Origin of the sequence: Lolliginicoccus suaedae, from assembly GCF_008312885.1 — a bacterium.
GTDB classification, from domain to species: Bacteria; Actinomycetota; Actinomycetes; order Mycobacteriales; family Mycobacteriaceae; genus Lolliginicoccus; species Lolliginicoccus suaedae.
On the sequence record NZ_VSSO01000002.1, the window covers coordinates 55078 to 235641 of the forward strand.

The following is a 180564-nucleotide window of genomic DNA, read 5'->3' on the forward strand; positions in this document are numbered from 1 at the left end:
TTCCCTGGCCCCTGTGCGCATGCGAGTAACGCAGGTAACAACAGCCAGCAGCTTTGACTGTGACGCAGCTGATATTCCCCAGCGGAATGCAAAAGTAGCATTATCCGTTATTAGGCTCACCATCCCGAAAAACGGAGAAACCCATGCCTGAATCAGTCGCTCGCATCGCTACCGATCGCGCGGATCGCTATGTCAAGCAACTGGCGAGCCACTTCGGGCACAAGGTGCCAGTGGTCCAGGAGGGACGCCAGATCGAGATCCTGTTCGATCTGGGAGTAGCGATGTGCACCGCCAGCTCGCGCGGGATCACCGTGACCGTGCAGGCCCACCGGGAGAGCGACGTCGCGGAGGTCCAGGGGATCATCACCCGGCACCTCGAGGCATTCGGCCAGCGCGACGAGCTGCGCGTGAGCTGGACGCCCACCATCGACGCCTGAGCCAGCTAGGCCGACGAGGCTACCTACCGCGATGGCTCCGGACCGTCCTCGTCGAGGATCGGCTCGAGACCCTTGACCTGGGCGGCCCGGCCCGCGAGCGCGTAGCCTGCGCCGCCATAGAGGTGGAACACATCGTCGGCGCCATGCTCGTACATCTTCTCGATCTCGTCGCGATGCTGCACCACTGCCGCTATCTCGCCGTTGTATCCCAGTCCCTTGAGGTAATCGAGGGCCTGGGCGTTGGAGTCGTAGAGCGGTAGCGCGAGGATGATGATCGCCACGGAGTCCTCCAGCGCGAGCTTCTCCCAGAAGTCCTCGTCGGTGGCGTCGCCCTCGACGACGTTGTAGCTCTTCTGGTGGAGGTCATGGATGCGGTCCGCATCGGTGTCGATCCCCAGCACATCGAGGCCGAACTCCTCCTCGAGCCGTTCGTAGGCGGCTCGTCCCACGCGGCCCATGCCCAGCACCACGGCCTGCGCCTCACCGATCTCGATCGGGCGCTCCATCGGATTGAGGCGCGCGTCGTCCACCTCGGGCCAGAAGCGCTCCACGCTCGCGTAGGTCTCGGCCGAGAAGCGATTGACCACGGCGGATATCCCGAAGCTCAGTGCCACCGCGAGCGAGAGCACCACAAGCCAGGTATCGGTGATCCACCCGTTGCTCGCGGCGAGCACTGCCACGATCAACCCGAACTCGGAGTAATTCATCAGGCCGAGAGCGCCGAGGAACGACGTGCGGTGGCGCAGCCGGAACGCGCGGAAGAGAACGATGAACAGCAGCGACTTCGCGAAGATCAGCACCAGCAGCATCGAGGCCAGGCCGAAGTGCTCCCAGGTGGGGAGCCCGGCGAGGCCGATGGAGACGAAGAACCCCACGAGGAAGAGTTCCTTCATCATGAACAGCGCGCGCGACATGCTCACCGCCGCCGGGTGGGGCGCCAGCATCATCCCGATGATCAGCGCGCCGAGGTCGCCCTTGAGCCCGACGAAGTCGAACAGCGCATACCCCGCGCCGAGAGCGAGCACCACGCCGTAGAGGATCTGCATCTCGCCATGCCCGACGACCTCGAGCATCGACCGGAGCAGGGGGGCCAGCGGGATCAGCGCGAGCAGCGCGAACGCCAGGGGACTCGGCAGCTCGCCCGTGGACGCGGTGAGGAAGACGACCGCGAAGATGTCCTGCATGATCAGGATGCCGATGGCGAGGCGCCCATAGAGCGCCTTGGCCTCGCCCCGGTCATCGAGGATCTTCACCGCGAAGACCGTGCTGGAGAAGGACAGCGCGAACCCGAGGACGAGCAGCATCGGCAACCCTGCTCCCGCGAGCGCGGTGAAGCCGATGATCTTCAGCACCGCGAGGAAGCCCACCATCATCGTGGTCGACAGCACGAGGTGCGCGCTAGCGGTGGCCCACACCTCCTTGAGCAGGAGCGTCCGCACATTGAGCTTGAGACCGATCGTGAACAGCAGCAGCGTCACACCGAGATCCGCGATGGTCGACAACGCGGGCAGCTCCCCGTAGCCGAGGGCGTTGAGAAGGAACCCGGCCGCGAGGAAGCCCACGAGCGGTGGCACCCGGAGACCGAGCGCGAGCATCCCACCGAGGAAGGGGATGACGATGTAGGCGATGTCCAAGTCATGCTCCTCGCGGTGCCGTGATTGCCTGCATCCTACAGCGTGGCTGCGCGCCGCCCGTTTCGTGGTTTTTCCTTGTGAAGCAGCCCCTTATTCGGTTTTCACGTGATTATCGCCATACCAGCCACACCAGAATAAACTCAACGATCTCTCACGATTTTCCTACACTTGTTCCAGGACCTTCGCGTGGCCTGTCCCGATGACGAGGCAAGCACAATGGAGCGGAGCTGCATCCGACACTCGCGGAAAGATCACCGACGCTCTTTCACACATGCCCCGGCCACATCGTGGTGGCCGGGGCATGCGCGTTCGGAGATCAGGCCCGCGCCGCAGGGCGCGGCGGCGGGCACAATGGACGATATGGCTGATCCCACCCTTGATGACGACCAGCGGGCCCGCGAGGCCGTCGCCGCGGTCACCCTGGTTCCCGATGTGGACTTCTGGGCCCAGCGGTTCGCGCTGCTCTCCGACTCCAACCGGCTACGGATCCTGCTCGCCATGCACCGGGCCCCGGGCATCACCGTCACCAGCCTGGCCGAGGCACTCGATATGTCCAGCTCAGCCGTATCGCACGCGCTGCGGCTGCTCCGCGGCCACAACTGGGTACGGGTGCAGCGCGACGGCCGCAACATGCGCTACTACCTCGACGATCCCGTGGTGCACTCGATGCTGCACGGCATAGGCGGCACCCACGCCCACGGGTAGGGACCCCTGCTAGGCGTGCGCGCGGACCTGGCCGTGCTCGGCGAACAGGTCGCGCACCGACCGCAGCAAGTAGATGCTGCCGCTGGTCACGAGGACGAATCCGGTGGCCGGCACCCCGGCGAACGTCACCAGGGTGGCGAGCTCGGGCAACAGGCCCTCGCCGGCGAGCGTGCCGGGCTCGATGAGGAAGATCGAGCCAAGGAACCCCGCCACGCCAGCGATTATCAGGCCGAGCGGGAACGCCCAGCGCGCCCGGTGCCCCTCATCGAGGACCAGGCCGAGCGCGGAGATGCCGGCGCTGAGAGCGAGCAGCCCGACCGCGAGGACAGTCATGGGTCCATCGACCCGCGACCATACGTCGATCATCATCTGCACACTGGTCATGCCTGCACCCCTGGTTCCCTGCTCGGTGCGCGGCCCGCGCACCAGAAGCCATATCCATCACTCTCTGTTGCGGTGATCGGGCACAGGGATGATCTTGTTACGGAATACGGGCACGAATGGGACGAGGATCACGTGCTCGAGCGGCGTGACGCCGCCGACGCGGCAAATGCAGGGGTTTGCCCACGGCATCACCGACCATAGAGGACACCGGCACTCATCGATCGGACGACAACCAGGGACGGCAGAGATGGCATCGTTTGACGACATCGCCCACGCGAACGCCACCGCGCCCACCGAGCCGTTGTTCGTGCCACCGCGCAGGACCAAGAGCGGCGACGAGAAGACCGAGCCACGTCCGTTGATCATGCGCCTGATCCAGACGGAGGTGGAGAAGGCGCTCCTCGGCGAGGCCCGCCGCTACACCCGCTCCCAGGTAGCCGAGCGTGCCGGGGTGAGCCCCGAGTACGCGCAGGAGCTGTGGCGCGCGCTCGGCTTCGCCACGGCCCCGAGCGCCGACTCCGTGCTCTACACCGAGTCCGACATCAATGCGATCCGCACCCTCGCGCAGCTCGAGACGGCGGGCATCCTCACCCCGGAGCTGGCCGTGGGCATGACCCGCGCCCTGGGGCAGTCGTTCTCCCGCATCGCCGAATGGCAGGTGCCGCTGCTCAACGAGCGGGTCCTCGAGCTCGTCGAGCAGCGCATGGCGGCCGACCCGCCGCTCTCCCCCACCGAGCTGCTCGACGACGCTGCCGATCTCGTTCGCGAATGGGTACCCGTCGTGCATGCCATGCAGACCTATGTGTGGCGCCGCCACCTCGCTGCCCGTGCCGGCCGCTACCTCGCCGGGCCCGACGAGGACACCTCCAGCCAGGCGCTCGTCGTGGGGTTCGCGGACATGGTCGGCTACACCGATCTCACGCGGCTGAACAGCATCACCAGCCTCGCGAGCCTGCTCAACACCTTCGAGCACACCGTCACCTCGATCATCGCCGCGCACGGCGGGTCGGTGATCAAGAACGTGGGCGACGAGATCATGTTCTCCGTCGAGCAGCCCGCCGCGGCCGCCCGCATCGCGATCGCGCTGCAGGATGCCATCGGCAGCCACGAGTCCCTGCCCCTGCTGCACATCGGCCTCGCCTATGGCGTGGCGCTGACCCGCTTCGGCGACCTGTACGGGCAAGTGGTCAATACCGCGGCCAGGCTGACCAGCGCCGCGCCCGGCGGGGACATACTCGTCGACGGCGAGCTCGCCGACATCCTGCGCCACCACCCGGCATTCCGTGTCAAGGCCGTGAAGTCGGCCCGGCACCGGGGCTTCATGAAGTACAAGCCGCACGAGCTGCTCCGGTCCGCGCCCCAGCGGTGAGCGGCCGCCGCGCCGGGAACCAAGCCCGTCACCACCGGTGTAGGTTCGGATAGCGAGTGATCGAGCCGATCGAGAGGTGGACCACGATGGGACTGACCGATGGGTTGTGGGGGCGGGGCCTCGCCGTGGGCGGCGCCGGGCTCGCTGTCGCGGGAGCAGCGGGCTCCGTGGCGTGGGCCATGCAGCGCAAGCTCATCTACTACACCGACGACGCTGCGGTGCCCGCCGCGCACTCCGTCCTCCCCACTGCCGAGGAGGTTCGCCTCCGCACCGATGACGGGCTCGCCCTCGACGCGTGGCATGTATCGCCCGCGCCCGGTACCGAGCCGCGCGGCATCACCGTGCTCATCGCCCACGGCAACGCCGGCAACCGGGCCGACCGGGCGCCGCTCGCCGAGGCGCTCGCCCGCCACGGCATCGCCAGCCTGCTGCTCGACTACCGCGGCTACGGCGGCAACCCGGGCTCCCCGTCCGAGGCGGGCCTCGCGCTCGATGCCCGGGCCGCCTACTGGTACCTGCGCCGGGAACGCTCGGTCCCGGCGGAGCGATTGATCTACTTCGGCGAGAGCCTCGGCTGCGGCGTCATGGCCTCGCTCGCGCTGCGCTACCCGCCAGCGGGCCTGGTCCTGCGCTCGCCCTTCACCGACCTCGCCGCGGTCAGCCGCATCCACTATCCATACCTCCCGCACGGCCTGCTGCGCGACCGGTTCCGGGTGCTCGATGCCGTCAAGCGCATCACCGCGCCCACGGTCGTCGCCTACGGCACCGCCGACGAGATCATCCCCGCATCGATGAGCGCCGAGGTCGCCGACGCCGCACGCAACCTTCATTCGCGGGTCGTGCTTCCGGGGGCCGGCCACAACGATGCCGAGATGCTCGTGGGCACGCCCCTCATCGACGTCATCGCGGGGCTCCTCCCGGCATGACCATCTCGCCCATGTTCCCGCTCGGTTCCGTCCTGCTACCCGGCGGTGCCATGCCGCTGCACGTCTTCGAGCCGCGCTACCAGGCGATGGTGCGCCACTGCCTCAAGGAGGCCAGCGCACCAACGTTCGGGCAGGTGCTCATCGCGCGCGGCACCGAGGTCGGCGGCGGCGAGCAGCGCCACGATGTCGGAACCCTCGCCGAGATCATCGCCCACGTGGAGGTCGGTGCCGGCCAGCACGCGCTCGACTGCCGCGGCCGCGAGCGCATCCGCGTCACCAGGTGGCTCGACGACGCCCCGTACCCGCGCGCGGAGATCGAGCCCTGGCCCGACGAGAACGATGGCCCCGTCGAGCCCGGTTTCCACACGTTCGCCGCCCGCATCGCCGAGCTCTACAGCCTCCTCGCGGAGCTTGCCCGTCGGCAGGACGTGCCCGGCAGCGAGGTGGCCATGCCTGAGCTGCCCGTGCTCGGCGGCACCTCCGACACTCCCGCCCGGCACCTCTACGAGCTCGCTGATCACATTCCGCTCGGCGACGTGGACCGGTACCGGCTGCTCACCGCCCCCGGTGTGCATGAACGATCGCTCGCGCTATCCGAAGCGCTCGATGGCCTCCTCGAGATGGCCGAGTTCGCCTTGCTCGAGTAGAGCGCGAGCAGGGGCGCGGGGGCCAGGAAGGCACTAGCCTCGGTAAGCGTGGATTGGAACGAGCGGTATCGCACCGAGTCGCGGCCGTGGGGCGGGGAGCCCGCGGCCCTGCTGCCCGGCCTCGTCAAGGATCTCGCGCCGGGCTCGGCGATCGATCTGGGCTGCGGGGAGGGCCGCAACGCGCGCTGGCTGGCCAGCACGGGCTGGCAGGTGACGGGCGTCGATTCGTCCGAGCAAGCGATCACCAACGCCCAGGGCTCCGATCCGGACGGTCGCATCGCCTGGGTGGTCGGCGACGCCACGACGTGGCAGCCGGAAAAGCCTGTGGACCTGGTGCTGATGTCGTACCTGCACCTGCCCGGGGAGGCGCTCGCCGACGTGATCCGCGGCGCTGGCCACTGGCTATCGCCCGGGGGCACGCTGCTCTACCTGGGTCATGCCCGCGAGAACCTCGATCGCGGGGTGGGCGGGCCGCCGGACCCCGCGGTGCTGCCCACTATCCCGCTGCTCGCCGCTGCCGCCGCGGGACTTCGCGTGGAGCAGTTGCATCACGAGTTCCGCGCCACGCCCAAGGGCCGCGCCATCGACGTGGTGCTGCGCGCCCACCCCTGGTGATCCCTGCACGCTTCTTTGATGGAAAGGCTCCACATGTCGCATCGCGTTGTCATTGCCGGTGGCCACGGGCAGATCGCCCGGCACCTGATCGAACTGCTCGTCGCGCGCGGGGATTCCGCGGTGGCACTGATCCGCAACCCGAGCCATGCCCATGACATCCATGCGCTCGGTGGCGAGGCGATCCTGCTGGACCTCGAGCACTCCACGGTCACGGAGGCCGCGCTCTCCCTCGAGGGCGCGGATGCCGCCGTGTTCGCCGCCGGGGCGGGACCGGGCAGCAGCGCCGAGCGCAAGGACACCGTGGACCGCGGAGCCGCGGTACTGCTCGCTGCCGCGGCCGAGCGGGCTGGGGCGCGCCGGTTCATCCAGATCTCCACCTTCGGAGCGGGCGAGCCGATCCCCGTCGATGCCGGCGAGGTGTGGGCGGCATACCTGCGCGCCAAGACCGCCGCGGAGGAGGACCTGCGCGGGCGCGACAACCTCGACTGGACGATCCTTCGGCCTGGCCGGCTGACGAACGATCCCCCGACAGGCCTCGTCGCGCTGTCCGCGCCACCGCTGCCCAAGGACGAGGTGCCGCGGGCTGACGTCGCCGCGGTGGTGGCGGCTCTCATCGATGCGCCCGCCACCGTGGGCGCGACGTTACTGTTGACGCGAGGGGCCACCACGATTCCCGAGGCCGTGGCAGACTCGGTCTAGCTCGACCGAGAATCGGTGAACGCGTGGGAGGTTGGACGTTGTGACGGTGGATTTCCGGATCTTCACAGAGCCCCAGCAGGGCGCGAGCTATGACACGCTGCTCGCGGTCGCCCGCACGGCCGAGCGGCTCGGCTTCGAAGGCTTCTTCCGGTCCGATCACTTCCTGCGGATGGGAAGCGCGGACGGCCTGCCCGGCCCCACCGATGCCTGGACGACCCTCGCCGGGCTTGCCCGCGAGACCTCCCGCATCCGCCTGGGCACCCTGATGACCTCGGCCACGTTCCGGCATCCGGCGATCCTCGCGGTGCAGGCGGCACAGGTCGATCACATGTCGGGCGGGCGGGTCGAGCTCGGCATCGGATCGGGATGGTTCGAGGCGGAGCATCGCGCGTTCGGCATCCCGTTCCCGCCGAAGCTGTTCGACCGGTTCGAGGAGCAGCTCGCCATCATCACTGGCCTCTGGGACACCCCGGATGGCGTGTCGTTCACCTTCCGCGGCGAGCACTACGCGCTGGAGGACAATCCCGCGCTGCCCAAGCCATTCCAGTCTGAGCTGCCGATCATCATCGGTGGCAATGGGCCCACCCGCACGCCCGAGTTCGCCGCGCGGTTCGCCAACGAGTACAACGCGGCGTTCCCCGAGCTCGAGGCGGTCCGGGGACGCTTCGCCACGATCCGCGATACGTGCGAGCGGCTCGAGCGCAACCCCGGCGACCTGGTGTACTCGGCGGCACTGGTGGCGTGCGTGGGCAGCACGGAGCAGGAGTTCCAGCGCCGGGCGGCGATCATCGGCCGCGATCCGCAGGAGCTGCGCGAGCACGGGATCTGTGGCACGCCCAGCGAGGCGGCGGACCGGATCGGCGCGTTCGTCCGCGAAGGCGTGGAGCGGTTCTACCTGCAGATCCTCGATGTGAACGATCTGGATCACATCGAGCTGATCGCGCGCGAGGTCATCGCGGCGCTGTGAGCGGGCTCGAGCTATTCACCTCGCTGGCGCTGCTGATGACGGGAGCAGCGATACTGGCCCTCGCGGTGAACGCGCTATGGCCCCGCACGTCGGGGCGCTCGGTGATCGTCAGCTGGCCGGCGGCGTGGCTCGCCATCGAGCTGCCGGTCCATGTCCTGCTCGGCGGGACCATCGCCGTCATCGTGCTGGTGGCGGTGGGTGGCATCCATCCGCTGGGAATGGCCGGGCTGGTCCTGTTCGGGGCGGGCGCCGCGTTCCTCGCGCGGTTCGCGTTCCTCGCCCGCACCGCCGCGATCACGGCCGAGCCCCCGCTGCCCGAGGTCGCCCGAGGGCATGGCTCTGGGGATGGCCGGGCATATCCTGGCTCGCACGTGCTGCTGCCGTGGCTGCCGTGGCGCCGGCGCGACATCAAGCGCATCAACAACGTCGTGTACTCGCGGCACGGCAACCTCGCGCTCAAGCTCGACATCACCCTGCCCCGCGATGGCGAGGCCCCGCCGGGCGGCAGGCCCGCAATCATCCAGGTGCATGGGGGCGGCTGGACCGTCGGCACCCGCAAGGACCAAGCCATCCCCCTGCTCACGCACCTCGCGGCGAACGGCTGGGTGGGATTCAACATCGACTACCGGCTCAGCCCCCGGTCGCGGTGGCCCGACCACATCGTCGACGTCAAGCAGGCCATCGCCTGGGTGCGCGAGCATGCCAGCGAATATGGCATCGATCCGGGTTTCATCACCATCACCGGAGGCTCCGCGGGCGGGCACCTCTGCGCGCTGGCGGCCCTGACACCGGGTGATCCGCGATTCCAGCCGGGCTTCGAGGATGCCGACACCTCCGTCGCGGCGTGCGTGCCCTTCTACGGGGTGTATGACCTGCTCGATGAGGATCGGCATCATTTCCGGCCCATCGGCTCGCTGCTGCAGCGCAACGTGTTCCGGGCGCGGCGCAAGCAACAACCAGATTTGTTCCGCGCGGCATCTCCGCTGCACCGGATCACTGCCGACGCTCCGCCGTTCCTCGTCATCCACGGTGATCGGGACTCGCTGGTGACGGTCGAGGAGGGCCGCGGGTTCGCCCGGATGCTGCGCGAGAAGTCCCGCGAGCCCGCGTACTACGTGGAGGTGCGCGGCGGGCAGCACTCGTTCGATGTTCTTCCGTCGTGGCGGACGGTGCGGGCGCTCGCCGTGGTGGAGCAGTTCCTGCGGGGCTCGTGGGAGGAGCATCGCCGGCGACAAGATCGCTAACGCGTACTGCATTCCGGTTGCGCGCCGCCCTGCGGCGTGCTGTGATCATCTCGATCCGGAGGTGCTATCCCTATGCCGTACTTGTTCCTGCTGTCGTTCGTGATCCTCGTCGTGTGCTTGATCGACATCATCAACACCGACGAGAGTCGCATCCGCAACCTGCCCAAGGCCGCCTGGATCCTGCTGGTGATCATCCTCCCGCTCGCAGGCATGGTGGCCTGGATCGTCGCGGGCCGGCCCTACGCCGATGACGCGCCCCGCTACCGCAGCACCGGTTTCCCGGAGTACGAGCGGCCCGGTCGCCACATCGCCCAGGACCAGCAATCCGATGAGGAGTTCCTCCGCGAATGCCGGGCGCGCGCCGAGGAGCAGCGTCGTCGCTACCGCGAGGAGCAGCGCAGGGACGAGGCCCAGGACTAGGGCGCTTCTTGTCGGGGCACGGGTGCACAATCGCTGCCATGCCCTATGCCGATGAACTCCTTGGACGCGATACCGTGGTCGATCTGGCCGCCATCCTCGGTTCCCCCGGGAGCATGCCCTGCCTGCGCGGAGCAGCCGATCGCTTGGATGGACTGGGTTTCCGGCAGCGAGTGAACGCCATTCGTGACGCTGTGCTCGAGGATGTCCCGGGCGATCTCGCTCAGCTGGCAGGCCTGGTGCGGGTGGCGCTGCGCGATCCCCGGTTCACCGGCTGGATGACGTTTCCGATCACCGAGGCGGTCGCGATCCGGGGCGGTGACCGCATCGAGGACTCGTTGGCCCTGCTGGCCGAGCTGACTTCGCGCTCTACGGCAGAGACCGCCCTGCGCTGGTTCCTCGACGAGCATCTCGAGCGCGCCGTGGCAGTGGTGATGGAGTGGACCACCAACCCCGATGAGCACGTCCGAAGGCTGGCGAGCGAGGGGATGCGGCCGCGGCTGCCGTGGGCCCCGCAGGCGCGCAGGCTGATTGACGATCCCCGGCCGATCGTGCCTGTCCTCGAGGCGTTGTACCGGGACGAGTCCGAGTATGTGCGGCGATCAGTGGCGAATTGCCTCAACGACATCAGCCGGGATCATCCCGAGCTCGCTGTCGAGGTGGCGCAAGGGTGGCTAGCGCGACCCGATGGGAACACGGCATCGGTGGTGCGGCATGCACTGCGGACCTTGATCAAGCGATCCCACGCCGGGGCTCTGGCTTGCATCGGCGTTGATGCGAGCGCGGCGATCAGCGTCACCGGGCCAGCCGTGCGAACTCCGGTGGTCGCGATGGGCGAGGAACTGGCGTTCGATTGCCGCGTCACGCTGGGCGGTGCCGCTCGCGCCCGCGTAGCGGTCGACTATGTCCTGCACTTCGCGAGCGCACGGGGCGCTGAGCGGGAGAAGGTATTCAAGCTCGGGGTTCGTGACCTCGAGCCTGGCGAATGCTGGGACATCGCCCGGCGCCACCGGTTCGCGCCGATCAGCACGCGCCGGTGCTACAACGGCGAGCACGGGGTCTCGGTGCAGGTGAACGGGGTCCGCACGGTCCGGGCAGGGTTCCTGCTCGATGGCGCGGAGCACTAGGCGGGCGCAGCGCCGAGCAGCTTGGCTCGCGCGGCCTAGCGGCCGAACATGCGTGTCAGGAACGAGCCGCCCTGAACACCAGGGGCGGGCTCGTGGCCCTCGCAACGCTCGTTCTTGGGGATTCCTCGCATGACCTGATCGACATGCATGCCGCAGCCGGACCAGGTGGTTTTGCCGCACTGGCGGCAGTTGACGGGATAGCACATGGTGACTCCTCGGGGGCTAGTGCGAACTATCAGTAATATACCCCATGGGGTATTGAGATGTCTAGATTCGAGCTCGACCACAGGGCTGCGCGCACCCCGCGGCGCACCAGGTGCAAGCCTGAAGGCTATGGAATACGCGGGACTCCCGATCCGGCCGACCTTCGCACCGATCCACCACCTCGGCACCGGCCACCTCGCAGCAGTGGATGTGCAACTGCGCGGCGAGGGCGACGGCCCCCTCTCCGCGTCCGCCGCGCTGAGGGCAGTCGCGCGCGCCATGAGCGACACCTCCACTCTCGACCAGATGCGCTCCCGCGCGCTCGATGGCCATCCCGCCAGCGCCGTGCCCGCCCTCGTCACCGTCGACGTTAGCTCGCTCGAGCAGCTCCAGCCCGCCCCCGAGCCACGCGGCGACCTCCGCGAGATCGTCGTCATCACCGACCACGCCCTCGCCTCCGACCCCGCGCGCGCCCTGCGCCTGATCGCCGCAGCCCGCGCGTCCGGCAAAGCCATCGCCGTCGACGAGGTCGGCGCCCGCGACAAGCCACTGGCACTGCTGCCCCTCATCGAGCCGGAGATCATCATCCTCTCCGCAGCGCTCGTCGCCACCCGGCCCGACTCGTGGACAGCCCACGTCGCCCAGGCCATCGCCGCCCAAGCCGAGCACAGCACGACCATCGTCATCGCCGATGGGATCGACACCGCTATCCACCGCGAGCGCGCCCGCGGCCTCGGCGCCAGCCACGGCATGGGCCAGGTCTATCCCGCGGCAGCCTCCCCCGCGCAGCTCGACGCGACCAGCGTCACCCCCCTGCTCATCAGGACCGCGCCAGACCGTGAAGGACGGCTCCCCTTCGCCATCGCCGCCGAGCACCACCGCACCCACTGGAGCCGCAAGACGCTGCTCGTCGAGCTGAGCACCATACTGGAGAACCAGGCAGCCACCGCCGGCCGCGACACCATCCTGCTCGGCACCTTCCAGCACGTCCGCAACTTCACCACCCGCACCCGGCGGCGCTGGGAAGCCCTGGCCGGGCGCGTCGCCTTCGCAGGCGTCTACGGCGTCGGAATGGGAACCCTTGTCGAGGACGGGGTCCACCAGGCGCCACTCGAACCCGGCGAGCCACTAGTGGAGGAATGGAACGTCGTGGTGCTCGCCCCGCACTTCTGCAGCGTGCTCACAGCCCGAGACCTGCACCTCGGCGAGCACGACGAGGACCGCGAGTTCGAGTACGTGCTCACCCAGGACCGCGCCACCGCCGTGCGCTGCGCCCGCGCCATCCTCGACCGGTTCGACGGCGCTGGGAGCTGACATAGCCGCTCGGCGGTGGCTGGGCTTTGCGGCGGCTGAAGCCGGTTTCGCGGTGGGCCGAGGAGCCTGGTGACGCAAAAGCACCGGAAACGGCTAAACGCGATAGAAGCGGAGCCGTTTTTCCGATCGCTTCTATCGCGTTTGCAGCAGGGCTTCGCGGTTAACGCTACGAGGCCGACGACACGAGCCGCAAGGCCGGCCGGGCTGGGCGTGCCGCGAGAAGCGAGCATGCGGCCCGCAGGGAGGAGCAGGATAGCGGCGCGTTCTCGCGCGCGGCGAGCGCCTCGCGCAGGTTCGCCGGCGCGATGATCGCGACCGATGCGCCGGTCAGGGAGGACAGGGACGCTAGGTCAGCGAGGGCGCTCAAGCCGGTCCGGGAAACGAAGTGGACCCTGCGCACATCGATGATCACCTGCTCGGGAGAATCGAGGTTGCCAAGCACGGTGAACAGCCGCGGCAGGGCAAGGGCATCAAGCTCTCCCGCGATGCGCACGACATCGATCTCGTCGGACAGGCTCTCGATACTGATGGCGACGTTCGGGCTGGCGATCATGGCACGATGCTCCGTCCAAGGCGGGGGCCGATCATGATGCCACCGCAGTCAGGAGACCTCTTCGCTGCTACTGCGTGGGGCGGGTGGGGTCGGGCGAATCGGAATCCTGAACTGCGGTGACGTTCTCTACGATGCGCTCCGGGTGTCACAGCGCCACCGCAGCGATAGTCACGCTTCGATAACTTACAGATAACGGTGCGATAACGCAGCGGTCGAAGTGGTTCGCCCGGTCGCGCCACCGACACGCATCACCGGCGCCAAACGCGATAGAAACCACCCGACACGCCGGTGCAACACGCCGAACCGCGTGGTTTTTCTATCGCGTTTGGCGCAAGGGCTCCCGCCGATGCTCGCCAGCCGGTAAGCGCCCCCCCCCCCGACCAGCGCTCTACCCTCGCGCCATATCGACGAAGCGGGAGTAGTGAAGCTGGTGGGCGACAGTGATGGTGGCCGTGGGGCCCGCACGGTGCTTGCCGATGATGATGTCGGCCTCGCCGCCGCGAGGGTCGTCGGGCTCGAACGCATCAGGGCGGTGCAGCAGGATCACCATGTCGGCATCCTGCTCGAGGGAACCCGATTCGCGCAGGTCGGAGACTTGGGGCTTCTTGTCGGCACGTTGCTCGGGACCACGGTTCAGCTGGCTGATCGCGATGACGGGGACCTCGATCTCCTTGGCGAGGAGCTTGAGGCTGCGGGAGAACTCGGAGACTTCCTGCTGCCGTGATTCGACCTTGCGCCCGGAGCTCATGAGCTGCAGGTAGTCGAGCACGATCAGTTTGAGGTCGTGCTTCTGCTTGAGCCGGCGGGCCTTGGCACGGATCTCCATCATGGTGAGGTTGGGCGAGTCGTCGATGAACAGCGGCGCTTCGCTGATCTCGCTCATGCGGCGGGCAAGCCGGGTCCAGTCGTCGTCGGTCATGCGACCGGACCTCATGTCGGCGAGCTTGATCTTCGATTCGGCCGAGAGCAGTCGCATGACGATCTCGGTCTTGCTCATCTCGAGCGAGAACACTGCGCTGGCCATGCCGTGCTTGATGGAGCACGAGCGCAGGAAGTCCATTCCGAGCGTGGATTTTCCCACGCCAGGCCGGGCGGCGATGATGATCATCTGCCCCGGGTGGAGGCCGTTGGTGAGCTCGTCGAGCTCGACGAACCCGGTGGGGACACCGAGGGACATGCCGCCGCGGGAGGCGATGGAGTCGATCTCGTCCATGGTGGGCTGCAGGAGCTCCTCGAGCGCGACATAGTCCTCGGTGGTGCGGCGCTCGGTGACCTCGAAGATCTCCGCCTGGGCGCGGTCGACGATGCCTGCTACGTCTTGCCCCTCGCTACCGTTGTAGCCGTACTGGACGATGCGGGTGCCCGCTTCGACGAGGCGGCGGAGGATGGCCTTCTCGGCGACGATCTCGGCGTAGTACCCAGCGTTGGCGGCTGTGGGCACGGTCGAGATGAGGGTGTGCATGTAGGGCGCGCCACCGATGCGCCGGAGATCGCCACGGCGCTCGAGCTCCGCAGCGACCGTGACCGGGTCGGCGGGCTCGCCGCGCGCGTAGAGATCAAGGATGCAGTCATAGACATCCTGGTGGGCCGGGCGGTAGAAGTCGCCAGGGCGCAGGCGCTCGATGACGTCAGCGATGGCGTCCTTGCTCAGCAGCATGCCGCCCAGGACGGCTTGCTCGGCGCCGAGGTCCTGGGGTGGCTGGCGGAAGTGGTCGTCGCCGGGACCGTGATCGCCGGTGGAGCCGTGGTCGCTAGTGCGTGGTGCCCGATCGTCCGCGGCCACTTGGTGCCTCCTGTGGGTGGTGCTAGCTCAGCGCGGCGTGGGTGCCGCGTTCTTGTTGTACCGCTTTGGTCCGACGGTTGCGAGGGTGTGCCGCGTGTCGGTTTCGCGGACCCGGACGAGTCTCAAGTGTCACGTGAGAGTTACCTGTGCACAGTTCTGTGCATAACCCTGTGGATAGTTGGGCATATCTTGTGAACAACCTGTGGACAGTTTCGAGAGCAGCGAGCCACCTCTCTCAATAGAGCCAGCTCAGACACGATTTTTCGGCTGTGCACACTGTGGACAATGCTGTGTACGGCGTGTCGCCAGATTGTGATTCCCGGCGTGTCGCAACGTGTGGTGCGTTAGCTGTCCATGCGCTATTTGCCGGCCCGCCACCTTCGCGTGGCCCTGGATCGATCTTCCGGCCTGCCTCCCCAGAGTTATCCACAGGCACATTGTGGATAACTACACGTCTAGCCCCAGGGGTCAGGGACCCCTGGGGCTAGACGCTACGTGCTGTGTCAGGCAGGCACGATACTGACGTTCACACGGGCTGACACCTTGGGGTGCAGACCGACAGCGATGACGTACTTGCCAACCGACTTGATGTGCGCTGAAGGCATCTCGACATTGCGTCGATCCACCGTTGGGCCACCGGCCGACTTGATCGCCGCAACGATATCCGATGCTGCGATCGAGCCGAAGAGCTTGCCACCCGCTCCGGTGCGAACCGGAATCGTGATGGCGCCGATCTTCTCCAGCGTCGCCTTGGCTTCCTCGGCGATGTCAAGGTCGCGGGCAGCGCGCGACTCGCGAGCCTTGCGCAGCTCCTCAACCTGCTTCTCGGCGCCACGGGTGGCGCGGATTGCGAGTCCTCGCGGAAGCAGGTAGTTACGGCCGTAGCCGTCCTTGACCTCGACAGAGTCGCCAGGAGCGCCAAGGTGCTCAACTTCAGCGGTGAGGATGAGCTTCATTCTAGTGTCCTCCCGTTCCTTAGCGTGCCGTCGAGGTGTACGGCAGCAGGGCCATTTCTCGTGAAACTTTGACAGCGGCAGCCACGTCCATCTGGTGATGGACGCAGGTGCCAGTGACCCGGCGAGCCCGGATTCGTCCGCGATCGCTGACGAATGTCCGGAGCAGTGCCGTGTCCTTGTAGTCGATGCGGGCTCCCGCCGAGGCGCAGAACACGCATGACTGTTGTGGTGTCAAACGCAAGCTTGCGTGGGACATGGTCTTTCTCCGATTGATTCCTGTGGCGGTCGGGAACGCGCACCCCCGCGTTCCTGCTGCACCAGGCATCTCATCTGCTGGTATCTCAACTCCTGGAAGGGTGTTCCCTCCCAGGCCGAATGTGTCCGTGGTGTGCCCCGGACCGATCAGAACGGCGGCTCGTCGCCCTGACCTGCAAAGCCACTGGCCGGTGGTGCGCTTCCCCACGGATCATTCGCCGGTGCGGCCGCGGCCGCACCGAATCCGCCGCTGCGTCCACCCTGTGGCGCCTGTCCACCGTCGGAACGGCTGACCCGGTTGACCTTCGCGGTGGCGTACTTCAAGGAAGGACCCACCTCGTCGACCTCGAGCTCGATGACAGTGCGCTTCTCGCCCTCGCGGGTCTCGAAGCTGCGCTGCCGCAACCGGCCGTTGACGATGACGCGCATCCCCTTGTTGAGGGACTCAGCGACGTGCTCCGCCGCCTGGCGCCAGATGTTGCACCGGAGGAACAGTGCCTCGCTGTCCTCCCACTGGTTCGTCTGAGCGTTGAACCTGCGAGGGGTCGACGCGACAGTGAATGTCGCTACTGCTGCACCTGCGGGAGTAAACCGTAGCTCGGGATCCGCAGTGAGATTGCCGATGACCGTGATTACAGTTTCGCCTGCCATGTTTCCTCCTGAGGGTGGACGAGCCAGCCTGGTTGTTCGTGAATGTCCTTCGGTGATCCAATGTCACACAGATGCAGGGCCAGGATCAGCGACATGCCCTGGGGCTTGCCGATGTCGTGACCTATCCGGGCGTCATGGGATTCACTGCGGGAGCCGCACGTGCATGCTTACCCGCGACCTCTGACAATTCACGCGCTTGAGGCTTGCTCAGTGGCCGAGCCGGAGAACCTTGGTGCGCATCACGGACTCATTGAGACCGAGCTGGCGGTCAAGCTCCGCGACGACGCTGGGCTCAGCAGTCACGTTGACGACGGCATAGATGCCCTCGCCGAGCTTGTTGATCTCGTAGGCGAGCCGACGCTTGCCCCAGATGTCGATGTTATCGACCGTGCCGCCACCCTGGCGGATCACATTGAGGAAAGTATCGAGCGAAGGGGCAACGGTGCGCTCGTCCAGGCGTGGATCGAGGATCACCATCATTTCGTATTGACGCACGGGACCTCATCACCTCCTATGGGCTTCAACGGCCGCGGACGTTCCGCGGCAGGAGGGTTGTTACGTCAGTAACCTCAGCAAACTACCAGTTCGCAGCGGTAGAAGCTAATCGCTGGCGCGGCCCCCGCAGCGGCCCCCGGAGCAGCCCTGGGACGGTCGTGCCCGCAGCGGTCCAGCTTTTCGGCAACAATGTCCCCGATGCCTGTTCACGCGCGCCGCTACCTCGCTCCCGCCCTGGTCCTCCTTGCCGCGGCCATCGCGCTGCTCCTCGCCTACGCGAACAAGGCACGCTGCACGGGGCCGGTCTTCGATGCCGCCGGCCGGAGCGAGAGCTTCGCCGCTCTCAAGAACAAGGCCGTGTGCTATTCCGACATCCAGTTGCTCTGGCTGGGCCGGGGCATCGACACCAAGGTGTTCCCCTACATCCACGGCGGCATCACCCCCGACGGGATGCTCGGTGGTGGCAGTGTCGAGTATCCGGTGCTCTCGGGCCTGCTGATGTGGCTCGGCGCGCTGCCCGCGAGCAACGATGCGGGCTTCCTGCTGTGGTCCAGCATCATCCTGGCACCGTTCGGCCTGGCCACCGCATGGCTGCTCGCCCGGCTCGCGGGCTGGCGCGCGCTGCTGTTCGCGGCGGCCCCGGCCCTGGTGATGTATGGCTTCCACAACTGGGACCTTGCTGTCGTCCTCACTGCGGTGGCCGCGGTGTTCGTCGTGCTCCGCTACCGGGCCTGGGGCACCCGCAAGCGCGCGCTGGTAGCCGCGGTCATACTCGCCATCGGGTTCTGCGTGAAGATCTATCCCGGCTTCTTCCTCGCTCCCCTGGCGCTATGGGCGCTGACCGGCGGGGATGATCCGCGGCGGCGGTGGGACGCTCCGGGTGCCGTCGCGGTCGCCGGCGTGGCAGCACTCGTGGTGGCGGCCATCAATGCCCCGTTCGCCGTGCTGGGCTTCGACGGATGGCGGGCATCGTTCGAGTTCCAGTCCTTGCGCGAGGCCGACATCACCACCAACTCGATCTGGTACTGGGGCCTGCGGCCCTTGATCGGCGACGATGAGATGTACGACCTGATCGTGGGCACCGCCTCCCCTGCCCTGGTGCTGGCTAGCTTCGCTGCGGCGCTGGCAGCGGGGTGGTGGATCCTGCGCCGGACCGGTGAATATCCGTGGGTCGCGGTGTCGGCGACAATGCTGTGCGGTTTCCTGCTGCTGCACAAGGTCCACTCGCCGCAGTTCATGCTGTGGTTGCTGCCGTTCCTGGTGCTGCTGCGCGTTCCCTGGACGTTGATCGGCGCGTACATGCTCGCCGATCTCGCGATCGGTATCGGCGTCTTCCGCTATTTCCATGACCTGGGCGCGGGCATCGATCCCGCGGGCGGCTCGTTGCTGCTGCTGCAGATCGGGGTATGGGGCCGCGCGGCCGGCCTCGTGCTGCTCGCGGCTGCATTTCTCGTGGCCCGGCCAGCGTGGTCGCGTTCCTGTACGGTGACGAGCGCCTCGCGGTACGATGACCAGTTACTGCCGCGGGCCGGGCATCGCGCCGGCACCTGAGGACCACGAGTGCTACTGAGGGGGTACGTGCTGTGATGCCTGCCGGGACCGAACCAGCAACACCATCAGTGCGCAGGATTGGCCTGATCGAGGACCATGAATCGGTGGCGATCGGGCTGGCGACGATCCTCGCCGACGTGCCTGACCTCGCGCTCGTGGTGACGGTCAGCACGGTGCAGGATATTCTGCCGCGGATCGACGAGGTGGATCTGGTGGTGCTGGACCTGCGGCTCGGCGATGGCTCGTCCCCGATGAGCAACGTGACCACGCTGCACGAGCATGGCAAGCCAGTGCTCGCGTTCACTGGCGCGGAGAATCCTTACCTGGTGCGTTCCGCGGCGCGGGCCGGTGTCCTCGGCGTGGTGCGCAAGTCCGAGCCGGCGCATGCGGTCATCGAGGCGATGCGCATGGCCGCAGCGGGACAGCAGGTGGTCACCACGGATTGGGCCGCAGCGATCGATGGTGATCCGCAGTTGCCGAACGTAGGCCTGAGCCCCCGCCAGCAGGAAGTGCTCGCGCTGTACGCCTCTGGGGAGAAGGCTGCCCGCGTGGCACGCCTGACCGGGCTGGCCGAGCAGACGGTGCATGACTACCTGGGGCGCATCCGGCAGAAGTACTCGGAGGCAGGCCGGCCCGCTCCCACGAAGACAGACCTGTTCAAGCGGGCCGTGGAGGATGGCTGGCTGCCCATTCCCGAGCATCGGGAGCCCTGAAGCACGGATTCCCCGACACAGCTTGACCGGGATTCGCTAGCTGGCCAGGGGTTATTCGCCGGTGAACGCGCTGCGATTGCAGGGGCAAGGGATGAGCCCGTCCTCGAGCGCGCACCGGAGCAGCCCGATCTTGCCCTCCGCCCCGCGGCCCGCGGCGACGTATTTCGCGCGAGCCCGATCGAGGTGGGTGGACACTGTCGTGGGCGCGACGCCAAGCTCCTCAGCGACCTGCCGGACCGTCATGCCGAGCGAGTAGTGGATGACGGCGGCCCGCTCCCGGGCTGACAAGGCGGGATCGCGACGCGCCAAAGGGGGGCTGGATATCCCGATGAGCTCGATGACGCTATTGACGAAAGTGGTGCGATCGACGTCGCTCGCCAGCCAGCGCGCCGCGGGGAACCGGGCGATCGTTGCTGGGTCGGGCTGGCCGAGAACGAGGTGCCGGGGCGCGGCTGCTGCCACCGTGGTGGCGAAACCTGATTTCCAGCCTGACTCTGGGGGCCGGACGACGATCAGGTCGTAGCGACTGGCTGGTTCCGCGCTGATTCGCGTGGTGGCGTGGAATCCCTGCGCGGCGAGCAGCGCAGAGATCGCGTCGTCGACGAAGTCTCCGCGTCCTGCGATCGCAATCCGCCCGCGGGAGCTACTGAGCTTCTCCGTGAACAACCAACACACCTTTCGGTCACAACTTTTCTTGGCAACAGTGAGTAGCAAAATAGTATCTGGACGCTATGGGAATGGATTTATAGATTAATCAGCCACCGCGTCGCAGAATAAATCAACGTACATATATTAGACAGCCCGGTTGCTGGTGGCGCAATACCCTAGATGCTTTGTCATTTAAATGACCTACACGGCAGCACCAGTGCTCCGCCGCCGACCGCCGCGATCAAGCCGGTGCTCCACGAGTGCCGCGCAGCCCGATCAGTTTGCCTCCAGGTCACCGCACCGGTGTAGAGAGAGATGATTCAACTCGCGTCACAACGGGTACTGATAATGTGACGTGGAGCACATCTCAAGGTGGAGGATGTCGTGCAGCAGGAGAAAAAGCCGCCGAAGCAGCGACGGAGCCTCCTCGCATGCGCGAGCACAGCGCTCCTCGCCGCGATCCTCGCTGCGGCGCCCAGTCCCGCGTTCGCCGGGCCGAGCGATCCGACCCACCATGCAAGCCCTCAGCCTCGCGCGACCGTCCACTGCGACGCAGATCTCACTGTGAGCCCCAGCACGGTGGGCGAGCCGGTCCTGCTCGTGCCGCCCACCGAAACAGGAATGCCGAACGACTATCCGCTCATCGCGGAACTGATGAATTCCGGGCACACCACGTGCCTGCTCAAGATTCCGCGCCAGGACGCCACCGACCCTTCCCGCGCGAGCCGGCACGTATTCGAGACCCTGCGCGCCATGATCGAGATCCACCGCGACAAGATCAGCGTCGTCACTATCGGATCAGGAACACTGCCCAGCATTCTCGCGATCGGGAAATGGCCCGCCGCCGCACATGTCATCAAGGATCTCGTGGCGATCTCGCCGGACCTCGATCCGCGGAACCGACCGACGTTGAGCAAGGCCCGATCAACCGGCCTCGAGACCACATTCATCGTCAGTGGCACCGACGCGATGGGCCTGGCGCACACCGTCGAGGATCTGCTGCCCCAGCCTGAATCCCCCCTGCGCATCGTCCGCACCCAGGACGTGTGCGGGCCCTACTTCCCCGAGGTCCTGGCCATGCAGGCCACCTGGAACACCTTCGTCAGCACCGGCAGGATCACCTTCCAGACCCTTGCCATCGACCCGGTGGCCCAGCGCCTCGTGGTCGATGCTCTCGCCAGCGATGGACCAGCCGAGCCACGGCGCGTGCCCCGCTCGGCATGCCCCTAGGCCCTGAGTCCTCGCGCGCCCGCCACCGGCTCGCCAGCATCGCCGTTCCGGGTCGCCTGCCATGGCTGGAACCCGCGCGGGCGCAACCAGCGCGGCAGCCAGCGAGGCGGCGCATCGGGCGCGTGATCGAGCGGTCCCCCCGCGGGATCATCCCGGCCGTGCTGGCGAGCGCGGTCCTCCCCCGGGCGATAGATGTCACGGACCACGACGGCGCACACCACGAGTATCGCGATATCACGCAGCACGACCGTGGCGGTGAACCATTGCTCGGGCAGCCCATTGCTCCCTGTGCCGAGGTAGTAGTACATGCGCGGCACCCACACGAGCGCATCGATGACCATCCAGGCGAGCAGCAGCCGGTAGCGAGGCACCGCGAGAACGGCCAGCGGGACCAGCCACAGCGAGAACTGCGGGCTCCATACCTTGTTGGTGATCAGGAACCCGACCACGAGAAGGAGCATCAACTGCGTCACGCGGGGCCGCCGTGGCGCGGTCAGCGCGATGATCGCCACCGCGATGCACACCAGCAGGAAAGCGCCCAGCGAGACCGCATTGAGGATCCTGGGGCTCTCGCCCGCGGCAAGCACGCCGTCGAAACCCGGCCAGCCGGTGAACGATCGGACCACGTTGTAGATGGAATCGGGGTCCATGCCGCGCTCGTTGTTGAGCCGGAAGAACTCCAGCCATCCCTGCGGATAGAGCACGCGCACGGGAAGGTTCACCGCGAGCCATGCCGCGATGGCAGCAACGAGCATCCGGGCCCAGCTGCCGAGCCGCCCGGTTCGCAGGCACAGCACGAGCAGCGCGCCCACGAGGAACACGGGATAGAGCTTCGCAGCGGCACCGAGACCGATGAGCAGGCCTGATGTGGCGGACCGTCCCCGGCTCCAGGCCAGCAGGGCGAGCAGGGTCAGGGCCGTGGCGATGGCATCGAAGTTGGTGAAGACATGCACGAGGGCGATCGGTGAGAGCGCGACGAGAGCGGCATCCCACGGCCGGCGCCCGGCGAGCGCCATGGTGCAGCGCACGGTGAGCAGCCAGGCCACGGCGAGGCCGAGAGCGACGACATTGAAGTAGAGGACCACGGGGAGCGCTCCGGGCAACCATCCCTCGCGCGCGCCCTCGGCCCACACACTGGCCACCACCGCGGCGGCGTACTGGTACATGCCGGTGACGACGGGGTACTCCATGTACCGGGTGACTACGGTGCCGTCGGCGTTCTCCTGCTCCCAGGAGGTCTTGTACGGAAGCGCGAGCTCGTTGAGCCGGTGTGCCCCGTAGAGAGGCACCGTGTCGGAGTAGCACAGCGCCACGTACTGGCGGCTGTCGCGCCAGTCGAGCACCTGGGTTCCATCGGGGCCACCCGGATACTGCTGGATGCAGGCCGCCTTTCCGGTCCATGCCAGGGCGAGGACCAGTACGGCGAGCGCGAGCACCACACGCAGCGGTGTCCAGAACCGCGCGCTGCCGATCTGTGCATGCTGGCCCACGGGCCCGCCGATCGCAGTACTCAGCTGGGCTACCGCGGGGTGGGCGAGCGTGGGCAGGTCACGCTGTTCGGGGCCCAGGCCTGGTGCTGCGGCCGGGCGGGCGCCTGCTGCATCAGGCACCCGGGCTCCTGGAGTCCACTATCCCGTGCCGGCCTCGGTGGCCTGGGCTGCTTGCTCGTCCTCGTCCGTGGTGTCCTCCGAGGGCTCGCTCGCGGCGGTGGTGAGCGGCTGGCTCGATACCGTCTCATCACTGGCGGGATCGTCCGCCGGGGCCGAGGTAGTACCGGTTACCTGGCTGCTCGCGGGGTTGCGGCCAGAGATCGGCCCGCCCCCGACGCCGGGGGTCTCCTGCTCCTGATTGGTTCCTGCCTCGCCACCCTCGGTGGTGCCACCACCGCCCTGGCCTGGCTCGGAGGTGGTTCCGCCACCGGTGCCGCCGGTTCCGCCCTCACCGGTCCCCTGGCCGCCGTTGCCGCCGCCGGGCACGGGGATCTCGATGGTCAGGCCGGGAGCGATCGGGATGGAGACCTCCGTGGTCTCGGTCTCCTCCTCTTCCTCTTCTTCCTCCTCGGTCGTGGTGGGCGGCACGTAGACGGGCACGCCCGCGACACCACCGATCGGATCGGGCTCCGGGAAGTCCTCCCAGGGGGTGTTCATGAGGGCGCCGTCCATCGTGCGCTTCCAGATGGTGGAGGGGAAGCCGGAGCCATAGACCTGGCCGCCCCAGGATGTCAGCAGCGGCTCGCCATCGTTGGTGCCGACCCATACCGCGGTGGACAGGGATGGGGTGTAGCCGACCATCCAGGCATCACGGTTGTAGCCGGTATCCCCGAGTTGGGTGGTGCCGGTCTTCGATGCGGAGGGCTGGCCACCGATGAGCGCGTTGCCGTTGGAGTAGGCGGCGATCGGCTCCATCGCCGAGGTCGCGTTGTCGGCCACAGCTTCGCGCAGGCGCCGCTCGCCGTCGGGCTCGCCGCGCTCGAAGAGCAGCCGGCCCTCGGCGTCGACGACTCGCTCGACGAAGTAGGGCTCGTGGTAGATGCCCGAGGCGGCGATCGTCGCGTACGCGGAGGCCATGTCGATGGGGCGCACCTGGTACTGGCCGAGCACGATGCCGTTGTTGGGCGGGTCGCCCTGCTCGGTGAGCACCTCGAAGTCGAGCTCGGGGATCTCGCGCGGGATGCCGGCCTCGTGGGCTGCTTCCTTCACGTCCTGCGGGCCATTGTCGAGCGAGAGCATCAGGCGGTAGAAGGACGTGTTCAACGACTGCTTGAGCGCCTCGGCGATGGAGCAGCGGCCGCAGCTCGCGTTGGCAACGTTGCTGATGGTGATGCCATTGAGCGTCAGCGGGCTGCTGTCGTAGGGCTGGGTCACCGGGATGCCCTGGTCGAGAGCAGCGAGCAGGGCGAACACCTTGAACGTCGAGCCGGTCTGCAGCGGAGCATGGCCGTAGTCGAACCCGGCTCCGTCCTCACCGCCGTAGTAGGCGCGCACGGCACCGGAGCGTGGGTCGATCGAGACGACGGCCGTGCGCAGGTTCTCGGGCTGCCCGGAGAGCGTGTTGTCCACGGCATTGACCGCGGCGTCCTGGGCGAGGGAATCGATGGTGGTGGTGATCCGGAGGCCTTGCGTGTTGAGGGTCGTGTCATTGATGCCGAGCGAGCGCAGCTCGTTGATGACCCGGGTGCGGATCAGCCCGTTGGGGCCCGGCGTCATGGTTTCCTCGCCGACGTCCTCGAGGGCCCGGAACTCGGGGTACTGCGCGGCCGCTCGCTCGCTGGCACTAAGGGCACCGGTCTCCACCATGCCATCGAGCACGTAGCCCCACCGTGTCTCGGCCTCCTCGCGATTGAGGGCCGGATCGAGGCGCGAGGGCTGCTGGACGACCGCGGCGAGCACCGCGCTCTCCTCGGGGGTCAGCTCGGAGACGTCCTTGCCGAAGTAGTAGTCGGCGGCCAGCTCGATGCCGTAGGCGCCGCGGCCGAAGTAGATCGTGTTGAGGTAGGCGAGCAGGATGTCGTTCTTCGCCCACTCGCGGGACATCTTCGTCGCGATCACGAGCTCGCGCAGCTTGCGCGTCAGGGTCCGCTCGGAGCCGACGAGCGCGTTCTTGACGTACTGCTGGGTGATCGTGGAGCCACCGCCGGCGTTCTCGCTGCCCAGCAGGTTATCGCGGACCGCTCGGGCAAGCCCGGTGACCGAGAACCCGGGGTTGGTGTAGAAGTCCCGGTCCTCGGCGGCGATGACGGCGTCGAGCATGTGCTGGGGGATCTCGTCGATCGTGACCTCGGTGCGATTGCCCTCGGCGGGAACGATGCGCGCGAGCTCCGTCTCGCCGTCCTCCATGTAGATGGTGGCGACCTGGTTGGTCGGGATATCACCGGGCCGGGGCACGCTCGCTGCCATGTAGAACACCATGAACGTGGCGATGGGAACGATGATGATCAGGACGAGCGCGACCGCGAGGAGCCGCAGGGCCAGGCCGAGCCGGGACTTCTTGCGACGGGCTGCGCTGCCCCTCGGTGAGGGCTTCTTCGTCGAGCTCACTTCTGGACTCCCGTTCTTGCGGTGGCGCTCATGGTGCGGCTATTCGCTCGCGGTGCGGGCCGATGGTCGCTGTTGCTTGCGGCGGGATCGGCGCGGTGGTGCCTCGCCCAGCACGTGGGATTGCACGAGGTGGTTCCATCCACATGTCCGGCACACCTCCACGATATGGACCGTGAACTCTTCCTGCACCAGCGCGAGCCTCGCGATCTCCTCGTCGCTGCGCGCCGAGCCCGAGACCGTGCCGAGCCGATCACCGAATACCCACGATACGAGGGTGAGTTGTTCCTTACGGCAGATCGGGCAGACAACCTCGCTGGGGCGCCCGTGGAACTTCGCCGCCCGCAGGAGGTAGGGGCTCGCATCGCAGGCCTCGGCGACTCCGGTCCTCCCCGCGTAGACGTCGGCGAGGACGGAGCGACGCTGGAGCGCGTAGTCCACGGTCTGCCGCTGCGATCGCACGGGTCCAGAGTACGTCGGTGCCTCGCGGGCGCCTCGGCCTGGTGGCCCTTTGCACGCGCGGGCGCCAGTGTGACTGGCCGCACCCGAGGGCTGGAACGGGAAGCCGCTGGTGACGGGACCATGGAGTGGCGGTTGACACATCGTGGCGCGGAGGTTATGCCGTGGCTAACAAATACGTGCATCGAATATATCGCTGCGATACAGTTGGTTATCGCATCGCTGCATAAGCAGCGGTAGCCAGCACACCGGGACCAGTGAGGGGGAGCCGTGCTCGAGCTTGCAGTGCTAGGCCTCCTCAAGGAGTCCCCCATGCACGGGTACGAGCTGCGCAAGCGCCTGACCGAGCTGCTCGGTCCGTTCCGCGCGTTCTCGTACGGCTCGCTGTACCCCACGCTCCGCAGGATGCAAGCGGATGGCCTGATCGCTGAGGATCCCCTCAACGTGGGCCAGGGGCTACGCCGGCGCGCCCGGAAGGTCTATGAGGTCACCGAGGCAGGGCACGCCCGCTTCGACGAGCTCGTGGCCAACACCGGCCCGCAGAACTACAGCGACGACGGCTTCGGGGTCCACCTGGCGTTCTTCAACCGCACACCGGCCGACGCGCGGATCCGCATCCTCGAGGGCCGCCGGCGGCAGGTCGAGGAGCGCCGCGAGAGCCTCCGCGAGACCATCGCCCGCATGAGCGGGCATGACCGGTACACCCGGCAGCTGCACCAGCTCTCGCTCGAATCGAGCGAGCGCGAGGTCCGCTGGCTCAACGAGCTCATCTCCACCGAGACCGCCCCCCAGTCCCACAAATCGACAACGCCAACGAGCGAGCTTCACCAGACAGAAGGAGAACCCGACCATGGGTGAGAAAAAGGTACGCGTCGCCATAGCGGGTGTAGGCAACTGCGCCTCCTCGCTTGTGCAGGGCGTCGAATACTACAAGGACGCTGACGCCAGCTCGACCGTCCCCGGACTGATGCACGTGCAGTTCGGCGAGTACCACATCAGTGATGTGGAGTTCGTCGCCGCGTTCGATGTCGATGCCAAGAAGGTCGGGTTCGACCTTTCCGAGGCCATCAACGCCAGCGAGAACAACACCATCAAGATCGCCGACGTGCCGCCGACCGGCGTCAGTGTCCAGCGCGGGCCGACCCTCGACGGCATCGGCAAGTACTATGCCGAGACCATCGAGCTCTCCGACGCCGAGTCGGTCGACGTGGTACAGGCGCTCAAGGACACGAAGGCCGACGTCCTCGTCTCCTACCTTCCCGTGGGCTCCGAGGAGGCGGACAAGTTCTACGCGCAGTGCGCCATCGACGCGGGCGTGGCGTTCGTCAACGCGCTGCCCGTCTTCATCGCCTCCGACCCCGTCTGGGCGAAGAAGTTCGAGGACGCTGGCATCCCGATCGTCGGTGACGACATCAAGTCGCAGGTCGGCGCGACCATAACGCACCGCGTGATGGCCAAGCTGTTCGAGGACCGTGGCGTCGCGCTCGACCGCACCTACCAGCTCAATGTCGGCGGCAACATGGACTTCAAGAACATGCTCGAGCGCGAGCGCCTCGAGTCCAAGAAGGTCTCCAAGACCCAGGCCGTCACCTCGAACCTGAGCGGCTCGCTGTCGGGCAAGATCCATGACCGCAACGTCCACATCGGCCCCTCCGACTACGTCGAGTGGCTCGATGACCGCAAGTGGGCGTACGTGCGCCTCGAGGGCCGCGCCTTCGGCGACGTGCCCATCAACCTCGAGTACAAGCTCGAGGTGTGGGACTCCCCCAACTCGGCCGGCATCATCATCGACGCCGTGCGTGCCGCCAAGATCGCCCTGGATCGCGGCGTGGGCGGGCCAGTCTTCTCGGCCTCCTCGTACCTGATGAAGAGCCCCCCGAAGCAGCTCGCCGACGATGTCGCGCGCGCCCAGCTCGAGGACTTCATCAGCAACTGATGCCACGCCAGCGCGAGCTGGCCCAGCATGACCAGCGCCCCGGGAACCTCCACGGTCCCGGGGTGCTGCCATTCCCGGCTGCCTGCCCGCGCGTGGTCCGAATGTTTGAAGCACGCGCAACCGGGGCATCCCTTCTGTGACCCGTCCTCGAGCGCAGGAGAAGCAGCATCATGGACAAGCACGTGCCCCGCGACCCCGAGGACATCACCGGCGGGGAGCAGATCGCCACCACGCCGCAGGACGCTCGGGAGAACGTGGAGGCCGATCGGCTCGCTTCCAGCGATAGCCCCATGCCTGGCGAGGAGCAACCGCCGCCAGCGGGCAGCCCCGCTGCCGCCGGTCAGTCCGCATCGCGTCCGGCCGAGAGCGGCGAGCCCGCGGAGGACGAGGATGAGGACGAGAAGAAGGTCATGGGCCAGCCCAGCGTGATGCCTGGCACCCACGGCGCCGTAGCGGGAACAGCGTTCTCGCATCTCGTCGAGGATGACGAGACGGCCAATCGCAATCCGGCGGTCGCTGCGCAACTGGATAACAAGCGCGAGGAAGACCGGAAGGACGGCAAGTAGGCTCGCGCCCGCCTGCTCCCCCGCCTTTACTCCCCCGCCTGCTGCACCTCGGCCGATACACGTTCGGCGGCCTCGTCGGCGACCTGTCGCGAGAGCACGCCGGACTCCGCCATGTGATGGAGCTCCTCGACGATGGCGATGCGGCTGAGCGCCTTGGCCTGCCGCCGGCGCAGCACCCGCTCATCCAGCGCGCTGGAGGTGCCCATGTCCTCGAGGGTCTCGCTGGCACGCTCCTCCCAGTGGATGAAGAGATCCTTCGCGGCATCGACATTCGCGACCTCGACATTGGGGAGCGTCTTGAACAGCTCGAGCTCCTCGGCTGCCTTGTGGGCGGCTAGCCGTCGCGCGGAGATCTCGATGTAGCTGACCTCGTGCAGGTCCTCCCCGAGCGGCGGCGGCAGCTTGCCGAGGGACCACCTGTGCAAGAGCGCGTACCAGGGCAGGCGGGCACGGCGCGCATCGTCGACGCGCAGGGTTCCGCTCTCGACCTCCTCGATCTCATCATCGATCTCCTGCATGAGGGTTCGGGTGGCGATGGGCGGCAGGAGGCCGGCGTCGCTGAGGTTCTGATAGGTCTCGCGCTCGATGTGCAGGCCGCGCAGCATGAGCACATTGACCTGCTCCTCGCCGCTGAGATCGGTGCGGTTGAGCTGATCGCGGGCATCGGCCTCGGCGACGTCGAGGTGGGCGGCAACGAGGTCATCGTGGAAGTTGAGGTCGTCGAGCTTGTCGCGGGCGGCGCGGACGCCGACCATGCGGCCGAGCGATTCGAGGTACTCGTCGGTGCGGCTGGGCTTGTCGAGGCCGAGCGCATGCACGACGAACGAGATCGTGGTGGCGTTGACCAGCAGCGTGGCCAGCACGACGCCGCCGGTCATGGCGATGAACTCGTCGCGCCATTCGAGCTCGTCGGGCAGCGAGAGCGCGAGAGCGAGGGCGACGCCACCGCGCAGCCCGCCCCAGACGACGACGGCGGAGTTGCGGTTGCCGACCTTCGGGATACGAGCGAGCCGCTCGAGCATGATGACGACCGGGATGACTCCGAGCGGCCGGGAGATGAGCACCGCGGCGAGGCCGATGAGGATGGCGACGAGGTTCTCGCGGAGGATGTCGAAGTCGAGCGCGATGCCGATGAAGAGGAACAGCAGCGCGTTGGCCATGTAGCCGAGCGATTCCCACAGCTCGCGGAGCAGGTCACGGGCGGCATGCTGGGCACGGCTCTCGAGGAGGCCACCAACCGTGATGCCCGCGGCAACGGCGGCCATGACGCCGGACGCCTCGAGGATTGCCTCGGCGAAGACGAAGGAGCCGTAGGCGACCGCGATGGACATGGCGGCCGCGGCGAGCCTGTCGAGGAAGGGCAGGAGCATCACCGCGAGGGTGCCGACGATGGCACCAGTCAGGATTCCGCCCACCACGACGATGACGAAGTCGGTGATCCCGGCGCCGACGGAGAGCGTGCCAGTGACCGCTGCGACGGCGAGGATGTTGTAGAGCACGATGGCGACACCGTCATTGAGCAGGCTTTCCCCCTCGACGAGGGTGAGCAGCCGCTTGGGCACGCCGAGCTCGCGGAAGATCGCGACCACCGCGACGGGGTCCGTGGCGGAGATGAGGACACCGAAGAGCAGCGCGGCGAGGATGGGGGTGCCGAGCAGCGCGGTGAGGCTGAGCCCGACGACTGTCGCGGAGATGACGAGCGCGGCGGAAGCGAGCGCGCTGATGGCGAGCAGGTTGCGCATGAACTCGCGGGTGGAGAGGCCGAGGGCTGCCTCGAAGATCAGGATCGGCAGGAACAGGTTGATGAGCAGTTCCTTGAACCCGTCCCCGGTGAGGAAGTCCGAGACGACGAGGTTGGCGCCCATCTCGGTGGCGAGGAGCCCCGCGACGGCGAGGACGATGGTGAGCTGGATATGCGCCCGCCGGGTGACGAGGCTGATCAGGACGGCCGCGCCGAGGAGGAGTGACACCTCGAGAAGCGCGGTGGGGAGTTTCTCGACCAGCTCGTTGGGCATGGCTCACCTCGGGTTACGCCGTTGTTGATCTAACGGTGCTCCTCAAGATCATCCGGTGTCAATACCGGATATTCAGGGCGCGACGATATGGGGTCCGCCACACCCTATTTTCATAGTTAAACTATGGATCTAGGCTGAGGGGAAGAGCCCCCTTCACGCTTCCAGGAGCAGCCCATGACGACGACCACCGCGCACGAGCACCCATCGCTCGCCCGCATCTTCCGCGACCAGCCCCTCCCCGTCTGGATCACCGCCTTCGCCGCCGTCGTGCTGGCTTACCGCGAATCAGCTGCCCCCGAGGCCGATCCCCACGAGGTGCCCGCGCTCGCCGCTGCCGCCGGAGCCGACTAGGGCAAAACAGTCACAGGGGTGCGCGAGCGCGTGACCGCTGCCACACTGGTAGCCATGCAGCGACCGATACGCATTGGTGTGCAGATCCAGCCGCAGCACGCGCCCGACTACGCGCTCCTCCGCGATGCCGTGATGCGCGTGGAGGATGCCGGCGCCGACGTGGTGTTCAACTGGGACCACTTCTTCCCCCTCTACGGCGATCCCGACGGCCCGCACTTCGAATGCTGGACCATGCTCGCCGCCTGGGCCGAGCAGACCGAGTCGATCGAGTTCGGCGCGCTGGTCACGTGCAACAGCTACCGCAACCCCGAGCTGCTCGCCGACATGGCCCGCACCGTCGATCACATCTCGGGCGGACGGCTCATCCTCGGCATCGGCTCCGGCTGGTTCGAGCGCGACTACACCGAGTACGGATACGAGTTCGGCACCAAGGGCTCTCGCCTCAACGACCTCGCGGAGAGCCTGCCCCGCATCGAGAAGCGCCTCGGCCAGCTCAACCCCGCCCCCACCCGCGATATCCCCGTGCTCATCGGCGGCGGCGGCGTGCGCAAGACCCTTAGGCTCGTCGCGAAGCACGCAGGGATCTGGCACTCCTTCGGCGATGCCGAGACGTTCGCCTACAAGTCCGGAGTGCTCGCCGAGCACTGCGCTGCCGTGGGACGGGACCCTGCCGAGATCGAGCGCTCCATCCAGCTGCCCGAGGACCTCGACGACGCTCGCGAGTACATCGACGCCGGCGCCTCGCTGTTCACCATCCCGGTCAACGGCCCCGACTATGACCTCACGCCCGTGATCAAGGCCATCGCCTGGCGGGACAGCCTCAACGGGTAGTCGGCAGGGCGAGCGCGAGTGTGGCCCCGCACGGGAGCCCGCTCGGGGAACCCGCGAGTGTGCGAGAAACGACAGGATTGAGCACGAAAGCTGTCGTTTTTCGCACATCCGCGGCCGCGCAGGCAGCACACCCGCGGCCGCGCAGGCAGCACATGCGCCGCCAGCCCCCGAGAAAGCTACCCGCGCGAGCTGCCCTCCAGCAGGATCCTGCTGATCTCGCGCGGATCATCGATCATGGGAACGTGCCCCGCCCAGGGCAGCACGATGAGCCGCGCCTCGGGGAAGACCTTCCGCACGCCAGCCATCTCGTAGATCGGCAGCATGAGGTCTCCCCCGCCCCACTCCACGGTGATCGGGATCGCGTGATCCACCGGCGGGGTGATGCTCCAGTCCGCGCCCTGGATGGCGTCGATCATGGTGTTGGTCTTCAGTGATTCCAGGTCCCGCGCCGCTTCCAGCGGGTTGATGCGCCAGGGCCTGCCGAAGAAGACCCCGAGCGCGGCGCTGCGGACAAGGGGGTTGCGCAGCGCCGGGGGACCGACTGGGCCGAGCGCGCGGGCGACGGCGCGCAGTCCGAGGAAAGTCCGCGTCGCGCGCTGCTGGTCGAGGTCGTTGACGAAGAACCCGCCGGGCGAGAGCGCGGTGGCGGAGGCCACGACTCCGCGCGCGGCCAGCTCCAGCGAGAGCCATCCACCGAGGGAGTTGCCCGCCACATGCACCTTCTCCCCCGCCGGGGCGATGGAGGGCAGGAAGTCCTCCACCGCATCCGCGAGGGTCTGCAGGATGCGATCCGAGGCGGGGAGCTGTGGCGAATCGCCATGGCTCGGCAGGTCCACGGTGACCACGCGGCGCTCACGGGCGAGGCGGTCCACCACGGGGTTCCAAGCGCGCCGGTTGTGAACGATTCCGTGCAGCAGCACCAGGGTGGGGCCGGAACCTGTGACGCGATATGCGAGATCCATTTCTCGATTATCCCTGTGTCGTGGTGGTAGTTGGTGCCGGGTCCGCGAGGCGCCGCCATTTCCGGTAGGTGATGAGGAAAAGGGCGGCACAGACGAGGAGGACCAGGGACGGCCCGAGGCCGGTCTCGCCCTGGATGATCCCCGCGATAGCGCCGAGCAGCGCGATGGCAGTGAAGAACCCGGTGAAGCCGAGCATGATCTCGAGGCGCTGGCGCAGGGCAATGGGGTGCATCAGCTCTTGACCCCGCCGGCGGTGAGGCCGGAGACGATGCGCCGCTGGAAGATCAGCACCATGATGACGAGCGGGATGGTCACGAGGGTGCCGGCAGCCATGATCGCGGCGTAGGGCTGCACGAAGGGATCGTCGCCACCGAAGCGGGCGATGGCCACGGTGACCGGCTCGGTCGTGCGGTTGGAGAGCAGGCTGGCGAGGAGGAACTCGTTCCAGGTGATGATGAACGCGAGGATCGCCGAGGTGAACAGGGCGGGCGCTGCGAGCGGCAGGATGACGATGCGGAACGCCTGCGCGCGGGTGGCCCCGTCGACGCGCGCTGCTTCCTCGAGCTCCCATGGCAGGTCACCGAAGAACGAGGTGAGGGTGTACACGGTGAGCGGCAGCACGAAGGAGATGTTGGGGATCACCAGCGCCTGGTAGGTGCCGATCCAGCGAAGATCGGTGAACAGCTGGAACAGCGGGGTCACTAGCGCGACGACGGGAAACATGGAGGCGCCGAGGATGACCCCGGTGACGATGTACTTGCCGCGGAACTCGAGGCGGGCGAGCGCGTAGGCGGTGAAGATGCCCAGGCTCAGCGCGATCAGCGTGGTGGCAGTGCCGATGATGAGGCTGTTGATGATCGCGCCGAGGAAGTCGTTGCCGGCCCGGGTGGAGAGCGCGTTGCGGAAGTTGTCGAGGGTGAGGTTCGTCGGCCACGGGGTGGTGCTGAAGGTGAACCGGAGATCACGGAACGCGGTGACCATCATCCAGTAGAACGGCGCGAGCCCCCACACGAGGATGACAGCGACGCCAGCGTAGGTGCGCAGGGACTGCGAGCGGCGCCGACGCGCGGCCGTCGTCCGGGAGGACACGACCGCTTGGCCAGATCTCGCCATCATGTCCCCTTCCCCTGGGTTTCCTGGGCACGGACCGCATTGGCGCCAAGCCATTTCACCATGATGAACGCGACCGCGAAGATCATGAGGAACACGAGCGTGGAGAGCGCCGAGGCACTATTGAAGCTGCCTTGCCGGATGTCGGCCACCACCAGGATGGATACGGTGGTGGTGGGCGAGGCGCCGCCAGCGCCGTGGAGGATGGCGGGCAGGTCATACATGCGCAGGACGTCGAGGGTGCGAAAGAGCACCGCGACCATCAGTGCGGGCCGGACCAGCGGCAGGGTGATCTGGGTGAAGCGTTGCCAGGTGTTGGCGCCATCGACCTTGGCTGCCTCGTAGACATCCTTGGGGATCATTTGCAGGCCGGCGAGGATGAGCAACGCGACGAACGGGGTGGTCTTCCACACGTCGGAGATGATGACGGCGAATCGGGCGGGCCAGTCCTCGGTGAGCCAGCCGATGCGTCGGCCCAGGATCTGGTTGGCGATGCCCTGGTCCGCGAAGATGAAGAACCAGAGCTTGGCGGTGACGGCGGTGGGGATGGCCCACGGGATGAGGACGCTGGCCCGCAGGAGCGAGCGGCCCGCGAAGGTCCGCGCCATGATGATGGCCATCCAGAACCCCAGCACCACTTCGATCGTCACAGTGACGATGGCGAAGAAGAAGGTGATGCCCACCGATTCCCAGAAGTTGGAGCACAAGGTTCCGGGTGGGCAGGCGATCGTCTCGCCGAGGGAATTAGTGGTCTGCTGCAGTATCCACTTCGTGTAGTGCGCGAATCCCGCGAAGCCGCCATCGACGAAGCGGCCGGTCGCCTGATCGAATCCCTGGTCCGCCTGGAAGGACAGGTAGAGGGCCCGGATCACGGGATAGGCGATGACCACGGCAAGGATCGCCATGGTGGGGGCGATCAGGTAGACCGGTCGCCAGTCCCGCTTCCTCCGTGCCGGCGATACCGGCGCAGGCTTGCTGCGCCGCGAATCGGCCAGCACGGGGCCGGGAACATCGTTCCCGGCCCCTGCTGATCGAGCCAATCCCTTGTCTCCTTGGGCGTCAGGTGTCAGCGGCCCGCGGCGTCGATCGCGGCCTGCATGTTGGCGATGGCCTCGTCGACGGTCACGTCACCGTTGATGGCTGCATAGGCGTTGTCGCGCACGGCCTTCGAGATCGCCTCGTAGAACGGCGTCACCGGGCGCGGCTTGGCGTTCTCGAGGGATTCCTTCAGGACCGGGAGGTAGGGGTACTCCTCGGCGAGCGCGGAATCATCGTAGATCGAGGCAAGGACGGGCGGGAACGCGGCCTCCATGAACTGGCGCTGGCTCTCCTCGTTCTGGATGTAGGCGATGAAGTCCCGCGCGGTGGCCTTGTTCTCGGAGAACACGTTGATGGCGTTGTTGTAGCCACCGAGAGTGGACGTGCCGATGCCATCCTCGCCGGGCAGCGGCGCGATGCCGAAGCTGTCGGCGACGTTGGATTCCTCGGCGGCCGCGTTGGCATACATGTAGGGCCAGTTGCGGGCGTACATGGCGTCGCCGTCGACGAAGGTGAGGTTGGTCTCTTCCTCGGTGAAGCCGGTGGCACGCTTGGGGATCACGCCGTTGTTGAATGCATCCACGAGGGTCTGGAGCGCGGCACGCACCTCAGGAGTGTCCACTGCGGGGGTCTGGCCATCGTCGCCGACGATGTCGCCACCGAAGGCGTTGATCGCCTCGGAGACGTTGACGGTGAGCCCCTCGTAGTTGCTGAACTGGCCCACGTAGCAGTCGATGCCGGCGTCGAACGCCGCGCCGCAGGAATCGGACAGCTCGGCCCAGGTCGTGGGTGCCTCGTCGACGAGGTCGGTGCGGTAGTACAGCAGCGCGCCGTTGGTGTTCTGCGGGCCGGCGTAGAGCGTGTCGCGGTAGGTGGCGCTCTCCACGGTCGCGGGCAGTAGTCCGGAGGTGTCGAGCTCGAGCTCGCCCTGAAGCGGCTGCGCCCATCCGTTGGCAGCGAACTCGGCGGTCCACACCACGTCGAGAGCCATCACGTCATACTGGCCGTCCTGCGCCTGGAGGCTCTGGACGAGTGCGTTGCGCTGATCGTCCGCGGAGCCGGGCAGCTCGGCGAAGGTCACTTCCTCCTCCGGGTTCTCGGCGTTCCAGCGCTCGATGACCTCGAGGACGACGGCGGCATCGTTCTTGCCCATCGCGAAGGTGATCGGGCCGCGCCCGTCGAGGTTCTGCTCCGCGGCCTGGTCCGCGCTCAAGGGATTGGAGCAACCGGTCAGCATCAATGCTCCGGCCGCTGCGGCGGCGAGTAGCGCGCGCGGGATGTAGGACATCTACCACTCCAGTTCTGCGACGCCCGATCAGCGGGGCGTGTTCCGTCACGTTCGTGTTGCTGGCGCCCAGCGTCCCTGGGGGACCAGCACCGTCGGGAACAGTGTGCCTGCTCGGGGCGCGCAAACCTGGCATTTCGATCTCGAATCAGCGTCGATGCGGGTCGCGATTCCGATACGCATCCCATTCGCGGGACTCGTCCGAATCAGCGTCGCGCGCGGTTTACCTGCTGTTCCAGGGCGTTCAGCTTCCCTCCCGCGATGCTTGGCCAGCGTTACCCGGGCGTTCACCGTCCCCGTGCCTGCCGCTCACCTCGTGTCCCTAGCGTCCCAGTGGAGTAGCCCTCAGGAACGTCACGCCAGCCCTGCCCCAAGGAGACCCACTGTGAAGCTCCAGCCCTTGTCCCTCTTCGTCAAGCATGACGGCCAGTCCGCCCGCTCCCACGCGACCTGTGTCTACCGGTGCGGCGATGCGTGCTCCAAGGAGGTCCCCAACACCTCCGGCAACGAGTACTTCGGCGATGTCGTGCGCGCGGCAGTGACCCGCCGCCGGGTGCTGCATGGTGGCGCGGTCGCCGCCCTCGGCATCGGTGCCAGCACCGTCCTCGCCGCGTGCGGCACCAGTGATTCCGCGACCGGCGCCCAGGCCAGCGCCTCCCCCACCAGCGGTGATGGCGGCGAGCTCCCACCCCCGCCGCGCGGCCTCGACTTCGAGCCCGTGCCCCCGAACACCGAGGACGCGGTGCGCGTGCCCAGCGGCTACTCCAGCGATGTGGTGATCCGCTGGGGCGATCCTGTTCTCGACGGCGCTCCCGCATGGGACTTCACCGCTCAGAACGCCGCCGCGCAGGAGCAGCAGTTCGGCTACAACAACGACTTCGCCGGCCTTCTCCCCATCGAGGGCTCCCCCAATGACCACCTGCTCGTCGTCAGCCATGAGTACACCAACGAGCCGGCCATGTTCCCCGGCTACGACGAGGAGAACCCCACCGAGGAGCAGGTCCGCACCGCGTGGGCGGCGCACGGCATCTCGGTGGTCAAGGTCCGGGGCAATGCCGGCGACGGCCGCCTCGTCCCGGCTGCCTCGGAGTACAACCGGCGCCTCACCGCCACCGCCGAGTTCCGGCTCGTCGGCCCCGCTGCCGGCAGCGACCTCGTACGCACCAGTTCCGATCCCGTCGGCACGACCGTCCGCGGCACGCTGAACAACTGCGCGGGCGGCGTCACCCCGTGGGGCACGATCCTCTCCGGCGAGGAGAACTTCAACCAGTACTTCGCCAACGCCGACCAGGTCACCGAGGAGCCCGCAGCCACCCGTCTCGCGCGCTACGGCATGCCCGAGGGCGCGTCGCGCCGAGCCTGGGAGCGCTTCGACCCACGCTTCGATGTCACCGCCGAGCCGAACGAGCCCAACCGCTTCGGCTACATCGTGGAGATCAACCCGTGGGATCCCGCCTCCACCCCGGTCAAGCACACCGCCATGGGCCGGTTCAAGCACGAGGGCGCCACCATCCACGTCACCGACGACGGCTCCGTGGTGGCCTACATGGGCGATGACGAGCGCTTCGACTACATCTACAAGTTCGTCTCCGCGAAGAAGATCCAGCAGGGCAACGGCGCCGCCGCGATGCGCCACAACATGACCATCCTCGACGAGGGCACTCTCTACGTCGCGCGCTTCGACGGCAACTCCCCCACCAGCGAGTTCGACGGCTCCGGCGCGCTGCCCAAGGACGGGGCGTTCGATGGCACCGGCACCTGGATCCCGCTGCTCCGCGCCACCGCTGACGGTGCCGAGTCGCTCATCGATGGCTTCACCGCCGAGGAGGTAGCGGTATTCACCCGCCTCGCCGCGGACGAGGCCGGCGCGACGAAGATGGACCGCCCCGAGGACATCGAGGCCAACCCACGCACTGGCAAGGTGTACTGCGCCCTGACCAACAACAAGAACCGCGGCGTGGACGACTACGCCCCGGCGGACGAGGCGAACCCGCGCAACGAGAACAAGAACGGCCAGGTCATCGAGATCTCCGACGACCACACTGGCACGAGCCTCACCTGGACGCTGCTGCTGGTGTGTGGCGACCCGGCCACCGCCGATACCTACTACGGCGGGTTCGACAAGGAGCAGGTCTCCCCCATCTCCTGCCCCGACAACGTCGCGTTCGACCCGGATGGCAACCTGTGGATCTCCACCGACGGCAATGCCCTCGGCGCGAACGACGGACTGTTCTCCGTGGTTCTCGACGGCCCGCGCCGCGGCGAGACCCGCCAGTTCCTGTCCGTGCCCATCGGAGCGGAGACCTGCGGGCCCATCATCACCGAGAACCGCCACATCGTGTGCGTGCAGCATCCGGGCGAGCTCGATGACGCGACCATCGAGAACCCCGCCTCGCACTGGCCCGAGGGCGGCGACGCGCAGCCGCGCCCCTCGGTCGTGGTGGCCTGGAAGGGCTAGCTGCTGTAGCTAGCGTGACCCGCTCGCGAGTGTGCGATCTACGACAGCTTTTCGCGCTGGACCTGTCGTTTTTCGCACACTCGCTGGGCTGCGGGGCTACCCATGCCCAGCCCGGCCTACTGCGGTCCCCGGGTCTCCGTGGTGATCTGCTGGTGGATCGGAAGCCATCCGCTCTCGCCGATGCACGTGGCGAACGAGGGCATGCCCACGGGCATCCACGGCCCCTCGACCCGCACGGTGGTGAATCCGTGGCTGCTGCCACCGATCTGCGGGAACACCTCGAGCACGCAGTCCATGGCGACCCGGTGCTCGCCGAACCCCTCGAAGCACAGCGACAGGCCCGCGACCCCCATGGGAAGCTGGTTGCAGTTCACTGGCTGGGCCGATGCCGTTGCCGCGCCGCCTGCTAGCGCCGCCGCAGTGAGCGCCGCGCCGCATGCACCGGTGGCGAGGGCACGCTGGATCCCCTTCATCAGTAATCACACCTTCCGGGTGTCATCGAAATGCTGTCATCCCCGGGGCTTCCGGGGACGCGTTGATCGTGGCACACCAGATGGTCCCTGCCACGTGTGGTTGGCCGGACTGTGACCTGCCGCCCGGCTAGCTGCCAAGCAGGAGCGGGGCGAGCTGATCGAACGCGTCGCCAGGGCCTGGGTTGTGGGGGTGGGTGCGTCCACCGAGCTGCCGCTGCACGGCCCACACCGCGTTGAGAGCTGTCGTCACGGCTCCCTCGGCCCACCCGGCGGTGAAGGAGATGTCATCCCCGGCCAGGTAGATGCCGCGATGCGGCGGTGCAGAGGCATCCTGCATGAAGTGCGTGAACAGCCGTTGCTGGTACCGGTAGTGGCCTGGCAGGTTGTTCTTGAACGCACCCATGAAGTTGGGGTCGCTCTCCCAGGAGACGGTGATCGGCTCACCGCGTATGTGGGACGCGATATCCACTCCGGGATAGATGGTGCTCAACGAGTGCAGCATCAGGCGAACGCGTTCCGGCGGATCCAGCGCCAGCCACTTCAGCGCGTCATCGTTCCAGGTGTAGCTCAGGCAGATCGTGGCAGGCCCGTCCGGCTGGTCCTCGAGGAGATACGTGGCACGAGTGAGGCGATCGGTGAGGGTCATGCTCATCGCGTGCTGTCCTGTGCCGGGATCAGCATCGTGCCAGAAGGGGCGATCGACCATCACGAAGGTCTTGGAGGATTGCATGTAGTGGCTGCGCTCCATCGCGGACCACAGGTCGTGGTGGAACAGGCCCTCGTCGCAGTCGATGCGGGCTGATAGCAGCCACGTCTGGCACGTGACGATGACAGCCTCGTAGGAGGCTGTGTTGCCCAGCATGTCGGTAATGGCGATCTTGCCGTGCGCGTCGCGGTGGATGCGTCGCGCACCCATCCGTGGACCTCCGGGATGCAGTGTTGCCACCGATGTTCCCGATGGCCAGGGCGTGGAATCGTCGAGCGGCAGCTGCCAGATGGCTCGGGGGAGCGCATCGGCGCCGGCGAGGATGCGATGGTGGTCCTCGTCGGCACCGGTGAGGACGATGCGCAGCACCTCGAGGATGGAGTTGGGGAAATCAGTGTCCCATCCGCCGGTGCCGAACCCCACTTGCCCGAACATCTCCCGGTAGCGGAACGGCTGGTCGGCAAAGCCTGGTGAGCGGGAAAGGAATCCGTAGAATGATTCGTCGTCGAGCCGCGCCACCATCGGGTTCCACAGCTCCTTGATAGCGCGGTGGTCCCGGCGATGTATTGCTGCGCGCAGCGCGTCCCCGTTGGCGGCGCGCAGGCATTGCTCCCAGCACCGCGATACCTCGTGGAAGACCGGTGGCAGGTCCTCGGCGGTGCGGGCGTAGTGGCGCGCTCCCCCGAGCTCGATCACGGTGCTTGGCGTCGCGGGCACCAGTGGGTTCGGAAAAGGCGCCGTGCGCAGTCCGGCCTTGTCGATGTAGTGGAACAGCGCGCGGCTGGACCGGGGGAAGCGCATGGCGCCGAGATCCGCGGGCGGCGCCGAGGAATCAGGAAACCGGGCCGAGCGCATCCGGCCACCGAGCTTCGCTGACTCGTAGACCACGGGGCGAGCGCCGAGCTTGAGCAGTTCGTGGGCACAGACAACTCCTGCGAGCCCGCCCCCGATGATCGCTACGGGCGTGCCGTGCGCGTCGCTGGGGAGGTTGCCGAGTCCGGCGGGGTGGGCGAGGTAGGTGTCATAGGAGAAGGGGAAGTCTGGCACCAGCATGGACATGCTCATGGGAGGTCCTGCAGGTAGGTGTTGACGGCACGGCCCGCGTGGGCGGCGGTGATGTCGATGTCGTGCACCGTGATCCCCGGCTTCGCTCCGGCGAGCATCAGGGTGCCCAGCGGTCCGGTGACCGTGCTCTGCCCGATGAATTCCGGCCGGGCATAGTTTGCATAGGCGATATGCAGCTGGTTCTCGATCGATCGGGCTGGGACGATCACCTCGGGCACCTGTTCGGCCACCTGACCGGTCATGCCATCGGTCAGGGCAGTGGGCACGCACAGCAGGTCAGCACCCGCAAGGCTGGCCGCGCGAGCTATCTCCGGGAACTCGATCTCATAGCAGAGCGCGAGTCCGATTCGAGCACCGGCGAGCTCCACCACCCCAGTAGGATCTCGGCCCGCCTCGAAGCTAGCCTTCTCTGCCGCGCCAAAAAGGATGCGCTTGCGGTGATGGAGCCGGGCCTCGCCCCCGGCTAGCAACGTCACGGTGATGAATCGACGCCCAGCCGCTAGCTCGGGGGTCGAGACCACCAGGGCGATCCCGGACTCACTGCTGATGCGTGCCGCGGCCTCCCGCAGCCGATCGCCCTCGGCCGCGACGAGCGCGGCCCGCGCAGGATCGTAGCGAGTGAGCATCAGCTCGGGAGTCACCAGGATATCCGCTCCGAGGCTGGCGGCCTGGTCGGCGAGGTGGCCCAGCATCGCGATGTTCTGCTCCAGGTCATCGCTCAACGCCGACGCTGCTACCTGCGCGATCCCGACTCGCATGCTGCACCTCCCTACCTATTGTCGGTGATGCGCCTCGCGATCGCGCGCGAACCCGCCGTCACGCAGCGTTCCAGAGGACCCCGGCCCACCCAATGCGACCAGGCCAGCGCCACCACGATCGGCACGAGAAGGAACAGCACGAACTGGATCATGTCCAGCGTGAGCACGCCCAGCATCATCATGAGACCAAGAGCGACGATGTGACCGGCATAGATGGTCAGCGGCATCCGCCCCACTGCGGCGAGGGGCGCGACCGCGCGCGGTATCCAGCGCGCCAGCAGCAACGATGCCCCGATCACCAGGAGCGCCACTCCCCCGCTGCCGATGATCTCGAAGCTCGTGCCCGAGTGCGGATAGTCCACGAGCAGCCAGCGCCAATCCGTCGGATAGACGGTTCCCATGAAGCCCGTTCGCGCCACGCTGTCGAGCAGCTCAGCACCCTTGCCCGGGGCAAATGTGTCCATCGAAGCGATGAGAGCATCCCGCGCTCCTGCCATCATCGCGAGCGCGGACGTGCCATATCCGAGCACCGCGAGAACGAGCCCGACACCCACGAGCCGCCACCCTGCCTCTCGCCGATCCACTCCCCACCTGCCCACCGCGAGGCCCAGCAGCAGGAAGGGAACCCACGTCAACACCGGGTAGGTTCCATCGATGAACGTCATGCGCAGCCCCGCGCCCAACGATGCGGGGTCGAGCAGGTCGAGCGCGGTCAGTGTTCCGCCGATCGTGTCGGTCTGGGGCAGCACATGGGCACGCAGGACGAACGATGCGATTGGTGCAAGCACCGCCCATGCAGCCGCGACCGCGGCCAGTCTCTGCCAGCTCCACGACAGAACGGGCAGGGCCAGCACGAACAGCACCGCATAGCTCACCAGGATGACCTGGACATGGCTGGGCACTACCGCAAGGAGCAGCCCCAGGAACAGCAGGATCGCGGCGCGCGCAGCGATCGCTGCTCGGTCCCGGCGCAGCCGCCAACTGCCGTGGACCCGCTGGCCACCCGAGAGCAGCGCCAGCGATACCCCGGCGAGGACCGCGAACAGGATCGATGAGCGACCAGCGAAAACGGCGTTCGTTTCCTGGCTGACCGCGAGCATGCCCGTGTGCACCACGATCATGCCCAGTACTGCGAGGCCGCGCGCTAGATCGATCCCCGCTAGTCGAGGAGCGGCAGAGGTAGGGATTCCGGCGGGGCTGGGTGCCAGGGAGCGTGACATGGGCTCAACGATAGGCATCGACGCGACCGGACTCATCGGCCCGGAGCAGGAGTTCCGCGTCATCCCTTGGGCGGACGGCGATGCGCCGCCTGTACGCGCCGCCGGCACCCGATAGCCTGTAGGCATGCCGACCGCACTGATCACTGGAGCCAGCCGGGGCCTCGGTGCCGCCATCGCCCAGGAGCTCGAGTCCACGCACCGGATCCTGCTCGGGGGCCGCGATGAGGCAGCACTGCAGCCACTAGCGGATCACCTGCCCGATGCGGATCCGTGGACCGTGGACCTCACCGACCGTGCCGCGGTCACCGAGGCAGCGAGCACCGTGGGGCCGCTCGATGTTCTGGTGCACAACGCGGGCGTGGCCGAGATCGGCAGCATCAGCGATACTTCACTGTCGGTCTGGGAGCGCACGCTCGAGGTGAACCTCCTCGCGATCGTGCACCTCACGCGGGAGCTGCTGCCTGCGTTGCGGCTCGCTGGAGGCCACGTTGTGCTGATCAACTCAGGTGCCGGCCTGCGAGCCAATGCGGGATGGTCCGCCTACGCCGCCTCGAAGTTCGCGCTGCGCGCGTTCGCTGACGCCCTCCGGCTCGAGGAGCCCGCGCTGCGGGTCACGTCGGTCTTCCCGGGTCGCATCGATACTGACATGCAGCGGTCCATCGTCGCGACCGAGGGGCGCGAGTACGACCCCGACGAGTTCCTCCGCCCCGCGACGGTGGCGCAGGCGGTGGCCAACGCGATCAGGACACCGCGGGATGGTCATCCCAGCGAGATCGTGCTGCGTCCCAGCGGCAGCTAGGACGCCCGCGGCGGCGAGGAATTCAGGGCGTGGTCTCCCGCTCAGAAGAGCGGGGTAAGCCCGATTCCGGTATGCACGTCAACGGGCCCGCTGGTGCCGGGCACGCACACGACAGTGACTCCCCCGGCTCCCTCGATCACCGGTGGCAGGAGGATCTTCGGGATGATCGTCCACGGCCCCACCGGTAGCCCCTGGGGCGCGGTGCGGCAGAACTGGCCAGGTGCGTTGACCTCGACAGCGGTGGCGATGCCGAGGTCCCAGGCGGTGACCGCGGGACTCGCTGTGGCGGCGCTGGCACCCAACAGAGCTAGCGGGGCGGCGAGGGCCATGGTGACGGCCGCGCGCGCGAGCATCGTTCTCATCGGGCTACCTTTCGGATGCGGGATGCCCTGGTGGCAGCGCAGACCGTCCGCCACCAGGAGTGACATGGATCACTCTAGCTGACGAGAATGGGGCCGCCGGGCCGCCCTGCCCCATTCCCCGCAACGAGCCTCCTAGAGCACCACGTTGACCATCTTGCCGGGGATGACGATGACCTTCCTCGGCTGCTTCTCCTGCAGGGCCGCGGCAATGCGTGGCGCCGCGAGCGCCGCCGCCTCCACCGTGGCGCGATCCGCATCAGCAGCGACAGTGATGCGATCCCGCACCTTGCCATTGACCTGGATCGGATACTCGACGGAATCGTCGATCAGCCACTTCTCCTCGGCGACCGGGAAAGGGCCATGGGCGAGCGAATCGCCATGACCAAGCCGGTGCCACAGCTCCTCGGCGACGTGGGGCGCGAGGGGCGCGAGCATGAGGACCAGCGGCTCGACGGCAGCGCGCGGTGGGGAATCCGGGGTGTGCTTCGTCAGATGGTTCGTCAGCTCGATGAGCTTGGCCCCGGCGGTGTTCATCCGCAGCGAGCCGTAGTCGTCGGAGACCCCCGCGATGGTGCGGTGCAGGATGCGCTGCGTCTCGTCGTCGGGCTCGGCATCGGTGGTCTTGATGCCACCGGTGCTCTCGTCGATGACCAACCGCCACACCCGCTGGAGGAACCGGTGCGCGCCCACGACGTCCTTGGTCGCCCACGGGCGCGACGCGTCGAGCGGACCCATCGACATCTCATACATGCGCAAGGTGTCGGCGCCGAAGTCCTCGGCGATCTCATCAGGCGTGACGGAGTTGCGGAGGCTCTTGCCCATCTTGCCGTACTCCTGGTGCACGGCCATGGTCTCGCCCGCCGGGCTGGTCCAGGCGAACTGCCCTTCTGACTCGGTGACCTCCTCGGCTGGCACGTAGACGCCGCGGTCATCGGTGTAGGCGAAGGCCTGGATGTAGCCCTGGTTGAACAGGCGCCGGTAGGGCTCGCTGGAAGTGACATGGCCGAGGTCATGGAGCACCTTGTGCCAGAAGCGCGCGTAGAGCAGGTGCAGCACCGCGTGCTCGACACCGCCGACGTAGAGATCCACACCGCCGGGATCGCGCGGGCCATGCTGCTCCGGCCGCGGACCGACCCAGTACTCCTCGTTCTCCTTGGCGCAGAACTCGACCTCGTTGGTCGGATCGATGTAGCGCATCTGGTACCACGAGCTCCCGGCCCACTGCGGCATGACGTTGGTGTCCCGCCGGTAGCGCTTGGGCCCGTCGCCGAGGTCGAGCTCCACGCTCACCCAGTCGACGGCCTTGGCCAGCGGCGGCGAGGGCTCGGAGCTCGCATCGTTGGGGTCGAAGGTGACGGGCGCGTAGTCGGTCAGGTCGGGCAGCTCGACGGGCAGCATCGATTCGGGCAGCGCGTGGGTGACGCCATCCTCGTCATAGACGATGGGGAAGGGCTCTCCCCAGTAGCGCTGCCGGGCAAAGAGCCAGTCGCGCAGCTTGTACTGCACGGTGCCGCTCCCGAGGCCCTTCTCCTCGAGCCAGGCGATGGTGGCGGCCTTCGCGTCCGCGACGGCGAGCCCATTGATGTCGAGGCCGGAGTCATTCGCCGAGTTGATGGCCTCGCCGTCCCCGGTGAAAGCCTCCCCCTCCGGCGCTTGCCCCTCGCCGCGCGGAGCGACCACAGGGATGATGTCGAGCCCGAGCACGGTCGCGAACTCGTGGTCGCGATCATCATGGGCGGGCACGGCCATGATGGCGCCCGTTCCGTATCCGGTGAGCACGTAGTCGGCGATGAACACTGGGATGCGCTCGCCATTGACCGGGTTGATCGCGTGCGCGCCGAGGAAGACGCCGGTCTTCTCCTTGCTCTCCTGCCGCTCGAGATCGGACTTCGACGCGATGGACGCCCGGTACGCCTCGACGGCATCGCGGGGGCTCTCCCCTCCCCCGGTCCAGCGCGGATCCGTACCGGCGGGCCAGGCGTCGGCGACCAGGGTGTCCACGAGGGCATGCTCGGGGGCCAGCACCATGTAGGTCGCGCCGAAGAGCGTGTCGGGCCGGGTGGTGAATACCTCGATGGTCGCGTCGCCCTCGGTGGCGAACCGGACGCTGGCGCCGCGGGAGCGCCCGATCCAGTTCCGCTGCATCGTCTTGACCTTCTCGGGCCAGTCGAGATCGTCGAGGTCGTCGAGCAGGCGGTCCGCGTAGGAGGTGATCCGCATCATCCACTGGCTCAGGTGCTTGCGGAAGACAGGGAAGTTCCCGCGCTCGCTGCGGCCGTCGGCGGTGACCTCCTCGTTGGCGAGGACGGTGCCCAGGCCGGGGCACCAGTTGACCATCGCGTTCGAGTGGTAGACGAGGCGGTACTGCTCGAGCACCTGCTCGCGGGCACCCTGGGTCATCTCTGACCAGGCCTGATCGCCGGGCACCTGCCGGGCACCTGACTCGAACTCGGCGATCAGCTCGTCGATCCGGCGAGCGCGCCCCAGCTCGGGATCGAACCAGGCGTTGTAGATCTGCAGGAAGATCCACTGCGTCCACTTGTAGAACTCTGGATCGGTGGTCGCGACGCGCCGCCGCTCATCGTGGCCGAGGCCGAGGCGGCGGATCTGCGCGAGATAGCGCTCGATGTTCGCTTCGGTCGTGGTGCGCGGGTGGGTGCCCGTCTGCACGGCGTACTGCTCGGCGGGCAGGCCGAAGCTGTCGAAGCCCATGGTGTGCAGGACGTTGTGGCCCTGCATGCGGTGGAACCGCGCGTAGACATCGGTGGCGATGAACCCGAGGGGGTGCCCGACGTGCAGGCCCGCGCCGGAGGGGTATGGGAACATATCGAGGACGAAGAGCTTGTCCGACGGCACATCGCCCGCGAGCGGCCCGGTCGGGTTGGGCGCATCGAAGGTGCCCTGGGTGCTCCATTCGTTCTGCCAGCGACGTTCTAGCTCGCCCGCGAGCTCCGCCGTGTAGCGGTGCTGGGGCGTCTTGTCTCCTGTGGCTGTGGACGACTGAGTCACGGTGGGCTTCTACCTCAATGTTCGGCGTGAGTGCGAAATGGGCCGGCGCAGGGCCTCCCGGGGCGCGCCGACAGGTGTCCAGGATAGTTGCAACCGGGACCGATTAATCGATGGCGCCCCACAAACGTATGCTAGTTACCGTGCTCGTAGTTGCCCTAATCCTGGTCATGTTCGCGACGTTGCTCATGCTGGCTGGAATCGCTGGCGTGGCTGGGCGTCTCCCCCGCAACCGGTTCCTTGGCGTCCGGTCCCCCGAGACGCTCCTCGACGACGACTCGTTCGCGCTCGCCAATCGTGTGGCGGGCCCCACGATGATCGCCGCGTCGGTGATCGTGCTTTCGGGAGCAGCTGCCGCAGCGCTTCTTGGCTGGTGGCTCGGAGCTGTCGTGGCTGCTGTCACCGTGGTGAGCGCGATCCTCGTCGCGGGCATGGGGGCATCGATGGGAATCCAGGCGGCGGCCTCGCGACCGGCCGCGGATGCCTGTTCCTCGTGCAGCGGATGCTCCCTCGCCCAGGCCTGCCAGCCGGACACCGAGCACTGAGCACGACGTCTCCTCGACTGACCGGGAGGCTGCCCGGTCCCATGGCCGGTCAGGTGGTCGCAGGGTGCGAATGAATGATCACTGCTGGTAGTTGGGTGATCGCGAGCATGACCGGGCTAGTGCTCGCCGTATTGTCGGCCACCACACCCTGGTTGCACTTTCGTCAAGTGACGATATGAATCGTTGGCCCCCGAATCCCAAGCTTGAGGCACCAGAGCATGAAGCGACTCGCACGATACGGGATCGATGGCTTCATCCTGGCCATCCTCATCGCAGCCCTCGCCGGAACCGTCGTCCCCGCCACCGGGGCCAGCGCCGAGATCGTCACCTGGCTCACCCGGATCGGTATCGCCCTGCTGTTCTTCCTCTACGGGACACGCATCACGCCACAGGACGCGCTGCGCGGGCTCGCGCACTGGCGCCTGCACATCACGATCCTCGCCATCACGTTCACGCTGTTCCCTCTGCTGGGAATCCTGATCGGGCAGGTGCCCGACAGCCTGCTCGCTCCCGAGCTCTACGCGGGCATCCTGTTCCTCACGCTCCTCCCCTCCACAGTGCAGGCGTCCATCGCATTCACATCCATCGCGCGTGGCAACGTCGCTGCAGCCATCGTCAGCGCCTCAGCCTCGAACCTTCTCGGAGTACTGATCACCCCCCTGCTCGCGATCATGCTCATGACTTCCTCCGGTCATGCCCAGATCGATTCGAGCGCCATCCTCGGCGTCTGCCTCCAGCTCCTGCTCCCGTTCATCATCGGACAGCTTGCCCGTCCCTGGCTTGCTGTTTTCCTGTCCGGTCATGCCCGAGCTACTCGTCTGGCAGACCGTGGCTCGATCATTCTCGTCGTGTACGCCGCGTTCAGCGAGAGTGCCCGCGAGCATGTCTGGGCGCGAGTCGATGCCGGCGACATCATGATGATCATTGGGATCAGCATCGTGCTGCTCGCCCTCGTCCTCGCCCTCAGCTCCGGCATCGGCAGGATGCTCCGGTTCGATCGCGCGGACCGGATAGTCATCCTGTTCGCCGGGTCCAAGAAGTCCCTCGCGAGCGGCCTGCCCATGGCCGCGGTCATGTTCGACGGCCAGGCGCTGGGCATGATCGTGCTGCCCGTGATGATCTTCCACCAGATCCAGCTGATCACCTGCGCGATAATCGCGAACCGGCTCGGTCATGGCTACGAGCAGCATGAACACGGTTCGAGCAGGTGACGGTCACCTAGCCCGGCATGCCCTTGGTCAGGCGCTGCCCGGTGGGCCGAGCACCTGCCCGGATCGGGCATATCATGGAGAGATGGTGGCGCCGCAGGAAGTCCATCACGTTCTCGGGCGGAACATCCTCACCGATGGGCTGGACCTCGTCCTGGACCTCGAGCGCTCGCACGGCACCTGGCTCGTCGATGCCCGCGACGGAACCGAGTACCTCGACATGTTCGGCTTCTTCGCCTCGAGCACCCTCGGCATGAACCACCCGGCACTGCTCGACGACATAGATTTCCGCGCGAGGCTGCTCGCGGCAGCGATCAACAAGCCCACGAACTCCGATATCTACACGACCGCCTACGCGGAGTTCGTCGACACGTTCGCCCGGGTGCTCGGCGACCCCAGGCTGCCGCACCTGTTCTTCATCGATGGGGGAGCGAACGCCGTGGAGAACGCGCTCAAGGCAGCATTCGACTGGAAATCACGCCACAACGAGCAGCGTCATCGCCAGCCCGGGCGGGCCTTGTCGATCATGCACCTCACCGACGCGTTCCACGGACGGACCGGATACACGTTGTCGCTCACCAACACCGACCCGATAAAGACTGCCAGGTTCCCGGGTTTCGACTGGCCACGTGTTCGGTCGCCCTATCCGGGCACTGACCGCGACGGGCATGCCCGGAATACCTCTGAGCTGGTCGAACACTCGTTAGAGCAGGCCCGGGCAGTGTTCCGCGAGCAGCCCCATGCCGTGGCGGCGTTCATCGCCGAGCCCATCCAGGGGGAGGGGGGCGACCACCACCTGCCCGCTCGCTTCCTCCAGCAGATGCAGCAGCTCTGCCACGCCCATGACGCCCTGCTCATCCTCGATGAGGTCCAGACGGGAGCCGGAGCCACGGGGACCGCATGGGCCTACCAGCAGCTCGGGCTCGAGCCGGACATCGTCGCGTTCGGCAAGAAGACACAAGTCTGCGGAATCATGGCAGGCGGACGGATCGAGGAGGTGAGCGACAACGTCTTCACCGTGCCCTCCCGCATCAACTCCACCTTCGGGGGCAACCTCGTCGACATGGTCCGCTACCAGAAGATCCTCGAGGTCGTCGAGTCCGAGGACCTGATCCGCGCGGCACGCGCCAAGGGGGAGTGGCTTCTCGGCAACCTCGAGGAGCTCGCCCGACAGTGCCCAGACGTCACCGATCCGCGCGGGCGGGGGCTGATCTGCGCGGTCACCCTACCGGGCACCCGAATCAGGGAGGCGACGATCGCTGCGCTCCGCGAGAAGCACCATGTGCTGATGATCGGCTGCGGGGAACGGTCAGTGCGGCTCCGTCCACCGCTGACCGCCAGCATCGAGGAACTGCACCGGGCGGTCGCGGCACTCGGCACGGCGGTCGAGGATCAGTTGCGCTCCACGTCGACCGGATGAGTCGCGAGCATCGAGTACCGGTCGGACTGGCGCCGCAGCACCTGCCCCCACAGATCGATGCGGGCAGGGGCGAGCACGTCCGCGGGCAGGCTCGGGAACACCATCCAGTCGGCACGGGCCAGCTCGCTTTCCAGCTGCCCGCCGGACCAGCCCGCGTAGCCCACGAACACCCGGATACCGGCGAGCAGGGGAGCGAGGTACTCGGGTTCCGCATCGAGGTCCACCATCACCGTTCGGCCATCGACCTGCTTGAGCCCCTCGATGCCATCCGCGGACATGCCCGGACGGACAGTGCCCAGGCACACGGCGGACTCCCGGCTGACCGGGCCACCGATGAACAGCGCCTGCGGCTTGGCCGCGAGCGGGGCCCACTGCGGGAACACGTCATGCACCGCAGTCTCGCTCGGCCGGTTGAGCACCACTCCGAGACTGCCCGAGTCATCGTGATCGATCAGGTAGACCACGGTTCGGCGAAACGTTGGCTCGTAGAGCTCGGTCGAAGCGATCAGCAGCGCGCCCGGAAGCGGGGCATGACCAGACCGAGCGCGCTCTTCCTCAGGCTCATCCCAGGTCGACACACTCACTATCATGGCATCACACCCCGCGAGGAACACACCGATCGACTGGCTTCCCCGCGACCATCCACGCGCGAACCATCGTAAGGAACCAGGTTGACCGGGCGCATCCGCGCATTCGTCGAGGCCGTGCGGCACCGACCTCCACTGCTGCGGCTCGCTGTGGTCAGGTGGCTCAACCAGTTCGGTGATGGCTTCTTCCAGGCAGCCCTCGGGGGAGCGATCCTTTTCAACCCCGAGCGCAACACCGATCCGCGGGCCATCGCTGCGGGATTCGTGCTGCTGCTCCTGCCGTACTCGTTGATCGGGCCGTTCGTGGGCGTGCTGCTCGACCGCTGGGACCGGCGCTGGGTCCTCGTATGGGCGATGATCGCGCGGATGGTCCTCACGGGCGCCGCCGGCTATGTCCTCCTGGCCTCTGTCCCTGGCCCCGCCCTCATCCTCATCGCGCTCGCTGCGATCGGCACGAGCCGCTTCATGTTCGCGGGCATGTCCGCCGCCCTGCCCAACACCATCCCGAGCACCATGCTGGTGCCCGTCAACTCGATCCTGGTGACCGTGGGAGCGGCCGTGGCTGCCCTCGGCGCCACCGCCTCCATCTCCATGGCCGCGCTGGCGGGAGCGGGGGACACCGGCTCGGGCACGACTGTGTTGTTCGCCGTGGCGCCGCTGGCTCTCGGGGTCTTCCTCGCATGGGGCTTCCCGGCACGGTTGCTCGGCCCGCATGGCAGCCGCGCGGGGGAGCGGGTCGGCATCATGCGGGAAGCCAGGGCGGTAGCGTCCGGCCTCGGGACGAGCGCCCGCGCGGCCTGGAGCTCGCGAGGGGTGACCGCGGCGCTCCTCGCGCTCGCGGCGCATCGCGCTGTCTTTGGCATCAACACGTTGATCATGGTCCTGGCTCTGAGGACGCCCGATCCTGGCTCAGTGCTCCCCGGTGGGCTCGCCGGTTTCGGCCTCGCTGTCGCGGTCACGGCCGGGGGCATGCTCGTGGGCGCGGTGCTCGCTCCGCTGATCGTGCCCTGGCTAGGCAGGACCCGGACGATCGTGGCAGCAGTGCTGCTCGCTGCGGCCACCCAGGTCATGATCGTGAGCATGCTCGGTCATGATGCGCTGGTCATCGCGGCGTTCCTGCTTGGAATCGCGGGGCAGATGATCAAGCTGTCGGGTGATGCCGCGATGCAGATCGAGATCGCTGATCGGGAGCGGGGGAGCGTGTTCGCTCTCCAGGACATGCTGTTCAATGTGTTGTTCGTCGGGGCGATGGCCGCCGCCTCGATCAGCATCGCCCCCGATGGGCGTTCCTTGCCGATCGTGATCGCCGGCGCAGCAGCGTATGTGCTCGCGATCGCCTTGATAGCGCTCAACGAGGCCCGCGCGACCCCGCCTCGCACCGCCACCGAGCGGGCGCGGGAACAGCTTTACCGGTGGGCACGGCGGCTACCCTTCCGCTGACCGCTGCTGCCACCATTCGAGCAGAGCGGCCTCGGCCTCGTCCCGATCCAGCGGGCCGCGGTCGAGGCGTAGTTCCTTGAGGAAGCTCCAGGCCTTGCCCACCTCCGGGCCCGGGCGGATCCCTAGCAATTCCATGATCGCGTTGCCATCGAGATCCGGGCGTACCCGCGCGAGGTCCTCTTCCTCCTGGAGCTCGATGATGCGGCGCTCGAGATCGTCGTACGCCCGCTGCAACGCGTTGGCCCGGCGCTTGTTGCGGGTGGTGCAGTCGGCGCGCACGAGCTTGTTGAGGCGATCGAGCAGGGGCCCGGCATCGGTGACATAGCGGCGCACAGCCGAGTCCGTCCACTGGCCCTTGCCGTAGCCGTGGAAGCGCAGGTGCAGGTAGACCAGCTTGGAGACGTCCTCGATCATGCTCTTGGAATACTTCAGCGCCCGCATGCGGCGACGGGTCATCTTGGCGCCCACTACCTCGTGGTGGTGGAAGCTGACGCCGCCGGCCGGTTCATTGCGCTTGGTCGCGGGCTTGCCGATGTCATGGAGCAGCGCCGCCCAGCGCAGCACGAGGTCCGGGCCATCATCCTCGCGGTCGATGGCCTGGCTCAGGACGGTCAACGAGTGCCGGTAGACATCCTTGTGCTGGTGATGCTCGTCGATCTCGAGCTGCATCGCCGGGACCTCGGGGAGCACCCGATCAGCGAGGCCCGTGGAGACGAGGATCTCGATGCCGGCGATGGGATCGGCACCGAGCATCAGCTTGTCGAGCTCGGTGCGGATCCTCTCGACCGTTACCCGGTCGATCTGGCCGGCCATGGCCCGCATCGCATCGACCACCCGTGGCGCGACATCGAAGCGCAGCTGGGCGGCGAAGCGTGCCGCGCGAAGCATGCGCAGGGGATCATCGTTGAACGACGTCTCCGGTGCTGCGGGAGTGTCGATGCACCGCCCGACGACGTCCGCGAGCCCGTCGAGCGGATCGATGAACGCGCCCACCCCCTCCTGCGAGATGCGGACTGCCATCGCGTTGAGCCGGAAGTCCCGCCGGACGAGGTCAGCGTCGAGGCTGTCACCGAAGCGGACCTCGGGGTTGCGGGACTGCCCGTCGTAGGTGTCCGACCGGAAGGTGGTGATCTCGATCTGGGTGCCATGCTTGACGGCACTGATCGTTCCGAACTCGATGCCGGTGTCCCACTGGCGCTCGGCGAAGCCACGCAGGATCGCCTGCACTGCCGCGGGGCGCGCATCCGTGGTGAAGTCCAGGTCATTGCCCAGGCGCCCGAGCACGGCATCGCGCACCGAGCCACCGACGAGGAAGAGCTCGTGGCCGTGCGCATGGAAGCGCGCGCCGAGATCACGCAGCATCGCATCATGCGGTCGCAGGGCTATCACCGCGGCCGCGAGCGCGCGCGCGTGCTGGTCTTTCCGGGACAGTGGCACCACGGCATGACACCCTACCGGTCCGCGGGCAGCCCGCCGCATCCACGCCACCGGCCTTGATCTGCTCAATAGTGCATGGCTGCGTCATGCCGGTGCACTCGGCGCTTACCGGTACCATGACTAAGTGTCTCCTGACGAACGTGTACCACAGCGGCGCCGGCGCCCGCGCCCGCAAGGTGGTCAGCCACGCCAGGGGGGTGCGGCCCGGCCCCAGGCGGCTGATGGCCCGCCAGCACCAGTCCAGCGGACCCCGCGGGATGCCGCCCGGCTGCCCCATCACGTGGCCAAGCCTCTGCCGTCGCAGGATCGCCAGGAGAGCCTCGAGGCTCCCAGGTCCGGCCAGGGCCCCGGGAGCAGCAAGGAGCAGGGCCGGTCGGCGCGGGGCTCCTCGAGAGGCGGGCGACGAAACCGGTACCCGGCCAAGGGCGCGCCCCAGGGGAACGAGAAGCCAGCCCGCAAGCGCCGTTTGCGGACCGTGCGCGAGACATCGGCCGGGGGGCTCGTCATCACCGGATGGGAGGGTGGCCGCGAGATGCTCCGGGCTGCTCTCATCGGACGGCTCGATCGGCGGGGCAGGTTGCTGTGGTCGCTGCCGAAGGGACACATCGAGCTGGGGGAGACCGCCGAGGAGACCGCCATGCGCGAGGTTGCCGAGGAGACCGGCATCCAGGGCCGTGTCCTCGCATCGCTCGGCAGCATCGACTATTGGTTCGTCACTGAGGGGCGCAGGGTGCATAAGACGGTGCATCACTACCTGCTTCGATTCCTTGGCGGCGAGCTATCCGACGCTGACATGGAAGTGACCGAGGTGGCGTGGGTTCCCTTGTCCGAGCTGGATTCCCGGCTCGCGTACGCCGATGAGCGCAAGCTCGCTCGGATGGCCAGCGAGCTGATCGCCAGCATGAAGGACCTCGTCGATGCCGGTATCGAGGCGGTCACCGAGGACAAGCCCGCCGCGCCACAGCCTGGCAGCGCCCCTGGCAGCACGAGGGATTCCACGACGTCATGATGTCCTGGCGCGCTAGCGCACCTGTCCGGCTTCTGCTTGCCCTGCTCGCGAGCCTCCTGGTCATGGTTATCGCTCCACCTGCGATCATGAGCGCGCAGCCAACACCCGATCAGGGACCGGGCATGACCGGGCCGCTCGCGGTCCAGCTCGACTCGATCACCCCGGCCACCGTCACCCGAACGACGGGCCCTGATCTCACGGTGACCGGCACCATCACCAATACCTCGGGCTCGGAAGCAGCCGCCCTCGCGGTCCGGCTCCAGCGCGCGGCACGGGTGTCCAGCCAATCGGAACTGCTCTCCACCGGGGCGCTCACCGAGCCGCAGTACCCGATCTTCACGCCGAGCGTCCCGGTAGCGGACATGCTCGGGCCGGGGGAGAGCCAGTCATTCACCGCTTCGTTCCCGCTGCTGCCCGCGGAGGGCGATTCCCTCTATGTGCGCGAGCCCGGGGTCTTCCCGATCCTCGTCAACGTCACTGCCCAGCATGAGGGCATCGGCATCCGGGATCACTCGGCACGGTTCCTGCTGCCGGTCCTTGAGCTGCCGCCCGCGCAGGACGCAGCGGATGCTCCCCGCGAGAACGAGGACGATGAGCGCGGCGACTCGGAGGCGCCCTCCGCGGAGCGTGATCCGGTACCGCTGACCATGCTGTGGCCTCTCATCGAGGAACCGAGCATCGCGGCCGGCAGCACCGCCGGGGAGGACGGTCCCACTCTCGCTGGCAACACCCTCGCTGAGTCTCTAGCGCCCGGCGGTCGCCTGGATGTCTTGCTCGCCGTGGTGGAGCGCGCGATCGCTCCCGGCGCGCCCGGCAGTGCCCTTGTCTCGTCGTCCCTCTGCCTGTTGCTCGATCCGGATCTCATCTCCACCATCGACGCGATGCGCTCGGGCTACCAGGTGGCCGTTGCCGGTGGCGGGACGGCGCCCGGAAACGGGGCGGGGATCGCGGGACGATGGCTCGATCGGCTGCGCGCCGTTGCCCAGGAGGTGTGCATCGTTGCCGCGCCCGCGGCGCAGGCCGATCTCGAGGCTCTCGCGCGGTTGCAGCACCAAGGGCTCTCGGAGCGCGCGCTCGCGCGGGGCAGCGAGGTCCTCGCCTCGGTTCTCGGGGCGCAGCCCGTCCAAGGCATCACGATTCCCGATGAAGCGGTCATCAGCACGCAGGCCGCGGACATGCTCGCGGGCACCCCTACCAATACGGTGGTCATCAGCGATGATGCCGCGCTCGTGGATGCCCGGCCAGCGCGAGGGGAGCGGTTCGCGGCACTTGCCACCGAGGGCGATGCCTCGCTGCCGGCCATCCTGCTCGACGGAGGGCAGGCCCAGGTCCTCGCGGCGACGGGGGCACGGCCCTCGGTGCCAGTCTTCGCGGAACCGACGGATATCGGAGCCGTGAACAAGGACCGGCTCGCCCGGCTCCAGGACTCGATCGGGGCGATAGCCTGGCCGAGCCTCGTCGACCGCGGTGACGGCACCACGGCCGCCCCCTCCGCCACCCTGCTGCTACCGCCCCGCGAGTGGAGCATCAGCCCCGCCGAGGGCGATGCGCTGATGGCCTCCATCGCGACGCTGATGCTCACCAACAGTGCGGTGCCGGCCCCGTTCGGCGCGATCGCCGATGAAGCACGCCGTCCCGGGGCGATCCATCCGCCCGGGACGGTGCAGTACCCGCAGCGCCATGAGGAGGTCCGGGTTCCGGATAGCGTGCTCGAGGACGTGCTGCGTGCCTCCCGCTCCCTGGAGGAGATCGCCAGCGTGCTCGTGCCGGACACCAACAATCCGCTGACCCCGGATGCCTTCCTCGCGCCGTTGCGCGACGAGCTCGTGCGCGCACTGACCACCGCGGGCCGGGATGACCCCGGCACGGCGACCCGCATGGCGGCACGCCGGGCCGAGTCTGTCAGCCAGGCCATCGCGAGGATGCACGAGCAGATCACGATCCTCAACCCTGGCGGCGTCCAGACGCTCGCCTCGGCGCAGAGCCCGTTGCTGCTCGTTGCGCGCAATGACCTGCCGGTCGCGGTCCGTGTCCGCATCGTGGCGACGGCCCCTCCCGGCGTGGCCTTCGAGGAGCTTGGCATCCAGCAACTGCCACCGCGCGGCTCGCGGCAACTGTCCATTCCCACCAGAGTGACCAACAATCGCCAGTTCGCCGTCGATGTCCAGCTCAGTACGCCCGAAGGTCATCTGCTCGGCGAGGCGATCCGCATTTCGGTCCGCTCCACGGCCTACGGGCGGATAATGACGATCCTCACCGGTACCGCAGGTGCCCTGCTCCTCATCCTCGCGGGCCGCCGGCTATGGCACCGGTTCCGCGGACAACCCGATCCAGCTGACGAAGGCCACGAGCACCCATGACGGATGGAACGCACCCACCTGACGGATCCGAGACCCCGCAGGACCAGCCCAGCACGCCCCGGGCACCGTGGGAGCGCTTTCCCCCCTCGCTTCATCGCACCCGCGGCACTGGCTCGAGGGGCCCTGGATCTTCCGGCTCGGGCAGGCGGTCGACCCCGGCCGGGCGCAGCCTCCCGCCCCTGCCCGTGGACATGACCGGCCGTTCCCGAGTGCTGCCCGCTACACCTGACCAGACCGTGAAACAGCAGGCCAGCCCCGTGACCGAGAAGGTGACCAGCACAGCGGGCGGTCAGCCATCGGCGTCCGGCAAGGCACAGTCCCGGCATGATCAGGCCGACACCGCCATGATGCGCAATACCGGATCGATGGCCGTGCCAACGATGATCAGCCGCGCCACTGGCTTCCTGCGCACGGTGCTCATCGCGGCGGTGCTCGGCACTTTCGTCGGTGACGCTTTCACCATTGCCAACGTGTTGCCGAACCTTGTCGAGCAACTCGTGCTCGGCGCGGTGCTCGCCGCTGTGGTCGTGCCGATGCTCGTGCGGGCGGAGCACGAGGACAGCGATGGGGGAGAGCGGTTCACCCGGCAGTTGCTCACCCTCGCGACGACCATCCTGTTCGGGGCCACGGTCATCGCCATGGCCACAGCGCCGTTCCTCGTCTCGCTGATGGTCAGTCGCGGCACCGACGTGGTGGACCGCGGCCTGACCGAGGCGCTCGCCTACCTATTGCTGCCGCAGATCCTGTTCTACGGCCTCACGGCGGTGTTCGCCGCGATCCTCAACACGCGCGGGATCTTCGCGCCCGGGGCGTGGGCACCGGTGGCCAACAACATCATCGCCATCGCGACGCTGGGCGGCTTCTACCTGATCTGGCGGGACCCGAGCAACATGTCCACCGCCGCCGTGCTGTTCCTCGGCATCGGCACCACCCTCGGCGTGGTCGCCCAGGCGATGGTCCTGCTTCCGAGCATCCGCAGGGCGAAGGTGCCCATTCGCCCGCTGTGGGGGCTCGATCCGCGGTTCAAGAAGTTCGGCAGCATGGCCGCGGCCATCGTCGTGTACGTGGCGATCAGCCAGATCGGCTTCGTGGTCACCTACAACGTCGCGTCCGGGTCGAGCGAGGGCGCGGCACTGATCTACAACATCGTGTGGCTGCTGCTCCAGGTGCCCTACGGGGTGCTCGGGGTAGCCGTGCTCACCGCGATCATGCCGCGCATGAGCCGCAACGCGGCCCAGCAGGACGGTCAGGCGGTCATCTCCGACCTGACGATGGCGACCCGCATGACGATGGTCGCGATGATCCCGGTGATCACCGTGATGACAGTGGCGAGCACGCCCATCTCGGTGGTGCTGTTCCAGTACGGGAACTTCGGCACCGACGATGCCGCGATGCTGGCCGACACGTTGTCCCTCGCAGCGTTCTCCCTCGTGCCGTACGCCCTCGTGCTGCTGCACCTGCGCGTCTTCTACGCCAGCAGCGATGGCTGGACGCCCACCTGGATCGTCATCGGCATCACCACGGTCAAGGTCGGGCTTTCGCTGCTCGCTCCGCGACTGGCGAACGATCCCAGCCAGGTCGTGGCCTTCCTGCATTTCGCGAACGGGGCCGGTTTCGTCGCCGGTGCCATCGTGGGCGCGGCGCTGCTACGCCGACGGCTCGGCCCGCTCCGCCTGCGCTACACCTTCAGCTCGATGTTCATGGTGTTCGCCGCCTCGGCTGCCGGTGCCGCGGCCTACTTCGGGTACCTGCTCATCCGCAGGTTCCTCGTGCCCCTCGAGTTCCTGGGGCGCTTCAACTCCTGGATCGATCTGATCGCAGCGACGGTGCTGATCCTGGGTGTCAGCTACGCGATCCTCTACAAGCTCGGAGTGCCCGAGGTCGCCGTGGTGTTCGGAGCGCTCGGCAGGGTATCGGGCAAGCTCCGGAGGGGACGGGGAGCCGCTGTGGCCGCCCCGGGCAGCGCAACCATCGACGAATCGCCGGACGCTCCGCAGCAGCGCGCCGGTATTGCCGCCAACCTGTCGTACTCTGGCCCTGAGCACTCTGTATCGCATGGGCACCGCGACGCAACCGGCGACGTGTCACCTGGTGTGACTGAAGGAAAGAGAATGAACGACGCCTCGGAAACCTTGACCGATCATGGCACCGGCAGTCACGACGATGCAGGCTCCGGCCCCTCCCACGGCAGGCGGCCACGCCTCACCCCCGGCACGATCGTCGCCGGGGGCCGCTACCGGCTCCTCGAGGAGCATGGCCGCGCGCGCGGACTGTTCTTCTGGCAGGCGCAAGACCTCAAGCTCGAGCGGGATGTCGCGCTGACCTTCGTGATGGCACCCGCGGACGAGGATGCGGATTCCAGCGAGCCGGAGAGCCACGACGCCCTGCTGTCGCGCACGCTGCGCCTCGCGCGCATCGATTCGCCCGGCGTCGCCCGGGTTCTCGATGTGGTCAAGGGGCGTGCCGGCGGCATCGTCATCTCCGAGTGGACGCCGGGGCAGCCGCTGCGGGAGATCGCCGCCAGCAAGCCAGCCGCGGTGGGTGCCGCTCGCGCGGTGCGTGCCCTCGCGGCAGCCGCGGAGTCAGCGCACCGGGCAGGCACGGCGCTATCCATCGATCATCCCGACCGCATTCGTATCAACACCGCTGGCGACGCGGTGCTCGCGTTCCCCGGCACGGCGGCCGACGCCGATCAAGCCCGTGATGTCCATGGCCTCGGTGCTGCCCTGTACGCGCTCGTCACAGGCTTCTGGCCGCTCGCCGAGCCCGGGGATGCGCTGCTCGATCGAGGCCGTGCGTCCGGAGCCGCGTTCGCGCAGCCTGGCTCGAGCATCGGCGGGCTTCCCGCGCCCGAGCTCGATGGCGAGGGACGCCCGACGGATCCACGCAGCCTGCGCCAGGGGGTTCCCTACGAGATCTCCGCGGTCGCGCTGCGGGCGCTGCACCCGAGCAGCGGGATCCGCACCGCCGCGACGGTGCACCAGATCCTCGACCAGGCGACCATGGCCGATCAATCGACCGACATGATCCCGGTAATCCGCGCCACGCAGGCCAACGTGCGTCCCCGCGCGGTCCGGATCAAGCCCCAGTCGATCCTGATGACCCCGGAGGAGCGGCGCAAGCGTTCCCGCCGCGTCGTGCTCGTGCTGTCGCTGCTAGCGATCGTGACCGTGGTGATCCTGTCGATCGCTGCGACGCAGCTGACCAAGGCACTGATGGATGGGACGAGCACGCCGGTCCAGCGCCAGCCACTCGGATTCACTGCCGAGCCGCGCGTGCCGGGGCTCGATCAGACGGACGGTCGGCGCTCGGTTTCGTTCGCTGTCACTCCGAACGATGTGTCGGTGTACTCGCCGCAGCAGGAGCCGGACAACCCTGGCACCGCTGATCTCGCCATCGACGGGGATCCTTCGACCTCGTGGTCGACGTCCCAGTACTTCCAGCAGTTCCCGGCCTTCAAGAACGGTGTCGGACTGGTCCTCGCCTTCAACGACGAGTATGGGTTCTCCCAGGTGGATCTGGAGACGACCCGTCCCGGGTCGCGGATCGAGATCCGGGTCGCCGACGAGCCCGAGCCTGACCTCGAGGACACCGTGGTCGTTGGCTCCACCGAGCTCGAGGATGAATCGGTATCGATCACGCTCGATCCGGGCGCTCGCGGGCAGTACCTGCTGGTGTGGATCGATCGGCTCAGCGATGCCGAGGGCCGGATGCAGGCAGACATCAGCGAGATCGAAGTTACTGCGCAGCAATAGTTCACGCGATACAGCTCGGGCCCTTCCTCGCGGGAGGGCCCGAGCCCGTTGCGGGGGAGCGGCCTTCTCGACTCGTGCACGGCACCGGTTCGCGATATTCTGGTGCTGTGCGACACATCAGGGGGGTCGCCACAACCGGGATGTCGGATAGGGAATTGATCGCCGCGCACGTGTCGGGGGACACTCAGGCTTTCGCTGAACTCATCCATCGTCATCAGCGGTACTTGTGGCGAGTGGCGAAGAGAACCAGTCATTGCGACGAGGACGCGGCCGACGCGTTGCAGGAGGCCATGCTCTCGGCATTCCGCATGGCCGAGGGGTACCGCGCGGATGCTGCTGTGCGTAGCTGGCTGCACCGGATCGTGGTCAATTCCTGCCTCGACCGCATGCGCCGGAACCGGGTGCGCCCCGCGATCCCGCTGGATCCTTCGATCATGGAGCATGTGGGGTTGATAGGGGACAGGCCGTCCGGTGATGATATTGCCGAAGCCATCGACCACGCGTTGATGCTGCTTCCAGCAGAGCAGCGCGCGGCAGTGGTGACCGTTGATGTGGAGGGGTACCCGGTCGCGGAGGCGGCGGAAGTGCTCGGGATCCCGATTGGCACGGTGAAGAGCCGCTGCGCCCGTGGAAGGTTGAAGCTTGCAGAAATTCTTTCGGAGTTTCATCCGGAACGGAACCGATCAGCGTTCCCGCGCGTCAATACCTAGTGTGGTGAACAAGAACCAGGCACGCCCGGCTCCGTCTCCGGGAGGAGATCCTGCTCCGCCCCGGATGCAACGGGAACCGGCCCTTCCCGAGCCACCGTACGATCGGCAGCTCATCAGCGAGCTTCACGCGGGCATGCTCCCGGGGCCTGCAGCCGCGCATGTCCGGGGCCGGCTGCACCTTGATCCCGAGGCCGACGCGTTCCTCGCCGAGCTCGACGAGGTGCAGCGCATGCTCGGTCGCCTGTCGCCGGACCATGCCAGGAACCGGGGGAGGGGCGATGATCTGCCGGCCCAGCTGTCCTCGCGAATCGACGAGATGCTGGCCGAAGCGGTGCGGGAGCGCGAGGCGGCACCGAGCCGCCACCGGCGATCGCTGGGCCGCGGTTCGTACCGCTACCTGGGCGCCGCGGTCGCATGCGCTGCTGCTGCCACGGGACTACTGGTGCTCTCGCCCCGCATCGTGGATCTCATCAGCACCTCCGGTGACGCAGTGTCTCCACCCGGCGCCGCGACCACGGGGCCGTGGGGGTTCGAGGAGCGCGAGCCACGACCTGGGCAACCGGGGGCAGGCGTGCTCGCGGGGGAGCAGCTTCGGGAGTGCCTCGATGCAGCGGGGCTGCCCGGCAGCGTCGAGGCGATCGGTGTGGAGCCCGTCTCGTCCGGGGATGGTTCTCCCGCCCGGTTCCGGATCCTGGTTCCCGCGCCATCAGGAGCGGGGATCCTCGTCCTGACCGTCGGAAATGGCTGTGCTCCCGACGGCCAAGGCATCCTTGGTCGGCAGGGGATCGGGGTGCCTGGGGAGTAAATGCGAGGGCAGGCACGAAATGTCCCCCGATCAGGGGTCACAGCTTCGGATTTTTCGGACTTGTCCGGTACTTTGTGAGGTGTGGCACATCACGCTGAGGGAGTTTCCAGTCCGATCGCATCGGATCCGCCCGAGCAACCGCTAGCGCAGCGTCCCGCCGCTGCTCGGCGCCGCCGGGGACGCCCCGCAATGGTGACCAGCGAGCAGATCACCGCTGCTGCCCTCGAGCTCGGCGTCGCCACGATCACCATGACCTCCGTGGCGCAGCGCCTCGGCGTGAACCATGCCACGCTCTACCGGTATGTCAGCGGTCGCGACGATCTCGTGCGCAATGCCATCGACCGAGCAGTGACCCTCACCGAGTTCCCGCAACCGAACGACGACTGGCAAGCCTTCCTCCGCGACACCGCGCACGCCATCTTCGACATGTGCGACACGTATCCAGGCATTGCCACCGAGCTCGCGGGCGGCACCTACTCGCCGATGATCCTCCAGCGCGGAGCCACCCTGATGGCATGCCTCACCCGCATGGCCTTCAGCCCGACCGATGCTGTTCTCGCCCTGGACCTCGTGACAGGGCTGGTCATCGATCACTGCCGCCGGGCCGAGCAGATGGATGGGCGCGTCCCGTCGGCCTCGATGCCCTCGCGCGCCGAGCTCTCCAGTTCGTGGCCACGGGTGGAGCCCGGGAACGAGGAATCCATGCAGAACACCATCGAGGCGGGGCAGCAGGCGATCGAGCAGAGCCCGCGCGATTGGTTCGACCGCAAGCTGCGGATAGCCCTTGCTGGCATTGCTGCCGAGCTCGCGCCGCGCTGACACGGGCAATCGCTCCCGGTCATGCCTGCATCCGGGAACAACCCCGATTAACCTTGTGTTGTCACAGAGCAGAAGGGGTTCACCACGGGCACGCCGCGGTGAACGCGATCAGGGAAGGCCCGCATGACTACAGCCGAAGCCAGCGCACAGACCACCGATAGCGACGTGCGCGACGTCATCATCGTCGGATCCGGACCGGCCGGATACACCGCCGCCGTCTACACCGCGCGGGCACAGCTAGCGCCCCTGCAGTTCGAGGGATCGCAGTTCGGTGGCGCCCTGATGACGACCACTGAGGTCGAGAACTTCCCCGGGTTCCAGGACGGCATCATGGGGCCCAGCCTGATGGACGAGATGCGCGAGCAGGCCAAGCGATTCGGCACCGATATCCGCTCCGAGGACGTCTCCGCGATCAACCTCGACGGCGAGATCAAGACCGTCACCGCCGGGGGAGTGGACTACAAGGCCCGCGCTGTCATCCTTGCCATGGGCGCGGCCGCTCGCTATCTCGGCGTCCCCGGCGAGGAACGGCTCCTCGGCCGTGGTGTCAGCTCCTGCGCGACCTGCGACGGGTTCTTCTTCCGCGATCAGGACATCGCTGTCATCGGCGGCGGCGATTCCGCGATGGAGGAGGCCACCTTCCTCACCCGCTTCGCGCGGAGCGTGACCGTCGTGCACCGCCGCGAGGAGTTCCGTGCCTCCCGGATCATGCTCGAGCGCGCCCGCGACAACGAGAAGATTACCTTCGTCACCAATGCACGCGTCGACGAGATGCTCGGCGAGAACAGCGTGAGCGGGCTCCGCATCACCGATACCGTGACAGGCGAGCAGCGCGACCTCCCGGTCACCGGTGTCTTCGTCGCGATCGGGCATGACCCGCGCAGCGAGCTCGTCCGTGGCCAGGTCACTCTCGATGACGCCGGCTATGTCGCTGTCTCGTCGCCCTCGACCGCGACCTCCCTCCCCGGCGTGTTCGCCGCTGGAGATCTCGTGGACCACACCTATCGGCAAGCGATCACCGCCGCGGGCACCGGGTGCGCCGCCGCGATCGATGCGGAGCGCTGGCTTGCCGAGCATGCTCCATCCACCACCGCCACCGCTGTCGCTGCATCGTAGGAACAGGAAAGGTCATTCATGTCCACCATCACCGTCACCGACTCATCGTTCGCTGATGACGTCCTCAAGAGCGACAAGCCCGTGCTCGTGGACTTCTGGGCGACCTGGTGCGGCCCCTGCCGAATGGTCGCCCCCGTGCTCGAGGAGATCTCCCGCGAGAAGGAGGAGCAGCTCACCGTCGCCAAGGTCGATATCGACGCGAACCAGGCGATCGCGCGCGACCTCCAGATCCTCTCGATCCCCACCATGATCCTCTTCAAGAATGGGGAGGCGGTTTCCACGATCGTGGGCGCGAAGTCAAAGGCTGCCCTGCTCAAGGAGATCGAAAACCACCTGTAGTTTCTCTGCCGGGAGCCCGGACCAAGTAGGATGATTCGTGGGGGCGCCGCTGCGCCTCCACGAATCGCTGCTGACCGTGTGCTGGGTTGCCGCCGCGAGGACTCCCGTGCATTGCCACTGGCCGTGGTGCCGGGCTTCGCGCACCGGCCCAGCGCGCTCCCGAGAAAGAGGCCCGCGGTATGCACAATCTTCGGCTTGGAGATTCAGGTCCGGCTGTGGCCGAGGCTCGATTGCGCCTCGTCAACCTCGGCTTCCTGCACGATGACGGCGATCTGGAAGAGGCGCGGTCCATCTTCGATTCCGTCCTCGATACCGCTGTCCGCGCGTTCCAGCAGCAACGCGGCCTTCTTGTCGATGGCATCGTCGGGAAAGCGACCTCGAGAGCCCTCCAGGAGGCCGGCTACCGCCTCGGCGCCCGCATCCTGGCCTACCATGTCTCCGCGCCCCAGTTCGGCGATGACGTCGCCGCGCTGCAGACCCGCCTGCAGGATCTCGGCTTCTACACGGACATGATCGACGGGTACTTCGGTCCCGGGACGCACAGTGCCCTGAGCTCGTACCAGCGAGAGTTCGGGCTCATCGTCGATGGCATCTGTGGTCCCGAGACGCTGCGCTCCCTCGAGATGCTCGGCGCTCGGGTGACCGGGGGATCGCCGCACGCGATCCTCGCGGAGGAGGTCGTGCGGCAGTCCGGGCCGAAGCTCCGCAACAAGCGCATCATCATCGACCCGGGCCTCGGCGGAGAGTCGACCGGCATCACGGTCGAGGGACCTCGTGGTCCATTGACCGAGGCGGAGATCCTGTGGGATCTGGCCAACCGGATCGAGGGCCGCATGGGCGCGACCGGCATGGAGACCTTCCTCAGCCGACCGCGCGGCAAGTGCCCGTCGGTGATGGAGCGGGCGGAGATGGCGAACAGCCTCAACGCTGACCTGATCATCTCGCTCCAGTGCGCGCGCAGCGACTCCGCAACAGCAAAGGGTGTCGCGACCTTCCACTACGGTGTGCCCAATGGCTCCGAGTCGACGATCGGCGCAGTGCTCGCGGGCTTCCTGCAGCGCGAGATCGTGGCACGGACAGGAATGCTGGATTGCCGATCGCATGGTCGCAGCTGGGACATCCTCAGGCTGACCCGCATGCCGGCCGTGCAGATCGATGTCGGATATGTCACGAGCCCCGATGACCTCGCCATGCTGGCCGACCCCCGGATGCGCGATGTCATCGCCGAGGCCGTGGTGGTGGCGGTGAAGCGGCTGTATCTGCTGGGCAAGGATGATCAGCCCACCGGAACGTTTACCTTTGCCGAGCTCCTCGCGCATGAGCTTGCCGTGGAGGGGCGCAGCGAGTAGCACGATCCCTGGCTCCTGCCACGAGAAGGGCGGCTTGTTCCCTCGGGAACAAGCCGCCCTTCTTTCTATGCAGCTTTGCTCCTAGCCTCCTGCACCAACCGGGGAGGGGGAGGGGAGCGTAATGGTCGATGTCTCGATGAGGCGCATCAACGCTGCCTCGACATCTGCTTTCCATCCATGGTCGGAGTCGAGCTCATAGCGGAAACGCGGATACTCCGGATGGGGGGCGACCTCGATGAATCGCGAATCCCGCAGGAGCGAGGCCGGGATCATGCACGTGCTCGGCGTGCAATCACCCGGGCGCTGGTGCACCATGTGTTGGTCCCGCCAACTGGTGGCAGCGTCGTGCTCGTGCCCGAACGCCTCGATAGCACGCACGCCACGGCGAACGAGATCACTGATGACTGCCTGCAGCAGGGTGTCATGGTAGCCCTGCGAGAGCGCGAACTCGTTGACCTGCAGCGTGGTGAGCAGGACTGCATCCGCGCTGACCGGGGAGGTGGGGAATGATGCCGCCCGGGGCACGCTGCTCGGTGGCGCATAGAGCGCGCACCCTGACACCTTCTCCTCGGATGAGCCGCTCGTCGTGTCGTAGAGCAACTGCCCGCAGGATCCCCAGCTGAGCGTGACCGATGAGATCCACGCTTCCTTCTCGAACTCAGGGTCGCACTGGGCGTGGGCCGTGGTGGTATCGCCTGGCTCCATCTCCCAGAACAGGCACCTGCGGGCGTGATCGGGCAGGTCTGCCAGAGATCCCAGGGTGAGGGGATGGACCCGTGTCATCACGTTGCTGGCCGTCCTCCATGCCGGGACTTGCGCTTGACCGCAAGCGGTGAATAGGGAGTGCTTCCACGTTCGTCAGGAACAGGATACCGGTTGCCCGATGGCTCAGGAGGATGCCTGCATCAATCCCACGATGCGCTCGAGATCCTCGACCGATCCGAACTCGACAACGAGCTTGCCCTTTCGCTTGCCGAGGCTGACGGTGACCCTCGTATCGAAGTTGTCGCTCAGCTTGTTGGCAAGATCAGTGATCTCCGGCGGTGGGGGAGTGGTGGCTCGCCGGGCCTTGGTGTCCGGCGCGGCGGCCCCGTCCTTGTTGAGCATCGTCACGGCTTCCTCGGTGGCCCGGACGGACAGCCCTTCGGCGACGATGCGCGCGGCGAGCTGCTCCTGCGCGCTCGCGCCCACAGTGATCGCGAGGAGTGCCCGCGCGTGCCCAGCGGAGAGGACGCCAGCAGCCACGCGGCGCTGGACCGCGATGGGAAGCTTGAGCAATCTGATCATGTTGGTCACCATCGGCCGTGATCGGCCGATCCGGGCAGCAAGCTCATCATGGGTCACACCGAACTCCTCGAGCAGCTGCTGGTAGGCGGCAGCCTCCTCGAGGGGATTGAGCTGGACGCGGTGGATGTTCTCAAGCAGCGCATCGCGCAGCATTGCCTCGTCGGCCGTCTGGCGGACGATCGCGGGGATCGCTGGCATGCCGAGCCCCAGCGCGGCGCGCCAGCGGCGCTCACCCATGACGAGCTGGAACCTGTCGTCGACCTCGCGGACCACGATTGGCTGCATCATGCCGAACTCGCGGATGGAGTGAACGAGCTCGTCGAGGGATTCATCGTCGAATACCTGGCGCGGCTGGCGCGGGTTGGGATCGATGAGGCTCGGATCGATCTCGCGGTAGACGGCAGCAGCATCGTCCGTCACGGGCTGGCGCGCATCGCTCCGGGCCGGCACTGCTGCTGGCTGCTCGCCGCTGCGCACTGGTTGGTGATCGACCGAGGGGTCACGGCCGATCACAACATCCGCGGCAGCCGACCCGAGCTGGGGAGCGTTGGTGGGCCCGGTGGGAATGAGTGCCGCGAGCCCGCGCCCGAGCCCGCCACGCTTGTTCTGGTTCACTTGCGATGCCTTATCCACGCGAACTCCTCACCGTGTCGTGTACTCGGTTCGCGATCTCGCGCCCCGCATCAAGGTAGCTCATGGCGCCGCGCGATCCCGCATCGTATTCGATGACGCTCATGCCGTACCCCGGGGCCTCGGATACCTTGACGCTGCGCGGGATGACTGTTCGCAGCACGACATCGCCGAAGTGCCCGCGGACTTCGCTCGCCACCTGCTCGGCGAGCTTGGTGCGGGCGTCGTACATCGTCAGCAGGATGGTGGAGATGCTCAACCGTGGATTCAGGTGCGCTCGGACAAGCTCGATGTTGTTGAGCAGCTGGCCGACGCCTTCGAGAGCGTAGTACTCGCACTGGATGGGGATGAGCACCTCGGTTGCCGCGACCATCGCGTTGAGCGTGAGGAGACCGAGGGACGGGGGGCAATCGATGAAGATGTAGTCGAACCCCCTCCGCTGGATCTCGGGCGAAGCAAGCACGTGCTTCAGCTTGTGCTCGCGGCCTTCGAGCGTGACTAGCTCGATCTCGGCACCTGCGAGGTCGATGGTCGCGGGTATGACATGCAGGTTCTCGCTAGCCGTTGATCTCTGGATCGCCTCGCTCGGCTCGATGTCACCGAGGAGCATCTCGTAGCTCGACGGCGTTCCAGATCCATGCTCCGCCCCGAGCGCGGTACTGGCATTCCCTTGCGGGTCGAGATCGATGACAAGCACGTTCAACCCGTGGATGGCGAGCGCAACGGCAAGATTGACTGTCGTGGTCGTCTTGCCCACTCCGCCCTTCTGGTTGGCGACGGTGAAGACGCGAGGCTGCGGCGGCTTCGGGAGGGGAGCCGATGTCCGATGGTGGAAGCTCGTCGCGCGCTGCGCGGCGGCAGCGATGGGGGAATCCGCGAGTATCCCACCGATCAGCTCCGCCATCTCAGCATCGGCGTCCGACGCTGGCGTGGTGCCATGCGATGTTTCACGTGAAACACTGGTTCTCAGGTCGTCCGACATGATCAGTTCCTGTTCTGCTCGGTTCGACGCCTTTGCCGATTCTCCTTGCGGATGCGCACTACCGTGGTCGGCGTCGCGAGAATGTCCGCGCCGCATTGCTCGACGGTGACCTCGGCGACGCCCAGCTTCCTGAATCCTTTTGAATCCCGGGCGATCTCATCATGGACACTCGCGCCCTTGATGGCAATGACCTCACCGCCCGGACGCACCAGGGGGAGCGACCATCGCAGCAGCTTCAGCAGTGGCGCCACTGCTCGCGACGTAGCAACATCCGCCCCTCCGGCCTGCTTGAGCACATGTGCCTCATCGGCTCGCCCCCGGACTATCTCGATCGCGAGACCCGACTCCTGCTGGAACTCTTGCAGGAACTCGGTCCGCCGCTGCATCGGCTCGACGAGAGTGACCGTGAGATCCGGGCGAGCGATGGCGAGCGGGATGCCTGGCAGTCCACCGCCACTGCCCACATCCACCACGGTCATCGAATGGCCGATCGCGGATTCGATTGCAGCACTGTTGAGGATGTGACGCTCCCAGAGGCGTTCAACCTCGCGCGGTCCGATGACTCCTCGTTCCACGCCGGCATCCGCGAGGAAATCATGGTACTGCTGCGCCAGGGGAAGGCGTGCGGAGAAAAGTGATTCAACGGCGTCGCGGAACTCATCCGGGACTTGTTTCACGTGAAACATCCAGTTCTTCAGGGATTGGGAATGCTTGCCACCTTGCGACACTCGCGAGCCGCTCCAGGACTGGTCACCAGTATGACAAAGGCGCTCGGGGACTGGAGGGCGACACTGCGAGAGGCCCGGCAACTGATCGCAGGCATTGCGCCAGACCAGCAGAGGCCAAGCGCGAAACCCCGGCCACCGTGCCGTCATGTGACGAAACACTGGCCGGGGTTCTACTCCTACGCTGTCAATGCTGCGCGGGAATCACTCGGGCGATCTATGGACGATCCTTCAGTCCGGGAGCACCACGACATGACGGTTGGGCTCCTGCCCCTCGCTCTCGCTATGCACGCCGTCAACCTCAGCGACCGCATCGTGAACGATCTTTCGCTCGAACGGCGTCATCGGCCTCAAGGACTCAGATACACCAGTGTTCTTCACTCGCTGGCCAACCTTGCTGCCGAGCGCTGCCAGTTCGCTGCGCCGGCCGGCACGCCAGCCGGCGATGTCGAGCATGAGCCTGCTGCGCGATCCCGTGGACTGCTGCACAGCAAGTCGGGTCAGCTCCTGGAGCGCGTCAAGGACCTCGCCATGCTTTCCGACGAGCTTGTTGAGATCGTCGCCGCCATCGATGGCAACGATCGCCCGATCACCCTCGACATCGAGATCGATGTCCCCGTCGTAGTCGAGGATGTCGAGCAGTTGCTCCAGATAGTCGCCAGCGTGCTCGCCTTCCTCGACGAGCCGGTCCTCAAGATCATCTGTCGACTGGTCTCCAGTCGGGTTTGCCACGGTCACGTGAATACTCTCCTAGCAATTGGACAGCGAGAAAGTCATCGGGGGAGCGGTCAGCGTCGCCGCTGCTTTCGCTTCTTCGCCTTGGAGTTCCGCGGTTGCGTCGGCCGCGCTCCTGGCTTTGGTGAGGCCGGGCGCGGGGGAGTGGGGGAGCCGATTGCTTCCTCGCTGCTCCCTGGCTGATCCGGGACTGCTCCGGACCGCTTGTCCACAGCGGGCTTGGCCCCGGGACGAGGAGCGTAGCTATCGCGTCGCTCAATAGCCTCGAGGCGCTTGGCCTCTTCCTCCTTGTCGATCTGCGTGTAGACGACCTTCTGCTGGAAGAGGGTCCAAGCGTTGTTGCTCACCCAGTACAGCAGCACCGCGACCGGGAGGAACGGACCACCGACAAGCACGCCGAACGGGAAGATGTAGAGCGCGAGACGGTTCATCACCGCGGTCTGCGGCTGGTCCGCGACCTCTGCGGTCTGGCGCGAGATGGAATGGCGAGCGTTCAGGTGAGTAGCGATGGAAGCAATGATCATCAGCGGAACCGAGATCAAGGCGACCGAGGTGCGGCTGGGAATACCGTTGTCCAGCAGATTCGGGAGGTCGAAGGCGAGATAGAGCTCTTGCGAGTGCGCGATGGCGGCCGAGAGTGGAGCACCGAACAGGCGCGCATCGAGGAAGGACTGGACGTCCTGGACGCTGAACACGTAGTTGGGGGTAGTGGCGTTGGCCAACGGATCCATATTGAGGCGCCCGGGACCGATGCCGCCGGTCCGGTTGAAGGACATCAACACGTGGTATAGACCAATGAATACCGGGACCTGCGCAAAGATGGGCAGGCATCCGAGCAGCGGATTGAACCCGTGCTCGCGCTGCAGCTTCTGCATCTCGAGCGCCATGCGCTGCCGGTCCTTCGAGTACTTCTTGCGCAGCGCCTTGATCTGCGGCTGCAGCTCCTGCATCTTCCGTGTCGTGCGGACCTGCTTGACGAACGGCTTGTAGAGCAGAGCACGGATGGTGAAAACGAGGAAAACCACTGACAGTGCCCAGGTCACGCCGTGATCTGGTCCAAGGAACGGCACCAGCCCGAAGACCTTGTGCCAGAACCACAAGATTCCAGAGACCGGGTAGTAGATGAAGTTGAGCACTGCTCTAGGAACTCCTGTTCACATTGTCACTCGCCGTCGAAGCATTCTCGCACGCTTCGTCATGCCGATGCCGACGTTCCGGCACCGGATCCCAGCCCCCGCGGTGCCATGGACCGCACTTCGCCAGCCTGATCAGCGCGAGACCCACGCCCTTTGCGGCGCCGTGCTCCTGCACGGCCTCCGTCGCGTACTCGCTGCACGTGGGCGTGAAGCGGCACGTGGGCAGCCGGTAGGGCGAGATCCAGGTGCGATAGAAGTTGACCATCGCCAGCACTACTCGTGCCGGCATCGCCCTCAAGGCAGCAGCGGATCCGCTCATCATCGCAGGCCGACTCGGCTTCGTGCGTTCCTGAGGCCCCGGCCAACCTGATCAGCGAGCGCAACCGTAGTGGCAGACCGCGCGCTGGGCAGGGCCCGGATCACGACATCGGCATCAAGGTCGAGATTGGTGGTATCAAAGAGAAAAGCGTGCCGCAACATGCGCGACACGCGATGCCTGCCCACAGCGTTGCCCACGGACTTGCTGACGATCAATCCAACACGAGGACCATGAACCATGGTTGTCTCGCTCTCGCGTGGATGAACGTAGAGAACGAGGTCACGCTGCTTGACTTTGGTGCCGCGACGCACCACGACCGAGAAGTCATGGGAATTGCGAAGGCGATACCGCTGGGGCAGCACTCTTGATCATTCCGCCCTGCGCGTAGCTGCTAGGCGGAGAGCTCGCTGCGACCCTTGCTACGGCGAGCGGAGATGATGCTCCGTCCGGCGCGGGTGCGCATACGGAGCCGGAAGCCGTGAACCCGCGCCCGACGGCGATTGTTAGGCTGGAAAGTCCGCTTGCCCTTCGCCACGGTCAACACTCCTCAGATAATCGACGCACCCCTGCGTGGATGCGAATGCCGTGCATTCATTGGTGACTGCACGAGACTACTCAGGTTGGCGAGCGTGGTCAAACCAGGGGTGATTGGTCGCGCTCGCCCCGACCAAGCCATCGCCAGATCTGGTCGCAGAACGTGACGCAGGCCACCTGAGCTGGGACCTTGCTCAAAACGTTGCAACCCGCCCGGCAAGCTTGCTAGCGTCACTGAGCGCGCCTTCCGCGCCCACAAGTTGATCACGAGACCCACCTGCGCTGCTCCGCAGCCAGGCTTGGCGAGCGAAACCCCCCCGACGGTGTACCGTCGTGGCTTCCACGCAGTTCTCCACACCTGTGGATAATTGTGTGGATAAACCGGTATCGCGTGCACGCACCACTCTGATCAGCTAGTTCCCGCTCTCCGATCATGCAACGTGTTCCGCGGTACCCCAGGTCTGCATGCCTTGTGCGCATCACCTGAGGACCATCTTGCAGGACGAGCAGCGGAAGGACTTGAGCGTGGTGGATGATCCGCGGAACCTCACCGAGATCTGGATGAGCGTGGTCGAGGAACTGATCGAGGGCAGCGGCCCCGGCTCCCGGCCCGCGATGCTCGGGAGGAAGGACCGCGCGCTCCTGCCGCTGGTGAAGCCACTGGACATCTCCAATGGGTTCGCGCTGCTCGCGGCGCCCACTGCATTCGCCAAGAAGGCGATCGAGAGCAACCTGCGGCACATCATCACCGAGACGTTGAGCCGGCACCTGGGCGAGCCGATCGAGCTCGCGGTCCGCATCGATGCGACCAGCGTCGACCCATCTGCCTTCACTGACGCACTGGACGAGGGCAGCACGGCTGCCGATGATGCTCCGCGGCCGCCCGCGCAGGAGCCGGAGTTCGCCCTGGGGGACGTCGACGACGAGCCAGCCATGTCGGGCGAGACATTCCTGCAGCGGGAGGATGCCACCCTCCGCGAGGAGCCAGGCGGCTTCGCCCACGAGGAGTCCGCGTGGGCCGCCGCCTACCCGACAGGTGGGCCGAAGCCGCCCCGCCCGGTCTCGCCACGATCGAGCCTGAACCCGAAATACACGTTCGATACCTTTGTCATCGGCGCATCGAACCGCTTCGCGCACGCGGCCGCGGTGGCGATCGCCGAGGCGCCGGCCCGGGCATACAACCCGCTGTTCGTGTGGGGCGAGTCCGGACTGGGAAAGACCCACTTGCTACATGCCACCGGCCACTACGCGCAGAAGCTGTTCCCCGGGATGCGCGTCAAGTACGTGTCCACGGAGGAGTTCACCAACGATTTCATCAACAGCTTGCGAGACGACCGCCGCGTAGCATTCAAGCGGCGATATCGGGATGTTGACCTGCTCCTCATCGACGATATCCAGTTCATCGAGAACAAGGAAGGAATCCAGGAGGAGTTCTTCCATACGTTCAATACGCTGCACAACGCGAACAAGCAGATCCTCATTTCCTCCGATCGTCCCCCCAAGCAGCTCGCCACCCTCGAGGAGCGGCTCCGCACTCGATTCGAATGGGGCCTGATCACCGATGTGCAGCCGCCCGAGCTCGAGACCCGGATCGCCATCCTCAGCAAGAAGGCCCAGATGGACCGCCTCCGGGTACCGGATGACGTTCTCGCGTTCATCGCCAGCCGGGTCGAGCGCAATATCCGGGAGCTTGAGGGAGCCCTGATCCGCGTCACCGCCTATGCCTCGCTCAACCAGCAGTTGATCGACCTGCGCCTCGCGGAGATCGTCCTGCGGGATCTCGCGCCTGATTCGCGCAGCCTCGAGATCACCGCGGCCACGATCATGACGACGGTCGCCGAGTACTTCGGCATCACGATGGACGAGATGTGCGGCCCTGGCCGCACTCGGGCGGTCGCGCAGGCCCGCCAGATCGCGATGTACCTGTGCCGGGAGATGACGGACCTCTCGCTGCCCAAGATCGGCCAGGCGTTCGGCCGCGACCATACGACGGTGATGCACGCGGACAGGAAGGTCCGCTCGGGCATGAACAGCAACCGCAGCGTCTACGAGCAGGTCCAGGAACTCACGGCCCGGATCAGGCAGCGCTCGAAGATCTAGCGCTTCGAGGGGAGGCCCCGGGAGCCAGCCCTCGAGCGTTATCCACAGGGCACCAGACACTGTGGATAATCTGTGGATAACTCCGCTCGACCCTTGTGCACAACTTGGGGATAAGCTGTGGATAAGCTGTGCACAACTTGGCTGGTTACCCACAGGCCACCAAGTTGTGCACATCTGTCCACAATTGCACCCCCATCTATTAACATCCTTGTCCCCACCCTGAATTGCCGCTTGACCAGCGCAGCCGGCACCTTATCCACACAATTCACAGGACCTATTACTACTACTAATTTTTTCTTAGAAGAAAAAGATAAAAGTAGGGACTGTGCAAAACCCGGCGCCCCGAGGCCTCGCCTGGCTCGCACGGACGCCTTCCAGAACTACCGCTGCGGCACGCGCATCGACTCCGGCACGTTGCGGCCCCGCGATGCACTAGTGTGGTGGAGCACCGCCGAGACCACCCCCACACCCGAGCACCAGCCGGGGCGTCGAGAGGACACGTCCGCACCATGGAACCTGGCAACCTCACCTTCCGCGTCCTGCGCGATGATTTCGCCGATGGGGTCACCTGGGTAGCCCGCAACCTGCCTGGCCGTCCTGCGGTTCCTGTGCTTGGTGGAGTTCTTCTCGAGGCATCCGATGCAGGACTAGTGATCTCAGGCTTCGACTACGAGACCTCGGCACAGATCACCATCGCTGCGGAAGTCGGGAACCCAGGCCGGGTGCTTGTATCGGGAAGGCTTCTCGCGGACATCACCAAGTCCCTGCCGGCCCGTCCCGTTGATGTAGCACTGGATGGCACCAAGATGCGCATCGCATGCGGCAATGCCCGCTTCAGTCTTCCCACCATGCCAGTCGAGGATTACCCACAGTTGCCGGCAATTCCGCAAGTAACAGGTTCCGTTGGCGGGGACGTATTCACCGAAGCCATTTCCCAGGTAGCTGTAGCAGCCGGCAAGGACGATACCTTGCCTATGCTGACCGGAATTCGCATGGAGATCGACGAACAGGTCGTCGTTCTTGCAGCCACTGATCGTTTCCGCCTTGCCGTTCGACGAATTGACTGGGCCCCAGAAGCGACAGAGCCTCATGCAGCCGTTCTTGTGCCGGCCAAGACTTTGTCCGAGGCCGGCAAGACTATTGGTGGCGCGCAGAACTCCGTTGTCAAGATTGCCCTCGGAGCCGGCTCGTCACTCGGAAACGAAGGAATACTTGGCGTTACCAGTTCGAGCCGGCGCACTACCTCACGCCTTCTCGATGCTGAGTTCCCGAAATTCCGCCAGCTCCTGCCGAAGAGCCACACAGCGGTAGCAGCGCTCGAGGTCGCACCACTGATCGAGGCGATCAAGCGTGTAGCGCTGCTTGCGGAGCGAGGCGCTCAGGTCCGCATGGAGTTCTCCGAGGAGGGGCTCCAGATATCGGCCGGCGGCGATGATGCCGGCCAGGCCGAGGAATCCTTGTCCGCTGATTTCAGCGGGGAACCACTCGTCATTGCGTTCAATCCCGGCTATCTGATCGACGGGCTCAACGCCCTCCATACTGACAAAGTCATCTTCGGTTTCACGCTGCCAAGCCGGCCGGCAGTATTGCAGCCCGCGCCGGCTGACGTTGTTCTTCCGGAGCCCGATGGAAACGCATTCCCGGCCATTGATAGCGACTACACCTACCTCTTGATGCCCGTCCGGCTGCCTGGCTAGTCGGCGTGTTCCTCCGTCAGCTCGCCCTGCGGGACTTCAGGTCCTGGCGAGAGCTTGATATCGCTCTCGCGCCAGGATGCACGGTCTTTGTCGGCAGGAACGGCCAAGGCAAGACCAACGTCCTGGAAGCCGTGCGCTATCTCTCCATCCTGGGATCGCATCGTGCTTCCACCGACCAGTCCCTTGTCCGGCAGGGAACCAGCGAGGCACACATCTCTGGAATTGCTGTCAATGCCGGCCGAGAACTTGCGATCGACATAGGAGTGCGTCCCGGAAAGACCAACAAGGCATGGATAAACCGTTCGCCGGCGCGCCGGCCTTCGGAAGCCTTGGGGATTGTTCATACCGTGATGTTCGCGCCCGAGGATCTCGCAATCGTCAAAGGGGACCCCGCAGAACGTCGGCGATATCTCGATGAGCTCATGGTTGCACTAAGGCCGAGATACTCGGTCGTGCGCTCGGAGTACGACAAAGTCGTCCGGCAGCGATCAGCGCTGCTGAAGTCGATCAGCCACACCATGCGGGCGCGAAAAGTCGATGATTCTGCTGCAATCACTCTGGAGACCTGGGATAAGCATCTCGCTCGAGCCGGCGCGGAATATCTGCAGGAGCGTTTTCGAATGGTACAGCGGCTCGATCCATTCTTCACGCTCTCCTATGCCGGCATCGCGCCGGATTCCAGGCCGGCCCGAATGCAGTATCGCTGCTCGCTGGCGAATGTTCCCGAGGATCCGGCGATGATCACCACGGATCTCCTCGAGAAACTCTTCCTCGAGCAATTGCCGGCAATGCGCGTTAAGGAGATCGAGCGAGGAGTATGCCTCGTTGGGCCGCATCGCGACGATCTTGAGCTGATGCTCGGCGATCAGCCGGTCAAGGGATTCGCGAGCCACGGCGAGAGCTGGTCGACCGCGCTGGCCCTCCGGCTCGCGTCGCGCGCGCTCCTCCGCGATGAGGGCTGGGAGCCGATCCTGCTGCTCGACGATGTCTTTGCCGAGCTCGACCGAAAGAGGCGCGAGGCTCTCGTGGCGATCGCGCTCGACAGCGAGCAGGTGCTCATCACCGCCGCTGTGCGCGAGGACGTCCCCGAGGCGCTCAGTGGCCGTCTCGTGGGAGTCCAGGCGAAACTGTCGGACCTAGCCGATAGCCTGGGACAGCGAGTCTCGGAGATCGTTCGACCACCGAGCAACGCAGAGGGAGAGGGGGCGTAGGAGATGCAAGCCAGCGGCACAAGCAGCGAAGGCGATGGTGGCCCCTCGAAGGGCATGGACATGGTCGGCAAGGCCCTGGCCCGCGTTCGCGCACGCTCTGCCGACGGCAGCGGGCCGGCTGTCCCTGTGCGCTCGACCCAGCCCCGCTCGACCCAGCCCCGCTCGACCCAGCCCCGCTCCGCGCGCCCCGTGCGCAGAGGCGGGTGGTCCTCCCCGCGGCCAGACTCCCGGGATCCGCAGGCACTTGGTTCCCTCGCGAACCAGATCGCGAAGAAGCGTGGATGGTCGGGCCAGATCTCCGGCGGTTCGGTGATTGGTCACTGGGCCCGGATCGTGGGTCCGGATATCGCTGAGCACGCGACCCCTGTGAGGCTCGAGGCGGGCGTGCTCAGCGTCGAGGCCGTCTCCACGGCATGGGCGACGCAACTTCGCTACATGCAATCCCAGGTGCTCGCGCGGATCGCCGAATCGGTGGGGCACGGCGTGGTGACATCGCTGCGGATACACGGCCCGGCGGTCACGGGCTGGCGCAAGGGAAACCGGCATGTGCGAGGCCGTGGCCCACGGGACACGTTTGGCTAGACCAATCGCGAGGGCTCGCACCGCACCGCGCCGAGCCACGATGCAGCGGCAACGCCCTGGCGACGACTAAGATGAAGGACTGACTAACCGCTATTCCCCGACCGGCCCGCTCGCGGGACGGTGCTGACTCTGTAGAAGGAGAGCTACCTGACCGTGGCTGCTCAAAAATCAGGAAAGACACGCGGCACAGAGGGAAACTACGATGCTTCCTCGATCACGGTGCTCGAGGGCCTCGAGGCCGTCCGCAAGCGTCCAGGCATGTATATCGGTTCCACCGGTGAGCGCGGCCTGCATCACTTGATCTGGGAGGTCGTCGACAACTCCGTCGATGAGGCGATGGCAGGCTACGCCAGCGAGGTGAGCGTGCGCCTGCTCGCTGACGGCGGCGTCGAGGTGCGTGACGATGGACGTGGCATTCCCGTCCAGATGCATGCGATGGGGCGCCCCACTATCGAGGTCGTGATGACCCAGCTGCACGCGGGCGGCAAGTTCGACTCGGATTCCTACGCGGTATCCGGTGGCCTCCACGGCGTGGGCATCTCCGTGGTGAACGCTCTCTCCACCCGGGTCGAGGTGGAGATCGATCGGGACGGGCATCACTGGACGCAGCAATACAACTATTCCGTGCCTGGCGAGCTGGTGAAGCACGAGAGCACTGACCGTCGGGGCACGGTTGTGACGTTCTGGGCCGATCCGGAGATCTTCGAGACCACTGACTACAACTTCGAGACCGTCTCCCGGCGGCTGCAGGAGATGGCTTTTCTCAACAAGGGCCTCACCATCAGCCTCTCCGACGAGCGGGTCTCCGATGCCGAGGTCGTCGACGAGGTCGTCAGTGACACCGCTGAGCCGGTCCGCCACCACGAGGACGATGCCGCGAAGCCCGTTGCCGAGCACAAGGTCAAGAAGCGCGTCTACCACTATCCCGGTGGCCTCGAGGACTTCGTCAAGCACCTCAACCGCACGAAGCAGCCGATCCACAGCAGCGTTGTCGGGTTCACCGCGCAAGGCTCGGGCCACGAGCTCGAGATCGCCATGCAGTGGAACAACGGCTACTCCGAGTCCGTCCATACCTTCGCGAACACGATCAACACCCACGAGGGTGGTACTCACGAGGAAGGCTTCCGCGCTGCGCTGACCGGCGTCGTCAATAGGTACGCGCGCGACAAGAAGCTCCTCAAGGAGAAAGAGGGCAACCTCTCGGGCGAGGATATTCGTGAGGGCCTGGCTGCCATCGTCAGTGTGAAGGTCGGGGAGCCGCAGTTCGAGGGCCAGACCAAGACGAAGCTGGGCAATACCGAGGTCCGGTCGTTCGTGCAGAAGACCTGCAACGAGCACTTGGCGCATTGGTTCGAGTCGAACCCCGCGGAGTCGAAGATCATCGTCAGCAAGGCTGTCTCCTCGGCGCAGGCACGCATGGCGGCGCGCAAGGCGCGCGAGCTCGTCCGGCGCAAGAGCGCCACCGATCTTGGTGGCCTGCCCGGCAAGCTCGCCGATTGCCGCTCGAAGGATCCCGTGATGTCCGAGATCTACATCGTGGAGGGCGACTCGGCCGGTGGGTCAGCGAAGTCCGGGCGAGACTCCATGTACCAGGCGATCCTGCCGATCCGCGGCAAGATCATCAATGTCGAGAAGGCCCGCATCGACAAGGTCCTCAAGAACAACGAGGTCCAGTCGATCATCACGGCTTTCGGTACCGGCATCCACGATGAGTTCGACCTGGCCAAGCTGCGCTACCACAAGATCGTCCTCATGGCCGATGCCGATGTCGATGGCCAGCACATCGCCACGTTGCTGCTCACCCTGCTCTTCCGCTTCATGCGGCCACTTGTCGAGCATGGTCACGTCTATCTCGCGCAACCACCGCTGTACAAGCTGAAGTGGCAGCGCGCCGAGCCTGATTTCGCCTACTCCGACCGGGAGCGCGACGGACTGCTCGAGGCAGGCATCGCGGCTGGCAAGAAGATCAACAAGGATGACGGCATCCAGCGCTACAAGGGTCTTGGCGAGATGAACCCGAAGGAGCTGTGGGAAACCACGATGGATCGTTCGGTGCGGGTCCTGCGCCAGGTGACCCTCGACGACGCCGCGGCCGCGGACGAGCTGTTCTCGATCCTCATGGGCGAGGATGTCGCCGCCCGGCGCAGCTTCATCACGCGCAACGCGAGGGACGTCCGGTTCCTCGACGTGTAGCGCGATGAGGCCGAAGCGCCTCCCGTGCTAGCGCGGACAGCATCGATAGGGTAGACACCAGAGGCCGGGTGCCAGGCTGAACACAGGCTGCCATCTAGTGCACGGAGACAAAGAAGGATCTGATGACGGACACCACGTTGCCGCCCGAGGGTGGCGCCGGCGATCGCATCGAGCCTGTTGATATTCAGCAGGAAATGCAGCGCAGCTACATCGACTACGCGATGAGCGTGATCGTGGGACGCGCGCTACCCGAGGTCCGGGACGGGCTCAAGCCCGTGCACCGCCGCATCCTGTATGCCATGCACGACAACGGATATCGCCCGGAGCGCAGCTACGTCAAGTCCGCCCGGCCCGTGTCGGACACGATGGGTAATTTTCACCCGCACGGCGACTCGGCGATCTACGACACGCTGGTACGCATGGCGCAGCCCTGGTCGATGCGCTACCCGCTCGTCGACGGCCAGGGCAACTTCGGCAGCCGCGGCAACGATGGCGCCGCCGCGATGCGCTACACCGAGTGCAAGCTCACGCCGCTGGCGATGGAGATGCTCCGGGATATCGAGAAGAACACCGTCGATTTCATCCCGAACTACGACGGCAAGTCGCAGGAGCCCGTGGTCCTGCCCGCCCGGGTTCCCAACCTGCTGATGAACGGCTCGGGCGGCATCGCTGTCGGCATGGCCACCAACATCCCGCCGCATAACCTGCGCGAGGTCGCCGAAGCCATCGTCTGGTGCCTCGACAACCACGAGGCCGACGAGGAAGCCACCCTCGAAGCGGTCATGGAGCGCATCAAGGGTCCGGACTTCCCCACTTCGGGCTTGATCGTCGGCACCCAGGGCATCCACGATGCCTACACGACTGGGCGCGGCTCCATCAAGATGCGCGGTGTCACCGAGATCGAGGAGGACAGCCGCGGGCGCACGACCATCGTCATCACCGAGCTGCCCTACCAGGTCAACACGGACAACTTCATCAACGGCATCGCCGACCAGGTCCGGGACGGCAGGATCGGTGGAGTCGCTGACATCCACGATGAGTCGTCCGACCGTGTCGGCCTGCGCATCGTCGTCACCGTCAAGCGTGACGCGGTGGCCAAGGTGGTCCTCAACAACCTCTACAAGCACACGCAGCTGCAGACCAGCTTCGGTGCGAACATGCTCTCCATCGTCGATGGCGTGCCCCGCACCCTCCGCCTCGACCAGATGGTGCGCTACTACGTCGATCACCAGATCATTGTCATCCGGCGCAGGACCGAGTACCTGCTCCAGAAGGCCGAGGAGCGCGCGCACATCCTCCGTGGCCTGGTCAAGGCGCTCGATGCGCTGGACGAGGTGATCGCGCTCATCCGGCGCTCGCCGACGGTGGACATAGCCCGCGAGGGCCTGATGGATCTCCTCGACGTCGATGAGATCCAGGCCGATGCGATCCTCGCCATGCAGCTCCGGCGCCTCGCCGCGCTCGAGCGGCAGAAGATCGTCGATGAGCTCGCCGAGATCGAGCTCGAGATCGCCGACCTCAAGGACATCCTCGCGCGGCCCGAGCGGCAGCGGCAGATCGTCAAGGACGAGCTCGCCGAGGTAGTCGAGAAGTTCGGCGACGAGCGACGCACCAAGATCATCGCCGGCAGCGGGGACGTGGCCGACGAGGATCTCATCGCTCGCGAGTTCGTGGTGGTCACCATCACCGAGACCGGCTACGCCAAGCGGACCAAGACCGATCTCTACCGCAGCCAGCGTCGCGGTGGCAAGGGCGTCAAGGGCGCGGACCTCAAGCAGGACGACATGGTCCGCCACTTCTTCGTCACCTCCACGCATGACTGGATCCTGTTCTTCACCAACCTCGGGCGCGTGTACCGGGTCAAGGCCTACGAGCTTCCCGAGATGAGCAGGACCGCCCGGGGCCAGCACGTCGCCAATCTCCTCGCGTTCCAGCCGGGGGAGAAGATCGCCCAGGTCATCGCGATCAAGAGCTACCAGGATGCGCCGTACCTCGTGCTCGCCACGAAGAACGGACTGGTCAAGAAGTCCCGCCTCGAGGATTTCGACTCCAACCGCAGCGGTGGCATCGTCGCGGTCAACCTCCGCGAGAGCGACGAGCTCGTCGGCGCTGTCCTGTGCTCGGCCGAGGAAGACCTGATCCTCGTGTCCAAGCTGGGCCAGGCGATCAGGTTCTCCGCCACGAACGACGCCCTGCGCCCCATGGGCCGGGCCACGTCGGGCGTGCAGGGAATGCGGTTCAACGCCGAGGATGAGCTGCTCTCGCTCAACGTCGTGCAGGACAACATGTTCCTGCTCGTGGGCACCTCTGGTGGATACGCGAAGCGGACCCCGCTCGACGAGTACCCCGTGCAAAACCGTGGCGGCAAGGGCGTGCTGACCCTTATGTACGATCCGCGCCGCGGCAATCTGGTGGGCGCGGTGATCGTGGACATGAAGGACGAGCTGTATGCGATAACCTCCGGTGGAGGAGTGATCCGCACCGTGGCGAGCCAGGTCCGCAAGGCAGGTCGCCAGACCAAGGGCGTGCGGCTGATGAACCTCGGAGACGGCGATAGCCTCCTCGCCATCGCCCGGTACGCGGACGAGCCAGAAGAGATCGAGACCAAGACAGAGGAGTCCTAGGTGGCAGCCTCAAGCAACAGCCCCGATGCAGGAAGCGCAGGGGCGGCGAACAAAGCGGCGAGCCCCGATCCGGCGAAGAAGGCGGGAGCCAGCCCGGCGCCCCCGACGCGCCGGTCACCGGTCACGATGACGGCGAAGCAGGCGCAGGCAGGGCTGCGCGCCAGCGTGCAGATCCGCGAGATCGACCCGTGGTCGACGCTGAAGCTCTCGTCGATCATCTCGCTCGTGCTCTTCCTCGTCTGGATGATCGCGGTAGGGATGCTCTACCTCGTCCTCGACTTCATGAACGTGTGGGAACGTTTGAATAGCGCGTTCACCGACATGCTCAACGAGGGCGCGACCGGGGAGATCATCAGCGCCAGCCAGATCTTCGGATGGGCCGCGGCGATCGGGTTCATCAATATGATCCTGCTCACCGCGTTGTTGACCCTTGCATCATTCATCTACAATCTGACCGCCGATCTCGTTGGCGGAGTAGAAGTGACGCTGGCTGATCGCGACTAGAACAGCACCGAGAGCGCCGTCACCTGCTGTTTTGCATCATCGCTCACCGGTAGGGTAATGTCGCTTCTCGGTTCACGGGCCTATAGCTCAGGCGGTTAGAGCGCTTCCCTGATAAGGAAGAGGTCGGAGGTTCAAGTCCTCCTAGGCCCACTCCGGTAAGGTCATCCAGCATGAAGTTGCTGAAGATCCTTGCCGCAGCCGGATTGGGAATCGCCTTTGGCGTCGCAGCCATGCGGTATCTCGAATCCCGTGACGCCGGCTATCCAGCCGAGGTGTGGCACAATCTGGAATGAAGCCACACAGACGCTAGATCTCCGGGGCCATAGCTCAATTGGTAGAGCACCGCCTTTGCAAGGCGGGGGTTAGGGGTTCGATTCCCCTTGGCTCCACCACACGAACAAGGCCCGAACCCCTGCTCAACGAACATGCAGCAGAGGCTCGGGCCTTGTTGGCGTTCTAGTGCTGTGCCCTCACTGGCCATGCGCCACATTTGCGTCGGCTGGCTCGCTGCGCGGCGGCGGCCGCGAGCCCTATGCCGAGGAATGCCGCCACGGACACCGCAGCGATCGCAGCGAGGCCAGGCCGGCTCTCGAAGCCATGCAGCAGCGGGTTCGACCATTCGAAGACATACGCCGGCGGCCACCAGGCGTTGAACGCACGGGCGAGCGGCGGCAGGGCCGACACCGAGATGAATCCGCCGCTGGCGAAGTAGCTGCCGAGCGCGAGCAGGATCAGCACTGGTTGGATGACGCGGTGGGCTCGCAGTCGCACCGCGATGAGCACGCCCGCCCCGGCGGCCGCTGCCATAGCAGGCAGGACGACGAGGGAGGTCTGGAGCACTTCGCCGGGACCTGCTCGTGTGCCGAACGCCAGCGCCACGAGCACGGTGGGGACAGCAGCCACGAAGGCGAGGATCCACCCTGCTGCCGCAGCACCGAGACCCGCGATATAGCTGCCCAGGGGAGTGAGAGCGATCTCCTTCTCCGTGCGATGCTCGCTGTCGACGGCGTAGAGGTTCGCCGAGATCAGCGCGGCGCCGAGCAGGAGGGCGAGGATGATTGCTGATCCACCCATGAATGCCGTGCGTGGCACGTCCTCGGCTCGTTCCCTGTCGATGATCGCGGCGATCTGGTCCGCGTTGGTGGCGCTGTCGTAGAGGTTCGCGGCCGTGGTGACTCGCAGCCGGATGTTCTTCATGGCGTCGGTATTGATGTTGTAGGTCGCTACCTCGACGATCCCGGTGTCATCGAAGCCCGGTGGGATCGTGATCACCAGGTGCAACCTGCCTTCGTGCAATAGCTCGGCTGCCTTGCGCGCATCGGTCTCGATGATGTCGAAGTAGGAGCCGGTCGGGCCCTGGGTATCGTTGATGACCTGGGCGAACTGGTGGGAGCCTGTGCTGCTGTCCTCGTCCACGAGGGCGATCGGCCACGAGTTGCTGGCTCCGAAGATGACGGAGGCGAGCGCGACGACAACGACGGGGACCGCCATCGTCTGCACGAGCAGCTCGGGGCGGCGCAGGGCAATGAGCAGGTTGCGGGTGATCATGGCGGCGAGAGCGTGAATGGCAGTCATCATCATTGTCCTTGGGCGAAGCGGAGAGCACGGGTCAGCCGCCAGGCGGCGAGGGAGACGACAGCTGCGGCGAGGAGAAGGCTTCCGAGCACGCCTACCGCTGCATTTCCGGGCTGGGGGAGCGAGGCGACCTCGAATCGCAGGATGTCGAACAGTGGCGCGAGCGGAATCCATTGGGTCGCCGCCCAGAGTGGTTCGATGACGCCGCCGTGAGCGAACCCGCGGATGTAGGATTCGTACCCGCTGACCAGGAAGTGCGTGACAGCAATGATCACGGCGATCGGGACGAGTGGCAGTGATCTGCGCAGCGCGACCCCGAGGAGCGTGCCGAGGGCTGCTCCGTATATCCATACGATGGCGAGCACGCCCACGGATCTCCAGCCGAGTTGCGCCAACGGGTAGTCCAGCACCCAGCCGATGCTGGCCAGCGTTGCCGCTATCGTGACCAGCGATGTCACCGCGCCGGCGATCCACTTGCCCGCGATGAGCGACAGTCGACCGCTCGGCGAGAGCACCAGGCCCTTCGCGGTGCGTTCCTCCCATTCCCTGGCGATGCCGACTCCGATGTTGACGATTCCGGCATAGAGCACCGCGAAGATGATCAATGCCGAGCCCAGGTAGAGCGTCACGGGGATGTCCTGATCGAGCACCGTTGTCTCGGCAATGCTCAACTGGCTGGGCGGAGCGCCCGGCTGGCCCTGCTGGAACTGCCGGAGCGCTTCCTCGATGCGCAGGTGCTGGTTCTTCGTGCCGTCCGCGTCGATGTTGATCAGCGAGAGCGTCACTGTCGGGCTATTGCCGGCAACCACGTCGCGCGCGAATCCCGCGGGGATCGTCAGCATCGCTCCCACTTCTCGGTCGCGGTACATCTCGCTAGCCCGATCTGGGTCGGTGGTGAGGATCTCGTAGTAGCTACCGTCGCTGTTGCGCATCTCCTCCATCACCTCGATGAATTCCGCTGAGCGCGGTGTGCCGTCCTGATCGGCGATGGCGATCGTGGCGGTCGTCGAGACGTGGATGACGATCGCGTAGAGAACTGTGAACGCGACGGGCACGAGGATGCTGATCACTGCGAGGAGAGGTGCCCGGCGCGTGACGAGGAGGTCTTTCCTGGCAAGAGCGAATGCCGCATGCATGATGGGCGCCTCAGTTCCGTAGTCCGCTGCCGGTGAAGTGCAGGAAGACGTCCTGAAGGCTCACCGGTGGCACTTCGGCCCGCTTGGTCTCCGGGACCTGGGAGGTCAGCTCGGTGAGGCTACCGCGGACGATATTGGCTCCTCGGTCGATGATGGTGATGTGATCACCGAGCCGCTGTGCCTCCTCCATGTAGTTGGTGGTCAGCAGGACGGCGCGTCCCTCGTGCGCCACCTCCTCGATGCGCGTCCAGATGGCCTCGCGGGACTGCACGTCCACGCCAAGGGTCGGCTCGTCGAGCAGGAGGAGCTCGGGCTTCATCATCAGTGCCTTGCCGAGCGCGAGCCTGCGCTGCATGCCGCCGGAGAAGGTTCCGGCACGATCGCTGGCGCGGCTGCCGAGCTGTACGAGCTCGAGCGTCTCCTCGATGCGCGCGCGCTGCTCGCGGGCTGGCATCACGTAGTAGCGCGCGTGGAACACGAGGTTCTCGCGGGCGGTCAGCTCGGGGTAGAGAGAAGTCTCTTGTGGCACGAGCGCGATGCGGCGCAGCAGCTCCCGGCGCTGGCTGGCGGGGTCGAGGCCGAGCACCCGCAAGCTGCCCGTGGTTGGCGCGAGAAGTCCTGTCAGGACGTTCATCAAGGTTGTCTTGCCGGATCCGTTTGGCCCGAGCAGGCATGTCACCTCGCCGGGGCGCGCATCGAGGTCGACGCTATCGAGCGCCCGGAACGGGGGCTGCTTGCGGCCGCGAGCGAACTCGACCGTTATCCCTCGTGCTTCCACTGTTGCTCGTGGTTGGTTCACAGTGACTCCTCTGGTCCGTGCTGGATACCAGAAGCCTGACGGAGGCCCACTGCTAGGCTCAACGGTGATGAATAAATCGCGGGGCCGCCCCCGGACCGGTGCTGATGACGGCCGGGACCGGCTCCTGGCGGCGGCGCGCGAGCTGTTCGCGGCACGAGGCTACAACGGAGCGACCCTGCGCATGATCGCCGGGCAGGCAGGCTGCGATCCCGCGCTGATCGCGTACCACTTCGGTTCGAAGAAGGAACTGTTCGCCCGCTCGATGGCGCTTTCGCTCGGCCCTTCCATGGTGCTGGAGAAGGCGCTCGAAGGTGATCCCATGACAGCGCCGGAGCGCCTCGCTGCGCTGGTCGTCCGCGCGTGGGAGGCTCCTGACGTTCAACGCTCCCTCATGCAGCTCGTGAGTACTGGCTTGCGGCATCCCGAAGTGCTGCAAGCGTTCCGGGAGTACATCGAGCGGGAGATCGTCAGTCGGCTCGTTGAATATTATGGGGGTCCCGCGGCGACCGAGCGCGCAGGTGCCACGATTACGATCATCATCGGAATCATCTTCGGCCGCTACGTGATCGGGGTGGAACCGTTGCGCTCGGCGTCCCCTGACCGGCTCGTTGGCTTGTTGACGCCGAGCCTCCGCGCGATCTCCGCGCCTCGCGGGCGAGCGCGCCCAGCGTAGGCTTTGTGTTCCGGTTCCAGCCATCCCGGCTCCCTGCGGTTTCACGTGAAACCAGCCCCTGCCATGCTGGAGGCATGGAAAAGCGCCGTCAATGGTCCGTGTCTCGATCCACCACCGTCAATGCCGCGCCCGAGCAGGTGTACTCGCTGATCAGCGACCCCACGCGAACAGGGGAGTGGAGCCCCGAGAACACCGGTGCGAGCGTGCGCGAGAGCGGCCCGGTCTCCTTGCGCGAGGGAGACGAGTTCAATGGCACCAACAAGCGGGGACCATTTCGCTGGATCACCCGATGCACCGTCACCCATGCGGTTCCCGGGCAACGCTTCCGCTTCAAGGTCCGCCGATGGGGCGTGGTGCTGCCGTTGCTCAGGACACCGGTGGCAACCTGGGACTTCGAGCTCGAGCCCGCTGAGGGCGGGACGCGCATCACCGAGACCTGGACCGACGATCGCCGGGCCTGGCCCGATTCGCTCTGCCGGATCGTCGACCCCGTGCTCACCGGCCAGCCCTCGTTCGCGGAATTCAACACGCGCAATATCGAGATCTCGCTGAAGCGCATGAAAAAGCAGCTCGAGGATGGTGGCCGCGAAAGCTAGCCATTCATCCCCGAGCTGCTCGTGGAGCGCTCTATCTATCGGCTGTCGCGCCGCGGAGCAGCGCTGACGGTGCTCCGGTGGCCGGACCCACCACGATGACGCTCGCCACCATGGCTGAAGCCGGGGCTCGCGGACCTGCCACGGCCTGCCCCACCGCGGCTCGAGCCACCGCGGCCGGAACCACCCTGTCGCGCGGGGCCATGGCTCGGGCGACCGTGAGCCTGGCGCGGAGCGCGCTCCGGCTCGGCGCGGATCACCATCGGCACGATGGCCGCCTTGTCGCCGACGAGAGCGTTGACCGATGCGTCACCGGGCGTGACCCGGATCGGCTTGGCCGTGATCTCCGCCTTGCGGAGCAGCTTGCGCAGGTCCGAGCGCTGCTCGGGCAGCACGATGGTCACCACATCGCCCTGCTTGCCGGCGCGGGCGGTACGGCCCGAGCGGTGCAGGTAAGCCTTGTGCTCGACGGGCGGATCGACATGGACGACCAGCTCGACATCGTCGACGTGCACGCCGCGCGCCGCGACATCGGTGGCCACGAGGACCCGCACGTTGCCCTTGCCGAACGCGGCGAGGTTGCGATCGCGCTGCGCCTGGGAGAGGTTGCCGTGGAGGTCGACCGCGGGGATGCCGTTCTCGCTGAGCTGGCGAGCGAGGCGCTTCGCGTGATGCTTGGTGCGCATGAACAGGATCCGTCGGCCCGTGCCACTGGCGAGCTCGGAGATGAGGTCGCGCTTGGAGCCGGCGTTATCGACCTCGAAGATGTGGTGCGTCATCGCGGCGACGGGGGAGTGCTCCTCGTCGACGGAGTGCATCATGGGGCTGTTGAGGAACTGCTTGGCGAGGCTGTCGATGCCATTGTCGAGCGTCGCCGAGAAGAACAACCGCTGCCCATTGCGGGGGGTGGCGGAGAGGATCCGGCGCACGCCGGGCAGGAACCCGAGGTCGGCCATGTGATCAGCCTCGTCGAGGACGGTGACCTTGACCTCGTCGAGCGAGATGACGCGTTGCTTCATGAGGTCCTCGAGCCGGCCCGGGCACGCGACGACGATGTGCGCGCCGCGCTTGAGCGCGTTGACCTGCTTGGACTGCGGAACGCCACCGAAGACGGTGGTGACCCGCATGCCGCTGGCGGCCGCGAGCGGAGTGATGACGGCGGCGATCTGCGTGGCGAGCTCGCGAGTGGGGGCGAGCACGAGGCCGCGCGGCATGGAGGGGCGGATCTGGGGCGCATCGGCGATCCGTGCGACCAGGGGGATAGCAAACGCGAGGGTCTTGCCGGACCCCGTGCGACCGCGCCCGAGGATGTCGCGCCCGCCGAGCGAATCGGTGAGCGTGTCGATCTGGATCGGGAATGCTTCGGTCTTGCCCTCGTTGGCGAGTACCTTGCAAATGTTCGCGGGCACGCCAAGATCGGTGAATGTAGTGGTGCTCATGGTGCCTTTCCGGCATCGGGCCCCGGCCTCGCTCCAAGCCACGGCAGCCATCATCCGATGGTGTGCCGTGGGGGCGGGCAGGGTGCTATTGGCGAACACGCCACTGAGCGCATCCGTTCGCCGTATGAAGAATCTTCGACCCGCTGGGATTCCGCGTGCTCGCGGGGCAGGGGGGAGAGAGGAAGCCGTCTACGACGCGAGCTGGGAGGACTGCCAGTCCGTTCCCAGCTTCTAGGACCCGAGTGTAGCCGGCTCGCGGGCTGATCGCGCATGGGCGGATGGAGCAAAGAAGTGCGTTGGGTCACTGCGCGTGCATCGCGAGAAGGCTCAGGACTCGTTCTCGATCACGATTCCACCCTTGGCGGTGCCGTTCTCGGCGATGGGCTCGTACCGCCGATCCTCCCACCATTCGCGCAGCGTACGGCGCCGTGCAGGACGATGACGATGCTGCGATCCAGTGGTGCTGGTCGCCACGCTAGCGGTCTCGCTAGTTCCTGCGGTGCTCGCGGGCTTGGCTGCCTCGAGCATGCGTAGCGCGGTGCGCAGGTCGGAGACGCGGTCAAGCCGTTCCTGGGCGAGGATCTCTGCTGCCGCGCGCAGGGCGGCTTCGCTCTCTGCCCGCGACTTGATCGACACGAGCTCGGTCTCGAGCTCCTTGACGCGGCTCTCGAGCTTCGACAGCTCGGGAAGCTCGGTCTTCTCCACGCTGCGCGCGGTCTCGGCCTTCGCGGCGGCATCCTCCGGGGGTGCGGGGCGGTCTGGCTTGAACCCTGCGGCGAGCAGGTCCTCGAGGGGGATCTGCCACCCGTCCTCGGTCTTGACCGCTCCCGGCAGCTTGCCGCCGTCCAGGGCGCGCTGGATGGTGGCACGTCCTACGTTGCAGCGTCGTGCTGCCTCGGCTGCGGACCACCGTGGCCGAGTGGACGTCGTCGCTTGATCGGTCATGCCCGCTATGATGCCCGGTTGCCTGCCCGCATGGTAACCGGACACGCCCGCAGGCACGGAACTTCACGAAGATGTCACCGGATCATCCCTGCAAGGGGCCTTTTTCCCGGCGGCGGGCAGCCATGATGACCGGTAGCCTGCCCGCGGCTGTATGCTGCAATCTGGCGAGCTAGCGCAAGCCGTGCGGTACTGTGATGTGGGTCACGGAAGTGCTGGCTCGTGAGCGGAATCGTGCACGAGGACCGAGCTGAGCGGCTCCAGCGTGGGCCGTGTGATCATGGTTCGTGCCACGTCCGTCCTAGCAAGGGGGTGAGGTCCGGTTAGCGCGGAACGAATGCCTCAGTTGGCAAGCCCGGTGCAGCGCAGCCATTCGCGGCGCCGCGAGGGCTACGTCGTCATAGACGGAAAACGCGTCGGAATCACCGAGTTCGGGTCAGGCGGTCGGCTTGTCATCCTCGCGCCGTCGCTGATGCTCTCCCGGCGCATGCACGAGCCACTCGCCCTCGAGCTAGCACGTCGCGGCTTCCACGTGGTGTGCGTCAACAATGTGCTCGCCGCGAAGCGGGAGCCCGGTGACCCGGAGGACTACAGCGCGGAGGCGCTCGGACGCAGGATGGTCGGGCTGCTCGATGCGATCGGCGGCGAGGTAGCTGTGTTCGGTGGCACCTCCATCGGAGCGAGCGCCGCGCTCGAGGCTGCCGTCCTCGAGCCGAACCGCACCGTCGGAGTGATCGTGGAAGCCCCCCTGCTCGATCGTGGCGCGCTACGCATCGCGCCGATGCTGACGCTCGCCCACGGGATCCTCTCGCACGGCCAGCCATTCTTCTGGCTGGCCAGGCGCTTCGCCGGCCTCCTTCCTGCTGATTCGCTGGCCACCCGGTTGTGGTGGGACTTCCTCTCCGCCTCCAGGGCCGAGCAGTCCGCGATGATGCAGGGACTCATGCTGGGCCGCATCGCGCCACCCCGCCGCGAGCGGCGCCGCATCTCGGTGCCCGTCCTCGTCCTGAGATCGCGCCGGGACCCGCTGCACGCCACCGCGGACTCGGACCGCCTGGCCACGGACATCCCTGACACCCAGCTGCACGACATCGAATCGCCCACCACGCTGCGCGGCAACGTCCGCATGGTCTCGCCAGCGATCGTGAGCTTCCTCAGCGAGGCCTTCGCCGCGCCGTGGGTGATCGCCCGCACGATCTACACCCCCAATATCGGGGACGCCTACCTGAACTAGCCGCGGCGAGGGCAGCCAATGCTCCGAAACCGCGCAGCCCCGCGGCGCGGTAGCGTGTTGAACGTGTTGTCGAGCAGAACAGGCGAGGAACTCAGCGTCCACGGGCATGCCGATGCGCGGTTCGCGCCCGTGGTGGAGGCATTCACCCAGAACTTCACCCACCATCACGAGATCGGCGCGGCGCTGGCGATCTACCAGCATGGCAAGCCTGTCGTGGACGTGTGGGCGGGCTACCGCGATCTTGGCCGTGGGCTGCCCTGGCAGCGGGATACTCGCGTACCGGTGTTCTCCACCACCAAGGGCATCACTGCTCTGGTTGTCGCCAGCGCCGTGAGCCGCGGGTTCCTCGACTACGACACCGTGGTCACGGAGTGGTGGCCAGAGTTCGGGCAGCACGGCAAGCAAGCGGTGACGGTCCGGCAGCTCCTCGACCATCAAGCGGGCCTCCCGGTCATCAGCACGCCGCTGCGCACCACAGACCTGCATGATCTCGATGCCCTCGCCAGGATCCTCGCTGCGGAGCGGCCGCGGTGGGAGCCGGGGACGAGCCACGGCTACCATCCGGTGTCGCTCGGCTTCTACCTCAACGAGCTGTTCCGCCGGGCAGATCCCGCGCAGCGCACGATCGGCCAGTACCTGGCCGAGGAGATCGCGGGGCCGCAAGGCCTGCAGGTCAGCATCGGAACAACGATCAATGGAGACGGAGCCACCGGCGGGCGCAGCATCGGCGCCGACGAGCTCGCGATGCTCCGGGCCACTACCCGCGGGGTCCTGATCGACAACGCGCGCGAGATCCCGTGGACCATGGTGCTCGACATCGCTCGGCACACGGCGCTCAGGCAGCAACGGCTCTCGGTCGAGGCATTGTCGAACCCGCGAGTCGGGCTTCCCCAGCACGCCAGCCGCGAGACCTTCATCGCCCCGGAGATGCCGTCGTCCAACGCTGTGGCCACCGCGCGCGCCATCGCGGCGCTGTACTCCGACGCAGCGACACCCGGAGCGAGCGAGATCATCTCGGATGAACTGCGCGCCGAACTGGCCGCGCCGTCCCTGCCAGGCGCGATCCCCGATCATGACCTGGTGCTGAACGTGCCCAGCCGGTACCACCTGGGCTTTCGCAAGCCGCACCCGACGTTCCCGTTCGGCCGTCGCACCGGCCCTGCGGACGGTGATGGCCGCGGGTTCGGCACGACTGGCATCGGCGGCTCGTTCGGCTATGCCGATCCCACGGCCGGCATCGGCTTCGGCTATGTGATGAACCAGCTCGGGGTCGCCATGCTCGATGATCCCCGGCCCCGGCGGATCCGTGCGGCGCTCGATCAGGTCCTCGGAGCTAGCTAGCGATGGCTAGGGCCGGTGGCTAGGACCGGGCGGGGCTAGCGGCGGAAGTACTTCTCCGTGTCCTTGACCAGCGAGCCGAACGCGGCCTTGAGAGCTGGCCCGGCCAGCTTGAGCCCCGGTGCCAGTAGCAGTTGCCCCTCGATCGCGAACCGCCACGTGAAGCGTGTTCCGGACGGGATCGCCTCGAGCCGGGTGAGCTCACCGAACCGGCGCAGCCCAGGGGCGGTCGAGGACACCACGGAGAACGCGTTCTCGTAGCGCTTGCCCGGCTCCTCCTCCCAGTGGAAATAGCGCTCCTCCACAGTGACGAGTCCTGGCATGAGGGTGAGGCGGCGGCGCGTGCCGAGGCCGAATGGCCGCTCGGTGATATAGGCGCCGTCCTTGACCAGCGTGCACCAGGACAAGGGTGAATCACCGTTGAGGGTCGCCCACATCTCATCGATATCGACGGGGATATCAGTGGTGAAGGAGAACTGCGTGGGAGCGGTGTCGAAGAACGCCAGATCGACTTCCTCGAGCGGGAACCGCGGCATGATCCGTGGCATGTCAGGACACCGCCCCGGGGAACGCTGCATCGTCGTAGTCGGCGATCCGCGGCGGCCGGGGCGCTGGCTCATCGACCATCTCGCCACGAGCCATGAACATCCGTACACCGCTGGCGATGCCAGCGAGGATGGCCGTACCTGCGATGGCCTGGAACAACACACGGTTGCGCGACTTCTTGGCGGCAGCCATTGACCCTCCTTGGGATCGAGGACAGTGTTCGCGGAGCCCTACCAGGTTCCGTGGCTCCAACCCTAGTGCGCGGGCAGGGCTCGTGGGTACCTCACGGGTCCATCGCCCGCCGTGCGCCCAGGGATGGCACCATGGGAGCGTGAACTCACCACAGCAGACCGCCGTTGCCACGCTCCACACCAACCACGGCGATATCAGGATCTCCCTCTTCGGCAACCATGCCCCCAAGACGGTCGCGAACTTCGTCGGCCTCGCCGATGGTTCCGCCGACTACACCCGCGCGAACGCATCCGGAGGCTCCGAGGGCCCGTTCTACGACGGCTCCATCTTCCATCGCATCATCGACAACTTCATGATCCAGGGCGGCGACCCCACCGGCACGGGCCGGGGCGGCCCCGGCTACCAGTTCGGCGACGAGTTCCACCCCGAGCTCACCTTCGATCGCCCCTACCTGCTCGCCATGGCCAACGCCGGGCCCGGGACCAACGGCTCGCAGTTCTTCATCACGGTGACCCGCACGCCGCACCTGAACATGCGCCACACCATCTTCGGCGAGGTAGCGGACGCTGATAGCCGCGCGGTGGTCGATTCCATCGCCACCACCCGCACCGATCGCTCCGATCGTCCCGTCGATGACGTGGTGATCAGCAGCATCACCATCGACGAGAAGTAGGCCGCGCCCGCATGTCCCATCCTGGCGGGGTGCGCCCCGAGCAGCCTTCGTTGCCGGGGTGCGCCCGCCACCCGGACCGGCCCACCGGCCTGCGCTGCAACCGGTGCGGCCGACCCTACTGCCCAGAGTGCCTGCAAGAGGCCGCGGTCGGCTACCAGTGCAAGTCCTGCGTCGCCGAGGGCGCGCGCACCATTCGGCAGCCGCGGAACGCAGCGGGAGCCCCGCTGCGCACGATGACCGGCCGTCCAGTGGTGACGCTGTCGCTCATCGTGCTCAACACGCTGGCGTACCTGCTGACGGCAGCGCAATCCGGGAGCCTGGTCGCGAACTATCGGGGCTCCGCGCTGTTCGATGCGTGGGCGCTGGTGCCGTTCTTCGTCGCGGTGGGGGAGTACGAGCGCCTCATCGGGTCGGGATTCCTGCACTATGGCCCGCTGCACCTGCTGGTGAACATGTTCGTGCTCTACATCGTGGGCCGCGAGGTGGAGGCCGTGCTCGGCCGTGGCCGGTACCTCGCTGTGTACGCGGTGTCGCTTCTCGGTGGCTCCGTGTCGGTGATGTGGCTCGAGAACGTGCTGGCGGCAACGGTGGGCGCGTCGGGCGCGGTCTATGGATTGTTCGGTGCGATGGCAGTGATCCTGCTGCGCCTGCGCCAGAACGCCACCGGCGTATTCGTGATCATCGGGATCAACGTGGTCATCAGCGTCACCATCCCGGGCATCTCGCTGTGGGGGCATCTCGGTGGGCTCGTGGCGGGAGCGCTGGCCGCGGCGATGCTGCTCTATGTGCCGATGCTGCTCGCTCGGCCTGGCCGGGGGGCAGCGGCGGGCCGGCGCGCGGGCATCCTCGCGCTCGCGGCGCTGGCCGCGACGCTCATGGTGGCGGTGCTCTTCCGGGTCGTGGAGCTGCGCTCGATCATCCTCGGCGCCTGAAGCGGCGCTTCAGCGCGGGAAGCCGTGGCTCCAGAGCTGGTCGGCAACGCGCCAGGGATCCTCGTCGAGCTCCCACCTGCCCCGGAGCACCAGCTGGTCCGGGGGCTGGCGGAGCTCGAGCCCGAGCACCCATGAGCTGCGCGAGCGATGCCGGCGCAGCACGGTGACGGCGACGAGGTCCTCGGCGCGGAGCGTGCGGGCCGTGCCGAGCAGTCCACGGACGTGCAAGCGGTGCTCGCCCTCGTGGTCGGCGAGCACAATTGCGGAACGGGCAAGCCACGTGGCGGTGCCGAGCAGCACGGCCGCGGCCAGGCAGGCCAGGATGACCGCGATCGGGTCGCGGCGGACGAGGATCGCCGCGAGCACGAGCACCACGGTGCCAACGGCGAGAGCGATGACCGTTCCTGGCGCTGCGGACCAGCGGGCGATCACCGATTCGTCGCGATGACCAGGCATGTTATCCACACGACTTATCCACAGGTGGGGAAAATGATACGGATGTGATTCCCACCATCGACCGCTCGCCCTGGCCGGCCCTTCCGTTCATCGCCAGCGCAGCGTCATCAGCAGACCAACGATCCACAGCCCGAAGCCGATCAGGAAGTTCCACGCGCCCAGCCCATCGAGCCACGGGATCTGCGGCCCAGCAAGGTAGTACACCACCAGCCAGACCAGTCCGGCCAGCATGAACCCCAGCATCACGACCACATACCAGGTGCTCGACGGCCCCTTCACCTTCACTGGGGTGCGGCTGACCGAGCCCGATGGACCGCCCGCCGGGGAACCCGTGCTCCCGCTGTGCTTGCGAACGCGTGACTTCGGCATCTCAACCTCGCCTCTCGATTTCCTCGACCGATCCGCGTCCGGACCGGCCCATAGCGCCTCCGCGGCACCTGCCGCGTGCTTCCCCTACACGCTAACCTAGCTCTACCGACCCGAGCATCATCCAAGTGGCAATCATCGACGACCTGAGGGCATCATGCGCGGCACCCGCACCCGAGACCTCCAGCAAAGCGCTCCGTGGCGCTGGAGCGTCCCGGTGGTATGCCTCGTCGCCGGGCTCATGCTCGCCACGACGCATCAGTCCTCGCGCGGGGAGGATTCCCGGGACACGGGGCCCTCGCGATTGTCCAGCCTCGTGCGCGAGGCCGAGAGCAGCAGCGCCGAGACCAGTCAGCGCGCCGAGAGCCTCGCCGCCGAGATAGCCCGCCGGCAATCCACCATCGGCACGACCGATGCCCGCGTGGCCGCGACCCTCGAATCGCTGTCGGCCCTCGCGGCATCGAGCAACAGGGGACCGGTCGAGGGCGAGGGCGTGACCGTCACCCTCACCGACGCCTCCCGCGATCAGCAGGGCAACTATCCGAGCGAGGCCGCCCCGGACGATCTCGTCGTCCACCAGCAAGACCTGCAGAGCGTCATCAATGCACTCTGGGCCGGGGGCGCCATCGCCATCCAGGTGCAGGACCAGCGAATCACCACGCTCAGCGCGCCCCGCTGCATCGGCAATACGCTCCTGCTGCACGGCCGCGCCTACAGCCCGCCCTACGTGATCACCGCGATAGGCGAGCCAGAGGACCTGGTCGAGGAGCTCGACGATGCGCCCGGGGTTCGCCTGTACCGGCAGTACGCCGCGCGCTATGGCCTGGGCTACGAAGTGGTCGAGCACGAGGAGATCGCCGTGGCCGCCGCTGGTGATGCGCCGCGGCTCAAGCACTCGGCACCACTGGAGTGATGGCCAGCGGCTAACCTGGATCCATGCGGATCCTCGTCGTCGACAACTATGACAGCTTCGTCTTCAACCTTGTCCAGTACCTCGGGCAGCTCGGGGCCGAGGCGGATGTCTGGCGCAATGACGACCCCCGGTTCGGCAGCCGCGAGCTCTTGCGCGAGCATGCCCGCGACTACGACGGGATCCTGCTGAGCCCCGGACCGGGAACGCCGCAGCGCGCCGGCGCGACCATGCCATTCGTCGAGGTCGCCGCCGAGGAAGGCACCCCGCTGCTCGGGGTGTGCCTCGGCCACCAGGCCATCGGTGCGGTCTTCGGGGGCATCGTCGAGCGTGCCCCGGAGCTCCTGCATGGCAAGACGTCGCTGGTGCATCATGATGCCCGCGGCGTGCTCGCTGGCCTGCCGGACCCGTTCACGGCCACGCGCTATCACTCGTTGTCCGTGCGACCGAGCAGCCTCCCCGCGGTGCTCGAAGCCACCGGCCACACCGACAGCGGCATCATCATGGCGATGCAGCATCGGGAGCTGCCCATCCATGGCGTGCAGTTCCACCCCGAATCGGTGCTCACCCAGGGCGGTCACCGGATGCTCGCCAACTGGCTGGAGATGTGCGGGCAGCGCCCTGATGAATCGGTCATCAGTCGCCTGGAGGACGAGATGTCAGCGGCGCTGGGTGTCGCGCTCGAGCCTCGCTAGCGGGGGATCCCCAGCTCGCCGACATCGACCGCGACCCGATCCTGCCGCCCGATCTCGGTGCCCGCGGGAAGCTGCTGCGAGACGATGCGGCCCACCTCGGCGGGATTGAGGGTGGCTTGCCGGGACTCGTCGAGGCTGTTGCCCGACCAGCCCAGCGAGCGCAGTGTCTGCAGCGCGTCCGCGGGCCGCAGTCCCACCAGGTTCGGCATCACCATGCGTGTGCCATTGGACGCCCGCAGCGCGATCACGGTTCCTGCGGTGGCCTGCGTCCCGCCTGGCGGTGCCTGGCCGACCACGGTATTCACCGGTTCGGTGGAATCGACCTCCTCGGTGCGCACCTCGAATCCCGATGCGCGCAGGTTCGCCTCCGCCACCGCGATGTCCTGGCCGGTCACGTCAGGTATCCGGATCAGCGCGGGCCCTGTGCCGACCGCTACCTGCACGGTCGTGCCGACGGTCACGCTCACTCCCGACGATGGGTTCTGCTGCACGATCAGATCGCGCTCCTCTTCCGTCGAGGGTGCCTCCTCGACGGAGGAGGATAGCTCGAGCCCGGCCTCCTCGAGCATCTCGTCGGCCTCCTCGACCGTGAGGCCGCCGAGCTCGGGCACCGCGACCCGGCCTGGCCCGCTCGACACATACAGTGCCACGGTGCTGCCTGGATCGACCTGCTCGCCAGACTCCGGGGAGGTGCCGATGACATCGCCCTCCGGCACCGATGCATCGGATCGCGGCTCGATATAGATGTCGAAGCCGAGCTCGCGCAGCTGGCGCTGCGCCTCCGCCGAGGACTGGCTCACCACCGACGGCACGGTCACTAGCTCGGTCACCTCGTCCCCGCCGGATAGCAGCGCGATGATCGCCGTCGAGCCAAGCATGAGCAGCAGCAGGAGCACAGCGATCCACCGCAGCGGGCGCCGCCGCCCGCGCCGCGCCACGGGCTCATCGTCGTGGTACCGCTGCTCGGGCGTCCCGATGATGGTCGTTAGCTCGTCGTCGGTGAGGATGGTCGGCGCGCTCGGCTTCTCGCCACCGAGCGCCGCGACGATGTCGTCGCGCATCTCCGCGGCGGTCTGGTAGCGGTTCGCTGGATTCTTGCTCATCGCCTTGAGGACGATCGAGTCCAGCACCCGTGGCACCGTCGGCTCGATCCGCGACGGCGGGATCGGGTCCTCCTTCACCTGCTGGTAGGCGACGGCGACCGGGCTATCGCCAGTGAAGGGTGGCTGCCCGGTGAGGATCTCGTAGAACACGCAGCCGAGCGAGTACAAATCGGAGCGCACATCAACCTTGTGGCCCTGCGCCTGCTCGGGCGACAAGTATTGCGCGGTACCGATGACCGTCGCCGTCTGGGTGACCGAGTTCGTGGTATCGGCGATGGTGCGGGAGATGCCAAAATCCATCACCTTCACCGCGCCACTACCGGTGACCATGATGTTGGCAGGCTTCACATCGCGGTGGATGATGCCGCTCGCGTGGCTGAACTCGAGCGCGGTGCACACATCCGCGGTGATCGACATCGCCCGCTCGGCGGGAAAGGGGCCCTCGTTGTGGAGGATGTCCCGCAGCGTCTCGCCCTCGACGTACTCCATGACGATGTAGGGCAGCGGGCCAGTGTCGGTCTCGGCGATGCCGGTGTCATACACCGCCACGATGGTGGGATTGTTCAGCGCCGCGGCGTTGTGCGCCTCGCGCCGGAAGCGCAGGTAGAAGGTGGGGTCGCGGGCGAGATCCTGCCGGAGGACCTTGATCGCGACATCGCGCTGGAGCCGGAGGTCGCGCGCGCGATGCACCTCGGACATGCCACCGAAGCCGATCGTCTCGCCGAGCACGTACCGGCCAGACAACTCCTGTGGAGCGATCATGGCGTTGGATCTCCAGTCGGTTCGCTGGGTGCCGTGCCGGTATCGGTGGTGGGCGGTTCCGTGGTCTCGCTCGGTTCGCTGGTCTCCGGCCCGGTGGTCGTTTCCTCCGTGGTCGTCGGGGGCTCGGTCGTCTGCTCGGTGGTCGGCGCTTCGGTGGTCACTGGCGCGGTGGGTTCTGGCTCGACGAGCGTGGGCTGCACCGGGGCCGGCGGGGGCACGCGGCTATCGAGCATGTCGCTGATCATCATGATCGCGGCGGTGATGCCGACCAGGACGAACATCGCGGCAGCGCCCCAGGCGAGGGCCTTCTGGCTGTTGGACATGCCGTCGTCAGCGGGCGCGTAGTATGCCGCCGGGCGCGCGGCCGCCATTGCCGCGCTGCCAGCGGCGCCATGCAGGGCGGCGGGCGCGGCCATGATCCTTGTGGCATCGGGCTGGCGGTGCGCGGCGGGCGCGGCCACGGGCAGGTCCCCGGAGATCGCATGCCGCGGATCATCGGGCGCGCGGCCCGCGCGTGCTGCGGCGACGGCTTTGGCGAATGTTCCGCCATCCGGGTACCGGGCCCGTGGTTCCTTCGCGAGCGCAGCCTCGATCACGATGCGCGCCTCGGGCGGGATGTCGGTGGGCAGCGGCGGGGGAGCCTCGTGGATGTGCTTCATCGCCACGGTGAGGGCACCCTCGCCGGTGAAGGGCCGGGTGCCCGTGAGTGCCTCGTAGCCGACGATGCCGAGCGAGTAGACATCGCTGGCCGCGGTAGCTGGCTGCCCTTGTGCTTGCTCCGGGGAGATGTACTGGGCGGTTCCCATGACATGCCCGGTGCGGGTGATGGGCGCGGCATCGACGGCCTTGGCGATGCCGAAGTCCGTGATCTTGACCTGCCCGTCGGGGGTGATCAGGATGTTTCCGGGCTTGACGTCGCGATGGACCAGTCCGGCATCGTGGGCGACCTGCAGCGCGCGGCCGGTCTGCTCGAGCATGTCCAAGGCGAGCGGCAGGGGAATGCTGCCCATGCGGGAGAGCACCTTGTTCAACGGCTCCCCGTTGACGAACTCCATCACGAGGTATGCCAGGGGCGCGCCGGTGGCGTCGTCGGTGGACTCGCCGTAGTCGAATATGCTCGCGATGCTCGGATGATGCAGCTGCGCGGTGGTGCGCGCCTCGGTGCGGAACCGGGCGAGGAACTCGTCGCTCGACGACAGTTCTGGCTTGAGGATCTTCACCGCGACGCGGCGGTCGAGGCGGGTATCGCGTGCCTCCCACACCTCGCCCATGCCGCCGCTGGCGATGAATCGCTGGAGGCGGAAACGGTCGGCGATGATGCTGCCACTGTGCAAGACCACGTCTATCCCCCCTGCAGCGCGGCCTGGATGACGGCGCGGCCGATGGGTGCCGCTACCGAGCCACCGGTGGCCGAGAGCGATCCATCCCCACCATCCTCCACGATCACTGCCACGGCAACCCGGGGTGCCTGGGCGGGCGCGAACGCGATGTACCAAGTATGGGGGGCAGTGTTCGAGGGGTCCGCGCCGTGCTCGGCAGTGCCGGTCTTCGAGGCGATCTGCACGCCGGAAACGCTGCCGGAACCACTGGTGGACTGCTCGGAAGCGATCATCAGGTCCGTGAGGGTCCGCGCGACGCTGGACGGGATCGCCTGCTCGACGGCCTGCGGCTCGCTGGAGGACAGCACCGACAGGTTGGGCCCCTGCAGCTGATGGATCAGCTGGGGCGCCATGCGCGTGCCACCGTTGGCGATGGTCGCGGCGATGACCGCGTTCTGCAGCGGCGTGAGGGCCACATCGCGCTGGCCGATGCTGCTCTGGCCGAGCGCCGCGTCATCGCCGATCTCGCCGACCGTGGAAGCAGCGACGGGCAGGGGAACGTCGTCGCGCTCGCCATCGATGCCGAAGGCGCGCGCGGTATCGCGGAGCGCCTCGGCCCCGGTCTCGATGCCCATCTCGACGAAAGCCGTGTTGCAGGACAACCGGAAGGCATTGAGCAGCGTCGTTGTCTCCCCGCTGCCGCAGCGGGAACCGCCGTAGTTCTGCAACGTGGTGGTGGTTCCCGGCAGGGTGTACTCGGGCGCGGCGGTGAACGTATCTGCTGGTGTCACGCCGCTAGCGAGCGCTGCCGCGGTGGTGATGACCTTGAACGTCGAGCCTGGGGGATAGGTGCTCTGGGTGGCACGGTTGAGCATCGGCTGGTCCGGATCCTGCGACAGCTCGTCCCAGGCGGCATTGCTCACTGCCGGGTCATGGTCCGCGATGCGGTTGGGGTCGTAGGACGGTGTGCTGGCCATCGCGAGGATCTCACCGGTCGCGGGCTCGATCGCCACGACCGAGCCGGTGTACCCGCGGCGCGCGAGCTCGTTGTAGGCGACCTGCTGGACGTACGGATCGATCGTCGTGACGACGTTTCCGCCGCGGGGGTCGCGTCCAGTGATCATGTCCACGAGGCGCCGGGCGAAGAACCGGTCGTCGGAGCCGTTGAGGACATCGTCCTCGGTGTTCTCCAGTCCACTCGTGCTGTGGTTGAGCGAGTAGAAACCAGTGATCGGCGCGTACGCCGCGGCACTGTTGGGGTAGGCCGGATCGACGGGGTAGGTGCGCTGGTAGCGGAAGCGCGTATCGGTTGGTACCGACGATGCGAGGACCTGCCCGGCCGCGGAGATCTGGCCGCGGTGGCGGGAGAACTCGTCGAGCAGGACGCGGGTGTTCAGCGGATTGGAGCGCAGCTCGCCGGCCCGGATGACCTGCACGTACGCGGAGCTTCCGATGAGGATGACGATCATCGTCATCATGGCGATGGCGACGCGTCGCAGGGGGGTATTCATGGGCGCCTCACCATAGCGGTCGGGGCATCCGAGATCGATGGCGGCGGGGTGCGTCTCGGGCTCGGATCATGGGGGGACCGGGCCTCGTGGGAGATCAGCAGCAGGATCGCCACCAGGATGTAGTTCGCGAGCAGCGACGAGCCGCCATAGGACAGGAACGGCGTGGTCAGGCCGGTCAGCGGGATGAGCTTGGTGACACCACCGACGACGACGAAGACCTGGATCGTCAGGATGAACGACAACCCAGCGGCGAGCAGCTTGCCGAAGCTGTCGCGCACTGCCAGCGCGGTCCGTACGCCGCGGACCATGATGATCAGGTACAGCAGCAGGAGGATGGTCAGCCCGAGCAGCCCAAGCTCCTCCCCGATGGCGGCGATGATGAAATCGGTCTTGGCGAACGGCACATCATTGGGCCTGCCGCTGCCCAGCCCGGTCCCGCCGATGCCGCCCGTCGCGAGGCCGAACAGCGAGTTGGATATCTGGTACCCGGTTCCGTAGTAGTCATCGAACGGGTCGAGCCAGGTGCTGACCCGGATGCGGACATGGCCGAACAGGAAGTAGGCGGCGGTAGCGCCCACCATGAAGATGGATGCACCGATCACCACCCAGCCGACGCGTGCCGTCGCTATGTACATCAGGACCAGGACGGTGGAGTAGAGCAGCAGCGACATGCCTAGATCGGTCTGGAAGACCAGGATGGCGAGCGCGATGCCCGCTGCGGCAAGCACGGGAGCGAGATCGCGCATGCGCGGGAAGTCCATGCCCAGCACATGCTTGCCCGCGGAGGTGAAGAGCTCCCGCTTGGCCACGAGGAGCCCGCAGATGAAGATGATGATGAGGATCTTGGAGAACTCGGCGGGCTGGATGCTGATGAACGGCAGGCGGATCCAGATCTTCGCGCCGTTGACCTCGGAGATGCTCGCTGGCAGGAACGCAGGGAGCGCGAGGAACACGAGCCCAGCGAGGCCCACGGTGTAGGAGTAGCGGGCGAGCCGACGGTGATCGCGCAGCAAGAACAGCACGGTGACGAACACGACGATGCTCACCGTGGTCCACAGGATCTGCTTGGCCGCGTCGGGTGCGGGAATCGCGCGCCCGGCAGTGCGAGCGAGCTCCTCGTCCGCGAGATCGAGCCGGTGGATGAGCACGAGCCCGAGGCCATTGAGCAGGGCCACGATCGGCAGGATCACGGGATCAGCGAACGGCACGAACAGCCGGACGGCGAGATGCGCGATGGAGACTAGCACCAGGTAGGCGAGCCCGTACTGCGCGAACTCCGCCGTCAGGGCCTGCTCCATGGACGCCTGCACCAGGACGAGCGCGACGGCGACGATCGACACCGCGAGGATCAGCAGGCCGAGCTCGACGTTGCGGGCCGCGCGGCCAAGCCGCGAGGACTCTTCCTCCGGTGGGGTACCAGGGGCTGGTGCCGGGTAGCGCACGCTCATGAGGGACCTGTCCGGCATGTCGATCCGGGGATCTGCAGCTGCCGCAGCGCGGGGGTGCTCGCCTCCTCCGGTTCCGCATCGGAATCCTCGGGCGGCAGGGGCTCGCACACGGGCAGGAGCTCGTTGGTGAGCAACTGCTGGAGTTGTTCCTCGGCGTCATCGAGCGATCCGACGGGCAGCCCGAGCCGGACCTGCTCGCGCGCGGAGGGCACGAGGTCCTGGACCGCGAGGACCGTGCAGCCAGCCTCCTCGGAGGCCGTGCCGGCATCGATGGTCGTCACGCTGCCATCGGCTCCCACGCAGCCGATGCTGGCCGTGGATTGCAGGGGGATGCCGAGGAACGTCCCCGTGAGGCCCCGGAGGATCGCGATCTGCCCGTTGGACTCGCCCACGTAGTAGTTCGAGCGGATCACCGTCCGCGCCACGAGCGCGCTGCCGACGAGGAGCACGAGGACCACCGCGATGGCTATCCACGTCCAGCGCCGTCGCGAGCGCCGGGGCGCGGCAGCCGGGGCAGTGCTCGCGGTGGAGACTGGTCGGCTCGGTTGCACCCGCGGTGGCCGCATCGCTGCGGCACGGCCCGCGGATGTGTTCGGCAGGGGAGTGTCCTCGATCTTGCCCGAGACCGCTCCGGCAAGGATGGGACGGCTCTGCCCGAAATCCACGTCCAGGACGTCCGCGACGATGACGGTGACGTTGTCGGGACCGCCGCTGCGCAGGGCGAGCTCGATCAATCGATCGGCTGCCTTGTCATGGTCGCCCTCGCTGAGCGTGTTGGCGATCGTCTCGTCGCTGACCACATCGGACAGGCCATCGGAGCACAGCAGGTACCGGTCGCCCACGCGGACCTCGCGCACGGTGAGGGTGAGCTCCACGTCGTTGCCGGTCAGCGCCCGCATGATCAGCGAGCGCTGGGGATGATTGTGGGCATCCTCGGCGCTGATCTTCCCGGCGTCGACGAGTGATTGCACGTAGGTGTCATCACGGGTGATCTGCGTCAGCGTGCCATCGCGCATCAGGTAGGCGCGCGAGTCCCCGACGTGAACGAGGCCGAGCTTGGAGCCGCCGAACAGGATCGCGGTGAGGGTGGTGCCCATGCCCTCGAGCGCGGGCTCCTCCTCCACCTGCTCGGCAATGATCCGGTTGCCGGCGTAGGTGGCCTCCTCGAGCTTTCCGAGCAGGTCGCCGCCCGGCTCATCATCATCGAGGTGCGCGAGGGTGGAGACGACGAGCTGGGAGGCGATCTCGCCGGCGGCGTGCCCGCCCATTCCATCGGCGAGCGCGAGCAACCGGGCGCCGGCGTAGACCGAGTCCTCGTTGTTGGTGCGGACCAGGCCGCGGTCGCTTCGCGCGGCGTATCTCAGAACGAGTGTCACGGTCTCAACTCGATTACGGTCTTGCCCACGCGGACGGGGGTCCTGAGCGGCACGCGCACGGCAGTGGTGACCTTGTCCCGGTCCAGGAATGTCCCGTTCGTCGACCCGAGATCCTCGAGGTACCAGTCACTGCCGCGCGGTGATATTCGCGCATGCCGGTTGGAGGCATAGTCATCGGTGAGGACCAGGGTGGAATCGTCCGCGCGACCAATGAGGATGGGAGCGGTATCGAGCGCTATGCGGGTGCCCGCGAGGGCGCCCTGCGTCACGACGAGGGTGCGCGCGGTCCTCCCGAGCCCCAGCACGCCGAGGGAGCGGGCACCGGCTCGCTCGCGGCGTTGCGCGCGCAGGCCCGATTCCGCATACACATCGGTGCGCAGCACTCGCAGCACGGCCAGCACGAACAGCACGAGGAGGAGCAGGAAGCCGGCCCGGGTCAGCTGCAGGATGAGACCCTGCATCAGCGCGCACCTCCTCTCATGACGTCGCGGTCCCCGCATGGTGATCCGATGCCGCACACTCTACCGGCGACCGGTAGCGAGGATGGGCGGTATCCGTGGCCGGCAGCTCGCCGTACACGGTACCTGGAGCCTGCTCGTGCGTGGCTCACCCGATTCGCACGATGATCTCGGAATGGCCCACCCGGATCACATCCCCATCAGCGAGCTGCCACACCGTGATGGGGGACCCATTGACCGTCGTGCCGTTGGTCGAGCGCAGGTCCGAGACGAGGGCGAGCTGGCCATCCCAGCGGATCTCGGCGTGCCGGCGGGAGACGCCCGTGTCGGGAACGCGGAACTGTGCTTCCTGGCCTCGACCGATCACCGTGGCGCCGGGGCGCAGGGTGAGGTTCCGCCCGCTGCCATCGCTGAGCTCGAGCACCGCGGTCAGCGTCCGGTGCGACCAGGTCTCCCGGGAGCGCGGCGGCTGGGCGAACGCGGTCTGATCGAAGTAGGTCTCCTCGGCGAAGTCGGCGTCGTCGTACTCCGGGTCGTCGTGGCTGGTGGCTCCCGCGTCGGGCGCCGAGGGATACATGGCGCTCGCGGCCTGGTCGGGGGCGCGCCGATAGGACGAGGGAACGCCCGTGTCCTCGTGCGGGCGGCCACGCCGCGTGCTGAACAGATGGCGGCCGAGGCCGCGCATGACGTCGCTCTGGGGTGACATCGATTCCCCTCCTGGTTCTTGCTCATCGTGGGTAGGTCCTGGTGCTTCCGGCATGGGCCAGACCGAGCCGTGCGCCTCGGGCGAATCGATATCCGGGTCGGTGTGGCCCGCTGCGCGGAACTGCCCGGTGTGCAGCTCCTCGGAGGAGCTGAACCGCACCCGCACGCCCGCGCATGTCTGCCAGCCCTGCTCGGTGATGTATTCGCCGAGGTGACGGGCGAACACCCGCTCGGTGAGCTCCCGGTCCGCGATGAGCCGCTCGTGGTCCGAGGCGCCTATGGTGACGGTGTAGCTGTTCGGGGCGAGCAGGTAGCCGCCCTCGAGCCGGGTCACGCCCTCCTCGGCTGCCCGGCGCAGTGCCGCCTGGATCTCCTGGGGCACGACCGCGCTGCGGAAGAGCCTGGCGAAGGCATCGCCTACGGCCTCCTCGAGCCGACGTTCGAAGCGGTCGAGCATGCCCACGTCGGATCTCCTCTCGAGGCGGTTTCGGTCACGGTGATGCTTCGGGCCCGGGAGGCCCCGGCGGGGCGTGGCGGGCGGCGCGGTGGAGCGCTCGCCGGCATAGCCATGCGCTGCTGCCATCGTAGGGGGAAACCGCAGCAACTCGTGGCGGCGAATGCAGGTCTTGGCCGAGCCGTGACACGGGGGATCCCTATCGTGATCTGCTGTTTATCCTTTGGGGTTGAATCGTGCTACTGTGTTGCGGTCGCTCGGGCGAGTGGCGGAATAGGCAGACGCGCTGGCTTCAGGTGCCAGTGTCCGAAAGGACGTGGGGGTTCAAGTCCCCCCTCGCCCACATCGTTGGCCGCAGCTGATGTTTCATCGCTGCGGCCAACATCTAATTGTGCCTCCTGAGCTTTTCTGCTGCCGAGCGCGAGCGTCGGCGGCGCTGCATGCCTGGGGTGGCTGGTGCGCTGCCCCCGGTTGCGGCATACTGGACAACGGTGGGGTGCCACGCGCCAATGACACGGAACGCCTGTGCCGCATCTCATAGCATTAACGATCAAGATCCGAATATGCACTGGTCAGGCAAGTAATAAAGCTATCCTAACTTGCCCTGACCATAGCCTCCTGCCTTATCGTGGAGGCTTGAGCTGAGCGCAACGGAGCAACCAGTTCGACGGACGAGCGCGCAAGCACAGGCTGCGGATCATCGCCACCTGACGCCTTCGGTCCACAATCGCCGTAGTGTGAGCGTCCGTCCCACTCGGGTACTTGGTCCTACCGGATCGTGCACCGCGAGACATTGACCGTCATCCCAGCCGCGAAAGCGACCTATGAAGAAGATGCCCGGCCGGAACGGCCTATATGACCCCGCTCATGAGCACGACTCGTGTGGTGTGGCGTTCGTCGTCGACATGCATGGTCGGCGCAGCCGCGACATTGTCGACAAGGCGATCACCGCACTGCTCAACCTCGAGCATCGCGGTGCCGCTGGCTCCGAGCCCAACAGCGGCGACGGAGCGGGCATCCTCATCCAGGTTCCCGATAGGTTCTACCGCGAGGTCGTCGGCTTCACGCTGCCCGAGGAAGGTTCCTACGCCACCGGTGTCGGGTTCTTCCCGCAGGGCGCTTGGGCCGCCAAGAAGGCGCGGACCGCGTTCGAGAAGCTCGCCACCAGCGAGGGCCTGAAGGTACTGGGCTGGCGCGAGGTCCCCGTGGACGCCTCCGGCCTCGGCCGCATGGCGCGCGATGCGATGCCTTCCTTCTGGCAGCCCTTCGTCAGCTCTCCCGACGCGACCCTCAGCGGCCTCGACCTCGAGCGCCGCGTATACGTGCTGCGCAAGCGGGCCGAGCATGAGCTCGGTCAGGAGGGCCCCGGCGAGGATGGCCCCGGCCAGGAGACGGTCTACTTCCCGAGCCTCTCCGCGCGCACCATCGTCTACAAGGGCATGCTCACCACCCCGCAGCTCAAGGAGCTCTACCTCGATCTGCAGGACGAGCGCGTCGAGAGCGCGCTCGGCATCGTGCACTCCCGCTTCTCCACGAACACGTTCCCCTCGTGGCCGCTCGCCCATCCCTTCCGGCTCGTCGCCCACAACGGTGAGATCAACACCGTCAACGGCAACGAGAACTGGATGCGTGCCCGCGAGGCCCTCATCAAGACCGACATCTTCGGCGAGGGCGCGCTCGAGAAGATCTTCCCCATCGCCACGCGCGGCGCCTCCGACACCGCCCGCTTCGATGAGGTGCTCGAGCTGCTGCACCTCGGCGGACGCGAGCTGCCGCACGCCGTGCTGATGATGATCCCCGAGGCGTGGGAGCGCCACGAGACCATGGATCCCGCGCGCCGCGCCTTCTACCAGTACCACTCCACCCTCATGGAGCCCTGGGACGGTCCCGCATCGGTGTGCTTCACCGATGGCACGCTCGTTGGCGCGGTCCTCGACCGCAACGGCCTGCGTCCATCCCGGATCTGGGTCACCGACGACGGTCTCGCCGTCATGGCCTCGGAGGTCGGCGTCCTCGACATCGATCCCGCCAAGGTGGTCAAGCGCATGCGCCTGCAGCCGGGCCGCATGTTCCTCGTCGACACCAACGAGGGACGCATCGTCAGCGATGACGAGATCAAGTCCGAGCTCGCCGCGCTGCAGCCTTACCAGGAATGGCTGGACGAGGGCCTGCTTCCGCTCGACAAGCTCCCCAAGCGGGTGCACGTGCACATGCCGCACAAGCGGGTGCTGCTGCGCCAGCGAGTCTTCGGCTACACCCAGGAGGAAGTGAACATCCTCCTCTCGCCGATGGCGCGCACTGGTGCCGAAGCCATCGGCTCCATGGGTACCGACACTCCGATCGCCGTGCTCTCGGCGCGGCCACGGTTGATCTACGACTACTTCCAGCAGTTGTTCGCCCAGGTCACCAACCCGCCGCTCGACGCGATCCGCGAGGAGCTCGTGACCAGCCTCGGCGGGACCATCGGCCCCGAGAGCGACGTGCTCAACCCGACGGCGAAGTCCTGCCGGCATATCCTGCTGCCGCAGCCGATCCTCGACAACGATGATCTCGCCAAGCTCATCCACGCCAACGATGACGGCACGCTGCCCGAGTTCCGCTCCGTGGTGATCTCTGGCCTGTTCAAGGTCTCCGAGGGCGGCGAGGGCCTGCGCAAGGCGCTCGCGGAGATGCGCCGCCAGGCATCCGACGCCATCGAGGGCGGCGCACGGATCATCGTGCTGTCGGATCGCAACTCCAACGAGTACTACGCGCCCATCCCGGCGCTGCTGATGACCTCCGCGATCCACCACCACCTCGTCCGGGAGAAGACCCGCACCAAGATCGGCCTCATCGTCGAGACCGGTGACGCCCGCGAGGTCCACCACATGGCGCTGCTCATCGGCTACGGTGCCGCGGCGATCAACCCGTACATGGCCTTCGAGACCATCGAGGACCTCGTCGAGCGCCGCCAGCTCAATGGCCTCGACTTCGAGACCGCGGTCAAGAACTACATGAAGGCCGCGGGCAAGGGCGTGCTGAAGGTGATGTCCAAGATGGGCATCTCCACGCTGTCGTCCTACACCGGCGCGCAGCTGTTCGACTGCATCGGCATGTCGCAGGAGCTGCTCGACGAGTACTTCACCGGCACCAAGTGCGCCATCGAGGGAATCGGCCTCGACGAGATCGCCGAGAGCGTCAACCGGCGCCACGCCATGGCCTACCTCGACCGGCCCGAGGAGCTCGCGCACCGCGAGCTCGAGATCGGCGGCGAGTACCAGTGGCGTCGCGAGGGCGAGTACCACCTGTTCAACCCGGACACGGTGTTCAAGCTCCAGCACGCCACCCGCACCGGCCAGTACAAGGTCTTCAAGGAGTACACCAACCTCGTTGACGATCAGTCCGAGCGGCTCGCATCGCTCCGTGGCCTGTTCAAGCTGCGCGAGGGCGTCCGCCAGGCAGTACCGATCGATGAGGTCGAGTCCGTCGAGGAGATCGTCAAGCGCTTCTCCACCGGCGCCATGAGCTACGGCTCCATCTCCGCCGAGGCCCACGAGACCCTGGCCATCGCCATGAACCGCCTCGGTGGCCGCTCCAACTCCGGCGAGGGCGGCGAGGACATCAGTCGCTTCACCCCGGACGAGAACGGTGACTGGCGCCGCTCGGCGATCAAGCAGGTAGCGTCGGGCCGCTTCGGCGTCACCTCGCACTACCTGACCAACTGCACGGACATCCAGATCAAGATGGCCCAGGGCGCCAAGCCTGGCGAGGGCGGGCAGCTGCCCGGCCACAAGGTGTACCCCTGGGTCGCCGAGGTGCGTCACTCCACCCCGGGCGTCGGACTGATCTCGCCGCCCCCGCACCACGACATCTACTCGATCGAGGATCTCGCCCAGCTGATCCACGACCTGAAGAACGCCAACCCGGGTGCCCGCATCCACGTCAAGCTCGTCTCGGAGATCGGCGTCGGCACCATTGCGGCCGGCGTCTCCAAGGCGCACGCGGATGTCGTGCTCATCTCCGGCCATGACGGTGGCACCGGCGCCTCGCCGCTGACCTCCCTCAAGCACGCCGGGGCGCCCTGGGAGCTCGGGCTTGCCGAGACCCAGCAGACCCTCATCATGAACGGCCTTCGCGACCGCATCGTCGTCCAGGTCGATGGCCAGATGAAGACCGGCCGCGATGTCATCATCGCCACCCTCCTCGGTGCCGAGGAGTATGGCTTCGCCACCGCGCCGCTCGTCGTGTCCGGCTGCATCATGATGCGCGTCTGCCACCTCGACACCTGCCCGGTGGGCATCGCCACCCAGAACCCGGCCCTGCGCAAGAAGTTCATCGGCAAGGCCGAGTTCGTCGAGAACTTCTTCCGCTACATCGCCGAGGAAGTGCGCGAGTACCTCGCCGCGCTCGGGTTCCGCAGCATCGACGAGGCCGTCGGCCAGGTCCAGATGCTCGACCTCACCCAGGCGATCGACCACTGGAAGGCCAACAAGCTCGACCTCAGCCCGATCCTCGTGCAGGCCGAGTCGTTCTTCGAGGGCCAGGCCCTGCGCCAGACCCAGGTCCAGGACCACGGCCTCGACAAGGCGCTCGACAACACCCTCATCGAGCAGGCCAAGGCGGCGCTCGAGGACGGCACCCCGGTCACGATCGACACCAAGATCACCAACGTCAACCGGACCGTGGGCACGATGCTCGGCCACGAGCTCACCAAGCGGTACGGCGGCGAGGGCCTGCCCGATGACACCATCTCGATCACCCTCACCGGATCCGCCGGCAACAGCTTCGGCGCCTTCCTGCCCAAGGGCATCACGCTGAGGCTCAACGGCGACTCCAACGATTACATCGGCAAGGGCCTCTCGGGCGGCAAGATCATCGTCCGGCCCAGCGCGCAGGCTCCCGGCGGCTTCGTCGCCGAGGAGAACATCATCGGCGGCAACGTCATCCTCTACGGCGCCACCAAGGGCGAGGTATACCTGCGTGGCATCGTCGGCGAGCGCTTCTGCGTCCGCAACTCCGGCGCCACCGCCGTCGTCGAGGGCGTCGGCGATCACGCCTGCGAGTACATGACCGGCGGCCATGCCGTCATCCTCGGCAAGACCGGGCGAAACTTCGGAGCAGGCATGTCCGGCGGCGTCGCCTACGTCTACAACCCGAACAGGGTCTTCGAGGACGACGTCAACCCCGAGATGGTCGACGTCGAGGACCTTGACGCCGACGACATCAAGTGGCTGTCCGACACCATCGAGCGGCACCACGAATACACCGGCTCCACGGTTGCCGAGGGAATCCTGAAGAACTGGTCGCATGAGGTCACCCACTTCGTCAAGGTGATGCCCCGCGACTACAAGAAGGTCCTTCAGGCAATCGAGACCGCCAAGAGGATGGGACATGACGTGAACGAAGCAATCATGGAGGCCGCACGTGGGTGATCCAAGAGGCTTCCTCAAGCACGGCCGGGAACTTCCCGTCCGGCGGCCAGTCGCGCTTCGCCTGCTGGACTGGCACGAGGTATACGAGCCATTCGACAAGAACCTCCTGCAGACACAGGCCGGGCGCTGCATGGACTGCGGCATCCCGTTCTGCCACCAGGGCTGCCCGCTCGGGAACATCATTCCCGAGTGGAACGACCTCGTGCACAAGGACCGGTGGAAGGAAGCGATCGACCGCCTCCACGCCACCAACAACTTCCCGGAGTTCACCGGGCGCCTGTGCCCCGCGCCCTGCGAGGCGGCCTGCGTTCTCGGCATCAACGAGCCAGCAGTCACCATCAAGCAGGTCGAGGTCGAGATCATCGATCACGCCTTCGAGCAGGGCTGGGTCGAGCCGGTGCACCCGCGCCACACCACGGGCAAGTACGTGGCCGTGGTCGGCTCCGGGCCAGCCGGGCTCGCCGCGGCGCAGCAGCTCACGCGTGCCGGGCATGCGGTGACGGTGTACGAGCGCGCTGACCGCATCGGTGGCCTGCTGCGCTACGGCATCCCCGAGTTCAAGATGGAGAAGCGCCACATCGACCGGCGCATCGCGCAGATGGAGGCCGAGGGCACCATCTTCCGCACCGGCGTCAACGTCGGCGTGGACCTGCCCATCGAGCAGCTGCACAGTGACTTCGACGCGGTCGTGCTGGCCGGGGGCGCCACCAAGTGGCGCGACCTGCCCATCCCCGGACGCGAGAACGAAGGCGTCTACCAGGCGATGGAGTACCTCCCCATCTCCAACCGGGTGCAGCTCGGCGACATCGACGAGCCCACCATCTCTGCCAAGGGCAAGAAGGTCGTCATCATCGGTGGCGGCGACACCGGTGCTGACTGCCTCGGCACGTCGCTGCGCCAGGGCGCCGAGATCGTGCACCAGTTCGAGATCATGCCGCGGCCCCCGGAGGAGCGTCCCGACGCCAACCCGTGGCCGACCTACCCGATGATCTACCGGGTCTCCTCCGCGCACGAGGAAGGCGGCGAGCGCGTCTACTCCGTCAACACCGAGGAATTCCTCGGCAAGGACGGCAAGCTCACCGGACTGCGCGCGCACGAGGTCAAGATGGTCGACGGCCGGTTCCAGAAGGTCGAGGGCAGCGACTTCGAGCTCGAGGCTGATCTCGTGTTCCTCGCGATGGGCTTCGTCGGGCCGGAGACGAACGACCTGCTCGACAAGCTTGGTGTCGACTACACCGATCGTGGCAATGTCTCCCGCGACGACAACTGGGGCTCCACCGTGCCCGGCGTGTTCGTTGCCGGCGATATGGGCCGCGGCCAGTCCCTCATCGTCTGGGCCATCGCCGAAGGCCGCGCCTGCGCTGCCGCGGTGGACCAGTTCCTCGAGGGCAGCACCGCGCTCCCCGCACCGGTGAAGACGACCACCATGCCGATGCGCTGACATCTCTAGCACGAGCGAGGGCTCCGGGCACACCATGCCCGGGGCCCTCGCTCGTTCGCGCGGGGCCTGGGCATGGGCTGCCGGGCCTGGGGCCTGGGCTGCTATCAGCCTTGGGACGGCAAACGCACCGGATGTCGTCAAACGCGATAGAAGCAGAGCGGCTTTCATCGCAGTTTCTATCGCGTTTGCGGCCCGGAGACCGGACAGGCGCGGAACCGGCGCGACGCCCCGCACCCGGTCCCAGCCGGCTCCGCGGCCTACGGCTCCATCGAATGATCCGAAGGATCCCGGCCCTCCGGCCCCAGTTCGCGGGGCTCCTCCTCCAGCAGCTCGCGAGCCTCCACCGCCTTCTTCACGATCCGCCGGATCACGCTGATGACATTGAGAGCCGCATCCATGTCCGCCACCCCCACCGATCCGCCAGCGCCCGCAGCGAGCAAGCTCGCGCGCAGCTCGCGATAGCAGGCGTCAGCATGAGCAGCGGATGGTGGCTCGGCCGACGCGGTGAACGGATGCGACGCGCGGATCGCATCAGCGGCAGCGCTGATGTAGGGATCATCCCGGCCCAGCACGGTCGGCCATTGCGCCAGCGGCTCGACGAGCAGTGCGATGGTCTCGTAGCTGCGCTTGGCCCGCAGCACATCAGCAAGCTCGCGCGAGGTGTCCTCCGCGACGTCCTCCCTGTTCACGCGAACAACGAACTCATTCACTGCCGCCGACAGGCCCAGCACATCCTCGCGGACGAGCCGCGCCCGCTCGAGGTCGAGCTCGTTGCCCAGGGCGTGCAGCGCGCCATCGACAGCAGTGGTGCCGAGCCGTCGCGTCTCCTTGCGCATCGCCTGCACGGCCAGCTCCGGGATTCCCGCGACAGTGTCATCGACGTACCGGGTGCGGAAACGCTCGTCGCGTGCCATGAAGCGCGATTCCAGCCAGCGAGCCATGTGGCGCGCGAGGGGCACCATCAGTAGCACGCCGAGCAGGTTGAAGCTCGTGTGGAACAGCGCCAGCGTCACCGCCGGGGAATCATCACCGAGCACGCCCTCCTGGAAAGCGAGCAATGCCGGTAGCAATACCGGCAGCAGGAGCAGGGCCGCGGCACCGGTGATCAGGTTGAACAGGATGTGCGCGCCCGCCGCCCGCTTGGCGTTGCTCGTCGCGGCGAGCGCCGCGAGCACGGCCGTCACCGTCGTGCCCACGTTGACCCCGATCGTGATGACCGCTGCGCCATGGATACTGATCACCCCGGTCTGCGCCGCGGTGAGCGTGACCGCGAGCGCAGCGCTCGACGATTGCATCAGCACCGTCAGCCCGAACCCGATCAGCAGCAGGATCAGCATGGTGACTGGTCCGGTGCCGGAGGGCAGGTCCACCGTGTCGGCGACCCCAGCGAACGCGGACTGCAGCAGGTCGAGCCCGAGGAACAGCACCCCGAACCCCGTGAGCGCGGTGCCTGCTCCGGCCCGCCTGCTCCGGCCACCGGTGAGGTAGAGGATCATGCCGATCGCGATCACGGGCAGCGCGAATGCCTCGATCTTGAGCTTGAACCCGATGATGGCGACCAGCCAGCCGGTCATCGAGGTGCCCAGGTTGGCGCCGAAGATCACCCACAACGCTTGCCCGAACGTGAGGAGGCCAGCGTTGATGAATCCGATCAGGGCGACGGTGACCGCGGTGGAGCTCTGCACCAGAGCTGTCACCAGTACTCCGGAGGCCAGGGCGCGCGGGGGAGTGCGCGTGAACCGGCGCAGGATGTCCTGCAGCAGGCTTCCCGCGGCGAGCTTCAGCCCATCGGTAAGCATCACCATTCCCAGGAGGAACAGGCCGAGCCCGCCGGCGAACGCTGCCGCTGAATCCATGGACGTCTGTCCTCCTGCTTTTCCGCTATTGCTGGGGAACGACTGCCTCGCGGGTGATCTCGCTGATGGTACGCATGCCGCTCAGTCCCATGGTCAGGTCAAGCTCGGCCTGGAGGTTCGCGATCACCTCGGAGACGCCATCACTGCCGGCGAGCGCGAGGCCCCACGCGTATGGCCGACCGATGAGCACGAGGTCCGCGCCGAGCGCGATCGCCTTGAGGATGTCCGCGCCGGTGCGCACTCCACTATCGAGCAGGACGCGCATGTCGCCTGCGGCGGCCTTCACCGCGGGCAGTGCGTCGAGGCTCGCGATCCCGCCGTCGATCTGCCGGCCACCATGATTGCTGACCACGATCCCGTCGACGCCCAGATCAGCAGCACGCCGCGCATCATCGGGATGCAGGATGCCTTTCAGCACGATCGGCAGGCGGGTCAGCTCCCGCGCTGTGGCGATATCGTCCCACGTCAGAGAGGGCCGGGAGTAGATGCGCAGGAAGGTCTCCACGGCTGCGCGGGGCTGCGCGGAGAGCAGGTTCGGCAGGAACCTCCCCGGATAGTGCTGCGTCATGCTGACCAGGGTGCGCACCGTGTCGCGGGTGAGCCGCACATCCGGCTTGCCCACCGGCTCGTGGAGGATGCGGTTGCGCACGATCCGGGCGAACACCGGATCGCTGGTGTACTGGGCGATGCCCTGTCCCTGGCTGAAGGGCAGCGAGCCCCGGTTCAGGTCCCGGGGGCGCCACCCCAGCATCGTGGTGTCGAGCGTGATGACCAGCGCCTCGGCACCGCAATCCTCGGCCCGGCGGATGAAGCTGTGCACGAGCTCGTCCTCGGTGCTCCAGTACAGCTGGAACCAGCGCGGCGAGCTACCCATCGCAGCAGCACAATCCTCCATCGGCACCGATGCCTGGTTGGAGAAGATGAACGGCACCCCGGCATCGGCGGCGGCACGTGCCACGGCGAGATCCGCATCCTCGTGGGCGAGCTCGAGCACCCCGATCGGCGCGAGCGCGATGGGCGAGGGCAGCTTCCGGCCGAACAGCTCTACAGAGAGGTCGCGCTCGGAGACATCCCGCAGCACGCGCGGCACGATCGACCATCGATCGAATGCGGACCGGTTGGCACGCATCGTCGCCTCGGAGCCCGCGCCTCCGGCTAGGTATGCCGCCGCCTTGTCCGGCAGGATCGCCAGCGCCGCTTCCTCGAGGCCTGCGGGATCGGTCGGCACCGCTGGCACGTGGCCGCTCACCCCGTCTCGATAGATCCGGTCCTGGCGCTGCCTGCCCGCGTTGATGGCGTCCGCGATCTCCGACTTGCTCACAGCACGAGTCTAGGCATCCACCTGCCCTAGTGGCCGAAGCGACGCTCGTACTCGGCGCGTTCCCGGTCCTTGCGCTCCTGCTCCCGCCGAGACATCAGCCGCGGATCGAGGCCGTGGGTGATCAACCGATGCCGCCGATAGACGTAGGTGAGGGCGATGAGGAAGTAGGCATACGGGATGAGCAGCAGCATCATCATCGCGCCGATCACCCACAACGGTCCTGGAACGAGGAGGAACAGGGCGAGCAGCGGGATCAGTGGCAGCAGGCCGCGGATGATGTAGCGGCGGGTCGCCCCCGGCCCGGTGAGGTCATGCTCGACCCAGTCGTGCAGGTGCGGCGGGAGCACGCGCCCGAACGCGTAGCCGATCCGCTCCCGCGGGGTGGGTCGCGCCATCGGCGTGACGATCCCCGGATCATCACCGGCTACGGGGTGGTGATCCGGGGGAGGGGAGACGAACCGTGCCCGCCTCCCGCGACGGTGGCGCGTCACGGCGTCACGACGACCACGCCATCGTCGTCGCTGTAGACCACATCGCCCGGGCTGAACGTCACGCCACCGATGGTGACGGGCACATCCCGCTCGCCCTCGTTGGTCTTGGTGGACTTGCGCGGGTTCGAACCGAGCGCCTTGACCCCGATCTCCATGGTCCGCAGCATCGCCGCATCGCGCACCGCGCCGTTGATGATGATCCCCGACCAGCCATTGCCGCGGCCGAGCTCAGCGATCACGTCGCCGACGAGCGCGGTGTGCACGCTCGCATCGCCATCGATCACCAGCACGCCGCCATTGCCCGGCTCGCCGAGCACGGACTTCAGCAGGGCGTTGTCCTGGAAGCACTTGACGGTCGATACGGGGCCGGAGAATTTCGTGCGGCCACCGAACTGGATGAACTGGGTATCGCAGCTGCGAATGCCGGGGCCGATCTCATCGGCGAGATCGGCGGTCGAGGAGAATTCCACACTGCTCACGAGCATCCCTTCGCGGTTGGGGCAGGGCCTATCCCTCAACGGTAGTACAGCGCACCGGTGCATATCGCGCCGAGCACGCCAGGGTCGGTCCGATTCCGGACACGGGCGAGTAACCTGGAGTTGATCCGACCGTTCATCTCCGACCCAAGGAGAAAGCAGATGCCTGCTCCGTCCGCCGAGACATTCGCGCGCCTAGCGAAGCTCGTGGCGATTCCCGATGCGGCCAACCGGGAGACCCGTCCGGTGACCGAGACCTTCACTGGTCGCGAGCTCGCGACGATCCCGGTCGGCACGGCCGAGGATGCGGTCGCTGCCGTCGAGCGGGCCCGCGCCGCGCAGAAGGAATGGGCCAAGGTCCCGGTCGCCGAGCGGGTCAAGATCTTCCACCGCTACCACGATCTCGTGCTCAGCCGTCGTGACTCGTTGCTCGATCTCGCCCAGGCCGAGACTGGAAAGTCTCGTGCCGCGGCCCTCGAGGAAGTCCTCGACATCGCGATGACCGCCCGCTACTACGCGCGCAATGCGGCGAAGCTGCTGCAGAAGAAGAGCGTGCAGGGCCTGTTCCCCGCATTGACGAAGACGTCGGTCAACTATCGCCCCAAGGGCGTGGTGGGGATGATCACGCCGTGGAACTATCCGATGACGCTCGCTGTGTCGGATGCAATCCCGGCGATCATCGCGGGCAACGCCGTAGTCATCAAGCCGGACAGCCAGACCCCGTACTGCGCGCTCGGCGTCGCGGAGCTGCTCTACGAGGCGGGCCTGCCGAAGGACCTGTTCGCGGTGGTCCCGGGCCCGGGCTCGGTGGTGGGCACAGCGCTCGTCGAGACCACGGACTACATCATGTTCACCGGTTCCACGGCCACGGGCCGGCTCCTCGCGGAGCAGTGCGGCCGCCGCCTGATCGGGTTCTCCGCCGAGCTCGGTGGCAAGAACCCGATGGTCGTCACCAAGGGCGCGAACCTCAACCACGTCACCGAGGCGGCGCTGCGCGCATGCTTCTCCAACTCGGGCCAGCTGTGCATCTCGATCGAGCGCATCTACGTCGAGGAGGCCGTGGCGGATGACTTCCTCAAGGCGTTCGGCGAGAAGGTCCGCAACCTCGAGCTCAGCAATGACTACACCATCAGCTCGGCGATGGGCAGCCTGATCTCCGAGTCCCAGGTGGAGAACGTGCAGGCGCACGTCGACGATGCGGTCTCGAAGGGCGCGACAGTCGTGGCTGGCGGCAAGGCCCGCCCGGATCTCGGACCGCTGTTCTTCGAGCCGACCGTACTGACCGGCGTGACCCCGGAGATGGATGTGTATCGCGCGGAGACCTTCGGGCCGCTCGTGTCGATCTACCCCGTCAAGGATGTCGAGGAAGCCATCGAGAGGGCCAACGACACCGAGTACGGGCTCAATGCGAGCGTGTGGGCGTCGAGCGACAGCGAGGGCGAGAAGATCGCCGAGCGCATCAACTCCGGCACCGCCAACGTCAATGAGGGCTACGGCCCCGCGTGGGGCAGCCTGGGCGCACCGATGGGTGGCATGGGCGTCTCCGGCATGGGACGCCGCCACGGCCCCGAGGGATTGCTCAAGTACACCGAGCCGCAAACTGTCGCGGTCCAGCGCATCCTTGATCTCGGCGGCCCGAGCTGGCTGGACTCGAAGTACTTCTCGCAGGCACTGCCCTATGGTGTCAAGGCGATGAAGTACCTCCCGGGACGCTAGTAGCAGGCGCTTCCCGGCCCTGCCGGGGCCGGGAAGCGTTCCCCGCGCATGGCAATGGCCCCCTCCGTCGCGACGGAGGGGGCCATTGCTGCCTAGCTCACCGGGCGGGCGCGTTGCCGGCCACTAGCACGTGGATCAGCGATTGCGGATCGCCCGCACCACGAAGAACAGCACGATCGCAGCAATGACGGCAGCGGCGGCGGCGCCGGCCTTGCGCGTGTCGGCCTCGTCGAGCTCGGAGAGCGAATCGAACGTGGCGCGCCGCAGGTCAGCTACCTTGTCCTCGACGGAAGTGCGCGCCTCGGCAGCAGCGGCACGACCATTGTTGAGGGCCTCGCCGGTCTTCTCCTTGACCGAAGCGGACACCTCGGAAGCACGCGCGGCAGCATCGTTGGCCTTGGTGCGCGCGGCATCGGCTGCGCTCTTCACGGAGTCCTTGGCGTTCGCCGCGGCCTGCTGGGCCTGCCCCTCGGTCTTGAGGGAATCATCCCCGGCAACGGAACCGGTGGCTTCCTTGGCCGCGCCTGTGATCTTGTTGGTGGTGTTCTCGAGGTCTGCCATGCGTCGCTCCTTCACGGGACTGTTGTTCAGTCCGTCATTGTGTTGGGTACCGGTGTGACTCGACTCTATCGCGGAATCAGGTTTGCCGTAACGGGAGCTTGGTGATATCCGGACACCGCCGCGTGATCAATGCGTGATTGGTCGATCAGGATTGGCGGGGCTCATTCCAGTCCTCGTCGTCCTGCTGCTCCATGTCGTCCCCCATGTCGTCTTCCGTGCCGTCTTCTGTGCGCTCCTCGTCGCGGACCGAGCGCGCACCGAGCACGATTCCGCCGATCAGGACGATGAGTCCGGCTCCACCAAGCAGCCACGGCAAGGGCAGCGGACCTGTCTTGAGCTGCACGAGGTCCTTGTTCGCGGTGGCATCGGCGACACGATTCTCCACGGTGGCGTCGTTGAGCTCGGCGTCATAGCTGAGCACTGTCAGTGCCTGGTCATCGGGTCTGGTGCCGAAGTACTGGCGCAGCTGCTCCTGCCCATCGACGATGGTGCCAGTGACCGGCTCGACGAAGATGTCCCGGATATTCGTGTAGTAGCGATTCATGAACACGACCTCGTCGGCGTCGTCGCTGCCCTCCTCGGCGAGGCCCCAGGCCGAACGGGGCAATCCGAGCCTATTGGACGTTTCGCGCGTGGCGCGGAAAAGATCCACGGGCTCGATCTCGTGCCGGAAATGGTAGACATCGAGGCCATTGATGGTGGTTTCCTCGACGAAGTCGATATCGACGGTCTGGCGCGCCGTCAGGTCGAAATAGGGGTAGGACTGCTGCTGGACGTCGAACGGGAACTTGTACTGCAGCCCATCGCGGGGCAGTTCCATCGGCGGGCCCTCGCGGGTGACCTGCAGCGACGCCGGTGGCTCGTCAACGGGCATAGAGGTGACCCGGTCCAGCGTCACCCGATCGATTGTGGCGTTGAGCAGGCCCCGTGCTCCCTGCTCGTCCGTGCGCGAGAGCGTGAAGCCAGCTTGGAGGGTCACGAGGTCCTCGCCCGACGGCTCCTCCACCGTGACGTGTCGCTGCGCGCGTACGGGCACATCCGTCTCGACAGCATCGGGATCGCCCCCGAGGAACCGTGCCGAGTTCAGGATCGATGCGGTCCCCTCCGAGACCGTGGTGATCTCGAGATCGAGCGGTGTCTTCTTCAGCTTGGGCACGGCATACAGTGGCAGCAGCAAGGCAGTGACGAGCAGGAGCGCCCCGAGCCCCACGAGCACGACTGCCGTGACGCGCCGCGAGCCTTGCGATGCTGATGCCATGAACTGTCCTTACTTCGTCCTGGAATTGCTGGACCGGTTCCCGCGCGGCCAGGACACCCCGGCCCGGCCAGGTGGAGCCTGGTAGCTCGACGATAACAGCCAGGAGCGGCACGGTGATGCCAAGGCAGCACCTCACGCCGGCGATTCACGGCATATCGCCCGCTCGGGGATCGGGCGTGGCAGCGCGCGTACCGACTGCCAGCACGGCGCGAGCGGGGGCCACCGCTGCGCCAGGACGGTCAGCGCCGCCGGGTCATCGAGACCACCGTGACGATGGCTCCGATGAGCAGCACGATGATCGCTCCGATCAGGAACGGCCAGACTGGCATGGAGGAGTCGCCAGCATCGGGACCACCGCTGTCGGGCAAGCCGCTCGAGGCGTCGGTCTCCTGCGTCGGCTCCGCGGGCCCGGCCTCGTTGCTGCTGCCGTTGAACGTGAACTCGACGGTCCCGCTCACGGGATGGCTATCGGCGGAGATCACCCGGTAGGCGATCGTGTAGGTGCCCGACGGCCCGAGGTCGCGCACGGAGACGAACGCTGATGAGTCGTCGACCCGCACATCATCGAGCGACCACCGGGATCCGTCCGGGCCCGTCACCGTGACCGCAGCGAATGCCTCCTGCAGCGGCTCGTTGAACGTCACTCGAACCTGCCCGGGGGAGGCATCGAGGCTCGCCCCGGCAGCAGGATCGGACTCGACCAGAGCGGCATGAGCGGAGGCGACCGCGGGCACGAGCACGCCGAGGGACAGCAGCGCAGCGATCATGGCCAAGGCCGCGCGCAACGAGAACGGGGAACGCATGGAAAGCATCGGGTCCTTCCCTGGAAAGCGATATGGCGCACTGCCCCGCGGGCCTGGCAGGCAAGCGAGGAACAATCCCACCCCTGAGTACCATGCCGCGGGGAGGCGCGCCACATCACCGCCCTGGAGGGGGTGACCAGTGCAGGAAGAACTACCGGACGCCCAGGCGGGCAAGCAGATCCGCCTCGATGCCATCAAGCTCGGTGGCGATGGCCTGGTGAGCCGCGCGACGGCGGGCAGGAGCCATCCGCTCCGCGGCGCGCACCGCGGTATTCAGCTCGTCGAGCCGCGTCCGGATCGCCTCGGTGAACTGCTTGACCTCAGCGTTCTTGGGATCACGATCATGGACCTCCCGCGTGGAGGCCTCCGCGCCGGCGATCCGGGCGCCGAGCTTCGCGCCATAGCCCGTGAACTTGCCGAGCTCCTCCACCGGAACGCCGTAATTGCGAGCACGCCGGGTGTCGAGGTAGCCACGGGCCGTGGTCACGCCGCGATACACCACCGGAACGAGGACAGGAGCAAGGATCCGCGTCACGCCCACGATCCGCTTGGCACGATTCACCGTCAGCTTTCCTTCCGCAGCGGCCTTGGCGTTCTGCTCGGCGACCTTCAGCTCATTCTCCGAGACCTTCATCTGGGCCTTCTCGGCACGCTTGCGCGCCTTATCGTCCTGCTTGGCCAGCTTGCGCTCGAGCTTCATGGCCCGAGCGGAATTGCGGGAATCATTGCGCGCGGCCAGCCGTGCCTCGGTCTTGGCCTTGGCCTTGAGAGCCTTGGCCTCCGCCTTGCGTGTAGCGCGACTGGGTTTCTTGCTGAACAAACCCATCCGAGTTTCCTCCCTCATGGCGGCGTGATCCGTGGTGCTCGCCGGTGGACGATCAGTGACCATATTCGCTTCTACCCTAGGACAGGGAATAGGGTTCGTCATCGTGAACCCGCAGTCTGGTGTCCGCGTCCTGCTTGATGCGAGCGTTGTTTCCCGATGCCGCCACCGAGTACACCTTGACGCCGCCGCTGCTCGGGCAGGAATGAACGAATTGACACGCCGCCCTGTTCCCGCGGGCGTGCTGCAGCGGCAGGAGGCGGCCGCGCTGCACCGGCGAACAGTTCGCGCGATGATGACCGCCCACCACCACCAGGGCTGGACCACCATCGATCCGGACCAATCGATGCGCGAGCGCGCCAGCGATACCCTTGCCGCCTGCGAGGCAGGCTTCCACTGGATCTGGGGAGCAGTGCTGCCCGTCGACGAGCACGGTCGCCGTGGCGGGGCCGAACTGCTGGTCAAGGACGCCAGTGGCACGGGATACATCCCCATCATCGTCGTCAACCACAAGGTCACCGACCCCGGGCGTGGCGCGCTGACATCACCGGTCACCGCGTTCGATCCGCGACCCGACCCGCGCCGAAGGATACGCAGCCAGCCACGGGACCTGTTCCGGCTCGCGCACCTCTACCGCATCCTCGAATCGACCGGGATCGCCGCGCCGCGCGCCATCGGCGGCGTCATCGGCTACGACGCGGACTGCATCCTCGTCCATGATCTCGCCCGCGAGGCCCCCGGATACGGTCGCAGCGTGCTCGCCGAGTACGACCAGCGCCTCGCCGACCGCCGCGACATCGTCACCGGCCAGGCCCCCACCGCCCCGGACCGCATCGGGGAATGCAAGATGTGCGAGTGGTGGCCGCACTGCAAGGCCCAGCTCGAGGAGCACCACGACGTATCCCTAGTAGTCAACGGCGCCCAGGCCACGATCCTGCGCGAGGCCGGCATCCAGACGATCGACGCGCTCGCCAGCACGAGCACGACCGCGCCCGCGGCATGGCATGGGGTGCCGTTCGAGCATGTCCAGGTCTTTGCCCGCTCCTGGCTCCATGAGATCCCCCTGATCCGGATGGTCGCGCGCCCCGAGGTCCGCCGCGCGGACATCGAGGTCGATATCGACATGGAGAGCTACCAGGACCACGGCGCCTACCTCTGGGGAACGCTGCTCACCGAGCAGGGGAGCGAGCCTCGATACCGGCCATTCGTCACCTGGGACCCGCTGCCCACCCGCGACGAGGGCCGCGTCTTCGCCGAGTTCTGGGACTGGCTGACCAGCATCCGGCGCGACGCCGCGCAGCGGGGACAGACCTTCGCGGCCTACTGCTACTCGAAGAACGCGGAGAACCGCTGGCTGCTGGAGTCCGCGCAACGCTTCCGAGGCATGAACGGCATGCCCTCGGTCGCGGAGGTCACCCGCTTCATCAAGTCCGAGGAATGGGTCGACATGCTCGATGCCGTGCAGGAGCAATTCCTGTGCCCCCACGGCCGTGGCCTCAAGAAAGTCGCCCCGGTCGCGGGATTCTCCTGGCACGACGCGGAAGCCAGCGGCGAGGCATCGATGAGCTGGTACCGCGATGCTGTCGGCTTCGAGGGCGGTGACCCGGTGCCCGAGCAGCGGAAGCGGATCCTGCGCTACAACGAGGACGACGTCTGGGCCACGCGCGTGCTCCGCGAGTGGATGGACTCCCCGAGGGTGCAGGAGGCGCCCACCGTGGACGAGCTCAACGAGCGCTACCAGGCCGAGCTCGGCGGCGACGGCGGGCGGGATCAGTCCCGGTAGGTGCCGTGGGCCAGGCTGCCACCGCAAACGCGATAGAAGTGGCGAAAATCCCAGGTCGGCTTCTATCGCGTTTGACGGTTTCCGGTGCTTTTGCCGCGCGCTGTCTCTGGGAGCCGAGAGCTGGCCCCGCTTGCGCGCAGATCGGTCAGCGGATGCTGCTGGCCGCGTCGACGATCACCTCGGCGACCACATCGGGGCGGGAGATATGGATAGCGTGCGCGCCATCGACCTCCGTGACGGTAGAACCGGCCCGCTCGGCCATGACGCGCTGGGCGCGGGTGGGTACCGCCATGTCCTGGCGGGGGATCACATACCAGCTAGGCACGGATTGCCACGCGGCGTGGGTGGCGGGCTCGAGGTTGGCGGTGAGGGCGAACGATCGCTGGTTCTCGGCGAGCTCGCGCGCTTGCTGCTCGGGCAGGTCGGCGGCGAATGCCTCGCGGAACCGGTCCGGGTCGATGACGAGATCGATGTTGGCGCCGAGCAGGTTGGTGTCGTCGGTGACGATGCGGGGCTGCACTACAGGCGGCAGGAGCTTGCCCTCGGGATAGCGGATCGGATCGATGGTGAGCTGCGCGGGCTCCCCGGCCTGTGGCGCGATGCCCGCCACGTAGACGAGCGCCTCGACGCTGGGATGGGTGGTATTGGTGATGACGACCCCGCCGTAGGAATGACCGGCGAGCACGACCGGACCATCAATGGTGTCGAGGGCCGCATTGAGCGCGGCAGTGTCATGCGCCGGGCCGCGCAGGGGATTGTTGACCGCGACCGTGCGATAGCCGCTGTCTCTCAGCCTATCCTCGACGGCAGACCAGCTCGTCTTGTCGGAGAAGGCTCCGTGGACGAGCACCACAGTCGGTGGTGCCTGCGCAGCGCTGATGGCGGGGATGCCCGCGAGGGTCGCGATGGCAGCGAGAAGTGCTACCAGGAGGCTCGTGGCGCGGCGTGCGATCATCGGGGTAGCTCCCCATCCTCGAGAGTTCTGTGACCTGATTCACACTACCGGCGCGTGGCTCGGTGCGCATCCGGCCACTGGGCCGGACCTTGGCGCCTGGCCCAGCCTGGCCCGCTAGTCGAGCGCGGCTCGCTGCGCCGCACGCTCGCTGAGCAGCGCGAACGCCGCCCCGAGGACCAGCCACAACGTCCCCTGCACGAGCAGCGAGGACATCCGGAAGTCCCACAGCAGGCTCGCGGGGAACTCAGCGCCCACCTCGTCGACGGCGGGCAGCACGATATAGCCAGTGGTCACCACGGCGAGGAAGGCTGCGATCGATGCCAGGGCGTGCAACTCGCGCCCGGTCCGCGCTGGAACCCAGGAGCGCGCGAGGATTCCCGCGCCGATGGCAATGAGCCCCACCAGGACGATCCCGCACCACAGCAGCGTCCGCTCGGTGATCGTCGCTGGATCACCGACGGCCGGTGGGTTGGCGGGATACTTGAAGAACGGCACTGCTTCGAGCGCGAGCCAGCCGCACCCTGCGATCGCGAGCACCAGCGCCGGGCCGCTCAGCGCGACGCGTCGGCGGGAATGGTGGGCGATCACCGCGACGATGGCACCAAGCGCCATTCCGGCAAGGGTGGTGGCGAGGAACAGGCCGAGCTTCTGCCCGGCACGGCTGACCAGCGCGTCCTCGCCGTGATCGTGGGACGCGCCATCCGTGTGGGCAGCAGCCTCCTCGATGGCGATGGCCGCATCGATCAGAGGCTCCCCGACGAGGAACGCCACGGCCCCCGCAGCGATCCCGGCGATCACGCCAGCGGCGAGGCCGCGCAGGACCAGGGTGCCCAGCGATCCCTGCAGGGGGCGCGGAGCTTCGCCAGCGTCCTGGGTGGTCGCGTGGTGGTTCTCGGTCAGTGGCATGGCACGCCCATCAGGTGGCGGCCGTCGTGCATCAGCTCGTGCATGAGCATTCCGGTGCCGGTGAGGGCGCCTTGCTCGAAGGCAACGATGTAGAGCACGAGGGCCGCGCCAGCCATGATGGCGAGGGCGAGCAGCGCGGCGCGCACCGCATGGGTGCTGGCGCGGGGCGTGGACTGGATGGTCATGTGTTCCTCCTGGGATCGTCGCGTCCCAATCGCGGATGGTGACCGGCATTGCCGAGGTCTGGGCTTCCCCGCGTGGCCAGCGTGGCTGGCAGCGGGGTCACAGTGGCGCGACCGCCCCGGAGTTCCACCGGGTTCCCGGCAATGTCGATAGGTGCAGCTCGAATACTAGCCGCACACCGCCCCGTAGGATGCCGGGCCCACCAGCTTGGCGTACTTGGCGAGCACGCCACGCGTGTAGCGCGGGGGCAGCGGCGCCCATCCTTCCTTGCGCTGGGCGAGCTCGGCCTCGTCGACCATCAGGTCGAGGTGCCCGTTGGCGACATCGAGGCGGATCTGGTCGCCATCCTGGACGAACGCGATCGGTCCGGCATCGACGGACTCGGGGGCGATGTGGCCCACGCAGAGCCCGGTGGTGCCCCCGGAGAACCGGCCGTCAGTGATGAGAAGGACATCCTTGCCAAGCCCGGCGCCCTTGATGGCACCGGTGATCGCGAGCATCTCCCGCATGCCGGGCCCGCCCTTGGGGCCCTCGTAGCGGATCACGACGACATCGCCGGCGGTGATGGTGCCGTCCTCGAGGGCGTCGAGAGCCGCACGCTCGCGCTCGAACACGCGCGCGGTGCCGATGAAGACGTCGGTGTCGAAGCCGGCGGACTTGACGACGGCGCCGCCCGGTGCGAGGGAGCCGTGGAGGATGGTGATGCCGCCGGTGGGGTGGATGGGCTTGCCGATGGCGCGGAGCACCTTGCCATCGGGGTCGGGCGGGCGGATCCCGGCGAGGTTCTCTGCCACGGTCTTGCCGGTGACGGTCAGGCAGTCCCCGTGCAGCAGGCCCGCGTCGAGCAGGGCCTTCATCACGACAGGCACGCCGCCGATCTTGTCGATGTCGGTCATGACGTACTGGCCGAACGGCTTGACGTCGGCGAGGTGGGGGACGGTGCGGCCGATGCGCGCGAAGTCATCGAGGGTGAGCTCGACCTGGGCCTCGTTGGCGATGGCGAGCAGGTGCAGCACGGCGTTGGTGGAGCCGCCGAGCGCCATGACCACGGCGACGGAGTTCTCGAGCGCTTCCTTGGTGAGGATGTCCTTGGTGGTGATGCCGCGGCGCAGCATGTTCACCACGGCCTCGCCGGACCGGCGGGCGAATCCGTCGCGGCGCCGGTCGGTGGCGGGCGGTGCCGCGCTGCCGGGAAGCGACATGCCCATCGCCTCGGCGGCGCTAGCCATGGTGTTGGCGGTGTACATGCCACCGCAGGCGCCCTCGCCGGGGCAGATGGCCCGCTCGATGGCGTCGACGTCCTCGCGGCTCATCAGGCCGCGCGAGCATGCGCCGACGGCCTCGAAGGCGTCGATGATCGTGACTTCCTTCTCCGTGCCGTCGGAGAGCTTGACCCAGCCCGGCAGGATCGATCCGGCGTAGAGGAACACCGAGGCGAGCTCGAGGCGGGCCGCGGCCATGAGCATTCCGGGCAGCGACTTGTCGCAGCCGGCGAGCAGCACCGAGCCGTCGAGCCGCTCGGCGCTCATCACGGTCTCGACGCTATCGGCGATGATCTCGCGGGAGACCAGCGAGAAGTGCATGCCCTCGTGGCCCATGGAGATGCCGTCGGAGACCGAGATCGTGCCGAACTCCATCGGGTAGCCCCCGGCGGAGTACACCCCATCCTTCGAGGCCTTCGCGAGGCGATCGAGGGAGAGGTTGCACGGGGTGATCTCGTTCCAGGAGGAGGCCACGCCGATCTGCGGCTTGGTGAAATCGTCGTCGGACATCCCGACGGCGCGGAGCATGCCGCGCGCGGCAGCCCGTTCCAGTCCGTCGGTCACGTCGCGGCTGCGCGGCTTGATGTCGACCTCGTCGCTGTTCGTCGTCATCGGTACTCCTCGGCGGTGCTCGTGCGGGGTCACTATTCGTTGCCCATTGTTCTCCCCGGCCCTGTGGCGCATGCAACAGGGGTCTGCTGCAGCGCATCCGGGGCCGGGGGACAGGGGCGGGCCCGTCGGCTAGCGGGGGGCCATGCGCAGCGCGCCATCCATGCGGATGGTCTCGCCGTTGAGGTAGTCATGCTCGACGATCATTCGCGCGAGCTGGGCGAACTCCGCGGGCTGGGCGAGCCGCTTGGGGAAGGGCACGCCCTCGCTGAGGCCGAGCCGGTACTCCTCGGTGACCCCGGCGAGCATGGGGGTATCGACGATGCCTGGGGCGATGGTGTTGACCCGGATGCCGAACTGGGCGAGGTCGCGCGCGGCAGGCACGGTCATGCCATGCACGCCGCCCTTCGAGGCGCTGTAGGCGATCTGGCCGATCTGTCCCTCGAACGCCGCGACCGACGCGGTGTTGATGATGACGCCGCGCTGGCCATGCTCGTCGACCGGCTCGGTCTTCGCGATCGCCTCGGCCGCGAGCCGCATCACGTTGAACGTGCCGAGCAGGTTCACGGTGATCACTGTGCGGAACAGCTCGAGATCGTGCGGTCCGTGCTTGGAGAGGATTCGTCCGGCCCAGCCGACACCGGCGCAGTTGACGGCGATGCGCAGCGGCTCGCTGCCCGCCTCGACCTGCTCGATCGCTGCCTTTACCTCGGTATCGCTGGTGACGTCGGTCGCGATGAGCGTGATGCCGGCGGGGGCCGCGCCGGCCCGCTCGATCGACGTGGCGAGATCGAGGCCGTAGACCGTGGCGCCGGCTTCGACGAGGGCGGCGGCGGTGGCGGCACCGAGGCCTGATGCCGCGCCAGTGACGATGGCGGCGCTTCCGGAGATGTTCACGGGGGAGTCCTTCCTGGCAGGGGAGCAGGCACGAATGCGTGACACGTTGTCTCTGCAAGAGCGTAGCGCGCGGTCGCTCCTAGGACGCGAGCAGCATCGCGAGCACGGCGGTGTCGGGGTCCTCGTTGGGGTCCACGCCGATCTTGTTGATCATGCTCGTCACGGTTCCCTCCATGTCGGCCTCGACCCATGACGCGCGGTGGTCGAGGCCGAGATCCGGGATCCCGGGCAGGAGCAAGCATCCGGAGGCGGCGGCGGCGCACTCCGGCAACGTCGGGCGGGTCTCGGAGGGCGGATGCAGCAGGAGCAGGGCCGGGGGCTGCTCGCCCGCGAAGGCGCCGGGGCGCACGGCATGCTTGCCGAGCACCGGGCCCACCGCGATCAGCAGTCCCACGGCGTTGGGGACCAGGCTCTCCGGGCGGTCCTCCCGGGCACCGAATACCATGGTCGTGGGCAGCAGCCCGGGCAGTGATGCGATGCGCACGGCGTGGATGAGCAACTGGGACCATTCCTTGGTGCTCTCGGGCCAGCGGCCACTGAGCAGGAATCCGCGCAGCGTGCCATTCTGCTCGAACGGAGACATCTCGACCGATCCTGGGAACACGGCTCCACCTCCTGCCTGAGCCAGCAGCGCGGAACCGTGGTTGGCGCGCGCCCTGTGCTAGGACTATGAGCAATTATCCCGCTGGCACACAAGATTGGTCGAGTGCCAGTGAGTTCGTCCGAGTTCGTCGCTCGTACATGCGATGGACATGTGCTGGTGCCACAGTGTGGATAATTGTCCAGGGCGCAGGAACCTTGGACACAGGACCCGGAAGCCATCCAGTCCTGGAACCGTGGAGAGGGGAGCCGAGTGATCGCTGAGGATCTCGACACGGCCATCAACGAGTGGCCTGATCGGCTGCGCGAGGGCCAGCTCGCTACGGTGGGGCGCGAGGCGTCCGAGCTGCCGCTGCCGGATCTCGTGTGGGTGCTCGAGCGGCTGCGCGAGGGCGATAGGGCGATCGTCTTCCGCCTGCTGCCCAAGGGTCTCGCGCACGAGGCGTTCGAGCGGTTCGACGAGGGCCTGCGCGCCGAGCTGTTCACCAGCCTCCGCGATGACCAGGTGATCACGTTGTTCGGGGATCTCGATCCCGATGATCGCGTGCACCTGATGGATGAGCTGCCGGCGAATGTCGCGCGGAAGCTGCTGCAGGGATTGTCCAAGCATGAGCGCGAGCTGACCGCGCCGATCCTCGGCTATGACCGCGGCTCGATCGGCCGCTGGATGAGCACCGAGTACGTGCGCGTCCTCGATACGCAGACCGTGCTCGAGGCGCTCACGCAGATCCGCCATCGCGGGCGCGACGCAGAGACCATCTACACGGTCCCGGTGACGGACTCGTCGAAGCAGCTCGTGGGCGTGGTGAGCCTGCGCGAGCTGATGCTCGCCGACTCGGGCCGTCCCGTGGGGCAGCTCATGAACGAGCCGATCAGCGTGGCGGCATCCGAGGATGCCGAGACCGCGGCGCGGCGCTGCCTGGATGCGCAGGTCCTTGCCCTGCCTGTGGTCGACAAGGAGGACCGCATCGTCGGCATCCTCACCGTGGACGATGCGGTGCGCATCACCTCGCAGGCGGAGGAGGAGGACGCGGCGCGCGCGGGCGCGGCGGAACCGCTCGGGCGCCCCTACTTGTCGACGCCGGTCCGGACGCTCGTGCGCTCACGGGTGGTGTGGCTGCTGCTGCTCGCGGTCTCGGCGGTGGCGACGGTGGGGGTCCTGGATCATTTCGAGGGCGATCTGTCCCAGGCGGTCACCCTGGCGGTGTTCATCCCGCTCATCATTGGCACCGGCGGCAATACCGGCTCGCAGGCAGCGGTGACGATCACGCGCGCCGTGGCGGTGGGCGATGTGCGGCCCCGCGATGTGGGCATCGTGCTGCTGCGCGAGATCCGCACCGGGGCAGCTCTCGGTGCGCTGCTGGGCTCGCTCGCGTTCGTGGCGATCGCCCTGGTGGCGGTGTTCATCGAGGGGTACAGCCTCGATATCGGGCTGGTGGTGGCGTTGTCGATGCTGGCGATCTGCACGCTCGCGGCCTCGGTGGGCGGGGTGATCCCGCTGTTCGCCAAGGCGGTGAAGATCGACCCGGCGGTGATGTCGACGCCGTTCATCTCGACATTCGTCGATGCGACGGGGCTGATCCTGTACTTCGTGATCGCGAAGACGGTGCTGGGGCTCTAGCCCGCCACCACTGACGCCGTTGTGAACGCGCGAGCGGCCCCGGGATCCGCGAGGTTCCCGGGGCCGCTCAGCGGTGGATCAGATCAGGAGACGATCAGTCCGCTGGTCTGGGTGCGCGCGCGATCGAAGCGCGCAGCCACGTCATCCCAGTTGACGACGTTCCAGAAGGCGTTGACGTAATCGCCCTTGACGTTCTTGTACTGCAGGTAGAAGGCGTGCTCCCACATGTCGAGCATGAGCAGCGGGGTGAGCCCGATCGGGATGTTGCCCTGCTGGTCATAGAGCTGCACGATCACCGGGCGCGCGCCGATCGAGTCCCACGCGAGGATGGACCAGCCGGAGCCCTGGATGGCGTTGGCGTTGGCGTTGAAGTGCGCGCGGAACTTGTCGAACGAGCCGAAGTGCTCATCGATGGAGGCGGCGAGCTCACCGGTGGGCTTGTCGCCACCGTTGGGGGAGAGGTTGTTCCAGAACACCGAGTGGTTGGTGTGGCCTCCGAGGTGGAACGCGAGGTTCTTCTCGTGAAGGTTGACCACGGCGGCGATGGTGTCGTTCTCGCGAGCCTCGGCGAGCTTATCGAGCGCGGTGTTGGCACCGGTCACGTACGCCTGGTGGTGCTTGGAGTGGTGGAGCTCCATGATCTGGCCCGAGATATGGGGCTCGAGAGCGGAGTAATCGTAGGGCAGATCGGGAAGCGTATATACAGCCACGAGCATCCTTTCCTGAGCGGGCGCGGGGGTGCCTGTGAGTGATCCCGGCCCGGCTGCGGATTTTGTTCTCACTACGGCTCCAACTCTTGTTCATCGGGACGCTTTGTGCAACAGCTTCGCGCTCGGCGAATTCTGCTGAATCGATTTTCGCCCTGGCGAAAAAATAGTTCAATACAGCCAAATCCCGGGATCCTTCAGGGATGCCAGGAACCTGGCGGGCGCGTAGCATTTCCACCATGACATGGTTCGACGAGCTTACTGGCCGACGCAGGACCACCATGATCACGCCCGACCAGGCCTTGCCCGGTCGCGATGCCCCAGTCAGGATCTCCGGGATCCACGCGGTCAACCAGCACCGGATGACGCCGCCATTTCCCGCCGGCATGGACACCCTGGTGGTCGCGGAGGGCTGCTTCTGGGGCGCCGAGCGCGGCTTCTGGCGAGCTCCCGGCGTGTACTCCACGGCGGTCGGCTACGCGGGCGGATACACCCACAACCCCACCTACGAGGAAGTATGCACGGGGATGACCGGGCATACCGAGGCAGTGCTCGTGGTCTTCGACCCCGCGGTGGTGAGCCTCGAGGATCTGCTCGCCCGGTTCTGGGAGTCCCATGACCCCACGCAGGGAATGCGCCAGGGCAACGATGTCGGCACGCAGTACCGCTCGGCCATCTATACGGTCGGCGAGCACCAGCATGACGCTGCCACTGCTTCCGCGAGCCGGTACCAGAAGGCCCTCGACGCGGCGGGGCATGGCACGATCACCACCGAGATCGCCCCGCTCGGCACTTTCTACTACGCCGAGGAGTACCACCAGCAATACCTGCACAAGAACCCGAACGGCTACTGCGGCCTGGGAGGGACGGGCGTGAGCTGCCCGGTCGGCCTGGGCGCGTGAGCCTCACAAGCGGTCGAGCAGTTCCTTCTTCTTCGCGGTGAACTCCGCGTCGGTGAGGATGCCGTCGGCGTGCAGCTTGCCCAGCTCGCGGATCCGGTCATAGATGTCGCTGGGCGCCGCGCTCGCGGTGCCTGCCGAGGCGTTGTCGTGCCGGCTCGCGTGGTCGGCCGCCCGGGCGTGAGCGGTGATCGTCGCGGCCATCAGCAGCAGTCGTGCCTCCTCCTCGCCGGTCCGGCCGAGCAGGCAGTTGAGGTCGTTGCGCGCGCTCAGTGCCTCCCGCCCGGGCTCCCTCGGCACGAGCCGGAGAATGGCGTCCGTATCGCCATCCCCAGGCACCCACTCCGCTCGGGCGATGCCGTCAAGCGCGATCTCCTTGCGCTGGTGCAGCTTCTTCGGCGAGGGGATCCGTGCGCCCGGCCAGGTGAGGGTCACCGACATGCTGTCGCAGGACGCGGTGCCCTCCCAGGTCTGGATGTGGAACGGCACCGCGGGCACGAGCCTCGTGATGGCGTTCTCGCTGACCGGGCCGGAAGCGGAGTCACGGGCGAAATCGGCTGCCTGCATGATGGCATCGGCGTGGAAGCGGGCGACGAGCTCGTCCGTGCCGCTCTCGCCGACCAGGGCGAAGGGCTGGCGATCAGCCGAGAGGGCGGCCCCGGCCGAGGCGAACGGGTCGAGCCCGGCCGCGAGGCGCAGCCGCGCGACCCAGGGCTCGCGGCGCTGGCCGGGCTGCACGTCTACACCCTCGATGAACGCCACGGGCACGACGAGGCGCCCGAGCCCGCGATAGAACGGATCGGTGCGGCGTCCCGAGCCGAACTCGATGGTCACCGTGTCGGTATCGATCGTCCAGACCGCATTCCGCCCGCGCAGCTCGTACATGCTCACCGATCGTAGGGGGTGCCCGGTCCGGCTGCCATGTTCCACGTGGAACATGGCAGGGTCGATGATCCCCGTCCCGGACCGCTTGGGGTGTCGGGAACGAATACGCCAAGCAACAAAACGTCAACGAGCTGGTGACATCCTGGTTCACCACAATGAACTGCTTGTGGATAACTAGCCATTAATGCAGGCCAGATGGGCCACAATACCCCGGTTATCCACCGAAACTGTGGATTAACCTGTGGATAAAGCGCAGCAGTGGAACCCGCGCGCCCCTCCGTGCCACTATCGAAGGATGAGCGAGACGATTCCCTCCGAGCCTGCTGCTGACATCCCCGAGGCGGGGGCTAGCGGTGTCACCATCGTTGACGTGCGCGAGCAGGACGAGTGGGACCAGGGGCATGCGCCCGGCGCGCTGCATATCCCGATGGTCGACATGCCAGCGCGCTATGGCGAGATCGACCCCGACGACGATATATACGTCGTCTGCCGCAATGGTGGACGAAGCTTCCAGGTGACTCTGTGGCTGCAATCGGTCGGATACGATGCCACCAACGTGTCGGGAGGAATGGTCGCCTGGCAGAAGGCTGGTCGCGAGATCGAATCCGCTGATGGTGGATCCGGATACATCTACTAGCGCCACGCGCGGCCATCGATCAGGCACCGCCGCGCAGCGGGAAGGGGGAGAGGGAGCATGACGATTCCACGGTCGCCGCGCCCGCTCCATCCCGTCCTGCGGCGCCCGATCGACCATCGCTGGACCGCGAGCCCGCCCCCGAGCGGGAGCGCTGCCCGCACCGTCCGCCCCAAGCGCGCTCCCGCGAGCACCCCCCGCTACACGCGGATCCCCGCATGGGGCCTGCACCAGGAGCCTTCCCGGCCCGAGCCTGCCTCGCGAACGAGGCTCCAGTCCCTCGCCGGCTACGCGCCGATGCTGCTGAGGTTCACCGCTGCCCTGTACCTCGCATCCGCTCTCGCGGAGCTAATCCGGTACGTGATCGTCCTGGTGAACCGCGACCGCCTGCTGCCGCCGGTGGTCGCGCACGGCTCGGATCTGCTCGTTGTCACCCTCGCCTGCACGGCCTTGCTCTTCGCGGTCGGCACTGCCATCGCCTGCGCTGCCTGGCTCGTCGAGCATCGGCGCGGATGGTTCGCGCGCGAGGGGCTCGTGGACCCGAGGCGGCGACGGATCCAGTTCATCGGCAGCTTCGTTCCGCCGTTCGCGCTGTTCTATCCGGGAACCTTGCTCGGTGAGCTGATCCACGCGGAACAGGCGCGAGAAGGCGATCAGCATGAGGCCGCGACGTCCCGCTCGCTCCTCAACGCCTGGTGGACGCTGTGGGTGCTGACCTGGATCTGCGCCATCGCCAGCGCTGCCTGGCGGATCGCTGACACCATCCAGGCGCAGGCCAATGGCATCCTTTTCGCGGCGTTCACCAATGTGCTGGCGGCGGGGTGCGCGATCGTCGCGCTGCTGCTGATCCAGCATCGCGAGTCGCTGCATGGCGGGCCAGCGAATGCGGAGAGCGCGCGGTCGCCCAAGCGGTGGATCGCGTCCGTCCCGGCCTAGCCAGTCCGCCTCGTCCGCGCTCGCCCGGCCCCTCGGGAGTCACTGCCGCGCGTCGTGCTCCTCGCGGGCGGCCAGCACGCGGGGCAGGTTCTGCTCGGACCATCGCGCCAGGCCCGCGACGCGCTCCGCGGCTTGCTCGCCCAGGGGGGTGAGGGAGTACTCCACGCGGGGAGGGATCACCGGATAGGCCTGGCGATGCACGATGCCGTCGCGCTCGAGGGCTTGCAGCGTCTGGGCGAGCATCTTCTCGCTGACGCCGCCGATCGCTCGCCGGAGCTCGCTGAAGCGATGGGTCCCCTCGAGCAGCCGCGCGAGCACGAGAACCCCCCATCGGCTCGTGACGTGCTCGAGGACGCTGCGCGACGGGCAGGACGCCTGGTTGACGTCGGGGGCGGGGCTGGCCTTTTCGCCAGCGGGGGTGGTTACCCTCATGCCGCTAACTTACCTGAAAGTGGGTACTTACGGAAAGTTAGCTTCGGTTCTAGTGTGGATGCTAGCCGCGGGAGCAACCGTGGCCCGACAGCCAACAACCACGCGAAGGACCAACCGCATGAGCATCGTCGTTACTGGAGCCACCGGCAGCCTCGGCACCCTCGTCATCAAGGAGCTGCTAGAGCGAACGCCAGCCAGCCAGATCGCTGCCGTGGCACGCGACGCCACGAAGGCCCAGCACCTCGCCGAGCAGGGTATCGAGGTGCGCATCGCCGACTACGGCAAGCCGGAAACCCTCGCCTCCGCCTTCGCGCCCGGTGACACCGTGCTGCTCATCTCCGGCAGCGAGGTCGGCCAGCGCGTGCCCCAGCACAAGGCCGTCATCGATGCTGCTGCGGCAGCCGGCGCCAGCCGACTGGTCTACACCAGCATTCTCGGTGGTCCCCGCGCCAGCTTCCTCCTCGCCGATGAGCACAAGCAGACCGAGCAGCTCATCGAGGAATCCGGCCTCGAGCACACCATCCTCCGCAACGGCTGGTACACCGAGAACTACACCGCGCAGATCCCGGTGCAGCGCCAGCACGGCGTGCTCGGCAGCGCCGGGGACGGACGCATCGCTGCCGCCCCGCGAGCGGACTACGCGGCCGCCGCCGCTGTCGTGCTCACCACCGAGGGGCATGGCAGCGCCGCCTACGAGCTCAACGGCGATACAAGCTTCGCCCTCGCCGAGTACGCCGACGAGCTAGCGCGGCAGACCGGCGAGGACATCGCCTACGTGGAGGTCTCTCCCGCCGAGCACGAGGACATCCTCGCCGGGGCCGGGGTCCCCGCTGCGATGGCCCACATCCTCGCGGATGTCGATATCGCGATCCGGCAGGGACAGCTCGCGAGCCACGGCAACGACCTCAGTCGGCTCATCGGCCGCCCGACCACCCCGGTCAGCGACGCGATCGCGGCAGCGCTGCGCTAGCCGCGCGCTAGCGTTCACCCAACTGGTGGATAGCGTCAGTGTTGTCTTAACCTCAAGCTCTTGCCTTCGTATCCTTGGTGCGAAAACATGAGGGAGTGACCCGCAGACAACCAGGTCATCCTGGTATTCCACCGATGGTGGTCGCGCACCGGGGTGCGTCCGGCGACCGGCCCGAGCACACCCTTGCGGCCTATGAGCTGGCCTTGCAGCAAGGCGCGGACGGGCTCGAGTGCGATGTCCGGCTGACCCGCGACGGAACGCTGATCTGCATGCACGACAGAAGGATTGATCGCACCTCCAGTGGTCGCGGCGTGGTCAGCTCGATGACTCTAGAGGACCTGCGCGCCCACGACTACGGCCGGTGGCACGCGGAGATGCAGTCGAGGCAGCGCTCGGCGGTGGCGCTCGGTGATCCGGAGATCGCGAACGACGCGGTCGATCGGTACTCCGAGCCACTGTCGGTGCTCACGCTCAGCGAGCTGCTCACGCTCGTGCTCGACTGGGGGACGCCCAAGACGCTCTTCATCGAGACGAAGCATCCGGTGCGGTACGGGGCACTCGTGGAGGCGAAGCTCATCGCCGAGCTGCAACGGTTCGGGCTTGCTCGCAAGCCCGCTGGCAGCTTCCCGCCCGTGGTGATGATGTCCTTCGCGCCGTCCGCGGTGTTCCGGATCCGCCGGTCCGCCCCGGCGCTGCCCACGGTGCTTCTCGGCGAGAACTCCCGCTACCTCGGCTACCGGCCGACGACCACGGGCGTGCCAGCCGCGATCGGTCCGTCCATCGAGATGCTCCGGGAGCACCCGCGGGTGGTCGAGCGCGCCCGCGCCTCCGGACGGTCCACCTACGTATGGACCGTCGACGAGCCCGCTGATGTCCAGCTCTGCCAGGACCTCGGCGTCCGCTGGATCGCCACGAACTTTCCCGAGCGAACCAAGCAGCAGCTTCTCGGGAGCTAGCAGGACCAGGGACCACCGGGCGAGTGCCGCTGCACGGCTGCCGCCGCCCGAGGCGGTAGGTTGGCAGCGTGGGTAAGAAGAGCAAGAGAAACATGGGTCCGCGCGATGGCAGCCGTCGTGCGGAGAAGATCGCTCAGCGGCAAGCAAGGCTCGCGGATCAGCCTGTTCGCCGACCGTTCGAGGGCTTCGCCGCCGAATGCGACCTCGTGGCCATGCGGGAGTTCGTCCCCTCGGCCACCGCGCACCTTCCCGGCGCCACGCAGCAGGCGGAGCGGCCAGTAGGGATCGCGACGGTCCTGCCGGGGGCAGTCGCCGCGATCGTCCGCAAGGACAGCGCCGATGCGCCAGGCGAGGCGCTCGCTGGGCTGCAGCTGGCGATGCAATCGGGCAATCCGGCGCGCGATCTCGCCGAATCCCTCCGCTGGGTGCTCACGGCGCAGCCAGGAACCTCGCTGCAGCAGGCCGACACTGCCGCGTCGAGCGCGCAGCTCGCCGACTACCTGGCGACCGATGAGCTGCTGAGCATCACCGTCCACAATGATTTCAACTGGTGGATACCCGAGGGAGTCGAAGCATCCGGCGAGACTGGCCTGGCCGTCCAGCGCGCCAATGAGATGATCATGCCGTCCGCGCGGCTCGACGCCGAGGAGCTCGTCGCTGCCTGGTGGGTCGATGCCGGCGAGAAGGCGCACCTGCGCTGGGTGCGTCCCGAGGACGAGGACAAGCTGATGATCGCGATGGCCCGGTTGCACGCGGCGGGCCAGCTGACCCTCGGGCCCGAGTCGCGCTTCGCGGGCTCCTTCCGCACCCATGGCCTGCTCGTGCCCGTCTTCGACCTCGATCCGGACATGCATCCCGACGAGTGGGTGGCGCCGGCGGTGGAGCTGCAGAACAGGATGTCCGAGGCGCTCGCTGCCGATGCCCCGCTCACCCTAGAGGAGCGCCGCGCACGCGACGGCATCATCGGGCGGCAGGTCACTCTCCGCTAGTCGTACTGGCCGTGCTGCGCCCCCGGGCCAGCATTGCCGCGCTTGGCAAGCCGATGGCCCCGGACCACGACATTGTGGTCCGGGGCCATCCAGGCTCGTGCGGCGCGTGCTAGATCGCGCCACCAGCGGCGGTGGGAGCGGTGCTGTCCCTGCCGCCCGCGCTCATCTCGCGCGCGACGAAGGTCTCGAGATCGAACAGGTTGTCGCCAGCGCGCTCTGCCACGGTCAGCAGGGTGCTCATCGTGGCGACCTCCTCCACCTGCTCCTTGAGGAACCACTGCATGAACTGCTCGCCGACGTAGTCGCCGTCATCGCGGGCAGCGCGCGCGAGATGCACGATCTCGTCAGTGACTTCCTTCTCCTGCTTGACCGCGGTGGCGATCGCCTCGCGCACGGAGTCGAAGTTGTTCTGCACATCCCCCGTGCCGGGGATGTCCACGCGCTTGTCCCGGTCGAGGAAGTACTGCACGAGCATCATCGCGTGGTTCCGCTCCTCGTTGGCCTGCTTGTAGAAGTGGCCGGCAAGCTGAGGGAGATCCTCGCCGTCGAAGTAGACCGCGAGGGCTATGTACTGCTGCGAGGCGGTGAACTCGTTGCGAACCTGCTCGCGGAGCAAGGCCAGGAATTTAGTGTCATTGCTCGTATCGGTGCTCATGCCTAAATGGTAGTAGAAATGCGAATGCGTGTCATTGAAGCATAGCCTCAGTAAATGTAGCTCAGCCTTACTAAGGTTCACCAATCCTTGTTCACCAAGAATGCCTGAATTGCTATTCAAGGCCTTCGGGAAGAGGTGCATCGCGGGCGATCGAATCCCACAGCGCCGCAGCCTCCTGCTCATCCCACAGCAGCACGTTTCCACTGCCCGCGACATCCATGAACCCCGCATGAGGCACGCTCACCGTGGGTATTTCGCCGCGCAGCGACCAGGCGATCCGGGCCGCGTCCCAGATGTGGTCATCCTCGTCGACCGAGATCGACCGCAGGAGCGCTAGGCCAACCGGGATCGATCGAAAAGGATTCAGTGCCACGCCAGGGCTCCCGGCTTTCTGTGCCAGTCGCGCCAGGAAATCGCGCTGATTGTTCATCCGGTCGATATCCGCGAGCGGTGTGGACCTGCTTCGCACATATCCGAGCGCGTCCCCTCCGGAAAGCACCTGGCACCCGGCGGGAAGATCGATTCCGGCGAGCGGATCAACGATGGGCGCATCGAGGCAGACCTCTACGCCGCCGACCGCGCTCGCGACGTCCGCGAAGCCACTGAAACCGATCTCTGCGTAGTGATCGATGCGGATACCCGTTTCCTGCTCGATCGTCTCGGCGAGCAGCGCGGGGCCACCGACGGAGTAGGCGGCATTGACCTTGTCCTCGCCCCATCGCGGAATGGTGACGTAGGAATCGCGCGGGATGCTCACGAGCACGGAGTTGCCGCGGCTCGAGGCGTGCAGCAGCATGATCGTGTCCGTCCGGGTGGGGCCCGTCTCGCCACCGGTGGAGAGCTCCGCTTCCTGCTCGGACGTCAGTCCAGTCCGGCTATCGGTGCCGACGAGGAGGAAGTTGGTGCCGGGGGTATCGGAGATCCGGCCAGGGTAGGGGCCGAGGGCGTTGATCCGATCGAGCCTCTGGTCCGCGATGACCAGGCCGATGATCGTGGTGATGGCCAGGACGACGAGCAGCAGCACGAGCGTGCGCAGGATCCGCGGACGGCGGCGCTTGCGCGGGGGGACGCGGACAGGCCGGGCTGCTCCGGGATGATCTTCCCGCCTGCCCATTCGATCACCATGCATGGCCTGACTCTACGCATCGCCCCCCGTCCGGCAGGGACGGATGCCGCTACCGGCGCCGTGGCCCCCGCTTTCGCGCCGCGGGAGAGTTCCTGCGCGCGCCCTTGCTGGCCTGGCTCTTGGCTGCCTGGCTCTTGCTCGCCGGGTTCTTGCTCGAGGCCTTCGGTGCGGGCTGCGCGGTGGTCGCGGGCTCGGCGGCGATCCCGCGGCTCGAGCGCGCGGTGCGTCCGCGAACGATCCCCACCATCTCCTCGAGCAGTGGATCGTCGTTGGTGGAGCGCTCGCTCGACCACGCGATGCCCACCTGCTGCTCGGGACCGTCGCGGAGCGGGATCGACACGATGTCCTTGCGATGATGCAGCCGGCCGAGCGACAGTGGCACGACGACGAACCCAGCGCCGGTGGCTGCGATCTCGATGGCCTCCGCCGCGGTCGGTGGCCGTTGCTCCGGGAGCTGTCCCGGTGCGTCGTGACCGGTCCAGTCGAGCGGATCGTCGAGGGGCTGCCAGGCGGTATCGCCGTCGAGGTCCGTGAGCGTGAGTTGCTCCGCCGCCGCGAGGTAGTGATCGCGGCCGCACACCACCACTGTCTCCTCGCGGTAGAGGGGGATCACGCTGAACCCCTCCCAGGGCTGCGCGGGATCCTCCGTGACACGGACCAGTGCTGCGTCGACGTCGCCGCCGAGGATCGCTGCTCGCTGCCCCGAGAGCGGGATGGGCACGAGGTCGAGCCGAGTAGCAGGCAGGCGCTCCGCCCATCGTCGTGCCCACTTCGAGGGCATCACGCCTGGCACGTAGCCCAGCCGGAAAGTGGTCACTGGGTGGCTCCATCCGTGTGGCCGAGCGCCCGGCCGGGTGCGATGACATCGCGAACGCGACGCTTGAGGTCCGCGATATCAGGGAATCCCCCGTCTATCGTGCGGTCCCACACCGTGCTCGTATCGACGTCGATGCGGAACGAGCCGCTCGGACCGGGGCGCAGCGCCACCTCCGCGAGGTCCGCGGCGAATGTCGTCAGCAGTTCCTGCGCCATCCAGGTCGCGCGGAGGAGCCAGCCGCAGCGCGCGCAGTAGGTGATGATCACTCGATGGTCCGGGCTCATCGGTCCAGTATCCCGGATGGAGTGCTCACCGCAGCACCGTGTAGCCAACGAAGGCGACGATGTCGATGAGCGCGTGGGCAGCGATGAGCGGCCAGGCGCGCGAGGTCGCCTGGAAGTAGCGCGCGAAGACGATGCCCATGACGATGTTGCCGCCGAACGAGCCAATGCCCTGGTAGAGGTGGTAGAGGCCACGCAGTGCCGCGGACATCGCGACCGCGGCCCATGGGCGCACGCCGAGCTGATGCAGCCGGACCAGCAGGTAGGCCACCACGAGGATCTCCTCCGCCGCGGAGTTCGCGATCGCCGAGAGGACCAGCATGGGCAGCGACCACCAGGCGTCGGGCAGGGCGGCGGGTATCACCTCGACGGTGATGCCGAGGGCGCGCCCGCCGAAGTAGAGCGCGAGGCCGGGCAGGCCGATCAGTGCCGCGAGGGCAACGCCGGGGAGCAGGTCGCGGGCGCGCGGGCGCAGGAACTGCCGGGCGCGCGCGAGGGCGCCGCTGCGCCACAGCAGGTAGCCGCCGAGGGCGGCCCACGCGAGCAGGCGGAGCGCCCCGGCGAGCTGGCGGAGGAAGTCGATCAGCCCGGTGGGGGAGCGGCTCGCGTTGAGCGCCACGGATTGCTCAGCGAGCGCGGCGGGCGCGAGCAGTGCCTCGGTGAAGCTGATGGCGCTGTAGAAGCCTTGCAGGCCGAGGGTGACAGCGAGCACGACGGCGATCTCGATGCGCAGCGCGCGCGCATCCGCTCGGCTGCTTGCCCGGTGGGGGAAGCCGTGGAGGGGTGGTTCGCGCCAACCGCTGATGCTCACGGCGCACGAGGCTAGCAGCGGTTCGTGCCTCAGCGCTGCCGGGCTCGCAGTCCGTTGAGGAACGGGCAGCCCATGAGGACGCGCAGCGCCTGGTCGAGCTCCTTGGCGGAATCGACGGGCGCGGGGAAGGCGATGCGGATGTCCTTGTCGTGGTCGGCGCGCTCGATGCGGAGGCGGAGGCCATACCGGTCGAGGCCGAGCGGCCGGACGCGGCCGTCGCGGATGACCGAGGCGGGCAGCTTGCGGATGATCCTCTCGAGCATGTCGGCCTGATGGTGCTCGAGGTAGTGCAGCCAGCATGACTCGTGCTCGCTGAATGGGTCGGGCCGGGCGGCGGCGAGGTCGTCGATGGGCACCGACTCGGCCCCCGAGGAATCCGCGATGACGACGGAGCGCAGCTCGATCCGCACGAGCGCGGTGGTGTGACCGAGGTCGAGCAGCGATTCGTCCGGGCGGGCATCGAGGAGCCCGGTAGCGATGTCGTGGACGACGTCGGGGTCGAGGGTGGTGAGCTGCCCGCGTAGCCAGATGAGGCCGCGCACGGGCTCGCGCAGGTCGACGGGCGCGGTGTCGGTGAGCTCGAGCAGGGCCGGCACGCCGAGCAGCCCGGATTGCCAGGCGAGAGCGTGGGCCGGGCTGTCGTCGTCGATGGAGGCAAGGGCGGTGCCGTGCTCGTCGATGTGGTGGATGCTCGCGGCGGTGGGGGCCGTGCCGTCGATCGCGAGGAGGGCAGAGCGGGGGCTGGCCCGGTGGAGCGCGGACCGGACGAGCTCGGCGGTGCTGGGCAGGGGGCACGCTGGGGCATGTAGCGACATGGTTTTCCTCACCTCTCCGTAGTAATAAGGTAAGGCTAACCAAGTTAATGGTTCCAGGGAAGCCCCCGCGAGATCCGCTCCACCACGAGCGCCCGCCCACGCCGCCACGTACCCTCATACCTGTGCTCACCATCGCCTACTTCGGACCCGCGGGAACCTTCACCGAAGCAGCGCTCGCGACGATGGAGCGCAACGGCACTATCGCCTCGCCCGTCCACCGCGAGCCCGCCACCAGTCCGCCGGCTGCCCTCGCCGCGGTGCGCGCCGGGACCGCCGACCTCGCGTGCGTGCCCATCGAGAGCTCCGTCGACGGGCCTGTCGTGCCCACGCTCGACGCGCTCGCCACGGGAACGCCCCTCCAGGTCATCGCCGAGACGACGCTGCCCATCGCCTTCGCCATCGCCACGCGGCCCGGCACGGCAGCCACCAGCATCCGCACCGTCGCTGCCTATCCAGTAGCGGCGGCCCAGGTCCAGCAATGGCTGCGGGACAACCTGCCGAGCGCGAGCACCGTCGCCGCGGGATCCAACGCCGCGGCCGCCGACGACGTCGCGCAGGACCGGGCGGACGCCGCGGTCACCACCGCGCTCGCCGCGCAGCAGCGTGGGCTCGAGACGCTCGCCAGCGAGGTCGCCGACGTGTCCGGGGCCACCACGAGCTTCATCCTCGTCGGGCCGCCTGGCCCGCCGCCGCCCCGTACCGGAAGCGACCGCACCTCCATGGTTCTCGGTCTGCCCAACAGGCCCGGATCACTTGCCCGCGCCATGAATGAGTTCGCCCTGCGCGACATCGATCTCACCCGGATCCAATCACGGCCCACGCGCACCGGGATGGGCACCTATCGCTTCTACATCGACTGCCGCGGGCACATCGATGACATCGCGGTCGGCGAGGCGCTCAAGGCACTGCACCGCAGCGGCGCCGATGTGCGCTACCTCGGCTCCTGGCCTACCGCGATCAGCGATGCGCAATCCCCGCCCGACGACACCGCCGAGCGCGAATGGCTCGAGCAGCTCCGCAGGGGAGAGCGCCCATGACCAGGACACGCCTGCTCCTCGTCCGCCATGCCGAGTCAGAGTCCAACGTGCTGCGCAGGCTCGATACGCGGCCGCCCGGCGCCGTGCTCACCAGCAACGGGACCGCCCAGGCGCTCCGTCTCGCGCAAGGGCTCGCGCTCACCGAGGACGACATCATCCTCTCCTCGATCGCCACGCGCGCCCAGCAGACCGCCCGGCCGCTCTTCGACGCGCTGGGCCGCGACCCGCGATCTGTCGAGGGCATCCATGAGATCCAGGCCGGGGACCTCGAGAACCGCGACGATCACGAGGCCCACCGCATCTATGCCACCACCTACAGCAAATGGCTCCACGGGGATGACGCGCCACGCATCCCGGGCGGGGAGAACGGCCACGACCTGATGGAGCGCTACCTCCCCGTCATCGACACCGTGCATGCCGACTACCTGGACGCGGCACGACGCATCATCATCGTCAGCCACGGCGCGGCGATCCGGGCGATCGCTGCGCGCCTCACCGGAACCGATCCGCTGTTCGCGCTGCGCAATCGCCTCGAGAACACCGGCGGAGTGGAACTCGTCGCTACCGGGCGCAGCTCCTGGGAGCTGTCCCGGTGGGGCACGCTGATCGAGCCGCTAGGCGCGGACAGCACCCCGATCGGCGATGCGATGGGATGACTGGGTCCCGGGCCGCCAGAGGTGGTCCAGTGCCCGGCGCAGGCGATGCTCGGACCCCGCGCACACCGTCACCCGCTGCACCGCGGCATCGGGCTGATCGAGGGGGCACACCAGGATCCGGCCCTGCTTCGCATCGATCACCGCGAGCGCGGCCCGCCCCGGCGCAGTGACCTCCACGACCCGGTCCGCGTCGTGCAGCACCTGCCCGTACTGGAACGCATCCTCGGCAGCGACGCCAGCCTGGCGCAGCCCCAGGATCACCGCGTTCGCATCCCGTGCCCCATCGACCGCGCTCGCGAAGGCCTCGTGGCGAACCACCGTGTCCCGCGCGGACAGCTCCCGGCCCCGCGGCGCGGGGCCCACGACGTCGAGGAGAAAGCCCGCGACCGAGCCATCGATGGCTTGCAGCCGCACCGAATCCGCGAGGCGGATCGCTCCCACGACCTGATCGCCACGACGCGCCACCACCCCCCGGTGCATCGCTTCCCCGGCGTCGGCGCCGACCACGCTGGCGCGCGCGCTGACGCTTGCCTCGGGCGCCGCGAGGGCGCGCAGCAGCGGGAGCACGCTAGTGCTCGGTCCCCGCTCGGTCAGCAACCCGCGCTCGCGCAGCACGGCCCGGGCTACCTGATCGTCGCTGCCCAAGGGAACCTGAAGGGCCACGGGCAGCTCATCGAGCCCGGCCGCGGCCTGGAGCAGCGCGAGCTCGGTCACCGACACAGTCACCGATGCCATATCAGCGGTCCCCGCCGATGACCGCCGGGCATACCAGCTGCCCGGACGGGCCCACATCGAACCTGTCCCGCGGGCGCGCGTGCCGCGCGCGCTGAGGGCTCGCTTCCTCCTCGGTCCGGGCCATCGCGGTCGGCGGCATCATGGGAACGCCGGACCGGCCGTCGGTGCCCATCATCGAGGTGCTTGCCGCACGTGATGCCGAGGAGCTCGCGGCCTCAGGACCTGCGGCGCCCGGGCCTGATGCCAGGGGAGCCGACGAGCTCATCGCCGATTGCCGACCAATGCCCTCCACCGTGCCCGCGGCGGCGAACGAGCTCGCGGAGAAGCCCGCGGCGCCGGGCGCGCGCAGGCTCGCCGGGGCGATCGACTGGGAGCGGGCGGCACTCGCGCCCTTGCCCTCGCGGGCCTGCTCGCTCGCGGGAGCGAGGTGTGGCGCGCCGAGCGGCGATCCCGGCGTCATTGCCGCACGGGCCGCATCGGCACCGAGCAGCGCGACCCGGCCCACCACGGTCGCAGCCGTGGAGACCAGGCCCGGGGAGGCGGCAGCGCTGGCAGGGGCAACCCCGAGCGGGGAGGCGGGCAGCCCGGCGATGCCGGGCAGCGAGACGCCCGCGGGCGCGGTTCCCGGCAAGGTTCCCGCCGGGCTCGTCCACGGGCTGGCGGAGGTGAACGAATCTCCATCGGCCGAGGCGAGCTGCTCGGAGGCGGCGCCCTGCTCGGTGGCCTGGTGATCAGCCATGCCTGTGGTCAATCGCGGCGGCGCGGACGACTCGACACCGACGGCGCAGCCCTGGCTGGCGAGGTCATAGGTCCGCATCGCCGCGATAGCGCGCAGATCGAGGAGCCGTTCCGCCGTCTCGGCCGCAGCGAGAGCCCCGGTGGTGGCGCCCACGACGCTGGCCGCCTTGGCCGCCTGGACCGCGGCGATCTCGACGGCGGTGGGCATCGCCACCCGGGACGTATCGCACGCCAGCGCCGTCACCTGGGCGGTCTGGCCGACCCTGGTCGCGGTGATGCTGGTGCCGTCGAGCCAGGCAGACATCGTTCGCAGCCCTGCTCGTGCCTTGTCGGCTGTGCCGCCCTGCCAGCCGGAATCCAGCAGGCGCACCGCGGTGTCGATATGCCGGGCGGCTTCGCTCGTAGCACCGGCAAGACCGGTCCACGCGCCACCAGCCCGGTGCATCGGCTCCCCGCCCACCCCGAAGTGCATCGGCGGGCTCAGGTCCATCGCCTTGCGCAGCTCCCACATGATCGATGTCAAAGTCATTGCTCTCCCCCTGTCTAGTGAATGCCCGGCTCAGGCGTGCGACGCGATGGACTGGCCCGTGGCGCCATCCTGCTCGGCGTAGGTGGCGGCCTGGTGGCGCAGCGTCCGTGCTGCCTCGCGCAGCTCCCGCATCGCGGCAACGAGGTTGGGCTCGGTGCGCACGAATGCATCCGAGACCCATGCCGCGCTCTTGACGGTCACCTCGTCGGCGGCGCCCGGCGGGGGTGCTGCCGAGCCACGAGCGACAACGAGCTCGCTATCGATCCTGGTAGCAGCCGCTTCGAGCTCGGCCGCGGCCGCTCGCAACGTCTCGGGGTCAACGCTCAGTTCCTGTGCCACGCGGGTCATCCTCCTTGTGCTCCGACAGGCAAGGCAGTGCCCATCGACAAGGTAGGACGCAGCAGGACTCGCTTTGGTTCCACACCGGCAGGAATTTCTCGGGAGAATCTTCCCGGGGCCGGCGCGCCGTGCTCGAGCGGCTAGCCCCAGCCGAGCTCGTGGAGGCGCTCGTCGTCGATGCCGAAGTGATGCGCGATCTCATGGATCACGGTGATCGCGACCTCCTCGACCACCTCGTCCTCGGTCGCGCACATCGCGAGCAGCGGCTCCCGGTAGATGCTGATCGTGTCGGGAAGCGAGCCGGCGTAGAACGAATCACGCTCAGTGAGGGCGACGCCCTGGTACAGGCCGAGGATGCCCGGCTCGTCCTCGTTGCTCGGCTCCACGAGCACCACGACGTTGTCGATCGCGCGCGCGATCGGCGCCGGGATCAGGTCCAGCGCATCGGAAACGAGCTCGTCGAAGCGCTCCTCGCTCATGGCGACGCTCATCGTGCTAGTTCCCCGGGGCGAGGCCGGGAGCTGGGGCCGCCGGAGCCTCGGGGCCGGGGATCTGATCGGGGCGCTGCCCGTTGATCGTGATCTCGCCGCGAGCGGGACCGACGAGCGTGGCGAGCGCGGAACCGGCGTCGAGCTGCGCGCCGAGCGAGCAGTTGACCAGCCGGTTGCCCGCCAGCCAGCTCGACAGCGAACGGGTATCCCAGAACACGGTCAGGCGCTGTTGCTCGAGCCGCTCGGCGCCGCCGAGATAGTCCGCGGCGACCTGCCGGCACCGCTCGTCGAGGAAGCGATCCTGCTCGGAGAGGGGCGGATGGTTATCGCCGAACTGCTCACCGAGGTCCACGATCCCCGCTACCTCGTAGGCGTGGGGGTCCTCGCAGGGCACGGGATCGGTGGGGATGTCCAGGTTGATGCCGATGCAGAACCCGGGCTCCCACACCATGGACATGTTCTGATCGGTGGCGCGGCCGAACATGGGGAACACCTGCCCGCTCGCGCCCACGTTCTGCAGCCCGCAGCGAATGGTGCGCTCGCCGGCCTCCCAGCCATCCTCGCCGGGGTTGATCAGGTTGATGCTGTAGCGGCCGCGGGGGTCGAAGCGCCATCCCAGGTAGTCCTCGGTGGCCGGCTCGCACAGTTGCTCGCGGAGCTCGGAGAACCGCAGCTCGGTGGGGAACCCGGCGTCCGGCCCGAACTCGGATCCAGGGAACGCGCTGAGGTCGATCGCAGCGGTGACTTCGAAGCGATGCTCCTCCGAGCAGTCGACCTTCGCGAGATCGGCCGCGTCGGGCGCTGACCACGACAAGCAGTCCCCGGCGCTCGAGGAGCCGAACGAGTCCCCGGCCACGGCCTCGGTGGTGGGCGCGGCGATCGTCTCCCACTGCTCCTCGTCCTCGGGATCGCTCGTCGCTTGCACGACGATGAGAGTGGCGACGCTGCCAGCGACGAGCACCAGCAGTGCAATGAGCGCGGCAATGCGCCAGCGCGGACGGCGATCGCCATCAGGCTCGGGCGCTGATCGGGGAGAGGAGTGCGTGGTCATCGGCATCCATCATGCACCCATACCGGTGGTCTTTCGACCTCGTGCCCGGATTTTCCGTACCTGGCAGGGCGCGCCGCTCGCTGGTGGCCCCGGTGAGCGGTCCCGGAGCTGGCTGCCCGCCCGTTCCGATGGGGAGGAAGCGAAGCGGGCGCAGTAGGGTATTAGGCGTGATCGACCTCAAGATGCTTCGTGATGATCCTGAAGCCGTGCGGGTTTCGCAGCGGGCGCGCGGGGAGGACCCCGCGCTCGTTGACGTGCTCCTCGATGCCGATGCGCAGCGCCGCGCGGCCGTCGCGGCGGCGGACTCGCTGCGCGCCGAGCAGAAGGCGCTCGGCAAGAAGGTGGGCAGGGCGGCCCCGGAGGAACGGGATGCCCTCCTTGCTGGTGCCTCCGAGCTCGCTCAGCAGGTCAAGGATGCCGGGGCCGCGCAGGCCGCGGCCAACGAGCGCCTCGTCGCGGCTCATCGGGCCATCTCCAACCTCGTGCACCCGGATGTCCCGGTAGGTGGCGAGGACGACTTCACGGTGATCGAGACGGTGGGGGAGCCGCCGGTGATCGAATCGCCCCGCGATCATCTCGAGCTGGGCGAGCGACTGGGCCTGATCGACATGGAGCGCGGCGCGAAGGTCTCTGGCTCGCGGTTCTACTTCCTCACCGGCAACGGGGCCCTGCTGCAGCTCGGCCTGCTGCAGCTCGCGATCCAGAAGGCGGTGGCGGCAGGGTTCACCCCGATGATCCCGCCGGTGCTGGTGCGCCCGGAGATCATGGGCGGCACAGGCTTCCTGGGCGCCCACGCTGACGAGGTCTACCACCTCGCCGACGATGACCTGTACCTCGTGGGGACCTCCGAGGTGCCGCTGGCTGGCTATCACTCGAGCGAGATCATCGACCTCTCGGGCGATCCCGTGCGCTATGCCGGATGGTCCTCGTGCTTCCGCCGCGAGGCCGGCAGCTACGGCAAGGACACCCGTGGCATCATCCGGGTGCACCAGTTCGACAAGGTCGAGATGTTCACCTACTGCCGTCCGGACCAGGCAGCGGCCGAGCACCAGCGGCTCCTGCAGTGGGAGAAGGACATGCTCGCCGCGATCGAGGTCCCGTACCGGGTGATCGACGTGGCGTCGGGCGACCTGGGGTCCTCGGCGGCCCGCAAGTTCGATTGCGAGGCCTGGGTGCCCACCCAGCAGACGTACCGGGAGCTGACCTCGACGTCCAATTGCACGACGTTCCAGGCCCGGCGGCTGGCGATCCGGTACCGGGACGAGAACGGCAAGCCGCAGATCGCCGCGACGCTCAATGGCACGCTGGCCACGACGCGCTGGCTCGTGGCAGTCCTCGAGAACCATCAGCAGCCTGATGGCAGCGTGCGGGTGCCCGCGGCGCTGGTCCCCTTCGTCGGGCGCGAGGTGCTCGAGCCCGTGCGCTGATGGCTGCCCTGTTCCCGCCCGGGCCTACTGCCCCGAGCTGCTATCGGGCCGGAACAGCATGCAGCGGGTCGTCGCGGACACGCAGAGCTTGCCGTCGCTGGTGCGGATCTCGCCGCGCGCGGTAGCGGTGGCGCGCCCGGTGTGCTCGACGATGCCGATCGCCTCGACGGGGCCAGTGCCGATGCTCACGGGTCGCAGGAACCTGGTGTTGAGGTCAAGCGTGGTGTAGCCGGTCTTCTCGGGCAAGGTCGTGCTGATGGCGAAGCCCATGGCGGAGTCGAGGATGGCGGTGAGGATCCCGCCGTGCACGGTGCCGACGGCGTTGTAGTGGTACTCGGCGGGGACGAGGCTGATCGTGGTCGTTCCGTGCTCGGCGCGGACGACCCGGAAGCCGAGGGTGCGCGCGGAGGGGGAGTGGTCGATGGTGCCGTCGGCGAGTGCCCGGATGAAGTCCAGTCCACTGAGTGAGACATGCTGTCCGGCAGTGTTTGCGGGATCTGACCAGGTGTACGTGCGTTCCCTCTCGGTGCCAGGCATCAATACCTCGATTCATCGGCGACAGCGTCGAGCTTCCCCGATAGGCTATGCGCCGTGGAACCTGTTTATGGCTCGATCGTCACGTTCGCGCGCACGCTCTTCACCGCCCAGGGACTGAGGTTCACGGTCACCGGGACCGAGCACATCCCGCGCGTGGGTGGCGCGGTCATCGCCGTCAACCACACCGGATACCTCGACTTCGCCTACGCCGGCAAGGCCGTGCTGCCGGTGAAGCGCTTCATCCGCTTCATGGCCAAGCACGAAGTGTTCGAGCACAGGGTCAGCGGTCCCCTCATGCGGGGATGCAAGCACATCCCCGTGGATCGGGTCTCCGGCGGGGACGCCTACAAGGCCGCGGTGCAAGCGCTCAAGGACGGCGAGCTCGTCGGTGTGTACCCCGAGGCCACGATCAGCCGCAGCTTCGAGCTCAAGGAGTTCAAGTCCGGCGCCGCCCGCATGGCCATCGAGGCCGGCGTGCCGATCATCCCGATCATCGTCTGGGGAGCACAACGCGTCTGGACCAAGGGCTTCCCCAAGCAGCTCGGGCGCACCCGCACACCGATCTCGGTGGCCGTCGGGGCCCCCATCGAGCCCTTCGAGCCGGCCGCCGACCTCACTGCCAGGCTCAAGTCCGACATGCAGGAGCTCCTGCTGAAGGTGCAGGACGACTACGGCCCGCATCCCGAGGGTGCCTACTGGGTTCCCCGGCGCCTCGGCGGGAGCGCGCCCTCCCTCGAAGAGGCCACGATCCTGGATCGCAAGGACGCCGAGGCCCGGATCGCGGCGCGGCGCGCGCGGGAGGAAGCGAAAGAGCCATGATCTCAGCAGTGACCTCGGCCATCGCCGATGTGTTGTTCCGGCTGGTGTACCTCAAGCTCGCCGCTCTCGCCTACATCATCCAGGCGCTCCAGGGCGCGCGGCTGAAGGTCACTGGACTGGAGAACATGCCCCGGCACGGCGGGGCAGTGCTCGCGTGCAACCACATCGGCTACATGGATCCGATGTACCTCGCGCTCGTTCCGCTCATGGTCCGTCGCAGGATGCGATACCTGGGCAAGAAGGAGCTCTGGGAGCATTCGGTGACCCGCTTCCTCGCGACCGCCTCGCGCGGCATACCCGTGGATCGCTCGGCTGGCACCTCGGCCTACGAGGCAGCGGTCAAGGCACTGTGCGAGGGCGACTTCGTGGGCATCTTCCCGGAGGCCACCATCAGCCGGAGCTTCGAGCTCAAGGAGTTCAAGTCCGGCGCCGCCCGCATGGCCATCGAGGCCGGGGTGCCGGTCGTGCCGGTCGTGCTGTGGGGCACCCAGCGCATCGCCACCAAGGGGCATCCCTTCAGGATCCTGGGATGGAACCGGCAGATCCAGGCACACGTCGGGGAGCCCATCGAGCCGGGCATGCCTCCGCAGGAGCTCCTGGACCGGCTCCACCGCGAGATGGAGGTCCTTCTCCGCGCCGCGCAGGATGCCTACGGGGCCCATCCGAAGGGGCAGCCCTGGGTGCCGGCCCGTCTCGGGGGTGCCGCGCCGACGCTGATCGAGGCCAACGCGATGGATGCCCGCGACCACGAATGGGCGCGCAGGACCGGCCCCGAGCCCGCGTAGATGTGCCCCGAGCGAGCATCCGGGGCACGATGGAAGAGTGAATCCGGAACTCCTCAGTGATCTCCCCTTGCCGCTCCTCGTCGGTTCGGACGTCGATGGCACCCTGATCGATGACCAGGATCGGATCAGTCCCCGGACGCGATCGGTCCTCCACGAGCTCTCCGGGGCGGGCACGCACTTCATTCTCGCCACCGGGCGGCCACCACGCTGGCTGGCTCCCATCATCGAGCAGATCGGTTTCGCGCCGTTGTCGGTCTGCGCGAACGGCGCGGTCATCTACGACGCGGAGCGCGACCAGGTCCTGCACGCCGAGGAGCTCTCCACCGACACCCTGGGCTGGCTCTCCGACTGCATCCGTGCCGCCCTGCCCGGCAGCGGCATCGCTGCCGAGCGCGTGGGTCGCAGCGCCCACGATGCGGCTTCCCCGCAGTTCGTCTGCGCTCCCGGCTACGAGCATGCCTGGCTCAATCCCGATCACATCGAGCTCTCCGCGACCGAGGTGATCGCCGCGCCCGCCATCAAGCTGCTCGTCCGGCACGCGGGCATGACGAGCACCGCGATGCGTGATGTGCTCGCGCCGCTGGTGGGGGAGCGGGCCGCCATCACCTTCTCCACCGACAAGGGGCTCATCGAGCTCTCGGCGCCCGGGGTGACCAAGGCGACGGGATTCGCGTGGGTCGCGCAGCAGCTGGCCATCGCCGCGGAGCACACCGTTGCCTTCGGGGACATGCCCAATGACATCGCGATGCTCGAGTGGGTGGGCCACGGCGTGGCGATGGGCAACTCGCACCCCGAGACAAGGGCGGCCGCTCGGGAAGTGACCTCGACCAACAACGATCATGGCGTGGCCGTGGTCCTCGAGCGCTGGTGGTCCTGACACGAGGAGGGGCCGCGCTCGTTGCGAGCGCGGCCCCTGTTCAAGGATGGCTGGATGCAGTGCGGGCTATCCCGCGGCGGGTGCCGCTTCGTTGATGTGCACCGTTGCCGCCCCGGTGGCGAGATCGAACAGCATGTAGCCGTGCTCGAAGTTCACGCGGATGCCCTCGGGCGTGCTGAACTCCTCCTCGACGGGAAGGCCAAGGAGGCTGTCCTGGGCGCCGAGCGCCTCCCACTGCTCTCCGATGACTCCCCATACGGCGCGGGCGCCGGTGTTCTCCGACCAGTAGATGGTTCCGTTGGCGAACCGGGCGAAGGTGATGCCCTCGGCCGCGGTCTCGATCGTGCTCACCGCGTCACCGAGCGCGCCCTCGACACCGCCGAGGGTGTACCAGCGCCGCGCGATCTCCTCGTCGCCAGCCGGGATGGTCTCTGCGGCGGAGTTGCGGAGCGAGGCGAGGAGCCGCTGCATGTTCTCCCCGGTGGCGCGCAGCTCGCTCGAGCTCCACGATGCGCGGGGGGCGGGCGACTGATCGGGCTGCGGCTGTGGCTGGGGCTGCGGCTCAGGCTGGGGCTCGGGCTCCTCGGTGGGCTGTCCCGCGGGGTTCTCGCCGTTGCCGGGCTCGGCCGGGGTCTCCCCGCCCTCATCCTCGTTGCCCTCGTCCTCGTTGACCGGATCAGCAGGCTCGGTCGGGGGATCAGCAGGCTCGGTCGGCGCTGGAGCCGAGCCCTGGTACGCGGTCGCGACGTTGCGGATCAGATCCATCTGGGCGTAGCCGAGGTTGCCAGGGCAGTCGGTGTAGTTGACGTCCCGGTGCGCGAAGATGTTCGGGAGGGTGATCGGCTGGCCCTGCGCGAGCCAGGTGTACTGCGTACCCTCCGAGTAGTGGGTCGAGGAGCCCTTCGGGCTCAGGTCCTCGAGGGCGAGGCGCCAGCCAGCAAGCTTGGCGAGGGCCTCGACCTGGGCGCGGGGCGGCGTGGTCTCCTGGTAGTGGCCGATCATGGAGTAGCCGGCGGTGTTGACGTTGAAGCCACCCGAGTGGGCGCCCTGCAGGTCCTTGTCGAGACCACCGAAGCGGCCCTCGAAGATCTGGCCATACTTGTCGACGAGCGCGTGGTAGCCCACGTCGCACCAGCCGAGGGTCTGCGCGTGGTAGGCGTAGATGCCACGCACGATCTGCGCGGACTGGGCCTGCGTGTAGTTGTTGTTGCCCGCGGTGTGGTGCACGACCACAGCGCCGAGACCGCCATTCTCCTGGGGCGCGCGGCAGCGGATGCTCTCGTTGGCGCCCCACTGGGCACGACTGATGACGTTGGGCCGCGAGGGAACACCGGCGATATCGGTGACCTCGCCCGCGATGTCGCTCGGGGCGTCAGCGATGGGAGCCTTGGACGGGCGGATGATGATCGCGGTCAGGTTCTCGGCCTGCCCGGAGCGCTCGGGCGCGGGCGGCTGGCTGATCAGCGGCCGCGAGATGTCGGTGGGCTCGCCCGCCGCTGCATCGGTGGGCGCCGCCTCCTCGGGAGCGAGCGGCTCCTCGGGCTCGGTGTCGCCCTCGAGGACTGGCTCGACCTTGCCGCCGATGCTGATCTGCACGGTGTTCGTGTCGCCGGTGAAGACGACCTCGCTGGCCTCGCGGGACTCGTCGCCGATATCGCTTCCGCCATCGATGGGCTCGAGGTCGAACCATTCGGTCCAGGTCTCGTCGTCGAGCTTGGCGCGCACGAATGCCTCGGGGTCGCCGTCGCCCTCCCAGGTGAGGCCGAACATGTTGAACGAGGTGTCCTGGGTGATCTCGCGGACGATGGGATCGCCGTGGTCGGAGATGTCGCTGACCTCGCCGGGCTCGGGCGCGAGGCTGATCTCATCGATCGATGTGGGGGCATGGTCGGTGCTGTCGTTGACAGGGGTGATCTCGACGTTACCGGCGGTCGCGCCGAGCCCAAGGAGCGTACCGGCTGCGGTGAGTCCGACGGTGACACCGAGCGTCAGGATTCGTCGTGGTTGGTGATTCGGCAACGCAGTGACTCCCTTGTTCTGCGATTGGGCGCGGCGCGTGAGAGCTGGACCGGCATCGTGCGGCATGACTAGATCGTCATAGCCTTGACCATAGGCAAGCCAGGCTTACATTTCGTGCACCGTGGAGTCACTATGTGGTCAAGAATTGACCAACACCGCTGTTACCTAACCGTGTACGTGATCTCTTGAGGGACTTGGTATTCCGCGGCAGATGCTGCCATCGCCGCGCGCGCGGCGACACCGGCGGGACCGAAGGTCACGGGCCGAGCGGAGCAGTCCGTTACGCTGAAGCCATAGCCCAGACGCAAGCCCAGTCGCAGGCCAGCCGCAAGGAAAGCAGAGGGATGCCCGGTGCCTACCGAGACTCGAACGACAGGCGCTCACGAGCGTGACGCCTTCGACCTCATCATCGTCGGATCGGGGTTCTTCGGGCTCACCATCGCCGAGCGGGCCGCCACGCAGCTGGGCAAGCGCGTGCTCGTCCTCGATCGCCGGCCCCACATCGGCGGCAACGCGTACTCCGAGCCCGAGCCGGAGACGGGCATCGAGGTCCACAAGTATGGCGCGCACCTGTTCCACACCTCCAACGAGCGCGTCTGGGAGTACGTCAACCAGTTCACGTCGTTCACCGGCTACCAGCATCGCGTGTTCACGCTGCACAAGGGCCAGGTGTACCAGTTCCCGATGGGGCTGGGCCTGGTGTCGCAGTTCTTCGGCCGCTACTACTCGCCGGAGCAAGCGCGCGCGCTGATCGCCGAGCAGTCCAGCGAGATCGACACGAAGGAGGCCTCGAACCTCGAGGAGAAGGCAATCTCGCTCATTGGCCGACCCCTCTACGAGGCATTCGTGCGGGACTACACGGCCAAGCAGTGGCAAACCGATCCGAAGGAGCTCCCGGCGAGCACCATTGCCCGGCTGCCCGTCCGCTACACCTTCGATAATCGCTACTTCAACGACACCTACGAGGGCCTGCCCGTCGATGGCTACACGGCATGGCTGAAGAACATGGCCGCCGACGACCGCATCGAGGTACGCCTCGGCACGGACTACTTCGAGGTGCGCGACGAGATCCGGGCAGCATCCCCAGGCGCGCCCGTCGTGTACACCGGCCCGATCGACCGCTACTTCGACTACGCCGACGGCGAGCTCGGCTGGCGCACCCTCGATTTCGAGACGGAAGTACTGGCCACCGGTGATTTCCAAGGCACCCCGGTGATGAACTATCCCGATGCGGAAGTGCCCTTCACCCGCATCCACGAGTTCCGGCACTTCCATCCAGAGCGAAACTACCCCGGCGACAAGACCGTCATCATGCGGGAGTTCTCCCGGTCCGCCGAGAGCGGCGACGAGCCCTACTACCCGATCAACACCTCGGAGGACCGGGAGCGCCTCGCGAGGTACCGCGAGCGTGCCCGCGTGGAGACCGAGCGCGACAACGTGCTCTTCGGGGGGCGCCTCGGCACCTACCAGTACCTCGATATGCACATGGCGATCGCGAGCGCGCTCGCCATGTTCGACAACATCCTCGCCCCGCACTTCACCGAGGGGGCGCCGCTGCAGGCGCGCCCGAGCAGCGACTAGCAGCGACCAGCGCCGCCGCGCTCACCTCTCCCGCGCCCCGCTCGAAGAAAGGCACCCCGCGCAGTGACCACCACCAGCTCATCCGCCCGGTCGCTCCTGCAGCGCATCCTCCTGCCGCGACCCGGCGAGCCACTCGATGTGCGCCGCCTCTACCTCGAGGAATCGCCGACCAACCCGCGGCGGGTCCATGCCACCTCGCGGACCTCGGCGACCATCGCGGCCGAGTCCGAGATCTCGCTGTGCACCTACTTCAACGCGTTCCCCGCGAGCTACTGGCGACGCTGGAGCACCCTGGACCAGGTCGTGCTGCGCCTCGAGACCAGCGGTGCCTGCCGGGCCGATGTGTACCGGTCCAAGGCGGATGGCACGCGCATCCAGGTCGCGAGCGCCGAGGCCACCGGCAACGACGGCGAGCTCGAGGTCGTCCTCGATCTCTCCCCGTTCGAGGATGGCGGCTGGCTCTGGCTCGACCTCAGCGCCGAGGAGGATGTCGAGATCCGCTCCGGTGGCTGGTACGCCCCGGTCGACGCCCCCGGGGAGGGCCGCGCGGCCATCGGCATCCCCACCTTCAACCGGCCCCATGATTGCGTCAAGGCGCTCACCGCGCTCGGCTCCGATCCCAAGGTGCTCGAGGTCATCGACGCGGTGATCATCCCGGACCAGGGCACCCGCAAGGCCAAGGACGAGCCTGGGTTCGCCGAGGCCGCCGCGGTGCTCGGTGATCGCCTGCGCATCCACGACCAGGGCAACATCGGTGGCTCCGGCGGCTACTCGCGCGTCATGTACGAGGCCCTGCGCACCACCGATAGCCCGTACATCCTGTTCATGGATGACGACATCGAGATCGAGCCCGACTCCATCCTGCGCGCCATCGCGTTCGCCCGGTTCGCCCGCCAGCCGCTGCTCGTCGGCGGGCAGATGCTGAACCTGCAGAACCGCGCCCACCTGCACGTGATGGGTGAAGTAGTCCGGTTTGGCGAGTTCGTGTGGGGCCCGGCGCCGCACACTGAGTACGACCATGACTTCGCGGGCGAGCCGCTCGCGGAATCCCCCGATCTGCACCGGCGCATCGATGTCACCTACAACGCCTGGTGGATGTGCCTGATCCCGCGGAGCGTGGCCGAGCAGCTCGGCCAGCCCCTCCCGCTGTTCATCAAGTGGGACGATGCCGAGTACGGGCTGCGCGCCGCCGCCGCCGGGTACCCCACGGTGACTCTCCCCGGCACCGCTATCTGGCACATGGCCTGGTCCGACAAGGACGACGTCATCGACTGGCAGGCGTACTACCACATGCGCAACCGGCTGATCGTGGCCGCGCTGCACAATCCCGGGGGCGCGCGGGCGCTGGTCAAGAGCACCATGAAGCCGTTGCTCAAGCACCTGCTGTGCCTCGAGTACTCCACCGTGGCGCTGCAGAACGAAGCCATCAAGGATTTCCTCGCCGGGCCCGGCATCCTCTTCGACGAGCTGCCGACTTCTCTTGCCAAGGTGCAGAAGATCCGTGCGGAGTACCCGGACGCCGTCGTGGCGGGCTCGGCGACGGATCTGCCCCTGCCGTCGGGCAGCGATATCGGATCGGTGGGCCTGCCGGTGACGACCCCGGCGAAGCTCAAGAGGTTCGGCCGCGCTGTGGTGCACAACCTGCGCCCCGCCAAGCCCGCGCACCACGAGCGCCCGCAGCTCAATGTCGCCACCCTCGATGCACGGTGGTTCCTGCTGTCCCAGGTGGATGGCGTGACCGTGACGACCGCCGATGGTCGTGGCGTGGTCTACCGCAAGCGTGATCGCGCTGTCGCTGCACGCTTGCTCAAGGAAGCACTGGGCCTTCGTCGGGAGCTCGAGAAGCGCTTCCCGGAGCTGCAGGCCGCTTATCGTTCAGCGTTTCCCGAGCTGACCAGCCGCGAGCGCTGGGGCGAGTTCTTCGCCCAGTACGACTGACCCCGAGGATCTCAATGACCCACTTGATGGAACCGATCGGCCCTGCCGAGGGCGAGGCCGCAGTCCTGGTGGCGGTGCAGCGAATGATCGCGCACCGGCCCGGCGTGCTCGGTGCTACGCGCTTGATGTCGCATTTCGGGGAGCATGCCCTCGGCTGGGTAGCGGTCGCCGGGATCGGCGCGCTCGCCGACCCCGCCCGGCGCAAGCGCTGGGGCGCGGTAGCGGTCGGTGCGGTCGGCGCCCATGCCGCGAGCATCGCGATCAAGCGCGTCGTGCGGCGCCGCAGGCCACATCATCCCGATATTGTGGTCAACGTTGCTACACCGAGCCAACTGAGCTTTCCGTCATCACATGCAACATCGAGCACCGCGGCAGCGATTCTCCTGGGAAGGCTCACCGGTCTGCCCATCGCGGCGGCCGTGGTACCACCCATGCTGCTCTCCCGGCTGGTCCTTGGCGTGCACTATCCGACGGATGTGCTGACCGGGGCAGCGGTGGGAGCGGCCTCCGCCACGCTCGTGGGGGTCGCCGAGCGCAAGCTCGGGTGGGCATAAGCTACTGGTGTCCGAATTGGGCGCCGCCAAACATGACTAGAAATGGTCGAGAGGGGTAATGATGAGCGATCTGGTCGAGCCCGAGGATCCAACTCGCGCCAGAACGCGCAAGGCGCCTTCGTCGCTCCCCGAGGGCATCATCAAGGCGATGCGGCCCCGGCAGTGGATCAAGAACGGCCTGGTGCTCGCCGCGCCGCTCGCGGACGGCTCCATCGGCGAGGGGCCCGTGCTCACCGCCGTCGCCCTGGCATTCGTGGTCTTCTCGCTCGCCGCATCGGGCGTCTATCTCGTCAACGATGCCCGCGACGTGGAAGCCGATCGCGCTCATCCCACCAAGCGTTTCCGGCCCATCGCTGCCGGGGTGCTCCCTGTGCCGCTGGCCTACGTGCTCGCCGTGGTCCTCTTCGTGTCCGCGACCCTGCTCTCGCTGCTCGCGAACAACACGCTCGCCGTGGTGACGGTCGTCTACATCATCATCCAGCTCGCCTACTGCTTCGGCCTCAAGCACCAGGCAGTCCTCGATATCGTCATCGTCTCCTCCGGGTTCCTGCTGCGCGCTGTCGCCGGCGGCGTCGCTGCTGGCATCCCGCTCTCCCAGTGGTTCCTGCTCGTCGCCGCGTCCGGGTCGCTGTTCATGGCGGCCGGAAAGCGCTACGCGGAGCTGAAGCTCGCCGAGGAGACCGGCGCGAAGATCCGCAAGTCGCTGGAGAACTACACCTCCACCTACCTCCGCTTCGTCTGGACCATGTCGGCCACTGCGGTCATCGTGTTCTATGGCCTCTGGGCCTTCGAGCAGGACAGCGGCGGTCCCGGAACACCCCGGGCGGACGGTTCCCACCTCGGATTGTTCGTAATGTCGATGATTCCGTTTACAATCGCCATCTTGCGCTATGCCGTCGACATCGATGGGGCGCAAGCTGGAGAGCCGGAGGAGATCGCCCTGGGCGACCGGGTCCTCCAGCTCCTCGCGGTTGCATGGATTGGAGTCGTCGGTGTCGCGGTCTACATCGCCTGATGGTGCCCCACCACACGGGATAGCCCCGCGGATCGTGCTGGTCGCCAGCACGATCCTCGTTGCTGGGTTGTTCGCCCTCGGGGCGTGGCAGCGTCGCTGGATCTCCGATGACGGCCTGATCGTGCTGCGCACCATCCGCCACCTCATCGCTGGCAACGGTCCGGTGTTCAATGCCGGGGAGCGGGTCGAGGCCAACACCTCGACCCTGTGGACCTACCTGGTGTACATGGGGACGTGGATCCCCGGCGCCGGCCCGGAAGGCGTGGTGCTGGTCCTCGCGCTCGCGCTGAGCGTCGCCGCGATCGTCCTCGCCGTCATGGGGGGAGCGCGGCTGTACTCGGGCACGAGCTCTGCATCGTTCCTGCTGCCCGCCGGTGTCATCGCCTACATCGCGGTGCCCCCGGCACGGGACTTCGCCACATCCGGTCTCGAGTCTGGCCTCGTCATCGCCTGGATCGCGCTGCTGTGGTGGCTGATGCTCGGATGGGCGCGGCAGCCACGGGCGGAGGCCCGCTCGACCATCCTTGTCGCGTTCGTCGCCGGGCTCGGCCCACTGGTGCGCCCCGAGCTCGCTGTCCTGGGCGGCCTGGCCATCCTGCTGCTGCTCAGCGCGGACGTGAGGTGGCGGTTCCGCGCGCTCCTCATCGCCGCAGCGGGCGCGCTGCCCGTGGCGTACCAGATCTTCCGCATGGGCTACTACGGCCTGCCGTTCCCCAATACCGCCGTGGCCAAGGATGCCGGTGGCTCGCGCTGGTCGCAGGGCTGGCTGTACTTCCAGGATCTCGTGGGCCCATACCTGTTGTGGTTGCCGCTCGCGGCGATGGCGATAGGCGGGATCGCGGCCTGGCTCCTCGTCCGTTCCCAGCGTGGCAGCGAGCAGCCCGCGCCGCAGCGCTCCCGGTCGCGGAGCCGAGCGGCTGTCGTGGCGCTGTTCCTGCTCAATGGGATCCTGCTGGGCATCTACGTGGTGCGGGTCGGCGGCGATTTCATGCACGGCCGCACCTTGCTGCCCGTGCTGTTCACCCTGCTGCTGCCCGTGGCCGTGATCCCCATCGTCCTGCCCACCCGCCAGTGGCTGGCCAGCGCGGGGCGGCGAGCGGTGGCGGGGATCGTCGCACCGGTGGCGTGGATCGTTGTCGTCGCGTGGTCCGTGACGGTCGTGGTCGTCGCCGAGCCCAGGGTCTCTGTCGAGATCCCGGACTCGGGAATCGTCGACGAGCGGGCCTTCTACGCGGAGAAGACCGGGATCGAGCACCCCACGAGCGCCGAGCACTACGTGCAGTACCCGCGCATGCGATCCCTGCTCCTCGTCCTCGATACGGCACCACGAGGGTCGGTCCTCCTGCCCACGGCGGACGAGGGATCGTGGGTCTATGTGCCGCCGAAGGACCCGGCCTCCCTCGATGACGCGCGCGCGACCGTCTACTACGCGCAGCTTGGCATGGCTGGCATGATCATGCCGCTCGACGTCCGTGTCCTGGACCATATCGGCCTGGCCTATCCGCTCGCCGCGCACACCGAGCGCATCGAGGGGGGCCGCATCGGCCATGACAAGTACCTCTATCCCGACTGGCTCATCGCCGACTACGGGGGCGCGGACACCTGGGAGACCGGTCTCATCGGTTTCCTCGACCCGCAGTGGGTGCAGGATGCACAGCGTGCTCTCAGCTGCGAGGCCACCCGCTCGGCCCTCGGGAGCTACCGCGATGAGTTGACCATCCGGAGATTCCTCCGCAATATCGTCGACGCCTTCCCGAGATCGGGCTATCGCATCGAGCGTGCTCCCCTCGACGAGATCGAGCGCTGCGACACCCTGGAAAGCTAGCGCATCGCCGCAGTTCACTCGCATATTGCTTCGCTCTCGATGACCCATGCCCGAAATCGGGGGTTCGATGTGCGGTCCATTTGGGGGTGCGGTACGGTAATCGTGATCCATCGGTATCTGGAACGAGATCGGATCGGCGTGTAACGGTTATCGTGTCCAGGCCGATCTACACAGCAAGCTCTCAGGGGTTTGCCAGGATCGCTGCGCTCGATGCGCGGATGGCGATGCTGCTTACGGGAGGGTGACCCTGTTACGCCGAGCGGCACCAAGGTGCCCGGGCGGAGCAGTGATGCACACGAGAAGAGGGAGATTTTCCATGCGATTCGCTAAACCGCGCGTGTCACAGAAGTGGCGTCAGCGGGTGCTCGCCGTGAGCGCTGCCGCGCTGGTCGTGCCGATGGCCGCAGGGCTCACCGGTGGCGCCATCGCTGCCGCGCAGCCGGCCACCGCCGCCCAGGCCGAGCTCGTCCGCATTAACCCGAGCCCCTGGGGCGACCGGTTCCAGCGCCACTCGGTGTTCTCGCCGTCGATGGGCATCAACGTCCAGGTCGACGTGCTGCGCGCGGCGGGCGGGGGCAGCGGAGCGCTGTACCTGCTCGATGGCCTGCGTGCCCGTGATGACCTCAGCGGCTGGCAGATCGAGACCAACGCGCTCGAGATGTTCGCCGACACCAACGTCAACGTTGTCCTGCCGATCGGTGGACGTTCCAGCTTCTACGCTGACTGGTACGGCCCGTCGAGCACCAACGGCCAGCCCTACACCTACAAGTGGGAGACGTTCCTCACCTCGGAGCTCCCCGGCTACCTGAGCGGGCTCGGCATCCGCAGCACGGGCAACGCTGTCGCTGGCCTCTCGATGGCCGGCAGCGCAGCGCTCAAGCTCGCCGCTGACCACAAGCCCATGTTCAACTACGCCGCATCGTTCTCCGGCTACCTGAACCTCTCCGCTCCCGGCATGCCGTCGCTGATCCGCCTCGCCCTGCTCGACGAGGGTGGCTACAACGTTGACGACATGTGGGGACCGCCGTGGGATCCGGCCTGGGCCGAGCATGACCCGACCGTCTTCGCCGATGAGCTCTCCGGCATCCAGCTCTACATCTCGGCAGGCAACGGCATCCCCGGCGCCTACACCCGCCTCGAGACCCCCGTTGACTACTTCAACACCGCCAACGCCATGGGCCTCGAGGTCGTCACCCTGCTGAACACCCGCACCTTCGAGGGCCGCGCCAACGCGCTGGGCCTCAACGCGACCTTCAGCTACCCGCCCACCGGCGTCCACGCCTGGGGCTACTGGCAGGACGAGCTTGCCAAGGCACGTCCCGGCATCCTCGCCGCTGTCGGAGGCTGATCCAGCCAACCCAGCTAGCACGCTGTGCCCCCGCCCTCATCGGGCGGGGGCACAGTGCTGTTCGTGGCACCACTGTGCTGCTTCATATGGGCTGCTTCATAACTGCCCTGCGCACATCCAGTAACGATTCCCTCACGCATCGCATGGCGCATCTCGTGCAACTCCGGGAACAGCGGGTATGAAGGAAGCACGCACGCACCGTGCGTCCCAGCATCACCACGTCGAAGGGGAACGCTCATGCGGCCACTGCTGCAGCGCGACGCCGACCGAGCCATCAACGGACCGTCTCGCGCGCGCCGTCGCAAGCTAGCAGCCAGTGCCCTGGCGGTGTTCGCTCCGATCGCGCTCACGGCAACCACCCTGCCGTCGGCCCTGGCATCGCCCGCGCCGCAGCCGGCCCAGGCACTAGCGATCCATCCCGCTGCCCCCGCCATGGCGCCAGTGCCCGGAGTGCGGGTCGAGCGTGTCGACAGGCTCAGCGACCGCCACCTCGCTCTGTGGGTGTACTCGCCCGCCATGAACACGACGATCCAGGTGCAGGTGCTGCTCGCGCGTGATTTCCACGCCCAGCCGCAATGGACGTTCCCGGGGCTGTACCTCCTCGACGGGCTGCGCGCCCGCGATGACCAGAGCGGCTGGACGCTGGAGACCGACGTCATCAGCTTCTTCCAGGACAAGAACATCAATGTCGTCATGCCCGTCGGTGGCGAATCGAGCTTCTACACCGACTGGCTGGAGCCGGACAACGACAAGAACTACAAGTGGGAGACCTTCCTGACGGAGGAACTGCCCCCGATCCTGCGCAACGACTACCGCATCAACGACAGCATGGGCGTCCTCGGGCTCTCCATGGGTGGCACGGCGGCAATGCTGCTGCCAGCCCGCAACCGCGGCATGTTCCAGTTCGCCGGCTCGCTGTCCGGCTACCTCAGCACCACCTCGTATGGCATGCAGCGCGCGATCAAGGCAGCGGTCTTCGATGCGGGCGGCTACGACGCGGACGCGATGTGGGGCACGGCCGACAACCCGCTGTGGAAGGAGCACGACCCGTACCTGCTCGCCCGCAACCTCAAGGGCATGAGCCTGTACATGTCGGCGGGCACCGGGGCGCAGGGCGCGCACGACACTCCCGGCGTGATGCCGGGCATCCCGCAGAACTCGGCGGGAATGGCGCTCGAGGTGCTCTCGCGCCTGACCACGCAGAACTTCGCCGCGAGGCTCAAGCAGCTCAACATCCCCGCGACGGTGCGCTTCCGCAACACCGGCACCCACAGCTGGCCGTACTGGCAGTCCGAGCTGCACGAGGCATGGCCGCAGATCGCGACCGCGCTCAACGTGGACTCCGTCGGGCTCAATCGGCCAGTGCAGCCCTCCGTGCTCGACGAGCCGACCTGCGAGGTCATCGGCGCGATCGGGGACCTCGTGCAGGGGCGCGGCGACGTGGGCGTCTGCCTCACCGACGAGCGCACCACGGTGGGCGGCAAGTACCAGGAGTTCGAGAACGCCACCGCGTACTGGTCGCCGGAGACCGGGGCGCACCTGGTGGAGGGCGAGATCGAGAAGCTCTACGAGGCTAACTCGCGCGACCTAGGGTTCCCCACGACCAGTGAGGCACCCATGCCAGACGGGCGGGGCGCGTTCAACCACTTCGAGGACGGGTCGATCTACTGGACGCCCGCCCACGGTGCCGTGATGGTCATCGATGCGTTCCGCGATGAGTGGGCGGCGCGCGGATGGGAGAGCGGCCCGCTGGGCATCCCGGTCGCCGCGGTCGAGAACTCGCAGGACCGCCAGGGCCGCTTGCAGCGCTTCGCCAATGGCGCGCTGTTCGCCAAGCCGCGCGGCTCCGTGCTTGTCGTCGAGGGCGAGATCTGGCGCCGCTACGAGGAGGCGGGCCGCGAGACCGGTGCGCTGGGCTGGCCGGTGTCCTCGGAGCATGTGATCGGCGACGGTCGGTTCACCGAGTTCGAGAACGGCAACGTGTACTGGTCGCCGGGCACCGGGGCGTGGCCGGTGCTGGCCGGACCAATCATGGACGCCTGGGCCACCGAAGGCTTCGAGGCCGGTCGCCTGGGCTACCCGGTAGGCGCCCAGCATGAGGTTCCCGAAGGGGTGCGCCAGGACTTCCAGGGCGGTTTCGTCCTGGTCAAGGATGGCGTGGCCGAGGTGGTGACAAGCTAACGGCGTACTTCCCCAGCGACGCCGTTGACCGCGGGCTGTGACGTGAGCCATATGGCCCGTCACAGCCCGCGTTCGCTCTGTAGCCTGTTGCCGGGCTCGGCGAGCGGGGCGCGCTCCGCATGCCGAGCAGCTCGTGATGCTATGCGTGACAGGCGTGAAAGGGCGTGGGGGATGACGGCACGGACATGGTGGGCCACAGGCCTCGCGGCGGCATCGATCGTGATGGTCGCCGCCTGTGCAGATGAGGCGGTCGTCGCGAGCGATCCGGTGGTGACCACCCCGGCCACCACGGCTGTGGAGCCCCCCGGGGAGACCGATGCCCCGGGGGCGCCGGATGCGACCAGCGAGGAGCCAGCGGAGCCGCCCCAGGAGACACCAGAGCCGGAGGAGCCCCCTGCCGATCCGCTCGGCGAGTACCTCGCGGCTGTCGATGCCGCCGGCCTGCCCGCCGGTCCCGAGTCATCCTCGGCGCAGGGCATCGGGGCGTATGTGTGCGCGGCGAGCGGGGACGCGCTGCCGCGGGAGAGCATTCTCATCAACGTCACCGCTATGGTGGGTCTGGAGCTGCAGCGAATCGGATCCGACGCTGATCCCGAACGGATCGCCGACGAGTACGTGGAGATCGCTGGCCGTCACTACTGCGATGGGTGAGTGAGAACTATGGCGTGGGCATCCCAAGCACGATCCCGGCGCCGCGGGCGCTCCCGCCTGCCCCGCCTGCTGCTCATCCTCCTTGCCCTGCTCGTGGTCATCGTCATCGTCATCGCGCTGATCGTTGCCCTCCTCGACCGGATCCGGATCCCCGGCATGCCAGGGCAGCCGCCGACCACGCCCACCGAGCAGGCCCAGCAGCCCGAGTGGTGCCCCGACGTGCAGCTGTACTCGGTGCCCGGGACCTGGGAATCCTCCCCCGGGGATGATCCGCTCAACCCAACCGCGAACCCCGCCTCCCTGCTGCTCAAGGTCACCCAGCCGCTCTCTGGCCAGTACCCCGCGGACCGGGCCGAGATCTACACCGTGCCCTATCCCGCGCAGTTCCAGCGCCCTGGCGGTCCCCCGGAGATGATCTATGACGAGAGTCGTGCCATCGGGAAGTCCGCCCTGACCGATGCGATGGCGCAGCGCCATGGTGAATGCCCGCTGACCAGCTTCGTGCTGATCGGTTTCAGCCAGGGCGCGGTGATCGCCGGTGATATCGCTTCCCGGATCGGTCGAGGGGAAGGGCCGGTCCCGCCCGAGAAGGTCAGCGGGGTGGCCCTCGTGGCGGACGGTCGATACGATCCCGACGCCGCGAGGACCATCGGGCCCCCGGTGCAGGGGGTGGGGCTCGAGATCGCGCTCGCGGGCCTGCCGGTGATCCCTGGCGCGACCCTGAGCGGAAGGCGGGAGGGCGGCTTCGGCGCGGTGGCGGACCGCACCGTGCAGATCTGTGCACCGAACGATCCGATCTGTGACGCGCCGACGCTCGATAATCTCCTGCTCGCCTTCAATCGGTTGGTCAGGGATTACCTGAACAATCCGGTCCATGCGTTCTATGACTCCCACGTCGTCGACGATCAGGGCACGACCACCACGCAATGGCTCGTGGGCTGGGCACGCGGAATCATCGACGAGGCGCCGTCCTACCCGCACCCGTAGTAGTGGTCGCGGTACCGATCTGGCTTGCTCCCGGGATCCGGCGGACAACGATTCAGCCGTGAAACGGTGACGGGCCCGCAACGGTCCAGTGCTGGACCGGGTCCAGGATGTGATGTGCCTTACCGAGAAGCATGAAAATGCGTGCTGGTCACCTCATGATGCCTCTGAACACGGGCCGGGATGAGTAGCATGAGGGCTGCATGACTGTTCGGTGCAGTGCGTCACACACACTGCGTCCGTCTGTAACATACGAAATGCTTGGCACGACAGCCCAAGGGGCGGATGCGGTTCGCATATGCCCGTGACGTTCATGGCGACGCAACAGTCATGCCCGGCGCGCTTCTGCGTGCTCGGATCGCTGCTGGGATCGCTGGTTCACACCTGCACACTGAGGGAGAGGCATGGACGAGTTCTACAACGAGGCCGGTGAGGTTGCACTCACACTGGAGGCGACTCTTGTGAACTGCGTCGAGCAGCACTCCCGCAGCAATGCGGAGGACCTCGCGTACCGCTACATCGACTACTCGCGCGATCGTGACGGCGAGGTCAACGAGCTCAACTGGGAGCGCTTCGGCGTGCGGGTGCGCGCGATCGCCAGCCGGCTCCAGCAAGTGTCGAACAAGGGCGACCGCGTCGCGATCCTCGCGCCCCAGGGGCTTGACTACGTCGTCTCCTTCTTCGCGGCGATCCACGCCGGAAACATCGCGGTGCCGCTCTTCGACCCGGACGAGCCTGGCCATACCGATCGGCTGCACGCGGTGCTCGGCGACTGCGAGCCCGCAGCGATCCTGACCGGCACCAAGTCGGCAGCGGGCGTGCGCCAGTTCTTCCGCTCGCGCCCCGCGAGCGAGCGCCCCCGCATCATCGCCGTCGATGCCATCCCGGACTCGCTCGAGGAATCATGGCAGCTGCCTCACCCCTCGCTCGATGACATCGCTTACCTGCAGTACACCTCCGGATCCACCCGGGTTCCCGCCGGCGTGGAGATCACCCACCGCGCGGTGAGCACCAACGTGCTGCAGATGTGCGCCTCGCTCGGATTGACCGAGGAATCCCGCGGCGTCACCTGGTTGCCGCTCTTCCACGACATGGGCCTGCTCACCGTCATCCTCCCGGCATTCGGTGGCAAGTACATCACCATCATGTCGCCCCGCGCGTTCGTGCAGCGCCCGTACCGCTGGATCAAGGAGCTCGCCGCCGAGAGCGACGGGGCCGGCACGTTCGCGGCCGCGCCGAACTTCGCGTTCGAGCATGCCGCGCTGCGCGGCGTGCCGAAGGAAGGCGAGACCCTCGATCTCAGCCACGTCATCGGCCTGATCAACGGCAGCGAGCCCGTCACTCCGGCATCGATGCGCAAGTTCAATGACGCGTTCGGCCCCTACGGGCTGCCGAAGACGGCGATCAAGCCGTCCTACGGCATGGCCGAGGCCACCCTGTTCGTCTCCACCCCGAACCAGGATGACGAGGCGCATGTCATCTATGTCGACCGGGACGAGCTCAACGCCGGGCGCATCAAGCGGGTGCGCTCCGACGCGCCGAACTCGGTCCCGCAGGTCTCGTGTGGCCACGTATCGGTCAGCCAGTGGGCCGCGATCGTTGACCCGGAGACGGGCAAGGAGCTCCCCGACGAGCGCGTGGGGGAGATCTGGCTCCACGGCGACAACATCGGCCAGGGCTACTGGCACCGGGAGCAGGAGACCGAGGAGACGTTCCACAACAAGATCACCGACCGCCTCCCCGAGGGCAGCCACACCGAGGGCACCAGCCTCGAGGCGAACTGGATGCGCACGGGCGACTACGGCGTCTACATCGACAACGAGCTCTTCATCACTGGCCGGGTGAAGGACCTCGTCATCGCGGACGGCCGCAACCACTACCCCCAGGACCTCGAGAACTCCGCGCAGGAAGCAAGCTCCTCGCTGCGCCCCGGCTTCGTGGCCGCGTTCGCCGTGCCCGCGAACCAGCTGCCCCAGGCCGTGTTCGACAACCCCCTCAGCGGCGTCGACCTTGATCCCGAGGACACCTCCGAGCAGCTCGTCATCGTCGGCGAGCGCGCTCCCGGCGCGGGCAAGGCCGATCCGGTGCCGATCGCCGAGGAAGTGCGCGCCGCAATCGCGTCCCGCCACGGCGTGACCGCGCGCGATGTGCTGCTCGTGCCCGCCGGCTCCATTCCTCGTACGTCCAGCGGCAAGATCGCCCGGCGTGCCTGCAAGGCCGCCTACATCGATGGCACCCTTCGTGGAGGCCACGCCCAGACCGCGTTCCCCGACACCATGAGCGAGTGACGTTGACCCCAGAGCAGATGTCCGTTTCCCAGCTGGTCGATTGGCTCCGCCAGTGGGTGGCGACCGCTACCGGTCAACCGCTCGACCAGATCTCCGCCGAGCGCCCCATGGAGGAGTTCGGGCTGTCCTCGCGCGATGCGGTGGCGCTCAGCGGCGAGGTCGAGGAACTGCTCGGCATCACTCTCAGCGCTACGGTCGCATACGAGAACCCGACGATCGGGGCGCTCGCCAAGCGCATCATCGAGGGCCCGCCCCCCAGCACGGACACCGACTCGGACACCCTCGAGGAGCGGCCGCGGCCGATCGGTCACGTGGACATCGCCATCGTTGGCCTCGCGACCCGCTTCCCCGGTGGCGCGAGCACCCCGGAGCAGATGTGGACGCTGCTCGCGGAGGGCCGCAACGCAGTCACTGATCTCCCCGCGGGCCGCTGGGACGAGTACTCGGGCGATCCCGTCATCGCGGCCGCGCTCGCCTCCACCCCCACCTTCGGTGGCTACCTCGACGACGTGAAGGGCTTCGACCACGAGTTCTGGGCCATGTCGCCGCTCGAGGTGGAGAACGTCGACCCGCAGCAGCGCATCGCCCTCGAGCTGACCTGGGAGGCGCTCGAGAACGCCCGTATCCCGGCCAGCGGCCTCAAGGGCCGCCAGGTCGGCGTGTTCATCGGCAGCTCCGCCAACGACTACAGCCTCCTCACCGCGAGCGACCCCACCACCGCGCACTACTACGCGCTCACCGGCACAGCCTCATCGATCATCCCCAACCGGGTCTCCTACACCTTCGATTTCCGTGGCCCCTCGGTCTCGGTGGACACGGCCTGCTCGTCGTCCCTCGTCGCCATCCACCAGGCGGTGCAGTCGCTGCGGCTCGGCGAGTCCGACATGGCGATCGCCGGTGGCGTGAACATGCTGCTCACCCCGGCCGCGACGCTCGGCTTCGGGCAGATCGAGGGCGTGCTCGCACCCGACGGGCGCATCAAGGCCTTCTCGTCCGACGCCAACGGCATCGTCCGCGGCGAGGGCGGTGGCCTCGTGGTCCTCAAGCGCCTCGACGAGGCAGAGGCCGCCGGTGACCAGATCCTCGGCGTCATCAAGGGCTCGGCCGTCAACTCCGACGGCCGGTCCAACGGCCTCACCGCCCCCAACCCGGAGGCGCAGGTCGCGGTGCTGCGCGCCGCGTATCGCGACGCCGGTATCGCCCCGAGCCAGGTCGACTACGTCGAGGCCCATGGCACCGGCACCCTGCTCGGCGACCCCATCGAGGCCGATGCCCTCGGGCGCGTCCTTGGCCGCGGGCGCGACGAGATGCTGCCCACCCTGCTCGGCTCGGCGAAGACCAACTTCGGCCACCTCGAGTCCGCCGCCGGCGCGGCCGCGCTCATCAAGGTCCTGCTTTCCTTCCAGCATGACCTCATCCCGGCCACTATCAACTTCGCCGGCCCCAACCCCTACATCCAGTTCGATGACGCCAAGCTCGAGGTCGTCGACGAGATCCGCGAATGGCCCCGCTACTCCGGCAAGGCCACCGCGGGCGTATCCGGCTTCGGCTTCGGCGGCACCAACGCGCACATCGTGGTCCAGGAATACGTGCCCGACGCCCGGCCCGAGCCTGGCCCCAGCGACATCCCGGTGCTCGCCGACGGCCCCTACATCTTCCCGCTCTCGGGCGGCCTGCCGTCGCGGCGCCGCCTAGCAGCGAAGAAGCTCCTCGAATGGCTCGAGGACGGCGCTGGCCAGGACGTGGACCTCGCCTCCCTCGCGCGCAGCCTCGCCAAGCGCAACCACGGGCGATCCCGCGCCGCCGTGGTCGCCGCCAACCGCGACGACCTGCTCGCCGGGGTGCGCGCGATAGCCGAGGGCAAGCCGCGCCCGGGCGTCTTCTCCTCCGACGCGCCCGCGGCCGACGGGCCCGTGTGGGTGTTCTCCGGCTTCGGCTCCCAGCACGCGGGCATGGGCCGCGCGCTCTACGAGTCCAGCCCTGTGTTCGCGGCCCGCATCGACGAGATCGACGCGCTGCTCATCGACGAGGCCGGGCACAGCGTCAAGGACATGTTCTTCGACGAGAGCTTCCGCTACCAGGTGGAGACCGCGCAGCTCGCGATCTTCGCCATCCAGGTAGCCCTCGCCGCCACGCTGCGCGAGGCCGGGGCGCGCCCCGCCGCGGTGCTCGGGCACTCGCTCGGCGAGGTCGCCGCCGCAGCCGTCTCGGGCGGGCTCAGCGTGGAGGACGCCGCACGGGTCATCACCGCCCGCGCCCGCCTCATGGGCGAGACCGAGGCCGCCGTCACCGACGACAACATCCGCCGGATGGCCCTCGTCGAGTACTCCGCCGACGAGCTCGCTGCCATGCGCGACGAGTATCCCGCCGTCGAGATCTGCGTCTACTCCGCCCCCACCCAGACCGTCATCGGCGGCCCGGACGCCGAGGTGCAGGCGATCGTGGCGCGCGCCGAGGCCGAGCAGAAGCTCGGACGCGTCCTCGACACCAAGGGAGCCGGCCACACCGCGCAGATGGATCCCATCCTCGGCGAGCTCACCGCCGAGATCATGGGCATCGACGCCCGCCCGCTCGAATGCGCCGTGGCGTCCTCCGTCCACGAGGGAACCGTCTTCCCGCGGGGCCACGCCCCCATCCACGGCGAGGACTACTGGACGAAGAACATGCGCTACACCGTGTTCTTCACCAATGCCGTCCAGAACACTGTTTCCGCCGGGCACACCACGTTCGTGGAGCTCGCCCCGCATCCCGTGGCGCTGATGTCCGTCGCCGCCTCCGCGTTCGCCAGCGGCCTCGTCGAGCCCCAGCTGATCTACACCCAGAACCGCAAGGAGGACAGCGCCGCCACCCTCGCCGGCGCGGTCGCGCAGCTCTACGTCCACGGCCATCCCGTGGCACTCGATCGCATGGTGGCGCCCGGTCCCTACGCCGAGCCGCCCCGCACCGCCTGGTTGCGCCGCGAGCACTGGACCGCCGCCCGCGCGAGCAGCGGCGGCGACCAGCGCATGCCCGGTGCGCACGTGGCCCTGCCCGATGGCCAGCACGTCTGGGAGGTCCAGGCCCAGGCCGTCAACGACATCGACGCGCTCATCCAGGCCGCCGCGCGCGAGGTGCTCAGTGACGTCACGCTCGGCGCGGTCATCTACCACGCCGGCCTGCCGAGCAGCGGAACGCTCACCACCATGATGCACCCGCACCCCGGTGGCGCGTCGCTGCGCGTCTTCGGCAGGCAGGGCGAGGACTTCGCGCTGCTCGCGGACGGTGTCGTCACCGCCGGCGGACCGCTCAGCGCGCCCGAGACATTCGCCCGCCCCGGCAGCACCGAGCCCGTCGCGCGCGCCACCGCCGCAGCGGATGAGCCCACCGAGCTCCCCGGCCAGGCCCCGGAGAAATGGGACCCCGCCAGCGGCGAGCCCGTCCGCGAGCGCCTCACCCGCATCATCGCCGAGGCCATGGGCTACGCCGCCGAGGACCTGCCCGCCGAGATCTCCCTCGTCGAGCTCGGCCTCGACTCACTGATGGCCGTGCGCATCAAGAACCGCGTCGAGCACGAGTTCAGCATCCCGCAGCTGCAGATCCAGGCGCTGCGCGACGCCAGCCTCGACGACGTCGAGAAGTACCTCGTCTACGCGATCGAGAACCCGGACAAGGTCGCCGAGGTCGCCGCCCAGCAGCAGACCGGCGCCGCTCCCGTCGACGTGGCCACCATCGCGGAAGCCACCCCTGGTGAAGCCCCCTCCGAGGAAGCCACTGCGGACAGCGCCCCGTCCGAGGCCGCGGATGCCAGCAGGGACGATGCCAGCGCTGCTCCCGGCGAAGCACCCAGCCAGGCCACTGACCAGCGCAGCGTCACCGAGGCCGCCGGGCTCGACGTGCCACCGCGCGACGCCGCGGAGCGCCTCGCGTTCGCCCAATGGGCCACCATCACCGGAAAGTCCGCAGGCGGCATCTTCAACCCGCTGCCCGCGATCGACGATGCCACCGCCAACAGGCTCGCCGAGCGCCTCTCCGAGCGTGCCGGCGGCGAGATCACCGTTGAGCAGCTGCGCGCCGCACCGAACCTCGAGCGGCTCGCCGACCTCGTGCGCGACCACCTCGAGGGCGATGTCGGCCTCGTGCGCACCCTGCGGCCTCGCAAGGACGGCAGCACCCGCGTCCCCGTGTTCGTGTTCCACCCGGCCGGCGGATCGACCGTCGTCTACGAGCCACTGACCAAGCGGCTCCCCGCCGACGTGCCCGTCTACGGCTTCGAGCGCATCGACGGCCCCCTCGAGGAGCGGGTCGATCACTACCTCCCCGCGCTCCGCGAGATCCAGCCACGCGGGCCATACGTCCTCGCCGGATGGTCATTCGGTGGTGCCCTCGCCTACACCATGGCCCACCGCCTGCGCGCCGAGGGCGAGGAAGTAGCACTGCTCGGGCTGCTCGACACCGTGTTCCCGTCCGAGCCGATCCCCGACACGCCCGAGGAGATCGAGCTGCGGTGGAAGCGGTTCGCCGACTTCGCCAAGGTCAACTACGGGTTCGAGCCCGAGCTGCCCATCGACAAGCTCGTCACGACCGATGATGCCGGCCAGATCCGCATCATGCTCGATCAGCTCAAGGGCACCAACCACACCATCAGCGGTGGCATCATCGAGCACCAGCGCGCCTCCTACCTCGACAATCGTGCCGCGTGGAAGCTCCAGCCCCGCGACTACGACGGAGCAGTAGTGCTATACAAGGCCGAGCGAATGCACGATGGTGCCGTGCAGCTCGAGCCACGCTTCGCCAACATCGCTCCAGACGGTGGATGGGGACACGTGGCGCAGCGCCTCGAGGTCGTGCAGCTCACCGGTGATCATCTCGGTGTGGTCGATGAGCCTGTCATTGCCCGTGTCGCCGAGCACCTCTCTGGCAAGCTTGACGAGATCGAAGCCCACCGTTCCCCAGAGTGAGGAGCTGCCGCGCGTGAACACGACAGCCGAGAAGCTTGCCGACCTGCGTGCACGCCTCGACAAGGCCCAGGATCCAGGTAGCCCCCGCGCTATCGCCAAGCGTGACGAGAAGGGCCTGGCCTCGCCACGGCAGCGCATCCACGCGCTGCTCGACCACGGCAGCTTCGTGGAGATCGGGGCGCTCGTCAAGGCACCGGGCTCCGCCGACAACCCCTACGGCGATGGCGTCGTTGTCGGTCACGGCCTCATCGACGGTCGACCGGTAGTCGTGTTCTCCCACGACCAGACCGTGTTCGGCGGCAGCCTCGGCGAGATGTTCGGCCGCAAGGTCTGCGCCGCCCTCGACATGGCGCTCAAGGCCGGCTGCCCCGTCATTGGCATCAACGACTCCGGCGGTGCCCGCGTGCAGGAAGCCGTCACCTCGCTCGCCTTCTACGCCGAGATCGGGCGGCGCCAGATCCAGCTCTCCGGGCTCGTGCCGCAGATCTCCGTCATGCTCGGCAAGTGCGCCGGCGGGGCGGTATATGGCCCGGCCATCACTGATTACATCGTGGCCGTCGAGGACCAGTCCTACATGTTCATCACCGGCCCCGAGGTGATCCGGGCCGTCACCGGCGAGCACATCTCCGCCGAGGAGCTCGGCGGCGCCCGCAAGCAAGCCGAGTACGGAACCGTCCATCACGTCGCCTCCACCGAGGCCGACGCCTTCGCCTGGGTACGCGGGCTCCTTGGCTACCTGCCGTCGAACTGCAACGAGCCCGGCCCCATCGTCAACCCCGGCCTAGAGCCGGAGAAGACCGACGCCGACATCGCGCTCGACTCGTTCATGCCCGACGCCGACAACTCGGCCTACGACATGCACGACATCCTCCGCAACATCTTCGACGATGGCGAGTTCACCGAGATCTCCCCGGATTTCGCCCGCAACCTCCTCGTCGGCTACAGCCGCATCGACGGCCGCACCGTCGGTGTGCTCGCCAACCAGCCGTTCCACCTCAGTGGCGCCCTCGATATCGACGCCGCCGAGAAGGCAGCCCGGTTCATCCGCTTCTGCAACGCCTTCGAGATTCCCATCGTGTGCGTCGTCGACGTCCCAGGCTTCCTGCCCGGGCTCGAGCAGGAGCGGCAGGGCATCATCCGCCGCGGCGCGAAGATCCTCAACGCCTACCTCGAGGCCGACGTGCCCAAGGTGACCGTCGTCGTGCGCAAGGCCTACGGCGGCGGCTACGCCGTGATGGGCTCCAAGAACCTCGGCGCCGACCTCAACTTCGCCTGGCCCACCGCGCGCATCGCCGTCATGGGAGCCGAGGGCGCCGTGGTGCTGCTCAAGCGCAAGGAGCTCGCCGAGGCTGGGGAGCGTGCCCCCGAGGTGCGGCGCAAGTTCATCGACTACTACAACGAATTCGTCGCCACCCCCTACATCGCGGCCGAGCGCGGCTACATCGATGCGGTCATCGCCCCGTCCGACACCCGCCTCGAGCTGCGGCGTGCCCTGCGCGCGCTGCGCGACAAGACAGTGCAGCGACCGGTGAAGAAGCACACCCTGCATCCGGGCTGATCTGGCCGCTGGGTTGGCTCGCGGCTGCCCCTGCCGCCAAACGCACCCGAAACGGCTAAACGCGATAGCAAATTCCTGGGAATCCCGGGAGTTTCTATCGCGTTTGGTGTTTGGTACCTCGTCGTGGAGCACGTGGCGGCTGGCCAACTCTTCCTCCCGAAAGGTGGAAGGCTCTGTCGATCAGCCCTTATCGGCAGGCATCCGCGGCTTGGGCGTAGTACTCCTTGAGCTCGGGGTAGTAGTCGTCGAAGCTCGGAGCGGGGGATCCCGCGATGGAAGCGACGAGATTGTCGAGGTAGTACTCCCACCCGGGGCCGGTCCCGCTGACGGAGTCGAGATCGTCGACATGCTGGGTGAAGGTCAGCAGCGTTCCCTCGCTATCGGTCGTCAGGCGGGCTTCGAGCCGCCAGCTCCCGTACTCGTCCTCCGCGGATACGGCGAGCAAGCGCGGTGGCTCGCACTTGTCGATCCGCATGCCGATGGCCGGGCCCTCGTCCTCGAACGTCATCGTGACCATGATCGTGTTGCCGGGCGCCGCGTCGCCCGTCCAGGTTCCGAACCAACGGCCTGTTCGCTCCGGTTCGGTGATGCTGGCCCACACGTCGTCGATGTCCGCGCGGAAAGATCGCGTCAGTACCAGGTCGGGGCCGAGCGCTGTCGCGATCACCCGCCCGGTCGGTGTCTTCGTCATGCTGAGTTCCTCTTCTCCTGCTGGTCATGGGTTTGCTGGTCATCGGTTCTCGTGCTGCGCCGGTCGCGCTGGGTCCGGTAGACCTCTGTCCCCAGGGCATCGAGCGCCTGCGACCAGCTGAACCGGAAGCCAGCGAGCCAGCGATCGAGCTCCTGCAGCGGACGGGCATCGAGGTGGTAGACGCGGGAACGGCCGTCGTTGGCGCCGGGGGATTCCGAGACAAGCCCGCACTCGCGCAGGATCCGGAGATGCCGACTGACGGCGGGCCTGCTGATGGGGAACTGGTCGGCGATCTCGCCCGCGGTCAGGGATGCCTCCCGGAGCATCTCCAGGATCTCCCGGCGAACCGGGTCCGCGACCGCGTGGGCTACCTTCACCCAACTAATGTAACTAAACAGTTACGCATATGTCTAGAGGTGGCGGTCGGCATCACTAGCGGCACTGGATGCGCTGGGCGGCCGGGCGGCCATTTAGCCCTGGCGTGGGGCTCGCGGCCCACGCTCGTGCCAAACGCACCCGAAACGGCCAAACGCGATAGAAACGCCCCGGGATTCCCGGAAGTTTCTATCGCGTTTGGCGTTCAGCGACCCGTGCGGACCAGTGACGACCCGGAAGCCACCACTCGCCGCCTACGGCACGATCGGCCCGGGCGACCAGAGGCCGGAGCGCGTCACCGTGTCGTGGTCGATCTCGGCGGGCACTGCCTCGGGCCGGTACCGGTCGTAGTCGATGAGCTCGCCCCAGTCGCGGCGCCAGTCATCGCGCAGGTAGGTCGCCATGGTGGTGCTGTCGTTGAGGGTGTTGGTCAGGCCGAGCGAGCCGCCAGCGAACGGACTTTGCCAGGAGTTCGCGCCGGCGATGACGCCACGGTCGGGAGTGATGCGGTACTCGGAGGGCTGCGCGACACCGTTGATGTGCAGGTATGGCTGCTGGCACGGGAAGTGCAGGCCGACGGTCCAGTCGAGCAGGACGGGCTGCTCGCTGCCCACGAGCTCCTGGAGGGTGGTGACCTGCGGAACGCGCGGCGGGGTCAGGGCGAGCCATTGGCGGGCCTCGAAATCCTGGTCGCGGGCAACCACGCGCACCACGTTCGCCTCGGCGGGGATATCGGTCATGGGCACGCGCAGGTTGCGCCACATGGGGGAGGGGCCGGGGTCGATCGGCTGGATGCGCCCCATCGGCTCGAAGGAGCCGCCATCGCTGCGCCCGTACTCGACCTCGAGGGTCTGGCCGTAGTCGCGAATGCCGTCGGCGTCGGTGGAGTCGATCAGGCCGGCCGCGGTGACGATGAGGAGGGGGGAGCCGGGGGACCGCTCGGGCAGCTCGTACCAGCCGGTGAGCAGTTCGGCAACCGCGTTCTGCGGGACGGTGAACGAGCCGAGCACGGGCACGCGGTCGGGGTCGAGGCCGAACGGCAGGGTGACGAGCGAGCCGTTGATGCCGGGCTCGTCGAGGAACTCGGTGGTGATGGATGCACCACCGACGCGGGGTCCATCCGGGTTGATGGTGGACGGCCCGGAACCATTGACGTTGATGTCCTCGGGCACCAGATCGACCCGGACGCCATTGGGGTCGAATCCGGTATTGAGCCGACCTTCGAAGGCATCCACCGGGTCGTCGCCGGAGGCTGGTCGCAGGAAACCGGAGTTGATGTCGGACTCGACGAGCACATCGTTGGCCAGGCCGCATGGCGATCCGCGCAGCGAGTCGATATTCGATCGGGCGATCGAGTACGCGGGGTACTGCGATACCGCGCCCTTGGCCAGGGAGAGCATCGCGAACACCACGAACGCGCTGGTGACGATGGCGACCGGGGCCTGGAACGGCATCAGTGCCCAGCGGCGCAGGCCCCTGGCCTCGGTGTGGCGGAGGTAGAGGAACGCACCGATGATCAGGAGCAGCAAGCCGATGGCGAGCACTCCAGTGGCCAGCACGTGGCCGTTGATGGACGGCCGCTTGTCCCACCACGGCACGCCGAAGCTGCCCACGTACCAATAGCCATTGGGACCGGTCGCGGCGTAGGCGGCGAGCAGCAGGACGATCGAGCCGTAGAGGACCTTGTTGCGGGGCGACTGGAACAACGCGGTGGTCAGTGCTACCGCGCCGAGCGCCGCGATGGCTGCTCCGATGCCGGCGAACGCGCCGAAGTGATGCACCCACTTGGTGGGGGTGGCGGCGAGGAATCCGAAGGACATGATGGCAACGGCGAGCAGCCGGATCGAGGGTCCCCGAGCCATGCGGCTCTTCGAGGCCTGGTGGATGATCGCCGCGCCGGCGGTGAACATCGACAGCACCATCATCAGCACCGGGATGCGCCGCGCGAGCGAGCCGTCCGCGGTCTGGCTGAACAGCTCCGAGTAGCGGAAGAACTCCTCGTACCAGGCGAGGGAGGGTCCGATGGCGGTGCGGAGGCGGGAGGCCTCGGTGACGGTGGCGAGGGTCTGGTCGTAGAAGATGATGAAGAGCACGGCCATGCCGGCGGCGAGGATGGGGGCGGTGACGGGGATCCAGCCGTGCTCGCGGGCGCGCTTGATGAGGATGGCGAGCAGGGGCCTCGAGCCGGCGAGGAGGGCGGCGACGGCCATGAGGCCGGTGGGGCCGGCGGCGAGGGAGAAGGCGGCGATGATGACGGCGGTGGCGGCGGGGAGCAGGCGTCCGGTGGCGATGGCGCGCTCGATGCTGATCCAGGTGAGCAGGGCGCCGACGGCGATGATGGGCTCGGGGCGCAGGCCGTTGTTGTAGGGCAGCCAGAAGGCGAGGAAGACCGCGGCGGCGGTCCAGGTGACGGCGGGGGTGGTCCGTGCCCGGCGGCCGAGGCGGGGGATGACCTCGCGGGAGATGATCCACCAGCACAGCAGGGAGGCGATGAGGGTGGTGATGCGGATGAAGGGGCTGGCGGTGGAGATCTGGGCGAGCAGGGCGGTGATGTCGTAGAACCAGCCGAAGGGGGCTTCGGAGACGCCGAACCAGCGGTAGTAGTTGGCCATGTAGCCGGCGTCGTTGGCGACGCGGGCCATGGTGAGGATGTAGCCGTCGTCGGCGGTGTTGGCGCCGATGAGGTACCAGATGGCGAGGATGGTGGCGACGATGCCGTCGAGGGGGCGCAGGCGCCACCAGCTGGGGGGGAGGAAGCGGCGGTGGCGGCGGCCGTCGGTGGTGTCGAGCTGGTGGAGGGCGGTCAGGGCGAGGAGGGTGGCGAGGATGCCGGTGGCGATCGCGGCGAGCTTGAGGGGCGTGGGGTGGGTGGAGAAGCGGGAGTCGATGTCGATGGTGAGGTCGAGGCCGGTGGGGGTGGTGTCGAGGTCGGTGAAGACGCCCACCACCTGCGGCATGAAC

Annotated in this window: 165 protein-coding genes and 3 tRNA genes; 83 read left to right on the forward strand and 85 right to left on the reverse strand. The window is 67.4% G+C overall.

The annotated features are described in order from the left end of the window. The first annotated feature begins 143 nt into the window (after window positions 1-143). Complete coding sequence (locus tag FXO18_RS05895) at window positions 144-437, forward strand: DUF2218 domain-containing protein (RefSeq protein ID WP_149360190.1); 294 nt, start codon at window positions 144-146, stop codon at window positions 435-437. Window positions 438-460: 23 nt separating this feature from the next. Here the strand turns inward: FXO18_RS05895 and FXO18_RS05900 are convergent, their stop codons facing one another. Next, on the reverse strand, window positions 461-2071 hold the full coding sequence (locus tag FXO18_RS05900; RefSeq protein ID WP_149360191.1) for a cation:proton antiporter family protein: 1611 nt from the start codon (window positions 2069-2071) through the stop codon (window positions 461-463). A gap of 360 nt (window positions 2072-2431) precedes the next feature. On the opposite strand from FXO18_RS05900, the gene FXO18_RS05905 reads away from it, so the two are divergent. After that, the gene (locus FXO18_RS05905) at window positions 2432-2776 is read left to right on the forward strand and encodes an ArsR/SmtB family transcription factor (RefSeq protein ID WP_149360192.1); all 345 of its coding nucleotides are present in this window, start codon (window positions 2432-2434) and stop codon (window positions 2774-2776) included. A 9-nt stretch (window positions 2777-2785) separates the two neighbouring features. Here FXO18_RS05905 and FXO18_RS05910 read toward each other — a convergent pair whose 3' ends face one another. Further along, window positions 2786-3160 (reverse strand): hypothetical protein, encoded by a 375-nt coding sequence (locus tag FXO18_RS05910; RefSeq protein WP_149360193.1) that lies wholly within the window; start codon window positions 3158-3160, stop codon window positions 2786-2788. Window positions 3161-3407: 247 nt separating this feature from the next. Between FXO18_RS05910 and FXO18_RS05915 the strand changes: the two genes are divergently transcribed. From FXO18_RS05915 to FXO18_RS05955, 9 genes are all read left to right on the forward strand, one after another. Next, on the forward strand, window positions 3408-4529 hold the full coding sequence (locus tag FXO18_RS05915) for an adenylate/guanylate cyclase domain-containing protein (RefSeq protein WP_187774211.1): 1122 nt from the start codon (window positions 3408-3410) through the stop codon (window positions 4527-4529). An 86-nt stretch (window positions 4530-4615) separates the two neighbouring features. Next, entirely contained in the window at window positions 4616-5455 is an 840-nt protein-coding gene (locus FXO18_RS05920) for an alpha/beta hydrolase (protein ID WP_149360195.1), read from the forward strand. Beyond that, window positions 5452-6102, forward strand: coding sequence for an LON peptidase substrate-binding domain-containing protein (locus FXO18_RS05925; RefSeq protein ID WP_149360196.1), 651 nt, complete (start codon window positions 5452-5454; stop codon window positions 6100-6102). Before FXO18_RS05920 ends, FXO18_RS05925 begins: the two co-directional genes overlap by 4 nt. Before the next feature lie 48 nt (window positions 6103-6150). Continuing rightward, the gene (locus FXO18_RS05930; RefSeq protein WP_149360197.1) at window positions 6151-6717 is read left to right on the forward strand and encodes a class I SAM-dependent methyltransferase; all 567 of its coding nucleotides are present in this window, start codon (window positions 6151-6153) and stop codon (window positions 6715-6717) included. Between the two features lie 33 nt (window positions 6718-6750). Next, entirely contained in the window at window positions 6751-7416 is a 666-nt protein-coding gene (locus tag FXO18_RS05935; protein ID WP_149360198.1) for an NAD(P)-binding oxidoreductase, read from the forward strand. Window positions 7417-7462: 46 nt separating this feature from the next. Next, window positions 7463-8383 carry an LLM class F420-dependent oxidoreductase gene (locus tag FXO18_RS05940; RefSeq protein ID WP_149360753.1) on the forward strand — a complete coding sequence of 307 codons (921 nt, stop codon included), beginning with the start codon at window positions 7463-7465 and terminating at the stop codon, window positions 8381-8383. Further along, window positions 8380-9627 (forward strand): alpha/beta hydrolase fold domain-containing protein, encoded by a 1248-nt coding sequence (locus FXO18_RS05945; protein ID WP_149360199.1) that lies wholly within the window; start codon window positions 8380-8382, stop codon window positions 9625-9627. The genes FXO18_RS05940 and FXO18_RS05945 overlap by 4 nt, the downstream gene beginning before the upstream one ends. A 72-nt stretch (window positions 9628-9699) precedes the next feature. Then, window positions 9700-10047 carry a PLDc N-terminal domain-containing protein gene (locus FXO18_RS05950; protein WP_149360200.1) on the forward strand — a complete coding sequence of 116 codons (348 nt, stop codon included), beginning with the start codon at window positions 9700-9702 and terminating at the stop codon, window positions 10045-10047. A gap of 38 nt (window positions 10048-10085) precedes the next feature. After that, window positions 10086-11171, forward strand: a complete 1086-nt coding sequence (locus FXO18_RS05955; protein ID WP_149360201.1) for a DNA alkylation repair protein — start codon at window positions 10086-10088, stop codon at window positions 11169-11171. 35 nt (window positions 11172-11206) lie between these two features. On the opposite strand, the gene FXO18_RS15865 is transcribed toward FXO18_RS05955, so the two are convergent. After that, window positions 11207-11377 carry a hypothetical protein gene (locus tag FXO18_RS15865; protein ID WP_187774212.1) on the reverse strand — a complete coding sequence of 57 codons (171 nt, stop codon included), beginning with the start codon at window positions 11375-11377 and terminating at the stop codon, window positions 11207-11209. 127 nt (window positions 11378-11504) lie between these two features. On the opposite strand from FXO18_RS15865, the gene FXO18_RS05960 reads away from it, so the two are divergent. Next, window positions 11505-12689: a DICT sensory domain-containing protein gene (locus tag FXO18_RS05960; protein WP_149360202.1), complete on the forward strand. Its 1185-nt coding sequence runs from the start codon at window positions 11505-11507 to the stop codon at window positions 12687-12689. 166 nt (window positions 12690-12855) lie between these two features. On the opposite strand, the gene FXO18_RS05965 is transcribed toward FXO18_RS05960, so the two are convergent. The 6 genes from FXO18_RS05965 to rpsF all read right to left on the reverse strand — a co-directional run bounded on the left by FXO18_RS05965 (window position 12856) and on the right by rpsF (window position 17382). Further along, window positions 12856-13242, reverse strand: a complete 387-nt coding sequence (locus tag FXO18_RS05965) for an STAS domain-containing protein (RefSeq protein ID WP_149360203.1) — start codon at window positions 13240-13242, stop codon at window positions 12856-12858. A 388-nt stretch (window positions 13243-13630) separates the two neighbouring features. After that, on the reverse strand, window positions 13631-15025 hold the full coding sequence (dnaB, locus tag FXO18_RS05970) for a replicative DNA helicase (RefSeq protein WP_149360204.1): 1395 nt from the start codon (window positions 15023-15025) through the stop codon (window positions 13631-13633). A gap of 503 nt (window positions 15026-15528) precedes the next feature. Beyond that, window positions 15529-15981, reverse strand: coding sequence for a 50S ribosomal protein L9 (gene rplI, locus FXO18_RS05975; RefSeq protein WP_149360205.1), 453 nt, complete (start codon window positions 15979-15981; stop codon window positions 15529-15531). A 19-nt stretch (window positions 15982-16000) separates the two neighbouring features. Next, entirely contained in the window at window positions 16001-16237 is a 237-nt protein-coding gene (gene rpsR, locus FXO18_RS05980) for a 30S ribosomal protein S18 (RefSeq protein WP_149360206.1), read from the reverse strand. A gap of 146 nt (window positions 16238-16383) precedes the next feature. Next, window positions 16384-16887: a single-stranded DNA-binding protein gene (locus FXO18_RS05985; RefSeq protein WP_149360207.1), complete on the reverse strand. Its 504-nt coding sequence runs from the start codon at window positions 16885-16887 to the stop codon at window positions 16384-16386. A 207-nt stretch (window positions 16888-17094) separates the two neighbouring features. Next, window positions 17095-17382: a 30S ribosomal protein S6 gene (rpsF, locus tag FXO18_RS05990; RefSeq protein WP_149360208.1), complete on the reverse strand. Its 288-nt coding sequence runs from the start codon at window positions 17380-17382 to the stop codon at window positions 17095-17097. 198 nt (window positions 17383-17580) lie between these two features. Between rpsF and FXO18_RS05995 the strand changes: the two genes are divergently transcribed. Together FXO18_RS05995 and FXO18_RS06000 are read left to right on the forward strand one after the other, a co-directional pair. Further along, window positions 17581-18933: a glycosyltransferase 87 family protein gene (locus tag FXO18_RS05995; protein WP_149360209.1), complete on the forward strand. Its 1353-nt coding sequence runs from the start codon at window positions 17581-17583 to the stop codon at window positions 18931-18933. A 35-nt stretch (window positions 18934-18968) separates the two neighbouring features. Then, window positions 18969-19646, forward strand: a complete 678-nt coding sequence (locus FXO18_RS06000; protein WP_149360210.1) for a response regulator transcription factor — start codon at window positions 18969-18971, stop codon at window positions 19644-19646. Between the two features lie 51 nt (window positions 19647-19697). Here FXO18_RS06000 and FXO18_RS06005 read toward each other — a convergent pair whose 3' ends face one another. Then, complete coding sequence (locus FXO18_RS06005; protein ID WP_187774213.1) at window positions 19698-20312, reverse strand: helix-turn-helix transcriptional regulator; 615 nt, start codon at window positions 20310-20312, stop codon at window positions 19698-19700. Window positions 20313-20678: 366 nt separating this feature from the next. On the opposite strand from FXO18_RS06005, the gene FXO18_RS06010 reads away from it, so the two are divergent. Continuing rightward, complete coding sequence (locus FXO18_RS06010) at window positions 20679-21524, forward strand: hypothetical protein (RefSeq protein WP_149360212.1); 846 nt, start codon at window positions 20679-20681, stop codon at window positions 21522-21524. Here FXO18_RS06010 and FXO18_RS06015 read toward each other — a convergent pair. The 3 genes from FXO18_RS06015 to FXO18_RS06025 are packed head-to-tail and all read right to left on the reverse strand — an operon-like array spanning window position 21521 to window position 26020. Continuing rightward, entirely contained in the window at window positions 21521-23134 is a 1614-nt protein-coding gene (locus FXO18_RS06015) for a glycosyltransferase family 87 protein (protein ID WP_149360213.1), read from the reverse strand. The genes FXO18_RS06010 and FXO18_RS06015 overlap by 4 nt on opposite strands. 18 nt (window positions 23135-23152) lie before the next feature. After that, window positions 23153-25561, reverse strand: coding sequence for a transglycosylase domain-containing protein (locus tag FXO18_RS06020; RefSeq protein ID WP_407936440.1), 2409 nt, complete (start codon window positions 25559-25561; stop codon window positions 23153-23155). 39 nt (window positions 25562-25600) lie between these two features. Then, complete coding sequence (locus FXO18_RS06025) at window positions 25601-26020, reverse strand: DUF5318 family protein (RefSeq protein WP_149360214.1); 420 nt, start codon at window positions 26018-26020, stop codon at window positions 25601-25603. A gap of 267 nt (window positions 26021-26287) precedes the next feature. Here FXO18_RS06025 and FXO18_RS06030 point away from each other — a divergent pair, with 267 nt between their 5' ends. The 3 genes from FXO18_RS06030 (at window position 26288) to FXO18_RS06040 (ending at window position 28519) form a co-directional block, all read left to right on the forward strand. Further along, window positions 26288-26875: a PadR family transcriptional regulator gene (locus FXO18_RS06030; RefSeq protein WP_149360215.1), complete on the forward strand. Its 588-nt coding sequence runs from the start codon at window positions 26288-26290 to the stop codon at window positions 26873-26875. Next, window positions 26868-27953 (forward strand): inositol-3-phosphate synthase, encoded by a 1086-nt coding sequence (locus tag FXO18_RS06035; protein WP_149360216.1) that lies wholly within the window; start codon window positions 26868-26870, stop codon window positions 27951-27953. The genes FXO18_RS06030 and FXO18_RS06035 overlap by 8 nt, the downstream gene beginning before the upstream one ends. Before the next feature lie 170 nt (window positions 27954-28123). Beyond that, the gene (locus FXO18_RS06040; protein ID WP_149360217.1) at window positions 28124-28519 is read left to right on the forward strand and encodes a hypothetical protein; all 396 of its coding nucleotides are present in this window, start codon (window positions 28124-28126) and stop codon (window positions 28517-28519) included. A gap of 26 nt (window positions 28520-28545) precedes the next feature. Here FXO18_RS06040 and FXO18_RS06045 read toward each other — a convergent pair whose 3' ends face one another. After that, window positions 28546-30534, reverse strand: coding sequence for a cation:proton antiporter (locus tag FXO18_RS06045; protein WP_149360218.1), 1989 nt, complete (start codon window positions 30532-30534; stop codon window positions 28546-28548). Between the two features lie 174 nt (window positions 30535-30708). Between FXO18_RS06045 and FXO18_RS15870 the strand changes: the two genes are divergently transcribed. Beyond that, window positions 30709-30885: a hypothetical protein gene (locus FXO18_RS15870; protein WP_187774215.1), complete on the forward strand. Its 177-nt coding sequence runs from the start codon at window positions 30709-30711 to the stop codon at window positions 30883-30885. A 54-nt stretch (window positions 30886-30939) separates the two neighbouring features. Beyond that, window positions 30940-31716 (forward strand): LLM class F420-dependent oxidoreductase, encoded by a 777-nt coding sequence (locus FXO18_RS06050; RefSeq protein ID WP_149360219.1) that lies wholly within the window; start codon window positions 30940-30942, stop codon window positions 31714-31716. A gap of 176 nt (window positions 31717-31892) precedes the next feature. Here FXO18_RS06050 and FXO18_RS06055 read toward each other — a convergent pair whose 3' ends face one another. Genes FXO18_RS06055 through FXO18_RS06075 form a run of 5 tightly spaced genes read right to left on the reverse strand, consistent with a single transcriptional unit; the run spans window position 31893 to window position 36114 of the window. After that, window positions 31893-32678 carry an alpha/beta fold hydrolase gene (locus FXO18_RS06055; protein WP_149360220.1) on the reverse strand — a complete coding sequence of 262 codons (786 nt, stop codon included), beginning with the start codon at window positions 32676-32678 and terminating at the stop codon, window positions 31893-31895. Window positions 32679-32685: 7 nt separating this feature from the next. Then, a complete protein-coding gene (locus tag FXO18_RS06060; protein ID WP_149360221.1) occupies window positions 32686-32910 on the reverse strand; it encodes a hypothetical protein in 225 nt (74 codons plus the stop codon). After that, window positions 32910-33794 (reverse strand): carbohydrate ABC transporter permease, encoded by an 885-nt coding sequence (locus FXO18_RS06065; RefSeq protein ID WP_149360222.1) that lies wholly within the window; start codon window positions 33792-33794, stop codon window positions 32910-32912. The genes FXO18_RS06060 and FXO18_RS06065 overlap by 1 nt, the downstream gene beginning before the upstream one ends. Continuing rightward, window positions 33791-34828: a carbohydrate ABC transporter permease gene (locus tag FXO18_RS06070; protein ID WP_407936441.1), complete on the reverse strand. Its 1038-nt coding sequence runs from the start codon at window positions 34826-34828 to the stop codon at window positions 33791-33793. The genes FXO18_RS06065 and FXO18_RS06070 overlap by 4 nt, the downstream gene beginning before the upstream one ends. Before the next feature lie 26 nt (window positions 34829-34854). Next, window positions 34855-36114, reverse strand: a complete 1260-nt coding sequence (locus tag FXO18_RS06075) for an ABC transporter substrate-binding protein (protein ID WP_149360223.1) — start codon at window positions 36112-36114, stop codon at window positions 34855-34857. 382 nt (window positions 36115-36496) lie between these two features. On the opposite strand from FXO18_RS06075, the gene FXO18_RS06080 reads away from it, so the two are divergent. Next, on the forward strand, window positions 36497-38569 hold the full coding sequence (locus FXO18_RS06080) for a PhoX family protein (protein WP_149360224.1): 2073 nt from the start codon (window positions 36497-36499) through the stop codon (window positions 38567-38569). 116 nt (window positions 38570-38685) lie between these two features. Here FXO18_RS06080 and FXO18_RS06085 read toward each other — a convergent pair whose 3' ends face one another. The 4 genes from FXO18_RS06085 to FXO18_RS06100 form a co-directional block, all read right to left on the reverse strand. Next, on the reverse strand, window positions 38686-39042 hold the full coding sequence (locus FXO18_RS06085; RefSeq protein ID WP_149360225.1) for a hypothetical protein: 357 nt from the start codon (window positions 39040-39042) through the stop codon (window positions 38686-38688). Window positions 39043-39169: 127 nt separating this feature from the next. Then, on the reverse strand, window positions 39170-40813 hold the full coding sequence (locus FXO18_RS06090) for a flavin monoamine oxidase family protein (protein ID WP_149360226.1): 1644 nt from the start codon (window positions 40811-40813) through the stop codon (window positions 39170-39172). Then, window positions 40810-41571: a nitrilase-related carbon-nitrogen hydrolase gene (locus FXO18_RS06095; RefSeq protein ID WP_149360227.1), complete on the reverse strand. Its 762-nt coding sequence runs from the start codon at window positions 41569-41571 to the stop codon at window positions 40810-40812. The genes FXO18_RS06090 and FXO18_RS06095 overlap by 4 nt, the downstream gene beginning before the upstream one ends. An 11-nt stretch (window positions 41572-41582) precedes the next feature. Continuing rightward, entirely contained in the window at window positions 41583-42791 is a 1209-nt protein-coding gene (locus tag FXO18_RS06100; protein WP_187774216.1) for an acyltransferase family protein, read from the reverse strand. Between the two features lie 124 nt (window positions 42792-42915). On the opposite strand from FXO18_RS06100, the gene FXO18_RS06105 reads away from it, so the two are divergent. Continuing rightward, entirely contained in the window at window positions 42916-43590 is a 675-nt protein-coding gene (locus tag FXO18_RS06105; protein WP_149360229.1) for an SDR family oxidoreductase, read from the forward strand. Window positions 43591-43631: 41 nt separating this feature from the next. Here the strand turns inward: FXO18_RS06105 and FXO18_RS06110 are convergent, their stop codons facing one another. Beyond that, window positions 43632-43952 carry a hypothetical protein gene (locus FXO18_RS06110; protein ID WP_149360230.1) on the reverse strand — a complete coding sequence of 107 codons (321 nt, stop codon included), beginning with the start codon at window positions 43950-43952 and terminating at the stop codon, window positions 43632-43634. A 132-nt stretch (window positions 43953-44084) separates the two neighbouring features. Further along, window positions 44085-46961, reverse strand: a complete 2877-nt coding sequence (gene leuS / locus FXO18_RS06115; RefSeq protein WP_149360231.1) for a leucine--tRNA ligase — start codon at window positions 46959-46961, stop codon at window positions 44085-44087. Between the two features lie 140 nt (window positions 46962-47101). On the opposite strand from leuS, the gene FXO18_RS06120 reads away from it, so the two are divergent. From FXO18_RS06120 to lat, 3 genes are all read left to right on the forward strand, one after another. After that, complete coding sequence (locus tag FXO18_RS06120; RefSeq protein ID WP_149360232.1) at window positions 47102-47503, forward strand: SdpI family protein; 402 nt, start codon at window positions 47102-47104, stop codon at window positions 47501-47503. Window positions 47504-47721: 218 nt separating this feature from the next. Beyond that, complete coding sequence (locus FXO18_RS06125; RefSeq protein ID WP_149360233.1) at window positions 47722-48714, forward strand: bile acid:sodium symporter family protein; 993 nt, start codon at window positions 47722-47724, stop codon at window positions 48712-48714. 82 nt (window positions 48715-48796) lie between these two features. Next, window positions 48797-50131 (forward strand): L-lysine 6-transaminase, encoded by a 1335-nt coding sequence (lat, locus tag FXO18_RS06130; RefSeq protein ID WP_149360234.1) that lies wholly within the window; start codon window positions 48797-48799, stop codon window positions 50129-50131. Here the strand turns inward: lat and FXO18_RS06135 are convergent. Then, the gene (locus tag FXO18_RS06135) at window positions 50104-50709 is read right to left on the reverse strand and encodes a YqgE/AlgH family protein (protein ID WP_187774217.1); all 606 of its coding nucleotides are present in this window, start codon (window positions 50707-50709) and stop codon (window positions 50104-50106) included. The genes lat and FXO18_RS06135 overlap by 28 nt on opposite strands. A 93-nt stretch (window positions 50710-50802) precedes the next feature. On the opposite strand from FXO18_RS06135, the gene FXO18_RS06140 reads away from it, so the two are divergent. After that, window positions 50803-52158, forward strand: coding sequence for an MFS transporter (locus FXO18_RS06140; RefSeq protein ID WP_235900502.1), 1356 nt, complete (start codon window positions 50803-50805; stop codon window positions 52156-52158). On the opposite strand, the gene FXO18_RS06145 is transcribed toward FXO18_RS06140, so the two are convergent. After that, window positions 52144-53637 (reverse strand): CCA tRNA nucleotidyltransferase, encoded by a 1494-nt coding sequence (locus FXO18_RS06145; protein WP_149360756.1) that lies wholly within the window; start codon window positions 53635-53637, stop codon window positions 52144-52146. The two genes, FXO18_RS06140 and FXO18_RS06145, sit on opposite strands and share 15 nt — an antisense overlap. A 238-nt stretch (window positions 53638-53875) precedes the next feature. Between FXO18_RS06145 and FXO18_RS06150 the strand changes: the two genes are divergently transcribed. From FXO18_RS06150 to FXO18_RS06190, 9 genes are all read left to right on the forward strand, one after another. Then, a complete protein-coding gene (locus FXO18_RS06150; RefSeq protein ID WP_328593366.1) occupies window positions 53876-54604 on the forward strand; it encodes an NUDIX hydrolase in 729 nt (242 codons plus the stop codon). Continuing rightward, window positions 54604-56964 carry a DUF6049 family protein gene (locus tag FXO18_RS06155; protein ID WP_268884928.1) on the forward strand — a complete coding sequence of 787 codons (2361 nt, stop codon included), beginning with the start codon at window positions 54604-54606 and terminating at the stop codon, window positions 56962-56964. The genes FXO18_RS06150 and FXO18_RS06155 overlap by 1 nt, the downstream gene beginning before the upstream one ends. A gap of 257 nt (window positions 56965-57221) precedes the next feature. Next, on the forward strand, window positions 57222-60719 hold the full coding sequence (murJ, locus tag FXO18_RS06160; protein WP_187774218.1) for a murein biosynthesis integral membrane protein MurJ: 3498 nt from the start codon (window positions 57222-57224) through the stop codon (window positions 60717-60719). A 140-nt stretch (window positions 60720-60859) separates the two neighbouring features. Then, window positions 60860-61429, forward strand: coding sequence for an RNA polymerase sigma factor SigM (gene sigM / locus FXO18_RS06165; RefSeq protein ID WP_235900557.1), 570 nt, complete (start codon window positions 60860-60862; stop codon window positions 61427-61429). Between the two features lie 133 nt (window positions 61430-61562). Continuing rightward, window positions 61563-62234 (forward strand): hypothetical protein, encoded by a 672-nt coding sequence (locus FXO18_RS06170; protein ID WP_149360239.1) that lies wholly within the window; start codon window positions 61563-61565, stop codon window positions 62232-62234. A 189-nt stretch (window positions 62235-62423) separates the two neighbouring features. Continuing rightward, the gene (locus FXO18_RS06175) at window positions 62424-63053 is read left to right on the forward strand and encodes a TetR/AcrR family transcriptional regulator (RefSeq protein WP_149360240.1); all 630 of its coding nucleotides are present in this window, start codon (window positions 62424-62426) and stop codon (window positions 63051-63053) included. A 123-nt stretch (window positions 63054-63176) separates the two neighbouring features. Continuing rightward, a complete protein-coding gene (trxB, locus tag FXO18_RS06180; RefSeq protein WP_149360241.1) occupies window positions 63177-64169 on the forward strand; it encodes a thioredoxin-disulfide reductase in 993 nt (330 codons plus the stop codon). An 18-nt stretch (window positions 64170-64187) separates the two neighbouring features. Then, window positions 64188-64508, forward strand: a complete 321-nt coding sequence (trxA, locus tag FXO18_RS06185) for a thioredoxin (RefSeq protein ID WP_149360242.1) — start codon at window positions 64188-64190, stop codon at window positions 64506-64508. A 179-nt stretch (window positions 64509-64687) separates the two neighbouring features. After that, complete coding sequence (locus FXO18_RS06190; RefSeq protein ID WP_149360243.1) at window positions 64688-65857, forward strand: N-acetylmuramoyl-L-alanine amidase; 1170 nt, start codon at window positions 64688-64690, stop codon at window positions 65855-65857. An 81-nt stretch (window positions 65858-65938) separates the two neighbouring features. Here FXO18_RS06190 and FXO18_RS06195 read toward each other — a convergent pair whose 3' ends face one another. The 9 genes from FXO18_RS06195 to rpmH all read right to left on the reverse strand — a co-directional run bounded on the left by FXO18_RS06195 (window position 65939) and on the right by rpmH (window position 72206). Further along, entirely contained in the window at window positions 65939-66643 is a 705-nt protein-coding gene (locus FXO18_RS06195; RefSeq protein ID WP_407936442.1) for a GNAT family N-acetyltransferase, read from the reverse strand. A gap of 102 nt (window positions 66644-66745) precedes the next feature. Next, window positions 66746-67759, reverse strand: coding sequence for a ParB/RepB/Spo0J family partition protein (locus FXO18_RS06200; RefSeq protein WP_149360759.1), 1014 nt, complete (start codon window positions 67757-67759; stop codon window positions 66746-66748). 10 nt (window positions 67760-67769) lie between these two features. Further along, complete coding sequence (locus FXO18_RS06205) at window positions 67770-68756, reverse strand: ParA family protein (RefSeq protein WP_149360244.1); 987 nt, start codon at window positions 68754-68756, stop codon at window positions 67770-67772. A gap of 2 nt (window positions 68757-68758) precedes the next feature. Next, window positions 68759-69484, reverse strand: coding sequence for a 16S rRNA (guanine(527)-N(7))-methyltransferase RsmG (gene rsmG / locus FXO18_RS06210; protein ID WP_407936443.1), 726 nt, complete (start codon window positions 69482-69484; stop codon window positions 68759-68761). A gap of 228 nt (window positions 69485-69712) precedes the next feature. Next, window positions 69713-70219 (reverse strand): Jag family protein, encoded by a 507-nt coding sequence (locus FXO18_RS06215; RefSeq protein ID WP_235900504.1) that lies wholly within the window; start codon window positions 70217-70219, stop codon window positions 69713-69715. 50 nt (window positions 70220-70269) lie between these two features. Then, window positions 70270-71352 carry a membrane protein insertase YidC gene (yidC, locus tag FXO18_RS06220; RefSeq protein WP_149360246.1) on the reverse strand — a complete coding sequence of 361 codons (1083 nt, stop codon included), beginning with the start codon at window positions 71350-71352 and terminating at the stop codon, window positions 70270-70272. A gap of 4 nt (window positions 71353-71356) precedes the next feature. Next, window positions 71357-71641, reverse strand: coding sequence for a membrane protein insertion efficiency factor YidD (gene yidD / locus FXO18_RS06225; protein WP_328593368.1), 285 nt, complete (start codon window positions 71639-71641; stop codon window positions 71357-71359). Between the two features lie 29 nt (window positions 71642-71670). Continuing rightward, a complete protein-coding gene (rnpA, locus tag FXO18_RS06230; RefSeq protein ID WP_149360248.1) occupies window positions 71671-72033 on the reverse strand; it encodes a ribonuclease P protein component in 363 nt (120 codons plus the stop codon). Window positions 72034-72062: 29 nt separating this feature from the next. Continuing rightward, the gene (rpmH, locus tag FXO18_RS06235; RefSeq protein ID WP_149360249.1) at window positions 72063-72206 is read right to left on the reverse strand and encodes a 50S ribosomal protein L34; all 144 of its coding nucleotides are present in this window, start codon (window positions 72204-72206) and stop codon (window positions 72063-72065) included. 560 nt (window positions 72207-72766) lie between these two features. On the opposite strand from rpmH, the gene dnaA reads away from it, so the two are divergent. From dnaA to FXO18_RS06280, 10 genes are all read left to right on the forward strand, one after another. Then, window positions 72767-74305 carry a chromosomal replication initiator protein DnaA gene (gene dnaA / locus FXO18_RS06240; protein WP_407936454.1) on the forward strand — a complete coding sequence of 513 codons (1539 nt, stop codon included), beginning with the start codon at window positions 72767-72769 and terminating at the stop codon, window positions 74303-74305. A 509-nt stretch (window positions 74306-74814) separates the two neighbouring features. Beyond that, window positions 74815-76002, forward strand: a complete 1188-nt coding sequence (gene dnaN, locus FXO18_RS06245) for a DNA polymerase III subunit beta (protein ID WP_149360251.1) — start codon at window positions 74815-74817, stop codon at window positions 76000-76002. A gap of 5 nt (window positions 76003-76007) precedes the next feature. Continuing rightward, on the forward strand, window positions 76008-77213 hold the full coding sequence (recF, locus tag FXO18_RS06250) for a DNA replication/repair protein RecF (protein ID WP_149360252.1): 1206 nt from the start codon (window positions 76008-76010) through the stop codon (window positions 77211-77213). A 3-nt stretch (window positions 77214-77216) separates the two neighbouring features. After that, window positions 77217-77795: a DciA family protein gene (locus tag FXO18_RS06255; RefSeq protein ID WP_149360253.1), complete on the forward strand. Its 579-nt coding sequence runs from the start codon at window positions 77217-77219 to the stop codon at window positions 77793-77795. A 153-nt stretch (window positions 77796-77948) separates the two neighbouring features. Continuing rightward, complete coding sequence (gene gyrB, locus FXO18_RS06260) at window positions 77949-79988, forward strand: DNA topoisomerase (ATP-hydrolyzing) subunit B (protein ID WP_149360254.1); 2040 nt, start codon at window positions 77949-77951, stop codon at window positions 79986-79988. Window positions 79989-80110: 122 nt separating this feature from the next. After that, a complete protein-coding gene (gene gyrA, locus FXO18_RS06265; protein ID WP_149360255.1) occupies window positions 80111-82612 on the forward strand; it encodes a DNA gyrase subunit A in 2502 nt (833 codons plus the stop codon). Further along, a complete protein-coding gene (locus FXO18_RS06270; RefSeq protein WP_328593369.1) occupies window positions 82613-83116 on the forward strand; it encodes a DUF3566 domain-containing protein in 504 nt (167 codons plus the stop codon). It abuts the gene before it with no gap. 76 nt (window positions 83117-83192) lie between these two features. Further along, window positions 83193-83266, forward strand: a tRNA-Ile gene (locus FXO18_RS06275). 20 nt (window positions 83267-83286) lie between these two features. Beyond that, window positions 83287-83409, forward strand: coding sequence for a hypothetical protein (locus FXO18_RS16150; RefSeq protein WP_268884916.1), 123 nt, complete (start codon window positions 83287-83289; stop codon window positions 83407-83409). 23 nt (window positions 83410-83432) lie between these two features. Next, window positions 83433-83508: transfer RNA gene (locus FXO18_RS06280), tRNA-Ala, on the forward strand. Between the two features lie 64 nt (window positions 83509-83572). Here the strand turns inward: FXO18_RS06280 and FXO18_RS06285 are convergent. Genes FXO18_RS06285 through FXO18_RS06295 form a run of 3 tightly spaced genes read right to left on the reverse strand, consistent with a single transcriptional unit; the run spans window position 83573 to window position 86626 of the window. Next, the gene (locus tag FXO18_RS06285; RefSeq protein ID WP_187774219.1) at window positions 83573-84691 is read right to left on the reverse strand and encodes an ABC transporter permease; all 1119 of its coding nucleotides are present in this window, start codon (window positions 84689-84691) and stop codon (window positions 83573-83575) included. A gap of 2 nt (window positions 84692-84693) precedes the next feature. Beyond that, window positions 84694-85827, reverse strand: a complete 1134-nt coding sequence (locus FXO18_RS06290; protein ID WP_149360257.1) for an ABC transporter permease — start codon at window positions 85825-85827, stop codon at window positions 84694-84696. Window positions 85828-85837: 10 nt separating this feature from the next. After that, entirely contained in the window at window positions 85838-86626 is a 789-nt protein-coding gene (locus tag FXO18_RS06295; protein WP_187774220.1) for an ABC transporter ATP-binding protein, read from the reverse strand. A 67-nt stretch (window positions 86627-86693) separates the two neighbouring features. On the opposite strand from FXO18_RS06295, the gene FXO18_RS06300 reads away from it, so the two are divergent. Together FXO18_RS06300 and FXO18_RS06305 are read left to right on the forward strand one after the other, a co-directional pair. Then, complete coding sequence (locus FXO18_RS06300; protein WP_149360259.1) at window positions 86694-87299, forward strand: TetR/AcrR family transcriptional regulator; 606 nt, start codon at window positions 86694-86696, stop codon at window positions 87297-87299. Between the two features lie 74 nt (window positions 87300-87373). Beyond that, window positions 87374-87895, forward strand: coding sequence for an SRPBCC family protein (locus FXO18_RS06305; RefSeq protein ID WP_149360260.1), 522 nt, complete (start codon window positions 87374-87376; stop codon window positions 87893-87895). A gap of 35 nt (window positions 87896-87930) precedes the next feature. Here FXO18_RS06305 and FXO18_RS06310 read toward each other — a convergent pair whose 3' ends face one another. Both FXO18_RS06310 and FXO18_RS06315 read right to left on the reverse strand, forming a co-directional pair. Continuing rightward, complete coding sequence (locus tag FXO18_RS06310; RefSeq protein WP_149360261.1) at window positions 87931-89331, reverse strand: DEAD/DEAH box helicase; 1401 nt, start codon at window positions 89329-89331, stop codon at window positions 87931-87933. A 327-nt stretch (window positions 89332-89658) separates the two neighbouring features. Then, a complete protein-coding gene (locus FXO18_RS06315; RefSeq protein ID WP_149360262.1) occupies window positions 89659-90276 on the reverse strand; it encodes a hypothetical protein in 618 nt (205 codons plus the stop codon). 334 nt (window positions 90277-90610) lie between these two features. Between FXO18_RS06315 and FXO18_RS06320 the strand changes: the two genes are divergently transcribed. Both FXO18_RS06320 and FXO18_RS06325 read left to right on the forward strand, forming a co-directional pair. Then, window positions 90611-91507, forward strand: a complete 897-nt coding sequence (locus FXO18_RS06320) for an alpha/beta fold hydrolase (RefSeq protein ID WP_149360263.1) — start codon at window positions 90611-90613, stop codon at window positions 91505-91507. Window positions 91508-91570: 63 nt separating this feature from the next. Further along, window positions 91571-92848, forward strand: coding sequence for a serine hydrolase domain-containing protein (locus tag FXO18_RS06325; RefSeq protein WP_235900505.1), 1278 nt, complete (start codon window positions 91571-91573; stop codon window positions 92846-92848). Window positions 92849-92883: 35 nt separating this feature from the next. On the opposite strand, the gene FXO18_RS06330 is transcribed toward FXO18_RS06325, so the two are convergent. Next, on the reverse strand, window positions 92884-93393 hold the full coding sequence (locus tag FXO18_RS06330) for an SRPBCC family protein (protein WP_187774221.1): 510 nt from the start codon (window positions 93391-93393) through the stop codon (window positions 92884-92886). A 1-nt stretch (window position 93394) separates the two neighbouring features. Then, window positions 93395-93583: a hypothetical protein gene (locus tag FXO18_RS15875; protein ID WP_187774222.1), complete on the reverse strand. Its 189-nt coding sequence runs from the start codon at window positions 93581-93583 to the stop codon at window positions 93395-93397. 139 nt (window positions 93584-93722) lie between these two features. Here FXO18_RS15875 and FXO18_RS06335 point away from each other — a divergent pair, with 139 nt between their 5' ends. Both FXO18_RS06335 and FXO18_RS06340 read left to right on the forward strand, forming a co-directional pair. Beyond that, on the forward strand, window positions 93723-94256 hold the full coding sequence (locus FXO18_RS06335) for a peptidylprolyl isomerase (protein ID WP_149360266.1): 534 nt from the start codon (window positions 93723-93725) through the stop codon (window positions 94254-94256). A gap of 11 nt (window positions 94257-94267) precedes the next feature. After that, window positions 94268-95188, forward strand: coding sequence for a rhomboid family intramembrane serine protease (locus FXO18_RS06340; RefSeq protein WP_149360267.1), 921 nt, complete (start codon window positions 94268-94270; stop codon window positions 95186-95188). A gap of 9 nt (window positions 95189-95197) precedes the next feature. On the opposite strand, the gene FXO18_RS06345 is transcribed toward FXO18_RS06340, so the two are convergent. After that, window positions 95198-95644, reverse strand: a complete 447-nt coding sequence (locus FXO18_RS06345; RefSeq protein WP_149360268.1) for a hypothetical protein — start codon at window positions 95642-95644, stop codon at window positions 95198-95200. An 87-nt stretch (window positions 95645-95731) separates the two neighbouring features. Continuing rightward, a complete protein-coding gene (crgA, locus tag FXO18_RS06350; protein ID WP_149360269.1) occupies window positions 95732-96013 on the reverse strand; it encodes a cell division protein CrgA in 282 nt (93 codons plus the stop codon). A 154-nt stretch (window positions 96014-96167) separates the two neighbouring features. Here crgA and FXO18_RS06355 point away from each other — a divergent pair, with 154 nt between their 5' ends. Further along, the gene (locus FXO18_RS06355; protein WP_149360270.1) at window positions 96168-96923 is read left to right on the forward strand and encodes a DUF881 domain-containing protein; all 756 of its coding nucleotides are present in this window, start codon (window positions 96168-96170) and stop codon (window positions 96921-96923) included. A gap of 23 nt (window positions 96924-96946) precedes the next feature. Beyond that, the gene (locus FXO18_RS06360) at window positions 96947-97615 is read left to right on the forward strand and encodes an aminodeoxychorismate/anthranilate synthase component II (protein ID WP_149360271.1); all 669 of its coding nucleotides are present in this window, start codon (window positions 96947-96949) and stop codon (window positions 97613-97615) included. Here FXO18_RS06360 and pknB read toward each other — a convergent pair. The 7 genes from pknB to FXO18_RS06395 form a co-directional block, all read right to left on the reverse strand. Beyond that, the gene (gene pknB, locus FXO18_RS06365) at window positions 97612-99480 is read right to left on the reverse strand and encodes a Stk1 family PASTA domain-containing Ser/Thr kinase (RefSeq protein ID WP_149360272.1); all 1869 of its coding nucleotides are present in this window, start codon (window positions 99478-99480) and stop codon (window positions 97612-97614) included. The two genes, FXO18_RS06360 and pknB, sit on opposite strands and share 4 nt — an antisense overlap. After that, complete coding sequence (locus tag FXO18_RS06370; protein WP_149360273.1) at window positions 99477-100820, reverse strand: protein kinase domain-containing protein; 1344 nt, start codon at window positions 100818-100820, stop codon at window positions 99477-99479. Before FXO18_RS06370 ends, pknB begins: the two co-directional genes overlap by 4 nt. A 2-nt stretch (window positions 100821-100822) precedes the next feature. Then, window positions 100823-102310 carry a peptidoglycan D,D-transpeptidase FtsI family protein gene (locus FXO18_RS06375; RefSeq protein ID WP_149360274.1) on the reverse strand — a complete coding sequence of 496 codons (1488 nt, stop codon included), beginning with the start codon at window positions 102308-102310 and terminating at the stop codon, window positions 100823-100825. Further along, entirely contained in the window at window positions 102307-103776 is a 1470-nt protein-coding gene (locus FXO18_RS06380) for an FtsW/RodA/SpoVE family cell cycle protein (protein WP_328593372.1), read from the reverse strand. Before FXO18_RS06380 ends, FXO18_RS06375 begins: the two co-directional genes overlap by 4 nt. Then, complete coding sequence (locus FXO18_RS06385; protein WP_149360275.1) at window positions 103755-105134, reverse strand: PP2C family protein-serine/threonine phosphatase; 1380 nt, start codon at window positions 105132-105134, stop codon at window positions 103755-103757. Before FXO18_RS06385 ends, FXO18_RS06380 begins: the two co-directional genes overlap by 22 nt. After that, a complete protein-coding gene (locus FXO18_RS06390) occupies window positions 105131-105595 on the reverse strand; it encodes an FHA domain-containing protein FhaB/FipA (RefSeq protein ID WP_149360276.1) in 465 nt (154 codons plus the stop codon). The genes FXO18_RS06385 and FXO18_RS06390 overlap by 4 nt, the downstream gene beginning before the upstream one ends. Before the next feature lie 145 nt (window positions 105596-105740). Next, window positions 105741-106880 (reverse strand): DUF3662 and FHA domain-containing protein, encoded by a 1140-nt coding sequence (locus FXO18_RS06395; RefSeq protein ID WP_328593373.1) that lies wholly within the window; start codon window positions 106878-106880, stop codon window positions 105741-105743. 130 nt (window positions 106881-107010) lie between these two features. Between FXO18_RS06395 and FXO18_RS06400 the strand changes: the two genes are divergently transcribed. The 3 genes from FXO18_RS06400 to FXO18_RS06410 all read left to right on the forward strand — a co-directional run bounded on the left by FXO18_RS06400 (window position 107011) and on the right by FXO18_RS06410 (window position 113603). After that, window positions 107011-107094 (forward strand) — tRNA-Leu (locus tag FXO18_RS06400). Window positions 107095-107575: 481 nt separating this feature from the next. Next, the gene (gltB, locus tag FXO18_RS06405) at window positions 107576-112162 is read left to right on the forward strand and encodes a glutamate synthase large subunit (protein WP_149360277.1); all 4587 of its coding nucleotides are present in this window, start codon (window positions 107576-107578) and stop codon (window positions 112160-112162) included. Further along, window positions 112155-113603, forward strand: a complete 1449-nt coding sequence (locus tag FXO18_RS06410) for a glutamate synthase subunit beta (protein WP_149360278.1) — start codon at window positions 112155-112157, stop codon at window positions 113601-113603. The genes gltB and FXO18_RS06410 overlap by 8 nt, the downstream gene beginning before the upstream one ends. 257 nt (window positions 113604-113860) lie before the next feature. On the opposite strand, the gene FXO18_RS06415 is transcribed toward FXO18_RS06410, so the two are convergent. From FXO18_RS06415 to rraA, 4 genes are all read right to left on the reverse strand, one after another. Beyond that, entirely contained in the window at window positions 113861-115459 is a 1599-nt protein-coding gene (locus tag FXO18_RS06415; protein WP_149360279.1) for a Na/Pi cotransporter family protein, read from the reverse strand. Between the two features lie 25 nt (window positions 115460-115484). Next, window positions 115485-116780 carry an alpha-hydroxy-acid oxidizing protein gene (locus FXO18_RS06420; RefSeq protein ID WP_149360280.1) on the reverse strand — a complete coding sequence of 432 codons (1296 nt, stop codon included), beginning with the start codon at window positions 116778-116780 and terminating at the stop codon, window positions 115485-115487. Between the two features lie 26 nt (window positions 116781-116806). After that, window positions 116807-117175 carry a DUF5313 family protein gene (locus FXO18_RS06425; RefSeq protein WP_149360281.1) on the reverse strand — a complete coding sequence of 123 codons (369 nt, stop codon included), beginning with the start codon at window positions 117173-117175 and terminating at the stop codon, window positions 116807-116809. A 92-nt stretch (window positions 117176-117267) separates the two neighbouring features. Continuing rightward, entirely contained in the window at window positions 117268-117756 is a 489-nt protein-coding gene (gene rraA / locus FXO18_RS06430; protein WP_149360282.1) for a ribonuclease E activity regulator RraA, read from the reverse strand. Between the two features lie 153 nt (window positions 117757-117909). Between rraA and FXO18_RS06435 the strand changes: the two genes are divergently transcribed. Beyond that, complete coding sequence (locus FXO18_RS06435; protein WP_149360283.1) at window positions 117910-119463, forward strand: succinic semialdehyde dehydrogenase; 1554 nt, start codon at window positions 117910-117912, stop codon at window positions 119461-119463. A gap of 135 nt (window positions 119464-119598) precedes the next feature. On the opposite strand, the gene FXO18_RS06440 is transcribed toward FXO18_RS06435, so the two are convergent. From FXO18_RS06440 to FXO18_RS06455, 4 genes are all read right to left on the reverse strand, one after another. Next, the gene (locus tag FXO18_RS06440; RefSeq protein ID WP_149360284.1) at window positions 119599-120024 is read right to left on the reverse strand and encodes a CsbD family protein; all 426 of its coding nucleotides are present in this window, start codon (window positions 120022-120024) and stop codon (window positions 119599-119601) included. A gap of 145 nt (window positions 120025-120169) precedes the next feature. Beyond that, window positions 120170-121282, reverse strand: coding sequence for a DUF3068 domain-containing protein (locus FXO18_RS06445; protein ID WP_149360285.1), 1113 nt, complete (start codon window positions 121280-121282; stop codon window positions 120170-120172). Between the two features lie 239 nt (window positions 121283-121521). After that, on the reverse strand, window positions 121522-122094 hold the full coding sequence (locus FXO18_RS06450) for a copper resistance CopC family protein (RefSeq protein ID WP_235900506.1): 573 nt from the start codon (window positions 122092-122094) through the stop codon (window positions 121522-121524). Window positions 122095-122236: 142 nt separating this feature from the next. Continuing rightward, window positions 122237-122911 (reverse strand): DUF6474 family protein, encoded by a 675-nt coding sequence (locus tag FXO18_RS06455; RefSeq protein ID WP_149360286.1) that lies wholly within the window; start codon window positions 122909-122911, stop codon window positions 122237-122239. Between the two features lie 130 nt (window positions 122912-123041). Between FXO18_RS06455 and FXO18_RS06460 the strand changes: the two genes are divergently transcribed. Then, window positions 123042-124691 (forward strand): TM0106 family RecB-like putative nuclease, encoded by a 1650-nt coding sequence (locus tag FXO18_RS06460; RefSeq protein WP_149360765.1) that lies wholly within the window; start codon window positions 123042-123044, stop codon window positions 124689-124691. A 145-nt stretch (window positions 124692-124836) separates the two neighbouring features. Here FXO18_RS06460 and FXO18_RS06465 read toward each other — a convergent pair whose 3' ends face one another. From FXO18_RS06465 to FXO18_RS06490, 6 genes are all read right to left on the reverse strand, one after another. Continuing rightward, on the reverse strand, window positions 124837-125646 hold the full coding sequence (locus FXO18_RS06465) for an alpha/beta fold hydrolase (RefSeq protein WP_149360287.1): 810 nt from the start codon (window positions 125644-125646) through the stop codon (window positions 124837-124839). Between the two features lie 114 nt (window positions 125647-125760). Next, window positions 125761-126552, reverse strand: a complete 792-nt coding sequence (locus FXO18_RS06470) for a CbtA family protein (protein WP_149360288.1) — start codon at window positions 126550-126552, stop codon at window positions 125761-125763. Beyond that, window positions 126543-126737 (reverse strand): CbtB domain-containing protein, encoded by a 195-nt coding sequence (locus FXO18_RS06475; protein ID WP_149360289.1) that lies wholly within the window; start codon window positions 126735-126737, stop codon window positions 126543-126545. Before FXO18_RS06475 ends, FXO18_RS06470 begins: the two co-directional genes overlap by 10 nt. Before the next feature lie 165 nt (window positions 126738-126902). Then, the gene (ilvD, locus tag FXO18_RS06480) at window positions 126903-128609 is read right to left on the reverse strand and encodes a dihydroxy-acid dehydratase (RefSeq protein WP_149360290.1); all 1707 of its coding nucleotides are present in this window, start codon (window positions 128607-128609) and stop codon (window positions 126903-126905) included. 129 nt (window positions 128610-128738) lie between these two features. Further along, window positions 128739-129503, reverse strand: coding sequence for an SDR family NAD(P)-dependent oxidoreductase (locus FXO18_RS06485; RefSeq protein ID WP_149360291.1), 765 nt, complete (start codon window positions 129501-129503; stop codon window positions 128739-128741). A gap of 79 nt (window positions 129504-129582) precedes the next feature. Beyond that, the gene (locus FXO18_RS06490) at window positions 129583-130086 is read right to left on the reverse strand and encodes a peptidase (RefSeq protein ID WP_149360766.1); all 504 of its coding nucleotides are present in this window, start codon (window positions 130084-130086) and stop codon (window positions 129583-129585) included. Window positions 130087-130356: 270 nt separating this feature from the next. On the opposite strand from FXO18_RS06490, the gene mgtE reads away from it, so the two are divergent. Next, window positions 130357-131724, forward strand: coding sequence for a magnesium transporter (gene mgtE, locus FXO18_RS06495; RefSeq protein WP_149360292.1), 1368 nt, complete (start codon window positions 130357-130359; stop codon window positions 131722-131724). 83 nt (window positions 131725-131807) lie between these two features. Here the strand turns inward: mgtE and FXO18_RS06500 are convergent, their stop codons facing one another. Next, the gene (locus FXO18_RS06500; RefSeq protein WP_149360293.1) at window positions 131808-132434 is read right to left on the reverse strand and encodes a superoxide dismutase; all 627 of its coding nucleotides are present in this window, start codon (window positions 132432-132434) and stop codon (window positions 131808-131810) included. A 236-nt stretch (window positions 132435-132670) separates the two neighbouring features. Here FXO18_RS06500 and msrA point away from each other — a divergent pair, with 236 nt between their 5' ends. Continuing rightward, window positions 132671-133333 (forward strand): peptide-methionine (S)-S-oxide reductase MsrA, encoded by a 663-nt coding sequence (gene msrA / locus FXO18_RS06505; protein ID WP_149360294.1) that lies wholly within the window; start codon window positions 132671-132673, stop codon window positions 133331-133333. A gap of 3 nt (window positions 133334-133336) precedes the next feature. On the opposite strand, the gene FXO18_RS06510 is transcribed toward msrA, so the two are convergent. Next, on the reverse strand, window positions 133337-134215 hold the full coding sequence (locus FXO18_RS06510) for a DUF4429 domain-containing protein (protein WP_187774223.1): 879 nt from the start codon (window positions 134213-134215) through the stop codon (window positions 133337-133339). A gap of 295 nt (window positions 134216-134510) precedes the next feature. Here FXO18_RS06510 and FXO18_RS06515 point away from each other — a divergent pair, with 295 nt between their 5' ends. Further along, window positions 134511-134852: a rhodanese-like domain-containing protein gene (locus FXO18_RS06515; protein WP_149360296.1), complete on the forward strand. Its 342-nt coding sequence runs from the start codon at window positions 134511-134513 to the stop codon at window positions 134850-134852. 57 nt (window positions 134853-134909) lie between these two features. After that, on the forward strand, window positions 134910-135785 hold the full coding sequence (locus tag FXO18_RS06520) for a DUF4328 domain-containing protein (protein ID WP_149360297.1): 876 nt from the start codon (window positions 134910-134912) through the stop codon (window positions 135783-135785). A 39-nt stretch (window positions 135786-135824) separates the two neighbouring features. On the opposite strand, the gene FXO18_RS06525 is transcribed toward FXO18_RS06520, so the two are convergent. Next, complete coding sequence (locus FXO18_RS06525; RefSeq protein ID WP_149360298.1) at window positions 135825-136217, reverse strand: winged helix-turn-helix transcriptional regulator; 393 nt, start codon at window positions 136215-136217, stop codon at window positions 135825-135827. A gap of 118 nt (window positions 136218-136335) precedes the next feature. Here FXO18_RS06525 and FXO18_RS06530 point away from each other — a divergent pair, with 118 nt between their 5' ends. From FXO18_RS06530 to FXO18_RS06540, 3 genes are all read left to right on the forward strand, one after another. Further along, window positions 136336-137187: an NAD(P)H-binding protein gene (locus FXO18_RS06530; RefSeq protein ID WP_149360299.1), complete on the forward strand. Its 852-nt coding sequence runs from the start codon at window positions 136336-136338 to the stop codon at window positions 137185-137187. Window positions 137188-137321: 134 nt separating this feature from the next. Further along, complete coding sequence (locus tag FXO18_RS06535; RefSeq protein ID WP_149360300.1) at window positions 137322-138143, forward strand: glycerophosphodiester phosphodiesterase; 822 nt, start codon at window positions 137322-137324, stop codon at window positions 138141-138143. 68 nt (window positions 138144-138211) lie between these two features. Then, window positions 138212-139132 carry a DUF5926 family protein gene (locus tag FXO18_RS06540; RefSeq protein WP_149360301.1) on the forward strand — a complete coding sequence of 307 codons (921 nt, stop codon included), beginning with the start codon at window positions 138212-138214 and terminating at the stop codon, window positions 139130-139132. 109 nt (window positions 139133-139241) lie between these two features. Here the strand turns inward: FXO18_RS06540 and FXO18_RS06545 are convergent, their stop codons facing one another. From FXO18_RS06545 to FXO18_RS06570, 6 genes are all read right to left on the reverse strand, one after another. Then, entirely contained in the window at window positions 139242-139787 is a 546-nt protein-coding gene (locus FXO18_RS06545) for a ferritin (protein WP_149360302.1), read from the reverse strand. Window positions 139788-139899: 112 nt separating this feature from the next. Continuing rightward, window positions 139900-140916: an LCP family protein gene (locus tag FXO18_RS06550; RefSeq protein WP_235900508.1), complete on the reverse strand. Its 1017-nt coding sequence runs from the start codon at window positions 140914-140916 to the stop codon at window positions 139900-139902. A 46-nt stretch (window positions 140917-140962) separates the two neighbouring features. Continuing rightward, window positions 140963-141730, reverse strand: coding sequence for a LysR substrate-binding domain-containing protein (locus tag FXO18_RS06555; protein WP_149360303.1), 768 nt, complete (start codon window positions 141728-141730; stop codon window positions 140963-140965). Then, the gene (locus FXO18_RS06560) at window positions 141727-142014 is read right to left on the reverse strand and encodes a SelT/SelW/SelH family protein (RefSeq protein WP_149360304.1); all 288 of its coding nucleotides are present in this window, start codon (window positions 142012-142014) and stop codon (window positions 141727-141729) included. The genes FXO18_RS06555 and FXO18_RS06560 overlap by 4 nt, the downstream gene beginning before the upstream one ends. Before the next feature lie 25 nt (window positions 142015-142039). Further along, window positions 142040-142822: a CPBP family intramembrane glutamic endopeptidase gene (locus FXO18_RS06565; RefSeq protein WP_407936444.1), complete on the reverse strand. Its 783-nt coding sequence runs from the start codon at window positions 142820-142822 to the stop codon at window positions 142040-142042. A 29-nt stretch (window positions 142823-142851) separates the two neighbouring features. Continuing rightward, window positions 142852-143637 (reverse strand): DUF2470 domain-containing protein, encoded by a 786-nt coding sequence (locus FXO18_RS06570; RefSeq protein WP_149360305.1) that lies wholly within the window; start codon window positions 143635-143637, stop codon window positions 142852-142854. 122 nt (window positions 143638-143759) lie between these two features. Between FXO18_RS06570 and pheA the strand changes: the two genes are divergently transcribed. Continuing rightward, a complete protein-coding gene (pheA, locus tag FXO18_RS06575) occupies window positions 143760-144674 on the forward strand; it encodes a prephenate dehydratase (protein ID WP_149360306.1) in 915 nt (304 codons plus the stop codon). Further along, window positions 144671-145330 (forward strand): histidine phosphatase family protein, encoded by a 660-nt coding sequence (locus tag FXO18_RS06580; RefSeq protein ID WP_149360307.1) that lies wholly within the window; start codon window positions 144671-144673, stop codon window positions 145328-145330. The genes pheA and FXO18_RS06580 overlap by 4 nt, the downstream gene beginning before the upstream one ends. On the opposite strand, the gene FXO18_RS06585 is transcribed toward FXO18_RS06580, so the two are convergent. The 5 genes from FXO18_RS06585 to FXO18_RS06605 all read right to left on the reverse strand — a co-directional run bounded on the left by FXO18_RS06585 (window position 145289) and on the right by FXO18_RS06605 (window position 149213). Beyond that, window positions 145289-146065 (reverse strand): ESX secretion-associated protein EspG, encoded by a 777-nt coding sequence (locus FXO18_RS06585; RefSeq protein ID WP_187774224.1) that lies wholly within the window; start codon window positions 146063-146065, stop codon window positions 145289-145291. The two genes, FXO18_RS06580 and FXO18_RS06585, sit on opposite strands and share 42 nt — an antisense overlap. 1 nt (window position 146066) lies before the next feature. Further along, window positions 146067-147332 (reverse strand): PPE domain-containing protein, encoded by a 1266-nt coding sequence (locus FXO18_RS06590; protein ID WP_149360309.1) that lies wholly within the window; start codon window positions 147330-147332, stop codon window positions 146067-146069. A 30-nt stretch (window positions 147333-147362) separates the two neighbouring features. Then, the gene (locus tag FXO18_RS06595; RefSeq protein ID WP_187774225.1) at window positions 147363-147671 is read right to left on the reverse strand and encodes a PE domain-containing protein; all 309 of its coding nucleotides are present in this window, start codon (window positions 147669-147671) and stop codon (window positions 147363-147365) included. A gap of 140 nt (window positions 147672-147811) precedes the next feature. Next, window positions 147812-148162, reverse strand: a complete 351-nt coding sequence (locus FXO18_RS06600; protein ID WP_149360311.1) for a metallopeptidase family protein — start codon at window positions 148160-148162, stop codon at window positions 147812-147814. Window positions 148163-148166: 4 nt separating this feature from the next. Further along, the gene (locus FXO18_RS06605) at window positions 148167-149213 is read right to left on the reverse strand and encodes a septum formation family protein (protein WP_235900509.1); all 1047 of its coding nucleotides are present in this window, start codon (window positions 149211-149213) and stop codon (window positions 148167-148169) included. 167 nt (window positions 149214-149380) lie between these two features. Between FXO18_RS06605 and serS the strand changes: the two genes are divergently transcribed. Beyond that, complete coding sequence (gene serS, locus FXO18_RS06610) at window positions 149381-150640, forward strand: serine--tRNA ligase (RefSeq protein WP_149360313.1); 1260 nt, start codon at window positions 149381-149383, stop codon at window positions 150638-150640. Between the two features lie 24 nt (window positions 150641-150664). Here serS and FXO18_RS06615 read toward each other — a convergent pair whose 3' ends face one another. Next, window positions 150665-151177, reverse strand: a complete 513-nt coding sequence (locus FXO18_RS06615; protein ID WP_149360314.1) for a PaaI family thioesterase — start codon at window positions 151175-151177, stop codon at window positions 150665-150667. A 54-nt stretch (window positions 151178-151231) separates the two neighbouring features. Between FXO18_RS06615 and FXO18_RS06620 the strand changes: the two genes are divergently transcribed. From FXO18_RS06620 to FXO18_RS06630, 3 genes are read left to right on the forward strand one after another with little or no spacing between them, the layout of a single operon-like run. Then, window positions 151232-151996 (forward strand): lysophospholipid acyltransferase family protein, encoded by a 765-nt coding sequence (locus FXO18_RS06620; RefSeq protein WP_149360315.1) that lies wholly within the window; start codon window positions 151232-151234, stop codon window positions 151994-151996. Further along, window positions 151993-152781 (forward strand): lysophospholipid acyltransferase family protein, encoded by a 789-nt coding sequence (locus FXO18_RS06625; RefSeq protein ID WP_149360316.1) that lies wholly within the window; start codon window positions 151993-151995, stop codon window positions 152779-152781. Before FXO18_RS06620 ends, FXO18_RS06625 begins: the two co-directional genes overlap by 4 nt. 37 nt (window positions 152782-152818) lie before the next feature. Then, window positions 152819-153658, forward strand: a complete 840-nt coding sequence (locus tag FXO18_RS06630; protein WP_235900510.1) for an HAD family hydrolase — start codon at window positions 152819-152821, stop codon at window positions 153656-153658. Window positions 153659-153724: 66 nt separating this feature from the next. On the opposite strand, the gene FXO18_RS06635 is transcribed toward FXO18_RS06630, so the two are convergent. Next, on the reverse strand, window positions 153725-155677 hold the full coding sequence (locus tag FXO18_RS06635; RefSeq protein ID WP_187774226.1) for an N-acetylmuramoyl-L-alanine amidase: 1953 nt from the start codon (window positions 155675-155677) through the stop codon (window positions 153725-153727). Between the two features lie 351 nt (window positions 155678-156028). On the opposite strand from FXO18_RS06635, the gene glf reads away from it, so the two are divergent. From glf to FXO18_RS06695, 12 genes are all read left to right on the forward strand, one after another. Next, window positions 156029-157258 (forward strand): UDP-galactopyranose mutase, encoded by a 1230-nt coding sequence (gene glf, locus FXO18_RS06640; RefSeq protein ID WP_149360319.1) that lies wholly within the window; start codon window positions 156029-156031, stop codon window positions 157256-157258. Between the two features lie 63 nt (window positions 157259-157321). Then, the gene (locus FXO18_RS06645; RefSeq protein ID WP_149360320.1) at window positions 157322-159196 is read left to right on the forward strand and encodes a glycosyltransferase; all 1875 of its coding nucleotides are present in this window, start codon (window positions 157322-157324) and stop codon (window positions 159194-159196) included. Between the two features lie 14 nt (window positions 159197-159210). Next, entirely contained in the window at window positions 159211-159750 is a 540-nt protein-coding gene (locus tag FXO18_RS06650; RefSeq protein ID WP_235900511.1) for a phosphatase PAP2 family protein, read from the forward strand. 61 nt (window positions 159751-159811) lie between these two features. Further along, window positions 159812-160765, forward strand: coding sequence for a decaprenyl-phosphate phosphoribosyltransferase (locus FXO18_RS06655; protein ID WP_149360770.1), 954 nt, complete (start codon window positions 159812-159814; stop codon window positions 160763-160765). A 34-nt stretch (window positions 160766-160799) separates the two neighbouring features. Continuing rightward, entirely contained in the window at window positions 160800-162590 is a 1791-nt protein-coding gene (gene zomB / locus FXO18_RS06660; RefSeq protein ID WP_235900512.1) for a flagellar motor control protein ZomB, read from the forward strand. 316 nt (window positions 162591-162906) lie between these two features. Next, window positions 162907-163938 (forward strand): alpha/beta hydrolase, encoded by a 1032-nt coding sequence (locus FXO18_RS06665; protein ID WP_149360321.1) that lies wholly within the window; start codon window positions 162907-162909, stop codon window positions 163936-163938. Between the two features lie 237 nt (window positions 163939-164175). Next, window positions 164176-166119 carry an alpha/beta hydrolase-fold protein gene (locus tag FXO18_RS06670; RefSeq protein WP_149360322.1) on the forward strand — a complete coding sequence of 648 codons (1944 nt, stop codon included), beginning with the start codon at window positions 164176-164178 and terminating at the stop codon, window positions 166117-166119. A gap of 171 nt (window positions 166120-166290) precedes the next feature. Then, complete coding sequence (locus FXO18_RS06675) at window positions 166291-166770, forward strand: hypothetical protein (RefSeq protein ID WP_149360323.1); 480 nt, start codon at window positions 166291-166293, stop codon at window positions 166768-166770. A gap of 9 nt (window positions 166771-166779) precedes the next feature. Continuing rightward, on the forward strand, window positions 166780-167757 hold the full coding sequence (locus FXO18_RS06680; protein WP_149360324.1) for a cutinase family protein: 978 nt from the start codon (window positions 166780-166782) through the stop codon (window positions 167755-167757). A 401-nt stretch (window positions 167758-168158) separates the two neighbouring features. Beyond that, on the forward strand, window positions 168159-170042 hold the full coding sequence (gene fadD32 / locus FXO18_RS06685) for a long-chain-fatty-acid--AMP ligase FadD32 (RefSeq protein ID WP_149360325.1): 1884 nt from the start codon (window positions 168159-168161) through the stop codon (window positions 170040-170042). A 17-nt stretch (window positions 170043-170059) separates the two neighbouring features. Further along, a complete protein-coding gene (gene pks13, locus FXO18_RS06690) occupies window positions 170060-174979 on the forward strand; it encodes a polyketide synthase Pks13 (protein ID WP_149360772.1) in 4920 nt (1639 codons plus the stop codon). Between the two features lie 13 nt (window positions 174980-174992). Continuing rightward, window positions 174993-176537 (forward strand): acyl-CoA carboxylase subunit beta, encoded by a 1545-nt coding sequence (locus FXO18_RS06695; RefSeq protein ID WP_235900513.1) that lies wholly within the window; start codon window positions 174993-174995, stop codon window positions 176535-176537. Window positions 176538-176724: 187 nt separating this feature from the next. Here the strand turns inward: FXO18_RS06695 and FXO18_RS06700 are convergent, their stop codons facing one another. From FXO18_RS06700 to FXO18_RS06710, 3 genes are all read right to left on the reverse strand, one after another. Beyond that, the gene (locus tag FXO18_RS06700) at window positions 176725-177228 is read right to left on the reverse strand and encodes an SRPBCC family protein (RefSeq protein WP_149360327.1); all 504 of its coding nucleotides are present in this window, start codon (window positions 177226-177228) and stop codon (window positions 176725-176727) included. Continuing rightward, a complete protein-coding gene (locus tag FXO18_RS06705) occupies window positions 177225-177605 on the reverse strand; it encodes a metalloregulator ArsR/SmtB family transcription factor (RefSeq protein WP_149360328.1) in 381 nt (126 codons plus the stop codon). The genes FXO18_RS06700 and FXO18_RS06705 overlap by 4 nt, the downstream gene beginning before the upstream one ends. Before the next feature lie 252 nt (window positions 177606-177857). Beyond that, a partial coding sequence (locus FXO18_RS06710; RefSeq protein ID WP_149360773.1) for an arabinosyltransferase occupies window positions 177858-180564 on the reverse strand: 2707 nt, incomplete at its 5' end.

Excerpts from the sequence above, each read along its gene's own strand:
- FXO18_RS06095 (WP_149360227.1), bottom strand. The coding sequence starts at position 41,571 with ATGCGAGTCGGGATCGCGCAGGTAGCAGCGTCGGCGTTGAGCGATGAC.
- FXO18_RS15870 (WP_187774215.1), top strand. The coding sequence starts at position 30,709 with ATGACGACGACCACCGCGCACGAGCACCCATCGCTCGCCCGCATCTTC.
- FXO18_RS06550 (WP_235900508.1), bottom strand. The coding sequence starts at position 140,916 with ATGCATGGTGATCGAATGGGCAGGCGGGAAGATCATCCCGGAGCAGCC.
- FXO18_RS05950 (WP_149360200.1), top strand. The coding sequence starts at position 9,700 with ATGCCGTACTTGTTCCTGCTGTCGTTCGTGATCCTCGTCGTGTGCTTG.
- FXO18_RS06315 (WP_149360262.1), bottom strand. The coding sequence starts at position 90,276 with ATGACCGATCAAGCGACGACGTCCACTCGGCCACGGTGGTCCGCAGCC.
- rpsR (WP_149360206.1), bottom strand. The coding sequence starts at position 16,237 with ATGTCCCACGCAAGCTTGCGTTTGACACCACAACAGTCATGCGTGTTC.
- FXO18_RS05910 (WP_149360193.1), bottom strand. The coding sequence starts at position 3,160 with ATGACCAGTGTGCAGATGATGATCGACGTATGGTCGCGGGTCGATGGA.
- FXO18_RS06440 (WP_149360284.1), bottom strand. The coding sequence starts at position 120,024 with ATGGCAGACCTCGAGAACACCACCAACAAGATCACAGGCGCGGCCAAG.
- FXO18_RS06515 (WP_149360296.1), top strand. The coding sequence starts at position 134,511 with ATGAGCGAGACGATTCCCTCCGAGCCTGCTGCTGACATCCCCGAGGCG.
- FXO18_RS06510 (WP_187774223.1), bottom strand. The coding sequence starts at position 134,215 with ATGTACGAGCTGCGCGGGCGGAATGCGGTCTGGACGATCGATACCGAC.
- FXO18_RS06330 (WP_187774221.1), bottom strand. The coding sequence starts at position 93,393 with ATGCCACGGATCATGCCGCGGTTCCCGCTCGAGGAAGTCGATCTGGCG.
- FXO18_RS15865 (WP_187774212.1), bottom strand. The coding sequence starts at position 11,377 with ATGTGCTATCCCGTCAACTGCCGCCAGTGCGGCAAAACCACCTGGTCC.
- FXO18_RS06105 (WP_149360229.1), top strand. The coding sequence starts at position 42,916 with ATGCCGACCGCACTGATCACTGGAGCCAGCCGGGGCCTCGGTGCCGCC.
- FXO18_RS06490 (WP_149360766.1), bottom strand. The coding sequence starts at position 130,086 with ATGTCTCCGTTCGAGCAGAATGGCACGCTGCGCGGATTCCTGCTCAGT.
- FXO18_RS06700 (WP_149360327.1), bottom strand. The coding sequence starts at position 177,228 with ATGACGAAGACACCGACCGGGCGGGTGATCGCGACAGCGCTCGGCCCC.
- FXO18_RS06465 (WP_149360287.1), bottom strand. The coding sequence starts at position 125,646 with ATGATCGCACGCCGCGCCACGAGCCTCCTGGTAGCACTTCTCGCTGCC.
- FXO18_RS06680 (WP_149360324.1), top strand. The coding sequence starts at position 166,780 with ATGGCGTGGGCATCCCAAGCACGATCCCGGCGCCGCGGGCGCTCCCGC.
- FXO18_RS05920 (WP_149360195.1), top strand. The coding sequence starts at position 4,616 with ATGGGACTGACCGATGGGTTGTGGGGGCGGGGCCTCGCCGTGGGCGGC.
- FXO18_RS05955 (WP_149360201.1), top strand. The coding sequence starts at position 10,086 with ATGCCCTATGCCGATGAACTCCTTGGACGCGATACCGTGGTCGATCTG.
- FXO18_RS06035 (WP_149360216.1), top strand. The coding sequence starts at position 26,868 with ATGGGTGAGAAAAAGGTACGCGTCGCCATAGCGGGTGTAGGCAACTGC.
- FXO18_RS06560 (WP_149360304.1), bottom strand. The coding sequence starts at position 142,014 with ATGAGCCCGGACCATCGAGTGATCATCACCTACTGCGCGCGCTGCGGC.
- FXO18_RS06100 (WP_187774216.1), bottom strand. The coding sequence starts at position 42,791 with ATGTCACGCTCCCTGGCACCCAGCCCCGCCGGAATCCCTACCTCTGCC.
- FXO18_RS05915 (WP_187774211.1), top strand. The coding sequence starts at position 3,408 with ATGGCATCGTTTGACGACATCGCCCACGCGAACGCCACCGCGCCCACC.
- FXO18_RS06285 (WP_187774219.1), bottom strand. The coding sequence starts at position 84,691 with ATGACTGCCATTCACGCTCTCGCCGCCATGATCACCCGCAACCTGCTC.
- FXO18_RS06450 (WP_235900506.1), bottom strand. The coding sequence starts at position 122,094 with ATGCTTTCCATGCGTTCCCCGTTCTCGTTGCGCGCGGCCTTGGCCATG.
- FXO18_RS06665 (WP_149360321.1), top strand. The coding sequence starts at position 162,907 with ATGCGATTCGCTAAACCGCGCGTGTCACAGAAGTGGCGTCAGCGGGTG.
- crgA (WP_149360269.1), bottom strand. The coding sequence starts at position 96,013 with ATGCCGAAGTCACGCGTTCGCAAGCACAGCGGGAGCACGGGTTCCCCG.
- FXO18_RS06475 (WP_149360289.1), bottom strand. The coding sequence starts at position 126,737 with ATGACCATCCAGTCCACGCCCCGCGCCAGCACCCATGCGGTGCGCGCC.
- FXO18_RS06090 (WP_149360226.1), bottom strand. The coding sequence starts at position 40,813 with ATGAGCATGTCCATGCTGGTGCCAGACTTCCCCTTCTCCTATGACACC.
- FXO18_RS06600 (WP_149360311.1), bottom strand. The coding sequence starts at position 148,162 with ATGAGCGTCGCCATGAGCGAGGAGCGCTTCGACGAGCTCGTTTCCGAT.
- FXO18_RS05995 (WP_149360209.1), top strand. The coding sequence starts at position 17,581 with ATGCCTGTTCACGCGCGCCGCTACCTCGCTCCCGCCCTGGTCCTCCTT.
- dnaN (WP_149360251.1), top strand. The coding sequence starts at position 74,815 with ATGGAACCTGGCAACCTCACCTTCCGCGTCCTGCGCGATGATTTCGCC.
- FXO18_RS06535 (WP_149360300.1), top strand. The coding sequence starts at position 137,322 with ATGGTGGTCGCGCACCGGGGTGCGTCCGGCGACCGGCCCGAGCACACC.
- FXO18_RS06530 (WP_149360299.1), top strand. The coding sequence starts at position 136,336 with ATGAGCATCGTCGTTACTGGAGCCACCGGCAGCCTCGGCACCCTCGTC.
- FXO18_RS06085 (WP_149360225.1), bottom strand. The coding sequence starts at position 39,042 with ATGAAGGGGATCCAGCGTGCCCTCGCCACCGGTGCATGCGGCGCGGCG.
- fadD32 (WP_149360325.1), top strand. The coding sequence starts at position 168,159 with ATGGACGAGTTCTACAACGAGGCCGGTGAGGTTGCACTCACACTGGAG.
- trxA (WP_149360242.1), top strand. The coding sequence starts at position 64,188 with ATGTCCACCATCACCGTCACCGACTCATCGTTCGCTGATGACGTCCTC.
- gltB (WP_149360277.1), top strand. The coding sequence starts at position 107,576 with ATGAAGAAGATGCCCGGCCGGAACGGCCTATATGACCCCGCTCATGAG.
- msrA (WP_149360294.1), top strand. The coding sequence starts at position 132,671 with ATGACATGGTTCGACGAGCTTACTGGCCGACGCAGGACCACCATGATC.
- FXO18_RS06355 (WP_149360270.1), top strand. The coding sequence starts at position 96,168 with ATGCGCGGCACCCGCACCCGAGACCTCCAGCAAAGCGCTCCGTGGCGC.
- FXO18_RS06290 (WP_149360257.1), bottom strand. The coding sequence starts at position 85,827 with ATGCATGCGGCATTCGCTCTTGCCAGGAAAGACCTCCTCGTCACGCGC.
- FXO18_RS06125 (WP_149360233.1), top strand. The coding sequence starts at position 47,722 with ATGAAGCGACTCGCACGATACGGGATCGATGGCTTCATCCTGGCCATC.
- FXO18_RS15875 (WP_187774222.1), bottom strand. The coding sequence starts at position 93,583 with ATGGCTGCCGCCAAGAAGTCGCGCAACCGTGTGTTGTTCCAGGCCATC.
- ilvD (WP_149360290.1), bottom strand. The coding sequence starts at position 128,609 with ATGACGACGAACAGCGACGAGGTCGACATCAAGCCGCGCAGCCGCGAC.
- FXO18_RS05925 (WP_149360196.1), top strand. The coding sequence starts at position 5,452 with ATGACCATCTCGCCCATGTTCCCGCTCGGTTCCGTCCTGCTACCCGGC.
- FXO18_RS06390 (WP_149360276.1), bottom strand. The coding sequence starts at position 105,595 with ATGCAGGGTCTCATCCTGCAGCTGACCCGGGCCGGCTTCCTGCTCCTC.
- FXO18_RS06190 (WP_149360243.1), top strand. The coding sequence starts at position 64,688 with ATGCACAATCTTCGGCTTGGAGATTCAGGTCCGGCTGTGGCCGAGGCT.
- FXO18_RS06520 (WP_149360297.1), top strand. The coding sequence starts at position 134,910 with ATGACGATTCCACGGTCGCCGCGCCCGCTCCATCCCGTCCTGCGGCGC.
- FXO18_RS06415 (WP_149360279.1), bottom strand. The coding sequence starts at position 115,459 with ATGGATTCAGCGGCAGCGTTCGCCGGCGGGCTCGGCCTGTTCCTCCTG.
- FXO18_RS06455 (WP_149360286.1), bottom strand. The coding sequence starts at position 122,911 with ATGGGTTTGTTCAGCAAGAAACCCAGTCGCGCTACACGCAAGGCGGAG.
- FXO18_RS06360 (WP_149360271.1), top strand. The coding sequence starts at position 96,947 with ATGCGGATCCTCGTCGTCGACAACTATGACAGCTTCGTCTTCAACCTT.
- FXO18_RS06310 (WP_149360261.1), bottom strand. The coding sequence starts at position 89,331 with ATGAGCACCACTACATTCACCGATCTTGGCGTGCCCGCGAACATTTGC.
- FXO18_RS06060 (WP_149360221.1), bottom strand. The coding sequence starts at position 32,910 with ATGCACCCCATTGCCCTGCGCCAGCGCCTCGAGATCATGCTCGGCTTC.
- FXO18_RS06655 (WP_149360770.1), top strand. The coding sequence starts at position 159,812 with ATGAGCGATCTGGTCGAGCCCGAGGATCCAACTCGCGCCAGAACGCGC.
- FXO18_RS06380 (WP_328593372.1), bottom strand. The coding sequence starts at position 103,776 with ATGCCGGACAGGTCCCTCATGAGCGTGCGCTACCCGGCACCAGCCCCT.
- FXO18_RS06425 (WP_149360281.1), bottom strand. The coding sequence starts at position 117,175 with ATGGCGCGACCCACCCCGCGGGAGCGGATCGGCTACGCGTTCGGGCGC.
- FXO18_RS06110 (WP_149360230.1), bottom strand. The coding sequence starts at position 43,952 with ATGAGAACGATGCTCGCGCGCGCGGCCGTCACCATGGCCCTCGCCGCC.
- FXO18_RS06320 (WP_149360263.1), top strand. The coding sequence starts at position 90,611 with ATGCCTCAGTTGGCAAGCCCGGTGCAGCGCAGCCATTCGCGGCGCCGC.
- FXO18_RS05960 (WP_149360202.1), top strand. The coding sequence starts at position 11,505 with ATGGAATACGCGGGACTCCCGATCCGGCCGACCTTCGCACCGATCCAC.
- FXO18_RS06615 (WP_149360314.1), bottom strand. The coding sequence starts at position 151,177 with ATGCCTGGCACCGAGAGGGAACGCACGTACACCTGGTCAGATCCCGCA.
- FXO18_RS06155 (WP_268884928.1), top strand. The coding sequence starts at position 54,604 with ATGTCCTGGCGCGCTAGCGCACCTGTCCGGCTTCTGCTTGCCCTGCTC.
- FXO18_RS06050 (WP_149360219.1), top strand. The coding sequence starts at position 30,940 with ATGCAGCGACCGATACGCATTGGTGTGCAGATCCAGCCGCAGCACGCG.
- FXO18_RS06040 (WP_149360217.1), top strand. The coding sequence starts at position 28,124 with ATGGACAAGCACGTGCCCCGCGACCCCGAGGACATCACCGGCGGGGAG.
- FXO18_RS06145 (WP_149360756.1), bottom strand. The coding sequence starts at position 53,637 with ATGCGGCGGGCTGCCCGCGGACCGGTAGGGTGTCATGCCGTGGTGCCA.
- rplI (WP_149360205.1), bottom strand. The coding sequence starts at position 15,981 with ATGAAGCTCATCCTCACCGCTGAAGTTGAGCACCTTGGCGCTCCTGGC.
- pks13 (WP_149360772.1), top strand. The coding sequence starts at position 170,060 with ATGTCCGTTTCCCAGCTGGTCGATTGGCTCCGCCAGTGGGTGGCGACC.
- FXO18_RS06175 (WP_149360240.1), top strand. The coding sequence starts at position 62,424 with ATGGTGACCAGCGAGCAGATCACCGCTGCTGCCCTCGAGCTCGGCGTC.
- lat (WP_149360234.1), top strand. The coding sequence starts at position 48,797 with ATGGTGGCGCCGCAGGAAGTCCATCACGTTCTCGGGCGGAACATCCTC.
- FXO18_RS06585 (WP_187774224.1), bottom strand. The coding sequence starts at position 146,065 with ATGGCATCGGTGACTGTGTCGGTGACCGAGCTCGCGCTGCTCCAGGCC.
- FXO18_RS06545 (WP_149360302.1), bottom strand. The coding sequence starts at position 139,787 with ATGAGCACCGATACGAGCAATGACACTAAATTCCTGGCCTTGCTCCGC.
- pknB (WP_149360272.1), bottom strand. The coding sequence starts at position 99,480 with ATGATCGCTCCACAGGAGTTGTCTGGCCGGTACGTGCTCGGCGAGACG.
- FXO18_RS06055 (WP_149360220.1), bottom strand. The coding sequence starts at position 32,678 with ATGGATCTCGCATATCGCGTCACAGGTTCCGGCCCCACCCTGGTGCTG.
- FXO18_RS06445 (WP_149360285.1), bottom strand. The coding sequence starts at position 121,282 with ATGGCATCAGCATCGCAAGGCTCGCGGCGCGTCACGGCAGTCGTGCTC.
- FXO18_RS06675 (WP_149360323.1), top strand. The coding sequence starts at position 166,291 with ATGACGGCACGGACATGGTGGGCCACAGGCCTCGCGGCGGCATCGATC.
- FXO18_RS05935 (WP_149360198.1), top strand. The coding sequence starts at position 6,751 with ATGTCGCATCGCGTTGTCATTGCCGGTGGCCACGGGCAGATCGCCCGG.
- FXO18_RS06170 (WP_149360239.1), top strand. The coding sequence starts at position 61,563 with ATGCTCCCGGGGCCTGCAGCCGCGCATGTCCGGGGCCGGCTGCACCTT.
- FXO18_RS05965 (WP_149360203.1), bottom strand. The coding sequence starts at position 13,242 with ATGATCGCCAGCCCGAACGTCGCCATCAGTATCGAGAGCCTGTCCGAC.
- FXO18_RS06045 (WP_149360218.1), bottom strand. The coding sequence starts at position 30,534 with ATGCCCAACGAGCTGGTCGAGAAACTCCCCACCGCGCTTCTCGAGGTG.
- FXO18_RS06000 (WP_149360210.1), top strand. The coding sequence starts at position 18,969 with ATGCCTGCCGGGACCGAACCAGCAACACCATCAGTGCGCAGGATTGGC.
- trxB (WP_149360241.1), top strand. The coding sequence starts at position 63,177 with ATGACTACAGCCGAAGCCAGCGCACAGACCACCGATAGCGACGTGCGC.
- FXO18_RS06300 (WP_149360259.1), top strand. The coding sequence starts at position 86,694 with ATGAATAAATCGCGGGGCCGCCCCCGGACCGGTGCTGATGACGGCCGG.
- FXO18_RS06065 (WP_149360222.1), bottom strand. The coding sequence starts at position 33,794 with ATGATGGCGAGATCTGGCCAAGCGGTCGTGTCCTCCCGGACGACGGCC.
- FXO18_RS06525 (WP_149360298.1), bottom strand. The coding sequence starts at position 136,217 with ATGAGGGTAACCACCCCCGCTGGCGAAAAGGCCAGCCCCGCCCCCGAC.
- FXO18_RS06625 (WP_149360316.1), top strand. The coding sequence starts at position 151,993 with ATGATCTCAGCAGTGACCTCGGCCATCGCCGATGTGTTGTTCCGGCTG.
- yidD (WP_328593368.1), bottom strand. The coding sequence starts at position 71,641 with ATGCCGGCACGAGTAGTGCTGGCGATGGTCAACTTCTATCGCACCTGG.
- FXO18_RS06340 (WP_149360267.1), top strand. The coding sequence starts at position 94,268 with ATGTCCCATCCTGGCGGGGTGCGCCCCGAGCAGCCTTCGTTGCCGGGG.
- FXO18_RS06580 (WP_149360307.1), top strand. The coding sequence starts at position 144,671 with ATGACCAGGACACGCCTGCTCCTCGTCCGCCATGCCGAGTCAGAGTCC.
- FXO18_RS06670 (WP_149360322.1), top strand. The coding sequence starts at position 164,176 with ATGCGGCCACTGCTGCAGCGCGACGCCGACCGAGCCATCAACGGACCG.
- FXO18_RS05895 (WP_149360190.1), top strand. The coding sequence starts at position 144 with ATGCCTGAATCAGTCGCTCGCATCGCTACCGATCGCGCGGATCGCTAT.
- gyrA (WP_149360255.1), top strand. The coding sequence starts at position 80,111 with ATGACGGACACCACGTTGCCGCCCGAGGGTGGCGCCGGCGATCGCATC.
- FXO18_RS06205 (WP_149360244.1), bottom strand. The coding sequence starts at position 68,756 with ATGTCGGACGACCTGAGAACCAGTGTTTCACGTGAAACATCGCATGGC.
- FXO18_RS06470 (WP_149360288.1), bottom strand. The coding sequence starts at position 126,552 with ATGCCACTGACCGAGAACCACCACGCGACCACCCAGGACGCTGGCGAA.
- FXO18_RS06435 (WP_149360283.1), top strand. The coding sequence starts at position 117,910 with ATGCCTGCTCCGTCCGCCGAGACATTCGCGCGCCTAGCGAAGCTCGTG.
- FXO18_RS06375 (WP_149360274.1), bottom strand. The coding sequence starts at position 102,310 with ATGAATACCCCCCTGCGACGCGTCGCCATCGCCATGATGACGATGATC.
- FXO18_RS06605 (WP_235900509.1), bottom strand. The coding sequence starts at position 149,213 with ATGACCACGCACTCCTCTCCCCGATCAGCGCCCGAGCCTGATGGCGAT.
- FXO18_RS06255 (WP_149360253.1), top strand. The coding sequence starts at position 77,217 with ATGCAAGCCAGCGGCACAAGCAGCGAAGGCGATGGTGGCCCCTCGAAG.
- FXO18_RS06305 (WP_149360260.1), top strand. The coding sequence starts at position 87,374 with ATGGAAAAGCGCCGTCAATGGTCCGTGTCTCGATCCACCACCGTCAAT.
- FXO18_RS06590 (WP_149360309.1), bottom strand. The coding sequence starts at position 147,332 with ATGACTTTGACATCGATCATGTGGGAGCTGCGCAAGGCGATGGACCTG.
- FXO18_RS06075 (WP_149360223.1), bottom strand. The coding sequence starts at position 36,114 with ATGTCCTACATCCCGCGCGCGCTACTCGCCGCCGCAGCGGCCGGAGCA.
- FXO18_RS05985 (WP_149360207.1), bottom strand. The coding sequence starts at position 16,887 with ATGGCAGGCGAAACTGTAATCACGGTCATCGGCAATCTCACTGCGGAT.
- rraA (WP_149360282.1), bottom strand. The coding sequence starts at position 117,756 with ATGCTCGTGAGCAGTGTGGAATTCTCCTCGACCGCCGATCTCGCCGAT.
- FXO18_RS06395 (WP_328593373.1), bottom strand. The coding sequence starts at position 106,880 with ATGGCAGCAGCGCATGGCTATGCCGGCGAGCGCTCCACCGCGCCGCCC.
- sigM (WP_235900557.1), top strand. The coding sequence starts at position 60,860 with ATGTCGGATAGGGAATTGATCGCCGCGCACGTGTCGGGGGACACTCAG.
- FXO18_RS16150 (WP_268884916.1), top strand. The coding sequence starts at position 83,287 with ATGAAGTTGCTGAAGATCCTTGCCGCAGCCGGATTGGGAATCGCCTTT.
- FXO18_RS06650 (WP_235900511.1), top strand. The coding sequence starts at position 159,211 with ATGACCCACTTGATGGAACCGATCGGCCCTGCCGAGGGCGAGGCCGCA.
- dnaA (WP_407936454.1), top strand. The coding sequence starts at position 72,767 with ATGAGCGTGGTCGAGGAACTGATCGAGGGCAGCGGCCCCGGCTCCCGG.
- FXO18_RS06345 (WP_149360268.1), bottom strand. The coding sequence starts at position 95,644 with ATGCCTGGTCATCGCGACGAATCGGTGATCGCCCGCTGGTCCGCAGCG.
- FXO18_RS05905 (WP_149360192.1), top strand. The coding sequence starts at position 2,432 with ATGGCTGATCCCACCCTTGATGACGACCAGCGGGCCCGCGAGGCCGTC.
- FXO18_RS06570 (WP_149360305.1), bottom strand. The coding sequence starts at position 143,637 with ATGTCGCTACATGCCCCAGCGTGCCCCCTGCCCAGCACCGCCGAGCTC.